Annotated in this window: 193 protein-coding genes, 5 tRNA genes, 4 pseudogenes and 1 riboswitch (1 of these 203 cut by a window edge); of the genes and pseudogenes, 105 read left to right on the top strand and 97 right to left on the bottom strand. The window is 64.8% G+C overall.

What is annotated here, in order from left to right; all coding sequences use genetic code 11:
* Positions 1 to 183, bottom strand: a 183-nt coding sequence (tnpB, locus tag RTI28_RS00005) for an IS66 family insertion sequence element accessory protein TnpB (RefSeq protein ID WP_241090355.1), incomplete at its 3' end; no start/stop codon positions are given.
* Between the two features lie 72 nt (positions 184 to 255).
* On the opposite strand from tnpB, the gene RTI28_RS00010 reads away from it, so the two are divergent.
* Both RTI28_RS00010 and RTI28_RS00015 read left to right on the top strand, forming a co-directional pair.
* Complete coding sequence (locus RTI28_RS00010) at positions 256 to 1311, top strand: hypothetical protein (protein ID WP_316918554.1); 1056 nt, start codon at positions 256 to 258, stop codon at positions 1309 to 1311.
* A gap of 6 nt (positions 1312 to 1317) precedes the next feature.
* Complete coding sequence (locus RTI28_RS00015; protein WP_316918555.1) at positions 1318 to 1842, top strand: hypothetical protein; 525 nt, start codon at positions 1318 to 1320, stop codon at positions 1840 to 1842.
* Between the two features lie 201 nt (positions 1843 to 2043).
* Here RTI28_RS00015 and RTI28_RS00020 read toward each other — a convergent pair whose 3' ends face one another.
* Together RTI28_RS00020 and RTI28_RS00025 are read right to left on the bottom strand one after the other, a co-directional pair.
* The gene (locus RTI28_RS00020) at positions 2044 to 2349 is read right to left on the bottom strand and encodes a hypothetical protein (protein ID WP_316918556.1); all 306 of its coding nucleotides are present in this window, start codon (positions 2347 to 2349) and stop codon (positions 2044 to 2046) included.
* 421 nt (positions 2350 to 2770) lie between these two features.
* Positions 2771 to 3556 carry a hypothetical protein gene (locus RTI28_RS00025; RefSeq protein WP_316918557.1) on the bottom strand — a complete coding sequence of 262 codons (786 nt, stop codon included), beginning with the start codon at positions 3554 to 3556 and terminating at the stop codon, positions 2771 to 2773.
* Positions 3557 to 3787: 231 nt separating this feature from the next.
* On the opposite strand from RTI28_RS00025, the gene RTI28_RS00030 reads away from it, so the two are divergent.
* Positions 3788 to 4234 carry a nuclear transport factor 2 family protein gene (locus RTI28_RS00030; RefSeq protein WP_316918558.1) on the top strand — a complete coding sequence of 149 codons (447 nt, stop codon included), beginning with the start codon at positions 3788 to 3790 and terminating at the stop codon, positions 4232 to 4234.
* A 518-nt stretch (positions 4235 to 4752) separates the two neighbouring features.
* Here RTI28_RS00030 and RTI28_RS00035 read toward each other — a convergent pair.
* The 10 genes from RTI28_RS00035 to RTI28_RS00080 all read right to left on the bottom strand — a co-directional run bounded on the left by RTI28_RS00035 (position 4753) and on the right by RTI28_RS00080 (position 20517).
* On the bottom strand, positions 4753 to 6186 hold the full coding sequence (locus tag RTI28_RS00035) for a TolC family protein (RefSeq protein ID WP_316918559.1): 1434 nt from the start codon (positions 6184 to 6186) through the stop codon (positions 4753 to 4755).
* Positions 6183 to 9362 carry an efflux RND transporter permease subunit gene (locus tag RTI28_RS00040; protein WP_316918560.1) on the bottom strand — a complete coding sequence of 1060 codons (3180 nt, stop codon included), beginning with the start codon at positions 9360 to 9362 and terminating at the stop codon, positions 6183 to 6185. Before RTI28_RS00040 ends, RTI28_RS00035 begins: the two co-directional genes overlap by 4 nt.
* A gap of 12 nt (positions 9363 to 9374) precedes the next feature.
* On the bottom strand, positions 9375 to 10619 hold the full coding sequence (gene mexE, locus RTI28_RS00045) for a multidrug efflux RND transporter periplasmic adaptor subunit MexE (RefSeq protein ID WP_316918561.1): 1245 nt from the start codon (positions 10617 to 10619) through the stop codon (positions 9375 to 9377).
* 504 nt (positions 10620 to 11123) lie between these two features.
* Positions 11124 to 12227, bottom strand: a complete 1104-nt coding sequence (locus RTI28_RS00050; RefSeq protein WP_316918562.1) for an LLM class flavin-dependent oxidoreductase — start codon at positions 12225 to 12227, stop codon at positions 11124 to 11126.
* A gap of 44 nt (positions 12228 to 12271) precedes the next feature.
* Complete coding sequence (locus RTI28_RS00055; protein ID WP_316918563.1) at positions 12272 to 13606, bottom strand: LLM class flavin-dependent oxidoreductase; 1335 nt, start codon at positions 13604 to 13606, stop codon at positions 12272 to 12274.
* Positions 13607 to 13907: 301 nt separating this feature from the next.
* Positions 13908 to 16265 (bottom strand): TonB-dependent receptor, encoded by a 2358-nt coding sequence (locus tag RTI28_RS00060; protein WP_316919096.1) that lies wholly within the window; start codon positions 16263 to 16265, stop codon positions 13908 to 13910.
* 132 nt (positions 16266 to 16397) lie between these two features.
* Positions 16398 to 16898, bottom strand: a complete 501-nt coding sequence (locus RTI28_RS00065) for a RidA family protein (protein WP_316918564.1) — start codon at positions 16896 to 16898, stop codon at positions 16398 to 16400.
* Positions 16899 to 16918: 20 nt separating this feature from the next.
* The gene (locus RTI28_RS00070; RefSeq protein WP_316918565.1) at positions 16919 to 18499 is read right to left on the bottom strand and encodes a flavin monoamine oxidase family protein; all 1581 of its coding nucleotides are present in this window, start codon (positions 18497 to 18499) and stop codon (positions 16919 to 16921) included.
* Between the two features lie 234 nt (positions 18500 to 18733).
* Positions 18734 to 19636 (bottom strand): LysR family transcriptional regulator, encoded by a 903-nt coding sequence (locus RTI28_RS00075; protein ID WP_316918566.1) that lies wholly within the window; start codon positions 19634 to 19636, stop codon positions 18734 to 18736.
* 278 nt (positions 19637 to 19914) lie between these two features.
* Positions 19915 to 20517, bottom strand: coding sequence for a tetratricopeptide repeat protein (locus RTI28_RS00080; protein ID WP_316918567.1), 603 nt, complete (start codon positions 20515 to 20517; stop codon positions 19915 to 19917).
* 262 nt (positions 20518 to 20779) lie between these two features.
* Here RTI28_RS00080 and RTI28_RS00085 point away from each other — a divergent pair, with 262 nt between their 5' ends.
* Both RTI28_RS00085 and RTI28_RS00090 read left to right on the top strand, forming a co-directional pair.
* Positions 20780 to 21484, top strand: coding sequence for a hypothetical protein (locus RTI28_RS00085; protein ID WP_316918568.1), 705 nt, complete (start codon positions 20780 to 20782; stop codon positions 21482 to 21484).
* A gap of 2 nt (positions 21485 to 21486) precedes the next feature.
* Positions 21487 to 22002, top strand: coding sequence for a DUF4123 domain-containing protein (locus RTI28_RS00090; RefSeq protein ID WP_316918569.1), 516 nt, complete (start codon positions 21487 to 21489; stop codon positions 22000 to 22002).
* A 67-nt stretch (positions 22003 to 22069) separates the two neighbouring features.
* On the opposite strand, the gene RTI28_RS00095 is transcribed toward RTI28_RS00090, so the two are convergent.
* Together RTI28_RS00095 and RTI28_RS00100 are read right to left on the bottom strand one after the other, a co-directional pair.
* Complete coding sequence (locus RTI28_RS00095; RefSeq protein WP_316918570.1) at positions 22070 to 22957, bottom strand: dihydrodipicolinate synthase family protein; 888 nt, start codon at positions 22955 to 22957, stop codon at positions 22070 to 22072.
* Positions 22958 to 22976: 19 nt separating this feature from the next.
* A complete protein-coding gene (locus tag RTI28_RS00100) occupies positions 22977 to 23759 on the bottom strand; it encodes an aldolase (RefSeq protein ID WP_316918571.1) in 783 nt (260 codons plus the stop codon).
* Between the two features lie 161 nt (positions 23760 to 23920).
* Between RTI28_RS00100 and RTI28_RS00105 the strand changes: the two genes are divergently transcribed.
* The 3 genes from RTI28_RS00105 to RTI28_RS00115 all read left to right on the top strand — a co-directional run bounded on the left by RTI28_RS00105 (position 23921) and on the right by RTI28_RS00115 (position 27816).
* Complete coding sequence (locus RTI28_RS00105) at positions 23921 to 24460, top strand: XRE family transcriptional regulator (RefSeq protein WP_316918572.1); 540 nt, start codon at positions 23921 to 23923, stop codon at positions 24458 to 24460.
* Between the two features lie 73 nt (positions 24461 to 24533).
* Positions 24534 to 26960 (top strand): hypothetical protein, encoded by a 2427-nt coding sequence (locus RTI28_RS00110; protein ID WP_316918573.1) that lies wholly within the window; start codon positions 24534 to 24536, stop codon positions 26958 to 26960.
* 70 nt (positions 26961 to 27030) lie between these two features.
* Positions 27031 to 27816, top strand: coding sequence for an AraC family transcriptional regulator (locus RTI28_RS00115; protein ID WP_316918574.1), 786 nt, complete (start codon positions 27031 to 27033; stop codon positions 27814 to 27816).
* Here RTI28_RS00115 and RTI28_RS00120 read toward each other — a convergent pair.
* Positions 27805 to 28392, bottom strand: a complete 588-nt coding sequence (locus tag RTI28_RS00120; RefSeq protein ID WP_316918575.1) for a LysE family translocator — start codon at positions 28390 to 28392, stop codon at positions 27805 to 27807. The genes RTI28_RS00115 and RTI28_RS00120 overlap by 12 nt on opposite strands.
* 104 nt (positions 28393 to 28496) lie before the next feature.
* Positions 28497 to 28853 (bottom strand): annotated as a pseudogene (locus tag RTI28_RS00125) (hypothetical protein); the annotation flags it as partial.
* Between the two features lie 2 nt (positions 28854 to 28855).
* Here RTI28_RS00125 and RTI28_RS00135 point away from each other — a divergent pair.
* Both RTI28_RS00135 and RTI28_RS00140 read left to right on the top strand, forming a co-directional pair.
* Positions 28856 to 29861, top strand: a pseudogene (locus RTI28_RS00135) (MFS transporter); the annotation flags it as partial.
* A 115-nt stretch (positions 29862 to 29976) separates the two neighbouring features.
* The gene (locus RTI28_RS00140) at positions 29977 to 30687 is read left to right on the top strand and encodes a YebC/PmpR family DNA-binding transcriptional regulator (protein WP_316918577.1); all 711 of its coding nucleotides are present in this window, start codon (positions 29977 to 29979) and stop codon (positions 30685 to 30687) included.
* A gap of 122 nt (positions 30688 to 30809) precedes the next feature.
* Here RTI28_RS00140 and RTI28_RS00145 read toward each other — a convergent pair whose 3' ends face one another.
* Positions 30810 to 32096, bottom strand: a complete 1287-nt coding sequence (locus tag RTI28_RS00145; protein ID WP_316918578.1) for a leucine-rich repeat-containing protein kinase family protein — start codon at positions 32094 to 32096, stop codon at positions 30810 to 30812.
* 143 nt (positions 32097 to 32239) lie between these two features.
* On the opposite strand from RTI28_RS00145, the gene RTI28_RS00150 reads away from it, so the two are divergent.
* Complete coding sequence (locus tag RTI28_RS00150) at positions 32240 to 34129, top strand: propionyl-CoA synthetase (RefSeq protein WP_316918579.1); 1890 nt, start codon at positions 32240 to 32242, stop codon at positions 34127 to 34129.
* Between the two features lie 136 nt (positions 34130 to 34265).
* Here RTI28_RS00150 and RTI28_RS00155 read toward each other — a convergent pair whose 3' ends face one another.
* The 5 genes from RTI28_RS00155 to msuE all read right to left on the bottom strand — a co-directional run bounded on the left by RTI28_RS00155 (position 34266) and on the right by msuE (position 39176).
* The gene (locus tag RTI28_RS00155) at positions 34266 to 35111 is read right to left on the bottom strand and encodes an amidohydrolase family protein (RefSeq protein WP_316918580.1); all 846 of its coding nucleotides are present in this window, start codon (positions 35109 to 35111) and stop codon (positions 34266 to 34268) included.
* Positions 35108 to 36244 (bottom strand): FMNH2-dependent alkanesulfonate monooxygenase, encoded by a 1137-nt coding sequence (gene ssuD / locus RTI28_RS00160; RefSeq protein WP_316918581.1) that lies wholly within the window; start codon positions 36242 to 36244, stop codon positions 35108 to 35110. The genes RTI28_RS00155 and ssuD overlap by 4 nt, the downstream gene beginning before the upstream one ends.
* A gap of 61 nt (positions 36245 to 36305) precedes the next feature.
* Positions 36306 to 37406, bottom strand: a complete 1101-nt coding sequence (locus RTI28_RS00165; RefSeq protein ID WP_316918582.1) for a sigma-54 dependent transcriptional regulator — start codon at positions 37404 to 37406, stop codon at positions 36306 to 36308.
* 9 nt (positions 37407 to 37415) lie between these two features.
* Positions 37416 to 38600, bottom strand: a complete 1185-nt coding sequence (locus RTI28_RS00170) for an acyl-CoA dehydrogenase family protein (RefSeq protein WP_316918583.1) — start codon at positions 38598 to 38600, stop codon at positions 37416 to 37418.
* 9 nt (positions 38601 to 38609) lie between these two features.
* Positions 38610 to 39176 (bottom strand): FMN reductase, encoded by a 567-nt coding sequence (gene msuE / locus RTI28_RS00175; protein WP_316918584.1) that lies wholly within the window; start codon positions 39174 to 39176, stop codon positions 38610 to 38612.
* Between the two features lie 533 nt (positions 39177 to 39709).
* Between msuE and RTI28_RS00180 the strand changes: the two genes are divergently transcribed.
* On the top strand, positions 39710 to 40102 hold the full coding sequence (locus RTI28_RS00180; RefSeq protein WP_316918585.1) for a DUF4280 domain-containing protein: 393 nt from the start codon (positions 39710 to 39712) through the stop codon (positions 40100 to 40102).
* A gap of 297 nt (positions 40103 to 40399) precedes the next feature.
* On the top strand, positions 40400 to 40858 hold the full coding sequence (locus tag RTI28_RS00185) for a type II toxin-antitoxin system YafO family toxin (protein ID WP_316918586.1): 459 nt from the start codon (positions 40400 to 40402) through the stop codon (positions 40856 to 40858).
* On the opposite strand, the gene RTI28_RS00190 is transcribed toward RTI28_RS00185, so the two are convergent.
* From RTI28_RS00190 to tssB, 9 genes are all read right to left on the bottom strand, one after another.
* A complete protein-coding gene (locus RTI28_RS00190) occupies positions 40855 to 41400 on the bottom strand; it encodes a toxin-antitoxin system YwqK family antitoxin (protein ID WP_316918587.1) in 546 nt (181 codons plus the stop codon). The genes RTI28_RS00185 and RTI28_RS00190 overlap by 4 nt on opposite strands.
* A complete protein-coding gene (gene tssI, locus RTI28_RS00195; protein WP_316918588.1) occupies positions 41397 to 43403 on the bottom strand; it encodes a type VI secretion system tip protein TssI/VgrG in 2007 nt (668 codons plus the stop codon). The genes RTI28_RS00190 and tssI overlap by 4 nt, the downstream gene beginning before the upstream one ends.
* A gap of 383 nt (positions 43404 to 43786) precedes the next feature.
* Positions 43787 to 46342, bottom strand: coding sequence for a type VI secretion system ATPase TssH (tssH, locus tag RTI28_RS00200; protein WP_316918589.1), 2556 nt, complete (start codon positions 46340 to 46342; stop codon positions 43787 to 43789).
* On the bottom strand, positions 46305 to 47369 hold the full coding sequence (gene tssG / locus RTI28_RS00205) for a type VI secretion system baseplate subunit TssG (RefSeq protein WP_316918590.1): 1065 nt from the start codon (positions 47367 to 47369) through the stop codon (positions 46305 to 46307). Before tssG ends, tssH begins: the two co-directional genes overlap by 38 nt.
* The gene (gene tssF, locus RTI28_RS00210; protein WP_316918591.1) at positions 47333 to 49135 is read right to left on the bottom strand and encodes a type VI secretion system baseplate subunit TssF; all 1803 of its coding nucleotides are present in this window, start codon (positions 49133 to 49135) and stop codon (positions 47333 to 47335) included. Before tssF ends, tssG begins: the two co-directional genes overlap by 37 nt.
* The gene (gene tssE, locus RTI28_RS00215) at positions 49119 to 49556 is read right to left on the bottom strand and encodes a type VI secretion system baseplate subunit TssE (RefSeq protein ID WP_316918592.1); all 438 of its coding nucleotides are present in this window, start codon (positions 49554 to 49556) and stop codon (positions 49119 to 49121) included. Before tssE ends, tssF begins: the two co-directional genes overlap by 17 nt.
* A 12-nt stretch (positions 49557 to 49568) precedes the next feature.
* On the bottom strand, positions 49569 to 50066 hold the full coding sequence (locus RTI28_RS00220; protein ID WP_042129570.1) for an Hcp family type VI secretion system effector: 498 nt from the start codon (positions 50064 to 50066) through the stop codon (positions 49569 to 49571).
* Positions 50067 to 50143: 77 nt separating this feature from the next.
* Positions 50144 to 51637, bottom strand: a complete 1494-nt coding sequence (gene tssC, locus RTI28_RS00225; RefSeq protein ID WP_316918593.1) for a type VI secretion system contractile sheath large subunit — start codon at positions 51635 to 51637, stop codon at positions 50144 to 50146.
* A 58-nt stretch (positions 51638 to 51695) separates the two neighbouring features.
* Positions 51696 to 52274, bottom strand: coding sequence for a type VI secretion system contractile sheath small subunit (gene tssB, locus RTI28_RS00230; protein ID WP_316918594.1), 579 nt, complete (start codon positions 52272 to 52274; stop codon positions 51696 to 51698).
* A 200-nt stretch (positions 52275 to 52474) separates the two neighbouring features.
* Between tssB and RTI28_RS00235 the strand changes: the two genes are divergently transcribed.
* Genes RTI28_RS00235 through tssA form a run of 5 tightly spaced genes read left to right on the top strand, consistent with a single transcriptional unit; the run spans position 52475 to position 60032 of the window.
* Complete coding sequence (locus tag RTI28_RS00235) at positions 52475 to 52945, top strand: type VI secretion protein (protein ID WP_316918595.1); 471 nt, start codon at positions 52475 to 52477, stop codon at positions 52943 to 52945.
* Between the two features lie 55 nt (positions 52946 to 53000).
* Positions 53001 to 54341, top strand: coding sequence for a type VI secretion system baseplate subunit TssK (gene tssK, locus RTI28_RS00240; RefSeq protein WP_316918596.1), 1341 nt, complete (start codon positions 53001 to 53003; stop codon positions 54339 to 54341).
* Between the two features lie 17 nt (positions 54342 to 54358).
* Positions 54359 to 55129, top strand: a complete 771-nt coding sequence (locus RTI28_RS00245; RefSeq protein ID WP_316918597.1) for a DotU family type IV/VI secretion system protein — start codon at positions 54359 to 54361, stop codon at positions 55127 to 55129.
* Positions 55126 to 58935: a type VI secretion system protein gene (locus RTI28_RS00250; protein ID WP_316918598.1), complete on the top strand. Its 3810-nt coding sequence runs from the start codon at positions 55126 to 55128 to the stop codon at positions 58933 to 58935. The genes RTI28_RS00245 and RTI28_RS00250 overlap by 4 nt, the downstream gene beginning before the upstream one ends.
* The gene (tssA, locus tag RTI28_RS00255) at positions 58932 to 60032 is read left to right on the top strand and encodes a type VI secretion system protein TssA (protein WP_316918599.1); all 1101 of its coding nucleotides are present in this window, start codon (positions 58932 to 58934) and stop codon (positions 60030 to 60032) included. Before RTI28_RS00250 ends, tssA begins: the two co-directional genes overlap by 4 nt.
* 243 nt (positions 60033 to 60275) lie before the next feature.
* Here the strand turns inward: tssA and RTI28_RS00260 are convergent, their stop codons facing one another.
* The 4 genes from RTI28_RS00260 to RTI28_RS00275 all read right to left on the bottom strand — a co-directional run bounded on the left by RTI28_RS00260 (position 60276) and on the right by RTI28_RS00275 (position 62362).
* Positions 60276 to 60905 (bottom strand): LysE family translocator, encoded by a 630-nt coding sequence (locus tag RTI28_RS00260; protein WP_316918600.1) that lies wholly within the window; start codon positions 60903 to 60905, stop codon positions 60276 to 60278.
* A 218-nt stretch (positions 60906 to 61123) separates the two neighbouring features.
* Positions 61124 to 61420, bottom strand: coding sequence for a DUF3144 domain-containing protein (locus RTI28_RS00265; protein ID WP_042129313.1), 297 nt, complete (start codon positions 61418 to 61420; stop codon positions 61124 to 61126).
* 72 nt (positions 61421 to 61492) lie between these two features.
* Positions 61493 to 61624, bottom strand: a complete 132-nt coding sequence (locus RTI28_RS00270; RefSeq protein ID WP_316918601.1) for a hypothetical protein — start codon at positions 61622 to 61624, stop codon at positions 61493 to 61495.
* Positions 61625 to 61687: 63 nt separating this feature from the next.
* Positions 61688 to 62362, bottom strand: coding sequence for a phytanoyl-CoA dioxygenase family protein (locus tag RTI28_RS00275; protein ID WP_316918602.1), 675 nt, complete (start codon positions 62360 to 62362; stop codon positions 61688 to 61690).
* A 345-nt stretch (positions 62363 to 62707) separates the two neighbouring features.
* Here RTI28_RS00275 and RTI28_RS00280 point away from each other — a divergent pair, with 345 nt between their 5' ends.
* Positions 62708 to 63895 carry an MFS transporter gene (locus RTI28_RS00280; protein ID WP_316918603.1) on the top strand — a complete coding sequence of 396 codons (1188 nt, stop codon included), beginning with the start codon at positions 62708 to 62710 and terminating at the stop codon, positions 63893 to 63895.
* Between the two features lie 197 nt (positions 63896 to 64092).
* On the opposite strand, the gene RTI28_RS00285 is transcribed toward RTI28_RS00280, so the two are convergent.
* The gene (locus RTI28_RS00285) at positions 64093 to 65676 is read right to left on the bottom strand and encodes a hypothetical protein (protein WP_316918604.1); all 1584 of its coding nucleotides are present in this window, start codon (positions 65674 to 65676) and stop codon (positions 64093 to 64095) included.
* Between the two features lie 71 nt (positions 65677 to 65747).
* Entirely contained in the window at positions 65748 to 67313 is a 1566-nt protein-coding gene (locus RTI28_RS00290; protein ID WP_316918605.1) for a winged helix-turn-helix domain-containing protein, read from the bottom strand.
* Positions 67314 to 67559: 246 nt separating this feature from the next.
* Here RTI28_RS00290 and RTI28_RS00295 point away from each other — a divergent pair, with 246 nt between their 5' ends.
* The 5 genes from RTI28_RS00295 (at position 67560) to RTI28_RS00315 (ending at position 72049) form a co-directional block, all read left to right on the top strand.
* A complete protein-coding gene (locus RTI28_RS00295) occupies positions 67560 to 68306 on the top strand; it encodes an SDR family oxidoreductase (protein ID WP_316918606.1) in 747 nt (248 codons plus the stop codon).
* A 41-nt stretch (positions 68307 to 68347) separates the two neighbouring features.
* Positions 68348 to 68761 (top strand): cupin domain-containing protein, encoded by a 414-nt coding sequence (locus RTI28_RS00300; protein WP_316918607.1) that lies wholly within the window; start codon positions 68348 to 68350, stop codon positions 68759 to 68761.
* 54 nt (positions 68762 to 68815) lie between these two features.
* Positions 68816 to 69886 (top strand): HlyD family secretion protein, encoded by a 1071-nt coding sequence (locus RTI28_RS00305; protein ID WP_316918608.1) that lies wholly within the window; start codon positions 68816 to 68818, stop codon positions 69884 to 69886.
* A gap of 2 nt (positions 69887 to 69888) precedes the next feature.
* On the top strand, positions 69889 to 71436 hold the full coding sequence (locus RTI28_RS00310; protein WP_410478940.1) for an MFS transporter: 1548 nt from the start codon (positions 69889 to 69891) through the stop codon (positions 71434 to 71436).
* A gap of 76 nt (positions 71437 to 71512) precedes the next feature.
* Complete coding sequence (locus tag RTI28_RS00315; protein WP_316918610.1) at positions 71513 to 72049, top strand: histidine phosphatase family protein; 537 nt, start codon at positions 71513 to 71515, stop codon at positions 72047 to 72049.
* Between the two features lie 16 nt (positions 72050 to 72065).
* Here the strand turns inward: RTI28_RS00315 and RTI28_RS00320 are convergent, their stop codons facing one another.
* From RTI28_RS00320 to RTI28_RS00330, 3 genes are read right to left on the bottom strand one after another with little or no spacing between them, the layout of a single operon-like run.
* Positions 72066 to 72203, bottom strand: coding sequence for a hypothetical protein (locus tag RTI28_RS00320; protein ID WP_316918611.1), 138 nt, complete (start codon positions 72201 to 72203; stop codon positions 72066 to 72068).
* Between the two features lie 40 nt (positions 72204 to 72243).
* Positions 72244 to 73152 carry a magnesium transporter CorA family protein gene (locus RTI28_RS00325; RefSeq protein WP_316918612.1) on the bottom strand — a complete coding sequence of 303 codons (909 nt, stop codon included), beginning with the start codon at positions 73150 to 73152 and terminating at the stop codon, positions 72244 to 72246.
* Between the two features lie 3 nt (positions 73153 to 73155).
* Complete coding sequence (locus RTI28_RS00330; protein WP_316918613.1) at positions 73156 to 74736, bottom strand: RimK family protein; 1581 nt, start codon at positions 74734 to 74736, stop codon at positions 73156 to 73158.
* A 96-nt stretch (positions 74737 to 74832) separates the two neighbouring features.
* On the opposite strand from RTI28_RS00330, the pseudogene RTI28_RS00335 reads away from it, so the two are divergent.
* Positions 74833 to 75300 (top strand): annotated as a pseudogene (locus tag RTI28_RS00335) (GNAT family N-acetyltransferase); the annotation flags it as partial.
* 48 nt (positions 75301 to 75348) lie between these two features.
* Here the strand turns inward: RTI28_RS00335 and RTI28_RS00340 are convergent.
* The 7 genes from RTI28_RS00340 to RTI28_RS00370 all read right to left on the bottom strand — a co-directional run bounded on the left by RTI28_RS00340 (position 75349) and on the right by RTI28_RS00370 (position 86559).
* Positions 75349 to 77877, bottom strand: coding sequence for a TonB-dependent siderophore receptor (locus RTI28_RS00340; protein WP_316918614.1), 2529 nt, complete (start codon positions 77875 to 77877; stop codon positions 75349 to 75351).
* Positions 77878 to 78007: 130 nt separating this feature from the next.
* Positions 78008 to 78976, bottom strand: a complete 969-nt coding sequence (locus RTI28_RS00345) for a DUF4880 domain-containing protein (protein ID WP_316918615.1) — start codon at positions 78974 to 78976, stop codon at positions 78008 to 78010.
* Positions 78973 to 79482 carry a sigma-70 family RNA polymerase sigma factor gene (locus RTI28_RS00350; protein WP_316918616.1) on the bottom strand — a complete coding sequence of 170 codons (510 nt, stop codon included), beginning with the start codon at positions 79480 to 79482 and terminating at the stop codon, positions 78973 to 78975. The genes RTI28_RS00345 and RTI28_RS00350 overlap by 4 nt, the downstream gene beginning before the upstream one ends.
* An 82-nt stretch (positions 79483 to 79564) precedes the next feature.
* A complete protein-coding gene (locus tag RTI28_RS00355; protein WP_316918617.1) occupies positions 79565 to 81166 on the bottom strand; it encodes a histidine kinase famiy protein in 1602 nt (533 codons plus the stop codon).
* A 147-nt stretch (positions 81167 to 81313) separates the two neighbouring features.
* On the bottom strand, positions 81314 to 82246 hold the full coding sequence (locus RTI28_RS00360) for an HNH endonuclease (RefSeq protein ID WP_316918618.1): 933 nt from the start codon (positions 82244 to 82246) through the stop codon (positions 81314 to 81316).
* Positions 82246 to 84534, bottom strand: a complete 2289-nt coding sequence (locus tag RTI28_RS00365) for an AAA family ATPase (RefSeq protein ID WP_316918619.1) — start codon at positions 84532 to 84534, stop codon at positions 82246 to 82248. Before RTI28_RS00365 ends, RTI28_RS00360 begins: the two co-directional genes overlap by 1 nt.
* 24 nt (positions 84535 to 84558) lie before the next feature.
* On the bottom strand, positions 84559 to 86559 hold the full coding sequence (locus RTI28_RS00370) for a hypothetical protein (protein ID WP_410478934.1): 2001 nt from the start codon (positions 86557 to 86559) through the stop codon (positions 84559 to 84561).
* Between the two features lie 292 nt (positions 86560 to 86851).
* On the opposite strand from RTI28_RS00370, the gene RTI28_RS00375 reads away from it, so the two are divergent.
* A complete protein-coding gene (locus RTI28_RS00375) occupies positions 86852 to 87412 on the top strand; it encodes a DUF4174 domain-containing protein (RefSeq protein ID WP_316918620.1) in 561 nt (186 codons plus the stop codon).
* Between the two features lie 801 nt (positions 87413 to 88213).
* Here RTI28_RS00375 and RTI28_RS00380 read toward each other — a convergent pair.
* Positions 88214 to 88927 (bottom strand): FadR/GntR family transcriptional regulator, encoded by a 714-nt coding sequence (locus RTI28_RS00380; RefSeq protein WP_316918621.1) that lies wholly within the window; start codon positions 88925 to 88927, stop codon positions 88214 to 88216.
* 326 nt (positions 88928 to 89253) lie between these two features.
* Here RTI28_RS00380 and RTI28_RS00385 point away from each other — a divergent pair, with 326 nt between their 5' ends.
* Together RTI28_RS00385 and gudD are read left to right on the top strand one after the other, a co-directional pair.
* Positions 89254 to 90603: an MFS transporter gene (locus RTI28_RS00385; RefSeq protein WP_316918622.1), complete on the top strand. Its 1350-nt coding sequence runs from the start codon at positions 89254 to 89256 to the stop codon at positions 90601 to 90603.
* Between the two features lie 24 nt (positions 90604 to 90627).
* Positions 90628 to 91995, top strand: coding sequence for a glucarate dehydratase (gene gudD, locus RTI28_RS00390; protein WP_410478941.1), 1368 nt, complete (start codon positions 90628 to 90630; stop codon positions 91993 to 91995).
* Between the two features lie 127 nt (positions 91996 to 92122).
* Here the strand turns inward: gudD and RTI28_RS00395 are convergent, their stop codons facing one another.
* Both RTI28_RS00395 and RTI28_RS00400 read right to left on the bottom strand, forming a co-directional pair.
* On the bottom strand, positions 92123 to 92332 hold the full coding sequence (locus tag RTI28_RS00395) for a type II toxin-antitoxin system YafQ family toxin (RefSeq protein WP_316918624.1): 210 nt from the start codon (positions 92330 to 92332) through the stop codon (positions 92123 to 92125).
* 37 nt (positions 92333 to 92369) lie between these two features.
* Positions 92370 to 92690 (bottom strand): type II toxin-antitoxin system RelB/DinJ family antitoxin, encoded by a 321-nt coding sequence (locus RTI28_RS00400; protein WP_316918625.1) that lies wholly within the window; start codon positions 92688 to 92690, stop codon positions 92370 to 92372.
* A gap of 271 nt (positions 92691 to 92961) precedes the next feature.
* Here RTI28_RS00400 and RTI28_RS00405 point away from each other — a divergent pair, with 271 nt between their 5' ends.
* The gene (locus tag RTI28_RS00405) at positions 92962 to 94086 is read left to right on the top strand and encodes a GNAT family N-acetyltransferase (RefSeq protein WP_316918626.1); all 1125 of its coding nucleotides are present in this window, start codon (positions 92962 to 92964) and stop codon (positions 94084 to 94086) included.
* A 143-nt stretch (positions 94087 to 94229) separates the two neighbouring features.
* Here RTI28_RS00405 and RTI28_RS00410 read toward each other — a convergent pair whose 3' ends face one another.
* The 4 genes from RTI28_RS00410 to RTI28_RS00425 form a co-directional block, all read right to left on the bottom strand.
* Entirely contained in the window at positions 94230 to 96065 is a 1836-nt protein-coding gene (locus tag RTI28_RS00410) for an ABC transporter ATP-binding protein (protein WP_316918627.1), read from the bottom strand.
* Between the two features lie 67 nt (positions 96066 to 96132).
* The gene (locus tag RTI28_RS00415; protein WP_042129191.1) at positions 96133 to 96690 is read right to left on the bottom strand and encodes a peptidylprolyl isomerase; all 558 of its coding nucleotides are present in this window, start codon (positions 96688 to 96690) and stop codon (positions 96133 to 96135) included.
* The gene (locus RTI28_RS00420) at positions 96684 to 97499 is read right to left on the bottom strand and encodes an alpha/beta hydrolase (protein WP_316918628.1); all 816 of its coding nucleotides are present in this window, start codon (positions 97497 to 97499) and stop codon (positions 96684 to 96686) included. The genes RTI28_RS00415 and RTI28_RS00420 overlap by 7 nt, the downstream gene beginning before the upstream one ends.
* Positions 97500 to 97511: 12 nt before the next feature.
* Entirely contained in the window at positions 97512 to 98435 is a 924-nt protein-coding gene (locus tag RTI28_RS00425) for a LysR family transcriptional regulator (RefSeq protein WP_316918629.1), read from the bottom strand.
* A gap of 50 nt (positions 98436 to 98485) precedes the next feature.
* On the opposite strand from RTI28_RS00425, the gene RTI28_RS00430 reads away from it, so the two are divergent.
* The 3 genes from RTI28_RS00430 to RTI28_RS00440 all read left to right on the top strand — a co-directional run bounded on the left by RTI28_RS00430 (position 98486) and on the right by RTI28_RS00440 (position 100691).
* Positions 98486 to 98815 (top strand): 3-phosphoglycerate kinase, encoded by a 330-nt coding sequence (locus RTI28_RS00430; RefSeq protein WP_316918630.1) that lies wholly within the window; start codon positions 98486 to 98488, stop codon positions 98813 to 98815.
* Between the two features lie 101 nt (positions 98816 to 98916).
* Positions 98917 to 99516, top strand: coding sequence for an FMN-dependent NADH-azoreductase (locus RTI28_RS00435; RefSeq protein ID WP_316918631.1), 600 nt, complete (start codon positions 98917 to 98919; stop codon positions 99514 to 99516).
* Between the two features lie 305 nt (positions 99517 to 99821).
* A complete protein-coding gene (locus RTI28_RS00440; RefSeq protein ID WP_316918632.1) occupies positions 99822 to 100691 on the top strand; it encodes a carboxylate/amino acid/amine transporter in 870 nt (289 codons plus the stop codon).
* Here the strand turns inward: RTI28_RS00440 and RTI28_RS00445 are convergent.
* A complete protein-coding gene (locus RTI28_RS00445) occupies positions 100638 to 101933 on the bottom strand; it encodes a mechanosensitive ion channel family protein (RefSeq protein ID WP_316918633.1) in 1296 nt (431 codons plus the stop codon). The genes RTI28_RS00440 and RTI28_RS00445 overlap by 54 nt on opposite strands.
* Before the next feature lie 147 nt (positions 101934 to 102080).
* Here RTI28_RS00445 and RTI28_RS00450 point away from each other — a divergent pair, with 147 nt between their 5' ends.
* A complete protein-coding gene (locus RTI28_RS00450) occupies positions 102081 to 103406 on the top strand; it encodes a DEAD/DEAH box helicase (protein ID WP_042129177.1) in 1326 nt (441 codons plus the stop codon).
* Between the two features lie 190 nt (positions 103407 to 103596).
* On the opposite strand, the gene RTI28_RS00455 is transcribed toward RTI28_RS00450, so the two are convergent.
* Positions 103597 to 103866, bottom strand: coding sequence for a hypothetical protein (locus RTI28_RS00455; protein ID WP_316918634.1), 270 nt, complete (start codon positions 103864 to 103866; stop codon positions 103597 to 103599).
* A gap of 126 nt (positions 103867 to 103992) precedes the next feature.
* On the opposite strand from RTI28_RS00455, the gene RTI28_RS00460 reads away from it, so the two are divergent.
* Entirely contained in the window at positions 103993 to 104388 is a 396-nt protein-coding gene (locus RTI28_RS00460; protein WP_316918635.1) for a transcriptional regulator, read from the top strand.
* A gap of 108 nt (positions 104389 to 104496) precedes the next feature.
* Positions 104497 to 105429, top strand: a complete 933-nt coding sequence (locus RTI28_RS00465) for a DMT family transporter (RefSeq protein WP_316918636.1) — start codon at positions 104497 to 104499, stop codon at positions 105427 to 105429.
* Here the strand turns inward: RTI28_RS00465 and RTI28_RS00470 are convergent.
* Entirely contained in the window at positions 105374 to 106558 is a 1185-nt protein-coding gene (locus RTI28_RS00470; protein WP_316918637.1) for an MFS transporter, read from the bottom strand. The genes RTI28_RS00465 and RTI28_RS00470 overlap by 56 nt on opposite strands.
* 108 nt (positions 106559 to 106666) lie before the next feature.
* Between RTI28_RS00470 and ptrR the strand changes: the two genes are divergently transcribed.
* Positions 106667 to 107560, top strand: coding sequence for a putrescine utilization regulator PtrR (gene ptrR, locus RTI28_RS00475; protein ID WP_316918638.1), 894 nt, complete (start codon positions 106667 to 106669; stop codon positions 107558 to 107560).
* 112 nt (positions 107561 to 107672) lie between these two features.
* Positions 107673 to 107795 (top strand): PA1414 family protein, encoded by a 123-nt coding sequence (locus RTI28_RS00480; RefSeq protein ID WP_281177191.1) that lies wholly within the window; start codon positions 107673 to 107675, stop codon positions 107793 to 107795.
* A 121-nt stretch (positions 107796 to 107916) separates the two neighbouring features.
* Here RTI28_RS00480 and RTI28_RS00485 read toward each other — a convergent pair whose 3' ends face one another.
* A complete protein-coding gene (locus RTI28_RS00485) occupies positions 107917 to 109296 on the bottom strand; it encodes a sodium:solute symporter (RefSeq protein WP_316918639.1) in 1380 nt (459 codons plus the stop codon).
* 146 nt (positions 109297 to 109442) lie between these two features.
* Positions 109443 to 110393 carry an agmatinase gene (gene speB, locus RTI28_RS00490; RefSeq protein WP_316918640.1) on the bottom strand — a complete coding sequence of 317 codons (951 nt, stop codon included), beginning with the start codon at positions 110391 to 110393 and terminating at the stop codon, positions 109443 to 109445.
* Between the two features lie 224 nt (positions 110394 to 110617).
* Here speB and RTI28_RS00495 point away from each other — a divergent pair, with 224 nt between their 5' ends.
* From RTI28_RS00495 to RTI28_RS00505, 4 genes and pseudogenes are all read left to right on the top strand, one after another.
* Positions 110618 to 111511: a LysR family transcriptional regulator gene (locus RTI28_RS00495; protein WP_316918641.1), complete on the top strand. Its 894-nt coding sequence runs from the start codon at positions 110618 to 110620 to the stop codon at positions 111509 to 111511.
* 138 nt (positions 111512 to 111649) lie between these two features.
* Positions 111650 to 111931 (top strand): annotated as a pseudogene (locus RTI28_RS30200) (PAS domain-containing protein); the annotation flags it as partial.
* A 249-nt stretch (positions 111932 to 112180) separates the two neighbouring features.
* Positions 112181 to 113215: a methyl-accepting chemotaxis protein gene (locus RTI28_RS00500; protein ID WP_410478942.1), complete on the top strand. Its 1035-nt coding sequence runs from the start codon at positions 112181 to 112183 to the stop codon at positions 113213 to 113215.
* 78 nt (positions 113216 to 113293) lie between these two features.
* On the top strand, positions 113294 to 113887 hold the full coding sequence (locus RTI28_RS00505; protein WP_316918643.1) for a tRNA-uridine aminocarboxypropyltransferase: 594 nt from the start codon (positions 113294 to 113296) through the stop codon (positions 113885 to 113887).
* A gap of 93 nt (positions 113888 to 113980) precedes the next feature.
* Here RTI28_RS00505 and RTI28_RS00510 read toward each other — a convergent pair whose 3' ends face one another.
* The 3 genes from RTI28_RS00510 to RTI28_RS00520 all read right to left on the bottom strand — a co-directional run bounded on the left by RTI28_RS00510 (position 113981) and on the right by RTI28_RS00520 (position 119066).
* On the bottom strand, positions 113981 to 115327 hold the full coding sequence (locus RTI28_RS00510) for an HlyD family type I secretion periplasmic adaptor subunit (RefSeq protein ID WP_316918644.1): 1347 nt from the start codon (positions 115325 to 115327) through the stop codon (positions 113981 to 113983).
* A 175-nt stretch (positions 115328 to 115502) separates the two neighbouring features.
* A complete protein-coding gene (locus RTI28_RS00515) occupies positions 115503 to 117656 on the bottom strand; it encodes a type I secretion system permease/ATPase (protein ID WP_316918645.1) in 2154 nt (717 codons plus the stop codon).
* A 36-nt stretch (positions 117657 to 117692) separates the two neighbouring features.
* Positions 117693 to 119066, bottom strand: coding sequence for a TolC family outer membrane protein (locus tag RTI28_RS00520; protein ID WP_316918646.1), 1374 nt, complete (start codon positions 119064 to 119066; stop codon positions 117693 to 117695).
* Positions 119067 to 119582: 516 nt separating this feature from the next.
* Here RTI28_RS00520 and RTI28_RS00525 point away from each other — a divergent pair.
* Positions 119583 to 132539 carry a retention module-containing protein gene (locus tag RTI28_RS00525; RefSeq protein ID WP_316918647.1) on the top strand — a complete coding sequence of 4319 codons (12957 nt, stop codon included), beginning with the start codon at positions 119583 to 119585 and terminating at the stop codon, positions 132537 to 132539.
* A gap of 49 nt (positions 132540 to 132588) precedes the next feature.
* On the opposite strand, the gene RTI28_RS00530 is transcribed toward RTI28_RS00525, so the two are convergent.
* Positions 132589 to 133011, bottom strand: coding sequence for a YbaN family protein (locus tag RTI28_RS00530; protein ID WP_410478935.1), 423 nt, complete (start codon positions 133009 to 133011; stop codon positions 132589 to 132591).
* Positions 132965 to 133552, bottom strand: a complete 588-nt coding sequence (locus RTI28_RS00535) for a YecA family protein (protein WP_042124409.1) — start codon at positions 133550 to 133552, stop codon at positions 132965 to 132967. The genes RTI28_RS00530 and RTI28_RS00535 overlap by 47 nt, the downstream gene beginning before the upstream one ends.
* A gap of 243 nt (positions 133553 to 133795) precedes the next feature.
* On the opposite strand from RTI28_RS00535, the gene recQ reads away from it, so the two are divergent.
* Positions 133796 to 135931 carry a DNA helicase RecQ gene (gene recQ / locus RTI28_RS00540; RefSeq protein WP_316918649.1) on the top strand — a complete coding sequence of 712 codons (2136 nt, stop codon included), beginning with the start codon at positions 133796 to 133798 and terminating at the stop codon, positions 135929 to 135931.
* A gap of 114 nt (positions 135932 to 136045) precedes the next feature.
* Complete coding sequence (locus tag RTI28_RS00545; RefSeq protein ID WP_316918650.1) at positions 136046 to 136486, top strand: MarR family transcriptional regulator; 441 nt, start codon at positions 136046 to 136048, stop codon at positions 136484 to 136486.
* Positions 136487 to 136633: 147 nt separating this feature from the next.
* Here RTI28_RS00545 and RTI28_RS00550 read toward each other — a convergent pair whose 3' ends face one another.
* Complete coding sequence (locus RTI28_RS00550; protein WP_316918651.1) at positions 136634 to 138820, bottom strand: patatin-like phospholipase family protein; 2187 nt, start codon at positions 138818 to 138820, stop codon at positions 136634 to 136636.
* A 67-nt stretch (positions 138821 to 138887) separates the two neighbouring features.
* Here RTI28_RS00550 and RTI28_RS00555 point away from each other — a divergent pair, with 67 nt between their 5' ends.
* A complete protein-coding gene (locus tag RTI28_RS00555) occupies positions 138888 to 139169 on the top strand; it encodes a SelT/SelW/SelH family protein (RefSeq protein WP_316918652.1) in 282 nt (93 codons plus the stop codon).
* On the opposite strand, the gene RTI28_RS00560 is transcribed toward RTI28_RS00555, so the two are convergent.
* Positions 139166 to 140047, bottom strand: a complete 882-nt coding sequence (locus RTI28_RS00560; RefSeq protein WP_316918653.1) for a DMT family transporter — start codon at positions 140045 to 140047, stop codon at positions 139166 to 139168. The two genes, RTI28_RS00555 and RTI28_RS00560, sit on opposite strands and share 4 nt — an antisense overlap.
* A 78-nt stretch (positions 140048 to 140125) precedes the next feature.
* Positions 140126 to 140890 carry an AraC family transcriptional regulator gene (locus tag RTI28_RS00565; protein WP_316918654.1) on the bottom strand — a complete coding sequence of 255 codons (765 nt, stop codon included), beginning with the start codon at positions 140888 to 140890 and terminating at the stop codon, positions 140126 to 140128.
* A gap of 131 nt (positions 140891 to 141021) precedes the next feature.
* Between RTI28_RS00565 and RTI28_RS00570 the strand changes: the two genes are divergently transcribed.
* The gene (locus tag RTI28_RS00570) at positions 141022 to 141840 is read left to right on the top strand and encodes a UDP-2,3-diacylglucosamine diphosphatase (protein WP_316918655.1); all 819 of its coding nucleotides are present in this window, start codon (positions 141022 to 141024) and stop codon (positions 141838 to 141840) included.
* Positions 141841 to 141897: 57 nt separating this feature from the next.
* Here the strand turns inward: RTI28_RS00570 and RTI28_RS00575 are convergent, their stop codons facing one another.
* Positions 141898 to 142209, bottom strand: coding sequence for a DUF962 domain-containing protein (locus tag RTI28_RS00575; RefSeq protein ID WP_316918656.1), 312 nt, complete (start codon positions 142207 to 142209; stop codon positions 141898 to 141900).
* Positions 142210 to 142353: 144 nt separating this feature from the next.
* Here RTI28_RS00575 and RTI28_RS00580 point away from each other — a divergent pair, with 144 nt between their 5' ends.
* Positions 142354 to 143427, top strand: a complete 1074-nt coding sequence (locus RTI28_RS00580) for an AraC family transcriptional regulator (RefSeq protein WP_316918657.1) — start codon at positions 142354 to 142356, stop codon at positions 143425 to 143427.
* Here the strand turns inward: RTI28_RS00580 and RTI28_RS00585 are convergent.
* Positions 143384 to 144838, bottom strand: a complete 1455-nt coding sequence (locus RTI28_RS00585) for a TrkH family potassium uptake protein (protein WP_316918658.1) — start codon at positions 144836 to 144838, stop codon at positions 143384 to 143386. The two genes, RTI28_RS00580 and RTI28_RS00585, sit on opposite strands and share 44 nt — an antisense overlap.
* Before the next feature lie 133 nt (positions 144839 to 144971).
* Between RTI28_RS00585 and RTI28_RS00590 the strand changes: the two genes are divergently transcribed.
* Entirely contained in the window at positions 144972 to 145526 is a 555-nt protein-coding gene (locus tag RTI28_RS00590; RefSeq protein WP_042124428.1) for a nitroreductase family protein, read from the top strand.
* Between the two features lie 111 nt (positions 145527 to 145637).
* Here the strand turns inward: RTI28_RS00590 and RTI28_RS00595 are convergent, their stop codons facing one another.
* From RTI28_RS00595 to RTI28_RS00620, 6 genes are all read right to left on the bottom strand, one after another.
* Positions 145638 to 146972 (bottom strand): HAMP domain-containing sensor histidine kinase, encoded by a 1335-nt coding sequence (locus tag RTI28_RS00595; protein ID WP_316918659.1) that lies wholly within the window; start codon positions 146970 to 146972, stop codon positions 145638 to 145640.
* A gap of 61 nt (positions 146973 to 147033) precedes the next feature.
* Positions 147034 to 147462, bottom strand: coding sequence for an LTXXQ domain protein (locus RTI28_RS00600; protein WP_316918660.1), 429 nt, complete (start codon positions 147460 to 147462; stop codon positions 147034 to 147036).
* 125 nt (positions 147463 to 147587) lie between these two features.
* Entirely contained in the window at positions 147588 to 148265 is a 678-nt protein-coding gene (locus RTI28_RS00605) for a response regulator transcription factor (RefSeq protein ID WP_316918661.1), read from the bottom strand.
* Positions 148266 to 148272: 7 nt separating this feature from the next.
* Positions 148273 to 148665, bottom strand: a complete 393-nt coding sequence (locus RTI28_RS00610; RefSeq protein WP_316918662.1) for a translation initiation factor 2 — start codon at positions 148663 to 148665, stop codon at positions 148273 to 148275.
* Positions 148666 to 148789: 124 nt separating this feature from the next.
* The gene (locus RTI28_RS00615; protein ID WP_316918663.1) at positions 148790 to 149089 is read right to left on the bottom strand and encodes a YciI family protein; all 300 of its coding nucleotides are present in this window, start codon (positions 149087 to 149089) and stop codon (positions 148790 to 148792) included.
* Position 149090: 1 nt separating this feature from the next.
* A complete protein-coding gene (locus tag RTI28_RS00620; protein WP_316918664.1) occupies positions 149091 to 149687 on the bottom strand; it encodes a septation protein A in 597 nt (198 codons plus the stop codon).
* A 67-nt stretch (positions 149688 to 149754) separates the two neighbouring features.
* Here RTI28_RS00620 and RTI28_RS00625 point away from each other — a divergent pair, with 67 nt between their 5' ends.
* From RTI28_RS00625 to cysC, 8 genes are all read left to right on the top strand, one after another.
* Positions 149755 to 150618, top strand: a complete 864-nt coding sequence (locus RTI28_RS00625; protein WP_316918665.1) for a PHP domain-containing protein — start codon at positions 149755 to 149757, stop codon at positions 150616 to 150618.
* A gap of 13 nt (positions 150619 to 150631) precedes the next feature.
* Positions 150632 to 151261 carry an L-threonylcarbamoyladenylate synthase gene (locus tag RTI28_RS00630; protein WP_316918666.1) on the top strand — a complete coding sequence of 210 codons (630 nt, stop codon included), beginning with the start codon at positions 150632 to 150634 and terminating at the stop codon, positions 151259 to 151261.
* Positions 151262 to 151329: 68 nt separating this feature from the next.
* Positions 151330 to 152088, top strand: coding sequence for a segregation and condensation protein A (locus tag RTI28_RS00635; RefSeq protein WP_410478943.1), 759 nt, complete (start codon positions 151330 to 151332; stop codon positions 152086 to 152088).
* Between the two features lie 14 nt (positions 152089 to 152102).
* Entirely contained in the window at positions 152103 to 152903 is an 801-nt protein-coding gene (gene scpB, locus RTI28_RS00640; protein WP_316918667.1) for an SMC-Scp complex subunit ScpB, read from the top strand.
* Positions 152904 to 153050: 147 nt separating this feature from the next.
* Complete coding sequence (gene rluB / locus RTI28_RS00645; RefSeq protein WP_316918668.1) at positions 153051 to 154109, top strand: 23S rRNA pseudouridine(2605) synthase RluB; 1059 nt, start codon at positions 153051 to 153053, stop codon at positions 154107 to 154109.
* Between the two features lie 718 nt (positions 154110 to 154827).
* Positions 154828 to 156243, top strand: coding sequence for an amino acid permease (locus RTI28_RS00650; protein WP_316918669.1), 1416 nt, complete (start codon positions 154828 to 154830; stop codon positions 156241 to 156243).
* A 171-nt stretch (positions 156244 to 156414) separates the two neighbouring features.
* Positions 156415 to 156828, top strand: coding sequence for an alternative ribosome rescue aminoacyl-tRNA hydrolase ArfB (arfB, locus tag RTI28_RS00655; protein WP_316918670.1), 414 nt, complete (start codon positions 156415 to 156417; stop codon positions 156826 to 156828).
* Positions 156829 to 156845: 17 nt separating this feature from the next.
* Positions 156846 to 157445 carry an adenylyl-sulfate kinase gene (cysC, locus tag RTI28_RS00660; RefSeq protein WP_316918671.1) on the top strand — a complete coding sequence of 200 codons (600 nt, stop codon included), beginning with the start codon at positions 156846 to 156848 and terminating at the stop codon, positions 157443 to 157445.
* Between the two features lie 70 nt (positions 157446 to 157515).
* Here the strand turns inward: cysC and RTI28_RS00665 are convergent, their stop codons facing one another.
* From RTI28_RS00665 to phhA, 4 genes are all read right to left on the bottom strand, one after another.
* The gene (locus RTI28_RS00665; RefSeq protein WP_316918672.1) at positions 157516 to 157647 is read right to left on the bottom strand and encodes a hypothetical protein; all 132 of its coding nucleotides are present in this window, start codon (positions 157645 to 157647) and stop codon (positions 157516 to 157518) included.
* A 245-nt stretch (positions 157648 to 157892) separates the two neighbouring features.
* Positions 157893 to 159086, bottom strand: a complete 1194-nt coding sequence (locus RTI28_RS00670; protein WP_410478936.1) for an amino acid aminotransferase — start codon at positions 159084 to 159086, stop codon at positions 157893 to 157895.
* On the bottom strand, positions 159086 to 159442 hold the full coding sequence (locus tag RTI28_RS00675; protein WP_316918674.1) for a 4a-hydroxytetrahydrobiopterin dehydratase: 357 nt from the start codon (positions 159440 to 159442) through the stop codon (positions 159086 to 159088). Before RTI28_RS00675 ends, RTI28_RS00670 begins: the two co-directional genes overlap by 1 nt.
* A gap of 40 nt (positions 159443 to 159482) precedes the next feature.
* Positions 159483 to 160271 (bottom strand): phenylalanine 4-monooxygenase, encoded by a 789-nt coding sequence (gene phhA / locus RTI28_RS00680; protein ID WP_316918675.1) that lies wholly within the window; start codon positions 160269 to 160271, stop codon positions 159483 to 159485.
* 272 nt (positions 160272 to 160543) lie between these two features.
* On the opposite strand from phhA, the gene RTI28_RS00685 reads away from it, so the two are divergent.
* Entirely contained in the window at positions 160544 to 162103 is a 1560-nt protein-coding gene (locus RTI28_RS00685) for a sigma-54-dependent transcriptional regulator (RefSeq protein ID WP_316918676.1), read from the top strand.
* 100 nt (positions 162104 to 162203) lie between these two features.
* On the opposite strand, the gene RTI28_RS00690 is transcribed toward RTI28_RS00685, so the two are convergent.
* Complete coding sequence (locus RTI28_RS00690) at positions 162204 to 162464, bottom strand: DUF2790 domain-containing protein (RefSeq protein ID WP_042124467.1); 261 nt, start codon at positions 162462 to 162464, stop codon at positions 162204 to 162206.
* Positions 162465 to 162868: 404 nt separating this feature from the next.
* On the opposite strand from RTI28_RS00690, the gene acs reads away from it, so the two are divergent.
* The 13 genes from acs (at position 162869) to astE (ending at position 177575) form a co-directional block, all read left to right on the top strand.
* A complete protein-coding gene (gene acs / locus RTI28_RS00695) occupies positions 162869 to 164824 on the top strand; it encodes an acetate--CoA ligase (protein ID WP_316918677.1) in 1956 nt (651 codons plus the stop codon).
* Positions 164825 to 165365: 541 nt separating this feature from the next.
* Positions 165366 to 166151, top strand: coding sequence for an ABC transporter substrate-binding protein (locus tag RTI28_RS00700; RefSeq protein WP_316918678.1), 786 nt, complete (start codon positions 165366 to 165368; stop codon positions 166149 to 166151).
* A gap of 89 nt (positions 166152 to 166240) precedes the next feature.
* On the top strand, positions 166241 to 166930 hold the full coding sequence (locus RTI28_RS00705; RefSeq protein WP_316918679.1) for an ABC transporter permease: 690 nt from the start codon (positions 166241 to 166243) through the stop codon (positions 166928 to 166930).
* The gene (locus RTI28_RS00710; RefSeq protein WP_316918680.1) at positions 166927 to 167625 is read left to right on the top strand and encodes an ABC transporter permease; all 699 of its coding nucleotides are present in this window, start codon (positions 166927 to 166929) and stop codon (positions 167623 to 167625) included. Before RTI28_RS00705 ends, RTI28_RS00710 begins: the two co-directional genes overlap by 4 nt.
* Positions 167626 to 167691: 66 nt before the next feature.
* On the top strand, positions 167692 to 168456 hold the full coding sequence (locus tag RTI28_RS00715; protein ID WP_042124478.1) for an ABC transporter ATP-binding protein: 765 nt from the start codon (positions 167692 to 167694) through the stop codon (positions 168454 to 168456).
* Positions 168457 to 168591: 135 nt separating this feature from the next.
* Entirely contained in the window at positions 168592 to 169572 is a 981-nt protein-coding gene (gene argR, locus RTI28_RS00720; RefSeq protein WP_316918681.1) for a transcriptional regulator ArgR, read from the top strand.
* 363 nt (positions 169573 to 169935) lie between these two features.
* Positions 169936 to 171156, top strand: coding sequence for an aspartate aminotransferase family protein (locus RTI28_RS00725; RefSeq protein ID WP_316918682.1), 1221 nt, complete (start codon positions 169936 to 169938; stop codon positions 171154 to 171156).
* Positions 171157 to 171288: 132 nt separating this feature from the next.
* On the top strand, positions 171289 to 172308 hold the full coding sequence (gene aruF, locus RTI28_RS00730) for an arginine/ornithine succinyltransferase subunit alpha (RefSeq protein ID WP_316918683.1): 1020 nt from the start codon (positions 171289 to 171291) through the stop codon (positions 172306 to 172308).
* Positions 172309 to 172385: 77 nt separating this feature from the next.
* Positions 172386 to 173411: an arginine N-succinyltransferase gene (gene astA / locus RTI28_RS00735; protein ID WP_316918684.1), complete on the top strand. Its 1026-nt coding sequence runs from the start codon at positions 172386 to 172388 to the stop codon at positions 173409 to 173411.
* Positions 173408 to 174874 (top strand): succinylglutamate-semialdehyde dehydrogenase, encoded by a 1467-nt coding sequence (astD, locus tag RTI28_RS00740; RefSeq protein ID WP_316919098.1) that lies wholly within the window; start codon positions 173408 to 173410, stop codon positions 174872 to 174874. The genes astA and astD overlap by 4 nt, the downstream gene beginning before the upstream one ends.
* A gap of 25 nt (positions 174875 to 174899) precedes the next feature.
* Positions 174900 to 176249: an N-succinylarginine dihydrolase gene (astB, locus tag RTI28_RS00745; RefSeq protein ID WP_316918685.1), complete on the top strand. Its 1350-nt coding sequence runs from the start codon at positions 174900 to 174902 to the stop codon at positions 176247 to 176249.
* Positions 176250 to 176262: 13 nt separating this feature from the next.
* Entirely contained in the window at positions 176263 to 176553 is a 291-nt protein-coding gene (locus RTI28_RS00750) for a topoisomerase II (protein WP_042124493.1), read from the top strand.
* Positions 176554 to 176564: 11 nt separating this feature from the next.
* On the top strand, positions 176565 to 177575 hold the full coding sequence (gene astE / locus RTI28_RS00755) for a succinylglutamate desuccinylase (protein WP_316918686.1): 1011 nt from the start codon (positions 176565 to 176567) through the stop codon (positions 177573 to 177575).
* 122 nt (positions 177576 to 177697) lie between these two features.
* On the opposite strand, the gene RTI28_RS00760 is transcribed toward astE, so the two are convergent.
* A complete protein-coding gene (locus RTI28_RS00760; protein ID WP_316918687.1) occupies positions 177698 to 178204 on the bottom strand; it encodes a 6,7-dimethyl-8-ribityllumazine synthase in 507 nt (168 codons plus the stop codon).
* 109 nt (positions 178205 to 178313) lie between these two features.
* A riboswitch (FMN riboswitch) is annotated at positions 178314 to 178467 on the bottom strand.
* 227 nt (positions 178468 to 178694) lie between these two features.
* Here RTI28_RS00760 and alaS point away from each other — a divergent pair.
* The 8 genes from alaS to mgtE all read left to right on the top strand — a co-directional run bounded on the left by alaS (position 178695) and on the right by mgtE (position 185480).
* Positions 178695 to 181319: an alanine--tRNA ligase gene (gene alaS / locus RTI28_RS00765; RefSeq protein ID WP_316918688.1), complete on the top strand. Its 2625-nt coding sequence runs from the start codon at positions 178695 to 178697 to the stop codon at positions 181317 to 181319.
* An 87-nt stretch (positions 181320 to 181406) separates the two neighbouring features.
* Positions 181407 to 182642: an aspartate kinase gene (locus tag RTI28_RS00770; protein ID WP_042124501.1), complete on the top strand. Its 1236-nt coding sequence runs from the start codon at positions 181407 to 181409 to the stop codon at positions 182640 to 182642.
* A gap of 179 nt (positions 182643 to 182821) precedes the next feature.
* Positions 182822 to 183010 carry a carbon storage regulator CsrA gene (csrA, locus tag RTI28_RS00775; RefSeq protein ID WP_002554426.1) on the top strand — a complete coding sequence of 63 codons (189 nt, stop codon included), beginning with the start codon at positions 182822 to 182824 and terminating at the stop codon, positions 183008 to 183010.
* Between the two features lie 72 nt (positions 183011 to 183082).
* A tRNA-Ser gene (locus RTI28_RS00780) sits at positions 183083 to 183173 on the top strand.
* A gap of 108 nt (positions 183174 to 183281) precedes the next feature.
* Positions 183282 to 183358: transfer RNA gene (locus tag RTI28_RS00785), tRNA-Arg, on the top strand.
* Positions 183359 to 183433: 75 nt separating this feature from the next.
* Positions 183434 to 183510 (top strand) — tRNA-Arg (locus tag RTI28_RS00790).
* Positions 183511 to 183586: 76 nt separating this feature from the next.
* Positions 183587 to 183663 (top strand) — tRNA-Arg (locus tag RTI28_RS00795).
* Positions 183664 to 184037: 374 nt separating this feature from the next.
* Entirely contained in the window at positions 184038 to 185480 is a 1443-nt protein-coding gene (gene mgtE / locus RTI28_RS00800; RefSeq protein ID WP_042124508.1) for a magnesium transporter, read from the top strand.
* A gap of 125 nt (positions 185481 to 185605) precedes the next feature.
* On the opposite strand, the gene RTI28_RS00805 is transcribed toward mgtE, so the two are convergent.
* On the bottom strand, positions 185606 to 185932 hold the full coding sequence (locus tag RTI28_RS00805) for an Arc family DNA-binding protein (RefSeq protein WP_003254499.1): 327 nt from the start codon (positions 185930 to 185932) through the stop codon (positions 185606 to 185608).
* 342 nt (positions 185933 to 186274) lie between these two features.
* On the opposite strand from RTI28_RS00805, the gene phnN reads away from it, so the two are divergent.
* A complete protein-coding gene (phnN, locus tag RTI28_RS00810; RefSeq protein WP_316918689.1) occupies positions 186275 to 186880 on the top strand; it encodes a phosphonate metabolism protein/1,5-bisphosphokinase (PRPP-forming) PhnN in 606 nt (201 codons plus the stop codon).
* Here the strand turns inward: phnN and RTI28_RS00815 are convergent.
* Positions 186865 to 187062: a hypothetical protein gene (locus RTI28_RS00815; protein WP_316918690.1), complete on the bottom strand. Its 198-nt coding sequence runs from the start codon at positions 187060 to 187062 to the stop codon at positions 186865 to 186867. The genes phnN and RTI28_RS00815 overlap by 16 nt on opposite strands.
* 294 nt (positions 187063 to 187356) lie before the next feature.
* Between RTI28_RS00815 and RTI28_RS00820 the strand changes: the two genes are divergently transcribed.
* The 3 genes from RTI28_RS00820 (at position 187357) to RTI28_RS00830 (ending at position 190228) form a co-directional block, all read left to right on the top strand.
* A tRNA-Arg gene (locus tag RTI28_RS00820) sits at positions 187357 to 187433 on the top strand.
* A gap of 131 nt (positions 187434 to 187564) precedes the next feature.
* Positions 187565 to 187909, top strand: a complete 345-nt coding sequence (locus RTI28_RS00825) for a hypothetical protein (protein WP_316918691.1) — start codon at positions 187565 to 187567, stop codon at positions 187907 to 187909.
* A gap of 282 nt (positions 187910 to 188191) precedes the next feature.
* Positions 188192 to 190228 (top strand): pentapeptide repeat-containing protein, encoded by a 2037-nt coding sequence (locus tag RTI28_RS00830; RefSeq protein ID WP_316918692.1) that lies wholly within the window; start codon positions 188192 to 188194, stop codon positions 190226 to 190228.
* On the opposite strand, the gene RTI28_RS00835 is transcribed toward RTI28_RS00830, so the two are convergent.
* Both RTI28_RS00835 and RTI28_RS00840 read right to left on the bottom strand, forming a co-directional pair.
* Positions 190203 to 192185: a sensor histidine kinase gene (locus RTI28_RS00835; RefSeq protein WP_316918693.1), complete on the bottom strand. Its 1983-nt coding sequence runs from the start codon at positions 192183 to 192185 to the stop codon at positions 190203 to 190205. The genes RTI28_RS00830 and RTI28_RS00835 overlap by 26 nt on opposite strands.
* Positions 192186 to 192228: 43 nt before the next feature.
* The gene (locus RTI28_RS00840; protein ID WP_316918694.1) at positions 192229 to 192912 is read right to left on the bottom strand and encodes a response regulator transcription factor; all 684 of its coding nucleotides are present in this window, start codon (positions 192910 to 192912) and stop codon (positions 192229 to 192231) included.
* A gap of 242 nt (positions 192913 to 193154) precedes the next feature.
* Between RTI28_RS00840 and RTI28_RS00845 the strand changes: the two genes are divergently transcribed.
* On the top strand, positions 193155 to 193844 hold the full coding sequence (locus RTI28_RS00845) for a TraX family protein (RefSeq protein WP_316918695.1): 690 nt from the start codon (positions 193155 to 193157) through the stop codon (positions 193842 to 193844).
* On the opposite strand, the gene RTI28_RS00850 is transcribed toward RTI28_RS00845, so the two are convergent.
* Positions 193845 to 194384, bottom strand: a complete 540-nt coding sequence (locus tag RTI28_RS00850) for an Rrf2 family transcriptional regulator (protein WP_316918696.1) — start codon at positions 194382 to 194384, stop codon at positions 193845 to 193847.
* Between the two features lie 247 nt (positions 194385 to 194631).
* Here RTI28_RS00850 and RTI28_RS00855 point away from each other — a divergent pair, with 247 nt between their 5' ends.
* Complete coding sequence (locus tag RTI28_RS00855) at positions 194632 to 195834, top strand: NAD(P)/FAD-dependent oxidoreductase (RefSeq protein WP_316918697.1); 1203 nt, start codon at positions 194632 to 194634, stop codon at positions 195832 to 195834.
* A 39-nt stretch (positions 195835 to 195873) separates the two neighbouring features.
* On the opposite strand, the gene RTI28_RS00860 is transcribed toward RTI28_RS00855, so the two are convergent.
* Positions 195874 to 196491 (bottom strand): hypothetical protein, encoded by a 618-nt coding sequence (locus RTI28_RS00860; RefSeq protein ID WP_316918698.1) that lies wholly within the window; start codon positions 196489 to 196491, stop codon positions 195874 to 195876.
* Between the two features lie 332 nt (positions 196492 to 196823).
* On the opposite strand from RTI28_RS00860, the gene RTI28_RS00865 reads away from it, so the two are divergent.
* The 7 genes from RTI28_RS00865 (at position 196824) to RTI28_RS00895 (ending at position 208226) form a co-directional block, all read left to right on the top strand.
* Entirely contained in the window at positions 196824 to 197690 is an 867-nt protein-coding gene (locus tag RTI28_RS00865) for a hypothetical protein (RefSeq protein WP_316918699.1), read from the top strand.
* Complete coding sequence (locus tag RTI28_RS00870) at positions 197687 to 198409, top strand: TylF/MycF/NovP-related O-methyltransferase (protein WP_042124528.1); 723 nt, start codon at positions 197687 to 197689, stop codon at positions 198407 to 198409. The genes RTI28_RS00865 and RTI28_RS00870 overlap by 4 nt, the downstream gene beginning before the upstream one ends.
* Before the next feature lie 170 nt (positions 198410 to 198579).
* Positions 198580 to 199548: a hypothetical protein gene (locus RTI28_RS00875; RefSeq protein ID WP_316918700.1), complete on the top strand. Its 969-nt coding sequence runs from the start codon at positions 198580 to 198582 to the stop codon at positions 199546 to 199548.
* A gap of 20 nt (positions 199549 to 199568) precedes the next feature.
* Positions 199569 to 200468: a hypothetical protein gene (locus RTI28_RS00880; protein ID WP_316918701.1), complete on the top strand. Its 900-nt coding sequence runs from the start codon at positions 199569 to 199571 to the stop codon at positions 200466 to 200468.
* Positions 200469 to 200508: 40 nt separating this feature from the next.
* Entirely contained in the window at positions 200509 to 201411 is a 903-nt protein-coding gene (locus tag RTI28_RS00885) for a hypothetical protein (protein ID WP_316918702.1), read from the top strand.
* 153 nt (positions 201412 to 201564) lie between these two features.
* Positions 201565 to 207126, top strand: a complete 5562-nt coding sequence (locus tag RTI28_RS00890; RefSeq protein ID WP_316918703.1) for an RHS repeat-associated core domain-containing protein — start codon at positions 201565 to 201567, stop codon at positions 207124 to 207126.
* A 125-nt stretch (positions 207127 to 207251) separates the two neighbouring features.
* The gene (locus tag RTI28_RS00895) at positions 207252 to 208226 is read left to right on the top strand and encodes a hypothetical protein (protein ID WP_316918704.1); all 975 of its coding nucleotides are present in this window, start codon (positions 207252 to 207254) and stop codon (positions 208224 to 208226) included.
* Positions 208227 to 208273: 47 nt separating this feature from the next.
* Here the strand turns inward: RTI28_RS00895 and lpdA are convergent, their stop codons facing one another.
* The 4 genes from lpdA to RTI28_RS00915 are packed head-to-tail and all read right to left on the bottom strand — an operon-like array spanning position 208274 to position 213229.
* Complete coding sequence (lpdA, locus tag RTI28_RS00900; protein WP_316918705.1) at positions 208274 to 209662, bottom strand: dihydrolipoyl dehydrogenase; 1389 nt, start codon at positions 209660 to 209662, stop codon at positions 208274 to 208276.
* A 2-nt stretch (positions 209663 to 209664) separates the two neighbouring features.
* Positions 209665 to 210936 carry a dihydrolipoamide acetyltransferase family protein gene (locus RTI28_RS00905; protein ID WP_316918706.1) on the bottom strand — a complete coding sequence of 424 codons (1272 nt, stop codon included), beginning with the start codon at positions 210934 to 210936 and terminating at the stop codon, positions 209665 to 209667.
* Positions 210937 to 211995 (bottom strand): alpha-ketoacid dehydrogenase subunit beta, encoded by a 1059-nt coding sequence (locus RTI28_RS00910; protein ID WP_316918707.1) that lies wholly within the window; start codon positions 211993 to 211995, stop codon positions 210937 to 210939. It lies immediately after the preceding gene.
* Between the two features lies 1 nt (position 211996).
* Positions 211997 to 213229, bottom strand: coding sequence for a 3-methyl-2-oxobutanoate dehydrogenase (2-methylpropanoyl-transferring) subunit alpha (locus tag RTI28_RS00915; RefSeq protein ID WP_316918708.1), 1233 nt, complete (start codon positions 213227 to 213229; stop codon positions 211997 to 211999).
* A 200-nt stretch (positions 213230 to 213429) separates the two neighbouring features.
* Here RTI28_RS00915 and bkdR point away from each other — a divergent pair, with 200 nt between their 5' ends.
* The 3 genes from bkdR to RTI28_RS00930 all read left to right on the top strand — a co-directional run bounded on the left by bkdR (position 213430) and on the right by RTI28_RS00930 (position 216926).
* On the top strand, positions 213430 to 213921 hold the full coding sequence (gene bkdR / locus RTI28_RS00920; protein ID WP_042124536.1) for a Bkd operon transcriptional regulator BkdR: 492 nt from the start codon (positions 213430 to 213432) through the stop codon (positions 213919 to 213921).
* 242 nt (positions 213922 to 214163) lie between these two features.
* Positions 214164 to 215405 (top strand): glutamine synthetase family protein, encoded by a 1242-nt coding sequence (locus RTI28_RS00925; protein ID WP_316919099.1) that lies wholly within the window; start codon positions 214164 to 214166, stop codon positions 215403 to 215405.
* 174 nt (positions 215406 to 215579) lie between these two features.
* Entirely contained in the window at positions 215580 to 216926 is a 1347-nt protein-coding gene (locus RTI28_RS00930; RefSeq protein ID WP_316918709.1) for an MFS transporter, read from the top strand.
* Positions 216927 to 216962: 36 nt separating this feature from the next.
* Here the strand turns inward: RTI28_RS00930 and RTI28_RS00935 are convergent, their stop codons facing one another.
* The 4 genes from RTI28_RS00935 to flgA form a co-directional block, all read right to left on the bottom strand.
* On the bottom strand, positions 216963 to 217706 hold the full coding sequence (locus RTI28_RS00935; RefSeq protein ID WP_316918710.1) for a flagellar brake protein: 744 nt from the start codon (positions 217704 to 217706) through the stop codon (positions 216963 to 216965).
* A gap of 75 nt (positions 217707 to 217781) precedes the next feature.
* Positions 217782 to 218249, bottom strand: a complete 468-nt coding sequence (locus RTI28_RS00940) for a flagellar protein FlgN (protein ID WP_316918711.1) — start codon at positions 218247 to 218249, stop codon at positions 217782 to 217784.
* Between the two features lie 45 nt (positions 218250 to 218294).
* Positions 218295 to 218612 (bottom strand): flagellar biosynthesis anti-sigma factor FlgM, encoded by a 318-nt coding sequence (gene flgM / locus RTI28_RS00945; RefSeq protein WP_316918712.1) that lies wholly within the window; start codon positions 218610 to 218612, stop codon positions 218295 to 218297.
* A gap of 179 nt (positions 218613 to 218791) precedes the next feature.
* Positions 218792 to 219544 carry a flagellar basal body P-ring formation chaperone FlgA gene (gene flgA / locus RTI28_RS00950; RefSeq protein ID WP_316918713.1) on the bottom strand — a complete coding sequence of 251 codons (753 nt, stop codon included), beginning with the start codon at positions 219542 to 219544 and terminating at the stop codon, positions 218792 to 218794.
* Positions 219545 to 219611: 67 nt separating this feature from the next.
* Here flgA and RTI28_RS00955 point away from each other — a divergent pair, with 67 nt between their 5' ends.
* Together RTI28_RS00955 and cheR are read left to right on the top strand one after the other, a co-directional pair.
* Complete coding sequence (locus RTI28_RS00955) at positions 219612 to 220544, top strand: chemotaxis protein CheV (RefSeq protein ID WP_316918714.1); 933 nt, start codon at positions 219612 to 219614, stop codon at positions 220542 to 220544.
* 56 nt (positions 220545 to 220600) lie between these two features.
* Positions 220601 to 221428 (top strand): protein-glutamate O-methyltransferase CheR, encoded by an 828-nt coding sequence (gene cheR / locus RTI28_RS00960; protein WP_316918715.1) that lies wholly within the window; start codon positions 220601 to 220603, stop codon positions 221426 to 221428.
* A gap of 60 nt (positions 221429 to 221488) precedes the next feature.
* On the opposite strand, the gene RTI28_RS00965 is transcribed toward cheR, so the two are convergent.
* Positions 221489 to 224104 (bottom strand): autotransporter outer membrane beta-barrel domain-containing protein, encoded by a 2616-nt coding sequence (locus RTI28_RS00965; protein ID WP_316919100.1) that lies wholly within the window; start codon positions 224102 to 224104, stop codon positions 221489 to 221491.
* A gap of 343 nt (positions 224105 to 224447) precedes the next feature.
* On the opposite strand from RTI28_RS00965, the gene flgB reads away from it, so the two are divergent.
* From flgB to RTI28_RS01010, 9 genes are all read left to right on the top strand, one after another.
* Positions 224448 to 224858, top strand: a complete 411-nt coding sequence (flgB, locus tag RTI28_RS00970) for a flagellar basal body rod protein FlgB (RefSeq protein WP_316918716.1) — start codon at positions 224448 to 224450, stop codon at positions 224856 to 224858.
* Between the two features lie 3 nt (positions 224859 to 224861).
* Positions 224862 to 225302: a flagellar basal body rod protein FlgC gene (gene flgC, locus RTI28_RS00975; protein ID WP_009402938.1), complete on the top strand. Its 441-nt coding sequence runs from the start codon at positions 224862 to 224864 to the stop codon at positions 225300 to 225302.
* 16 nt (positions 225303 to 225318) lie between these two features.
* Positions 225319 to 226050 carry a flagellar hook assembly protein FlgD gene (gene flgD, locus RTI28_RS00980; protein WP_316918717.1) on the top strand — a complete coding sequence of 244 codons (732 nt, stop codon included), beginning with the start codon at positions 225319 to 225321 and terminating at the stop codon, positions 226048 to 226050.
* A gap of 27 nt (positions 226051 to 226077) precedes the next feature.
* Positions 226078 to 227409, top strand: coding sequence for a flagellar hook protein FlgE (gene flgE, locus RTI28_RS00985; RefSeq protein WP_316918718.1), 1332 nt, complete (start codon positions 226078 to 226080; stop codon positions 227407 to 227409).
* A 72-nt stretch (positions 227410 to 227481) separates the two neighbouring features.
* Positions 227482 to 227667, top strand: a complete 186-nt coding sequence (locus tag RTI28_RS00990) for a hypothetical protein (protein ID WP_316918719.1) — start codon at positions 227482 to 227484, stop codon at positions 227665 to 227667.
* A gap of 318 nt (positions 227668 to 227985) precedes the next feature.
* Positions 227986 to 228726 (top strand): flagellar basal body rod protein FlgF, encoded by a 741-nt coding sequence (locus RTI28_RS00995; protein ID WP_316918720.1) that lies wholly within the window; start codon positions 227986 to 227988, stop codon positions 228724 to 228726.
* Between the two features lie 45 nt (positions 228727 to 228771).
* Positions 228772 to 229557, top strand: a complete 786-nt coding sequence (gene flgG, locus RTI28_RS01000; protein ID WP_316918721.1) for a flagellar basal-body rod protein FlgG — start codon at positions 228772 to 228774, stop codon at positions 229555 to 229557.
* A gap of 48 nt (positions 229558 to 229605) precedes the next feature.
* Positions 229606 to 230301, top strand: a complete 696-nt coding sequence (gene flgH, locus RTI28_RS01005; RefSeq protein ID WP_316918722.1) for a flagellar basal body L-ring protein FlgH — start codon at positions 229606 to 229608, stop codon at positions 230299 to 230301.
* 12 nt (positions 230302 to 230313) lie between these two features.
* Positions 230314 to 230686: the 5' portion of a flagellar basal body P-ring protein FlgI gene (locus RTI28_RS01010; protein ID WP_316918723.1), read on the top strand. The gene runs 737 nt beyond the window's last position; 373 of the gene's 1110 nt are visible here — the first part of the coding sequence; the start codon lies at positions 230314 to 230316; its stop codon lies off the right edge, out of view.

Consider the following 230686-nt stretch of genomic DNA (forward strand, 5'->3'; position numbering starts at 1 on the left):
CTCCCAGTACAAGATCTTCACGCGGTTGCGCGGCTTGTTGAGGAAGACAAAAAGCACGGGATCGAACACCGCCACCTTGATATCGAGTTCGACCAGCGCGGCCAGGCCATCGATGGACTTTCGAAAGTCGACGGGTTTGGGGTAGAGGTAGACTTTTTCGACTTTGGCGTCGGGTCGCATCATGACTTGCGGGCTCCAGGAAGAAATCGGGAGCACAGCATCCGGAATCAGTTGAGCGCTTTGAATGTGGGGTTCATGGAGCGCTTACTTTACAACTATCTCAAGCACGAGGAAATCGACAAATTTGCGCAGGAGCTGGTTGGTTGTCGGGGGAGCGGAGATCCTGGCGCATGCCAAAGTGGAGTATTGAGCAAATACGATGCGATCCGGCAGAGTAAAACGGGCGCTTGGTTTGAAGGCTGCAAGGCTGGAGGAGAAGCGGCTTGTGAGGCACAACTTAAGGAGGTCGAAAATGGCACCCGAGCGCTGGATTCCTTAGCGCTACTTTCTACCCTGACCAGTGAAGAGCGTGAGATTGTCGAGACAATTGCAAACGCGCACTTTGAAGAAGAGCGAGTCGCGCGTACCCCTTGGATGCAGACGTTCCATGGAGAGTCTGGGGCTGCTGGAATCGTTGCTGGAATGGCGGGAAGGGGGGCTACGTCAGGAACAGGGAAAAATGCTCCAGGGACTGTAGACCCTGGAAAGTCGGGGGGCCCTGAACTCGGCCCTGGAGGGAAACCGTCGGAACCGAGTGGGTTGGGCGGGGCTGGTAAATCGACGACTGGGGGTGGAGCCCTCAAGCCGGAGGTTTCACCAGACGCTGAAGCGGGGATGGCGTATAGTCGGCCTGTTGCGGGAGTCAGTGGGACAAAAGCAACAGGAGCTGTAGACGTTCCCGCCACTTCGTCTATTGCCCGAGATGGGTTGCGTAATGATCTTGCTGTGCAGGCAGGCATTCCAAGAAGCTTGGATAAGGTCTGGGGTTCATCAATAGATGATTTGGCTCAAGCGTATAAGATGGACGGCGCAAAGCTTGTGCCTAAACCTCACAAGCCAGGCACTTCTGGCAATGCACAAGCATTTACAGTGGAAGGGCATCCAGCAATTAAGGAGGTCCAATACCACTCTGGCGGAGGTCGGCATGATGCGGAGTACTATAAGTTTACGTACAAAGATGGAGCTGAGGTCAGGGTGATTGACTCAAGTGCAGGCTTAAAGCCAGGAACAATTACCAAGTATCAGCAGTATTACGATAAGCAAGGTAACCGCTTGAAGTATGAGGCTGGCCAGTGGAAAGCTTGGGAGTAGTGGTGCATGGCAATGTTAGTTCCTAATCTTAAGGCAGTGCTGATTCCGGGTATAAGTGCGGCGGGGTTTTCTCTGGGTGAGGATTTTTCCAGCATTCAAGAAAGAATTGGAATCGTTGACTGGCATGAATCTAACGCATGCATTGATGAGGTTTTAATTAGCAGTGCGGGATGGGTTGGAGTCAGGTCGAAAGTCGGTACGGCTATCGAACTTGGCAAGACTGTTGAGTCATTCAGCTATCGAAATGATTTGGTTTCATTGGATTTTGGAGATGCCAAGAAACTATATAGAGTTGTGGTTGGGAAAGGCTACCAAGGGGGGTTCAAATCGGTTGTGCCTGGCGATGACCTACTGCTGCTTAATGATTTTTATGAGCTTGATTTCAATGATTTGGATGATGATTTTTTAATAATTGAAAGTGGTAAGTATATAGAGGGAATTAGCTTTATAACCGACTATAGAGCTTCGCTGGAGCATGCGCCAAGTCAGAAGATTGAATATATTTCAATACATGATTGGTCTTTTCGATAATTGTCCAAGCACACTACCCCACACAGCACCGGCCTCGTGCTGGTGTTGTTTTATCTGCTTGCTGCTAAACCTCCCTTCCCCTGAACGACCTGTATAAGAATCGCTCTACGGCCAGAAGGGCTAAGTTGGTGAGCGGGACAAGTCAGCGGTAGTGGCGACAGAACCTGTTCTGCCGCCGTATACGTTTTCGCGCTTATGTTTCTAGGCGCCTATTCTGTAGTCGTGTCTATTCAACAGCGCCTTGATCAACGCCTGACAGATTTCCAGCGACTGACATGTAGCCCACGCCATGTCTGCTGTAGGTCGAGACAACATTTCGCAGAGTTGCCAGTTGGTTTCAAAGGCTGACGTGAGCGCAGCAGAAAGATGAACCAGCGCATCTTCGATATCGGCCTCTTCGCACACCGAGAACAACGGTGGGTGCGCGCCGTGGCAAGCGCCGAAGTGAGTGTGGACAGTGGTGCGACGAAGTGTGGAGGCAGGAGGATCCGGTACCAGCTTTTTCATGACTTCGTTTCTCTGTGGAGGAATGAAACGCCACAGACCTGCCGTCAAGCAGGAGGGTGGCGACTGTGCGCGGGTTGACGGACCGGTCCACAGAGAAAACCCGGCGCGCCCGAAGGCGCCCACACGCACAGCTGCCATAGCAGTCGGCGATTCCGTGGAGTCGGCCCGTCAAGACCGGTCGTTGTGTGCAACGACCGGCGAAGCGTAGGCACCGAATTCCAGGGGCGCAATGACTGATAAGGCGGAAAAGTATGCTTGGGAAATTGCCTACATGAAAGTCGGATCCAGAGGCGGTTTTGTCGCGCTATGCAACATCCCCGAATATCCCCGAATCAAGGCCGTTCAACCGCCGGTATCGAGCCTGTCAATGACACAGGCAAGGCCCCGCACTCCCTGAAGAGCGCGGGGCCTTGCCCGTCGATCAGTCGTCCAGGCCGGCGGTCAGCTTCAGCGACACATCGTCGAACTGCACGTCATCCCCGGTCACGCGGATCAGCGACACCTTGAACGCGCTTTCACCCTGGATCGCCGTGATGTCGATCGCGTAGTCGCTCCAGTCGGTGGAACTGACCGGTACGTACTGCGTCGCGCCATCCGGCAGCAGCTTGACCTGCAGACGGCCCATGGATCCGGCGCCGACCTTGGCGCGGGCGGTGAGCTGGTAGTAGCCGAGGGTCGGCACGGCAACCGTCTGCGATACGTCGTCCATGCGCAGCGCGCAGGTTTCCGCGTCGAAGTTGGCGCCGGTCATCTCCCAGTGGGCATTGCCTTCGGCGAAGTCGCCGTTGCGGATCAGTTCGTCGCTCTGCGGGGCGAAATCCAGCGATACGTCGTCGAACCAGGCGGCTGCGGTGTTGCCTTCCAGGTAGACCTCCATGCCCGCGACACCGGCCGGTACGTCGAAGTCGGTCTCATAGAGGTTCGGCGTTGTGCCGACGATGTCCATGATCACGTTGACACTGTCGTAGCTCAGGCGAATCCGCGCGCCGGGAAAGCCGCCCGGGGTGACGATCGCGGCACGACAGGAGAGGCGATAGCGCCCGGCCGGAATGCTGCCGATGACCTGCGCGGCAATGCCGTTCTGGCCGACGTTGCAGCGCTGTTCTTCGAAATTGACGTCGTCATAAACCTGCCAGTTGACGCTTCCGTTCGAGAAGTCGCCATTGCGGATCTGCTCCGCGCGGGGGGTGTGGGACTTTGCGTTCATGCTGTAGTGCTCCGTGATCTGTAAATCACAACTGTGGGTTGGACTTGCAGTCTATGCGGGGCTCCGGGGCTTGAAACCTGACAACTCTGACAGTTGACAGGGAGGGGCAAAGAGGCGGATCTAGTGGTCTTTTGTGCCTTGCGAAAGTGGAAAAAGGCCTCGGCCGAATGGACGATGCCGGCTGGCGAAGGCCCTCGGACAATGCGCGCACACCCTTTGCACGAGGTCCGTATGAGCAGCAGTGCCATCGCTATCAGCAACCTGCTTTACCAGTATGCGGAATGCCTGGATACGGGTGACTTCGAGGGCGCTGCGAGGCTGTTCCGGCACGCGCGCATCAAGGTCGGCAAGGAGGTACCGCCGATCGATTCGAACGGCATGCTCGCTCTGCTCCGTGAGCTGGTGATCCTCTACCCGTGCGGGACGCCACGTACCCGGCACGTGACCAGCAACCCGATCATCGACATCGACGAGGCGGGCAATCGTGCCACGGTACGTTCGTACTACACCGTGTTCCAGGCCACCGAGGGCTTGCCGCTGCAGGCGATCACGGCTGGGCGCTATCACGACGAGTTCGAGCGGGTGGACGGGGTCTGGCGGTTTGCATACCGGGACTACACCTTGCAGGAGACGGTGGGGGAGATGGGCTTTCATCTGAAGGGGACGGTGCCTGGCTGAGGTTTCTGTATCGTTCTTGCGGGCCTCATTGCTGCATGGGTATCTGCACATCTTTGAGGGCTTGGCAGGAAACCGCATTTGGGCCGCGAGGTGCTCGCCTCAACATGTGCAGAGCCCTCAAGACCGAGCGCCGCCCGCGCGGCGCTTCGCGAGCAAGCTCGCTCCCACAGTCTGTTGCAACGCGCCATGGCCTGTGAGATTTGAGTGGTCAGCCCTTGGTGCTTGGCGATTTATTGCGGGGAGGCTGTTGGGCCCGACTTGATATTGCGTCGTGCAAACAAGGCGGACAACCATGGCCTATCAGACATAGGTTCGTTGCAACAAACTGTGGGAGCGAGCTTGTCGGGGCGCCGAACCGTCGCGAAGCGCCGCGCGGGCGGCGCTCGATCTTGAGGGCGCTGTAAGGCTCAAGACAGGCACCTGGCGGTCTTGTGCAAGAAGACCAAAAAAAGCCCCGCCAGGCCGAAACCCGCGGGGCAAAGAGGTCGGTATGAACCAACCAAAGGAGCCTCACACAATCATTTCACCGAAGCGACCGCCTCGGCTTGCCAGCCACCGCCCAGCGCTTTGTAGATCGCGACAATCCCGCGATACAGCTCGACCTCGCCCTGGGCCTGGGCATCCTCGGCCGCCAGGCGCTCGCGCTCGGCATCCAGCAGCACCAGGTAGTCCACCGTGCCTTCGCGGTAGCGAATCGACGCCAGGTCCGCCGCCTTGCGGCTCGCCTCGCTCTGCTTGAGCAGGGAGAGCAGGCGCTGCTGGCGCTTGCCGTAGTCGCTGAAGGCGTTTTCCGATTCTTCCAGGGCCAGCAGTACCTGCTGCTCGTAGGTCGCCAGCGCGCCCTCGGCCTCGGCATTGGCGCCGCGCAGGCGCGCACGCACGCTGCCCAGGTCGAATGCCGCCCAGGTGATGCTCGGGCCCAGCGCCCAGGCCTGCGCCGCCGACGAACCCAACTGCGAACCGCGCCCGGCGGTGAAGCCGAGGAAGCCGCTGAGGCTGACCCGCGGGAACAGGTCCGCGGTGGCCACGCCGACGTTCGCCGTGGCCGCGGCCAACTGGCGTTCGGCGCGGCGGATGTCCGGACGGCGTTGCAGCAGTTCGCCCGGATCACCCACCGGCAGGGCCTTGGCGATGGCCGGCAGTTGCTTGGCCGAGAGGTCCACGCTCAGCGCGTCCGGGCGCTGGCCGAGCAGGGTGGCGATACGATTGCGCGCCCGCACCTGTTCCGCCTGCAACTGCGGCACGCTGGCCTCCACCGCCGCCAGGCGAGCGTCGGCGCGGACTACGTCAAGCTCGTTGCCGACCCCGGCATCGCGCAGGGTCTCGGTGATGCCGCGCGAGTCCTGCTGGGTCTTGAGGTTGGCCAGGGCGATCTGCTCGCGCAGTTGCGCGCCACGCAGTTGCCCGTAGGCATCCACCAGTTCGGCGATCAGGCTCACCTGCAGTTGTTGCAGGTCGGCCTGGGCCGCGGCTTCCTGGGCCTCGCTGGCTTCCAGCTGGCGCTGGATGCGGCCGAACAGGTCGAGCTCCCAGGCCATGTCCAGGCCGAGGTCGTAGCGCTCGCTGTTGACCCGGTCCTCGGTCTGCCCGGGAACCTGGCCCTTGCCCAGGTTGCTGCTGACGCGGCTGGTCACGGTCGGCAGGGCATCGTTGTCGACGTCGTCGCGAATCGCCCGGGCGGCCTTGAGGCGGGCGAAGGCGACGCGCAGGTCACGGTTGCCGGAGAGCGACTGGGTCACCAACTGGTCCAGCACCGGGTCCTCGAACTGGTGCCACCAGGCACTTTCGAAGCGGCTGCGATCGAGGCCGGCCTGGCCCTCGACGGCGGTCAGGTGCGCGGCGGCGGTGTCCGGGGCCTGGTAGTCCGGGCCCACGGCACAGGCGCTCAGGGCCAGGGCGAGCAGGCTCGGCAGCCACAGGTGCCTGGCGGTGTTCAGGGTTGCAGCGTTCATGCGTGGTTCTCCAGCGCCGGCAGCCGTGCGGCCTTGCGTGCCTGGCTGCGTTCGACGTAACGACGGATCAGGACAAAGAACACCGGGGTCAGCAGCAGGCCGAAGATGGTCACGCCGATCATCCCGGAGAACACCGCCACGCCCATGGCATGGCGCATCTCGGCACCGGCACCGGAGGAGAACACCAGCGGTACCACACCCATGATGAAGGCGAACGAGGTCATCAGGATCGGCCGCAGACGCAGGCGGCAGGCTTCCAGGACCGCGGCCAGCGGGTCGAGGCCTTCGGCCTGCTTGTCCTTGGCGAACTCGACGATGAGGATCGCGTTCTTGCACGCCAGCCCCACCAGTACGATCAAGCCGATCTGGGTGAAGATGTTGTTGTCGCCACCGGACAGGATCACCCCGGTGATCGCCGAGAGCAGGGTCATCGGGACGATCAGGATCACCGCCAGCGGCAGGCTCCAGCTTTCGTACTGGGCGGCCAGCACGAGGAAGGCCAGCAGTACGCAGAGCGGGAAGACGAACAGCGCGGTATTGCCGGCGAGGATCTGCTGGTAGGTCAGCTCGGTCCACTCGAAGGTCATGCCGTTGGGCAGTTCCTCCTTCAGCAGTTTCTCGATGGCTTTCTCCGCCTGGCCGGAGCTGTAGCCCGGGGCCGCGGCGCCGTTGATCTCGGCGGTGATGAAACCGTTGTAGTGCATCACCCGGTCGGGGCCGGAGGTGTCGCTGACCTTGATGAAGGTCGCCAGCGGGATCATCTCGCCCTGGTTGTTGCGCACCTTCAGCTGGCCGATCTGCTCGGCGTCGAGGCGGAACTGCTGTTCGGCCTGGACGTTGACCTGGTAGGTGCGGCCAAAGCGGTTGAAGTCGTTGGCGTACAACGAACCCAGGTAGATCTGCAGGGTGTCGAAGATGTCGTTGATGGCCACGCCGTGGGTCTTGGCCTTCTCGCGGTCGATGGCGGCATCGACCTGCGGCACATTGACCTGGTAGCTGGTGAACAGGCCGGCCAGTTCCGGCACGCTGCGGCTCTTGGCGATGACGTTCTGCACTTCCTTGTACAGCGCTTCATAACCCAGGTTGCCACGGTCCTCGATCTGCAGGCGGAAACCGCCGATGGTGCCCAGCCCCTGTACCGGCGGTGGCGGGAAGATGGCGATGTAGGCGTCCTGGATATCGGCGAACTGCGCGTTCAGCGCGGCGGCGATGGCACCGGCCGACTGGCTCGGGTCCTTGCGCTCGTCGAACGGCTTGAGCGGGGTGAACACGATGCCGCTGTTCGGGCTGTTGGTGAAACCGTTGATCGACAGGCCCGGGAAGGCCACCGAGTCGGCCACGCCCGGCTGTTTCAGGGCGATCTCGCTCATGCGCTTGATCACCGCTTCGGTACGGTCGAGGCTGGCCGCGTCCGGCAACTGGGCGAAGGCCACCAGGTACTGCTTGTCCTGGGCCGGGACGAAGCCGGTCGGGGTGGACGAGAAGCCGAGGTACGTCAGGCCCATCAGGCCGGCATAGACGAACAGCGCCACGCCACTGCGGCGGATGACCCGGCCGACGGTGCCGACATAGCTATGGCTGGCACGCTCGAAGAAGCGGTTGAACGGACGGAACAACCAGCCGCCCAGCAGACGCTCCAGCAGCAGCGAGAAACGGTCCTTCGGCTCGTGGTGACCCTTGAGCAGCACGGCGGCCAGGGCCGGCGACAGGGTCAGCGAGTTGAAGGCCGAGATCACCGTGGAGATGGCGATGGTCAGGGCGAACTGCTTGTAGAACTGCCCGGTGAGGCCGGAGATGAACGCCGCCGGCACGAACACGGCGCAGAGCACCAGGGCGGTGGCGATGATCGGTCCGGTCACTTCACCCATGGCCTTCTGCGTGGCTTCCAGCGGTTTCAGGCCCAGCTCGATGTTGCGCTCGACGTTCTCCACCACGACGATGGCGTCGTCCACCACGATACCGATGGCCAGTACCAGGCCGAACAGCGACAGGGCGTTGAGCGAGAAGCCGAACAGGTGCATCACGGCGAAGGTACCGATCAGCGACACCGGTACGGCCACCAGCGGGATGATCGAGGCGCGCCAGGTCTGCAGGAACAGGATCACCACCAGGACCACGAGGATCAGCGCTTCGAACAGGGTGTGCACCACCGCTTCGATCGAGCCGCGGACGAACACGGTCGGGTCGTAGACGATGCTGTAGTCCATGCCTTCGGGGAAGCTCTGCTTGAGCTCGGCCATCTTCGTCCGCACTTCGTCGGAGATCTCGATGGCGTTGGAGCCCGGGCGCTGGAAGATCGGGATGGCCACTGCCGGCTGGTTGTTCAGCAGCGAGCGCAGGGCGTACTGGCTGGAGCCCAGCTCGACCCGGGCGATGTCCTTCAGGCGAGTGATTTCGCCGTTTTCGCCGGAACGGATGATGATGTTCTCGAACTCTTCCTCGCTGACCAGACGACCCTGGGTGTTGACCGAGAGCTGGAAGCTGGTGGCGTTAGGCGCGGGCGGTGCGCCGAGCTGGCCGGCGGCGACCTGGCGGTTCTGCTCGCGAATCGCCGCGACCACGTCGCTGGCGGTGAGGTTGCGCGAGGCGGTCTTGTTCGGATCGAGCCAGACCCGCAGCGAGTAGTCGCCCATGCCGAACAGCTGCACGTCGCCGACACCGCCCAGGCGCGCCAGCTCGTCCTTGATGTTGAGGATGGCGTAGTTGGACAGGTAGAGCATGTCGTAGCGGTTATCCGGCGAGGTCAGGTGCACGACCATGGTCAGGTCGGGCGAGGCCTTGTCGACGGTGATACCGATGCGCGTCACTTCTTCCGGCAGCTTGGGCTGGGTCCGCGTCACGCGGTTCTGCACCTGGACCTGGGCGTTGTCCAGGTCGGTGCCCAGGGCGAAGGTGATGGTCAGGGTGATCTTGCCGTCGGCGGTGGACTGCGAGGACATGTAGAGCATGTTCTCGACACCGGTGATGGCCTGTTCCAGCGGCGCGGCGACGGTTTCGCCGATCACCTTGGGGTTGGCCCCGGGGAAGTTGGCGCGCACCACCACGGTGGGCGGCACCACTTCCGGGTATTCGCTGATCGGCAGCTGGAACAGCGAGATCGCACCGGCGATCAGGACCAGCAGCGAGAGCACCGCGGCGAAGATCGGCCGGGTAATGAAGAACTTGGAAAAATTCATTGGTGTCGTCTCTTAACCGCGTGGGGTCGCGGCGCTGGCGAGCTTGACCGTGGCCTTGCCGTTATCGACGGGCTGACGGTTGGCGGCTTCCAGGGCCTGGCGTTGCTGGGCGAGGGCGGCGAGGGTGGACTCGCTGGCCATCGGCGTTTCTTCCGGGGTGACCGGCGAGCCGGGACGGACCCGCTGCAGGCCCTTGACCACGATGCGGTCGTCCTTGCTCAGGCCGGCCCGGACGATGCGCAGGCCTTCGAGTTTCGGACCGAGTTCCACCGGGCGGTAGGCGGCCTTGTTGTCCTGGTCCATGACCAGCACGAACTTCTTGCCCAGGTCGGTGCCGACCGCCTCGTCGTTGATCAGCACGGCGTCGTAGGTGGCGCTGCCCACCAGTTTCAGGCGCGCGTAGAGCCCCGGGGTGAACTGGCCGTTGCGGTTGTCGAACACGGCGCGGCCGCGGATGGTGCCGGTCTTCGGGTTGACCTGGTTGTCGACGAAGTTCATCTGGCCCAGGTGCGGGTTGCCGGTTTCGTTGGACAGGCCGAGGTACACCGGGGTGCTCTGGCCGCGCTGGCCGTCGCGGGCCAGTTGGCTGTACTTGAGGTAGACGCGCTCGTCGGCATCGAAGTAGGCATACACGCGGTCGGTGGAGACCACGCTGGTCAGCGGCGTGACGTCGGCGCTGACGATGTTGCCGGCAGTGAACTGGGCGCGGCTGACCCGGCCGCTGATCGGCGCGGTGACGCGGGTGAAGCTCAGGTTCAGCTTGGCCAGGTCCAGTTGCGCCTGGATCGCCGCGACGCCGGCGCGGGCTTCGGCGGCGGCGCTGCTGCGCGACTCGGCCAGTTCGGCGGAGATGGCGTTGCTGTTGCGCAGGCGTTCGCCGCGCTGGGCTTCGTTTTCCGAGCGGATGGCGGTGGCGCGGGCTTGTTGCAGCTGGGCTTCGAGGCGGCGGACCTCGGCCTGGAACGGACGCGGGTCGATCTGGAACAGCAGGTCGCCTTTCTGCACCTGGGCGCCTTCGGTGAAGGCTACCTGGTCGATCTGTCCGGAGACACGCGGGCGGACTTCGACGGTTTCCGGGGCTTCGAGGCGGCCGGTGAACTCGTCCCATTCATTGATCGGCTGCTCGATCACTTTCGCCACGCTGACCTTCGGCGCCGAAGGCGCATGCACCGCTTCCGGGGTGCGACCGCAGGCACTCATCACCAGAAGGGCCAAGGCGGCAAGGGGGTAGCGCAAGGGTTTGAGTGACTGCTCCATGGAGAACTCCGCCAATGTATTGATAGTGGGCGGATTCTGCGTTTTGCCAGGGACGGCGACGAATCGAACGAAGCGAAGGTAACTATCACGGGGAATGATGGAAGTCGGGTTTTATCGTGTGGCGTTGATAGTTGCGGTCGAACAGTCAACCCAGCATCACTGGGAACCGCTGATCCAGCCCCGCTGCCGTGCACTGGCATCGAGGTGCAAGCGCCTGGCAGGGAAGGACAAGCAGGGTGGCGGCGGGAGGGAGATACTGATGCTGCCCCTTTGGTAGGTCCCTCTGGGTGCGACGGCAATATCTTCATATCTGCGCTACGTTTGAACCGCCAGCAGGGTTGCTGGCGGTTTTTTTTGTCTGGGTTCTGTAGGAGCGGGCTTGCCCGCGAAAGGACCGCGCAGCGGTCCCAAAATCTCATGGGCAGCACCATTTTCGGGACCGCTGCGCGGTCCTTTCGCAGGCAAGCCAGCTCCTACGGGGGGCCAATCGCGTGAGGCCTGGACTCAGCCGTTGGCCCGCTTGCCCTGCGCCTGCTGCGCCACCTTGGCGCGAATCCGCGGCAGCAGCTCCTGGCCATACTCCACGGCATCGCGCAACTGATCGAAACCACGGAACAGGAAGGTGCTGACGCCGAGGTTGTAGTACTCCAGCGCCGCCTCGGCCACCTGGTCCGGCGTGCCCACCAGCGAGGTCGAGTTGCCCGCCGCCCCGGTCAGCGCGGCGATCGCCGTCCACAGCCGGGTGTCGTGCACCACCTTCTGGCTGGCCAGTTCCACCAGGCGCGCCGAGCCGCTGTTGTTCTTGCCCACGTTCAGTTCGCGACGCTTGCTCGCGCGCTGTTCATGCAGCACCCGTGCATTGGCGAGGATGCGCTCGGCACGGGCCCACGCCTGTTCCTCGGTGGCGCCGAGGATCGGGCGCAGCGACAGGCTGAAGCGAATGTGCTTCTCTCGCCCGTACTTCGCCGCCGCCCGGCGCACCTTGGCGATACGCTCGCGAACCTGCTCCAGCGGCTCGCCCCACATCATGTAGACGTCGGCATGCTTCGCCGCCACGTCCACCGCGGCGTCGGACGCCCCGGAGAAGTAGATCGGGATATGCGGCTTCTGCAGCGGCTTGATCAGGGTCAGGTTGTCCTCGACGCGATAATGCGCGCCCTCGTGGTTGAACGGCGCGGTCGCGGTCCAGGTCTGGCGGACCACGTCGAGGTACTCGCTGGTGCGCGCGTAGCGGGCGTCCTTGTCGAGGAAATCGCCGTCACGCTGCAGGTCGCCGCTGTCGCCGCCGGTGATCACGTTGATCGAGGCGCGCCCCCGGCTCAGGTGATCGAGGGTGGCGAACTGGCGGGCGGCGAAGGTCGGCGCCTGGAAGCCCGGGCGGTGGGCCACCAGCAGGCCGAGCTTCTCGGTGTAGGCGGCGACGTGGCTGGCGATGATCAGCGAGTCGGCGGCGCTGGTGTTGACCGCCAGCAGGGCCTTGTCGAAACCGCCGTATTCCTGCGCCTGGGCAAACGCCCTGATGAATTCCAGGTCGACCGCCGGGCCGCGCGGGGCCTGGGATTCGCTACCTTCCTGGGGGCCGATCAGGCCGATGAATTCGAGACTCATGGGGGCAAAACTCCTTGTCCGTTGAAAGGTTCTGTCCGGGCGGTTCAGGCGACCGCTTCGCGGGTGCGACGCAAGGTGTAGCGGTTGTCCGGCACGGCCAGGCCGAAGTTGTCGCGCAGGGTCTGGCCCTCGTAGTCATGGCGCAACAGACCGCGCTCCTGCAGCAAAGGCACTACCAGCTCGGTGAAGCGCTGCAGGCCGTCGGGGAGCAGGGCGTTGATGATGAAACCGTCCGCCGCGTCGTGTTCGAACCAGTCCTGCACGGCGTTCGCCACCTCCTCGGCGGTGCCGACGAAGTCCCGGCTCGGCGCCGAGAAGCGCAGGGCCACCTGGCGCAGGGTCAGGCCCTCTTCGCGGGCGATGCGCTTGAGCTGGTCGGACGAGCCCTTGTGGCTCTGGCTGCCGAGATCGCCCAGGTCGGGGAACGGCGCGTCGAGCTCATGGACGCTGAAGTCGTAGTCGTTGAACGGCCGGCCGAGGGCGACCAGGGCATCGTCGATGCTGACCAGCGCGAGCGCTTCCTGGTAAAGGCGTTCGGCATCCGCGGCATCCCTGCCGACCAGGGGGCGGATGCCCGGGAGGATGAACAGCTCGTCCGGGTTGCGCCCGAAGTTGCGCGCCCGTTGCTTGAGGTCCAGGTAGTAGGCGCGGGCGTCGCTGAAGCCCTCGGGGCTGACGAAGATCGCATCGGCCTGACGCGCGGCGAAGTTGCGCCCGTCCTCGGAGGTGCCGGCCTGGAAGATCAGCGGCTGGCCCTGGCGCGAGCGGGCGATATTCAGCGGGCCCTTGACCTTGAAGAACTCGCCGTGGTGGTTCAGCGTGTGCAGCTTGTCCGGGTCGAAGAACTCGCCGCTCTGCTTGTCGCGGGTGAAGGCGTCGTCCTCCCAGGAGTCCCACAGGGCCTGGACCACCTGCACATGCTCCTTGGCGATGCGATAGCGCTCGGCGTGTGGCGGGTGTTCGCTCTTGCCGAAGTTGTCGGCGGTCCCGGACAGCCACGAGGTGACCACGTTCCAGCCGGCGCGGCCGCCGCTGATATGGTCCAGCGAGGCCAGCTGGCGGGCGACCTGGAAGGGCTCGGTGTAGCTCACGGTGATGGTCGCCACCAGGCCGATGTGCTCGGTGACCGCGGCCAGGGCAGAGAGGATGGTCAGCGGTTCGAAGCGGTTGAGGTAGTGCGGGCTGGACTTGGCGTGGATATGCAGGCTGTCGGCGATGAAGGCGAAGTCGAACCTGCCGGCTTCGGCCAGGCGGGCCTGCTCCTTGTAATAGCCGAAGTTGACGCTGGCATCGGCCAGTGCGTTCGGGTGACGCCACTCGCCCCAGCCGTGGCCGACACCGTGGATCATGGCGCCGAGTCTGATCTGTCGTTTGCTCATGCTTCGTTCCTGCGCGGAGGGTGAGGCGACGAAGCGCGGCGAGGCCCGGCTTGCGTCGCAAAAAGGGGCCTCCGCCGGGAAAGGGGTCGGTCTTGGGATAGACCTTATGCGGCTGTGGAGCGTCTGTGAAGGACCGTTTTCTTCTATGCTAATTATGTAAACAAAGCATTAAATGTGTTTTTCAATATCAGTAAATTGAATTTTGTGGTGCCGGGTTCATGCACGAACGGTGTGGGCACGGATTCACCGCGGCGGTCCGATGCCGCGCTGAATCCGCACCCACACCGTCCGTGCAGGTCAGCTAGAACTCATAGGTCAGGCGCGTGAAGTAATAGCCCCCGGTGAAGCCGTATGGCGAGTACGCGCCATAGCCTTTGGTCATGGTCTTGTTGGGCGGGTTCTGCCGTTCCGGATAGATGTCGAACAGGTTCTTCGCCCCCACCGCCAGGTTCAGGTCCTTGGTCAACTGGTAGCCGACATCCAGGTCGGTGATCCAGCGTGCCTTGTACACCCGGTCCAGCGAGCGGTCGCCTGCGTCGTTGACTTCGCGGTACGAACCGTAGCGGGTCAGGCCGAGGTTGACGTTGTAGCGATCCAGACGCCAGTTGCCGCCAAGAATCAGCTTGGTCTTGGGCTGCACCCCGGTGATGAAGTTGCGCGCCTGGCGGTCCATCAGGTCGTATTGCTTGCCGAGAATGCTCACGCTCTCCTTGTAGTCGAGGATCTCGGTGTCGTTCCAGTTCCACGCCGCGGTCCATTTCACACTGCCGAAGCCGCCCAGGTCCTGGTCGTAGTTGCCCACCAGGTCGACGCCCTTGGTCCGGGTATTGGCGCCGTTGGTGAAGTACTGGCCGCCGGAGGTGGAGTTGATGCCGTTGGCGATCAGGGTCTGCAGCACTTCCGGGCCGAGCAGGGTGCCGGTCAGGGTGATGCGGTCACGCACGTTGATCACGTAGGCATCGGCGGTGAAGGACAGCCGGTCGCTGGGCTGGAAGGTCAGGCCGAGGCTGTAGTTGCTGGATTTCTCTGGCTTCAGCGGTTCGGCGCCGAGGGCCTTGGCCGCCGCCGAATCCACCGGCAGTACGCCGTAGTTGATCGACTGGTAGACCCCGTTGACCACGCCAAAGGTGGTGGAGCGCGCACTGAACAGGCTGTTGGCCAGGGACGGCGCACGGAAGCCGTTGCTCACGGTGGCGCGCAGCGCCAGTTGCGGGGTGAACTCGTAGCGCGTGCTGAGCTTGCCGCTGCGGGTCGCACCGATGCCCTGGTCGTAGTGCTCGTAGCGCAGCGCGGTGCCGACATACCATTGCGGCAGCGGGTTGAAGCCCACGTCGACGTAGCTGGCCACGCTGTTGCGGTGGGTCTTGGCGGTCTGGTCGGGGGAGATGCCGTTGGTCACCTGGGCCCCGGACGAGGCGCACTGGCCCGGCGCCCGGCAGTAGCCGCCATTGGCCCAGCTGGCCCAGTCGCCTTTTTCCACCTCGTAGCCGTCGCGGCGCTGTTCCAGGCCCCAGGACAGGTCCAGCGGCTTGCTCAGGCCGACCTCGAAACCACGATGCAGATCGAGGTTGCTGGTCAACTGAGTGGAGATCCAGGTACCGGACTTGAAGTGGTTCGGCGTGGCTTCGCCGAGGGACGGGTTCTGGTTGTTCCAGGTGCCCTGTTCGGCGTCGTTGCGCCCGTAGGTGCTGGACAGGTCCCAGTCCCATTCACCGGCCAGGCCCTTGGCGCCGAACGCGGCCTGGAAGTCCTGCTCCTCGATGTACCAGGTCGGCGTGTAACCGGACGGCCGGCCGTTGGGGCCGGTGGTGATGGTGTTGACGATGGTCGGCAGGCGGAAGTTCTGCCCCTGTTCGGCCTTGCGGTAGGACCAGGTGCTGAAGGAGTACAGGCTGAGGTCGTCGTTGACCGGCAGCTCGGCGTTGTAGCCGAGGGTCAGCAGGTTGATCTTCGGCGTGCCGTAGCCGCCATAGGTCGCCTTGCCGGCCTTCTCATGGGCTTCGGCCGGGCTGTAGCCGTTGGCGTTGGCCTTGTTGTCGTCGTTCTGGCTGCGGGCGTCGAGGGCCAGTTGCAGGACACCGTCCTGGCCGATCTCGAAGCCCTTGTTCAGGCTCTGCTGCACGGTCTGCTTCTTGCCGTCGTAGCCCTGGCCGACGTTGGTCACCGCGGTGCCGCTGGTGTCGGCCTTGAGGATCACGTTGATCACCCCGGCGATGGCATCCGAGCCGTACTGCGCGGCGGCGCCGTCGCGCAGCACCTCGACATGATCGATGGCGCTGATGGGGATCAGGTCGAGGTCGGCCGGGGCGGCGCCGGCGTGGATCCCGCTGATGTTCAGGGTGGCGCTGGTGTGGCGGCGCTTGCCGTTGACCAGGACCAGCACCTGCGCCGCGTTGAGGCCGCGCAGGCTTGGCGCGCGGGCCATGCCACTGGCGTCCCAGCCGGTCTTTTCCGGGAGGGTGAAGGAGGCCACCGTGGCGCTGAGGGCTTCCATCAGCCCGGGTTTTCCGGTGGCCTGCAGTTGCTTGGCGCTGATCACATCGATAGGCGCCGGGCTGGTGGTCACGGTGCGTTTCTCGCTGCCACGGTTACCGGTGACGATCACGGTTTCCAGGCGCGAGCCCTGCTGCTTGTCGCTCGGTTCTTCGGCGGCGACCACGGGGAGATTGAGGCTGGCGAGCAGCGCGGCACCCAACAACGGGGTGCGCGCCGTCGCTGCCGGCCAGCGGGAGAGGCGGGCAGTGTTCAAGGCAGATTTCCTTTTCTGGTTATAGCGGTGAACGACCCCGGTTCACGGGGTCCTGGCGGCGATGGCTTCGATTTCCACCAGCGCGCCGGGCAGCGGCAGGGCGACCACCTGCAAGGCGGTGCGGGTCGGTTTGTTCGGCTGCTCGGCGGTGGCGAAGAAGCGCGTGTAGGCGGCCTGCAGGCCAGCGAAGTCGAGGGTGTTGCCCTTGTCCGGGTCGCCGACCAGGAACACCCGCAGCTGGACGATATCGCCCAGGTCCAGGCCCTGGGCCTGGAGAATGCCGCGCAGCTTGTTGAGCACCGAGAGGGTCTGGGTTTCGGTGTTGCCGTAGGCGGCGATGCTGCCTTTCGGCGCCTTGGCATCGGCGACGTCGGGCAGGGTGCCGCTGACGAAGATCAGTTGCGCCGAGGCCGGTACCTTGACCACTTGCGAAATGGGGAAGTTCGAGCCCGGCGGATCGACGCGCTGGATGCTGTCGGCGTGGGCGGTGTTCAGGGTCAGGCTCATCAGGGCTCCGAGCGCCAGTGTGGTGGTCTTCTTCATGGGACGTTCCTTGTCGTGGTTCAGGCGGCGGCAACGTTGGCGGAGGGCTGGCCGGCGTGCCGGGCGATCAGGCCGACCACCCGCCGCGCCGATTCGGCGGCGCTGTTCTGCCAGATGCCGACGCCGCCGTGGGCCAGGGCGTCGCTGGCCAGCCAGGTGCGGCCTTGCGGCTGGTTGAGGATGTCGTAGCCCGGCTGGGCCACTTCGTCGTGGACGATCCACGGCGCTTCGCTGAAGGGAATCTTCGACCAGTTCACTGCCACCGGCCGGCCCAGCTTGTGCGAGTGACCCGGGTGCAGGGATTCCACGGCGGCACGGGACGAGGCGAACTGCGCCTGCCACGGCTTGGCGGCGAAGCCGTCGGCCACCTCGCCGTTGTTGTAGGTCGCCACCAGGATGCCCTGGGCGCTGTTCAGGCGGTCGCTGGGGTACCACAGGGTGCGCGCTTCGTGGTTGATGTAGGAGAGGCCGCCATAGATCTGGTAGTCGGTCTCCCAGAACCGCGGCGACTGCCAGGCCACCTTGTTGGCCTTGTCGCCCTGGGCCAGGCCGAGGGCGCTCTTGAAGGCCGGGGTGAAGTTGCTGTCGAGCTTGCGCAGCAGCGGCAGGGGCAGGGCGATCACCGCGTAGTCGGCGTCCTCGGTGTGCTGGCGCCCGGTGAGGCGATCGCGCCAGACGATCCGGCTGCCGTTGTCCGAGGTCTGGATCGACTGCACCTCGGCGTTGAGCTGCACCGCGTCCTTGACCTGGCGGTAGAAGGCCTTGGGAATCTGGTCCATGCCGCCCACCGGCTGGAACATGGTCGAGGAAAACTCCGGGATCTCGTCGAACACCAGCGGCAGCAGCAGGTTGCTGTCGAGCAGGCGCTTGAGCTCCACCGGGTCGCGCTGCACCGGCGTCTGGTCACCGGCGCCGGCGAAGCGGGTGTAGCCCGAGCGCACCGAGCCGCGGTACTGGCGTTCGTCGTTGAGGTCGCCGTAGACCTTGAGGAAGTCCAGCAGGGCCTTGCGCTCGCCGGCGTCGAGTTCCTGGTCCAGGCTGTTGCGCTGCACGCTGCGCGCAAGCAGTTCGCTGAGGTGGCCGCGGGTGTCGTTGACCGCCTGGCGCAGCAGCAGTGGCGGCTGCGCCAGGTCTGGCTGGGCCAGGGCATTGCGGCTGCTGTTGACCAGCACCTGCAGCTCCACGCCGAGCTCGCGGCAGTAGCCGAGGATGGTCAGGTGGTGGCTGGGCAGGCGCGCGGCGCCGGCGTTGAAGAACAGGCCGTCGTCGAATTCCACGGTCTGCCGGCTGCCGTCGTTGTGCTCGATGCGATCGCCATTGCGCAGGGTCCAGACCCGTCCGCCGATGCGCTCGCGGGCCTCCAGCACTTTCACGTTGAAACCGGCCTTGCGCAGCTCATAGGCCGAGACCAGGCCGCTGATGCCGCCGCCGACGATCAGCACACGCTTGCCGTTGCCGGCACGGCTGGCCAGGTTCAGGGGTTCGAAGCTCGCCGCCCGGGCATTGCCGGGCAGGCCGAGGGCGGACAGGCCGCCGAGTGCCGCCGAATAGCCGCCGATGGCGGCCAGGCGGGTTACCAGATCTCTACGGGTGAGCCCCATATCGCGTTCTCCATGAGGTCGGAATATCGGCATTCCGCGTGCGGCCAGGGAGAACCCGCGAGAGCGGGGGGAGCGAAGGCGGGCAGGCCCTCTGGCGGCGGCGAAAATCCATTTTGCCTCCACCAGGTCGGGGTCGGTGAAACGAACATAAGCGCCTTAAAGACGCTTGTGAAAGGCTTTTTGGTTCTAAGTTAATTATCAGAAAAAAGCATAAAGATAATTTTCAAAATGCAATCAGTCTATTTTACTGCTGTCCAGGCGCTGCGCCGAGACCGCGCCGAACAGCTCCACCGGCTCCTGCAGATTGCCCAGGTAGCGCGGGTGGAACAGCCACAGATCGACCTGCGGCTTGAAGTCGCTGACATTGAGGACTTCCAGTTGCTCGCGATGCCTGCTCGCCGCCAGCAGCGGTTCCGGCACCAGGCCCAGGCCCTGGCCGTTGGCGACCAGCCCCAGTTGCAGCTCGGTGCCGAAGGTCTCCAGGTTGATCTGCAGCGACAGCCCCTGTTCGCTCAGCGCCCGTTGCAGCCCGGCGCGGAAACCGCAGCCATCGGGGTTGAGGACCCAGCCGCGCAGGTAGCAGTCCTTGAGCTTGTAGCTGCGCTTGGGCGCGCTGCCCCTGGCGGCCACCACGCGCAGTTGCATGCGCCCGATGGAACGGCTGGCGATGCCTTCGGGGAAGATCTTGCCGGTGGGGAACAGCGCCGCGGCGGCGTCCAGGTCACCGTTTTCCATGCGCGAGATCAGCGAACTGCCCCAGCCGCTGACCACCTGGGTGCGCAGCTCCGGATAGGCCTCGCGGATCTTCGCCAGGGCGTCGAGCAGGACCACGTCGCCGATGGTCTGCGGCACCCCCAGGCGCAGCGTGCCGCTGGGCGCGCCGTCGCTGGCCACCAGCTCGCGCAGGGTATCGATCTCGCGCAGGATCGCCTTGCACTGCTCGTAGACCCGCCAGCCCATGGGCGTCGGCTTGAGCGGCTTGGTATTGCGGTCGAGCAGGTTGGCGCCCAGGTCTTCCTCGAAATTCTGCACCCGCCGCGTGATCGCTGGCTGGGTCAACTGCAACGCCTCGGCGGCGAGATTGGTTGACTGGCAGCGGATGACGGCGACGAAGGCGTCCATGTCATCGATCTTCATATTCGCTTCTCACATAGTTTCTGGCGGGGAAATGTTTTTGCAGAATAATCCCTCCTGCGTGTTTTTGCAGGGGGATTGTGTGACGGTGCCCTCTCGCACGTCCCCGTAGGAGCTGGCTTGTCGTGTGACGAACCACTGCGAAAGGACCGCGCAGCGGTCCCAAAATCTCATGGGCAGCACCATTTTTGGGACCGCTCCGCGGTCCTTTCGCAGTGGTTCGTCACACGACAAGCCAGCTCCTACGGGGACCGCGTCGGCTCAGTCCGGTCTTGGCCGGCTCACCAGAATTTCCACCAGGCGCCCTTGCCCAGGTGTTCGATCATCTTCAGCTGTTCGCCGAGAACCGCGATCACCTGCTCGTTGCGCGGCGTCTGCACCTGGTAGATCACCAGCGATTCGCTGAAGGCCTCGTGCGCGGCGCGCAGGTTGTCCTGCTGCAGGTGCGCCAGGCCGAGGGAGGCGAGGCAGGCGCTGACCGGTTCGAGGTCATCCGGGGTGTCTTCGCGGTAGACCTGCACGGCGCGCTCGAGCAGGCTCGCGGCCTCGCCGATACGACCCAGTTTCAGGTAGCAGTTGCCCAGGGTCTGCAGGCTCTGGCCGACCACCTGGTGGTTGGGGGAGAACAGGGTTTCGCGGGTGCTCAGCACCTCGAGGTAGAGTGCTTCGGCTTCGGCATGGCGCTGCTGGGCCCAGCGCAGCCCGGCGAGACCGTCGCGCAGGGTGGCGAGGCTGGCGGGATCGAAGCCCTCGACGCTGTCCGCCAGGTGCAGGGCCTCGTGGAAACACCGCTCTGCTTCGTCCAGACAGCCCTGGTTCCGGTACTGCACGGCCTGGTCGTTGAGAGCCATGACACGTGCGTTGTCGAAGGCGGTGCTTAGCATTGGACGTCCCTTGAGGGTGCCGGCGGCGGCCGTTATTTTTGTAGGAATGTGCGGATTTAATGGGAGGTTTCCGCAGTGGGTCAAGCAAATCCCGGCTTTTTTCGTGGCTTATTGACATGAGTTCGCTTGAGGTGGGTATCGAGGTGCCTGGGGCCGGCCGCCGGACGCAATTGCGCGGCTGATCTGGCTAAAGGCCATGGCGCGCGCTAGTGTGTCGGCCCACGGGCGAGCCCTTCGTTCAGCAGCTTCCAGGAACGGGATCATGCAGTTATGGATTGCGGATGGCGTGGAACAGATCGGCCTTTGCGAACAGGCCGGGTTCGACGTCGCGTTGCCGCAGGATCCGAGCCTGGCCTGGCAGCAGCGTCTCGACCTGGGCGATGCCTGGCAGGCCGATGCCTTCGTCCAGCGCCACCTGCGTGATGCCAGCCGCGTGCATGAGCTGCGTGGCCTGTTGGCCCGGCAGACCCTGCCGATCCATCGGCTGAGCGACGAACAGGTGCTGCAGCAGGTGGCCAACGAGTTGCGCTTCGGCAGCCTGCGCGCCGATCGCTACGCCTGGCGTGCGCAGGTGCCGACGCGCTCGGTCGCGGCCGCCACGGCCAAGGTGGTCGCGCCGCTCGCGAAGCCCGCAGCGGTGCCCGAGCGGGTCGAGGCGGTCGAGCCCGAACCGGTTGTCGCGCTGGCGCCGGCCGCGGCGCCAGCGCCGGTCGAAGCACCGCAGGCCGCGCCAGCGGACGACGTGGCGCAGGTCCAGGAGGCGCTGGCCAGCATGCTGGAGCAGGCCGCGCAGGAGGCCACGCCGCTCTGCGAGGTGTGCGAGCAGGTCAAGGCGCAACAGGTCGCCGCCGCGGCCAGCGCCGAGCAGGCCAGGGTCGAGGCGGTACAGGACGCGCAGGCGGGCGTCCTGGAGCAGGCGGCCGAGCATGGCACGCCTTTCTGTGAAGTCTGCGAGCGTGGTGCATGAACATGAATCTGCCGGCCGTGATCGATCTGCTCTGGCCCGAGGACGAGGCGCCGCGGGAGCACCAGGTCTACCTGCTGCTCGACGGTGCCCGGGATCCGGCGATCCTGGCCTGGCTCGAAGGCAGCCGGCTGGAGCGCGATTGCCTGTATGCCGGTGTGTTGATCCCGCGCTTGAAGGCGGCGGCGCCGTGGCTGGTCAGGCTGGAGGCGGGCTGCGCCGAAAGCCTGGAGCTGCTGGGCCTGGGCTGGGGCAAGGCGTGGGGCATCGCCCTGCGGGTGCCGGCGCGGGTGTCGATGGCGGAACTGCGCCGGCACTGCAAGAAGTTTCTCCGGGTGCGTACCGAGGACCGGCGGGTGCTGATGTTCCGTTTCTATGATCCGCGGGTGCTGTCGGTGTTCCTGCCAACCTGCGATGCGGCGCAGTACCGTGCGCTGCTGGGGCCGGTGCAGCGGTTGGTGGTGGAGCTGGGCGAGGGCGAGACGTGGCAGGTTTTCGAGGCCGGTGGTCTGGTTCCGTAGGCGTCTGCCGCGCGCGTCCGCGTAGGAGCGGGCTTGCCCGCTCCTACGGGAATTGCCCCGTCCTGGGCTAAGCGAGTCGATCCAGCAACGCCTTCAACCGCCCGCAGCCACCCTCATCCAGAGGGAACACCGGCGCCCGCGGTACCCCGCAATCGATCCCGGTCAGCTTCAGGCCGGCCTTGACTGTCGCCGGCAAGCCGCCCTTGAGGATGAACTCCAGCAATGGCAACTGTCGGTAGAACAGCTCACGCGCCCGCTCCAGGTCATTGCCGGTGACTGCCCGGTACAACTGCTGGTTGAGCACCGGGATCAGGTTGGCCGCCGCCGTGCACCAGCCGCTCGCGCCGGCAATGAAGGCTTCCAGGGCCAGCGGGTTGCAGCCGTTGTAGTACGGCACCTGGCCTTCGCCCAGTTGCTGCAGGGCGTGCATGCGCTGGATGTCGCCGCTGCTCTCCTTGACCATGGTGACGTTTTCCACCGTCCTGACGATGCGCAGGATCAGCTCCACCGACATGTCGGTGCCACTGGTGGCCGGGTTGTTGTAGAGCATGATCGGGATGCCGATGCTGTCGCCGATGCGCTGGTAGTGACGGAGGATCTCCGCCTCGCTGAGTTTCCAGTAGGCCGCCGGCAGCACCATCACCGCATCGGCACCGTGCTCCTCGGCAAAGCGCGCGCGGCGGATGGCGTTGGCGGTGGTCAGGTCGGACACGCTGACGATGGTCGGCACGCGCTTGCCGATCTGGCTGAGGCTGAATTCGGCAACCTGGCTCCATTCGCGGTCGTTCAGGTAGGCGCCTTCGCCGGTGCTGCCCAGCGGGGCGATGGCCTGTACGCCCCCGTCGATCAGGCGCTCGATGGACTGGCCGAGGGCGGCGAGGTCGAGGCTTTCGCCATCGCGGCCGCTGAACGGGGTAACGGTGTAGCCGATGATGCCGTGGAAGAGGTTGCTCATGTGCGTTGCTCCGGTTCGGTCAGTTCAGGCAGTCGGCGTGGGAACGCAGGCTTTGCCGGGCGAAGTAGTCGAAAGCCGCGCCGTGGCGCTTGGGCCGGTCGATCCAGTCGTGGGCCTCGCGGCCCAGGGCCGGGTCGATCGGCTGCAGGGTCCCGGCGGACATTGCCAGCAACTGCAGTTGCGCCGCGCGCTCGATCAGGTTGGCGACGACACAGGCCTGCTCGATGCTGCTGCCCGTAGACAGCTGACCGTGGTGGGACAGCAGGATGGCCCGCTTGTCGCCCAGCGCCGCGGCGATGATCTCGCCTTCCTCGTTGCCCACCGGCACGCCCGGCCAGTGCTGGAGAAACGCACAGTCGTCATACAGCGGGCAGACGTCCATGTGCGATACCTGCAAGGGCACTTCCAGCATCGACAAGGCCGCCACATGGGTGGGGTGGGTGTGGATGATGCAGTTGACGTCCGGGCGGGCGCGGTACAGCCAGCTGTGGAAGCGGTTGGCCGGGTTGGCCATGCCCTGGCCTTCGAGGACTTCCAGGTCCTCGTTGACCAGTAACAGGTTGCTGGCGCTGATCTCGTCGAAACCCAGGCCCAGTTGCTGTGTGTAGAACGTGCCGGGTTGCGGGCCGCGGGCGCTGATCTGCCCGGCCAGGCCGGAGTCGTGACCGCGGTCGAAGAGAATGCGGCAGGTCAGGGCCAGCTTTTCCCTGACAGTCCACGTATTATCCGCAAGCGAGCCTTGCATCCGCGCAAGGGCCTGCTGGACCAGCTGGTCCTTGGGCAGTGCCATTGTGTTGGCCATTGGGGTGTGTCCTCGGTGGTGTGAAGTGCGATGTCCTGGCTGGCCCGCCCCGCGAGCCTGAGAAACCGACGGGGCGGTCAGATGACACAGCAAAGGCTATATGACACAAAGTGTCATAAGCAAGGAAAAAGTTTCCCACTGCCTGGAATCGATCACGGCGCATGTCTATCCGTTTGAAGTTATTGAGAAAAAAACTCGGGATCACCCTCGAGGTGCTGGCGGAAAAGTCCGGCATGACCAAAAGCTACCTGTCCAAGGTCGAGCGCGGGCTGAACACGCCGTCCATCGCCGCCGCCCTCAAGCTGGCGCGGGCGCTGAACGTCAATGTCGAGGAGCTGTTCGCCGAGGATGCGCCGAACCAGGCGCGCTACAGCCTGGTACGCAGCGGCGAGCGCCAGCTGCTTTCCGGCAGCGTCCAGGGGCCGGGCTACGCGGTGCTGGCCAACCAGATCGGCCAGCGCAGCCTGTTGCCGTTCCTGATCAGTCCGCCCATGGACTTCAGCGACTCGACCTTCAAGGAGCATCTGGGCGAGGAGTTCCTGTTCGTCCATGACGGCCAGGTCGAGGTGGATTTCATGAACGAGCGCGTCGTCCTGGAACGCGGCGACGCCCTCTATTTCAATGCGCAGACCCCACATCGCCTGCGCTCGCTGGGCGAGGTCGCGGCGCAGTTGCTGGTGGTGGTGCACGACGCCGGGTAGGTTTTGCCGGTCCTTTCCGGGCCGGGGGGCACGCTAGCATCGCGGCTTTCCCCGGCCCTCAAGGATGATCGCCATGACCCAGCCCTCACGGGACTACACCCGCTTGCTCAACACTCTCGTCGACCAGCGCATCGCCGCCGCGCCGCGGCGCAGTCCGTGGTTCCACCTCAATCCCGGCGAGCGCGCCGACTTTCTCGGCGAAGTCGATGCGCGCCTGCTGGAGATCCAGCGCACCACCCTCAGCGTGCTCGCCGCGCAGTGCTACAGCATGCAGGACAACCCCCGCGACATCGACGAGCACCTGCGGCTGCTGCGCCGCCACCGCGAGCAACTGGGCGACGCCAGTGCGTATCGCCAGGCGCTCGATCGCGACATCACCCTGTACAGCCGCCAGCAAGCCGCCATGCAGGGCTTCGAAGGGGCCTGGCGCAAGGCCCTGCGTCTGCTGCGCGCCGGCGATGGCCTGCGCGCGCCATGCCCCGGCCTGCTGGCGCGCCTGCAACGCATGATCGACCTGCTGCAACGCAAGATCGACGTCGAAGGCGCTTCGCGCATCATCCCGTTCGCCCGCCAGCAGGGCTGGAAGGCGGTGGCCGAGCGTTATCGGGCGTTGCTCGAAGCGCCGTCGGCGAAGGCCGTCGCCGCGCTGGAGCGGATTCCCTCGGCCTCCGATGCCTTGCCGGTCAACCTGTCGTTGCTGCTGATGGAAGAGCGCCCCGGTCATGTGCGGATGAATGTCGCGCTGGTCGACCCCAGCTATGAGCGCCGCTACAAGGACCTGTACCTGGAGCACGGGCGCCTGGCGACCCGCACCCGGGGCCTGATGAATTTCTCTTTCGGCACCCAGGCCCGCTCCCTGGCGTGGCAGCAGCAGTACCGGCTCAAGCACGAGCCGGCGCCGGCCTGGTCGCCGACCTTCGCGCCGATTCGCTCGGTGCTGGTGCGTACTGCCTTCATCGAGGCCTTTCTCGGCGCTTACCTGGTCTCCGAAAGCACCCTGCGCGGCGGCTTCCTGGTGCGGGTGCTGGACGACGGCTACTGGCTGCGGGCGGTCAATGTCGATCGCAAGGTGTGCAACCAGATCGGCATCGAAGCCTTCGACGACCCGCATGGCGAAGCACGGGCGCGTAACGTCAGCGGGCCGCGGCGCCTCGATCAATTGCTCAATCGCTACGCCGATATCGCCAGCTTCCAGACCATCGCCGTGCCGAGCTATGCCCACAGTCATTACGACCCGGACCGCGATGGCCGCTTCGTCGACGTGCGCGAACTGGAGCGCAGCCTGGGCTTTGGCGAGCACCTGTACCTGCTGGAGCTGCCCCGGGACGGCGAGTACCTGGCGGCGACGCCGTTCGGGGTGATGGAACTGCAGGGCGAGCGGGTCAACAGTCGGCACCTGTGCGTGAGCGAAGTGCAGGCGGCCTATGCCCACAACGCTGCCTTCTTCGCCCGGCTGGAGGCGTTGCGCGATGCTGGCGAGGGCGCTTGTCCCTGGCTCAACCATCCGCGCGAGCGCAGTGCCTTCATGGCGCAGTGGCTGCGCCTGCTGGAGCGCAATCACCTGACCCCGGGCGGGCTGCTGGCGGTGCCTGACGCGCCGCGCGACGGCCGCCGCGATATCAAGGGCAATCACCTGGGCAAGGTGCTCTGGGAGCGGGCCTTCGCGGACCAGGTCTGGCGCTGGCCGGCCCTGGACCCATTGCTTTCGGACCTGGCCGGGCGCCTGTGCCGCCGCGAGGATCGGCACACCTGGCTGGATAATGCCTACCTGCAGAGCACACTGGCGCAAGCCCGCCATCTGCTGGGCGAGGGACTCCCGGCCATGCCGCACCAGGCCCGCGCGCTGCGCCTGCTGGACATCCTCCTGGCTGACGACCCGGCTGAACCGCTGCTGGACAGCGACGCTGGCCGCAGCCTGCGCAGGCAGGTGCTGTTCCAGTGCCTGCGGGTTGTCGCCGGGCCGCCCGCGGCGGGCAATCGCCTGCTGCGCCCGGACCCGTACCTGATCCTCAATGCGCGCCCGGAAACCTTGCTGGCGGCGGACAACAGCTGGCTGATCGCCGAGGACAAGTACCGCGGCTACCACCAGTACCGCGCCGATCCGCGGCACCCGCACAGCCACTACATGGACCAGCTGGACAGCCCCTTCAGCGGCGGCGTCAGCGGCGTGACCGAAGCCCTCTGCCGGGGCTTGCCAGGCCTGTTCGACGGCCCGCCGAGCGTGACCCGCTACTGGCGTTTCCAGCTGGCCAACAGCGCCTTCTGGCTGCGCAACGGCTATCACTCGCTGTTCGAGACGCTGTACGTGGCGGCGTGCGAGGAGCCGCCGGCGGCGGAGGCGATCGGCACGCGCCTGCAGGAGCTGTTCGAGCGCTGCAGTGCTGTGGGCACCCCTGCGGGAGCGCTGTACGACGGGGCCATGGCGCTGATCCTGCCGCTGGTCAATCGTGACCTGGCGGCGGCCGAGCGCTTGAGCGTGGCGCGCTATTCTGGCGCGTGAGTCGCTGGAGCGGCGGGCTGGCGGGTGATAGGCTCCTTGACGTTTTCGCACAGCCCCGGGAGATGTTTCGATGAGCAATGGTTCGACTTTCTGGCGCGATCCGGCGCTGCCGTTCATCGAGGCCCGGGCGGTCGCCGACGGCCGCAAGGTCTGTTATGCCCGGCATTCCCACGAAGGCTTTTCCATCGGTGCGATCACCGCCGGGCGCAGTACCTATTTCGATGGCCAGTGCTGGCACGAAATCGAAGCGGGCAGTGTGGTGATGATGAACCCCGGCGTGGTCCATGCCTGCAATCCCATCGCCGACCAGCCCTGGTCCTACCTGATGCTCTACGTCGACATGCCGTGGCTGGGCGAGCAGGGCTTCGAGCCGCTGGGGCGCACCCTGAGCACCTCGCCGGCGCTGTACCGGGCGCTGACCGCGCTGTACCGGCGCCTGACCGAGCGCCACTGCAGCAGCGACGACAAGCGCCTCGCCGCCGAGTGCTTCTTCGGTCAGTTGCGCGAGCAGATCGAGGCGGCGCCGCTGCCTGTCGAGCCGGGCAATGCGCGGCTGCAGCGGGCGGCGGAGTATATTCGCGCGCATTGCACCGAGCCGCTGAAACTGGAGGACATCGGCGACGCGGCGGGGTTGTCGACGTCCTATCTGATTCGTGCGTTCAAGCAGCATTTCGGCCTGACGCCCCATGGTTACCTGCTCGATCACCGGGTGCGCTATGCCCGCGCGCAGCTGCGCCAGGGCCGTCTGATCGCCGAGGTCGCCCATGAGGCCGGGTTCGCCGACCAGGCCCATCTGCAGCGGGCCTTCAAGCAGCACCTGGCGGCGACGCCAGGGCACTATCGCTCAGCCCAGTAGCAGGTAGCCGGCGCTGGCCGCCAGCAGGCCGGCCAGGGCGCGGTTGAACAGGCGCATGCGTTGCGCTTGCTGCAGATGGCGGCGGATCACCGTGCCGGCCCAGGCCCAGCAGCCTAGCGACAGGTAGCAGATCACCAGGTAGATCAGGGTGAAGTGCCAGAGCAGGGTGCTTTCGCCCTGGCCGACGAAGGCCCCGACGCCGGCGACGCAGGCCAGCCAGGCCTTGGGGTTGAGCCACTGCATCGCGGCGCCGTGCAGGTAACCGGGGGCCTTGTGCGGGTCGCCGTCGCCGAGGTGGCCGTCGTCGCTGGCCAGTTTCCAGGCCATGTACAGCAGGAACAGGATGCCGGCCCAGCGCAGCGCCTCGGTCAGCCCCGGCCAGCGCAGCAGCACCGCGTGCAGGCCGAAGCCCACCAGCAACAGCAGCAGGCAGAAACCCAGGGTCGCCCCGGTGACGTGCCGCAGCGCCGCGCGCAGGCCGTGGCGGGCACCGGCGGCGAGGGCGACCAGGTTGACCGGGCCGGGGGAAATGGACGAGGCCAGCGCAAAGGCGGCCATGGATAGCGACAGGCTCATGAAGGCGCTCTCGAGTGGGGAGGGAGCCTGGAGACTATCGGGGCGGAATGTGCCGGTATTGAAGAAAACTGCCCTTGGGGTTGATTGCGATCTCGCTCCCACAATCACGCGGTGGGCAAATCTTCCTCGAACATCTCCATGAACGTCGCCACCAGCCGCCGCGAGCGCTGTTCGTTGAGGCACACCAGGGTCTCCTTCAGGCGCCGCTGGCAATCGATGATGGGCAACGCGCAGACCCGCGCATCGGCACCGGTATTGCCGGTCTCGATCTTCACGCTGATACCGGGAAAGCGCTGGCAGAAACGCGCCACCTGGCGCAGCACATGCACCGGCGCATCCACCGCCAGGACCAGCGTACCGGTCTGCAGCGCGCGGGAGTCCTGCAGCAGTTCGTTGGCCTCGGCTTCGCAGGCGAACAGGCGCTGGGTGATGCCCAGCAGGCGCTCGCCGAGATCGGTCAGTCCCGGTATTCGCCAGCTGCATGCTGGTCCAGGGCCTGGCCCAGTCCACCGGCTGGGCCGGGCTGTGCAAGAACATCGGCAGCTTCTTCCCGGCCGTGCAACGGGGCCGGGTGCTGGGGCTGTGGAGCTCCTGCTACGCCTTCGGCGGCCTGGTGGCCTCGCCGTTCGCCGGCTGGTGGGCCTACACCCTGATCGGCAGCTGGCATGCGGCGTTCTTCTCCAGCGCCGCGGTGGTGGCGGCGGTGGCGCTGCTGTTCTTCTTCCTGCAACGCAACAAGCCCGAGGACGTCGGCCTGCCGGCGGTGGAGCCCGAGTCGCAGAAGCATGGCCGCGGCCCATCAGCTGCGCAGTATCTGGGCGCCGCTGCGCGACATCCTGTGCAACCGTACGGTGCTGGTCCTCGGCCTGGCCTACTTCCTGCTCAAGCCGGCGCGCTACGCCATCCTGCTGTGGGGGCCGGTGATCGTCTTCGAACAGATGCCGTCGGTGGGCAAGGTGGGCGCGGCGATCATTCCCACCGCCTTCGAACTGGCCGGGCTGCTCGGCCCGATCATGATCGGCCTGGCCTCGGACAAGCTGTTCGGCGCCCGGCGCATGCCGGCCTGCGTCATCAGCCTGGTGCTGCTGACCCTGGTCCTGGCGCTGTTCATGGGCGCGCTGCACAGCGGCAGCGTGGTGCTGGTGGTGGCCTTGCTGTTCGTCATGGGCCTGACCCTGTACGGTCCCGACTCGATGATCAGCGGCGCCGCGGCCATCGACTTCGGCACCGCCAGGGCCTGGGCCACCGCCGCCGGTTTCGTCAACGGCTGCGGCTCGGTCGGGGCGATTCTCGGCGGGTTGCTGCCGGGCTATTTCGACGGGGTCACGGTGTTCGTCATCTTCGCCGGCTGCGCGCTGTTTTCCGCGCTGGTCCTGCTGCCGCACTGGAACAGCCGCCCGGCCAGTCCCGCGGATGATCCGCAGGTAGCGCCGAATACCGCCATGGCAATCAAGCCGCTGCGCACCTGAGACGGGCGGGGCGGGCAATCGCGATTTTTTGTCGATTGCCCGCCGGAGGCCGTATAAACTGCTGCCCACTTTGTCGGTCGTTTCCTGAACCGGCACCTGAAACAAGAGAGTCGAAATGGGCGCACAGTGGAAAGCCAAGCATAAAGAAGCAGCTGCCAATGCCAAGGGCAAGATCATGGGCAAGCTGGCCAAGGAAATTCAGATCGCCGCGCGCAGCGGTGCCGACCCGGACATGAACGCGCGTCTGCGTCTGGTGATCGAGCAGGCCAAGAAGGCCTCGATGACCCGCGAGACCCTCGAGCGTGCGATCAAGAAAGGCGCCGGCCTGCTGGGCGAGCAGGTCCAGTACCACGCGGTCAAGTACGAAGGTTTCGCTCCGCACCAGGTGCCGCTGATCGTCGAGTGCCTGACCGACAACGTCAACCGCACCGTCGCCGAAGTCCGCGTGCTGTTCCGCAAGGGCCAGCTGGGCGCCGAGGGTTCGGTGTCGTGGGACTTCAACCACGTCGGCCTGATCGAAGCCACCCCGGACAGCGCCGATGCCGACCCTGAACTGGCCGCCATCGAAGCCGGTGCCCAGGACTTCGAGCCGGCCGATGAAGGCGCGACCCTGTTCATCACCGAAACCACCGACCTGGACAGCGTGCAGAAAGCCCTGCCGGGCCAGGGCTTCACCGTGATCTCAGCGAAGATCGGCTACACCCCGAAGAACCCGGTCAGCGCCGCCAGCCTGAGCGCCGAGGACCTGGCCGAAGTGGAAGCCTTCCTCGATGCGATCGACGGGCATGATGATGTGCAGAACGTGTATGTCGGTTTGACGGCCTGAGTCATCTGCTCGTGCTGCGTCTCTTGTAGGAGCGTGGCTTGCCCGCGAAGGACCGTGAAACGGTCCTCGGCAGCAACGCCATTGAGGACCGTTTCACGGTCCTTCGCGGGCAAGCCACGCTCCTACAGGGAGAGGGCCGACAAACGTCGCACGATCTCGGCAAACCCCGGCCGCAGCAGACCATCGGCCTGCAAGCAGTCCCGCTGCAGTTCCGCCACCCCTGGCAGCGCCTCACCACAGCGCTCCAGCAACTCCCCGAGCAACACCCCGAACGCCCGCACCTCGATCCGCTCGATCAGCCTCGCCTCGACACGCCCATCTGCGCCATGGAACGACGCCGCGCCAAAGTCCCCCAGCAGGCTGTGCCCGTGCTCGTCACAGAGGATGTTGTGTCCATACAGATCGCCATGGCTGATGCCACGACCGTGCAGGTGAGCCGCCACTGAGGCGATGCCCAGGGCCAGGCGTTGCAGCGCGGCGCCATCCAGTTGCCGATCGGCGGGGTAGATATCGCGGGTACAGCTGTCCAGGCTCGGTGGCCCGGCGAGGTTGAACCAGGCTGGATCGATCAGTTCCATGACCAACGCGGGAATCCCCTGCGGATGATTGTCCACCCGGCCGATCAGCGGAATCAGCTGCGGGTGGTGGCCCGCGGCGATGCACACCTGCATCTCCAGCAACGGGCTGCCGTCGCTGGTGATGTCGCCCTTGTACAGCTTCACCGCCACCGGCGCGTCGTGCCCCTGCAGGCGGGCCCGGTGGATGATGCCCGAGGCGCCCTGGCCAAGCGGCTGTTCCAGGGTGATGGCGTGCCAGTCGATCCGCGCGCATTCCTGCGCGGGCAGGTCGCCGTGCAACGGATTGCCGGCATACGCCAGCCAGGCCAGGTTGGGCAGGCGCAGCAACCACTGCGGCAGCGCTTCCAGGCGGTTGGCGGCGATGCGCAGCAGCTCCAGTTTGTCGCAGCGCGCCAGGCTTTGCGGCAGCGCGCGCAGGCGGTTGCCGGCGAGCATCAGCTTCTGCAGTTCACGGCAATCGCCCAGGGCCTCCGGCAGGGTTTCCACGAGGTTGTCGGTCAGCACCAGCGAGCGCAGGCGTGGCGGCAGGGCGGCGGCCGGGACCTGGCGGATGCGGTTGCTTTTCACCCCGACCACCTGCAGCTGCGCGCAGCCGCCGATGCCGAGCGGCAGGTCGCTCAGGCGATTGTCCGAGCAGAACAGCACCTTCAGCTTGTGCAGGCGGCCGAGGTCGGCGGGCAGGGTGGTCAGGGCATTGCCGGTCAGGTTGAGGACTTCGAGGCTGTCGGCCAGGTCGAAGATTTCCTCGGGAAAGTGCTCCAGGCCGCAGGCCAGGTCGAGGCGAACGGTGCCTGCCAGGCGGCCGGCTTTCAGGTCTTCAAGGCTGTGCATGGGGGCTGTCGTGGCGAAAAACGGCGGCCATGATAACGGCAAACGCCAGCGCCCATGCGACTTAAGTTCGATAGCACCGCGGCGCTATCCCGGCATACTCGCGGTTCGCCCTTTAACAACAACAAACGTAGGGTTATGTACCGATGAGCTATCAGCACAGCTATGACCGCTCCATTGCCGCGCCCGCCGATTTCTGGGCGGAGCAGGCCGCCGACCTGGCCTGGTTTCGCAAACCCACCGAGATCCTGCGCGACAACCCCGACGGCACCCACCAGTGGTTTGCCGACGGTCGCCTGAACAGCTGCTACCTGGCCCTCGATCAGCAGATCGAAGAAGGTCGCGGCGAGCAGCTCGCCCTGATCTACGATTCGCCGGTCACCGGCAGCCAGCAGACCTTCACCTTCAATCAGTTGCGCGACGAAGTGGCGCGGCTGGCCGGATTGCTGCGCGCGCTCGGGGTGAAGCAGGGCGACGGGGTGGTCATCTACATGCCGATGGTGCCGCAGGCGGCCATGGCCATGCTGGCCTGCGCGCGGATCGGCGCGGTGCACTCGGTGGTGTTCGGCGGCTTCGCCCCGCACGAGCTGGCCCTGCGTATCGACGATGCGCGGCCGACGGTGCTGCTGACCGCGTCCTGCGGTGTGGAGTTCGACCGCGTCATCGAATACAAGCCACTGGTGGACAGCGCCCTGGAGCAGTCCGCGCATCAGCCGGCGAAAGTGCTCGTGCTGCAGCGCCCGCAGGCCCGCGCCACGCTGCTGGCCGGTCGCGATCTGGACTGGCAGGCCGAACTGGCGGGCGCGCGGCCGGTGCCGCCGGTGGAACTGCGCGCCGGCGATCCGCTGTACATCATGTACACCTCCGGCACCACCGGGAAACCCAAGGGCATCGTCCGTGAGAACGGCGGCAATGCCGTGGCTCTGCGCTTCGCCATGCGCACTATCTATGGCATGCAGGCCGGCGAGGTGTGGTGGGGGATTTCCGATGTCGGCTGGGTGGTGGGGCACTCGCTGATCGTCTACGGGCCGCTGATGAGCGGCTGTACCACGGTGTTCTACGAGGGCAAGCCGATCCGCACGCCGGATGCCGGGGCCTACTGGCGGGTGGTCGAGCAGTACCGGGTCAATGGCCTGTTCTGCGCGCCGACGGCGATGCGTGCGATCCGCAAGGAGGACCCGGACGGCCGCCTGTTGCGGCGCTACGACCTGAGTTCGCTGCGGCAGTTGTTCCTCGCCGGCGAGCGCCTCGATTCCAGCACCCACCAATGGCTGGAGAGCGTCAGCGGCAAGAACGTCCACGATCACTGGTGGCAGACCGAGACCGGCTGGCCGGTGACCGCGCCGTGCCTGGGCCTGGACGGCAGCGGCGGGCGCGCCGGCTCCAGCAACCGCGCGGTGCCGGGCTATCACGTGCGGGTGCTGGACGAGGACGGCCAGCTCCTCGGCGCCAACCAGCAGGGCTCGATCGTCATCGCCCTGCCGCTGCCGCCGGGCTGCAGCCAGACCCTGTGGGGCGATCATGCGCGCTATCTGGAGTCGTACCTGCAGGCCTGTCCCGGCTATTACCACACCGGTGACGGCGGCTACCTGGACGACGACGGGTTCGTCTACATCATGGGTCGCACCGACGATGTCATCAACGTCTCCGGGCATCGCCTGTCCACCGGCGAAATGGAGGACCTGGTGGCCCGTCATCCGGCGGTGGCCGAGTGCGCGGTGGTCGGCGTGCGCGACGAGATCAAGGGCCAGGTGCCGTTGGCGCTGCTGGTGCTCAAGGATGGCGTGGACGGCGGCGAGGCGCAGTTGCAGGCGGAACTGGTGGCGACGGTGCGTGAGCAGATCGGCGCGCTGGCCTGCTTCAACCGGGTGCGGGTGGTCAAGCGTCTGCCCAAGACCCGTTCGGGCAAGATCCTGCGTGCGGTGCTGCGCAAGATCGCCGACCAGCAGGCCTATGTGGCGCCGTCGACCCTCGACGATCCGGCGGTGCTGGTGGAGATCGAGGCGGTGCTCGCGGGGTTGGCGCGCAGCGCCTGACCCGGTTGAGGCTGCTTTGCAGCCTTTCGCGAGCGAGCTCGCTCCCACAGGGTTGCTCAATAACCTGTAGGAGCGAGCTCGCTCGCGAAGGGCGGCAAAGCAGCCCCGATTGGCTTGACTGACTGCCGAAAGTCGCTCAGAGACCGAACAGCCTCTGCGCATTGCCGTAGAAGAACTTCTCCAGCACGTCATCGCGCAGGCCCAGGCGCTGGGCATCCTCGATGCTCTGCGCGATCGGCCGGAAGGTGTACGACGAGCCGAACAGCAACTGCTCGGCGAGGAAGCCGTTGGCCGCCTGCACATAGCCTTCGCTGCCGGCCTGGAACAGGTACATGTCCGGCACCAGGTGGACGTTGTCGTAGCGGAAGGCCAGGCCGATGGCCTGCTGCACGTTCGGCCAGTAGCCATGGCTGACGACGATCTTCAGTTGGGGAAAGGCCCGCGCCACCGCCGCCAGGCGCCCGGGGTCGTTGTAGGCCGGGTCCGGCGTGGTCGGTCCGCTCATGATGAACAGCGGCACGCCACGCTGCTGCAGATGCTCGTAGATGGGCCAGTACAGGCGATCGTCCGGGTGCCGCGCCGGCTCGGCGAAGCCCGGCTCCAGGTCGATGCCGGCCAGGCCCAGCACGTCGAGGGCGCGGTCGATCTCGGCGAGGGCGCCTTCCACCCCCTGCAGCACCGGTTCCACCGCGCCGATGCCGAGCAGCTCGGCATGGCCCTGGACCACGCTGTGGATCAGGTCGTTGGGCAGGTGCTGGCCCGGTGTATGCCGACCCACCACCACGGCCTTGTCCAGCCCGGCCTCGCGGATCTCGCCAAGAAAGCCTTCAGGAGTCAGCGAGCGCTCGAAATGGTTGTCGGCGCCACGGGTGCCGACCCGGCGATTGAGCCAGCGTGCGGTGTCATGCTCCGGCGAGCCCGGCACGCCGCCAAAGAACGGATGGAGATAGGCCGGACGGCAGCGCAGGTCGATGATCTTCATGCCGCCTGCTCCTTGTCCTTGCCCGCGCGGATATCGAACGCGCCGCCGGTGAAGGCGCCGTCCACGGTGACCTTGCCCTTGCCCGGCAGCAGCGGGAACACCAGCTCGGCGAAGCGGTAGGCCTCTTCCAGGTGCGGGTAGCCGGACAGCACGAAACTGTCGACGCCCAGCTCGGCGTACTCCAGCAGGCGCGCGGCAACGGTTTCGGCATCGCCCACCAGCGCGGTACCGGCGCCACCACGCACCAGGCCGACCCCGGCCCACAGGTTCGGCGCCACTTCCAGCTTGTTGCGGTCGCCACCGTGCAGGGCGGCCATGCGCCGCTGGCCCTCGGAGTCCATCTTCGCGTAGTTGGCCTGGGCGGCGGCGATGGTGGCGTCGTCGAGATGGCTGATCAGTTCGTCGGCGGCGGCCCAGGCAGCTGCGTTGGTTTCGCGCACGATGACATGCAGGCGCACGCCGAAACGCACGGTCCGCCCCAGCTTCGCGGCACGGGCGCGCACATCGGCGATCTTCCCGGCGACCGCCGCCGGTGGTTCACCCCAGGTCAGGTAGGCATCCACGTGCCTGGCCGCCAGGTCATGGGCGGCCGGCGAGGAGCCGCCGAAATACAGCGGCGGGTAGGGCTGCTGCACGGGCGGGAAGAAGTTCTGCGCGCCTTCGACCTTGAGGTGCTTGCCGGCGAAGTCGACGTTCTCGCCCTGCAGCAGGCGGCGCCAGATGGTGAGGAATTCGTCCGAGGCTTCGTAGCGCTCGTCGTGTTCGAGGAACACGCCATCGGCGGCCAGTTCGGTGGCATCGCCGCCGGGTACCACGTTGAGCAGCAGGCGGCCGTTGCTGGCCTGGTCCAGGCTCGCCGCCTGGCGCGCCGAGGCGGTGGGGTTGCCGAGGGAGGTGCGCAGGGCGACCAGCAGCTTGATGCGCTGGGTCACCGGCACCAGGCTGGCGGCGGTGACCCAGGGATCCAGGCAGCTGGCGCCGGTGGGGATCAGCAGGCCGTCGTAGCCGAGCTGGTCGGCGGCCACGGCGATCTGGCGCATGTAGGCGTTGGTCGCCGGGCGGCCGCTGGCCGAATGGCCGAGGTAGCGGGTGTCGCCGGAAGTCGGCAGGAACCAGAAGATATCGAGGCTCATTGCAGTGTCCTTGTTGCCATGGTTGGTGGGTAGGCACGCTTGGCAAGGGGTTTCCAGGAATTCAGATCGACAGGTTGATCACCCGGCCGTCGAAGCCGCCGGGCGCGGGACGGCGCTTGTTCACCACCAGTTCACCGATGCGGATCAGGTGGGTGCGGGTGATGTTGCGCGACAGCCCGAGCAGTTGCGCGGTGTGCACCTGGTTGTAGTGGCAGAAGTGGTAGGCGGCGCGCAGCAAGGCGTCCTCGACCTTTTCATGCAGGCCTTCGCCCTGTTCCTCGAACAGTTGCAGCAGGGCCCGTTGCAGCAGTTCGTCGGCACTTTCCTGGCGCGACCGGCTACTGTCCTCGCGCTCGATGCGCAGGTTCGACAGGTGCAGGTCCTCGGCGCGGATCACCTGGTCGCGGCACAGCAGCAGGGTGTGGTGGATGACGTTTTCCAGCTCGCGGATATTCCCCGGCCAGTCGTAGCCGGCCAGGCGCTGGCGGGCTTCTTCGCTGAGGCTGACCTCGGCGTAGCCCAGGCGCCGGCTGTACTCGGCGATGAAGTGGCGGGCCAGCGGCAGGATATCGCCCGGGCGTTCGCGCAGCGGATGCAATTGCAGGCTGACCACGTTCAGGCGGTAGTACAGGTCCTCGCGAAAGTGCCCGGCGTTGATCGCCTTTTCCAGCTGCACGTTGGTCGCCGCCAGCACCCGCACGTTGATCGGGATGCTCTTGCGCGAACCGAGGCGCACCACTTCGCGCTCCTGCAGCACGCGCAGCAGCTTGACCTGGATCGGCATCGGCAGGTCGCCGATCTCGTCGAGGAACAGGGTGCCGCCGTCGGCTTCCTCGAACCAGCCGGCCTTGGCCGCCAGGGCGCCGGTGAAGGCGCCTTTCTCATGGCCGAACAGCTCGGCTTCCACCAGCGACTCGGAGAATGCCCCGCAGTTGACCGCCACGAACGGCGCGTTGCGGCGGGCGCTGAGGTTGTGGATGTGCCGTGCCACCAGCTCCTTGCCGGTCCCGGTGGCGCCAATGATCAGCACGCTGGCCTCGCTGGGCGCAACCTGTTGCAGGTGGGCCAGCAGTGCCTGCGAGCGCGGGTCTTCGAAGACCTGCGCGGTGGCGCGGATCGAGGTGGCCAGGGTCGGGGACGGGGGCAGGGTGAGCAATTGCATGGGCAGGCCTTATGAATAGAAGGTCGGGGTCGGGCGCACAGCGTTCAGCGCCCATTCGCCGAGCTCGTGGATGCGGTAGTCCACCGGGTCGTGCAGGGTCTGGGTACGCAGGTTGCGCCAGTGCCGGTCGAAGCGCAGCGAGGCATGGGTGGCGCGGGCGCCGGTGACTTCGAACAGGCGGTTGCAGATATCCAGGCCATGGCGGGTTGCGGCGACCTTGGCCGTGCCGATGGCCAGGGCCAGATGCCCGCGTTCCTCGGCACCCAGGCCGGTGCCCTTGGCCCAGGCCTGGTCGAGCAGGGCAGCGGCGCGTTCGATCAGCAGGCGCATGCTTTCCAGGCCGACCCAGAATTCGCCGTAATGACGCAGCACATGCGGGTCTTCGCCGCTGTGCCGGGCCGTCGAGCGGAACCACGGACGGCTTTCGTTGAGGGTGTACTGGCGCGCTTCGGCGAAGGCGCCTTCGGTGATGCCGAGGAACAGGTTGGCGAAATGCAGTTGGGCGATCAGCGGGCGCAGGCAGGCGAACGGCGTGCTCAGCGGGCCTGGATCGAGGAGCAACTCGGCGTGTTCGACGCGGACCCGCTCGAAGGTGGCGCTGCCGCTGTCGGTCTGGCGCTGGCCGATATTGTCCCAGTCGCCGTGTAGGGTGATGCCGCTGCGTGCGCTGGGCACCGCGGCGATCAGCAGCTTGCCGCCGGCGCTTTCGTCGACCGCCGAGGCGATGAGCATTTCCGAGTCGCTGGCGCCGGAGCAGAAGCTCTTCTTGCCGGAGAACTCGCACCAGCCGTCGAAGCGCTTGACCACGGTGCGGGTGTCCAGCGGGTTGAGGGCGTTGCCCCAGAACCAGTGTTTGCGCGCGGTCTGTTCGAACCATGGCTCCCATTGTTCGGGGCGGGAGAACAGGCGCACGGTGGCCAGCATCAGGTGCTGGAAGCCGAAGACATGGGCGATGGAGCTGTCGACCCGGGCGAATTCGCGGGTCACTTCCAGGGTCTCGCTCCAGCTGGCGCCGAGGCCGCCGTACTGGGTCGGAATCACCAGGCCGAGCAGGCCGCTGGCGCGCAGGGCGTCGCGTTCGGCTTTCGGCGTGCCGCCGCGGGCATCGCGGTCGACGGCGGTTTCGGCGAAGCGCGTGGCCAGTTCACGGGCGATCTGCAGCGGGGTTTGCAGGTGCTGGGAAGGCAGGTTCATGGGCATGCCTCAGGCGATCTTGCGCGGGGCATTGTCGATCACCCCACCCAGCACGGCGGCAGCGCGCTCGGCGGCCAGGGCGATACGCGCCTGCAGGGCCGGGCTGGTGATCTGGTAGTCGTGGAAGTCGGCCTGGGCGGCGTACACGCCGATGGGCAGGGTCAGGGCCTGGAAGAAGCTGAACAGCGGGCGCAGTTGATGATCGATGACCAGCGCATGGCGCTCGCTGCCGCCGGTGGCGGCGAGCAGCACCGGGGTGTCGATCAGTGCGTCCTGGCCGATCAGGTCGAACAGGTGCTTGAACTGGCCCGGGTAGGAGCCGCGGTAGACCGGGGCGGCGACGATCAGCAGGTCGGCCTGCTCAATGGCCGCCAGTTGCGCCTCGACCTCGGCGGGCAGTTCGCTGCGCGACAGGGCGCCGCCGACTGGGCGAGCGATGTCGCCGAGTTCGATGACCTGCACGTTGAAGTCCAGGTACTGGCCGAGGGCGCTGATCAGGGCTTCGGTCAGGACCAGGGTGCGCGACGGGCGCCAGGCGCCGCCGGAAACGGCGACGATGTTGAAAGCGGTACTCATGGTGCGGATTCCTTGGCTGCGTTGATGTCCTGACTTGAGCAAGAGCCGTTCCAGTTCTGAAAAGTCTTTTGAATCAATGGGTTGTTCTTGATTCGTGGCTGGCGTGGCTGTTGTCTTTGTGCGGCAACTGTTGATCGGGTGTTGGTGGGTGAACAGTTGGCCGGGCAACAGTGGCCGGGTGGAGGGAGTTTTAGAGGGGATGTGATATTCAGTCCAATTATCAATAAAGATAAATTAATAATTTATTGGAATATAAGGTGGCTGACAGGGGCCGTGCGTCTGGCAGGAATCCCTGTGTGAGCGGGCATTGCCCGCGATGAGGTCGGCACTGACAAAGGTGGTGTCTTGGACTACGCCATCGCGGGCAATCGGAACGCCGCCCGGCCCGCTCCCACAAGGATTGCTGCCGGTCGCAAGGTTCCGGCTCGCCGTAAACCTGTGGGCTGGCTTGTCAGCGATGCTTTTGGGTGAGGGAAATTTCCTACAAATGGGCTACAGTCGACACCCACAGAGACCCACCCGCGGAGTCAGGGATGTCGTGCCCCCAGGTCGTTACCGGTGCCTTGCTGCAATGCAGCTTCGGTGCTGCGCCATGTGCCTTGAACGTGTTGCCGGTGAATCGGGTGATGGTCGGTGGCGTGCCGGCGGCGAACATCATGGATCATATTCCGCTGGTCAATATCCCCACCTTCGGCATGTGCACGAGCATGGCCAACCCCATGGTCGCCGCCGCCACCGCCGCGGCGCTCGGCGTGCTGACGCCGATGCCGTGCATTCCGGCTACCGCCTCACCGTGGATCCCCGGGGCGCCGACGGTACTGCTGGGCAACATGCCGGCGCTGGACGCCAACTGCACGCTGATGTGCAACTGGGCGGGGGTGATCAAGGTGAATTTCGCGGGGCAGGTGCAGACGCTGATTCCCTGAACCTGAGGGTGCTGTTCAGAGTCCTCGGGCAGACGCTGCCTGGTTTTCAACTGTTCGTTGACTACCCGGATTCGTTGCTCAAAAATGATCGCCATCTGTCCCTTCGAATCCCTGGAGTTCGTGATGAGCGTCAAAGCCCCGGCTTCGCGTAAAAAGCGCGAAATCTCCGAACAACCTGTACGCAAGCCCCCACCCTCGCTGCCTCCCCTTGCAAACGACAAGTCCCGGGCCATCTCCGAGCGGGGCCGGGAGTCGCTCATTGATCGCTACGCGCCCGAATAGGTAGCCGCCTGCCGCATGGATAGCGTTGAAATACATGACGTTTTCATAGGGCAATTCGATCCTGCCGATCCTGTCGAGGTCGAGTTTCGCGACCAGCTGATCGAGGCTTTCAAGTACTGGGCCGAACAGGGTCATCATCCCGATTTCGGGCGGGATGCCAGTTACCGCGACCCAGCCGGTTCGGTCGTTCCCAAGGTCGGCTTGCGCCATGTCCATCTGCGACCGGAAGGCGATATTCCCCCACGAGAGCGACGACTCTGGACGGACCCACATGTCGATCCTTATAGAAAGACATCCGACAGGCATCTGGTGTATGCGATGTCCGACGAGAATGATCGCCTGATGCTTTATTACTTCCAGGACGATGCTCATCAGGCAGCACGGCGCGACCAGCACCGTTTTCTCAAGGCGCTCGCTCGCGCCGCTGAGGAATGGTTCGAAGGGACCGGTCTGTTTCCTCGCGTGGATGGCTAGTTTTCCGCCCCGTTCGTCCACCACCACTTCAACCGCGACACCGGCTTGCCCGCCGCATCCAGCGGCCGCCCGTCCTCGGCATAGCGCTGCCCCGGGTCGAGCAGTTGGCCATTGAGGTACTGCGCCTTCAACGCCAGCTTGCCATTGCCATGGAACCGCTCCTGCAGCCCTTCGCGCACGCCGTTGGTGTAGCGCTCGCGCTCGGCCATGGCGCCATCCGGGTAATAGCTGATCGCTTCGCCATGCAGCTGCCCGAGGCGATAGCTGGCCGAGCGAACCAGCTGGCCTTCCTCGGAGTAGAAACGCGCCACGCCATCGAGCCGGTCGTTGCGATAGGGCAGTTGCGCGGACACCCGGCCATTGGCGTGGAAGGTCTGGCTCTCGCCCTGCAGCAGACCACCGGCATAGTTGAGCAAGGCCTGCGGCCGCGCCTGCTCGTCGATGCGCAGCGGCCCGTTCAGCTCGCCTTCGAGCAGGCGCCCGCTGAGCCGCGAATCGCCACGCTCCAGCTGAAAGGCATCACCCCTGGTCACGGTCTTCAATTGATCTTCACCAGGCCACCCTTGATGGTCAGCATGCCGCCACCGTCGACGGTCTGTTCGGCGCCGCCCTTGTTGGTCAGGCTGACCCCGGCGTCGTTGGTCATGGTGGTGCCGGCCTTGTTCTCCAGGGAGGTGCCGGCCTGGTTGGCGAAGGACGTGCCGGCCTTCTGCGCGATCGAGGTGCTGGCCTGCACGGCCAGGTCGGCGCCGCTCTTGATGCTGAAGCTGGCACCGCTCTGCAGGGTGATGGCGCCGCTCACCTTGATGGTCAGGTCGCCATCGATGGTCAGGCTGTAGTTGCCGGTGACCTTGTCGGTGTAGTTGCCACCGGTCTTGTGGGTCTGGTCGCCGCCCACGGTGACGGTGCGCGTGTCCTTGACGTCGAGGCTGTCGCTGCCGGTCTGGATCGCCACCGTGCGCTTGCCCTTTTCCAGGGTGATGGTCTCGTCGCCTTCCTTGACCGTGCGCGTGCGCGCGTTCTGCACGGTCTGGGTCTCGTCGTGGCCGATGGTCACGCTGACGTCGTTGAGCACGTTGGTGTTGAAGTCCTTCTGCGCCTGCAGGAAGACTTCCTCGCTGTCTTTCTTGTCCTCGAAGCGCAGGGCGTTGAAACCGCCGCCGCCCTTCGACGAGTTGGTCTTGATCCCGGACTGGGTCTGGTTGTCCGGCAGGGCCCAGGGCAGGCTGTTGTCGCCGTTGTACACGCAGCCGCTGACCAGCGGCCGGTCCGGATCGCCGTCGATGAAGGTGACGATCACTTCCTGGCCGATCCGCGGCACGAACTGCATGCCGAAGCTCTTGCCGGTCCAGGGCAGGACCACGCGCACCCAGCAGGAACTGGTTTCGTCGTTCTTGCCGTCGCGGTCCCAGGGGAACTGGATCTTGATCCGGCCGTATTCGTCGGTCCAGATCTCTTCGCCGGACTTGCCCACCACGGTGGCGGTCTGGGTGTGCATGCGCGGCTTGGCGGTGGTGCGCGGCGGGCGGTAGGGGGTGGCCTTGGGAATGGCTTCGAAGCGGTTGCGGTAGTGCTGGTGGCTGACGTCATGGGTGACCGAGGTCACCACCCAGTCGCTGTTCAGGCTGTCGTCATCGTGCCCGCTGAGGGTGAAGTAATGCCCCGGCACCAGCCAGCGGCAGTCGCTCTCGCCGACGAAGCGCTGTTCCTGGCTGCGCAGGCCGTCGACGCGCTGCTTGGTCAGGGCATCGCCACGGGACTTGTCGATGTAGCCACCGGGGTGTTCGTACAGGGTCAATGGCCCGGCCTTGGCCTCGGCCTGGCTGTACAGCGCGGTGGTGGGGGTGGTGAACGCATAGTCGTTGGCCGAATAGACCCCGGCCACCGCCTGCAGCACCCGCTGCCCGGAACGGATGCCGTGCAGCTCGCGCACGCCCATCTCCTGGCCCAGGTACTTCAGCGCCGGGCCGTTGGGGATCGCCGGAAAGGCATCGTTGTTGTCGGCCAGGACCAGGGTGTGCACGCCGTCCTCATGGGTGAAGAACCAGAAGATGCCGTCTTCCTCCAGCAGCCGCGAGACGAAGGCGAAATCGCTTTCGCCGTACTGCACGCAGTATTCCCGCGCGGTGTAGCTGCCGGTCAGGGACAGCTTGTAGTCGCTGAAGCCGTGGGCGTCGAAGATCGTGGTGACGATGTCCGAGGTGGTCTGGTTCTGGAACACCCGGTTGTTGCTGGCCAGGTTCAGCCACCACAGCCATGGCCGCAGCAGCAATTGGTAGTGCTCGGCGCTGGCGTCGCCGGGCAGCTGGCGGATCTCGGCGACCAGGCCGTCGAGCGGGCGCAGCTGGGCGTCGTTGTGCAGGGTCGCGGTGACATGGCTGGCCACCGCGCTGGTCAGGGTCAGGGCGCTGTCCGCATGCCCGCGCAGCATGCACATGCCCAGCCCGTTGAGTACCTCGGTGCCGCTCAGCGACTCGGGGTAGAGGTCGCTGACGGCGCTGGCGCTGAGGGAAAGGCTGGTATTGCTGTCGGTAGCGCGGGGCATCGAGGGCTCTCGGAACGGTCAGGCGGAAAGGGTGACTCTACACGGTGATGGGGTTTTGCGGTGACGCGGTGGCGCTGGTCTTGAGGCTTGCAGTGCTCTCCAGATCGAGCGCCGCCCGCGCGGCGCATCGCGGATGAATCCGCTCCCACATTTGTTGCAACGTACCTATGTCTGATAGGCCATGGTTGTCCGCCTTGTCGGCACGACGCGATACCGAGCCGAACCAACAGCTTCCCCGCCATGCGTCGCCGTGAGACAAAGGCTGGCAACTCAAATCTCACAGGCCATGGCGCGTTGCAACAAATGTGGGAGCGGGCGTAGCCCGCGATGCGCCGCGCGGGCGGCGCTCGGTCTCAAGAGCGCAAAAAATCTCAAGACAAGCACTACTCCAGCGCCCATTCCGCCAGCGTCCCGGTGACCTGCTTCATCAGCACGTTCTCGATATCCCGCGCCCCGGCACCGCTGCACTTGGCCAAGACCGCCTTGACGATGCCGCGGTCGAAATCGAACTGCTTGCCGGTGGCGGCCTTGTAGCGGTCGCGGAGTTTTTCCAGCTTGTGCAGGACGATGCCCTCCAGGGTCGCCTCGTCCAGCGGGTGGTAGGGCACCACGGTCATGCGCGCCAGGAACGCCGGGCGGAAGGCCTGCAGCAGCACCTTGTGCAGGCGTTCGTTGAAGCTTTCGCCGTCCAGCTCGGCCTTGGGCGTGTCGAGGATCAGTTCGGCGCCGACGTTGCTGGTGGCGAGCATCACGGTGTTCTTGAAGTCGACGATAAGGCCGCTGCCATCTTCCATCACGCCCTTGTCGAAGACGTTGTAGAAGGCCTCCAGCACATCCGGGTGGGCTTTCTCGATCTCGTCCAGCAGCACCACCGAATAGGGCTTGCGCCGCACCGCCTCGGTCAGCACGCCGCCGCTGCCGTAGCCGACGTAGCCGGGCGGGGCGCCCTTTAACTGGCTGACGGTATGGGCTTCCTGGTACTCGGAGAGGTTGATGCTGATCAGGTTGCGCTCGCCGCCGTACAGGGCGTCGGCCAGGGCGTAGGCGGTCTCGGTCTTGCCCACCCCGGTGGGGCCGGGGAGAAGGAACACGCCCACTGGTTTCTGCGGGTCGGTGAGGCCGGCGCGGTAGGCCTGCAGGCGCTGGGCGATGGTGTCGAGGGCGGTTTTCTGGCCCATCACCCGCTGCCCCATGCGCTGGCCCAGGGTGCGCACGGCGTGGGCTTCGTCGGCGAGCATCTTGCCCACGGGAATGCCGGTCCAGCCGGAAATCACCGCGGCGACGATCTTCGAATCGACCTGTTCGGGCACCAGCGGATCGTCCTGGCGAATGGCATCGAGACCGGCCTCCAGGCGCAGCAGTTCGGCGGCCAGGTGATCGATGCGGCTGTCGCTTTCGGCATCGCGCTTCTCGCTGTCGGCATCGGCGCGCTCGCTCAGGCGCAGGAGTTCCTGGCGGGTCTCCAGCAGCTCGCGGACCGCCTCGCGCTCTTCGCTCCAGCGGGTTTCCAGCTCGCGCATGGCGTCCTGGTCGATCTTCAGTTCCGCCTCCAGGGCGGTGATGCGCTCGCGATGATCCTGGCCGGTGGCCTGTTCGCGGCGCAGGCGTTCCAGTTCTTCGTTGAGGCTGTGCTGGCGGTGGCGCAGGTGCTCCAGCGGCGGTGGCACGTCGTGCTGGCCGAGGGCGACGCGGGCGCAGGCGGTGTCGAGAATGCTGATGGCCTTGTCCGGCAACTGGCGTCCGGAGATGTAGCGGTGCGACAGCTTCACCGCGTCCTGGATCGCGCTGTCCAGCACCTGCACGCCGTGGTGCTGCTCCAGCTTGGCGGCGATGCCGCGGAGCATCTTCACGCAGGTGGCCTCGCTCGGCTCCTCGACCTGGACCAGCTGGAAGCGCCGGGCCAGGGCCGGGTCCTTCTCGAAGTACTTCTTGTATTCCTGCCAGGTGGTCGCGGCCAGGGTGCGCAGTTCGCCGCGGGCCAGGGCCGGCTTGAGCAGGTTGGCCGCGTCGCTGCCGCCCTCGGCGCCACCGGCACCGATCAGGGTGTGGGCTTCGTCGATGAACATGATGGTTGGCTTGGGTGCGCTGCGCACCGCGTCGATCACACCCTTGAGGCGCTGTTCGAACTCGCCCTTGACCCCGGCGCCGGCCTGCAGCAGGCCGAGGTCGAGGACCCGCAGGCAGACGTCCTGCAAGGCCGGTGGCACGTCGCCGGCGGCGATGCGCAGGGCCAGGCCCTCGACCAGCGCGGTCTTGCCGACGCCCGGGGCGCCGACCAGGATCGGGTTGTTCTGCCGACGGCGCAGGAGGATGTCGATGCACTGGCGAATCTCGCCTTCGCGGCCGATGATCGGGTCGATGCGCCCGGCCCGGGCGTCGGCCGTGAGGTCCTGGGTGTACTGCTCCAGCAGCGGGTCTTCGGCGCCCTTGGCGTTGCCTTTGCCGCGCTTGGCCGGGGCATTGGCCACGGGTTGTTCGCGGGAGCCGGCGGTCAGCTCGGCGAACCTGCCGCGCAGGCGGTCCACGGGGATGGTCAGCAGTGCCGCGGCGCTGTCGAGCAGTTGCGCGCGGAATTCGTCGCGCTCCAGCAGGGTCAGCAGCAACTGGCCGGAACGGATGCTCTGCTCGCCGCGCAGGCTGGCCTGGAGCACGGTTTCCTTGAGCAGGTTGACGGTCTGCGCCGACAGCGACGGGGTTCGGGTGTTGCCGCCCTTGAACAGCTCCAGGGCGCGGTTGATCTGCTCGTCGAGGGCATCGCGCTCGACCTTGAACGCGGGCAGCAGGCAGGCCAGGTCGCCGGCGTCGATCTCCAGCATCTCGAGAAGGAAATGCTCGATCTCGACGAAATGATGACCTCGCTGCAGGCAGCGTTGCGCGGCGCGTTCCAGGGCGTCGCGGGTGTCACTGTTCAACCATGCGATCAGACTGCCGAGTTCCATGTTCTGTCCTTGCCGACTGGCGCAGTCGGGTTGCGATTCGCTGACGATGAGTCGGGTTGTCGGCGCGCTGCAGGCCGCAGTTCCAGTTCAGTTGCGGGGGCTGCTCGCGCTTGAGGTAGAGCGGTTGCGCGCCATCGATTTCGAGGATCAGGGCGCAGTCCAGGTCGGGGCCGAAATACAGCGCGGCGAGGTCGGCCAGTTGCCGGTGCATCTCGCCCTGGGGCAGCAGGCCCTGCGCCTGCCGGGCATTCAGCGGGCCGAAAACCAGGGTGATGCCGGCGTGCTCGTCCCAGATCCGCTTGCCGGCGATCGCCGTGCGTCCTAGGCTGAGGTTGCGCCGGCCACGGCCGAGCACGCTGCGGCTGCCCGGGGGGATTTCGCACCAGGCGCCGGTATAGGGCTCGCAGCGCAGCGGCAGGTCGAAGTGATGGCGGACGATGGAGACGAAGCCGGCCAGGGAGCGCCGTCCGCCGCCGAACAGCGCGGTGCGCGCCAGCAGGGCCGCGTCCGGCAACTGCTGGCGCTCGCGCAGGCCTTGCGGCAACAGGCCGCTGAGGGCGCGCAGTTGCTGGTGCACCGGGGTCGCCTCGGGCTCGGCGAAGCCCAGGGCCACGCGGTGCTTGCGCAGGGCGCGGTAGAGCAGGCTGAGCAGGCGGTGCTGGAACAGGTCGAGAAACTCCGCCGGCGCATGGTCGCGGGCCAGCGCGCGCTGCTGCAGCCATTCCTGGAAGGCGTAGGGCAGCGGGCCGTCCGGACCGCCGAGGCCGAACAGCGGGGTGCTGAGGATCGGCCGCGGGTCGTGGGCGTCATGGCTGAGCTTTTCCACCTGGCTGGCGGGAAACACCGGGGTCAGCGGACCGCGCAGGCGCACCGCCTCGTTCTGCGGCACGCTGCCGCAACCCAGCGAGGTGGCCTTGCGGTTCTCGTGTTCGAGGATCAGCAGGGCCTGGAGCAGTTCGAAGCCCTGGGGCCGTCCGCGCAGGGTGTCGCTCAGAGGCTCAGGGGCATGCCGGCCTGCGGGCTCCATGTCTTGATCTCCTTGGTGGCGTCGTCGGCGTCGACCAGTACCGTACTGATGTAGCGGTTGGCGGTGGCATACAGCGAGAAGAATTGCGCCAGCACCGCGGAAAACAGCACGGTGCTGTGGCCGACGAAGTGCGCCGGGTCCAGTTGCACCCGCACCTCTAGGCCCTTGCGCCAGCCGCGCCAGGCGTCAGTACCGACATGGGCGACGCGGCGCTCGCTGCTCAGGCTCATCAGGCCGTCGATCTGCCGGCCGGCGCTGGCTTCGTTGCGCAGGTTGTGCAGCGTCAGCATCTCGCGCAGGGCATCGAGGGCCTGCGGGCCTTCCACCAGCGACAGGTGATTGAGGGTCAGCTGCGACACCAGGCGCCAGCGCGACTGGCCGTCGAGGCTGGGCACGCCCTGCGAGCTGGGCGGGTTGACCAGGCGCGCGCTGGCCGGTGCCCCGGGGCGCTCGAACGACAGCGCGGTGCCGGCGGCCAGGCTCTGCGCGAGGTGGCGGTTGGTGCACAGCAGCTCGGCGCTGAGGCTGAAGTTCCAGGCCTGGCGCAGCGGATCGAAACCGGGATCGACCAGGCTGACCAGCAGGTCGCTGCCGATGCGGTTGGGCGTCAGGCCATGGATGCGCCGGGCATGCCAGTACAGCGTCGTGGCGCTGCCGTGCTGGCTGCCGTAGTAGGGCGCCAGTGGGCGCACCACGCCATCCGCACCCAGGGCGCGCATGCTGCGGATGCTGTGGATCTCCACGCTGTTCTCGCGGTGGCTGTCGGCGACCAGGCGGTATTCGCTGCTGCGCCCGTCCGGACGCAGTGGCTCCGAGGTGCGGCGGAACAGGTTGATCGCCGGCGCGCAGCCCAGGGCGATATCGCTGGCCTGCAGGTAGAGGTGCGGCGGCGCCGGGCGGTCGAAGACCAGGTACAGGTACAGGCTGTTGCCCTCGACGTGCGTGGGGTCGACCGGTACATCTAAGAAGTGGAATTTCTCCGGGAAGGCGAAGTACTCGGCGAGCAGGCGCAGACCGGGGTGAACGCCGTCTTCGTCGGGCAGCAGGGCCTGCTCGTCGGCAAAACCGACCACCCGCGGCAGGTCCGCCAGGCGCCGCAGCTTGTCGCGGCTGGCACCGTTGAAGACGCTGAGGGTATGGGCGCCGAGCAGGTCGTAGAGCGTCGCGTTGACCATCGGCGAGGCGTCGAGGTGCAGGCGCAGCTGACGCACGCCGAGGTCGGCCCAGCCGGCCTTGCCCAGGCAGTCGATGCGCAGGCGCAGGGCTGAGCCGGCGTCGTAGCGGCCGCTCAGTTCGCGCGCTTCGTCGCCGCCCAGGAGCACCGCCTCGGCGATCTGCAGCGGCCACAGGGTGACCTCGGCGCCGGTGCGGAAATGAATGCTGTCGCCACGGGTGGTGGTGACGAACAACGGGGTGTCGCGTGGCAAGGCATAACCGCTTTCCAGCGCGCCCTTGGTCGGGTCCGGCTCGAAGCGCACGATGGCGCACGAGGGCAGGGGGCGCAGGGCCAGCGGGTAGAGTTGTTCGAGCAGGGCGTCGCTGAATTCCGCGTAGTCGTCGTCAAGACGACGCTGCAGGCGCGCCGACAGCAGGGCGAAGCCTTCCAGCAGGCGTTCGACGTGGGGGTCCTGGCTTTCCCCCGGCGACAGTTCCAGGCGCCGCGCCACCTTCGGGTAGCGGTTGGCGAAGGCGCTGCCGGCGTTGCGCAGCCAGGTCAGTTCGCGTTGGTAGTAATCGAGCAGTTGCGGGTCAATCGAGTCGCTCATGGCTGACCTCCACGCCCGTATCGCCTGCTTCCAGGGCAAAGGCCACCGGCCATTGCTGGCCACCCTGGCGGAGCATGCCGCTGAGCAGGATGTTCAGCGCGCGCGGTTGCCCGGCCACCAGGCGTACTTCCACCTCGCCCAGTTGCAGGCGCGGTTCGAAGTGGCTGATGGCGGCACGGATTTCCCGGGCGATGCGCCGACGGTCGTCGCTGTTGCTGGCCTGCAGGCCGCTCCAGTCGCCGATGCCGTAGTCGAGCACGGTGGGTGGCGTGCTCAGCGCCGGTCCCGAGCGGCGACTGTTGAGCAGGCGCGACAGCTCCTCGCGGACCGACGCGGCCAGGGCCTGGCGGTCGAGCGAGTGGGCGTCGCCCGCGCTCCCGGCCAGGCGTTCGAACAGCAGGGGGCGCAAGCCGCTGGACATCTAGACGAAGCCTCAGCTGCCGGCCTTGTTCAGGGTCATGTCCCAGCTGGTGCCCGCCACGCCTTCCTTGGTGCCGTCGTCTTTCTGCGTGGTCAGTTCCCATTTGATCTTGGTGAAGTTCAGCGACATGGTTTCCACCGGCTTGCCGCCGGTGCCGCCGCTGACGCTGAGGTTCGACAGGATCACGTTGTCCAGGGTGTAGACGATGAACGGCATGATCTGCCCGCTGCTCTCGGCGGCGTTGCGGCCGATGGTGATCTTGGCCTGGGTGATCGGCTTGCCGGAGACGCAGTACAGGTTGAGGTTGGGGGTGGAGGTGTCGATGAACTTGGTCAGGGTGAATTCGCCAACGAATGGCTTGCCCGAGGTTCGTTCGGTGTTGCTGACGTCGTTGGTCACCTGCATGGCGACGTTATGGCTGTAGGACATGATCTCGATCTTGTCCTTGTAGCCCTCGATCAGCGAGTCACCTTTGATGTCGTCGCCGAGGTCCAGAATGATCGCATCCATCGCGTGAAGCTCCTGCAGTCAGAAAGTGGCAAAAAGAAGGGCAACGGCTCCCGCGGGCGTACCCGCGGGAGCTCCGGTCAAGCGGCAGCCGGTGGTGGCAGGGTCGCTACCAGGCGGATCGAGGCGGTCAGCTCTTCCAGCTGGAAGTGCGGACGCAGGAACACCGTGGCACGGTAGGCGCCCGGCTTGCCCGGTACTTCGGACACGTCGATGCGGGCTTCGCGCAGCGGGTACTGGGCCTTGATGTCCTGCGGGGCGTTGTCGTTGACCAGCACGTAGTCGGCGATCCAGTTGTTCAGGTAGGTCTGCACGTTGTCGCGGGTCATGAAGCTGCCCACCTTGTCGCGCATGATCACCTTCAGGTAGTGGGCGAAGCGCGACGAGGCCAGCACGTACGGCAGCATCGAGGAGATCCGCGCGTTGGCGTTGGCCTCGTTGGTGTTGTAGGTGCGTGGCTTGTTGGTGGTCTGGCCACCGAAGAACACTGCGGTCCCGGTGTTTTTCTTGTGGCACAGGGAAATGAAGCCGAGGTCGTTCAGCTCCTTCTCGCGACGGTCGGTGATCGCCACTTCGGTCGGGCACTTCAGGGTCAGGTCACCCGAGGCGGTCTTGAAGGTGTGCTGCGGCAGGTTGCTCAGCGCGCCGCCGCTCTCGGCGCCACGGATCGCCGCGCCCCAGCCGTACTTGGCGTAGGCGTCGGTGATGCGCGAGGCCAGGGCCCAGGCGGCGTTGCCCCAGAGGTACTGCTTGCCGTCCGGATCGCCGACCTGCTCGGTGAAGTCCATGCCTTCCACCGGCAGGGTGTCCTTGCCGTAGGGCAGGCGCAGGAGGAAGCGCGGCAGCACCAGCGACACGTAGCGCGAGTCTTCGCTGGCGCGGAAGTCGCGCCATGGGCCCAGTTCCAGGCTTTCGAAGATCTTCGCCAGGTCTTTCGGCACGGCCAGGTCGTTGAACTGCTTCATGTCGAACAGCAGCGGGCTGGCCGCGGCGACGAACGGCGCGTGGGCGGCGGCGGCGACTTCGGAGATCTTGCGCAGCAGGGCGATGTCCTGCGGGTGACGGCCGAAGAAGTAGTCACCGACCAGCACGCTGAACGGATAGCCACCGAAGGTGCCGTATTCCTCTTCGTAGATCTTCTTGAACAGGACGGTCTGGTCGAAGTCCACGGCGCGGGTCAGGTCCTTGCTCAGCTCGTTCTGCGAGACGTTGAGCAGGCGCAGTTTCAGGCGGGTGCTGGTCTCGGTGTTGCTGACCAGCATGTGCAGGCCGCGCCAGGAAGCCTCGAGCTTCTGGAAGCCTTCGTCGTGGAGGATTTCGTTGAGCTGGGCGCTGATCAGCTTGTCGATCTGGCTGATGCGGTCGTTGATCAGGGCGCGGGTGTCAGGGTCCTGGCCCTGGCTGACGGCGAGGGCCTTGTCGAGGACCTGGCTGGCGAACTCGGCGATCATGTCCTGGGCGTAGATCTTCTGGCTTTCGTCGTGGACGATCTGGCCTTCCTTGATGATCTTTTCGAGCAGGGTCAGGGTCTGGGTACTGCCTTCGCTTTGATTCTCGGTGCTGGACGCGGGCATGGTGGAGTCTCCGGGAGCAGATGGAATGATCGGACAGGCGAGTCAGGCGTCGGACCGCTTACTCGGTCTTCGCCTCGGGGTTGTCGCCAGCGTCCGCGTCATCGTTCTTGGCATCGGGGGTGGCGTCGGTCTTCGCCGTGCCGGCACCGGAGCGGGCAGCCTTGATCGCTTCCAGGTCCTTGTCGGCGCTGGCCAGGACTTCCTTGAGCAGTTCGTCGAGCTTGTCGTTGCCGTCGAGCTTGGTCAGCAGGTCGCGCAGACGTTCGCGGGCTTCGAACAGCACCTTGAGGGAATCGACCTTCTTGACCACGTTGATCGGGTCGAAGTCTTCGATCTTGTTGAATTCGAGCTTGGCGCTGAGGGTCTTGCCGTCGTTGCTCAGGGTGTTCTTGACGTTGACGGTGACACTGGGGGAGATGGAGTCGAGGACCTTGTCGAAGTTGTCGCTGTCGATCTCGACGAAGCGCCGCTCGGCAAGTTTGGCCGCGTTGGCCTGGGAACCCGAGAGATCGGCGAGGATGCCAACCACCAGCGGCAGTTCCTTTTTCTCGATGGCATTACCGGTTTCTACGTCATAAGTGATCTGCACGCGAGGCGGGCGAACCCGGTCCAGCTTGTGCTGAATACTCTCTTCCATAGTGGCTGACTCCGATGCAGTAGGCGGGCGCAATGCAACGGTTTCCCACTGATCGCATTCCCTTGCTTAGACCGCGGAGCGGACACTCTCGCGTAGAGGATCCTGTTTTCCGCAATCACCTCAATTCGTCGTGGTGGCGAATTGGCATGGATGCTATAACAGGCATGCCGAAATGCAAATAAAACTTTTCTTGGATCGTCATGCATCTTAAAAAGTTCATATTTTTCAGATTGTTGGTGGTACTTTTAGGCATCGCCCCGATGAGCGGTTGCTCATTGTTTGGATCCAAAGTAAGTGTCGAGGGAGTTACCTTCGATGTTGCTTTGCGTGCAAACGACGACGCGCCGATCGCGGTCGACTTTATTGCGGTGAATGATGTTGATTTGCTCGCAAAGTTGTCCGGACTGACAGCAAAACAATGGTTTGCAAGTCGTGATCAATACCAGCGCGATTTTCGCCAATATTTGTATGTCTGGGGCATGGAACTGGTACCGGGACAGTTGATTGAGTCGTCAACTTTCCCCCTGGATGGCAAACCGTCGGTAGGACTGCTGGCCTTCGCCAATTACCAGAGTCCGGGGGCGCATCGCCTGCGCCTGGAAGACCAGCGCAGCATCCGCCTCAGGTTCGATGCGCGCGAGATGACCCTGCTGGACCAGAACATTCGCTGAGCGCGGCCTGCCCGCCGCGCCGGCATACGGCAAATACAGGACGTCAAGGGAACCTATGAGCGTGCGACCTGATGTGGTCTGCTGGTACGAAGGCATGCAATTGCTGCCCCAGCATTTTCAGCTGCAAGGGCTGCGGGCGGAGGCCATGGCGGCCCACCTGGCCCAGGCCGCCAACCCCTGGTACTGGGGGGTTTCCCGTTTTACCCATGAACCCGCCGCGCTGGTCGCCGGCAAGCTGCGGGTGCTGAGCCTGGAGGCCACCTTGCCCGACGGCATGCCGATCAGCATCGACCCGGCCCAGGGCGGGCTGGCCGAGCTGGACCTGGCCGACGCCGTGGCGGCGTCGAGCACCTCCACCGTGACCGTGTACCTGGCGGTCAACCCGCTCTGGCAGGGCCAGCGCCTGCGCAGCCTGGACGGTCGCTGGCGCTCCGACGAGAGCGAGCCGGTGCCCAACCTCGACAGCAGCCTCGACGAAGAGCGCATCAAGGTCTGGAAGCCCAGCCCGCGCCTGGTCACCGACGCCGACAAGGGCGACAGCATCTGCCTGCCGCTGCTGCGGGTGCGCAAGGAAGACGGCGGCTACCGCCTGCGCGACGACTTCATCGCACCGACTCCGCGGATCCTCCCCGAGTCGACCCTGGGCCAGCGCATCTTCCTGCTCTGCGCGATGATCCGCGAGAAGTGCGTGTTTCTCGGCGCGCGCCTGCGCGACGTGCAGCTCGACGGCGATCCGTCCGCGGCCCTGGAGCTGCGCCGGCAGTCGGCGGCGCTGTGGGCGCGCCTGCCGGAAGTGGAGGGCGCGCTGAACAGCCGCATCGCCACACCGCAAGGCTTGTACGGGCTGTTGCTGGGCATGGCCGGGAGCTGGTCGGTGCTCGACCCGATCAAGGGCGTGCCGGCCTTTGCCCCGCTGGACTTCCTCGACCTGTACCGCGGCTTCGACGAAGTGCTGCGCTGGATGGAGCGGGTGCTGGGCAACCTGCGCCTGGGCTTTCGCAGTGTGCCGTTCGAACAGAAGGGCAATGTCTACGAGATCCAGCTGCCCTCGCGCGAGGCCAGCCAGCAACTGGTCATCGGCCTGCGCATGCCGGCCGGCTCGCCGGAACAGGACGCCAGCCTGTGGCTGGGACGCACCATCATCGCCTCCGCCGCCCATGTTCCCGACCTGGCTCGCCAGCGCAGTCCGGGCCTGGGGCACCTGCCGATGAGCCGCAAGGACCAGGTCGCCTACGGCGTGGGTGACGACACCCGCCTGTTCGTCATCGAGGCCGATGGCAAGAGCTTCGATCCGCAACTGCCGTTGCAGATCGTCTCGGCGGCGGGCGGGGAGACGTTCAGGCCCTGGCAGATCGTCCTGCTGATCGATGACAACCCCGAACAACAAGATGCCTGACAAGGGTAGGGAAGCCTATGCCAGAAGGGATTGCCGTTTCGCGCTTTCGCGGCGTGCAGGATGCGCCGCTGACCAGCGCCTTTCGCGAGGCCTGGCAAGACTGGGCGCAGGCCTGGGACGAACTGGACAAGCGCGCCGAGGACACCGACAAGCTGCTCGACCAGGTGGTCGAGCTGTCCACCGCTGCGACCCGGCGCCTGTGGCGCACGGCCTTCGCCAGCGTCGGTGATTCGGCGCCGCTGCAGATCAAGTCGATGGTCTACGCCTTCGTCGCCCTGGTCGACGAGACCCTGTTGTTCGCCGATTGGCCCGGCCAGCCGGCCTGGCAGGAGCGACCGCTGGAGCTGCGCCTGTATGCCAGCCGCCAGGCCGGTGATCGCCTGCCGGTGGAGATCAAGCGCCTGCTCGACGAACAGGCGCCCACCAGCCATGACCTGGGCAATGTCTACCTGCTGTGCATGATCCTCGGCTTCCATGGTCGCCTGCGCGCCCCTGGTGGCGAGGCGCTGCATGCCAAGTGGCGCTATGCGCTGTTCAATTTCACCCGCCAGCGCGACCCTGACTACGCCAACGTCAGCGCCTTGCTCGCCGAGCCGGCCAGCGTCCGGCCGCAGCAGTCGCCGGTGCGCGAAACCCTCGGTGACGGCCTGCGCCTGGGGCTGCTGGTGCTGGGCGTGACCTTGCTGCTGATCGGCGTCGGTCATCTGTTCTGGCGTGATATCGGCCAGGAGCTGTCGCCGGTGCTGCACCTGGCGACACCCTTCCAGACCCAGGAGCGCAGCTCATGAGCCTGTCCCTGCTGGCCTGGGTGGTGGGCCTCGTCGTCGTCCTGCTGATCGTCCTGCTGCTGGTGCTCTGGCTGCGCAACCGCAATGGCGCGGCGGTGCGCAGTTTCTATCTGGCCGTGCGCCAGATGGAGCACGAACAGGGCGTCAGCGACCGCTACCAGGCGCCCTGGCTGCTGATGCTCGGCGACGAGGTCGAGGGCAAGCGCCTGTGCGCCAGCTGGAACCTCAACCCGGTGGACAAGCCGGCCTGGTTCGGCCGCTGGTGGGCCGACCCCAGTGGCGCCGTGCTGGTGGTGCCGCAGGCGTTGTTCATGCCCGGCGAGGGCATGAAGCAGTCCAGTGGCTGGTGGAACCTGATCAGCCTGCTGTTGCGCCTGCGCACGCGACGGCCGCTGGACGGGGTGATCTGGACCGTCGCCGCCGCCGACCTGCTCGATCCCGACCGCGCCGCCACCCTTGGCCTGGATGCGCGGCGGCGCTTCATCGATCTGCTGCAGCGCCTGGGCATCAGCCTGCCGGTGTATGTGGTGATCACCGGCATGGACGAAGTGCCGGGCTTCCAGGAACTGGCCCGGGCCTTGCCGGAGGAGGCGCGCCGCCAGGTGCTCGGCTGGTCGTCGCCATTCGCCGCGGATGCCGCCTGGCAGTCGCAATGGACCGACGATGCGCTGGACGGCATCACCTACGCGCTGTCCGAGGCCATCGTGCAGATGGGCACCCTGTCCGGGCAGTTGAGCGGTGACCTGGATACCCTGCCGCAGCGTTTCGAAGGCATGCGGCGCAACCTGCAGATGCTGCTCTGGCCGGTGTTCCAGGGCAACACCCATGGCGAGGCGCCGGCCTTGCGCGGCCTGTATTTCACCGGTGCCCAGGCCATCGCCGGAGCGGCCGACAGCTTCACCGCGCTGGACCAGCCGCCGCTGCAGAACGTTTTCGCCCAGGGCCTCTGGCAGCAGCGCATCAATGCCGAACGCGGCCTGGCCCGGCCGATTCCGCGCCTGCTGCAACTGCGCCAGCGCTGGCAGCGCGTCGCCGCGTTCAGCGCAGCGCTGGTCGGGGTGATCTGGGCCATCGCCATGGTCTGGGTCTGGCGCGATTCGCTGCGCGATGCCGGCGAGTTGTCGCGGCTGCTGCAGAACGCGCAGAACGACTACATCAGCATCAGCGACGACAGCCATCGCCAGGAACTGACCCGGCACAACGTGCAGAGTTTCTGGAACGTGCTCGAGCGCGCGCCGCGCTGGCACTTCACCTCGCTGGTCTACCCGACCTCGTGGTTCTCCTCGCTGGACGGGCAGATGGACCAGGTGCTGCAGCACACGTCCATGAGCCATATGAACCAGCCGATCCACGACCTGCTGCAGGCCGAACTGCGTGATGTCCTCGCCCTCGGCGAGGCCGGCCGGCGCGGCAGCGCGCCCCAGGGCGGCGATCCGGCGCAGTGGCCGAGCTACCTCAAGGCCCGTGAACTGGTGGACAAGACGCTGCGCCTGGAGCAGGCGGCCACGCTCTACGCCCAGGCCCAGGCCAACCAGAAGAGCCCGCTGGACCAGCTGATTCCGCTGAGCAACCAGACCCTGGACATGAACCTCAACGTTGGCACCCTGCCCTTTGAGAAGTATTACAACCGCCTGCTGGTCAACCAGGGCATCAGCCCGCTCAAGCCGATCGACCTGTCGCTGCACCGCAGCGCGATCCAGGCCAGCTTCAACCAACTGATGGAAACCTGGCTGGGGCATTACTTCCGCACCGATGGCTATGTCACTTCGGCCGGCTACCTGAAACTGTACCTCGACCGCCTGGAAAACGGTTCGGGGCAGACCCTGCGCGAGCTGGAGCACATGGACGCGCTGATCGAGGACCTGCAGGCCTCCATCGACCTGACCAACGCCACCTGGAGCCGCGGCAAGGGCCAGGACCTGGTCGCCGGCTACGGCGAGATGCTGGAAAAGGTCCGCCAGAGCAAGCTGCTGGGCCCGGCCATCGCCGACGAAACCGAGCGCGTGGCCGAGCAACTGCAGTACCGCTTCAAGGACCAGTGGGTGGCCCAGGGCGGGGCGAGCAAGCAGCTGCTGGTGCAGAGCAGCACCGGCCAGCTGTCGTTGCAGGAGCGCATCATCCACCTGCAGAGCGCGATCAACCTGCTGCTCAAGCGTGACTTCGTCGCCCGGGCCCTGCGCGAGGAGCCGCTGGGCGATTCGGCGCAACTGACCCGTGTCGACAGCGAAGGGCTGCGCCTGGCCCAGAGTTACTACGACAGCTACAAGCTGTATGCCCACGAGTCCCTCTCGGGCATTCCCCCGGTGTACCGCAACGCGCTGCTCAAGACCGCCGAGAACACCGCCGGCGATGCCATGTGGGCCAGCCTCAACCGGCAGACCGCGGAAAGCCAGATACTCAGCGCGCCGAGCTTCCAGGTGCGCACCGACCAGGCCCTGGCCGTGCACCGCGCCTTTGTCCAGCTGCAGCGCCCGGACCTGGCCAGCGGTCTGCAGAGTGCGCTCAACCAGAGTGCCCTGGCCGATGTTTCGCAGGCCATCGACGAGGTGTTCCAGCAGCCGGTGTTCCGTGATCGCGCCGACATCAACCAGTGGGACGGCTCGAAGGAGTTCGGCCTGCGCCTGTTTCGCGCGATCGACGCGCAGGACCTGAAGAGCAGCCTGGACCAGCAGTTCGCCGTGATCACCGCGATCACCGAAGAGTCGGCGCCGGCCAAGGACTGGTTGATGACCCAGTTGCCCAACCTCAACCTCACCGAGTCGGAACTGGTCAGCCGCTTCAATTCCCTCGGCGAGGAGATGGTCAAGTACAAGGCGCAGAACCCGTCCAGCTCGCCGGCGCTGATCACCCAGCTGATCGTTCGCGACTTCAACGACATGGACCAGGGCAACTGCCTGAAGATCCTCGGTTCGGCCACTGCCCCGCATGCCACCGGGCAACTGACCCAACGCTGGGTCGGCCTGCAGCAGGCGGCCCTGCAGCGTTGCCAGTGGCTCCAGCGCCAGGCGGTAGCCAGTGCCTGGAACGACCTGGCCGGCTATTTCAACCAGTACCTGGCCGGGCGCTTCCCGTTCGCCCTTGACCGGCACGCGCCGGACGCCGATCCGGCGCGGGTGCAGTACTTCCTCACCCTGATCGACAACCGCCTGGCCCAGGCCCGCGATGGCCTTGGCCTGCTGACCCTGCGCGAGCGCGCGGCGGCCGGCGAGTTCCTCGACCGCATCGCCCTGGCGCGGCCGTGGCTGGGGGCGATGCTGGTGCGCGACAAGGCGGGGCTGTCGGGGATCGACCTGGAAGTGACCTGGCGCACCGACCGCGACAGCGAGCGCGGCGCCGACCAGGTGATCGCCTGGACCCTCGGCAGCGGCGTGCGGGAAATCGTCTGGCCGGGCGACGAGCAGGTCCTGCACTGGAGCGTCGGCCAGCCGCTGAACCTGCGCCTGCGCTGGGCCCGTGACGGCACCCAGCGGCCGGTCAACGACCCGTTGCAGCAGCAGTTGCACGTCAGCGGCCTGGAGGCCGAGTGGCAGTACCAGGGCCCCTGGGCGCTGCTGCGGATGATGGCCGCGCACAGCTCGATGCTGCGCCAGCCCAACGTCGACTACACCGAATTCCCGTTGAGCCTGGAGGTGCCGGTGCACGCCCAGCCGGAGGAAGACAACCAGACCCAGATGTTCCTGCGCCTGTCGCTGATGAGCCAGGGCGGCAAGGCACCGCTGTCCATTCACCCGTTGCCGGTACAGGCACCGCATTCACCGTTCGGCTACACACCGCGTTCCGTGGCCGACTCAGGAGACTACCCATGACCACACCCGGCTTTTCCCAGCGGGTCAGCCAGTTGCTCGAGCCGATTCCCGGCGAATTGCCCTGCGGCAAGAGCATGCGTTACGACGCCGTCTTCGATCGCCTCGAAGACCTGCGCCGCGAGGACGACACCAGCCTGCCCACCGGTGTCTGGTCCACCAGCGAGGTCAAGCGCGCCGACTGGGCGGGCGTCGAGCGCCTGGCCACGCAGGTGCTGCAGGAGCGCAGCAAGGAACTGATGATCGCCATCTGGCTGGGCGAAGCCTGGCTGCACCGTGAAGGATTCAAGGGCATCACCGACGCCCTGGCCTTGATCGGCGGGCTGTGCGAACGCTTCCCGGATGATCTCCACCCGCAGCCCGAGGACGGCGACCTGGCCTGGCGCGCGGCGCCGTTGGCGTGGATGGCGCGGCGTTACGACCAGGTGCTGCTGACCCGTGTGCAGCTGTTCCCCGAGTCGCCGCCGGACCTGGACGGTTTCAGCCTGTACCAGTGGTACCAGATGAAGCGGCGCCAGGTGCCGGTCAATGACAGCAAGCCGGCCAAGGCCGCTGCCGAGGCGGCCCAGGCGTTGCAGAAGAAAGTCACCGAGCTGGCCCGCAACACCCCGGTGACCTGGTGGCTGCAGGGGGTCAAGACCATCGCCACGGCGCAGGCGCAGCTGGTTCTGCTGGATGGCTGGTGCGACCGCAATCTGGGTGATGATGCGCCCGGCTTCGCCGACCTGCGGCGGACCTTGCAGCACCTGGAGGAAACCGTGCGCGAGTTCATCGCCCTGCACCCGCCGCAACTGCTGCCGACCGAGCCCGAAGCGCCGGCGGTGGTGCAATCGCAACAGGAGAATTCGCAATCGATGGACGTGCCCGCACCCGTGGAAAGCCGCCAGCCCTTCGCCGAACCGCGTACCCGTGACGAAGCCTATCGCCAGTTGCTGGTGATCGCCGACTACCTGGCCCGCACCGAACCGCACAGCCCGGTGCCGTACCTGATTCGCCGCGGCGTGGAGTGGGGCAACAAGCCGCTGCGCGACCTGCTGGCCGAGCTGATCGAGTCCGACGCGGAAGCGCGGCGGTTGTGGACGTTGCTCGGGGTGTTGTGAACGGCTCAGGACGGTGTACGCGGAACCTGTAGGAGCGGCTTTAGCCGCGAACGGCGGCGCAGCCGTCGTAGAACCTGACTCCCGGGTTTACCTGACACGCCGTGCACTCAGGTTGCATGGCCGCTTCGCGCCCAATCGCGGATGAATCCGCTCCTACAGAGGCCGGGTGCAATCAGCGTAGGAGCGGCTTTAGCCGCGATCGGCGGCGCAGCCGTCGTGGACAGGGATCGCCAGAGACCTCCGTCAGCGACTGAACATCCGCTGCAGCCCCAGCGCCACCAGTGCGCCGCCGGCGCAGCCGTTGATCCAGCGCTCGATGCGCAGGTACAGGCCGCGCAGGTGCGAGGTGCCGAAGACCATGCCCAGGCCGACATGCCAGCCGAACGAGAGCACGCCGATCAGCACCACGGTGACGGCGTAGAACCACAGCGGCGGGTGGCTCGGGAAGATCGCGGCGAAGGCGCTGGTCCAGAAGGCCGCGCCCTTGGGGTTGGTGATGCAGGTCAGCAGGCCGGTGCGGAAGGCGGCCAGGCGTGAGCCGTCCAGGTGTGGCTGCTCGATGGGGCCGCTGCGGGGGGGCGGATGGAACGCCGACCAGAGCAGGCGCGCACCGTACCAGACCAGGTAGCTGGCACCGAGCAGGCGTACCGCCGAGGACAGCCACGGGTGCTGCGCCAGCAGCGTGGCCAGGCCGGCGATCGAGACGATGACCCAGAACACCGAGCCGGTGCCGATGCCGAAGGCCACGTAGCGCGCGTCGCGATGGCGCTGGGCCAGGGCCATCTGGCTGAGGATGAAGAAGTTCGGGCCGGGGCTGGCGAGGACCGCCAGGTAGATGCCGGTGATCAGCAGGAGCGAGTAGAGGTAGGTCATGGCGGGACCGGGCGCGCAGAGGGGGTGGGGCCATGTTGCCGAAAAGCGGGGTGGCTGGGAACTGTCTTGTCAGCCCCACCGTAGGAGCGTGGCTTGCCCGCGAAGGACCGCGCAGCGGTCCCCGATGGCACAGGGTTCGGGACCGCTGCGCGGTCCTTCGCGGGCAAGCCACGCTCCTACGAGAGGGCTACGGGCAAGGGCCAGCAGAGGTGCTCGAATCAGTCCTGCTTGCCGAGCCTGTAGCGGTCGAAATGCTGGATGTGATCGTCGAGGTTGTCTTCCAGCATCATCCGGTACTGCTCGCAGAAGTACTTCAGCAACTCCTCCCGCGCCGCGGCCATCTCGTCGGCGGACTTGAAGCTGCGCGCGCTCATCCAGGCGTTGAAGCGACTGGCGCCGAAGGTCATCGAGGCGCTGACCTTGCCCAGGTCCTGGAGGCTGTCGATCTGCTGGTTGGCCAGGGCGATGTGGGCGTCGGCGCGGTCGTAGAAGGAGTCGTCGGTGGCTTGGGACATGGGGACGGAGGCCTCGGGATTGGGGGGCGCGATTGGAGCATGTTTGTCCCGCGCGCGGCTAGCCGCTGACGATCAGTCGCGTGCCTCGACGTAGTGGGATTCGCCGCCACCGCTGGCGCCCGACAGCCAGCCCCAGACGAAACTCAGCGTGGTGCGCCCGTCAGCATCCACGCCGACTTTGCCACGGGACCAGCCGGCGAGCATTTCGCCCTCGCCGGTCAGGCAGTGGTTTCCATGTTCGAGGCATCCTTGCGTGGGGCAGGGGTTTCAGAGAAAGGCGAAATCCGCGGGTTCGAAGCGTTCGCTGGTGTCCATGTGGATATTGCGCAAGGCCACCGTTTCCAGGTGCGAGGCATACAGCGGCTCGGAGAAGTAGCCGACCAGGATGGAGCGTCGGCGTGCGCCGGAAAGGTTCAGGCTGCCGGCGTGGATCAGGTCGACATCGAACACCAGGATGTCGCCCGCCGAGCCGCTGAGCTGGATGACCGCGGACTCGTCGCTGAAATCGCAGGGCGGTGCGTCCGGGGCAGGGCGATGACTGCCGGGTATGAGGCGCGTCGAGCCGTTCTGCGGGCCGTAGTCATCGAAGAAGACCAGGGCGTTGGCGATGTCGCCCGGTCGTTGTATCGACAGGTCGCGGTGCAGTTGCTGGTAACCCCCTCCGGCCAGGGGGTCGCGGCCGTCTATCTGGGAGATGAAGAAGCGTTCGCCGATCAGCTGGCCGACCGCCGCCAGCAGTTGGGGCAAGCGGCACACCTGCTGGATGGTGGGGTCGGTGTCCAGTTGCGAATGCAGCCAGTCCTTGCCGCGCGGGGTCGACCATTGGTCCGAGGGCCTGGCGCCGGCATCGAAGGTGGCGCGCAAGGTGTCCAGCCAGGCGTCGGGGATGGCCTGGCGCAGGAGGATGTAGCCGTCTCGGTGGAGCTGGTCGCGCGGGGTCATGGCGGGTTGGATTCGTGGCGGGCCAGCGGGTGAGCGTAGCCTTGGGCGGAAGGAGGTGTCAATTTGCCATCTGTGTGCCCTGGGATCGAGCGCCGCTTGCGCGGCGCATCGCTGGCAACGCCAGCTCCCACAAGGTTCCGTGTCGTACTCGATAGCGAGGTTTGGCGCAGGACCCTGTGGGAGCTGGCGTTGCCAGCGATGCGATCTCGAGGGCGCCGCCTGGCTCAGATCCGTTCGCCCATCGACACCGTCGATACCCCCTATGTATTTCCATCATTTCCCTATCCGCCCGCAGACAAGCAGACTCCCCGGCGTATCCCATCCTGCCGATTCAAGGACCGAGTCATGACGTCACCAACGTCCCCGCGCAACCCCTGGCTGGCCGTCGCCGCCGTCGCCCTCACCATCTTCTCCGTGGTGACCACGGAAATGCTCCCGGTCGGGCTGCTCAACCCCGTCGCCGAAGCACTCGACACCTCCCTGGGCACTGCCGGCCTGATGCTCTCGTTGCCCGCCTTGCTGGCTGCACTGTTCGCCCCGCTGGTGGTGATCGGTGCCGGCGGTACCGACCGGCGCGTCATCCTCGCGGTGCTGCTGGGTTTGCTGGTCCTGGCCAACCTTGCGTCGGCCCTGGCACCGACCTGGCACTGGATGCTGGCCGCGCGGGTGCTGGTCGGCTTCTGCATCGGTGGCACCTGGGCCATCGCCGGCGGCCTGGCGGTGCGCCTGGTGGAGGCGCGGTCGCTGGGGCTGGCGACTTCGATCATCTTTGGCGGCGTGGCCGCTGCCTCCGTGCTGGGGGTGCCGCTGGGGGCGCTGGTGGGTGATTTTGCCGGCTGGCGCTGGGCCTTCGCCGCCATGGCCGCGTTCAGTGTGGCGGTGCTGGTGCTGTTCCTCGCCGTAGTGCCGCCGCTGCCGGTCAGCGGCTCGGCGACGGTGCGCCAGTTCGTCGCGCAACTGGGCAATCGCGCGCTGGTCGCCGGCCTGGTATTGACCCTGTTGCTGGTGGTCAGCCACTTCATGGCCTTCACCTTCGTCCGCCCGTTGCTGTCGTCGTTCTCCGGCTTCGACGGGCAATGGATCGGCGTGTTGCTGCTGGGCTACGGCATCGCCGGTATCGTCGGCAATTTCCTCAGCGGCACCCGTGCCGCCCGCCACCCGGCACGGGTACTGGCCTGCATTGCCCTGGGGCTGCTGCTGACGCCGCTGCTGTTCGCCAGCCTCGGTAACTCCAACCTCGGCGGCGCCCTGTTGCTGCTGGGCTGGGGGCTGGCCTACGGTGGCGTGTCCGTGGGCCTGATGACCTGGGTGATGCACGCCGCGCCACGGGCCATCGAGGTTGCCACTGCGCTGTATGTGGCGGTGTTCAATGCCGCCATCGGCCTGGGCTCGCTGCTGGGCGGCACGATGGTGGATGGCGTGAGCCTGCTCGCCAACCTCTGGCTCGCCGCCGCCATTGCCGCCGCTGCGCTGTTGCTGACCCTGGGCATGCAGCGCGCTCCGCGGACGTCCGCCGTTGTTGAACAGGGCTGAGTCACGCCTTCAAGGACCAGGGCGGTTCGTGTGGGCGCTCAAGGCGCTGCAGGTTGCCAGCAATCCCCGTAGGAGCTGGCTTGCCTGCGAAAGGACCGCGCAGCGGTCCCAAATGGGTAACGACTCGATTGGGCCTGCTTCGCAGTCCTTTCGCAGGCAAGCCAGCTCCTACGGGAGTTCAGCGTGAGATCAGGCGGTCAGCGCCTGATTTCGTTCGGATCCGCCTGCAGCAACCAGCCCTCACGCTTGCTCGCCAGCTCGCTTTCCAGGATCGACACCCCACGCTCACGCAGCGACGTCCGTTCGCGCTGGAAGGCGCCGTCGATCAATCCCAGCAGGTTGCGACTCTGCGCCGTCGAGCGCGGCGTGTTCACGTCATCGCTCAGCACGCCATCCACGTAGGTGCGGACTCGCTCGTTCTGGCTGGCCTGCTGGCTGGCACTGGCTTCCACCAGCTTGTTGTCCTTGTTGTACGCAAGGCGCGTGCTGCTGCTCGCGCGGTCGTCGATCTCGTGGTAGCGGTAGTTCTGCGACTTGAAGTCGGTACCGAGCGCCAGCGGCACCAGTGGGTTGAGACCTTCATGCCAGGCGGCGCTCAGGTGCGACTGCTGGTCCTGCTGCACCGCGCGGCTCGACAGGGCCGCGCCGTTGACCCTGGTCGACTGCGAGACCTCATAGTCGAAGCGATCGGTTTCCGCCGGCAGCAGCGGGTTGACCGCCTGCTCGGCCTTGCCGACCCTGGCGGTGAAATCCGCCAGGCCGCTGAGCAGGACCCGGTCGTTGCCGGTCAGCACCTTGCCACCGGTGTTCGAGGCACGGTCGTCGTCGGCACCGTTGAGCTGGACGAAGGCGTCCTTGAACAGCCCCATCAGGTCCTTGTCGCCCTTGCCCCTTGCCTGCGCGGCATCGAACTGGTTCAGGTAGTTGCGTACCGCCGCCTGGCGCTGGCTGGCATTGCCGAGCAGCGAGGCATCGCGGGTGTCGAGGTTGAGTTCGAGGTTGCCGGTCGGGCCGTTGAGGCTCAGCGAGCGCGCGCTGGCGCTGATGTCCAGGGCGAAGGTCTGCTGCTCGCCGCTGGCCGTGCGCAGGCTGGCGTCCAGCTTCAGCGAGCTGAACAGCGCCGGGTCGGGCTTGACCAGTTCGCCGAGCTTGAGTTTCGGCGGCTCCTCGGTCAGGCCGTTGATCGCCGCCTGGAAACTCTCGGCCAGGCCGGCAAGGCCGCTGAGCTGACGGCTGTCGAGTTCACCGTCGAGCACCTCGGCGCTGACCGCCAGCCCCTCGTCGCTGCTGGCCAGGGACAGGCGCACCGTGGCCCCGGAGGTGGTGGTCAGGCTCAGGCTGATGGCGCTGGCGGGCTCCTGGCGCAGCTTGTCGGCCTGCAGTTTCAAGGCCTCGGTGCTGGGCTGGGTGCCGTCGGCGTAGGTGAACACCGACTGCGAAACGCTCTGCCCGCCCTTGAGCACCAGCTGTTCCAGCAAGGCGGCGCCGATGCCCTGGAAACGTACAGTGTTGGCGGAGGACTGGACACCGGTCAGCAGGGCGATGCTGAGCTTGTCCGTGCTGTCCTGTTCCAGGGCATAGCGGGTTGCCGAAGAGGCCAGGGTGCCGCGCGCCGTGTACAGGCTGGGATCGTCGTTGCGGGCGGTCTGGCCGAGGCTGACGCTGGTGCTGGGGATGGCGCTGACCGACGCCGTGGCCGGGTTGTCGCGGGGGACGCTCGGCACGGCCTGGGGCGCGGTAGGGAGCGGTGTGATGCGCAATCCTGAAAGGGTGAGGGTCATGCTGAATACCCGTTGTTTCCGTACGTGTTCAGCCTGTATCGGCAGGCGCGGGCAAAGCTTGAAGTGCGGCCTCAGTCGGGCAGGCCGGCCAGGCGCAGCCCGTCGGCCAGGCGGGCGAGGTCCTGGTCGCGCTGGATCGGCAGCCATTCGCGCAGCCGCGAGGCACGCAGGTTCGGGTCCAGTTGGCGCAGGCGTGCCAGGGCCCGGTGCGCTTCGTGCTGGCGGTCGCAGTGGGCATGGCTGGCGGTCACCAGGGCGATGGCGGCCAGCAGGCTGGGCAGGTTGCCCAGGGCCTTCTCCGCCCAGCTCACCGCGCAGTCGTAGCGCCCGGCGAAGAAGTGCGCCAGGGCCATGCCTACCTGCATGCGGAACATCTCCGGGTCCAGCGGGCTGAGGCGCGCGGCGTGGTTGAGGTTGTCGATCGCGGTCTCGGTCTCGCCGCGCAGGGCCCGCAGGATGCCGCCCAGGTACCAGGCCGGGGCCAGGTTGGGATTGAGCAGGCGGGCGCGGTCGAGCAGGGCGATGCCGCCGTCGATATCGCCGGCCAGGTGGCCCAGGGCATGCCCGCCACGGGTCAGGGCCACGGCATCGTCGCGGCCGAACGTCACCGCCAGGCGGGCCAGGCGCGCGCCTTCGGCGATTTCGCCGGGACGGTCGAGCATCCAGCCGTTGAGCTTGCGCCAGAAATAGCACCAGGCGGCCATGCCGTAGGCGGAGGCGTATTCCGGATCCAGTTCGATGGCCTTGTACAGCAGCGGCAGGGCCTCGTCGATGGCCTCGCGGGTGCCGTTGTAGAGCCTGGCCGTGCCGCGCAGGTAGTAGTCGTAGGCGCCCAGGCTGTCGGTCGGCTTGCCCTTGGCCCGTTCGGTCTCGGCCCGCTCCAGTTGCGGGGCGATGGCGCCGACCACGCGCTCGGCGATGCGGTCCTGCAGCTCGAAGACATCGTCCAGCTCGCCTTCGAAGCGCTCGGCCCAGATATGCGCGCCGCTGCTGGCATCGATCAGCTGGCCGGTGATGCGCAGGCGGTTGCCGGCCTTGCGGATGCTGCCTTCGAGAACGTAGCGCACACCCAGTTCGCGACCGACCTGCTGGATATCCACCGGCCGCCCCTTGAAGGTGAAGCTGGAGTTGCGGGCGATGACGAACAGCCAGCGAATCCGCGACAGGGCGGCGATGATGTCCTCGACCATGCCGTCGGCGAAATAGTCCTGTTCGGGGTCGCCGCTGAGGTTGTGGAAGGGCAGGACGCTGATCGACGGCTTGTCCGGCAGCAGCAGGGCGTGCCGCGCCACCGGCTCGTCCGGTCTCGGCGCCGGCGCATCGCTGGCGTCCTCGCGGACCTCGCCGACGAAGCGGTAGCCCTTGCGCGCCACGGTGCGCACCAGGCGCTGTTCCTCCCCGGAGTCGCCGATGGCCTTGCGCAGGGCGTTGATATGGCTGGTGATGGTCGATTCGGAAACGATGCGCCCGGCCCACACCTCGCTGAGCAGTTCGTGCTTGCTGACCACCCGCTCGCGGTTGTCGAGCAGAAGCCGCAACAGGTCGAACACCTGCGGGCCGATGCACACCACCTGGCCATGCCGGGTCAGCTCGCGGCGCTGCTGATCGAGCACAAAGTCGTCGAAGGCGAATGGCATGTCCTGTCCTCTACCCGATGCCCTGGGCGTCGTGTCCGAGGCGGCTGCTGGAATGTACCGGTGTTCGATGATACGGCGGCGCCTCCGGGCTGCACAGGGCGCCCGGGCGCCGTTGCGTGGTTCTGGACGAAAAAGCACGGGGTTCTGGAGGTAAATCCATGGGCACGGCAAGGACTTGTCCGCCGCGCGGGCGCATCGTTGTTCCATCCCGGCGGCAATGGTGTCGTCGACAAGAGGAGACAGCCCATGAAGATCGTCGTCATCGGAGGCACCGGCCTCATCGGTTCGCAACTGGTCGACAGCCTGCGCGGCCGTGGTCACGAAGTCGTTGCGGCAGCACCGAGCACCGGTGTCAACAGCATCACCCGCGAGGGCCTGGACGAAGCCATGCGCGGCACCGACGTGGTGGTCGACGTGGCCAACGCGCCGTCCTGGGAAGACCAGGCGGTACTGGATTTCTTCCGCACCTCGAGCCTCAACCTGCTCGCCGCCGAAGCGGCCGCCGGGGTTCGCCACCATGTCGCCCTGTCGATCGTCGGCAGCGAGCGCCTGCCGCACAACGGCTATTTCCGCGCCAAGGTCATGCAGGAGAACCTGATCCAGGCGTCCGGCGTGCCGTTCACCATCCTGCGGGCCACGCAGTTCTTCGAATTCGTCGGCGGCATCGCCGAGGCCGGTGTGGTCGGCGAACGCATCCTGTTGTCGCCGGCGCTGTTCCAGCCGGTGGCCTCGGCCGATGTGGTCGCCGCCCTGGCCGACATCGCCCTGGCCGCGCCGGTCAACGGCACCCTGGAAGTCGCAGGCCCCGAAGCCGCGCCGCTGGACGAGATGGTCCGGTATTTCCTCCAGGTCACCGGCGATCCGCGCGAAGTGGTGGCGGATGTGCATGCCCGCTACTTCGGCGACGAGCTCGACGACCGTTCGCTGACCCCGGGGGCGGGGGCGCGCCTGGGCGCGATCGATTTCGAACAGTGGCTGGCGCGTGTGCGTTGAGCGCAGCCGCCGTCTTTCCATCCTTGAACAGGAGCATCGTCATGTTCAGTCGCATCGTTCTGGCCGCCGCGTTGGCGGCCCTGTCCCTCACTGCCGTGGCCGCCGACGAGCGCCCGGCGAGCAAGGTTTCGCTGGTCTTCGACCAGCCGTTGCCCAACGTCCCCGGCAAGAGCATGCGCGGGGTGATCGTCGACTACGCCCCCGGCGCGGCCTCGCCGTCGCACCGCCATCCGAAGTCGGCGTTCATCTATGCCACGGTGCTCGAGGGCGAAGTGCGCAGCAGCGTCGACGGCTCGCCGGAGAAGGTCTACAAGGCCGGCGAACACTGGTTCGAGACGCCCGGCGCGTTCCATGGGGTCAGCGCCAATGCCAGCGACAGCAAGCCGGCCAAGCTGATGGCGGTGTTCGTCCTCGACAGCGGTGAGCAACAGCTGGTCACTCCCAGCGACAAGTGAACCAGGGCCCCGGCGGCGCGTGCGCGCCGGGGCGACAGAGGAGGATCGAGCATCATGAACCTGCCCGAGGAAGCCGTCGCCAGCACCGCCGTGGCGCGCAGCCGCGGTGCCCGGCGTCTCGGTGTGCTGTTGTGCCTGTGCGCCCTGGTGGTGCCGGGCGCGGCCTGGCTGATGCTGCGCACGGGCAGCACGACGAGCACCGACAACGCCTATGTCCGCGGCGAGGTGACCGCGCTGGCAGCCAAGGTGGCGGGTTACGTCGTGGCGGTCGAGGTCGCCGACAACCAGCGGGTAAACGCCGGCGACGTACTGTTTCGCATCGACGACCGCGACTACCGTGCGCACCTGGCCCAGGCCGAGGCCAATGTCCGCGCGGCTGAAGCGCGGCTGGGCGACATCGACGCCGAAACCCGCCTGCAGCAGGCGCAGATCCGCCAGGCCGCGGCGGGCGCCCAGGCGGCTCGGGCCGAGCGGGGGCTGGCGGAGAAAACCCATGAACGCAATCTCAAGCTGGTCCTGCACAGTGCGGTCAGCCAGGCCCTGGTCGACCAGACCGCCGCTGCCCGCAGCAGCGCCCAGGCCACGGTCAGCGCGGCGGCGGCGACGCTGGATGCGCAGACCCTGCGCATCGGCGTGCTGGCGGCGCAGCGCGAGGCGGCCCAGGCGGCCATCGTCCAGGCCGAGGCAGCGCGGGAGCTGGCGCGTATCGAGCTGGAGCACACGGTGGTGCGCGCGCCGCTGGCCGGGGTGGTCGGCAACCGTCAGGTGCGTCCGGGGCGCTTCGTTACCCCGGGTGCGGCGCTGCTGGACCTGGTGCCGGTGGACGGTGTGTGGGTCGTGGCCAACTTCAAGGAAACCCAGCTGGCACGGTTGCAGCCGGGGCAGGCGGTGCGGATCGATATCGACGGCTATCCCGACCAGCGCCTCGACGGTGTGCTGGACAGCTTCGCGCCGGGCAGCGGTTCGGCCTTCAGCCTGCTGCCGGTGGACAACGCTACCGGCAATTTCGTCCGTGTGGTGCAGCGGGTGCCGGTGAAGATCCGCCTGCTGCACAACCCGCTGCCGGGGCGCATCGTGCCGGGGTTGTCGGCGCGGGTGTCGGTGGACGTCGGGGGCGCCTGGTGAAGCTGCTCGACGGGCGCTCGCCGGCCGGCTTGCTGCTGCTCGCCGGAATCCTCCTGGCAACCCTGACCGAGGCCATCGCCAGCAGTGTGCTGGCCTTCGGCCGGGTCGAGATCATGGGCACCGCGCATGCCACGCCGGACGAGTTCGCCTGGCTCGATGTCGGCTACATCGCCGGCAAGCTGGTCGGTTTCCTCCTGGCGCCCTGGCTGCTGTCGAGGCTGGCCCCGCGCAACCTGCTGGTGGCCGCCAGCGTGCTGATGGGCGTGGCCTGCGCGGCCTGCGCCGGCAGCAGCGAACTGCTGCCGCTGAGCACCTGGCGGGTGCTGCAGGGACTGGCCGGCGGTGTGCTGCTGGTGGCCGGGCAGGCGACGCTGTTCGTGCTGTTTCCCCGCAGTCAGCAAGCCGTGCTGCAGGCCCTGTTCGCCATGGCCTCGGTGGTGGCGCCAGCGGCCCTGGCTCCGGCGCTGTCGGGCTGGTTGATCGACAGCCAGTCGTGGCCCTGGAGTTTTCTTGCCGTGGTCCCGCTGGCCTGCGCCGCCAGCGGCCTGCTGCTGGGCGGCGGCGCCTGGCATCTGGGGCTGGCGCCGCGCCCGGGGGACTGGCCCGGCACGCTGCTGGCGGCGATCGCCCTGGGCTGCGCCGCCTGGGTGCTCAGCCAGGGCAGTCGCTGGGATTGGTTCGAAGAACCGCGAGTGCTCTGGCTCAGTGCGTTGGGCCTGGCCAGCCTGTTCGCGTGCCTGGCCCTGCAGTGCTTCAGGCCGGGGCTGCTGGAGGTCGGGCTGTTCCGCTGCAGCGATTTCAGCTTCGCCTTCATCGTCAGCTTCGTCGCCGGCGCGGCGCTGTTCGGCAGTGCCTTCCTGATTCCGGCGTTCGCCCTGAGCCTGCTCGACTTCACCCCGATGGCCGCCGGCGCCCTGTTGCTGCCCGGTGCGCTGCCGTTCATCGCGGCGCTGCTGCTCACCGCCTGGCTGGTGCGCGGGCGGGGGCTGGCGCCCTTCGCCACGGTGCCGGTGGGCATCCTGCTGATCATGGCGGCGATGTGGCTGCTCGCCGGTTCCAGCCGCGACAGCGGGGCCGACGACATGCAGGCGGCGGTGCTGCTGCGCGGGCTGGGGCTCGGCTTCCTGTTTCTCTCGATCACCCTGATCGCCTTCAGCCAGCTGGACCGCGACCGCCTGGCCAGCGGCATCGCCCTGTTCAACATCGGCCGGCAGTTGGGCGGGCTGATTGGCGTGGCCGGTTTGCAGACCCTGATCGACCACCAGCAGGCCGCCAACCGGGTGATTCTCGGCAGCCATGTGAACGCCGGCGACCCCGCATTGGTCGAGCGCCTTGCGCAGAGCAGCGCGCTGCTCGCCGGCGAAGGCCTCGATCGCCTGGCGGCGGGGCGCGCTGCGCTGGGCCTGCTCGGTCGCGCCGTGGGCGAGCAGGCCGCGGTGCTGGCCTTCGATTCGGCTTTCTTCGCGGTGGCCGCGCTGTTCGTCGTCGCCGCGCCGTTGCTGGTGTGCATCAAAGTGATCCTGGCCCGACGGGCGCAGCACTCGCGCTGAATCGAGGTTGCCCTGGCGGCGTCGAAGCCGCAGCATGGAGGCCTTTGCAACGAATCCCTCGCGCACAGGCCCGGCCATGAAGCACACCCACCTCACCTTGATCTGCCACGCCCGCACCGATGCCCAGCGGATCGGCCGCTTTCATCTGGGCGAAGACCCGGTGCTGCCACTCGACCCGCCGACGATGGGACTCGATGCGGCCCGGGTGCTGATCGCCCCGGAGCTGCGCACGCGGCAGACGGCCGAGGCGCTGGGCCTGGTCGGGCCACTGGATTCGGCACTGCGCGATTGTGATTTCGGCCGCTGGCAGGGCCTGAGCATCAAGCAGCTGGAGCAGCAGGACCCCGCCGGTCTTGGCTTGTGGCTGGGCAGCCCGGACGCCGCACCCCATGGCGGTGAATCGGTGAGCCAGCTGTGCGCGCGGGTGGCGCAGTGGCTGAGCGAGCTGCCACGGCAGGGCGAATGGCGGGCGGTGACCCATCCCATGGTGATCCGCGCGGCGCTCCTGCATGTGCTGGAGGCGCCGCTGGAGAGCTTCCACCAGATCGATGTGCTGCCGCTGTCGCAGGTCCATTTCAGCCACTACGGGCGCTGGCGGCTGCGCATCGATTGAAATGCACGGCCCTGCCTCAGTCGCCGCGCGGGTGTGACGGGCGGTCGTCCGGGCGTGGTCGCCCGGATTCGATACGGTGATCCAGCAGGCTGATGAGGGCGCCGGTGATGGCGATGAGTACCAGTAGTGCCAGGCCGATCTGCGAAGGTTCCATGAACAGGCTCCAGTGAGGTTGAAAAGGGCGCTGGCGGGGCTCAGGTCATGCGCCGCAGGGCGACGACCATGCCGACGCCGAGCACGGCCATGCCCGCCAGCAGCGCGGGAAACGCCAGCCACCAGGGCAGGCCGGCGGTCATCATGCTGAACTCCGACATACCGCCGATGCTGGCGATCAGGTTGAGGGGCAGGAACACCACGTTGATCAGGGTCAGGTTGCGCAGGGCCAGGTTCATGCCGTTGTTGGCCAGGTTGCCGCGGGCCTCGATCAGGTTGTCGAAGATCCTCGCGTGGATCTTCGCCTGCTGGTAGCTCTGCTGGTTCTCGATGACCAGGTCATCGAGCATCTGCAACTGGCCGGCGCCGAAGCCGTGGCGCTGGCCGTGGCTGCGCAGCAGGGCGAGGACCGCGCCGTTGCTGTGGATGGCATTGACGTAATACACCAGGCTCTCGCTGAGGTTGTACATCTGCACCAGGTGGGCGTTGTCCATGCCGCGGGTGAACTGCTGCTGGATGTCCCGGGCGACCTGCTTGACCACCCGCAGATGGCCCAGGTAGTGGTGCACGCTTTCTTCCAGCAGGGCCATCAGCACGTCCAGCGGACTGTTCAGGCCTTGCCCGCCACGCAGGCCGGCGAGCAGCGAATCGCTCGCGCAGATCACCACCAGGCGCCGCTCGTTGAGCACCACGCCGAACGAGGCGACCTGGAAGGCGCGCCCGTCGAAACTTCGCGGGCGCTTCCAGACCAGGAACAGGTGGTCCGGCTTGATCTCGATGCGCGCGACCTCGTCTGGGTCCAGCGACGACTCCAGCACATGGCTGCCGATGCCCAGGTGCTGCAGCCGCGACTGTTCGGCGTGGTCCGGGGCGATGCAGAAGCAGATGCTGGCGCGCTCCGGCGCGGCTTCGCGCAGTTCGCCGGCGGCGATCTCGTAGCTCTCGATCATGGGCTAGCACGCCTGCCCGCGGTGCTTGGATTCCAGGCGACTGACGAACGCCTGGAGCACCCGGCGGTAGAGTTCGTCGCCGAGCACGGCGTCCTCGATGCCGGCGTCGAGGTTGGGGTTGTCGTTGACTTCGATCACCACCACCTGCTCGCCGGTCTGTTTCAGGTCGACGCCGTACAGCCCGTCGCCGATCAGCTGCGCGGTGTCCAGCGCCAGTTGCAGCACCGCGGGCGGCACCTGCTGCACCGCCAGCGCACGGCATTCGCCGTTGACTTCGCCGGCCACCGCCTTGTGGTTGTAGATCTGCCAATGGCCCTTGGACATGAAGTACTGGCAGGCATACAGGGCCTCGCCATTGAGCACGCCGATGCGCCAGTCGAACTCGGTGTAGCAGTACTCCTGGGCCAGCAGCAGGACCGAATGCTGGAACAGTTCCTCGGCGGCGGCGATCAGTGCCGGGGCATCGGCGACCTTGATCACGCCGCGGGAAAAACAGCCATCGGGGATCTTCAGCACCAGCGGGAAACCCAGGCGCCGGCCGACCTGCTCCAGCTCCTGGGGGCGGTCCTTGTAGAGGATTTCCGTGGCCGGGCTGCCGAGGCCGTGACGGCGCAGCAGGTCGGCGAGGTAGACCTTGTTGGTACAGCGCAGGATCGAGGACGGATCGTCGATCACCACCAGCCCCTCGCGCTCGGCCTTCTTGGCGAAGCGGTAGGTGTGGTCGTCGAGCCGGGTGGTCTCGCGGATGAACAGCGCGTCGTACTCGGCCAGGCGCGCATAGTCCTTCTTCTCGATCAGTTCGACGGCGATACCCAGTTGCGCGCCGATCTCGACGAAGCGTTGCAGCGCCAGCGGGTTGGAGGGCGGCAGCGGTTCCGCCGGATCGTGCAGGATCGCCAGGTCGTAGCGGGCGACGCGCCTGGACGCCGGCTGGCGCCAGGTGCGCCGGTTGAAGGCGTCGAGGGCGTCGGCGAACAGGTGCTGCTGTTCGTCGCGTAGCTTGTGCAGGGCGCCGGGCCTGATCCCGGCGATCTGCCAGGTCTCGCCACGGCGGAACTCCACCAGCAGCACCGGGCAGGGGAAGGTCTCGAACAGCTGGCGGCCGATCTCCTGCAGCGGCTCGATGCCGGTCTTGCCGAAGTACAGGGTCAGGGTGAAGGCCTCCGTACTTGCGTAGGGATGGTTGGCCAGGGCGCGCTGGATGACCCGTTCGAGGTCGTCGAGGCCGACGCCGTACAGCGACTTGCGCGCCAGTTCGCTGAGGGTCCGCACCGAGGGCAGGACCTTGTGCCCGCGGGCCTCGGCCAACAGCGAGCAGTAGTAGCCCTGGCCGAGGTACTTGTAGTTGCGGCACAGGTTGATCACCTGGGTACGGCTGGCGCTGTGGTCGCTGTGCTCCAGGTAGTCCTGGGCGAGCATCAGGCTTTCGCTGGGCAGGTAGCTGGCCCAGTCTTCCTTGCGTTCGACGAGGATCAGCAGGCGGCTGCCGCCGCGCTGTCGACCGGGAGGTTCCTCGCCGAGGGTGATTGTGGCTTGCCGGTTTTTGTCCAATACTTCGGCGACCTTGGTCTGCACCGCTGACATGAGTTGACGATCCCTGGTTGGAAGAACACGCCGCTTCCATAAACCACGAACCCTACGGGCTGTCCCGTTTCGTTACTCACTCTTTACGGTGCCACCATGTCCTTTGATTTCCGCGTTGCATCCATGGCCGATATCGCCTCCCTGGCGGCCCTGGAACAGGAGTGCTTCAGCCTCGATCGCCTGCGTGCGCGCAACTTCCACTGGTTGCTCGGGCGCGGCAACGCCAGCCTGATCGTCGCCGGGCGTGACGGGCAACTGGCCGGTTATGCCTTGCTGCTGTTCCATCGCGGCACCTCCGTGGCCCGCCTGTATTCCATTGCGGTGAGCCCGCGCTGGCGCGGACATGGCCTGGGCCTGCAGTTGCTGCAGGCGGCGGAAGCCGGCGCGCTGGCGCGTGACTGCGGCCGGCTGCGTCTTGAGGTGCGCGCGGACAATCCCGCCGCCGTCGGCCTCTACCAAGCCCAGGGCTATCGGCGCTTCGCCGTGGTCGAGGACTACTACGAGGACCATGCCCAGGCCCTGCGCTACGAAAAAACCATCCTGCGCCAGACGCCAGCGCCTTCGCCCGACAGCGGGTGCGCGCCGCGGTGAGGCTGCGCGCACGGCTGCGGGTCAGTCGAAGACCCCGCGCAAGGTCAGGACGAAGTTGCGCGGCTCACCGTAGTAGTTGCCGTACTCGGAGGTGCCGACGCTTTCGTAGTAGCGCCGGTCGAACAGGTTGTTGCCCTTGAGCGCGACGGTCCAGTTGGCGTCGACCTTGTACTCCACCAGGGCGTCGTAGACCGCGTAGCCGGCCTGGCTGAAGTCGTAGTCGCGGCTGTCGATGACATTGCCCACGCTGTCGAAGCGGTAGGCCTGGCCGGACACGTAGGTCGGGCTCTGCACGGTCACGCCGGCGCCGACGCGCAGGTCGGAGAAGGCGCCGGGCAGGGTGTAGGTGTTCCACAGCTTGAACAGGTGCTTGGGTGTGATGGTGCTGTAGAGGGTTTCCGCGGTGTCGTTCTGTACCCGGTTCCAGGTGTAGCCGGCGAGGATCTCCCAGCCTGGGGCGATTTCGCCGCTGGCCTCCAGGTCGATGCCTTTGCTGGTGATCTTGTCCTGGGCCTTGTAGCAGCAGGCGCCGCTGTAGCTGAACACCGGATCGGGATAGGCCGGGTCGATGGCCGCCTGGTTTTTCCGGGTGGTGTAGAACAGTGCGGCACTGAGGTTCAGCGCGCCGTCGAACAGCTCGCCCTTGATCCCGGTTTCCCAGGTCCTGCCGGTCATCGGCTGGATCGAGCTCGGCGCGTCTTTCGGGCCTTGCAGCTTCTGCGCCTGGGGCTTGAACACCTCGGCGTAGCTGACGTAGGTCGACCACTGCTCGTCGAGGGCGTAGATCAGGCCGCCGAAGGGCACCAGGGTGGTCGGCTCGCGATCGGCGACGCGGTCGCGCAGGGCCCAGTCGCCGCTGCCGTCGCTGTTGCGCATCTGGTAGGCCTGCTCGAACTTGTAGCGCTGGGCGCGGGCGCCGGCGACCAGCTTGAGCGGGTCGCTCAGCTGCAGGCGCAGGGTCGAGTAGACGCCGTACTGCTCGCGGGTGTTGGGCGAGTAGTCGCGCCAGAACACATGGCTGGTTTCGTCGCCGTCCAGCGGCGTGGCACCCGGATTCCACAGGTCGATCAGGCCACCCTTGCCGCGCATGCCGGGGGCGCCGCGCCAGCGGCTGGTGACTTTCTGGTAGTCGGCGCCGAGCAGCAGTTCATGACGCCGGCCGAAGGCGTCGAAGCCGCCGGACAGGTTGATGTCGAACACCGACTGCTTGCTCCAGCTCGACACGTAGCTGCCCCACCAGTACGGGCCGTTGTTGGTGGTCTCGTCCACCGAGCCGTAGGGAATCACGCCCTCGGTGGTGGAGTGGTTGTAGGAGTAGGTGTACGAGGTGTTGAGCTTCCAGTCGTCGTTGAAGTAGTGGTCGACCTTGGCGAACCACTCGCGGCTGTAGCTGTCGCTCCAGGCCTGATCGGTGGTGTACCAGGTATGCCGCGGCAGGTGCAGGTCGCCGCCGGTGCTGTAGCGCGGCAGGCCGTCGCCGGTGCCGTTTTCCTTGACCTTGTCGTAGCTGCCGCCGAGGGTCAGCGTGGTGTCGCTGCCCAGATCGGCTTCGAGGATGCCGTAGAGCAGGGGCTTTTCCGTGCCGCGGTTGTCCATGAAGTACTGGCGGTCGGTGTAGGCGGCGACCAGGCGCCCGCGCAGCGCGCCGTCGAAGGCCAGCGGGCCGGTGACGTCGACTTCGCTGCGGTAGTTGTCCCAGGAGCCGGCGGAGGTGTCGAGCTTGAGCTGGTAGTGATCCAGCGGGCGCTTGCGCACCAGGTTGACGATGCCGCCCGGGTCGCCGGTGCCGCCGAGCAGGCCGCTGGCGCCGCGCAGCACTTCGACGTGGTCGTAGGCGGCCATGTCGTACATGCGATCGCTGTAGAAGGTGCCGATGCCGTTGCCGATGTCCATCGGCGCGGCGCCGTCGATCTGCACGTTGTCGATGCCGAAGCCGCGGGAGTAGTACTGCTGGGTGTGGTAGTTGGCGTTGCGGGTGACGATGCCCGGGGTGCGCTTCATGGCGTCGGGCAGGATGGTCATGCGCTGGTCCTCGATCATCCTGCGGGTGATGACCGAGACCGACTGCGGGGTGTCCTTGAGGCTGAGCGGGGTCTTCGAGCCGACGCTGACCAGGCCGGTGGTGTAGGACCCGGAGTTCTCGGTCATCTCGCCCATGCCCTGGCCGCTGATGGTGGTGGTGCCCAGTTCCAGGACGTTGGCGAGGCGCTCCGGACGCGGTACCAGGCGATAGCCGAGACCATCGCCGAGCGCCTGCAGGCGGGTGGCCTGGAGGATCCGGGCGAGGCCGTCGGCAACTGAATAGTCGCCGCTCAGGCCGTCGCTGTGCAGGCCGGCGGTGAGCGCCGCGTCGACGCCGATCATCACCCCGGCCTGCTGGCCGAAGGCGCCGAGGACGCTGTCCAGGCTACCGGCGGGGATGCGGTAGCTGCGGGTCTGCTGCTGGGTGCTGTCGGCGACGGCGAGCAGCGGCTGGGCAGCGCTGCCCAGGGTCAGGCCGAGCAGGGCCAGGCGCAGGGCCCGGGCCAGTGGGGTGGGGCGGTTGTGCATGAAGACGATCCGTTGGTTGGCAGAGGATGGGCGCTGTTTTTCAGCGTTCTGTCTGTCTTGATGCATGAGCGGGGAGAAAACTGCCGGGGTGAAGCGGAATTATTTTCATTTCGCTCAAACGGCGCGGCGATCAGGCCGCCACCACCATCGCCCACAGCCCCAGCACCCGCTCCACCCTGACCGGCAGGACCCGGGTCAGCAGCTCCAGGCTGGCCTCCGGCTGTGCCAGCGAATACGACCCTGACACCGCCAGCCCGGCCACCTCCGGCGCGCAGCGCAGTACGCCGCGGCGGTAGCGGTCGAGGTGGGCCAGGAGCAGCCCCAGGGGCATGCGCTCGGCCACCAGCAGCCCGTCGCTCCAGGCCAGGGCCGCGGGATTCAGCGCCTGCTGTGCACCACGGAAATCCGCCTGCCGCCCGGCCCCCAGCACCAGGCTGTCGCCATGGGGCAGGGCCAGGGTCGCGCTGCCGGCGAACACCTGCACCTGGCTGCCGGCCAGCCCCGGCAGGTCGCGGGCGATCACCAGCCGACTGGATGCCGCCGCCTGCACCCAGCCCTCGGCGGTGCGAATGCGCACGGCGCTGGCGCTGTCGGTGCTGACCAGCACGCGGCCGAGATTCAGCGCCAGTTCCAGGCCCGTTGCGCTCATCCGCCCGTCCAGCGCGGTGCGCGTATCCAGTTGCACGTCGACCCCGGCGGCCACCTGCAGGTGCTGGCGTTCGCCGGTGCCGGTGTGGTGATCGCTGAACAGTTCCGGCAGCAGGGTGCGTTCGCGCACGCCGAGGCCGGCGGCGCCGAGCACCGCGAAGCCGGCCAGACCCTTGAGCAGCGCGCGCCGCGAACTGCCGCCACGCGCCCGCAGCAGGCCGCGGGCATCGGCCGCCGGCATGGCCTGGGTGGTCTGGCGCAGGTCGTGGTTCAGCCCGACCAGGCGCTGCCAGGCCAGCTCATGGGCTTCGCTCTGCGCGCGCCAGGCTGCGCAGGCCTGGCGCTCGCCGGCACTGCTGACCCCGGATTGCAGGAGCACCATCCAGTGCAGGGCCTGCTCCAGGACCTGGGGATCGACGGCCTGCCGATCCTGTGGCTGGAACAGCTTCACGCGGCGTAGACCGCTGCGTAGCACACGCGATAGGCCTTGAGCATGGCCTTCTGCACCACGTTCACGCTGATCCCCAGGCGTTCGGCGATCTGCGGATAGGTCAGGCCATCCAGCTGCGACAACAGGAAGATCTCCCGCCCGCGTGCGCCCAGGCCGTCGAGCACCCGGCCCACGGCGTCGAGGGTCTCCAGGACCAGCAGGCGGGTTTCCGGCGAGGGCGCCTCGTCCGGGTCCAGGGCCGCCAGCGATTGCACATAGGCCTGCTCCAGTGCCCGGCGGCGGAAGAACTCCGCGCACAGGCGGGTGGCCACGGTCGCCAGGTAGGCGCGCGGCTCGCGAAAGGCCGGGAAGACGTCCTGGCGCATCAGGCGCAGGAAGGTGTCCTGGGCCAGGTCCTGGGCCTGCTGATGATTGCCCAGGCGGCGGCGCAGCAACTGGACGATCCAGGCGTGGTGCGCCACGTAGAGTTCGCCGACGGCGTGATGCGGGGAAGTGGAAGAAGGCATGCGCGCGATTCCAGACCAGACGGGAGCGGGATGACGTGCATGATAATGCTTCCTATTAACTCTATTGCAAGAAAATCTTTCCTCAGCCGACCCCGCCCGGCGCATCCAGCACCTGGCGCACCCGGCGAGCCAGGTCGTGGGGCAGGTACGGCTTGGAGATCACCTCGAACTCCGAGCCGCCGATATCGGTGCGCTCGATGGAGTTCTCGGCGTAGCCGGTAGTGAGCAGGACCTTGCTCGCCGGATGGCGGCGGCGCACTTCGCGGGCGAGCATCACGCCGTTCATGCCGCCGGGCATGATCAGGTCGGTGAACAGCAGGTCGTAGCGCTCGCCGGCATCGAAGCGCTTGAGCGCTTCGCGGGCATTGAGGACGATCTCGGCCGTGTAGCCGTAGTCTTCCAGGACCATCTTGGCCAGTTCGGCGACATCGGGGCGATCCTCGACGATCAGGATGCTTTCGTGGCCGTTCTTCGACGCTGGCAGCACGCGCGGTTCCCGCGGCAGCACGCTGCCGCTGTCCACCGGGAAGTACAGGCGCAGGGTGGTGCCGACGCCTTCCTCGGTATAGATCCGCGCCGCGCCGCCGGACTGCCGGGCGAAGCCGTAGACCATGGACAGGCCGAGCCCGGAACCCTTGCCTTCCTCCTTGGTGGTGAAGAACGGGTCCATCACCCGGTCGCGGATGCTCGCCGGCATGCCGATGCCGTTGTCGGTGATCGCCAGGCTGACGTAGCGGCCGGGCAGCAGGCCGTCATAGGCGGTGGTACCGAGGTCGCGCACCGTGACATTGCGGGTTTCGATGAACAGCTTCGGCCGGGGCCGGCCGATCATCGCGTCCCGCGCGTTGATGAAGATATTGAGCAGGGCCATTTCCGCCTGGGTCGGGTCGATGCGGCAGTTCTTCAGTTCGGGTTCCAGGTCGTAGTCCACCTGCACGCCGGCATCGAAGGTGCGCTTGACCAGCGTCTGCGCGCTCTGCAGCAGCTGGTTGAGGTTGAGGACCCGGCCTTGCAGCGTCTGCTTGCGCGAGAAGGCCAGCAGTTGCTTGGTCAGGGTGCTCGCCTTGTCCACCGCGGAGCGGGCGTGGAGGGTGCTGCGGCGGATCCGCTCGAGGTCAGGCACGGGTTTTTCCGCGGCGCTGCGGATCAGGTCGATATAGCCGCCCATGACCTGCAGCAGGTTGTTGAAATCGTGGGCGATGCCCCCGGTCAACTGGCCCAGGGCTTCCATTTTCTGCGCCTGGTGCAGGGCGTCCTCGGCGTCGCGACGGCGGCTGACGTCCAGTTGCGAGGCGAAGAAATAGATCAGCTCGCCCTTCTCGTTGAAGATCGGCGAGATGAACAGCGCGTTCCAGAAGCTGCTGCCGTCCTTGCGGTAGTTGAGGATCTCGGTGGAAAAATCATAGCGCCCGTCGATGGCCTCGCGGACCGCGGCGATCACCTCGCGGTCGGTGTCCGGGCCCTGCAGAAAGCGGCAATTGCGCCCGACGATTTCCGCCGCGCTATAGCCGGTCATGTCGAGGAAGGCCTGGTTGGCGAAGAGGATCGGATTGTCCGCGGCGTTGGGGTTGGTGATGATCATCGGCATGCGCGTGGTTTCCACCGCGGCGAAGAAGATGTCCTTGGGATGGCTGGAGAGGTCAGCTGTCGAGGAGTCGTCGACTCGGGGCGGGATGTTCGGCACGGGCGGTTCCTTTCCGGACGTTCAGGGCTGCTCAACCCGGGCGGGTGTGCGCCGGGGGATTGATCATGCAGACCATGCACGGATCGGATCGTTGCCCGTGGCAGCGGTTTTGCCGCTGCCGGTCGTCTGCGGGCGGCTGCATCGGCGTCACAGGTCGTCGGTGAACTGCCTGAGCCAGGCCCTGACCATCTCCGAGTAAGGCGCCTCGGGAGCGGCCATGCCGCGCATCTCCAGGAGAATGCGCTCCTGCATCAGGCGCAGGCGTCTGCCGATCCTGTCCAGCGGCGCGCCTGCCGGCTGCGGCGCCTGCTGGTCGAGGTCAGCGATGATTTCACCGAGCTCGACCACCAGGTCGCCGAGAAATTCGAGACTGCGCAGCAGCCGGGTGCGGTCCTGGACCAGGCCGAGGCGATTGAGCCCGTAGGTCTGGATCGACACCGCTCCCCGTTCACTGGGCTGCTGTGGGTCGCCACCGGGGAGGACCAGGCCGATGGGCGAGTCGCGATCGATATGAAAGCGCAGGTGCAGGCGCGGATCGTCGCGGGTCGGGTCGAGCAGCAGGGCATCCTCGTCGGCGTACTGGTCGCTTTCGGCCAGCAGGCGCCTGTCGTTGTCCTTGAGCGGGAAGCTGTCCTTCTTGCCGGCGTCGTGCAGGGCCAGGTGCGTGCGGCCCTGGTCGTACAGGTCTTCGAGGCTGGTCGAGGGGTCGACGACATGCTGCTTGCGCCGGCGGTTGCAGTCGATGCAGCTGGGCAGCAGGTTGTCCCAGCTCATGGCCAGCCACCAGTAGCCGGAGTGCCCATCGGCCTCGCTGACCGCGGCTTTCGGTCGATAGTGCTCCACATCCATCGGCGCCGAGGCCGAGTAGAAGGTCTCGCAGTACGCGCACTTGTTGTGAAACAGCTGGGCCAGCTTGCGCTTGACCTGCTCATGCCGGTAGGCCTGGTAGGCGAAGCTGCCTTTGTCCGGAGTCGGGTCGTTCTGATGCGCCCGGGCCCGGTCGCGTTCGCTGCGGCCGTCCTTGTCGAGGGCGCCCAGGCAGGTTGGGGCGCTGCCGGCGGGGCGTTGCACGGCGCGCATCAGAGCACGCTCCGCAGGGCATCGACGATGTGCTGCTTGACCGCCTCGCGGGCGGCCTTGCGTTCGCCCGCTGGCTGGTGCCGGCGCGTCTTCAGGTACTCGGCCACCGCCTCCTGAACGATACGGTGGACTTCCGAAGTGCCGATCGGCAACGCGGACACGATGTCGTGGCGGAACTGCTCGATGCTCAGCTGCTCGGCCTCGTTGGGAGCCGGCTTGCGCAGCAGGTCGGCGATTTTCGCCAGTTGCTTGTCCATCGCCGGATCGTCGGTGGAGTGCAGCTGGAACAGGTCCGAGGTCAGCAACTGTTCGAGGCGCAGCTCCGAGGCCGAGGGCAGCTCGGTCAACAGCTCGATGCGCATCGGCAGACCGGATTCGGTCGTGCCGTCGTTGACCCTGACCCGGCGCAGCACCACGGTTTCGCCGTCGTCCATGCCGCGCAGGCACAGCGGATCATGGGTGGTGGCGATGAACGTGACATTCGGCAGGGCCCGGCGCAGGCCGCGCATGATCTGCATTTTCCAGCGCGGATGAAGGTGCGCCTCGACCTCGTCGATCAGGACCACCCCACGGGCACTTTCCAGGTTGTCGAAATGCGGATAGACCTTGCGGTCCATGATCCCGCGCATGATGTCGCAGGCCATGGCGAGTACCGAGCGAAAGCCGGACGAGGCGACATTCAGCGAGCTTTGCGAGAGGACGCTGCCGTCGCTCCTGAACGCGGTGACGACGAAGCACTGCTGGCTCTGCGGATCGCGGCGCACCACTTCGAAATTGCCATCGATGGAGAGGATGTGGCTCAGGGCACGGATCACCATGGCGAAGCGGTCCGGCTTCAGGCCCAGCAGCCATTTTTCCGGATTGGGCAGGACGCTGCCGTCGAACAGGTTGTTGACGAAGGTCTGCGTGGCGATGTTGCTGCGCCCCTTGTACTGGTACTGGCGAAAGGCACCGTAGGCGAACACGGGGATATGCTCCTGGCTGCCCTTGGCCGGGTTGATGCTCGTCGGGGCGATGCTGCGCACACGCCTGGACTGGTCGGAGAGGCGGATCTCGACCACCGCCTGGGTGATCTCGGACGGCGTCTGCGCGCCCAGATAATGGGTGTTGAGAATGAAATTGCGCGCGGTGAGGCCCAGCGCCTTGACCGCCGCATCCGTCGACAGGCCGAGGGCGATGGCTTCGAGGATCGAGCTCTTGCCCGCGGCATTTTCGCCAAGGATCAGCAAGGCCGGGGTGCGCGGTGCGGGCTCGTTCGGCAGTGTCGGCCTGGGTGTCGGCAGGCTGATCTCGAGGTGTTCGAGGGACTTGAAGTTCTCGATCCGCACGCTGCTGAGGCTGGCATCGCTCTGCCGGCTTAATTGCGGTCGGGTGCCGGAAAACTCCATCAGGTCTTCCAGGACCACCTGCTGCCAGCATTGCTGCAAGGTCCGCGGGCCGGCATTGCCTTCATGCAACTGCCTGAACACGCGATCTATGCGGCTGGCGGAAAGTATCGGTTTCGCGCCCCGTTTCGCACCTATCGAGGCCGCCAGGCGACGCAGCAGCAAATACCAGGTCCCGCCGAATTCAAGCTGGGCGAAGTCGAAGATCGTCCCCGTATCGGTGTTGTCCGCTGCTTTCATCCAGTCGACCAGCTTCTCGAAATACAGCCGGTAGGCGGTCGCACGCTGCTGGATGCGCTCCGGGGCATTCAGTGAAAAGTGCTCGAGGCTCAGCACGCCGCGTTCGCTGAGACCGATCAGGCGCCCGTCGGTCTGCGCGCCGATGTGCTTGTGCAGATCGCGATCCTCGCAGGGATCGAGCAGCACCGGCTTTTCCTGCAGGGGATAGTCCGGCCAGAGCCCTGTGGTCATCTCGGCATACCGCTTGAACACTGGCAGGTCGGGGATTGCCGCGCGTTTGCCATAGACGGGGAAGTACTCGGCTTCTTGCGGCAGGCATGAGGTGCAGATGGCGTAGAAGTTCTGCCAGGCGACGTCCAGCCAACAGTAATAGAGGTGCGCCTGCTCGCTGGCCTGGTGCGGCAGGGCATTGGCCACGGGACGAAAGCGATAGGGCTGGGTCGGCACCCTGGCTTCGCAGAAGGCGCAGCGCTTGGCGAACAGCGTGTTCAATTGCTCGCGCAGGCTGGCGTGGCCGAGGTTGAGCGAGGATCTGACAACCTGTTGCTGGGACAACTGTTCCTGACTGCGGGCCATGAACTTGGCCGTGGCGTACTTGTGCTTGCGTGCCTGCTCATCGGTGAGAATCGCGGGTGCTTTGACCGATCGTTCGATGTAGCGCATGACGGGCTCCCGGCGCTGGACGGTTCAGATCTTCGGGGTGATTTTTACCTGCCCCAGGGGGGGCGGTGCTTTTTCCGCCAAATTCACACCGTGGTTGGCTGGCGCCGCGCCGGCGTCCTGAATGGCGGTAAGAAGCGCCAGGCCGACCTGATGCTGATGGGCGTTGTAGTCCGTGGGGCGAAAGTGCCATTTACCCTGCAGCAATGACGGGTTGAGGGCGACGCAGGCGGGTTGCATGACGCCGAGAAAGGCCCGCAGACGTGTATCGCAGTGCACCCGCCAGCCCTCGCCATGCTGTTGCCCGTTGGGATGGAAACGGTCGATCAGGCGTTGCGCCGCCAGTTGCCCGGCCTTGCCGAGGGCAATGATGTGCGGCTGCGGCATGTTCAGGTTCAGCCCACCTTCGTCCGAGCGCAGGCTGATCTGCACGATGCGGTCGCGAAAGCCGGGGGTGGGGAACATCAGTTCGTCGCGCCAGCTCTGCATCGTGTTGATCATGCCGACGAAGAAACCCACCAGGCCACCCAGCGCGCGGCTGTCGTCCGGGGGCTCCCAGAAGCGCTGGCGACCGCCCTTGCCGGTGTCGGGCAGGTAGATGCGCCCGCCGGCGTTGCTGCCGTCGTCATTGCTGCGGATCGGGTATTTCGGATGCTCCGCCTTGAGGTTGATGGCGAACGTCGGATGTCCCGGCAGCATGGCATCGAACATATGCAGGGGCAGGTTGCTGCCGAGGCCGCCATCGGAGAACCAGACCCGCTTGGCGCTGACCTGGCGGTCCTTGCTGGCGCTTTCCATGCTCCGGTCGACCGCGTACAGCGGAATGGCCGAGAGCAGCACCGGAAAGCTCAGGCTCATGCGCACGGCCACCACCACCGGCAGGGCTCCATCCCGGGGCAGCGGGCGCAAGGGCTGGCCCTGCGCGTTGCGCACGTCGAGGCCCGTCGTGTATTTGGCGTGGAGCTGATCCAGATAGTCCATGACCTGCGCCGGAAACAGGCGCTGCCATTCCTCGCGCAGGTAGTAGAACGGCTGGGTGCCGTCACGAAACGGCAGGCTGTAGACCATCTGCTGGCTGACCGCGGTGGTCATCATTTCCAGGTTGATGTCGCGTTTGCCGGGATCATCGCCCCACAGGTCACCGAAGGTCAGCGGCCGGCCCTTGGCGTCGAGTTGGGCCAGGCCATTGAGATAGCCCGTGAGCCAGTCGGTCAGGCCCTGGTCGTCGGCGCCGGCACCTTCCTCGGTGCGGCCGCTGCACAGCCCGTAGCCGTTGCCATGCAGGCCCTCGAGCAGGCCGCGGGCGAACAGCGCGACCAGGGCCAGCAACAGGAACCCGAGCACCAGCACGGCGACCAGCGACATCGCCAGTACGCTCGCGACTATCCGCCCGCTCACGGGCTGGCCGCCGATGGCCGACAGGATCAGTGCCATCACGGACCACAGCAGCGGCGGCAGGAACAGCAGCGCGCACGAACATTCGCCGCTGGCGGCGCCGGCCAGCCCCAGGGCGACGATTGCGCTGACCGTGAGCATCAGGACCAGGGCGGTCAGCACCGTGGCGACGACATCCGGGTTCGCCTGCACGACGCTGACGAAGGGGGTGAGCAACAGGCTGCCCAGCAGCAGGCCGGCGAGCAGCAACCCGCGGTACATCCCGATGATGCCCGTGAGCAGCGTCAGCACGGCCTGGCCCGGGCGCTGACCGAGCACACCGGCAAGCACCGCGAAGTGCGCGCGCAGTGCCGCGGCCGGCTGGAACAGGCGGAACAGCCTGGACTTGCCGCTGCGTTCGTCGATCTTGCCGAGGAACTCCGGCAGCTCGTTCAAGGTGTCGAAGGCGTTGCTTGCGGTGTGGTGGTACTTCGCGTACTGCGCGGCGGCACAGCCCGCGGCGGCGATGGCACCGGCGGAGGTGCCGCCGATGTTGACGAAGTCGTATTCCGTGGCCAGGTGGGCGATCAACCGCGGGTAGACCACCCCGCTGGTAATGCCGCCTTTCATGACCAGATCGCATTTTTCGCCCATGGCGCTCCTCCCCGAGGCCTTCCGAACGACGGCGAGTCCGCCGACAGGAATCGGGGCCGCTGGAGGTAAAGCGTAGGTCGGGTAAAGGCAATCTGCTATTGCGGTTGCGGCGCGCAGCAGCCTGAGATCCTTCAGCTATCCTCCTGTCTAGTAGTAGGAATTTTCCTTGTCCTGACACCGAAAGTTACCTTTGTCCCGGGCAACGGGCCATCGCAGTCGTTTAGGCTCCGACCTTCGGATCTTTCCAGGAGGTCTGCAGTCATTGTTACGAGGATTGAAGAAGGAGAAACACATGCTCGCCCGGTCTCTGACCCTTGCCGTCCTGCTGGCCATCGCCGGTCCGCTGTTCGCCGATGACAAACCTCTGGATCAGGATCTGGGCAGGGCCCGTCCGCTGGTGATCATCGCTCCCACCACCGCCGACCCGCTGCTGCGCGGCATCAACGAGGCCCTCAAGGACCCGGCGAACCAGGCGGGGTTCAAGGAGCGCAACCTGGTGCTCTACAGCATCGCCGGGATGGTCGGCAAACGGGAAGACAAGAACCTCGAGCAGCAGACCACCATGGCGCTGATCCGCCAGGTCAGCCGCGGCGCGCGGACCGGGACCCAGGTCACCCTGGTGGGCAAGGACGGCATCCAGCATCCGATCGACAACGACGGCTCGCTGGAGGTGGCGAAGATCTTCGCCGCGGTGGATGCGCTGCCGGCCGAAGAGAAGACCATCACCACCCCGGTTGCCGAGCCCGCGCCGGTGGCCGAGGCCAAGCCGGGCAAGGGCGGCAAGCCGGGCGAGGCGGCGAAACCGGTGAAACCGGCCAAGCCGCTGCCGCCGCCCAAACCGCTGGAAGATTGAAACCGGTCAGGTGAAAAAAGAAGGCCGACGCATGATGTCGATCGGTTAAGACCAACTCAGTGTCGCGAGCTTATCCATTGCGGGCGGTGACTCAGCCGGCCCCTTCCGCCTCTACGGCGGGTCCATTTTGTCTTGGCAAAAATGGACGAAAACCGCTTGCTCCTGCATCCGGCCCTACGCTGCGCTCCGGGTCCCCTCCCTCCGGCGCCTGCCGGGGCTCCGCGGCCTACGACTTGCTGCGCAAGTCTTCACCTCGCGTCTTCGGCTACGCCGAAGGTGCTGCGCACAGCCCCGGCAGACACCTCCGCTCGGCCTCCTGACGTCGCGAGTTACGGGCGGCGACACGATGAACCCATCTTCGAAAACGACATCGGCATCGGTAGTCCGAGACATGCAAGGCGCTCTTGCTCTGCGTGCGCGTACTTCCAGACGCAGCGAATTGCGACTTCAGCCGGCCGAGTGGAGGTGTCTGGAGGGGGCAGGTGCGTAGCACCCTTCGGCGTGAGCCGAAGACGCGAGGTGAAGACTTGCGCAGCAAGTCGTAGGCCGCGGAGCCCCCGCAAGGCACCGGAAGGAGGGGACCCGGAGCGCAGCGTAGGGCCGGCTGTGGGAGCGGGCGGTTTTCGTCCATTTTGCCAAGACAAAATGGACCCGCCGTAGAGGCGGAAGGGGCCGGTGGCGTCACCGCCTGCACTGGATAAGCTCGCGATGCCGATGCCGATGCCGATGCCGATGCCGATGCCGATGCCGATGCCGGTTGCCACCCCACCCTGCACCCGGAGATTCCGTGAGTCCGTGGGTTCACTCCGGCAGCAAACGGTCGCGGCTGTTGGACAGGTGCAGGCAGATCGCCGCGCGCGCGGCATCCGGGTCCTGGCGGCGGATGGCGTTGAGGATCGCCTCGTGCTCGAGGTTGGCCAGGTAGGCGTGGCGCGCCAGCTTGGCGCCCGACCGCTCGTCTTCGGCCATGCGGTTGCGCGGAATCATGCGGCTGCCCAGCTGCGCCAGCATCTCGCTGAAATACAGATTGCCGGTAGCTTCGGCGATCAACAGGTGAAAGCGCCGATCGGCCTCGATGCAACTGTCCCCGGCGGCCGCGAGGTCCTGATAGTCGTCCAGGGCCTGGCGCATGCGTGCCAGGTGCCCGTCATCCCGGCGCAGGGCGGCGAGGGCGGCAGCCTGGCCTTCGAGGCCGATGCGCAGCTCCAACAGGTCACGCACGCTCGCCGCGCTTTCGGCGCCGACCCGCAGTTGCGCCTGCCCCTGGCGCTCGATGACGAAGGTGCCGATGCCATGGCGCGGCTCGACCAGCCCGGACGCCTGCAGTTTCGACAAGGCCTCGCGGACCACGGTGCGGCTGACCCCGTGTTCGCGCACCAGGGTGTTTTCCGAGGGCAGCCTGTCACCGGGTTCGAAGGTGCCGAGGAGGATCTGTCGGGTCAGATGGGAGACCAGGTCGTGGGCACGGCTGTGGCTGCGTTTGCGTGCGGGTTCCAGTGGCGCGGTGGGGCTCATGGCACGGCTTCCTGGGTGGTCGTACAAGTGAATGGCGGACGAGGATGGCTGAGTGCGCATACTTGTACGACAAGTAAGTTTTTTCAACTATTTTTACCCGGAAAATGGCGTCCTGATGAGGGTGCTGTTTTTTATTTTTACTGTGTTTTCGCCGATTATTGGCCCTTTAACAGCTTGTATTTTGCTTTTTGCCCGCTGTTCAGGTCCTTGTCGTACAACTCGACAGCCCATATGCTTTTCCCACTGGCATGTCAGACAACTAGGCGGACTGCCCTCGCCACGACATCCATCGACCCGCACAAAAACAATTAGTGGGAGATTCCCCAGTGAACGACACCCTCGATCCGTCCGTCCGCCGTGACGACGTGTTGGCGAGCGCCGTGGCCAAGGTCAAGCGCCATGTGCTGCCGCTGTTCGTCATCATGTTCATCGTCAACTACCTGGACCGCGTCAACATCGGCTTCGTCCGCCCGCACCTGGAGAGCGACCTGGGCATCAGCGCCGCGGCCTACGGTTTCGGCGCCGGCCTGTTCTTCATCGGCTATGCCCTGTTCGAAGTACCGTCGAACATGCTTCTGCAGCGGGTCGGCGCGCGGCTCTGGCTGACCCGCATCATGTTCACCTGGGGCCTGGTGGCCACGGCGATGGCCTTCGTGCAGAACGAGACCCAGTTCTACGTGCTGCGCTTTCTTCTCGGCGTGGCCGAGGCCGGTTTCTTCCCCGGGGTGATCTACTACTTCACCCGCTGGCTGCCGGCGCTGGAGCGCGGCAAGGCCATCGCCATCTTCCTCAGCGGCTCGGCGGTCGCCTCGCTGATCTCCGGACCGCTGGCCGGCGCCCTGATGCAGATCCAGGGCCTGGGCCTGCACGGCTGGCAGTGGATGTTGTTCATCGAGGGCATGCTCTCGGTGCTGCTGTGCTTCGTCGTCTGGTTCTGGCTCGACTCCAGGCCGCACGACGCCAAATGGCTGAGCCGCGAGGAACAGGACGCGCTGGTAGCGACCATCGACCGCGAGCAGCGCGAGCGTGAAGTGCAGGGCGTGGCCCGGCCGTCGGCGTGGCAGCTGCTCAAGGACCGGCAGATCCTGCTGTTCTGCCTGATCTACTTCTGCATCCAGCTGACCATCTACGCCGCGACCTTCTGGCTGCCGAGCATCATCAAGCGCATGGGCGACCTGTCCGATATCCAGGTTGGCTTCTTCAATTCGATTCCCTGGCTGATCTCGATCATTGCCATGTACGCCTTCGCCGCCGGTTCCGCGCGCTGGAAATTCCAGCAGGCCTGGGTCGCCGGGGCGCTGCTGATCGCCGCCCTTGGCATGTTCATGTCGACCACCGGCGGGCCGGTCTTCGCCTTCGTCGCCGTGTGCTTCGCCGCTATCGGCTTCAAGTCGGCCTCGTCGCTGTTCTGGCCGATCCCCCAGGGTTACCTGGATGCCCGCATCGCCGCGGCGGTGATCGCCCTGATCAACTCGGTGGGCAACCTCGGCGGTTTCGTCGCGCCGACCACCTTCGGCCTGCTGGAGCAGCAGACCGGCTCGATCCAGGGCGGCCTGTACGGCCTGGCCGTGACCTCGGTGCTGGCGGCGATCGTGGTGTTCTTCGTCCGTACCCGTCCCCGCGACAACGCTCTCGATGACCTCAAGGCGCCGTCCGCCTTGGGCCAGAATCACTGAACCTGCAGGACAACCCAGATGAATATGCACAGCACTCCGCACGCCTTCAGCAGCAGCGCGGCCCATGGCGACACCCCCGTAGTCACCGACCTGCGCGTCGTTCCGGTGGCGGGGCATGACAGCATGCTGCTCAACCTCAGCGGCGCCCATGGCCCGTTCTTCACCCGCAATGTCGTGGTCCTGCGCGACAGCGCCGGCAATACCGGGCTGGGCGAGGTGCCGGGCGGCGAGAAGATCCGCCAGACCCTGGAAGATGCCCGCGGCCTGCTGCTCGGCCAGCCGATCGGCCATTACCAGCGCGTGCTCAACGCCATGCGCCAGACCTTCGCCGGGCGTGATGCCGCGGGACGCGGCCTGCAGACCTTCGACCTGCGCATCACCGTCCACGCGGTGACCGCCATCGAGGCGGCGCTGCTCGACCTGCTCGGCCAGCACCTGGGCGTGCCGATGGCGGCCCTGCTCGGCGAGGGCCAGCAGCGCGACGCGGTGAAGATGCTGGGCTACCTGTTCTACATCGGCGACCGCGGGCAGACCGATCTCGCCTACCGCAACGAGGCCGAGGCCGACGATGCCTGGTTGCGCCTGCGTCACGAAAAGGCCCTGACCCCCGAGGCCGTGGTGCGCCTGGCCGAGGCGGCGCAAGCGCGCTATGGCTTCAACGACTTCAAGCTCAAGGGCGGGGTATTGCGTGGCGAGGAAGAGATCGAGGCGGTCACCGCCCTGGCCGAGCGCTTTCCCGAGGCGCGCATCACCCTCGACCCCAATGGTGCCTGGTCGCTGAAGCAGGCCATCGCCCTGTGCCGTGACCAGCAGCATGTGCTGGCCTACGCCGAAGACCCGTGCGGCGCCGAGGATGGCTATTCCGGTCGCGAGGTGATGGCCGAGTTCCGCCGTGCCACCGGCCTGCCCACCGCGACCAACATGATCGCCACCGACTGGCGGCAGATGGGCCATGCGATCCAGGCGCAGGCGGTGGACATTCCCCTGGCCGACCCGCATTTCTGGACCTTGCAGGGTTCGGTACGGGTCGCGCAGATGTGCAATGACTGGGGCCTGACCTGGGGTTCGCATTCCAACAACCACTTCGACATTTCCCTGGCGATGTTCACCCAGGTGGCTGCGGCGGCGCCGGGCGAGATCACCGCGATCGACACCCACTGGATCTGGCAGGACGGCCAGCGCCTGACCCGCGAGCCGCTGCGCATCGTCGACGGCCATGTGCGCGTGCCGCAGCGCCCGGGGCTGGGGGTGGAGCTGGACGAGGATCAACTGGCCAAGGCCCACGAGTGCTACCGCAACATGGGGCTCGGCGCGCGGGATGACAGCGTGGCGATGCAGTTCCTGATTCCGGGCTGGCAGTTCGATAACAAGCGGCCTTGCCTGGTGCGCTGAAATTTGACAGTTGTCTTGGCTGACGGGCGCAGGCAGGCGCCCTGGCAGCACGGCCCCGGGAAACCGGGGCTTTTTTCCAGCGATTGGACTGGATTAATTGGCGCGTGGGGGAGAGGTCCTGGGTGGCCTAGCCAAAAAGCTCGCTATGAGAGCCCAGATCAACGAAGGTCAGCAGGTGGCCGTCATCCTGGTAGACCAAAAGAAAATCGCCGCCAATGTGGCACTCGCGAGAACCTTGCCAGTTTCCACGTAGCTCGTGGTCAAGATACTCCGCAGGTAGCGGATTACCCGCGAAAAGCAGGGACATGACCTCGATTGCTTTATTCATGTCTCTCATTCCTGCCCGCTCATAGCGCTTCCAGGATTTTCTGAATTCAGTCGTGTACGTGACGCTCCTTGGCATTGCGGCTCGCTTTTGCTTCTTCTCCTGCTTCGCCATTCAGGTCCTCCAGCATTTCTTCCATCGAATGGAACTGACGGCGAATATTGCGAGCTTGCGCAAGTGCCCGTGCGGTTTTATCGCTGGGGGCTTTTACCTCGAAGGGCAGCCCCTGCGTTGCTACGACCTGGCGGAGGAAAAGGCGCATCGCGTCACTGATGCTGAGGCCGCAGCTCTGGAGAATAGCTGTGGCGCTTTCCTTCAAATCCTCCTCGATACGGCAGCGCACGTCAGTAGTTTTAAGTGTGCCAGCCATGTTCTCATCTCTCTCGGAAAATGTAGCTACATTGTGGTAACGTTTTGGCGATCGTAAACACGTGTTCAAGTTTGATCAAGCAGATGAGATGCGGCGCTGACTAGTGGTTGCATGTTTGGCAGTGGACAAACCGGAGAGGTGGAGAAGTCTGGCGCTTTGAGGTAGCTCGGTCCATCTGGAAAGGTGTAAAGCTATTTCAGGAAAAACAGGCGTTTTGCCGTGATCAGCAGAAAATCTTCTTTTCTTCAAGGCAACCCGGCACACTCCAGCGATGCCAACCCTCACTCCGCACCACCTCAGTGCCATCGACGTCGCTACCTGGAACACCCTGGTAGGCGACGACCAGCCATTCCTGCGCCATGCCTTCCTCACCAGCCTGGAAGACAGTGGCAGCGTCAGCCCGCGCACCGGCTGGACGCCAGCCCATCGTCTGATCACGGATGACCACGGCAAGCTGCTGGCTGCCATGCCGGCCTACGCCAAGACCCACTCCTTCGGCGAGTACGTGTTCGATCACGGCTGGGCCGACGCCTGCGAGCGTGCCGGTATCCGCTATTACCCGAAGCTGCTCTGCGCCGTGCCGTTTTCGCCGGTGGGCGGGCCGCGCCTGCTGGGGCAGCCCGAGGCGCTGGCGCGGTTGCTGGAAGAGGTGGAGGAATCGTTGCCGGAGCAGGGACTGTCCAGCCTGCACGTGAACTTCACCGACCCGGCCAGCGATGCGCTGTTGCGTGGTCGCGACGGTTGGCTGGAGCGCCTCGGCTGCCAGTTCCACTGGCGCAACCAGGGCTACCGGGATTTCCAGGATTTCCTCGACACCCTCAGCTCGCGCAAGCGCAAGCAGATGCGCAAGGAGCGCGAGCAGGTGGCGGGGCAGGGCATCGAATTCCGCTGGTACCGCGGCGCCGAGCTGAGCGAGGCGCAGTGGGACTTCGTCTTCGCCTGCTACGCCAACACCTACGCGGTGCGTCGCCGCGCGCCCTACCTGACCCGGGCGTTCTTCAGCCTGCTGGCCGAGCGCATGCCGGAGGCGATTCGCGTGGTCATGGCGATCCAGGGCGGGCGCGAGGTGGCGATGGCGTTCAGCCTGGTGGGCGGCGACAGTTTCTACGGTCGCTACTGGGGCTGCCTGGCCGAATTCGACCGCCTGCATTTCGAGACCTGTTTCTACCAGGGCATGGACTACGCCATCGCCGAAGGCCTGCAGCGCTTCGACGCCGGCGCCCAGGGCGAGCACAAGCTGATCCGTGGTTTCGAGCCGGTGATCACGCGCTCCTGGCATTACCTGCTGCACCCAGGTCTGCGCACGGCGGTGGATGATTTCCTGCGCCAGGAGCGGCCGGGTGTGCAGGCTTATGCGCAAGAGGCGCGCTCGGCGCTGCCGTATCGACAGGGCTGAAGGCGGCGCAGTCGTTGTAGGAGCTGGCTTGTCGTGTGACGAACCACTGCGAAGGACCGCAACGCGGTCCCCGATAGCGGAGGGTTCTGGGACCGCTCCGCGGTCCTTCGCAGGCAAGCCAGCTCCTACAGCCGCAGAGCATTTCAATCGACGCCGACGAAGCCACCGGTCTGGTGATGCCACAGCCGCGCATACAACCCACGCTGGGCCAGCAGCTCGCTGTGGCTGCCCATCTCGGCGATGCGACCTTTTTCCAGCACCACCAGGCGGTCCATCCGCGCGATGGTCGAGAGGCGGTGGGCGATGGCGATCACGGTCTTGCCCTGCATCAGGGTTTCCAGGCTTTCCTGGATCGCCGCCTCGACTTCCGAGTCCAGCGCCGAAGTGGCTTCGTCCATGATCAGGATCGGCGCGTTCTTCAGCAGCACGCGGGCGATGGCGATGCGCTGGCGCTGGCCGCCGGAGAGCTTGACCCCGCGCTCGCCGACATGGGCATCGAAGCCGGTACGGCCCTGGGCGTCGCTGAGGCTGGGGATGAACTCCTCGGCCCGCGCCCGGCACACCGCGTTCCACAGCTCCTCGTCGCTGGCATCGGGCTTGCCGTAGCGCAGGTTGTCGCGGATCGAGCGGTGCAGCAGCGAGGTGTCCTGGGTGATCATGCCGATCTGCCCGCGCAGGCTCTGCTGGGTGACCTGGGCAATGTCCTGGCCATCGATGAGGATGCGTCCGCCTTCGAGGTCGTACAGGCGCAGCAGCAGGTTGACCAGGGTCGACTTGCCGGCGCCGGACGGACCGATCAGGCCGATCTTCTCGCCGGGGCGGATATCCAGGTCGAGGCCGCTGATGATCCGGTTGCCGCCCTTGCCGTAGTGGAAGTCGACATTCTCGAAACGCACCGCGCCGCGCTCCACTTTCAGGTCCGGGGCATTCGGCCGGTCGGTGACGCTGACCGGCTGGGCGATGCTTTCCAGGCCATCCTGCACCGTGCCGATGTTCTCGAAGATACCGTTGACCACCCACATGATCCAGCCGCTCATGTTGACGATGCGGATCACCAGGCCGGTGGCCAGGGCGATGGCGCCGGCGCTGATCAGCGACTGGGTCCACAGCCACAGGGCCAGGCCCGTGGTGCTGACGATGAGCAGGCCGTTGAGGCTGGTGATGACCACGTCCATGCTGGTGATGACCCGGCTGGCCAGTTGGGTCTTCTCGGTCTGCTCGCGGATCGCCTCGCGGGCGTACTGCTGCTCGAAGTCGGTGTGGGCGAACAGCTTGAGGGTGGCGATGTTGGTGTAGCCGTCGACGATTCGCCCCATCAGCTTGGAGCGCGCCTCGGAAGAAATCACCGAGCGCTCCTTCACCCGCGGCACGAAGTAGCGCAGGGCGACGATGTAGCAGGCGATCCACAGCAGCAGCGGGAGCATCAGGCGCCAGTCGGCCTCGGCGAACAGCACCAGGGAACTGATGGCGTAGATGCTCACATGCCACAGCGCGTCCATGGCTTGCACCAGCGAATCGCGCAGCGAGTTGCCGGTCTGCATGATGCGCTGGGCGATGCGCCCGGCGAAGTCGCTCTGGAAGAAATTCAGGCTCTGCTTGAGCACGTAGGCATGGTTCTGCCAGCGGATCATGCTGGTCATGCCCGGGCTGATGGCCTGGTGCACCATCAGGTCGTGCAGGCCGACGAACAGCGGGCGCAGGATCAGCGCCACCACCAGCATCCAGGTCAGCTCGCCGGCGTGTTCGCGAAACAGCGCGGTGCTCGGTGTGCCCTGGGCCAGGTCGATGATCCGGCTCAGGTAGCTGAACAGCGCCACTTCGATCAGGGCGACGATCAGCCCCAGCACCATCAGTGCGGCGAAGCTCGGCCAGACCTGGCGCAGATAGTAGAGGTAGAAGGGCAGGACCCGGGACGGGGGGGCCGCGCTGGGCGCCTCGCGGAAGATGTCGATCAACTGCTCGAAACGACGGAACAGCATGTAGAAGGTCACTCCTGTAAAGAGGGCGAGCGCCTCGCCCGCGGGTCACGTCCCTGTGACACTGCGGTCAGTCGATGCGCTTGGCCGATTTGATGTAGACCGGATCGGCGGGCACGTCACGCATGCCTTTCTTGATGGTGGTCGGCGAGTTGACGATCTGGTCGACCACCTCCATGCCGCTGGTGACCTTGCCGAACACGGCATAGCCGCGGTCGCGACCGGGGTTGAGGAAATCGTTGTCGGCGACGTTGATGAAGAACTGGCTGGTGGCCGAGTTCGGATCGCTGGTGCGGGCCATGGACAGGGTGCCGCGGGTGTTCTGCAGGCCGTTGCTGGCCTCGTTGCGGATCGGGTCCTGGGTGTCCTTCTGCACCATCTGGTCGGTGAAGCCGCCGCCCTGGACCATGAAGCCCGGGATCACGCGGTGGAAGATGGTGTTGTTGTAGAAACCGCTGTCGACATAGGCGAGGAAGTTCTTCGTGCTGATCGGCGCTTTTTCGGCGTTCAGCTCGATCTCGATCTTGCCGAAGCTGGTGACCAGCTCCACGTGCGGGGTCTTGTCCGAAGCCATCACGCCGGTGGCGAAGGCGACGGAGCAGGCGGCCATGAGGATTTTCTTCAGCATGTACTCAATGATCCTTGAGAGGTGGTTGAGGCCGCAGCGAGAAACTGCAGCAGGGTCTGGTTGAACTGCTGTGGCTGGTCCAGCGGTGTAGCGTGCCGCGAATCGGCGATCACCGCCAGTCGTGCCCCGGGAATCAGGGCGGTGTAGCGCTCCTTGAGCGCCACCGGGGTGTAGTCGTGGTCGGCGCTGATGATCAGGGTGGGACAGTCGATCCGCCCCAGGCGTTCCTCCACGCCCCAGTTGACGATGGCGTCGAAACTGGCGAGATAGGCACGCTTGTCGTTGCGTGCCCAGCGTTCGGCCATCTCCTGGCGCAGGCTGGCCTGTTCCGGTTTGGGGAACAGACGCGCGGCGAGGCCCTTGCCGATGGTGCGCAGCGGCAGGACGCGGGCCAGGGTCCAGCGCTTGGTCCACTGCCAGTAGTCGTCGCGGCTGCGCACCTTCACCGCCGGCGCGCTGTTGACCACGGTCAGGCTGCGCAGCCAGCCGGGATGGTCGACGGCGAACTGGAAACCGACCATGCCGCCCATGGACAGCCCGACATAGTGCACGGGACCGGTGTTCAGGTGCTCCAGCAGGGCCATCAGGTCGGCGCTGAAACCGGCGATGCTGTAGCGCTCGCGAGGCTTGTCGGAGCGTCCGTGGCCGCGCAGGTCGAGGAGGATCAGGCGGTAGTCGGCGGCCAGCACCGGGACCTGGAATTCCCAGTCCTGGCAACTGGAGCCGAGGCCGTGGACCAGCACCAGGGGTTCGCCCCGGCCATATTCCTCGTAGTGCAGCGAGCAACCTTCATGTTCGAAGTAGGCCATGGGCGATACCTGTCAGGCTTGGGCCGGGGCGGCGAAGGGGACGTCCAGCGGCGCAGTGTCGAAGTTGCGCAGCAACTCGATGAGGATCTGCGTGGCCGGGCCGAGGGGTTTGTCCTTGTTCGAGTAAAGGTAGAACAGTGGGTGACGGCTGCCACCCTGATCCAGCGGCAGCGGCTTGAGCACGCCTTCGCGCAGCTCGCGCTCGATCAGGTGGCGCGGCAGCCAGGCGAAGCCCAGGCCGCTGCTGACGAAGGTGGCGGCGGTGGCCAGGCTGCCGACGGTCCAGCGCTGTTCGGCGCCGAGCCAGCCGACATCGCGCGGTTGCGAGCGGCCGGAGTCGCGGATCACCACCTGCAGCTGGCTTTCCAGGTCCTGGAAGTTCAGTACCCGGCCCAGACGGTGCAGCGGGTGTTCGGGGTGGGCCACGGCGACGAACTCCACCGCGCTGAGCTCGGCGCCCAGGTAGCCGGCGATGCTGAAGCTGCTGATGGCGAGGTCGGCGATGCCTTCGTGGAGCACTTCCTCGACCCCGGACAGCACTTCCTCGCGCAGGCGCACCCGGCAACCGCGGCTCTGCGGCATGAAGGCGCTGAGGGCACGAACCAGGCGCGCATTGGGGTAGGCGGCGTCCACCACCAGGCGTACCTCGGCTTCCCAGCCCTGTTCCATATGGTGGGCGAGGTCTTCCAGCTGGCTGGCCTGCTTGACCAGCTGCCGCGAACGGCGCAGCAGCACGCTGCCGGCATCGGTGAGCACCGCCTTGCGCCCGTCGATGCGCAGCAGCGGCACGCCGAGCTGGTCCTGCATCCGCGCCACGGTGTAGCTCACCGAGGACTGCGAGCGGTGCAGCGCTTCGGCGGCCTGGGCGAAGCCGCCGTGGTCGACCACGGCCTGCAGGGTTCGCCACTGATCCAGGGTTACGCGCGGCGCTTTCATCTTCGGCTCCTGTTGTCCTAAGCTGGCGCACTTCTCAAGGAGAGCGCCGTATGAAGAAATTCTGTGTTGCTGTGCTGGCCCTGTTGCCGCTGTCGGTGTTGGCCGCTTATCCCATCGAGGTGACGAAGGAACTCGGGCAGGGGATCAAGCTGGATACCACCACCTACGACACCGCCAACGACATGACCACCATCACCCTGAACAACTACGGCGATGCCGCCGCGCAGTGCAAGGTGACCTTCAACAACGGTCCGGAAATCCCGCGGGTTCGCCGTGTCGATGTGCCAGCGAAGAAGAGCGTGGATGTCGTCGGCACCTTCAACAAGCAGATCATCAAGATGCGAATCAAGGTGACCTGCGAGGCGCAACAAGCAAATTAACTGATAGATTTGACCGAGTTTTTACGCTTTTTTATCGATAGGTCAATCACTAATCTTGCCTCCATCGACTTAGCGACCTTGCCGATGGAGGCAACCTTCACATGTCCCGCGTACTGATCATCGAAAGCAGCGCCCGCCAGCAGGATTCGATTTCCCGTCAACTGACCCGTGATTTCGTCAGCCAGTGGCAGGCCGCCAACCCCGCCGACAGCATCAGCCAGCGCGACCTGGCGCTAAACCCGGTGCCGCACCTGGACGCCAACCTGCTGGGTGGCTGGATGAAGCCGCAGGACCAGCGCAGCGCCGACGAACTGCAGGCCCTGGCCCTTTCCAACGAACTGACCGACGAAGTCCTGGCCGCCGACGTGCTGGTCCTGGCCGCGCCGATGTACAACTTCACCATCCCGAGCACCCTCAAGGCCTGGCTGGACCATGTGCTGCGCGCCGGTGTCACCTTCAAGTACACCGAAACCGGCCCGCAGGGCCTGCTCACCGGCAAACGCGCCTATGTGCTGACCGCCCGCGGCGGCATCCATGCCGGCGCCGCCAGCGATCACCAGGAACCCTACCTGCGCCAGGTGCTGGCCTTCATCGGCATCCATGACGTGACCTTCATCCACGCAGAAGGCCTGAACATGGGTGGCGACTTCCACGAGAAAGGCCTGAACCAGGCCAAGGCACGCCTGGCCGCGGTGGCCTGATCGCAACGAGATTTCCCTGCCTGACACCCCTTTTTGCTCCTTTGGGTGTAGTACCCGGTCGATGCTTCGCGCTCGGCCGGGTTTTTTATTGCCACGGAACACTGCGACCCGCTGTAGGAGCTGGCTTGCCTGCGAAAGGACTGCGAAGCGGTCCCGGAGATACTGTCCATGAGATTTCTGGGACCGCGTTGCGGTCCTTTCGCAGGCAAGCCAGCTCCTACAGTAGTTGCGTGCTCCTTCGATCTGCATTGCAGCCTGCTACCCCAACCCGCTAAGGTCGCCGCCTCGATTGCAGAGAGACAACCATGGGCTACCTACTGATCGTCGCGCTGATCCAGGCGTATTCCTTCAACCTGATCGGCGAATACCTCGCCGGGCATGTCGACAGCTACTTCGCCGTGCTGGCGCGGGTGGCCCTGGCCTTGCTGGTGTTCCTGCCGCTGACCCGCTGGCGCCAGGTCGAGCCACGCTTCATGCGGGCGATGCTGGTGATCGGTGCCTTGCAGTTCGGCATCACCTACGTCTGCCTGTACCTCAGCTTCCGCGTGCTGACGGTGCCGGAAGTGCTGCTCTTCACCATCCTCACCCCGCTGCACGTGACCCTGATCGAAGACGCGCTGAACCGTCGCTTCAAGCCCTGGGCGCTGCTCGCGGCCCTGGTGGCGGTGGCGGGGGCCGCGGTGATCCGCTTCGACAGCATCAGCCCGGACTTCTTCATCGGCTTCCTGCTTCTGCAACTGGCCAACTTCACCTACGCCGCCGGCCAGGTCCTGTACAAGCACCTGGTCGCCCGCCATCCCAGTGACCTGCCGCACTACCGGCGTTTCGGCTACTTCTACCTGGGCGCGCTGATCGTCGTGCTGCCGGCCTTCCTTGCCTTCGGCAATGCCGAGCACCTGCCCAGCACCGACGTGCAGTGGGGCGTGCTGCTGTTCCTCGGGCTGTGTCCGACGGCGCTGGGCCTGTACTGGTGGAACAAGGGCGCTTGCCTGGTGTCCGGCGGCACCCTCGCGGTGATGAACAACCTGCATGTCCCGGTGGGGTTGCTGCTCAACCTGCTGATCTGGAACCAGGACGAACCGCTGGGACGCCTGTTCATCGGCGGCACGGTGATCCTCGCGTCAGTGTGGCTGAGCCGGCTCGGCACGCGCCCCGCGTTGCTGGCTCAGCGCTGACAGGCCGGCACGCAGGTCGCTGCCGCTGGGCTGCTGGTACAGGCTCAGGCCGAACTCCGGCAGCACCGCCAGCAGGTAATCGAAGATATCGCCCTGGATGCGCTCGTACTCGGCCCACACGGTGGTGCGGGTGAAGCAGTAGATCTCCAGCGGCACGCCTTCGGCGGTGGTCTGCATCTGCCGGACCATGCAGGTCATGCCCTGCTGCACGTCGGGGTGGTTCTTCAGGTAGGCGAGGGCGAAGGCGCGGAAGGTGCCGATGTTGGTCAGCCGGCGGCGGTTGGCCGACAGCTCGGCGACCTGGCCTTGGGCTTCGTTCCAGGAATGCAGCTCGTGGCGCTTTTGCGCCAGGTAGTTGCCCAGCAGGCGCACGCCGTCCAGACGCTGTTGTTCTTCGGCGGTGAGGAAGCGCACGCCGCCGGCATCGATGAACAGGCTGCGCTTGATCCGCCGCCCACCGGACTGCTGCATGCCGCGCCAGTTGCGGAACGACTCGCTCATCAGGCGCCAGGTCGGGATGGAGACGATGGTCTTGTCGAAGTTCTGCACCTTGACCGTGTGCAGGGTGATGTCCACCACATCGCCATCGGCGCCGACCTGGGGCATCTCGATCCAGTCGCCGACCCGCAGCATGTCGTTGCTGGTCAGTTGCACGCTGGCGACGAACGACAGCAGGGTGTCCTTGTAGACCAGCAGGATCACCGCCGACATCGCGCCCAGACCGGACAGCAGCAACAATGGCGAACGGTCGATCAGGGTGGCGACGATGATGATCGCGCCGAACACGTACAGCACCATCTTCGCCAGTTGCACGTAGCCCTTGATCGAGCGGGTACGGGCGTGTTCGGTGCGGGCGTAGATGTCCAGCAGGGCATCGAGCAGGGCGGCGACCGCCAGCAGCAGGAACAGGATGGTGAAGGCCAGGGCCAGGTTGCCGAGGAAATGCTGGCTGGCGACGCTCAGTTCCGGCACCAGTTTCAGGCCGAACTGCACCACCAGCGACGGCGTGATCTGCGCCAGGCGCTGGAACACCTTGTTCTGCAGCAGGTCCTTGAGCCAGTGCAGTGCCGGCTGTCGGCCGAGCAGCTTGACCGTGTGCAGGATGACGAAGCGTGCCACGCGCCCCAGCACCAGGGCGATGACCAGCAGGAACAGGAGGCCGAGGCCGGCGTGCAGCAGCGGGTGCTGGTCGAGGGTGCCCCAGAGGTCGAGGGCGTCTTGCCAGAACTGTTGAATAGCCATGGGTAACGCAAAAACTCCAGGAAGATGAAAAACAGACCGTCCATTAGAGCTGCCCTGGGGGGCCGTGGGCAAAAAGAAATTCGGCTCCGGCGGCGGAAAACGTTACCCTATGTGGCTGAATTTCCGCTCATGCCCGAGGTTACATCCGTGTTTTCCCAATTCGCCCTGCACGAACGCCTGCTCAAAGCTGTCGCCGCACTCAACTTTGTCGAGCCGACGCCGGTGCAGGCTGCGGCCATTCCCCTGGCGTTGCAGGGGCGTGACCTGCGGGTGACGGCGAAAACCGGTAGCGGCAAGACCGCAGCCTTTGTCCTGCCCCTGCTTAACCGCCTGGTCGACCTGAACCAGAAGCGCGTCGAGATCCGCGCCCTGATCCTGCTGCCGACCCGTGAGCTGGCCCAGCAGACCCTGAAGGAAATCGAACGCTTCTCGCAGTTCACCTTCATCAAGTCGGGGATCATCACCGGCGGCGAGGACTTCAAGGAACAGGCGGCGATGCTGCGCAAGGTCCCGGACATCCTCATCGGCACCCCGGGGCGCATGCTGGAACAGCTGAACGCCGGCAACCTCGACCTGGAGCACGTGCAGGTGGTGGTCCTGGACGAAGCCGACCGCATGCTCGACATGGGCTTCGCCGAGGACGTCGAGCGCCTCTGCGGCCTGTGCGCCAACCGCGCGCAGACCCTGCTGTTCTCCGCCACCACCGGCGGCGCCGGCCTGCGCGACATGATCGGCAAGGTGCTGAAGGATCCCGAGCACCTGATGCTCAACGCGGTCAGCCAGCTCAACGAGGGCACCCGCCAGCAGATCATCACCGCCGACCACAACCAGCACAAAGAGCAGATCGTGCAGTGGCTGCTGGACAACGAGACCTACCAGAAGGCGATCATCTTCACCAATACCCGGGTCATGGCCGACCGCATCTACGGTCACCTGGTGGCCAAGGACGTGAAGGCCTTCGTGTTGCACGGCGAGAAGGACCAGAAGGACCGCAAGCTGGCCATCGAGCGCCTGAAGACCGGCGGTGCCAAGGTGCTGGTGGCCACTGACGTTGCGGCCCGTGGCCTGGACGTGGATGGCCTGGACCTGGTGATCAACTTCGACATGCCGCGCAGTGGTGACGAATACGTGCACCGCATCGGCCGCACCGGTCGCGCGGGGGCCGAAGGCCTGGCGGTGTCGCTGATCTGCCACGGCGACTGGAACCTGATGTCGAGCATCGAGCGCTACCTGAAGCAGAGCTTCGAGCGCCGGGTGATCAAGGAAGTGAAAGGCACCTACAGCGGTCCGAAGAAGGTCAAGGCGTCGGGCAAGGCGGCCGGGGCGAAGAAGAAAAAGGTCGACAAGAAGGCCGGTGACAAGAAGACCGCGGCCAAGCGCAAGCCGACCGCCAAGCCGAAACCGAACGCGCCGCTGGCCAGCTCCGATGGCCTGGCGCCGCTGAAGAAGAAGCGCGCGCCGGCGGCCGAATAATTCCGAGCGGCCTACCGCGCCCCCGTACGCGCCCCCGCCCGTACGCGCCCTCGTAGGAGCGTGGCTTGCCCGCGAAAGGACCGCGCAGCGGTCCCCTGTGCGGGCTAGTCGGAATGAATGGGACCGCTACGCGGTCCTTTCGCGGGCGAGCCACGCTCCTACGGGCAAGTGACACGTGGCGCCAGCGCTGTCAGGTCTTTTTCTCCGCCTCCCGCAACTCCTGCAGGCGCTTGTCGATCAGCTGGCACTTGTCCGGCAGGTCCTTGCTCTCCGTCCCCAGCTTCATCCCGCGCAACTCATCGTTGATCTCCTTGGCCTTCTGCGGGTTCTGCTCGGTCAGGCGGGTCACTTCCTTGGCCAGTTCCTCGCGTTTCTCCGTGGCTTCCTCCAGGGTGCAGGCCCAGCTCGGCAGGGCGCACAGCAGGCTGGCGGTGGCGGTCAGCAGCATCAGGGTCTTCATGGTCGGCCTCGTTTTCCATGGCGGTGGTGTTCCCGGTGGAGGCCCGCGCCGCCGGGAAAGTTCAGTCGAACCGCCGGCGCGCGCCCCGGTCACAACCCATACATACCCGCAACGGAGGCTGCACCCATGAGCACCGTGTATGACTGGGACCTGATCGAACGCCTGCTGCACGAAGTGCAGAACAGCGCCGACCAGCATTTCACCCCGCGCCCCTACGCCGAACAGCACGCCGCGCAACTGGCGGCGACGGGCCAGCCGGTGCCGGACGTGGATCACCTGAAGACCCGCGCCTGCGACTACGAACGCCTGTTGCTGGAGCGCGGCTACATCGCCGATCGCCCGGAAAGCGAAGGCGGCAACGGCGAGAACTACGTGCTGACCGAACGTGGCTCGCGCCTGCTCAGCCTGATCGACAGCAGCATCCCGGGCAACGATCATCCGCGCCAGGTGCTCGACGACCAGGCCGATGCGCTCGACGAGGCGACCTTCGAGGAAGTGGCGACCAAGGCACAGATTGCCTGATGAGGCTCAGACATATCTGGTAATGACTGACCGGCGGTCCTCATAATTGGCGCCAATTCTCCGCTGCCGTGAGGTCGTCATGTCGTTGTCAGAAGTGGGGGCGCGCCGATGAACGCTGTGCGTCGCGATCCCGATGCCTTTGCCTTCCAGGTGATGCTGGGGCTGTGCCTGATCTGGGGGATCCAGCAGGTGATGGTGAAATGGGCCGCCGCCGATATCGCTCCGGTGATGCAGGCGGCGACCCGCTCCGGCATTTCCGCGCTGCTGGTCGGCCTGCTGATCTGCTGGCGCGGTGGCTGGGAACAGGTGGGCAGCACCTGGCGCGCGGGGCTCCTGGCCGGAGCGCTGTTCGGCATCGAGTTCCTGTTCATCGCCGAAGGGCTGCTGCTGACCTCCGCCGCGCACATGTCGGTGTTCCTCTACACCGCGCCGGTATTCACGGCCCTCGGCCTGCACTTCAGTCTGCCCAGCGAGCGCTTGCGGCCGCTGCAGTGGATCGGCATCCTGCTGTCCTTCGCCGGTATCGCCGTGGCCTTCGCCGGCGGGGTGTCGCTGGCGGACCTCAGCGGCCCGATGCTGCTCGGCGATGCCTTTGGTGTACTGGCCGGTGCAGCCTGGGGCGCCACGACGGTGGTGGTGCGCTGTTCGCGGCTGTCCGAGGCGCCAGCGACCCTGACCCTGTTCTACCAGCTGGCGGTGGGCTTCGTCGGTCTGCTGCTGATCGCCGCCTTCAGCGGCAAGCTGACCCATGTCTCGCTGACGCCCATCGCGATCGGCAGCGTGCTGTTCCAGGCCCTGGTGGTGTCGTTCTTCAGCTACCTGACCTGGTTCTGGCTGCTGCGCAAATACCTGGCGTCGAACCTCGCGGTGTTCTCCTTCGTCACGCCGATCTTCGGCGTGACTTTCGGCGTGCTGCTGCTGGACGAGCCACTGAGCCTGAACTTCATCATCGGCGCGCTGTGCGTGCTGGCCGGTATCGTCCTGGTCAGCGCGGAGCAGTGGGTACGCAGGCGCCTGCGTTCACTGCTGGGGCAGCGCTAGGCCGCAAGGCCAGCGCGCCGGCCAGGAGCAGGCCGCTGCCGGCGACGATCAGCGCCGGTTGCAGGCTGCCGGCGAACTGATTGCTCAGCGCTGCCAGCAACGGCCCGCCGAGCTGGCCGATGGCGAAGCAGGCGGTGAGCAGACCGGCATTGCGCTGGGTGGCGTGGGGCGCCAGTTCCCGCGAGCGCTGCATTACCAGCTGCATGCAGGCCAGGAATGGCGCGCCGCAGAAGATGACCCCCAGGGCCAGCCCCGGGCCGTTGCCGAGCAGGCAGGCGAAGACGCCGGCCGCCTGCAGCCACAGGGTCAGCATCAGCCAGTGCGACGTGCCGTTCGGCGTGGCCCGGCGCTGGCTCAGCAGCAATACGCCGAGCGCCGCGGCCAGGCCGAAACCGGGCCAGAACAGGTCGGCCATCCAACTGCCGTGGAAGCGTGCGCTGGCCATCTGCGACATGAAGGTCGCCGGGATGATGTAGCCGATACCGTAGAGACCGTAGATCAGGCCGAGGCGGGCGATACCGCGGCTTGGCGCGTTGCTGCCGGTGGCCGCGAGCGGCGCCGCCGGCAGGTGCTCGGGGCGCGGAATCATCGACCGCACCGCCAATAGCATGACCAGCGCGGCGACCGCATAGATCAGCCACAGCGGCGCCGAACCGAGGCCGTAGAGGTTCGAACCCAGGGCCAGCAGACCGGTGAGCATGATGCCCAGGCCGGGCCCGGCGAACACCAGCGCACCGAGGCGTGGCAGGTTGTGGTGGGCGGCCAGGGGCTGGGTCAGGCTGGTGATCATCACCAGCACCCAGGCGCTGGCCACGCCGGTGCCGAAGCGCAGCAGGGCGTGGACCGCGAAGCCGTCGGCCCAGAACGACACCAGGGTCAGCAGCACGCACAGCCACAGGCCGATATCCAGGCGCAGGCGGACCTGCCGCGGGCCGCGGGCGAACATGGCATCCAGCGCGCCCAGCAGATAACCCAGGTAGTTGGCCGCGGCCACCAGGCCGGCGGCGGTCAGGCTCAACTGGCCTTCGCCGACCAGGTGCGGCAGTTGCGGCGTGAGGGCGAAACGGCCGATGCCCATCGCCATCATCAGGGCGACGAAGCTGGCCAGCAGGCGGAGTCTTGGCGACATGGCGGGATTCCTCGGTGCAAAGCGGTTGATGGCGTTCAGACTACCGGCGCTTGGCATTCTTAAAAATTGAATAATAATGAGCGACTTGTTCAATTTTGGAGAACGGCCATGGAGCTGAGTCAACTGCGCATCTTCCAGGCCGTGGCCGAGACCGGCTCGGTGACCCGCGCCGCCGAGCAGTTGCACCGGGTCCCGTCGAACCTGTCGACGCGCCTGCGCCAGCTGGAAGAGCAACTGGGCGTCGAGCTGTTCCACCGCGAACGCCAGCGCCTGCAACTGTCCCCCGCCGGCAAGGTGCTGCTGGATTACGCCGGACGCATGCTGGCCCTGCATGACGAGGCGTTCGCCGCGGTGCAGGGCGGCCAGCCGGCCGGCGAGTTCATTCTCGGCTGCATGTACAGCACCGCGGCGATTCATCTGCCGGACCTGCTGGCGCGTTATCACAAGGCTTATCCGGCGGTGAACCTGCAGGTGCAGACCGCGCCCAGCGGCGAGCTGCTCGAAGGTCTGCTCGCCGGACGCCTGGATGCCGCCTTGCTGGATGGCCCGCTGTCGCTGGCGGGGCTGGATGGCGTGCCGCTGTGCGAGGAAACCCTGGTGCTGATCACCGAACCCGAGCATCCGCCGGTGCGCAGTGCGCGGGATGTGGCCGGGCGCGCGGTGTTCACCTTCCGCAAGGGTTGTTCCTATCGCATGCGCCTGGAAGCCTGGTACGCCCACGACCATGCGGCGATGGGCCGGGCCATGGAGATCGAGTCCTACCCGAGCATGCTCGCCTGCGTGGTGGCCGGTTCCGGCGTGGCGCTGATGTCGCAGTCCATGCTCGACAGCCTGCCGGGGCGCGAGAACGTCGCGGCGCATCGCCTGCAGACCCCGTTCGACCAGGCCACCACCTGGCTGGTGTGGCGTCGCGGCATGCGCGGGGCCAACCTGGATGCCTGGATCAATCTGCAGGAGGCGTTGCACCAGGGGCCGTCCGTCGGCGAGGCGCTCAGCGCTTGATACAAGTCAGAAGCGCCGTGTTTTCTGTGAGCGATGCGTAGGACTTGAGGCTATGATGTGTAAGAAACATCGCAGCCAAACTGGATTGGACGATGACCCTCAAGGGGGACATATGAAAGACCTGATGATGAACTGGCTCCATGACCTCGCCGTTGCGCTGGGCCTGATCCCGCCGATGCAGCCGGTGCCGATTCCGAGTGACGAAGAGAAGCGCAAGCAGCAGCCGCGGCGCTGATCGTCAGGGACCGCGTTGCGGTCCTTCGCGGGCAAGCCACGCTCCTACGGGGTCTGCGCTTGCCCACCCCGGACAATGAAAAAGCCCGCGGCAAGCGCGGGCTTCTTCTCCTGCAGCAATATCAGGCCAGTTTGGCCGCATTCACCGCCGGACGCGACGTCAGGCTGACTACCACGAAGCTCACCAGGCCGATCGCCAGGCTGTAGTAGATCGGCGTGTTCGCATCCATGCCGTCCTTGATCATGAACGCCAGGGCAGTGACGAAGCCCAGGGTCATGCTGACGATGGCGCCGCGGGTGGTGGCGCGTTTCCAGTAGATGGCACCGATCAGCGGCACCAGCATGCCACCCACCAGCAGGTTGTAGGCCAGGGTCAGGGCGCTGATCACATCCTCGACCATCAGGGCGATGCCCAGTACCGCCAGGCCGGTCAGCAGGGTGAACAGGCGGTTCACTGCCAGGCTCGACTGCTTGCCGCCACGCAGCTTCGGCAGCAGGTCTTCGGTCAGCACGGTGGACGCCGCCAGCAGGCCGGCGCTGGCGGTGGACATCATCGCGGCCAGCGCGGCGGCGATCACCAGGCCGCGGATACCGTCCGGCAGTGCCGATTTGACGATGGCGGCGAAGGCGTTGTTGGCGTTGCCCAGGTCCGGCAGGAGCACATGCGCCGCCATGCCGATCACCGCGCAGACCAGACCGTAGATCACGCAGTACACACCCGCGGTGGTACCGGCGTACTTGGCCACGTTCTCGTCACGGGCGGTGAACACCCGTTGCCAGATGTCCTGGCCGATCAGGATGCCGAAGAAGTAGATCAGGAAGTAGGTGATGATGGTGTCCCAGCCGATGGTGGTCAGGCTGAAGCTGGCCGCCGGCAGCTTGGCCACCAGCTCGTCCCAGCCGCCGACGCGGTAAAGGCAGATCGGCAGCAGGACGAACATCAGGCCCACGGTCTTGATGACGAACTGGACGATGTCGGTCAGGGTCAGCGACCACATGCCGCCGATGGTCGAGTACACCACCACGACGCCACCGCCGAGCAGGATCGCAGCCCAGAACGGCAGCTCGAACAGCACCTGCAGTACGGTGCCGATGGCCAGGGTGGAGGTCACGCCGATCATCAGCGCGTAGGCCAGCATGATCACCGCACTGGCCTGGCGCGCCATCGGGTTGTAGCGCTTTTCCAGGACCTGGGTCACGGTGAAGATGCGCAGGCGCAGCAGCGGTTTGGCGAGGAACAGGTTGAGGGCGATGATGCCCAGGCCCAGCGCGGCGCACAGCCAGAAGCCGGAAATGCCGTGGACGTAGCCCAGCTTCACGGTGCCGACGGTGGACGCGCCACCCAGGACCGTTGCCGCCATGGTGCCCATGTACAGGCTCGGGCCGAGATTGCGTCCGGCCACCAGGTATTCTTCGTGGGTCTTGGCGCGGCGCATGCCGTACCAGCCCAGCAACAGCATGCCGGCGGCGTATATCAGTACAACGAATATGTCCAAGGCCATGGGGTGTCTCCAATTATCTTTTTTATGTGAGATCGATCCCGCGGGCGGTGGGCCGCCGCGGGTCATTTCTTCGTAGTAGCGCGGTCCGTGAGCAACGGACCGCCGTCATGGCTCCTGCCGAAAGGTGAAGCTCCTTGCCTTGGCCGTTAGCGACGGGCTACGCCGGGCAGCACGCAGAGCATTTCGTACAGCAGGTTGGCACCCAGCAACGAGGTGTTGCCGGTGGTGTCGTAGGGTGGGGAGACTTCCACCAGGTCGCAGCCGATCAGGTCCAGGCCCTGGCAACCGCGGATGATTTCCATCGCCTGGATGGTGGTCAGGCCGCCGATTTCCGGGGTGCCGGTGCCGGGCGCCCAGGCCGGGTCGATGCCGTCGATGTCGAACGACAGGTACACCGGGCCGCCATCGACCTTCTCGCGGACTTCCGCCATCAGCGGCGCCAGCGACTTGTGCCAGCACTCTTCGGCCTGGACCACGCGGAAGCCCTGCTTGCGGCTCCAGTTGAAGTCCTCGGCGGTGTAGCCCTGGGCACGCAGGCCGATCTGCACCACCCGGTCGCAATCCAGCAGGCCTTCTTCCACGGCGCGGCGGAAGGTGGTGCCGTGGGCGATCTTCTCGCCGAACATGTGGTCGTTGACATCGGCGTGGGCGTCGATGTGGACCAGGCCGATCTTGCCGTGCTTCTTGTGCAGGGCGCGCAGGATCGGCAGGGTGATGGTGTGGTCGCCGCCCAGGGTCAGGGGGATGACGTTGTGCTCGACGATCTTGTCGTAGGCCTCTTCGATGATGCGCACGGCGTCGAGCAGGTTGAAGGTGTTGATCGCCACGTCACCGATATCGGCGACCGACAGCGAGTCGAATGGCGCGGCGCCGGTGGCCATGTTGTACGGACGGATCATCACCGACTCGGCGCGGATCTGCCGCGGACCGAAGCGGGTGCCGGAGCGCAGCGAGGTGCCGATGTCCAGCGGCACGCCCACGAAGGCGGCGTCGAGGCCGGCGGGACTTTGCAGGTGGGGCAGGCGGAGCATGGTTGCGATGCCGCCGAAGCGCGGCATTTCGTTGCCACCCAGTGGTTGGTGAAGAATCTTGTCCACGGTTCGGGCCTCATCGATTCGATTGTTCTAGTTGTTGATATATGTTCTCGACAACGGCCAGTCAGCCGGAAATGTCCTGGAACAGTTGCTGTGCGGTGCAGTCTGCAAAAGGTAGTGCGCCAGAAGAATCGCTACCGGCAAATACTTAGTTCAGGATTTTCTGAACTATCGGCCGCAGCACGGTTAGACTGTGCTCATTTCCGACCTCGCGGACTCCCGTTTTCATGGCCTCGAACCTGCCCGACCTGAAGCTGCTGCGCATTTTCGCCAGCGTGGTGCGCCACCAGGGCTTCGCCAATGCCCAGCGCGATCTCAACCTGTCCACCTCGGCCATCAGCACCTACATGAGCCAGCTGGAGTCGGCCCTGGGCATCGTCCTCTGCCATCGCGGCCGTGGCGGTTTCAGCCTGACCAGCAAAGGTGAACTGTTCCATCAGGAGACCTTGCGCCTGCTCGCCGAGCTGGACGGTTTCGAGCAGTACGCGGCGGCGCTCAAGGGCGAGCTGCGCGGTACCCTCAACCTCGGAGTGATCGACTCCACCGTCGGCGACCGCGCCTTGCCCCTGGCCGAAGCCATCGGTGCCTACAGCCAGGAACACCCGGCGGTGCACCTGCACCTGTCGGTGTCCAGCCCCTACGAGCTGCAGCTGGGTGTGCAGGACAACCGCCTGGACCTGGCCATCGGTGCTTTTTCCACGCGAATGAGTGGGCTGGTCTACCAGCCGCTGTATCGCGAGCAGCACTGGCTGTATTGCAGCAACCGCCACCCGCTGTACCACGAGCGGCGCATTCCCGAGCAGGTCATCACCCAGCAGCGCATGGTCGGGCGCGGCTACTGGAGCCAGGCGGAACTGGCCCGGCACGGCTTCAAGCACAGCGCGGCGACGGTGGAGAGCATGGAGGCACAGCTGATCCTGGTGCTGTCCGGCGCCTACATCGGCTATCTGCCCGAGCACTATGCCCAGGCCTGGGTCGACAAGGGCGACCTGCGGGTGCTGTCGCCGGCCACCTTCGGTTACCAGGCGCCCTTTTCCATGATCATTCGCCGCGGTCGCAGCCGCGAGCCGTTGATCCAGACCTTCCGCGACCTGCTCCGTGCACAACTGACGCCTGCCTGATAGCGGCTATTGGCCATTAATACTTTGTGTCTATGGTAAAAATACTGGCCAGATGCCCACACCCGGATGAATGCTCTGCTAGACCTTTTCTTGCTGTGATGAATTTTCCGACAATCTCATCAGCAGGGAACGCCCAAGATGCGCAAGAATTTGCCCGTCACTGAGCAGGAAAGAACTTTCCCCCAAGAACAGCGACTGATCTCCACCACCGACCTCAACAGTCGCATCACCTACTGCAATGACGCCTTCGTCGCCATCAGCGGTTTTACCCGCGAAGAGCTGATCGGCCAGACCCACAACATCGTCCGCCATCCCGATATGCCACCCGGGGTCTTCGCCCATATGTGGGAGACCATCAAGGAAGGCAAGCCGTGGATGGGCGTGGTCAAGAACCGCGCGAAGAACGGCGATTTCTACTGGGTCAGCGCCTATGTCACGGCGATCTACGAGAATGGCCGGATCAGCGGCTACGAGTCGGTCCGCTCGCTGCCGAGCCGCGAGCAGGTGGCGCGGGCCTCGGCGCTGTATGCGCGGCTGAACGCCGGGCGCTCGCCGACGCCGGTCGCCGCCCGTGTCGTCGATGTGCTGGAGCATGGCTGGCCGTTGCTGGCCGCCGGGGTGGTCTCGGTGGGCGCTTACCTGACGCTGCCGCAGTACGCCGCGCTGGGTATGCTCATGGCCAGCCTGCTGAGCGCCTGGTACCTCCAGGAAAGCCGGCAGAACCGCGTGATCCGGCGCACCCTGGCCGAGCACCCGAAAGCCTTCACCAGTCCGCTGGTGGCCCTGACCTACAGCCGCAACCTCGGCCCGCAGGGGCAACTGGACCTGGCCATGATCAGCGAAGAGGCGCGCCTGCAGACCGCGCTGACCCGCCTGGTGGATGCCGGCGTCGGGGTCCGCACGCGGGCTTCGCAGTCCTCGGACCTGTCCGATGCCCAGGCGCAGATGCTCGATCGCCAGCGCAGCGAGACCGACCAGTCGGCCACCGCCGTGGCGCAGATGGCGGCGACCATCCAGCAGGTCACGCACAACGTGCAGAGCACCGCGCACGCCGCCTCCGATGCCGACGAACTGACCCGCCAGGGCAGCACGCTCGCGCAGCAGAGCCTGAAAGCCATGAGCAGCATGGCCGAGGCGGTCAGCGATATCGGGGCGGCGGTCAATGCCCTGGCCGAGCAGACCCAGTCCATCGGCAGCGTGGTGGATGTGATCACCTCGATCGCCGAGCAGACCAACCTGCTGGCGCTCAATGCCGCCATCGAGGCGGCGCGGGCCGGGGAGCAGGGGCGTGGCTTCGCCGTGGTGGCCGATGAAGTGCGTTCCCTGGCCCAGCGTACCCGCGCCTCCACCGAGGAAATCCACCTGATCATCGCCTCGTTGCGCGCCGGTGCCGATCGTGCGGTCAGCAGCGCCAGCAAGGGCGAGCAGATCTCCCGTGACAGCGTGCACAGCGTCGAAGCGGTGCAGCAGGCGTTGGGCGGGATCAGCGAGGCGGTCAGCCGCATTACCGGCATGAGCCAGCAGATCGCCACGGCGTCCGAGCAGCAGAGCCATGTGGTGGAAGACATCAACCAGCAGATCGTGCGTATCGCCCAGTTGTGCGATCACAGCGCCGGCCAGGCCCGGCAGGGTGCCGAGATCAGCCTGGAGCTGGAACGCATGGCGGAATACCTGCACGACCTGGCGGAGCGTTTCAACCGCTAGCCGCGCGATAACCGGCCCACAGGGATGTGGGTGTTTTCCGGGACTGCTGTGGCACACTTGCCCGCCCAGGAGAGCCCGATGTCCAGAATCCAGTGCGAACGTTGCCTGCGTCCGCAGAACCACTGCCTTTGCCCCTTGATCCCGTCCCTCGACAGCCGCACCCGTGTGCTGTTGTTGCAGCATCCCGATGAAGTTCGTCATGCGTTGAATACCGCGCGGCTGGCCGCGCTTGGCCTGAATAACGGCGAGTTGCGGGTGGGCGAGGTGTTCGACGATCTGGCCGAGGTGATTGCCACGCCGGGGTATCGGGTCGGGCTGCTGTTCCCTGGTGAAACGGCGACGCCGTTGCAGAGGTACCAGGCGGACGAGCGGCCCTGGCTGCTGATCGTGCCCGACGGCACCTGGCGCAAGGCGCGCAAGCTGCTCTATCTGAATCCGCTGCTGGAGGGGTTGCCACGGGTCACGCTGGCGCAGGTCCAGCCGTCGCGCTACCGGCTGCGCAAGGCGCCGGAGGCGGGGGCATTGTCGACGGTGGAGGCGGTGACACAGGCGTTGAATGCGCTGGAGGGGGAGGGGCGTTTCGATGCCTTGCTCAGGCCGTTCGATGCGCTGATCGAAGGGCAGATCGCGGCGATGGGGCGGCAGACCTTCGAGCGTAATCACCTGCGTTGATCTTTCGGGCCTCATCGCCGGCAACGCCGGCTCCTACAGGGTTCGGCGGCGTACGCGGTCCTTGTGGGAGCTGGCGACACCGATCCCGCTGACTCAACGCTCGCGCAACGCCTCCGTGCGCGCCTTCAGCACCGGCTTCAACAGGTAGTCCAGCACGCTCTTCTCGCCGGTGATGATGTCCACCGTCGCCACCATCCCGGGGATGATCAGCAGCGGCTTGTTGTCCCCGCCCAGGTGATTCCTGTCGGTGCGCACCTGGATCATGTAGAAGGCATTGCCCTTGTCGTCGGTGACGGTGTCGGCGCCGATCAGTTCCAGCTTCGCCTTGAGCCCGCCATAGATGGAGTAGTCATAGGCACTGAACTTGACCATGGCGCTCTGCCCCGGATGCAGGAACGCCACATCCTGCGGGCGCACCCTGGCCTCGATCAGCAGGTTGTCTTCCAGCGGCACGATTTCCACCAGGTCGCTGCCGGGCTGGACCACGCCGCCGATGGTGTTGACCTTGAGCAGCTTGATGATGCCGTGCACCGGCGAAACCACCGTGGTGCGGTTGACCCGGTCGTCGATGGCGACGCTGGTGGCGGTGATCTTCGACAGGTCGGTACGTTTTTCGTTGAGCTCCTTGGCCGCCTCGGAGCGGAAGCTGGCCTCGGACTCCTCGATCTTGCTGCGGATCTCCGCCGCCGCCGCCTCGGCCCGGGGGATCGCCAGGCTGGTGGCGTTCATCGAGCCACGGGCTTCCACCGCGCTGCGCTTGAGGCGGAGGATTTCCACCGGCGAGATCGCCCCGGTCTTCACCAGTGGCGTCGACATGTCCAGTTCCTGTTGCAGCAGGGCCAGACCGGAGCGGTATTGCTCCAGCTTGGAGCGGAACTCGGCCAGTTCCTGGTTCTTCTGCCGCAACTGCTCGTTGAGGGTCTGCTTCTCGCTGGTCAGGCGGCGCTGACGTGACTGGTACAGCGCCAGTTCGTCCTCGGCCACCTGGGGCGCCTTGCTGCGCACCTCCTCGGAGAGCTGGAACGGCTTGCCCTCGGCCTCCGCCGAAAGGCGCTCGACCTGGGCGGTGAGGGCATAGCGGTCGGCCTCGCTTTCGCCCTTGTTGGAGCGAAAGCGCGTGTCGTCGAGGCGCAACAGGGTGTCGCCCTTGTTCACCATCTGCCCTTCACGGACGAAGATCTCGGTGACGATGCCACCTTCGAGGTTCTGGATCACCTGAACCTTGCTCGACGGGATCGCCTTGCCTTCGCCGACGGTCACCTCGTCGAGCACCGCCAGGCTGGCCCAGACCAGCGCGATCAGCAGCAACGCCGCCGCCAGCCACACGGTGATGCGCGACAGCCGCGGCGAATCCTGCAGCGTGGCGCTGGCCAGGTCCGGCAGGTAGTCGCGGTCGGCGGTCTTGTTGAAGCTGTTGAAGTAGCTGCGAAGGGAGGACATGGGTACGCCTCTTGTGAAACAGCACATGACTCGTTGGCTGGCGCGGCCCCCTGTGTGTAGGAGCTGGCTTGCCTGCGATGGACCGCAAGGCGGTCCCGGACCTCACCGCAATTAGGGACCGCTTTGCGGTCCATCGCAGGCAAGCCAGCTCCTACAGGGGAGCGCGTCGATCTTGTTAGAGCGCCTGACCGATACGGCCCTTGCGCAGGGCGTCGATCACCGCATCCTTGGCACCGTCGGCGACGATCTTGCCGTTGTCCAGGACCAGCAGGCGATCCACCAGGCTGAGCATCGAGGTGCGGTGGGTCACCAGCAGCAATGTCTTGCCCTCGATCCAGCCATGCAGGCGCTGGCGCAGTTGTTCCTCGCTGCTGTTGTCCATGTGGCTGGTGGGTTCGTCGAGGACCACGATCGGTGGCTCCAGCAACATCGCCCTGGCCAGCAGGACCGCCTGGCGCTGGCCGCCGGAGAGCAGTTGGCCGCGTTCGCCGAGGGGCCGGTCGAAGCCCCGCGGATGCTGTTTGGCCAGTTCGCTGACGCCGGTCAGTTCCGCCACTTCGAGCATGCGCGCGTCGCTGACGTAGCGGGCGCCGAGGGTCAGGTTGTCGCGCAGGCTGCCGGCCAGCAGCGGCAGGTCGTGGGCGACGTAGCCCAGTTGCTGGCGCAGTTCGCTGATGTCCAGCTGGCGCAGGTCGAGGTTGTCGAGGAGGATCTGCCCGTCGTCCGGTTCGTAGAAGCCCATCACCAGCCGCGCCAGGGTGCTCTTGCCCGAGCCGCTGCGGCCGATGATGCCGATGCGTTCGCCGGGTTTGACGCTGAAGCTGACGTTGTTCAACGCCGGCGCGGCCTGTCCGGCATAGCGGAAGCTGACCCGGCTGACCTCCAGCGCGCCCTGCAGGCGAGCGTGCTCCAGCGGCTGCTGGTCGGCGCGGCGTTCCTGGGGCAGGGCCATCAGCGCGTCGGTGCTGCGCATGGTCAGTTGCGCCTGCTGGTAGCGGGTGATCAATCCGGCGATCTGGCCCAGTGGCGCGAGGACCCGGCTGCCGAGCATGTAGCAGGCCACCAGGGCACCGACGCTGAGGCTGCCGGCGATGATGCTGTAGACCCCGGCGACGATGGTCGCCATGCCGCAGAACTGCTGGACGAACAGGGTGCCGTTGGTGGCCAGGGCGGACAGGTTGCGGGCATGCGCGTCCAGTTGGGTGAGGGCGCCGAGGGTGCTTTCCCACTGGTACTGGCGCTCGCTTTCGGCGCCGCAGGCCTTGAGGGTTTCCAGGCCGCCGAGGGTTTCGATCAGCAGCGCCTGGCGTACCGCGCCGAGGCTCAGGCTTTTCTGCACGGTGTCGCGCAGGCGCACCTGGATCAGCAGGGCGAAGACGATGGTCACCGGGAAGGCGATCATCGGGATCAGCACCAGCCAGCCACCGAGCAGGCCGATCACGGCGAGCATCAGCACCACGAAGGGCAGGTCGATGACGCTGGTCAGGGTCACTGCGGTGAGGAATTCGCGCAGGCCCTGGAAGTCGTGGATGCTCTGGGCGAAGCCGCCGATAGTGGCCGGGCGGGCCTTCATCGACATGCCGGTGATGCGCTCGAACAGGGTCGCCGAGAGGATCATGTCGGTCTTCTTGCCGGCCTGGTCCAGCAGGTGCGCACGCACCACCCGCAGCACCAGCTCGAACGTCGTGCCGATGAACAGGCCGATGACCAGTACCCACAGGGTCGAGATGGCCTGGTTGGGCACCACGCGGTCGTAGGTCTGCATGACGAACAGCGGCACCAGCAGGCCCAGCAGGTTGATCAGCAGGCTGGCCAGCAGGGCATCGCTGTACAGCCAGCGCGATTGCTGCAGGGTGTCGCGAAACCAGGCGTGGACCCGCGGCACCAGCGGCGCGCGCTGCTGTTCCAGCTCATGCCGGGGGCGGGCGAACAGGGCGTGGCCGGAATAGACCTCGGCGAGTTCCTCGCGGCTGACCCACTGCTCGCCGCCATCGGCTTCGCAGGGCAGGATCAGCGCCTGGTCCTGGTCTTTCCAGCGCCGCAGCACGGCGCAGCGGCCGTCCTTGAACAGCAGTAGCACCGGTAGGTTGAGCGCGGCAATCGCAGACAGTTCGCGGCGCAGGATCCGCGCCTGCAAGCCGGCACGGGCTGCCGCGCGTGGCAGCAGGTCGACGTCGAGCCGCTGCTGGGGCAACGGCAGGCCGCTGCACAGGCTGGCACGGCTCGCCGTGCAACCGTGCAGCTTGCAGAGAATCAACAGCCCATCGAGTAACGGATCATCGAAACTCTGGCGTTGGTCCGCCGAGCTCGCCGGTTGCATGCTGGTCACAATGGCCTACCTCTCCGCCGAGGGGGCGGAACCGAGTCAACGCATTTCAGGTAACCGCGCGTCAGTCTTCACTTCGCTCTTGGCGATGGCTTCCGGTGGCAGCGAGATCTTCTGCCGGGTCAGCAGGTCGCCCATGTTGGCCAGCACCCGGTAGCGCGAGAACTCTTCGATGTAGCGCACCTCCACGTAGCGCCGATTGGCGTTGTACAGCTCGTTCTCGCTGTCCAGCACATCGAGCAGGGTGCGTTGGCCGAGGCCGAACTGGTCCTGGTAGGCGGCGCGCACCCGTGTGGTGGTTTCGGCGTACTGGCGTGCCGAGGGGGTCTGCTTGATCGCATTGTTCATGGCGTTCCATGACAGCGACAGGTCCTCGTTGAGGGTGCGCAGGGCGTTGTTGCGGATGTCCATGGCCTGGTTGATCTTGTGCGCGTCGGACTGCAGGCGGGCCTTGTCGCTGCCGCCGCGGAACAGGTTGTAGGTCATCACCACGCCAGCTCGCCAGTCGGTGTTGGCATGGCCTTCCTCGCCGCCCATGTTGTTGTTGGCGGCGGTCGACAGCTCGGCATCCAGGCGCGGGTAGAACGGCGACTTGGCGACTTCGTATTGTTGCTCGGCGGCCTGCACGTCGGCTTGCGCCGATTTCAGGTAGGGGTTGTTCGCCAGCATGTCCTGGCGCGCATCGACCAGGGTGGCGGGCATCTGGCCCTGGATCGACGACGGGGCTTCCAGTTGATCGGCCTCGCGCCCGATGACACTGAAGAAGTTGGCCTCGGCATCGGCGAGGTCGACTTCGGCGGTGTTCAGGTTGTTCTCCGCCAGCGCCCGGCGGGCGGTGGACTGATCGAGGTCGGCGGTGCTGCCGACCCCGCGCTCGCTGCGCAGGCCGATCTGGTCGTTGACCCGCAGGTGCGCCTGCAGGTTGTTCTTGGCCAGGGTCACCAGTTCGCGGCGCTTGAGCACCTCCAGGTAGACCTCGATGGCGCGCAGGGCCACGGTCTGCGAAGTGGCTTGCAGGTAATAGGCACGGGAGTTCACCACCGCTTCGGTGCGGGCGACTTCATTGGAGGTGTTGAAGCCATCGAAGAGCATCTGCCGCAGGCGCAGTTCGGACTGGGTGTAGTTCAGCGTTTCCTTGTTGTGATTGCGCGTACCGTCTGCATTCTGACCACGGGTATTGATGTTGTCCGAGCGTTCGCGGCCATAGCCGGCCACCAGGTCGACGCTCGGGTAGTAGCCGCCCCGGGCAAATTTCACGTCTTCATCCGCGGACAACCGACTGTTGATCGCCGCCTTGGCTTCCGGGTGGTAATCCACGGCGCTCTGTACGGCTTCCTGCAACGACATCGCCTGGGCACTGGCACAGGTCATGGCCAACAACAACGCACTGGTGATGGGGTTCAAAACGCGCATGGGTTACTTCTCCCTGATTCCATTTTTAGGTCTTGCGCTCGCCAAATTATTGACGAAAAAGAAGGTTCAAACCGTTTCAGGCTTGTAACAACTGAGCTAAGAACATTTGCGCGTAAACCTAAGAAGAAATTTTCATAAGGGTTATGCGAAAAAAAACTTATGCGGTCTAAGAAATCCAGCACATTGTTTAACCCAGGCGTCAGGTATACCGGGCGCTGTGGCGCTTTTTTACTGGCGCCAGAAAGTTTTCAAGCCGTTTTTCGGCAAAGGGCAAGAAAGGAGTGGAGGAAGAGGGATAACGGAAACACTGGCGACGAAAATTTGACGCTGGATCCTCGCCAGTCATTGTTGTCACTCCGTCGCGAAAATCCTTCCCAGACCATTGGTTTTCCGGGGAAAACCTGTGGTTCTCGATAGGGCGCGCGACATCGAGGCGGACCCGGTCATCGCGGTTCTCCCACGAGACACCACAGGCTTTCCTGCAAGAGAACGTCGGCAGTGGAGAGGAGTGGCCAGATGGCTAAGTCAATCGGTGTGGTCAGCAAGGTGGTCGGTCAGGTGTTCGTGGTCGAGGCTGATGGAAGCCGGCGGTTGTTGGTCGAGGGGGACAGGTTGTTCGTGGGGGAACAACTGGAAACCGGCGCAGCAGGGGCGGTTGCGGTGCACCTGGCCAACGGCGAGGAGCTGACCCTGGGCCGTGACAGCAGCCTGACCCTGTCCAATGCCTTGTTGGCCAACCAGGCTCCCCATGTGCTGGCGCCGGAGGTGATTACCCCCAGCGAGGCGCAACTGACCGATGTCGAGAAACTCCAGCAAGCCATCGCCGCCGGCGGCGACCCGACCCTGGAGGCCGAGGCCACCGCGGCCGGTCCCGGCAATGGCGCGCCGGGGGCGCTGGGCGGTGGGCATTCCTTCGTGCTGCTTACCGAGGTCGCTGGACGTGTCGATCCGGTCATCGGCTTTCCCACGGCCGGTTTCAATTTCTTTGGCGAACTGGCCAATCGCGATCCCGGGCTGATCGATCACAACGAGGCCTTGCCTGCGCTCGACAACCCGATCAGCCTCGAAGGGCTGTCGGTGGCGGGGGGCGAGGTCACGGTCAACGAGGCCAATCTGCCGCAGGGCTCGGCCAGCGATGGCGCTGCCCTGGTACAGACCGGCACCTTCAGCGTGGTGGCCGCGGACGGGGTGTTCAACCTCAATGTCGGTGGCATCAACGTGCTGACCAGCGGCGCCGTGACCGGTGTCGGGCAGTCCGTCACCACCCCCACCGGCAACGTGTTGACCATCACCGGCTACGACCCGGCCACCGGCGTGGTCAGCTACAGCTACACCCTGACCACCGCCGGCAGCTCCCTGGGTGAGAGCATCACGGTCTCGGCCAGCGACAGCAATGGCGACGTCACCAGCGGCAGCCTCGACGTCACCATCGTCGACGACGTGCCAAGGGCGGTAGACGATACCCACCCGTCCGTTGCCAGCGAAGCGTCCACGGTCCTGACCGGCAATGTGCTGCCCAACGATATCCAGGGCGCCGACCGGGTCGCCAACCCGATCGTTCCCGGCACCTTCGTGGGCACCTACGGCACTCTGGTCCTGGCTTCGGACGGTTCCTACACCTACACCCTGAATTCGTCGGACCCGGACTTCGTCAATCTGCACGGCGGTGGCAAGGGCAGCGAAACCTTCACCTACACCCTGACCGATGCCGACGGCGACACCAGCACCGCCAACCTGGTGCTGAACATCACCAACCTCGACGACGGCGTGAACTTCGGTGGCATTGGCGCCAATGGCGGGATCCTCAGCGTCTACGAGAAGAACCTGAGCACCGGCAGCAGCCCCGACACGGCTGCCCTGACCCAGAGCGGCAGTTTCACCGTCAGCGCCGCGGATGGCCTGCAGAGCCTGAGCGTGGGCGGGATCAATGTGATCACCGGTGGTGTGGCGATCACCTCGCCGCAGTCGGTGGTCACCCCCCTGGGCAATACCCTCACCGTCACCAGCTACGACCCGAACACCGGCGTGGTGACCTACAGCTACACCCTGCTGGAAAACGAGACCCACCCGGCCGGCGGCGCGACCAACAGCCTGGGCGAAAGCTTCAGTGTGGTGGCCACCGATACCGATGGCAGCGCCAGCAGCATCAACCTGAATGTCCTTATCGTCGACGATGTGCCGACGGCAGTGGCGGACAGCAATGCCTCGGTGGCGACCGAAGCGGCGACGGTGCTGACCGGCAATGTGCTGACCAACGATGTGCAAGGTGCCGACCGTGTTGTCGGACCGATCACCGCGGGTACCTTCGTGGGTACCTACGGCACCCTGGTCCTGGCGGCGGATGGTTCCTACACCTACACCCTGAATCCTGCGGATCCGGACTTCTTCAACCTGCATGGCGGTGGCACGGGTGTCGAGACATTTGCCTACACCCTGACTGATGCGGATGGGGATACCAGCACTGCGAACCTGGTGCTGAATATCACCAACCTCAACGATCCGGTGGTGTTGACCGGGCTGGATGCCAGCGGTGGCGAGATCAGCGTGCTGGAGCGAAATCTGGCGACCGGCAGCAGCCCGGATGCCGCAGCGCTGACCCAGAGCGGCAGCTTTACCGTGAATGCACCGGATGGCCTGCAGACGCTCAGTGTGGGCGGGATCAATGTCATTGCTGGCGGTGTGGCAGCTTCCTTCCCACAGAGTGTGACTACGCCATTGGGCAATACGCTGACCGTCACCGGCTACAACCCGAGTACTGGGGTGGTGTCCTACAGCTACACCTTGCTGGACAGCGAAGCGCATGCGAGTGCGGGCGGCGTGAATAGCCTGACCGAAAGCTTCACGGTCACGGCGACCGACACCGATGGCAGCACCAGCAGTGGCAACCTCGATGTGAATATCGTCGACGATGTGCCGGCGGCGGTGGCGGACAGCAATGCCTCGGTGGCGACCGAGGCGGCCACGGTGCTGACCGGCAATGTGCTGACCAATGATGTGCAAGGTGCTGACCGGGTTGTCGGACCGATCACTGCCGGTACCTTCGTGGGTACCTACGGCACCCTGGTCCTGGCGGCAGACGGTTCTTACACCTACACCCTGAATCCTGCGGATCCGGACTTCTTCAATCTGCATGGTGGCGGTACGGGCATCGAGACGTTTGCCTACACCCTGACTGATGCGGATGGGGATACTAGTACCGCGAATCTGGTGCTGAATATCACCAACCTCAACGATCCGGTTACCCTCGCTGGTCTTGATACCGAGGGTGGAGAGCTGTCGATCTACGAGAAGAGCCTTGGCGATGGCAGCGCTCCGAACGCCGGTGCGTTGACTCAGTCCAGCACCTTCACGGTGACCGCACCGGACGGTCTGCAGACCCTCAGCGTAGGCGGCATCAATGTCATTTCCGGTGGTGTGGCTGCCACTTTCCCACAAAGCGTGACGACGCCATTGGGCAATACGCTGACAGTCACTGGCTACAACCCAAGTACGGGTGTGGTGTCCTACAGCTACACCCTGGTGGACAACGAAGCCCATGCGAATGCCGGTGGAATCAACAGCCTGACCGAAAGTTTCACGGTCACGGCGACGGATACCGATGGCAGCACCACCAGCGGCAGCCTCGATGTGAATATCGTTGATGACGTGCCGACCGCAGTGGCGGATAGCAATGCCTCGGTGGCGACCGAAGCGGCCACGGTGCTGACTGGCAATGTGCTGACCAACGATGTGCAAGGTGCTGACCGGGTTGTCGGACCAATCACCGCCGGTACCTTCGTGGGTACCTACGGCACCTTGGTCCTGGCGGCGGATGGTTCCTACACCTACACGCTGAATCCTGCAGATCCGGACTTCTTCAACCTGCACGGCGGCGGTACGGGCGTCGAGACGTTTGCCTACACCCTGACCGATGCGGATGGGGATACCAGCACGGCAAACCTGGTGCTGAATATCACCAATCTCAACGATCCGGTTACCCTCGCTGGTCTTGATACCGAGGGTGGAGAGCTGTCGATCTACGAGAAGAACCTGGGTGATGGCAGCGCTCCGAACGCCGGTGCGTTGACTCAGTCCAACACCTTCACGGTGACCGCACCGGACGGCCTGCAGACCCTCAGCGTAGGCGGCATCAGTGTGATTTCTGGCGGTGTGGCTGCCACTTTCCCACAAAGCGTGACTACGCCATTGGGCAACACGCTGACAGTCACCGGCTACAACCCGAGTACCGGTGTTGTGTCCTACAGCTACACCCTGCTGGACAACGAAGCCCATGCGAATGCCGGCGGCGTGAATAGCCTGACCGAAAGCTTCACCGTCACCGCGACCGACACTGACGGTAGCACCAGCAGCGGCAGCCTCGACGTGAATGTCGTCGACGACGTACCAACGGCGGTCGCGGACAGCAATGCCTCGGTAGCGACCGAAGCCGCCACGGTGCTGACAGGGAATGTGCTGACCAACGATGTTCAAGGCGCTGACCGGGTTGTCGGACCCATCACCGCCGGTACCTTCGTGGGTACTTACGGCACCCTGGTACTGGCGGCGGATGGGTCCTACACCTACACCTTGAACCCTGCAGATCCGGACTTCTTCAACCTGCACGGCGGTGGCACGGGCGTCGAGACATTTGCCTATACCCTGACCGATGCGGATGGGGATACCAGCACCGCGAACCTGGTACTGGATATCAAGAACCTCAACGATCCTGTCTCCCTCAGTGGCCTTGATACCGAGGGTGGAGAGCTGTCGATCTACGAGAAGAACCTTGGCGATGGCAGTGCTCCGAACGCTGGTGCGCTGACTCAGTCCAACACCTTCACGGTGACCGCACCGGATGGCCTGCAGACCCTGAGCGTGGGTAGCATCAACGTGATCAGCGGCGGGGTGGTGGCGACCTTCCCACAAACCCTGACCACGCCCTTGGGCAATACGCTGACAGTCACCGGCTACAACCCAAGTACGGGGGTGGTGTCCTACAGCTACACCCTGCTGGACAACGAAGCCCATGCGAATGCCGGTGGAATCAACAGCCTGACCGAAAGTTTCACGGTCACGGCGACGGACACCGATGGCAGCACCACCAGCGGCAGTCTCGATGTGAATATCGTTGACGACGTGCCGACCGCAGTGGCGGATAGCAATGCCTCGGTGGCGACCGAAGCCGCCACGGTGTTGACTGGCAACGTGCTGACCAACGACGTGCAGGGTGCTGACCGTGTTGTCGGACCGATCACCGCCGGTACCTTCGTAGGTACCTACGGCACGCTGGTCCTGGCAGCAGACGGTTCCTACACCTACACCCTGAATCCTGCGGATCCGGACTTCTTCAATCTGTATGGTGGCGGTACGGGCATCGAGACGTTTGCCTACACCCTGACTGATGCGGATGGGGATACCAGCACTGCGAACCTGGTACTGGATATCAAGAACCTCAACGACCCGGTTACCCTCACTGGTATTGATACCGAGGGTGGGGAACTATCGATCTACGAGAAGAACCTGGGTGATGGCAGCGCTCCGAACGCCGGTGCGTTGACTCAGTCCAACACCTTCACGGTGACCGCACCGGACGGCCTGCAGACCCTCAGCGTAGGCGGCATCAGTGTGATTTCTGGCGGTGTGGCTGCCACTTTCCCACAAAGCGTGACTACGCCATTGGGCAATACGCTGACAGTCACGGGCTACAACCCAAGCACCGGTGTTGTTTCCTACAGCTACACCTTGCTGGACAACGAAGCCCATGCGAATGCGGGCGGCGTGAATAGTCTGACCGAAAGCTTCACCGTCACCGCGACCGACACTGACGGCAGCACCAGTAGCGGCAGCCTCGACGTGAATGTCGTCGACGACGTACCAACGGCGGTCGCGGACAGCAATGCCTCGGTAGCGACCGAAGCGGCCACGGTGCTGACTGGCAATGTGCTGACCAACGATGTGCAAGGTGCCGACCGGGTTGTCGGACCCATCACCGCCGGTACCTTCGTAGGTACCTACGGCACGCTGGTCCTGGCAGCAGACGGTTCCTACACCTACACCCTGAATCCTGCGGATCCGGACTTCTTCAACCTGCATGGCGGCGGTACGGGCATCGAGACGTTTGCCTACACCCTGACCGATGCTGATGGGGATGCCAGTACCGCCAACTTGGTCCTGGATATCAAGAACCTCAACGACCCGGTGGTGTTGACCGGGCTGGATGCCAGTGGTGGAGAGCTGAGTGTCTACGAGAAGAATCTGGGTGATGGCAGCAGCCCGAACGCGGGCGCTCTGACCCAGAGTGGATCGTTCAGCGTCAGTGCGCCGGATGGTTTGCAAACCCTCAGCGTAGGTGGCATCAGTGTTATTTCTGGCGGTGTGGCAGCTACCTTCCCACAAAGCGTGACTACACCATTGGGCAATACGCTGACAGTTACGGGCTACAACCCGAGCACCGGTGTTGTTTCCTACAGCTATACCCTGCTGGACAACGAAGCCCATGCGAATGCTGGTGGAATCAACAGCCTGACCGAAAGTTTCACCGTCACTGCGACGGACACCGATGGCAGCACCACCAGCGGCAGCCTCGACGTGAATATCGTCGACGACGTGCCAACGGCGGTGGCGGACAGCAATGCCTCGGTGGCGACCGAAGTGGCCACGGTGTTGACCGGCAATGTGCTGACCAACGATGTGCAGGGTGCCGACCGTGTCGTCGGACCGATCACCGCGGGTACCTTCGTTGGCACCTATGGCACCCTGGTCCTGGCGGCGGACGGCTCCTACACCTACACCCTGAATCCTGCGGATCCGGACTTCTCCAACCTGCACGGCGGCGGTACGGGTACGGAGACGTTCGCCTACACCCTCACCGACGCCGATGGAGATACCAGCACCGCCAACCTGGTGCTGAACATCAAGAACCTCGATGACTCGATTACCCTCACGGGCCTCGATACCGCGGGTGGGGAACTATCGGTCTACGAGAAGAACCTGAGCGATGGCAGCGCGCCGAACGCCGGTGCGCTGACCCAGTCGGGAACCTTCACGGTGACCGCACCGGACGGCCTGCAAACGCTGAGCGTGGGCGGTATAAACGTGATCAGTGGCGGGGTGGCGAACAGCTTCCCGCAATCTACGACGACGCTGCTGGGTAACACGCTGACAGTCACGGGCTACAACCCGAGTACCGGTGTTGTGTCCTACAGCTACACCTTGCTGGACAACGAAGCCCATGCGAATGCCGGCGGAATCAACAGCCTGACCGAAAGTTTCACCGTCACTGCGACCGACACCGATGGCAGCACCACCAGCGGCAGTCTCGATGTGAATGTCGTCGACGACGTGCCGACGGCAGTGGCGGATAGCAATGCCTCGGTAGCGACCGAAGCAGCCACGGTACTGACCGGTAATGTGCTGACCAACGACGTACAAGGTGCCGACCGGGTTGTCGGCCCCATCACCGCCGGTACCTTCGTGGGAACCTACGGCACCCTAGTCCTGGCAGCAGATGGTTCCTACACCTACACCTTGAACCCTGCTGATCCAGACTTCTTCAACCTACACGGCGGCGGTACGGGCACCGAGACGTTTGCCTACACCCTGAAAGACGCCGACGGAGATACCAGCACCGCCAACCTGGTGCTGAATATCAAGAACCTCAACGATCCGGTCACCCTCAATGGCCTTGATACCGCAGGCGGAGAGCTATCGGTCTACGAGAAAAACCTGAGCGATGGCAGCGCGCCAAACACCGGTGCGCTGACCCAGTCCAGCACCTTCACGGTGACCGCACCTGACGGTCTGCAAACGCTGAGCGTGGGTGGCATCAATGTGATCAGCGGCGGGGTAGTGGCGACTTTCCCACAAACCCTGACCACGCCCTTGGGCAATACGCTGACAGTCACCGGCTACAACTCGAGCACCGGTGTTGTGTCCTACAGCTATACCCTGCTGGACAATGAGGCCCATGCGAATGCCGGCGGAATCAACAGCCTGACCGAAAGCTTCACCGTCACCGCGACCGACACTGACGGCAGCACCAGCAGCGGCAGCCTCGACGTGAATGTCGTCGACGACGTACCAACGGCGGTCGCGGACAGCAATGCCTCGGTGGCGACGGAAGCGGCTACGGTGCTCACCGGTAATGTGCTGACCAACGACGTTCAAGGTGCTGACCGTGTCGTCGGACCGATCACCGCCGGTACCTTCGTGGGTACCTACGGCACCCTGGTACTGGCGGCAGACGGTTCCTATACCTACACCTTGAATCCTGCTGATCAGGACTTCTTCAACCTGCACGGCGGCGGTACGGGCACCGAGACATTCGCCTACACCCTGAAAGATGGCGACGGGGATACCAGTACCGCCAACCTGGTGCTGAACATCAAGAACCTCAACGATCCGGTGACCCTCAATGGCCTCAATGTCGCGGGTGGTGAACTGTCGGTCTACGAGAAGAACCTGAGTGATGGCAGCGCGCCGAACGCCGGTGCGCTGACTCAGTCCAGCACCTTCACGGTGACCGCACCGGATGGCCTGCAGACCTTGAGCGTGGGCGGTATCAACGTGATCAGTGGCGGGGTAGTGGCGACTTTCCCACAAACCCTGACCACTCCATTGGGTAATACGCTGACAGTCACCGGCTACAACTCGAGCACCGGTGTGGTGTCCTACAGCTACACCCTGCTGGACAACGAAGCCCATGCGAATGCCGGCGGAATCAACAGTCTGACCGAAAGCTTCACCGTCACCGCGACCGACACTGACGGCAGCACCACCAGCGGCAGCCTCGACGTGAATGTCGTCGACGACGTACCAACGGCGGTTGCGGACAGCAATGCCTCGGTAGCGACCGAAGCGGCCACGGTGTTGACAGGGAATGTGCTGACCAACGACGTGCAAGGCGCCGACCGTGTCGTCGGACCGATCACCGCCGGTACCTTCGTTGGTACCTACGGCACCCTGGTCCTGGCGGCGGATGGTTCCTACACCTACACCCTGAATCCTGCCGATTCGGACTTCATCAACCTGCACGGCGGCGGTACGGGCACCGAGACGTTTGTCTACACCCTGAAAGACGCCGACGGAGATACCAGCACCGCCAACCTGGTGCTGAACATCAAGAACCTCAACGATCCGGTCACCCTCAATGGCCTCAATGTCGCGGGTGGCGAACTGTCGGTCTACGAGAAGAACCTGAGCGACGGCAGTGCGCCGAACGCCGGTGCACTGACCCAGTCGGGAACCTTCACGGTGACCGCACCGGACGGCCTGCAGACCCTGAGCGTGGGTGGCATCAACGTGATCAGCGGCGGGGTGGTGGCGACCTTCCCACAAACCCTGACCACGCCCTTGGGCAATACGCTGACAGTCACCGGCTACAACTCAAGCACCGGTGTGGTGTCCTACAGCTACACCCTGCTGGACAACGAAGCCCACGCGAATGCCGGTGGAATCAACAGCCTGACCGAAAGCTTCACCGTCACCGCGACCGACACTGACGGCAGCACCAGCAGCGGCAGCCTCGACGTGAATGTCGTCGACGACGTACCAACGGCGGTCGCGGACAGCAATGCCTCGGTAGCGACCGAAGCCGCCACGGTGTTGACTGGCAACGTGCTGACCAACGACGTGCAGGGTGCTGACCGTGTTGTCGGACCGATCACTGCCGGCACCTTCGTGGGCACCTACGGCACCCTGGTCCTGGCAGCAGACGGCTCCTACACCTACACCCTGAATCCTGCCGATCCGGACTTCATCAACCTGCACGGCGGCGGTACGGGCACCGAGACGTTTGCCTACACCCTGAAAGACGCCGACGGAGATACCAGCACCGCCAACCTGGTGCTGAACATCAAGAACCTTAACGACCCGGTCACCCTCAATGGCCTCAATGTCGCGGGTGGCGAACTGTCGGTCTACGAGAAGAACCTGAGCGATGGCAGCGCGCCGAACGCCGGTGCACTGACCCAGTCGGGAACCTTCACAGTGACTGCACCGGATGGCCTGCAGACCCTGAGCGTGGGTGGCATCAACGTGATCAGCGGCGGGGTGGTGGCGACCTTCCCACAAACCCTGACCACACCTTTGGGCAATACGCTGAAGGTCACCGGCTACAACCCGAGTACCGGGGTGGTGTCCTACAGCTACACGCTGCTGGACAACGAGGCTCATCCGAATGCGGGAGGAATCAACAGCCTGACCGAAAGCTTCACGGTCACCGCAACCGACGCAGACGGCAGCACCAACAGCGGCACGCTGGACGTGAACATCGTCGATGACGTGCCGACTGCGCGCGCGGACTCGATCATGGTGACCGAGGGCGATACGGTGACCGGCAATGTCCTCGGCAATGACACCAAGGGCGCTGACGATCCGGGGAGCAATGTGGTGGTGGGCGTGCGCGCCGGCGCCAATACCTCGACCTCGGCGATCGGTTCGCTGAACACCAATGTCGCCGGCACCTACGGCACCCTGACCCTGGATGCCGCGGGCAATGCGGTGTACCACGCCAACCCCAACGCGGTGGCAGCGGCTGGCGCCCAGGATGTGTTCACCTACACCATCCGCGATGCCGACGGCGACGAAAGCACCACGACGCTGACCGTCAATGTGAAGGACTGCTCGCTGATCGCGGGTCAGGATCAAGACATCACGGTGTACGAAAAGGCTCTGGACCTGAGCAAGGATGGCCAGGATCTTGCCGCGGGGACCGTGGTCGGCAGCGAGCCGGGCAATACCGGCGAAACCGGTTCAGGGACATTGGTGGGATCGGTATCGGGGGGCTCCGGGGCGATCACCTACAGCCTGGTCGGAAGCTCGACCGGGTCCTATGGTCAGATCCAGTTGCTTGCGGACGGCTCCTACAAATACACCCTGACCTCGGCACCGAAGACACCGAGTGGCGCCAACGACGGTGCCAATGTGATGAGCGAGTCCTTCACCTACAAGGCGACGGATGCCCTCGGCAACTTCACCACCAGCACCATCCAGATCAACATCGTCGATGACGTACCCAAGGCCGTGGGCGCGACCCGTTCGGTCACACCGGGGCAGGTGGACTCCAACCTGCTGCTGGTGATCGACGTGTCCGGCAGCATGAACGATGACTCCGGCGTACCGGGATTGACTCGTCTGCAACTGGCCAAGCAGGCGATCAGCGCATTGCTCGACAAGTACGATGATCTGGGCGACGTGAAGGTACAGATCGTCACCTTCTCCAGTGGCGCCACCGGGCAATCGGCGGTATGGGTCACGGTCGACCAGGCCAAGACCATCGTCAACGGCCTCAGCGCCGGCGGCTCCACTTATTACGACTCGGCGACGACCCAGGCGCAGACGGCGTTCAGCACCGCAGGAAAAATCACCGGTGCGCAGAACATCACCTATTTCTTCTCGGACGGCGAGCCTACGTCGGGACACGCCATTTCTGGCACCCGGGAAACCACCTGGACCAACTTCCTGGATAGCAACGGGATCAAATCCTACGCCATTGGCCTAGGCAGTGGCGTCAATGCTGGCAACCTCAATCCGTTGGCCTACGACGGCAGCACTCACACCGACACCAACGCCACCGTGGTCACCGACCTCAACCAGCTGAACTCGGTGCTCTCCGGTACGGTACAGGGCGCGCCGGTGACCGGCAGCTTGATGAGTGGTGGCACCTTTGGCGCCGATGGCGGTTTCATCAAGTCGCTGGCGATCGACGGTACGACCTACACCTACGATCCGAAGGGCAACGCCAACCAGGGTTCCTACGCTGCCAGTGGCGGTACCGACCGCGGCACCTTCGATACCTCGACCAACAGCATCACCGTGAAAACCCTGGCGGGTGGCTCGATCGTGGTGGACATGGACACTGGCGAGTTCACCTACACACCGCCGAAGGACAACGGTACCAGCAAGGTGGAAAACATCGGCTTCGTGGTCAGTGACAACGACGGCGACCTGAGCAATGCCAGCCTGGTGGTCAACGTCTACACCAACGCCGCGCCGGTGGCGGGGGCCGATCATGTCATCACCAATATCCTCTCGGCCAATATCACGGTACCGGCCGAAGCCCTGGTGGCCAACGATACCGATGCCAACAACGATCGCCTGAGCGCATCGCCGATCACCTTCAATACCGGCTGGGCGGCACGGGGCGCCGACTTCACGGTGGGCAGCAGCACGCCAACGGTTGTCTTCAACGGCACCAACAACATTCTGGCGAACCAGGTGAAGGACATTGCCCGCAGCGCCTTTACCGGTACGGCGTCCTCCACGACCGCGGCGGTGATCGTCGCCGGCTATCTGGGTTCGGTGACGTCGGCCAACGCCAACGATGAAGACCTGATCACGGTGACCTTGAAACAGGGCGAGAGCCTCAAGCTGGATCATGATCGTCCCGTTGGCAACGTGCTGATGGAGTGGAAGGACGATACCGGCAGTTACCAGACGATCGCCGACGGCAGTTCCTTCGTCGCCAGTCATGACGGGGTCTACAGCATCCATGTGGTCAACCTGACCAACAGCAGCGGCGGTGGTAGCGCCAACAACGCGGAAAACTACCAGTTGACCATGACCATCGATTACGCCGGGGCGGCCAACAGCACGCCGCAGTACAACGGCAGCTACACCGTCACCGACGGACATGGCGGGACGACCACCGGTGCGGTGGATATCAATTACCAGGACAGTTCGACCCTGACCGGTACCGCGAATGCCGACACCCTGCTCGGTGGCAGCGGCAACGACACCCTCAACGCCGGCGACGGCAACGATGTGCTGATCGGCGGGGACGGCAATGACTCGCTGTATGGCGGCAACGGTAATGACCTGTTGATCGGCGGGCCTGGTAACGACCTGCTCGACGGTGGCAGTGGTATCGACACCGCCAGCTATGCCAGTGCCACCAGCGCGGTGACGGTGAACCTGTCCATCGCGGCGCAGCAGAATACCGGCGGCGCCGGGCTGGATACCCTGGTGTCGATCGAGAACCTGATCGGCTCGGACTACAACGACACCCTGACCGGTGACGGTAACGCCAACGTGCTGCAGGGCGGGCTGGGCAACGACATCCTCAACGGTGCGGGCGGGGACGATGTGCTGATCGGCGGGCGCGGCGACGACACCCTGACCGGCGGTCCGGGGGCGGATACCTTCCTCTGGCAACTGGGGGACAACGGGCATGACGTGGTCACCGACTTCACCCCGGGGACCGACCGGCTGGACCTGTCGCAACTGCTGCAGGGCGAGAACGCCAGCACTGCGTCGCTGGATGACTACCTGCACTTCAAGGTGACTGGCAGTGGCGCCAGCGTGGTCTCGACCATCGAGGTGAGCTCGGTGGCCGGTGCTGCGCCGACCCAGACCATCGACCTGGCGGGGGTCGACCTGGCCCAGCATTACGGGGTGACGGCAGGTGCGGGCGGGGTGATCGCGGCGGGGGCGGATACCGCGACCATCATCAACGGGATGTTGAATGACCAATCGTTGAAGGTGGATACGGTGTAAGGATTCAGGGCGGGGCAATGGGGCCGCAACGCGGCCCCAGCCATAGGGTTCAGCCCGGTCGCTGCAGGGTTTTCTGCCGCAGGATATAGATCGACACCAGCACTGCGCTGGTCAGCATGAATCCCCGCGCCCAGGGCGAAGGCACCAGGTAACAGGACAGCCCGATGCTCGTCCACATCAGCCCGATGGCGTAGACCTTGCCCTTGAGGGGAATCCCCTCGCCACTGAGGTAATCGCGAATCCACGGCCCCAGCCGTGGATGATTCACCAGCCAGGCATGGAAACGCGGTGAACTGCGGGCGAAACAGGCAGCGGCGAGCAATAGAAAAGGGGTGGTTGGCAATACCGGAAGGAAGATGCCAATCACCCCCAACGCGACACTGAGCCAGCCGGCGGCCAGCAGCAGGTAGCGCACGGCCGCGAACTCAGTGGTGGCGGGGTTTGAGCAGAGCCGGTTTCTCGTCTGGCGCATGGCACAGCAGGTACAGCGCGGTCAGCGCTTCCGGAATCTGCACGATCATGTCGTCCATCAGGTTGGCGTCGCTGGCGATATCGGCGAACTCAGGCTGCTCGTCGAACAGGCCGGAACCGACCATGATCGGCAGGAGCATCTCGCTGACTTCTTCCTCGGCGCTTTCGAACCAGGCTTCCTCGCGCAGGAACACGCCTTCCATGAAGCCGATGCACCAGCCGCGCAGGTCGGAATCGTCCGGTTCCTCACCCAGGTCGAGGTCGCAGGGCAGCTCGAACTCCTCGTCGCTGGCCAACTGGCGGGCGATATGTGCCTTGAGCTGGATCAGGGTGGCTTCGATCTCGGCGCGCTGGGCGTCGCTGGAATAGTGCGGCTCCTCGGAGAACAGGGCGTCGATCCATTCGCGCTCCGGTACCTCTTCGGCGCAGATCGACAGCGCGGTCAGGTAGCCGTGGGCGGCAACGTAGTCCAACGCCTCTTCATGCAGCTCGTCGGCGTCGAGGAAGGCTTGCAGGCGGGTCAATTGCTCAGCGAAGGACATTAGGGGCTACCTTGGAAACGGAACGATGTTGAATTCTAGCATTTTGCAGCCCCCGCAAGGCAAAGGATGACTGTCTATCGTACGGTCGTCCTGCACGGGCGGGGCTCGGGTATACTGCCGGCTTTTTTCCGTCGGGGTGGGGATTTCCCCCGGTAAAAGCCGCTTGCGTTTTTTCACGTGAGCTGCGGACGGTTTTCATCCAGCCTGTGGGGCCGGGATGGGTTCACGATTTTTGGAGTGGTTATGCTCGAACAGGCTCAGCGCGTTCTCCGCGATATCTTCGGCTACGACAGCTTCCGCGGTCGCCAAGGGGCGATCATCGAATGCGTGGCCAAGGGCGGCGACGCGCTGGTGCTGATGCCCACCGGTGGCGGCAAGTCGCTGTGCTTCCAGGTCCCGGCGCTGCTGCGCGATGGCCTGGCGGTGGTGGTCTCGCCGCTGATCGCGCTGATGGAAGACCAGGTGGCGACCCTCGACGAGCTGGGCGTGGCCGCCGCCTCGCTGAACTCGACCATGAGTTCCGAGCAGCAGCGCGAACTGGCCGGGCGCATCCGGCGCGGCGAGCTGAAAATGCTCTACCTGGCCCCCGAACGCCTGGTCCAGCCGCGCATGCTGGATTTCCTGCGTGAGCTCGACATCGCCCTGTTCGCCATCGACGAGGCCCACTGCGTGTCGCAATGGGGCCACGATTTTCGTCCCGAATACCTGCAACTGGGCCAGTTGGCCGAGCTGTTCCCCCAGGTACCGCGCATCGCCCTGACCGCCACCGCGGACATGCGCACCCGCGAAGAGATCGTCAACCGCCTGCACCTGGACAATGCCGAGCGCTTCCTGTCCAGCTTCGACCGGCCGAACATCTTCTACCGCATCGTGCCCAAGGAGCAGCCGCGCAAGCAGCTGCTGGCGTTCCTCGGCGAGCGCCGTGGCAACGCCGGGATCGTCTATTGCCTATCGCGCAAGAAGGTCGACGAAGTCGCCGCGTTCCTCTGCGAGCAGGGCTTCCCGGCCTTGCCGTACCACGCCGGCCTGCCCGCCGAGACCCGGGCCGCCAACCAGCGGCGCTTCCTCAACGAGGAAGGGCTGATCATGGTCGCGACCATCGCCTTCGGCATGGGCATCGACAAGCCCAACGTGCGTTTCGTTGCCCACCTCGACCTGCCCAAGTCGCTGGAGGCCTATTACCAGGAAACCGGTCGCGCCGGCCGTGACGGCCTGCCCGCCGATGCCTGGATGGCCTACGGCCTGCAGGACATGGTGATGCTCAAGCAGATGCTGCAGAACTCCGAGGGCGATGAGCGGCACAAGCGCATCGAGCAGCACAAGCTCGACGCCATGCTTGCCCTCTGCGAGGAAACCCGCTGCCGCCGCCAGGCCCTGCTGCGCTATTTCGACGAAGAACTGCCGCAGCCATGCGGGCACTGCGACAACTGCGTCGACGGCGTGCAGACCTGGGATGCCACCGAGGCGGCGCGCCAGGCCCTCTCGGCGATCTACCGTACCGGCCAGCGCTATGGCGTCGGCCATCTGGTGGACGTGCTGCTGGGCAAGGACAACGAGAAGGTGCGCAATTTCGGTCACGAGAAACTGTCTGTGTACGGCGTCGGCAAAAGCCGTTCCGAGAGCGAGTGGCGCTCGCTGTTCCGCCAGTTGGTGGCTCGCGGCCTGGTGGATGTCGACCTGGAGGGCTACGGCGGTCTGCGTCTGTCCGACACCTGCCGGCCTTTGTTGCGTGGCGAAGTGACCCTGGAGCTGCGCCGCGACCTCAAGCCGCAGACCAGCAGCAAGGGCAGCAGCAGTGGCGGCAGCCCGGCCAGCCAGCTGGTGCGCGGCGACGAGCGTGAGCAGTGGGAGGCGCTGCGCACCTTGCGGCGTAAGCTGGCCGAGGAGCACGGCGTACCGCCTTACGTTATCTTCCCCGATTCGACCCTGCTGGAAATGCTCCGCAGCCAGCCTACCAGCCTGGCCGAGATGGCCCGGGTCAGTGGTGTCGGCGCGCGCAAGCTGGAGCGCTATGGCGAGGCGTTCCTCGAAGTGCTCGGCGGCGGTGCCGAGGCGCCGCCGGTGGTCACCGACCTGCGTCACGAACTGGTCAGCCTGGCCCGCGCCGGCATGACCCCGGCGCAGATCGCCGGGCAACTGAAATGCAGCGAGAAGAACGTCTACAGCCTGCTGGCCGAGGCCATCGGGCGTCAGGAACTGTCGCTGGAACAGGCCCTGGATCTGCCGCAGGACCTGCTGGCGGAAGTGCAGGACGCTTTCCTCGATGGTGAAGGCGAACTGCCGCCGGTGACGGAAATCAGCCCGCTGTTCGGCGCGCGGGTGCCGGAAGGGGTGCTCTACTGCGTGCGTGCCGCGCTGGCGGCCGAATTCGAGATGTGATCGGGGTTGTCACGATTTCTTACGTTTGCTCTGGAACGTCCTCCAGATGGATCTTGCCTAAGCGCAACGGCCATGGTTAGCTGACTAATAATTAGTTCTGAATAAGAGTTTTTCATGCCCCTGACCGATCAACACCGCTTCGGCATGCAACTGGCCCAGATGTCGCGCGGCTGGCGTGCCGAACTGGACCGCCGCCTGGCGGGCCTGAACCTGTCCCAGGCCCGTTGGCTGGTGCTGCTGCACCTGGCCCGTTTCGATGAAGCCCCGACCCAGCGCGAGCTGGCCCAGAGCGTCGGTGTCGAAGGGCCGACCCTGGCACGTTTGCTGGACAGCCTGGAGTCCCAGGGGCTGGTGAAGCGCCAGGCGGTGGTGGAAGACCGCCGAGCCAAGAAGATCGTCCTGTGTCCGCCGGCCAATCCGTTGATCGACCAGATCGAAACCATCGCCAATGCGCTGCGGGTGGAGTTGTTCACCGGGGTGGACGAGGACGATCTGGCGGTGTGCATGCGGGTGCACACGCGGATCCTGGCCAATCTGGAAAAGTCCAAGGTCTGATGTAGTGGGGCTGCTTTGCAGCCCTTCGCGACGGTTCGGCGCCCCGACAAGCTCGCTCCCACAAGGTATGAATCTGTTCTTCTGTGGGAGCGAGCTTGTCGGGGCGCCGAACCGTCGCGAAGGGCCGCAAAGCGGCCCCAAATATTTTCAGAAGGTCTGCCCGAGATTCAGATACACCGCCTTCTGATCCTCGCTGTTGAACCCATAACTGAAACTCAACGGCCCCAGGGGCGTATCGAAGCCGAGGAAGAGGCTCGCGGCATTGATATAGCCACTGTCGAACTCGTTGTCGTTGTTCCACACCCGGCCGCGCTCCAGCGACCCGCCCAGGTACAGCGGGAAATCCAGCGGCAGGTAGGCCCGTGGCGTCAGCCGCCGGTAATACACCACCCGCGCCAGGCTCAGGTTCTGTCCCGACAGCGAGTTCTGGCGGAACCCCGACAACTGCCGCGCGCCGCCCATCACCATGCTCGATATCACTACCTCGGCATCGTCCAGTGTGCGTCCGTAGCGTCCGCCGAGGACAAAGGTGTCCGGGCCGCTGCTCAGCGCCTTGTCCAGCTTGAGCTCCCACTGCCGATAGCGCTGGTCCGAGCCCAGGTCCGGCTCGAACTGGCGCAGGGTCAGGCGAATGTCCTCGCCGCGGTGCGGGAAGTAGACGTTGTCGAGGGTGTCGAACGAGTACTTCAGCTCGTAGAAGCCTTCGTTGAAGCTGGCCTTGGGCAGGTCCTGGTCGCCGATTCGCACCTCGGCCTGGCCCCAGGCCTGGCCGACGCCCAGGCGCACTTCGCCGCTGGTGCCGATCTGTCGACCGACGTTGAGGCCGAAACCGTAGCGTTCCAGGCGGTACTCGGCGACGGGGTCGTTGTCCAGGGTCGCTTCGATGTTCTGCGAGCCGAGGTTGAGGAACGGTGCGATGAAGTAGCGCGAGCCGGCATCCAGCGGCTGGTAGAACTCGCTGTACAGCTCCTGCAGGTCACCGATCTGCGCCCGGGTCAGCCATTCCGCACCGAGCTGATTGATGCCGTTGACCCGGTAGCTGGCCCCGAGGTTGAAGGCACTGTCGCCGCGCATGTCATCCGACAGGTTCAGGCCCAGGCGCAGGTAGTCGGTGCCGCCGGTCCGGCCGCGGGCGTTGATCACCAGGGTGTGGTCCTTGCCCTTGTGTACCACGCGGTACTGCACCCGGTCGAAATAGTCCAGGCCGTACAGGGTGCCCATGTCGGTCTGCAGGCGGCCCAGGTCCAGCGGCTCGCCGACGGGCTGGCGGATGTAGTAGCGGATCACGTCGTCGCTGACCTTGGAGTCGTTTTCGATGCGGATCGCGGTGATCAGCGGCGTGCGCTGGTCGGGCGAGCGCGCCACCGCCAGCTGGAGGTCGCCTTCGGGCGGGCGCAGGGTGACGAGGCGGTTATCGAGGATGCGGGTGGCGCGATAGCCGGCCTCCATCATTTCCTCGGCACGGCCGAAGTCAGTGGCACTGATGCTGGCCAGCGGCGGCTGGATCAGGATGTCCTCGCGCCGCAGCGCCGCCAGTTGCTCCTCGGAGTTGCGCCGGGTCATCAGGGTGATGGACTGGTTGAGCACATCGACCACCGTGCCCAGTTGCTTGCGGTTGCGCAGCGGCGTACCGATATCGACGACGATGGCCACGTCGACCCCCATCTCGCGGACGATATCCAGCGGAATGTTGTCGACCATGCCGCCGTCCACCAGCAGCCGGCCGTCCAGTTCCACCGGGGCGAACACCGCCGGGATCGACATGCTGGCGCGGATCACCTGGGGCAGGTGGCCGCGGCTGAATACCACTTTCTCGCCGCTGGCGATATCGGTGGCGACGGCGCGGAAGGGAATCGGCAACTTGTCGAAATCCCGGGTATCGCTGGTGTGGGCCAGCAGGCTTTCCAGCAGCAGCGCCAGGTTCTGCCCCTGGATCACCCCCAGCGGCAGGCCGAGACTGCCGTCATCGCGGAAGCTGATCTTCTGCTTGACCAGGAAATCGCGGTCGTCCTGCTTGCGCCGGAACGGGATGTCCTTGCGTGGCGGGGCGTCGGACAGGGCCTGCTGCCAGTCGATGCTGCGCGCCAGCTTTTCCAGTTCCTCGACCTTGTAGCCGGAGGCATAGAGTCCGCCGATCACCGCGCCCATGCTGGTGCCGGCGATCGCGTCGATCTTCACCCCCTGTTCCTCCAGGGCCTTGAGCACGCCGATATGGGCCAGGCCGCGGGCGGCGCCACCGGACAGGACCAGGCCGACCTTGGGCCGGGCGGCCTCGGCGGCGAACAGGGAAAGCGGCACAACGGCCAGAAGCAGGCTCAACAACAGGCGGCGCATCGTGATTCTCGGAACCAGGGGCAAACCGCTAGTATAAGCGCCACACATTTTGTTTGAGGTTGTTGCCGTGAGCGCGTCGAAGCCGGAAATCGTCATCACCTATTGCACCCAGTGCCAGTGGCTGCTGCGTGCCGCCTGGCTCGCCCAGGAATTGCTCAGCACCTTCAGCGATGACCTCGCCCGGGTGGCGCTGGAGCCGGCCACCGGGGGCAATTTCCGCATCACCTGCGACGGCGTGCAGATCTGGGAGCGCAAGGCCGATGGCGGCTTCCCGGAAGCCAAGGTGCTCAAGCAGCGGGTGCGCGACCAGATCGATCCGCAGCGCGATCTGGGCCACAACGATCGTTAATGCCCGGTGGCAGCCTTGCGCGCCTCGCTGCTGGCGGCCAGGCGACTGGAAATGACGATGGCGAAGATGATCAGCGCGCCTCCGACCAGCATGCGTGGCGTCGGCGTTTCGGCGAAGAGCATCCAGGCGATGGCGATCCCGTAGATCGGCTCCATGGCGAACACCACCGCGGCGGTGCGCGCCTTGATCACCCCCAGCGCGGCGACGAACAGGCTGTGCGCGACACCGGTGCAGAACACCCCGAGCAGGCCTATCCACAGCCAGTCCAGCGGCGCGACCTCGCTCAGCAGCGGCGCGGCGAAGGGCATCAGGCACAGGGCGACCACGAGGTTCTGGCACATGGCCGCCTGCACGGCCGGAATCCTGCCGGAGCCTGCGCGGTTGGTCAGTGACAGCAGGGAAAACAGCAGCCCGGACAGCAGCGACCAGAGCAGGCCGCCAGTGGCTTCGCTGGCCAGGTTGAACGCCGGTGTGACCAGGACCAGGCCGGCGCTGACCAGGCCCACCAGGAGCAGTTCGTTCGCACGGATCTGCTCCCGGAACAGCAGGCCTTCGAGCAGCACGGTAAAGGCCGGGAAGCTGGCGAAACCAAGGGTTGCGATGGCTACGCCGGCGACCTTCACCGCGATGAAGAAACTCACCCAGTGCCCGGCCAGCAGCACGCCGCCCAGCGCCAGGCGCCGCCAGTCCCTGCCGTGCAGGGGTGTCCAGCCCGGTCCGGCAAGACGGGCGAACAGCCCGAGGGCAAGCACGGCGAAGGCGGCACGGCCGAACACGATGATCGCGGGTGAGGCGCTGGCGAGCTTGCCGAAGACGCCGGTCAGGCCGAAGAACAGCGCGCCGATATGCAGGGCGCCGAGGGCGGTGCGGTGGTTCATGACAGTCCTTGAAGAGTCGGGAAACAGCGCGGCCAGTCTAAGGCGCCTGGCGCGGCGCTGTCTGTCGCGATCCTCGCGTCAGTTGTCGCCGGACTCGCGGCGCAGCGCGCCGGGGCTGCGGCCGAAGGCCTTGAGCATGGCGGCGGCGAAGGCGCTCTGGGAACTGTAGCCGACCCGGCTGGCGATCTCGCCGATGGGCAGTGCGGTGCCCTGCAGCAGTTGCCGGGCGCGCAGCAGGCGACGCTGGCGGATGTAGTCCATGGGCGTGATGCCGCGCTCGGCCATGAAGCGCGCGTGCAGGCGAGCGCTGGACAGGCCGGCGAGCCGCGCCAGGTCGGCGACCTGCAGCGGATAGGCGGTGTACTGCTCGATATGCGTATCGAAGGCCGCGTAGGGCAATTGCCGTTGCGCCGGCGGCACGCTGCTGGCGCTGTTCAGGCTGGCGAGCAGGAGTACCGCGCCCTGGCGGGCGATCAGCGGGTCGCCGACCGGGCTGTGCGCCAGCCAGTCCACCAACTGCTGCTGACGGCTGTCCAGCAGCAGGGGGCCGGGGCGGTCGAGCAGGCGCTGGCACGCGGCGCTGCGCTCGCCCAGGCTCTGCGCGAGCCAGTTGTCGGCGGGCACATCGAGGACCAGGCAGTGGCTGCCGGCATCGCTGCCGCAGGTGTGATGGGCGCCGGCCGGGATCACCATGAGGTCCTGGCGCTCGATGCGCCCACCGCGTCCTTCGACCTCGAAATCCAGGCGCCCGCGCAGACCGAAGACCAGCTGCGGGTGCTCGTGGGCGTGGGCGATCAGGTCATCGCGGTAGTGGCGCAGGGAAAGGATCGAACCGCCGCTCATCGTGCTGTGTCCGCAGAGGGGTGAAGGCACACAGTGTACGCGCTGGCGCCTGTCATGGGATTGCCGCATGGCTGTCATGGACGATTCACCGCGGCTTGGCAAGCTCGCCGAAAGTCCGCCGGAGCCAGCCCATGAACAGTGCCGCGTCGATCAAGCCCACGCGCAAGCAGCGCGTGCGCACCTTGTGGATTTCCGACGTGCACCTGGGCACCCGGGATTGCCAGGCCGAACACCTGTCGCAGTTTCTCAAGCGCTACCACGCCGACCGCATCTACCTGGTCGGCGACATCATCGACGGCTGGAAGCTGCGCGGAGGCATGTACTGGCCGCAGGCCCATACCAACGTGATCCGCCGCCTGCTGACCATGAGCAAGCGCGGTACCGAAGTGATCTATGTCACCGGCAACCACGACGAATTCCTGCGCCGTTACTCCAGGCTGATCCTCGGCAATATCCACCTGGTGGACCAGGCCGAGCACCTGACCCTCGACGGTCGTCGCCTGCTGGTGATCCACGGCGACCAGTTCGACGTCATCACCCGCTACCACCGCTGGCTGGCCTTCCTCGGCGACTCCGCCTACGAATTCACCCTGACCCTCAACCGCTGGCTCAACTATTGGCGTGCGCGCTATGGCTACGGCTATTGGTCGCTGTCGGCGTACCTCAAGCACAAGGTCAAGACCGCGGTGAACTTCATCAGCGACTTCGAGGAGGCGATCGCCCACGAGTGCGTGAAGCAGGGCTTTCATGGCGTGGTGTGCGGGCATATCCACCATGCCGAGATCCGCAAGGTGGGGGAGGTGGACTACCTCAACTGCGGGGATTGGGTGGAGTCCTGCACGGCGCTGATCGAGCACTGGGACGGCCATATCGAGCTGTATCGGCTGGCCGATGACCAGGCGCGGCAGGTGCAGGAGGAAGCGCGGGTCGCCGAGTCCGTGCAAGGCTGAAGGGCCTCATCGCTGGCCGGGCGGCGTTGCGCTTGCCAGCGATGGGGCCTCGAGCGTTCAGAAACTGACCTTTCCCCGCAACATGTCGCGGTACATCGCGAAATCCCCCAGCAAGCTGTAGAACGGATGGCTGAAGGTAGCCGGCCGGTTCTTCTCGAAGAAGAAATGCCCGATCCAGGCGAATCCATACCCCGCGAATGGCACCGCCAGCAGCAATAGCCACTGGCCGCTGGCGATGGTGTAGGCGAGCAGGGCGATCACCAGGGTGGTACCGACGAAGTGCAGGCGACGGCAGGCGGGGTTGGCGTGCTCGTTGAGGTAGTACGGGTAGAACTGCGCAAAGCTGTCGAACTGGCGAGGACTTTCCACGGGTGAACTGCCTCCTTGTTATTGTCTGTTCTCTGAATGGTACGGCGTGGAGCCTGATCCGAGTCTAGAGTCAGTAGCTGTATCAGCAAGTGACAATAGGCGCCACTTTAGTATCCTTGCGTCTTACCCAAACCAGAGCCAGCCATGAGCGAGAGAACCACGTCAGCAAGCTGGGCCTCGGGGATTGTCAAGGCTCTCGAACTGGAAGGACTGGACTGCCCGGCCCTCTTCAACAAGCTCGGCCTGGACTTCGCCGCGCTCAGCGACCCCGATGCCCGCTTCACCCAGGATTCCATGACCCGCCTCTGGCAACTCGCCGAGGACCTGTCCGGCAACCGCGCCATCGGCCTGAACATGTCCCGGGTGGTCAGGCCGGCGTCGTTTCATGTGGTGGGTTATGCGCTGATGTCCAGTCGTACCCTGGCCGAAGGTTTCGAGCGCCTGGTGCGTTACCAGCGGATCATCGCCGAAAGCTCCGACCTGAGTTTCCTCCTCGGCCCGGAAGGGCATGCGCTGATCCTGACCGTGCATGGCGATCACCTGCCGCCGACCCGGCACAGTTCGGAGGCATCGCTGGCCTGCGCGCTGTCGCTGTGCAGCTGGCTCAGCGGGCGCACGATCCAGCCACGCCGGGTGCTGATCCAGGGGCCGCAACCCGAGGACATCGAGCCGTACAAGACCGCCTTCCACTCACCCCTGACCTTCAGTGCGTCCTACGACGCGATCATCTTCGATCCCGCCGACCTGCAGTCGCCCCTGCCCACGGCCAACGAGGCCATGGCGCGCTTGCACGATCGTTTCGCCGGGGAATATCTGGCGCGCTTTTCGGAAAGCCGGGTCACCCATCGCGCGCGGCAGGTCCTGTGCCGGGTGTTGCCGCAAGGCGAGCCCAAGCGCGAGCTGGTGGCCCAGGCGTTGCACCTGTCCCAGCGCACCCTGCAGCGCCGCCTGCAGGAGGAGGGCACCAGTTTCCAGGCGTTGCTCGACGACACCCGTCGCGAACTGGCCGAGCAGTATCTCGCCCAACCCGGCATGACCTTGCTGGAAACCGCCTATCTGCTGGGGTTCGCCGATCCGAGCAATTTCTTCCGCGCCTTCCGCCGCTGGTTCGATGTCACGCCGGGCGAGTACCGCGCCCGGCGCCATGGCCTGAACCAGGGCGAGGCCGAAGCCGTCAGTGACGCCAGAACGCCGGCATGCACAGAACCAGTACGGTGATGATCTCCAGGCGGCCGAGCAGCATGCCGCCCGCGAGGATCCACTTGGCCGCGTCCGGCAGCGTCGCGAAGTTGCCCGCCGGGCCGATGGTCTCGCCCAGGCCCGGGCCGACGCCGGACACGGTGCTGGCGGCGCCGGTCAGGGCGGTCATCCAGTCGACCCCGAGCAGCGACAGCAGCAGGGCGATCCCGCAGATGGTGATGGCGAAGAAGAACGAGAAGGTCAGGATCGAACGGACGATCTCTTCGTCGAGACGGTGACCGTTGTACTTCTGCTTGATCACCGCACGTGGGTGGATCAGCTGGTTCAGCGAGGCCTTGAGCAGGATGTAGGCGACCTGGAAACGGAAGATCTTGATGCCGCCGGCGGTGGAGCCGGAGCAGCCGCCGATGAAGCCCAGGTAGAAGAACAGCATCAGCGAGAAGTTGCCCCACAGGCTGTAGTCGCCGAGGGCGAAGCCGGTGGTGGTGACCACCGAGGTGACGTTCAGCGCGACGTGGCGCAGGGCGTCGAGCCAGTGCAACTGGGTGGTGGCCCAGTACCAGGTGCCGAGCACGATCCAGGTCACCACCAGCAGCAGGAGCAGGCCCTGGACCTGCTGGTCCCTGATCAGCGCCTTGCGGTTGCCGCGCAGGGTCGCGACGTACAGGGTGAAGGGCACGCTGCCGAGGATCATCACCACCACCGCGACCCAGTGCACCGCCGGCTGGTCCCACTTGGCCAGGGACAGGTCCGAGGTGGAGAAACCGCCGGTGGAAATCGCCGACATGGCGTGGTTGATCGCGTCGAACACACTCATCCCCGCCCACCAGAAGGCCAGGCTGCCGACGATGGTGATGGCGATGTACACCAGGACGATCGACTTGGCCACCATGTGCGAGCGCGGCATGACCTTTTCCGAGCGGTCCGAGGATTCGGTCTGGAACAGGCGCATGCCACCGATGCGCAGCAGCGGCAGGATCGCCACCGCCATGCCGATGAAGCCGATACCGCCGAGCCAGTGCAGCAGCGAGCGCCACATGAGGATGCCCGGCGACATGTTGTCCAGGCCGCTGAGCACGGTGGCACCGGTGGCGGTGATGCCGGACATGCTTTCGAAGAAGGCGTCGGTATAGCTGATGTGCTGGGTCAGGAGAAACGGCAGGGCAGCGAAGATGCACACCACCAGCCAGCTGCTCACCGTCAACAGGTACATGTCCCGCGGGCGGAGGTGCACGTGGGTCGGACGCCCCGGCACGACCAGGGCCAGGCCGGCGACGAAGGTGATCAGGCTCGACCAGAGGAACGACGGCATGTCGCCGGTGCGCTCGAAGATGACCAGCGTCGCCATGGGGACGGTCATGCTGATCGCCAGGGTGATCAGGAAGATGCCGATAATGAAACCGATCATTCTTAAGGTCGGCAACGCCACCATGTACTCAGCCCTGACTCGAAACGGAAGGGCGCCATTCTACCTGCGGGTCCTTTTAAGTAAACGTCGCTGTGGCGTTTGTGGGGCGTGCCACTAGAATGCAGGTTCATTTTTCTGACCTGGAGGGATGCCCGTGGAGGCTCTCGACGCTTTGCTCAACCGTGTTTCCGTTCCACGCCTGACCGAGCCCGCGCCCAATGCCGCGCAGCGCGAGGGCCTGTTCCAGGCGGCCCTGCGCGCGCCGGATCATGGCCAGCTGCGGCCGTGGCGCTTCCTTACTGTCGAAGGCGAGGCGCGGGTCAAGCTGGGTGAGCTGTTCGCCGAGGCGGTGGCGCAGAAGGGTGACGCCGACCAGGCCGCGCTGGACAAGGCCCGCGCCATGCCGATGCGCGCGCCGTTGCTGGTGCTGGTGATCGCGCGGACCCGCGAGCACTTCAAGGTGCCGGTGTCCGAGCAACTGCTGGCGGCGGGGTGCGCGGCCCACGGCATCCTGATCGCGGCCCATGCCCAGGGTATCGGCGCGGTGTGGCGCACCGGGGACATGGCCTATTCGGCGCATGTGGCCAAGGGGCTGGGGCTGGAAGAGGGTGAGGAACTGATCGCCTTCCTCTACCTGGGCACGCCGATCAGCGAGCCGCGCACGGCGCCGGTGCTGAAGACCGAGGATTTTGTCAGCGCCTGGGGCTGACTGACCGGTGGGGCCTCATCGCGGGCAACGCCCGCTCCTACAGGTATCGAGAACACCGCCGAACCCTGTGGGAGCGGGCGTTGCCCGCGACAGGGCCCTCAAGGTTTCCCATCAGGCGCTGGCAGTGCCTTGAACCGGCAACACCAGCGTCGCCACGAAGCCACCTTCCGGATGATTGGCCAGTTGCAGGCTCCCGCCGTGTCGCTCCGCGGCCTTTCGCGCAATCGCCAGGCCCAGGCCGTGGCCCGCTGAGGTCTGCCCCGGCGCGCGGAAGAAGGGTTCGCCCAACTGCTCCAGGTGTTCGGGGGCTACCCCCGGACCGTGATCGCGCACGCTGAGCAGGATCCGTTCGCCGTCGCGCTCCGCGGTTACCTCGATCGGCTGCCCCTCGGGGTTGAAGCGCAAGGCATTGCGCAACAGGTTGTCCAGCGCCCGCTCCAGCAGCGTCGGCCAGCCGAGCAGGCTCAGACCCGGGGTTTCGTGCAGGCGCACACGCTGCTCCGGCGCGCTCAGTTGGGCGTCCTTGCACACGCCGGCCAGCACCGCGTTGACCTCCACCGGCTCGGCGTGGGCCTGCTCGGCATCGACCCGGGCCAGGACCAGGATCTCGCTGATCAGGGCTTCCAGGCGATCGCATTCGCGGGTCAGGCGTGGCCAGTAGGTCTCGCGCTTTTCCGGTTCCGCACGTTCGGCCAGGGCCAGGGCGATGCGCAGGCGCGCCAGCGGCGAGCGCAGCTCGTGGGAGACATCGCGCAGCAACTGGCGCTGGCTGCCGATCAGGCTCTGCAGGCGTGAGCCCATGCGGTTGAAGTCGTTGGCCAGGACGCCGAACTCGTCGCGCCGGCTGGCCAGCCGCGCCAGGCTGTTCTGCTGGTAGGTGGTCTGCCCGAGGTCGTGCACCGCGCCGCGCAGGCGGCTCAGCGGGCGGGTGATGGACAGGGTCACCAGCAGGCTGAACAGGGTCAGCACCACCAGGGCGATGCCCAGCGCGCTGAGCGGCCAGATCAGGCTGTCGCGGTGCCAGGCGTCCAGTTCCGGGTGGGGAATACGGTAGATCAGCAGGTAGGTCTCGCCGCTCTCGGCGCTGGTGTATTCCTCGGTCAGGCGGCGCCAGGGCAGTGGCCGGTGGTCATTGCCGCGGCGTTCTTCGAACACCGCCGCGCGGCGCGGGAAGGTGCCCGGCACCACGGCTTCGCCGGCCTCGTTGAGGACCTGGGTATCGATGTGATAGCGGCGCTTGCGCTGCTCCAGGTACTGCTGGGCCTGTTCCGGCCCCAGTTTCTCGTAGCGTTCGCTCCAGTTCTTCGCCAGGGTGTTGAGGCCCGGGTGGCGGCTGAGGATCCAGGCGTCCTGGTTGAGCATGTGCCCGAGCAGGATCGACAGCCCGGCGACCAGGGCGATGGCAAGCCAGAAACTGGCCAGGACACGCCAGAACAGTGAGCGCAAGTGCATTTCCTCGAATGAGCAAAAGCCCGGCCTGCGCAAGCAGACCGGGCGGGGTCATGGATTATTGGGCCTTCTTGCCGTGCTCGGCTTTCCAGGCCTGGAACTCCTGCCATTCGGCGCGGCGTTCTTCACGTTGCTTCTTCAACTCGTCGAACTGTTTCTGCTGTTCAGGCTTGAGCAGGGCGCGAATGTCGGCCTGGGTCTTGTCCTGCTTGGCCTTGAGCTCGTCCTTCATGGCTTTCTGCTCGGCGGCTGGCAGTTTGTCCAGGTAGCGCTGGGTGACTTCGCGACGGTCCTTCATTTCCTCGCCCATCAGCGTGCGGATCTGCTGGCGTTGCTCGCGGCTCAGGTCCAGTTTGGCGAAAGGCGCGTCACCGCGATGGTGCTCGAAGCGCGGGCCGTGGTCAGGGCCATGGCCACCTTCCGGCATGGCCAGGGCGACGGTGGGCAGGGCGGCGGCGAGCATCAGGGCGATCAGGGTCTTGCGCATGGTGTATCTCCTTTCTGAGGCCGGTCATTACCGGATGTGGCCAGTTTAGGGAGATCAAGGTCAGCGGCGGTCAGGCAACGGTAAAGCCTGGGTAAAGACCGGCGCATCCGTCGCTGACACAGCGCTTACAGGCTGTAGTAGTAGCCGCGGCTGCGCAGCGCGACGATGCGCGGGCGGCCATCCGGGTGCGGGCCGATCTTCTTGCGCAGATTGCTGACGTGCATGTCCAGGCTGCGGTCGTACAGGGTCAGCTTGCGGCCGAGGGCGATCTGCGCCAGTTCCTGTTTTTCCAGGGGCTCGCCAGGCTGGCGCAGCAGGGCTTCGAGGATGCGGCTTTCCGAGAGGGTCAGGGTCAGTTCGCGTTCGTCGATGGCGACCACGCCGCGGGCCGGACTGAAATGCAGGTCGCCGATTTCCATCTGGCTCGGCGCCGTCGGGGCATGGCTGCGGCGCAGCACGGCGCGCAGGCGGGCGGTCAGTTCGCGGGGGTCGCAGGGCTTGGCCAGGTAGTCGTCGGCACCCAGTTCGAGGCCGAGGATGCGGTCCAGCGGCTCGCCGCGGGCCGACAGCATCAGCACCGGCAACTCGGCGTGTTCGCCGCGCAATTGCTTGAGCAGCTCCAGGCCGCTGCCGTCGGGCAGCATCACATCCAGCACCACCGCCGCCGGAGACTGCTCGGCCAGGGCCTTGCGGGCACTCTGGCCATCGTGGCAGGCACGCACCTGGAACCCCTCCTGGCCCAACCAGTGGGCGAGGAGTTCGCAGAGTTCCTGGTCATCGTCAATCAGTAGCAGCTCGCTCATTTCTCACTCAATTCAACCATTGCTTGCGCCTTCTGTGGCTGCCGCTGGCAAAGATACCGCAGAGCAGGGCGACCAGGGCAACCGCGCCGCCCGTCACGAACCACTGCTGCTGATCGCTCAGCAACCGCGGGCTGACGTTGGCCTGGGCTTCCTTGAGGGCCATCTTCAGGCGCTGGTTCTCCTGGCGCAGACGGCTCAGTTGCGCGCTTTCGCGTTCGTTGTCGGCGTTCTGCAGTTGCTGGGCCAGGGCTTCGCGCTGGCGTTCGCTGTCCTGCAGGCGCTGTTGCAGTTCGGTGATCTGGGCGCCGGCGCTGAGCGACAGCGGGGTGGATTCCTCGGCCTGGGCGAGCGGGCTCAGCAACAACAGGCACAGCAGCAGGGACAACGGACCTTGACGCATCGTAACTCCTGTAATTCAAGACGAATGTTCAGGAAGTTGTCGGCAGCGCGATGAGAATAATGAGCAATGGCGCGGATTAAAAGCGGCAGGCGACGCGCCGGCGCTGGCCGGCGCGTCGTCGGGATCACGGCAGGACTTGCTTGAAGGGCTTGACGATGACGTTGTCATAGACGCCGGTGGCGATGTACGGGTCGGCATCGGCCCAGGCCTTTGCGGCCTGCAGCGACTCGAACTCGGCGACGATCAGGCTGCCGCTGAAGCCGGCGGCGCCCGGATCGTTGCTGTCGATGGCCGGATGCGGGCCGGCCAGCACGATGCGGCCTTCGGCCTTCAACTGCTGCAGGCGCTCCAGGTGCGCCGGACGGGCGGCCAGGCGGCTTTCCAGCGAGTTGGCGACATCGGTGGCGATGATGGCGTAGAGCATGTCATTCCTCGGGTTTGGGAGTGGTGGGATCGCTGTCGTGCAGGTGGCGGGACAGGTAGACGCCCTGGCCGACCAGGAACAGCACGGTCATGCCCAGGCTGCCGAATACCTTGAAGTCGACCCAGATGTCCTGGAAGGTGAAGGCGACGAACAGGTTGGCCGCGCCGCAGATCAGGAAGAACGCGATCCAGGCCAGGTTCAGGCGGGTCCAGACGGCGTCCGGGAGGGTCAGGGCGTGGCCCATGAGGCGCTTGATCAGCACCTTGTCGCCGACGAAATGACTGCCGAGGAAGGCCACGGCGAACAGCCAGTTGACCACCGGCGCCTTCCACTTCAGGAAGGTTTCGCTGTGGAAGGCCAGGGTCAGGCCGCCGAACACCAGGCACGCCACCAGGGTCAGCAACTGACCTTTTTCCAGGCGGCGTTGCCGAATGAACAGGGCGCCGTAGACCACCAGCGAGCTGATGATCAGCACTGCGGTGGCACTGTAGATGCCGCCCAGATTGAAGCTCTGGCCGGCGACCTCGACGAGGCGCGGCTCGATCTTGTAGACGATGAAGAACAGCAGGAGCGGGATGAAATCGATGAATTGTTTCACAGTGGCAGCCAGGAGCGGGATGTCCCGGCATAATAACAAACCTCAATGAGAGGAAAAGCTTCACCCCATGAATGTTGATCTGCACTGCCACAGCACCGCGTCGGACGGCTCGCTGACCCCCACCGAACTGGTTGCCCGCGCCTATGAACAGGGTGTGCGGACGATGGCACTCACCGACCACGATACCCTCGAAGGCCAGCTCGAAGCCCGGCAAGCCATGCACGACCGGGGCATGCAGTGGATCAGCGGCATCGAATTGTCGTGCACCTGGTCGGGCGTCACCATCCATGTGCTCGGCTACGGCTTCGCGCTGGATGCGCCGCCGCTGCTGGCGGCGGTCGAGTCGCTGCACCGCGGGCGCTGGCTGCGCGCCGAGGAAATCTCCCGGCGCCTGGCGGCCAAGGGCATGCCCGGCGCGCTGGAAGGCGCGCGGGCGATCCAGCAGGCCCTGGGCGACAGTGGCAATGCCCCGGCGCGTCCGCATTTCGCCGATTTCCTGATCAGTGCCGGCTACGTCAAGGACCGCGCCGAAGCGTTTCGCAAATGGCTCGGCGCCGGCAAGCTGGGCGATGTGAAACTGCACTGGCCGACCCTCGACGACACCGTCGAGACCCTGCGCCAGTCCGGCGCCTGGGTCAGCCTGGCCCATCCGATGCACTACGAACTGACTCGCAGCAAGCGCCGCCGGCTGATTGCCGACTATATTCAAGCGGGGGGCCAGGCGCTGGAAGTCGTCAATGGCATGCAGCCGGCGGAACAGGTCGGCACCTTGTCCATCCTGACCCGTGAATTTGGTCTGCTGGCCAGCGCCGGCAGCGACTTCCATGGCCCGGGCACCTGGTCCGAAATCGGTGTCTACCGGCCCCTGCCGGAGGATCTGCCGCCTCTTTGGCGTCGATTCAAACATGAGCAGCCATCCGCGGACGTCTGAACAGGAAGACAATGTGAGTCAATTTTTCCAGATACATCCGGAGAATCCCCAGCCGCGCCTGATAAAACAGGCGGTGGAGATCATCCGCAAGGGCGGGGTGGTGGTGTTTCCCACCGACTCCTCCTACGCCATGGGTTGCCAGATCGGCGACAAGGCAGCCATCGAGCGGGTGCGCCGCCTGCGCCAGCTGGACAAGAACCACAACTTCACCCTGATCTGCTGCGACATGTCGCAACTGGGGCTGTTCGCCAAGATCGATACCGGCCACTTCCGCCTGCTCAAAGCCCATGTGCCCGGGCCCTACACCTTCATCCTCAATGCCACCCGCGAGGTGCCGCGCCTGCTCCTGCACGACAAGCGCCGCACCATCGGCCTGCGCGTGCCGGATCATCCGATCGCCCTGGCCCTGCTCGAAGAGCTGGGCGAGCCGCTGATGAGCGTCAGCCTGATCATGCCCGGCGATGACGAACCCATGACCGATCCCTACGAGATGCGCCAGGTCCTGGAACATCACGTCGACCTGATCATCGATGGCGGCTTCGGTGGCCTCAAGGCGTCCACCGTGATCAACCTGGCCGAAGGCGAGCCGGAGGTGGTGCGGGTAGGCTGCGGCGATCCGACGCCCTTCATGGTCGAAGCGTGAGCGTGGTGGAAGCCGTGGACGCGCCGGTCGATCCCCAGGCCGGCGCCCAGCAGGAACTGCCGCTGGTGATGGTCTACGGCCAGGCCCTGACCGAAATGCCGGTGGACCTGTACATCCCGCCGGACGCCCTTGAGGTGTTTCTCGAAGCCTTCGAGGGGCCGCTGGACCTGCTGCTGTACCTGATCCGCAAGCAGAACGTCGACATCCTCGACATTCCGGTGGCGGAAATCACCCGCCAGTACATGGGCTACGTCGAGCTGATGAAGACCGTGCGCCTGGAACTGGCCGCCGAATACCTGGTGATGGCCGCCATGCTCGCCGAGATCAAGTCGCGCATGCTCCTGCCGCGCGCCGAGACCGCCGAGGAAGAAGAGGACGACCCGCGCGCCGAGTTGATCCGGCGCCTGCAGGAGTACGAGCGCTTCAAGGCCGCCGCCGAGGATATCGACGAGCTCAGCCGGGTCGGTCGCGATGTCATCGTGCCGCGTCTCGACGCGCCCGAGGCCAGGGCGCGCAAGCTGTTGCCGGATGTGATCCTGGAAGAAGTGCTGATGTCCATGGCCGAGGTGCTGCGGCGCAGCGACCTGTTCGAAAGCCATCAGGTCAGCCGCGAGGCATTGTCTACCCGCGAGCGCATGAGCGAAGTGCTGGAGCGCCTGCGTGGCGCCGGCTTCGTACCGTTCGTCGAGCTGTTCACGGCGCAGGAAGGGCGGCTCGGGGTGGTGGTGACCTTCATGGCCGTTCTCGAGCTGGTCAAGGAACAACTGGTCGAACTGGTGCAGAATGAGGCCTTTGCGCCGATCCACGTCCGGGCCCGGGCAGAGTAACCACGAGCAACGCAATGAACCTGACTGACCCCCATGACCTGGCGCCCCTGCTGGAAGCCTTTCTCCTGGCCTCTGGCAAACCGCAATCGCTGGAACGGCTGTTCGAACTCTTCGAGGAGGCCGAGCGCCCTGAATCCCCGGTCTTCAAGGAAGCCCTGGAAATCCTTCGCGAATCCTGCGAGGGGCGGGCGTTCGAACTCAAGGAGGTGGCTTCGGGCTACCGCCTGCAGATCCGCGAGGACTATGCGCCCTGGGTCGGCCGCCTGTGGGAGGAGCGCCCGCAGCGTTATTCCCGCGCGCTGCTGGAAACCCTGGCGCTGATCGCCTACCGCCAGCCCATCACCCGCGGCGAGATCGAGGATGTGCGCGGCGTGGCGGTCAACAGCAACATCATCAAGACCCTGCTGGAGCGCGAGTGGGTGCGTATCGTCGGCTACCGCGAGGTGCCCGGGCGCCCGGCGATGTTCGCTACCACCAGGGCCTTCCTCGACCACTTCAACCTGAAGAGCCTCGACGAACTGCCGCCACTGGCCGAATTGCGCGAAATGGAGCCGTCGCCCATGGCGCCGGTGGACCTCGACGACCTGCCGGTACCGGCCCACCTGCAGGCCCTGGCCGACGCCAGCGCCGACCCGGACGACCAGCCGCCAGCGGAAGAAACCAGTTTCCGCAGCCTGCTGGTCGAGCTGGATGCCATGGAAGAAGGCCTCAAGACGGACTTCGACGATCTTTTGCGCGACCTGCCGGATGGCGAGGACGAAACCGACTCCGCGGCCGATTCCGCCGAGGCCGAAGCCCGCACGCCAGGGGACTGAGACGCCACCCGGCGCAAAGGCCGGCGCGATGTGGGAAATCGGTCTACGCTCTGATGCGTTTGCGCCGCGATCAGCGTATGATTCGCGGCCTTTTTGGCATCCATGCCAGAAACCCAGATTCGATTTACTACACCGGGAGGTGCCCAGATGAGTGAACAAGACCTGCAAGACAGCCCGCCACGTCCGTCCGGCGAAAAACTGCAAAAAGTCCTCGCGCGCATTGGCGTCGGCTCGCGCCGCGACGTCGAGGCCTGGATCGGCGAAGGCCGGATCAAGGTCAACGGCGTGGCCGCGACCCTCGGCCAGCGGGTCGACCTGCACGACGCGATCTCCGTTGATGGTCGTCTGATCAAGCGCGAGGAAAGCGCCGAGAGCGTGCGCCGCGTCATCATGTACAACAAGCCCGACGGCGAGATCTGCACCCGTGACGACCCGGAAGGCCGTCCGACCGTGTTCGACCGCCTGCCGCGGCCGAAGGAAGGCCGCTGGATCAACGTCGGCCGCCTCGACATCAACACCACCGGCCTGCTGCTGTTCACCACCGACGGTGAACTGGCCAACCGCCTGATGCACCCGTCGTTCGAGATGGACCGCGAGTACGCCGTGCGCGTGCGGGGTGAGGTCGACGAAGACATGATCGCGCGCCTGAAGGAGGGCGTGGTCCTCGAGGACGGTCCGGCGCGTTTCACCGATATCCAGCAGGCACCGGGTGGCGAAGGGTTCAACCACTGGTATCACTGCGTGGTGATGGAAGGTCGCAACCGCGAGGTTCGGCGCCTGTGGGAATCCCAGGGGCTGGTGGTGAGCCGTCTGAAGCGCGTGCGTTTCGGTCCGGTGTTCCTCAATTCCGACCTGCCGATGGGGCGCTGGCGCGAAATGAGCCAGGGCGAAATCGACATCCTCGCCGCCGAGGTGGGTCTGAAGCCGGTAGCGATGCCGCAGATGAACGCCAAGACCAAGGACAAGCTGGAGCGCATGCAGCGCAAATCGAGCAAGCCGATCGGTCGTGGCGAGCGCGTGCGCACCCTGCGTCCGGCTCGCGATGCCGATGAGCGTCCGGCCCGTCAGTCGCGCGAAGAAGCACCGCGCAAGGGCCGCAGCACTGTGGCCGAGCGTCCGAGTGACGTGCGTCGCAAGCCGGCACCGGCCGGGGCGGGCAAGCGTCCTGGTCCGGGTACCGGGCGGGGCAAGCCGCGTAGCGAGTGAGTGATGTGCAAGAAGCCAACCTTCGGGTTGGCTTTTTTGTGCCTGCTGGAAATGTGGCGGGCTTGAGGGCCTCATCGCGGGCAACGCCCGCTCCCACAAGGTTCGGCGTTGAAGCCTGTGGGAGCGGGCGTTGCCCGCGATGAGGCCCTGTCGGCCCATACAAAAACCGTCCTTCTGGAAATATTTCCGACCAGCTTGTAAATATTTTGTTACTGGGCCACCCCGCTTATCCGGTCGATTCAAGAGTCCCCCGAAGCTGTAAACATTCCTTGCCGCAAATCCCCCGCCAAGTCCCTTTACGCCCACGTCAACACCTTGCCGCAACCCCTGTAAAACGGGTGTCATGGCGCTCACAGCCAAGTGCCTGACCCGCCACGAAGCGGGGCAGAAGACAGAACAAAAACGGAGGGCGCGATGTACGCCATTCACTCCCCCAGGTTTCATTTCTCCCGCCGGAACGCTGCGTGCCGTCATCAGAACGTTACGCGGTGTGTTGACCCCTGCGTCAATGCAAGGGTATACAGTGCGCCGCGTTTTACCTGTGACCTTCTTGCGTACCGCGCACCCTGGCCGATGCCAGGCTGACATTCCGGGGCTCTGCCCGGAGCGAACAGCCCAGGCTCGCGCCCCAAGGTAACCACCCCTTGCCAATTCCGCCGCGCCACGAGCGTGGTGGGTCCGATCCCGTCACAGATAAAAACAACAGGTGACTTCGTTCATGAGTGGACAAACTCCGCATTCAGGTGAGCTCAAGCGCGGCCTGAAAAATCGCCATATCCAGTTGATCGCCCTCGGCGGTGCCATCGGCACCGGCCTGTTCCTCGGCTCGGCCGGCGTGATGAAATCGGCGGGTCCGTCGATGATCCTCGGTTACGCCATCTGCGGCTTCATCGCCTTCATGATCATGCGCCAGCTCGGTGAAATGATCGTCGAAGAGCCGGTGGCCGGTTCCTTCAGTCATTTCGCGCACAAGTACTGGGGCGGTTTCGCCGGTTTCCTGTCGGGCTGGAACTGCTGGATGCTGTACATCCTGGTGGGCATGTCGGAGCTGACCGCGGTCGGCAAGTACATCCATTTCTGGTGGCCGGAAGTCCCGACCTGGGCTTCGGCAGCAGCCTTCTTCATCCTGATCAACGTGATCAACCTGGCCAACGTCAAGGTGTTCGGCGAGGCGGAGTTCTGGTTTGCCATCATCAAGGTCCTGGCCATCGTCGGCATGATCGGGCTGGGCAGCTACCTGCTGGTCAGCGGCAACGGCGGCCCTGACGCTTCGGTGAGCAACCTGTGGGAACACGGCGGCTTCTTCCCCCATGGCATCAACGGCCTGGTCATGGCCCTGGCGTTCATCATGTTCTCCTTCGGCGGCCTGGAAATGCTCGGTTTCACCGCGGCCGAGGCCGACAAGCCGAAGACCGTGATCCCGAAAGCCATCAACCAGGTGATCTACCGCATCCTGATTTTCTACATCGGCGCCCTGGTGGTCCTGCTGTCGCTGACCCCGTGGAACAGCCTGGTGGCGAATATCGACGCGGCCGGCGGCTCCTACAGCGGCAGCCCGTTCGTCCAGGTGTTCTCGATGCTGGGCAGCAACACCGCGGCACACCTGCTCAACTTCGTGGTCCTAACCGCGGCACTGTCGGTCTACAACAGCGGTACCTACTGCAACGCGCGGATGCTCTACGGCATGGCCGAGCAGGGCGATGCGCCGGCGGGTCTGGCGAAGATCGACAAGCGCGGCGTACCGGTGCGTTCGATCCTGGCGTCGGCGGCGGTGACCCTGGTGGCGGTACTGCTCAACTACTTCATGCCGCACCACGCCCTGGAACTGCTGATGTCGCTGGTGGTAGCGACCCTGGTGATCAACTGGGCGATGATCAGCTACTCGCACCTGAAGTTCCGCCAGCACCTGGACCGTACCGGCCAGAAGCCGCTGTTCAAGTCGCTGTGGTACCCCTATGGCAACTACATCTGCCTGGCGTTCGTGGTGCTGATCCTCGGCATCATGCTGATGATCCCGGGTATCCGCGAGTCGGTGTATGCGATTCCGGTATGGCTCGGGGTGATGTGGGTGTGCTACTCGATCAAGGTCAAGCGGGCCGGGGCAGTTGCCGTGGTTAGTCCGGCGGTCAAGTAACCTTCCAGTTGGGGCCGCTTTGCGGCCCTTCGAGTTCAGCCACGCTTCTATGGAAAGATTGAGCCCGATCCAATCCTGTAGGAGCTGGCTTGCCTGCGATGGGCTGCAAAGCAGCCCCAATACCGGCAACTCGGAGTATCCTGACGCCCATCATTCCCCGGGCTTCCTCCGATGCTGGTCCTCTCCAACGCCGTGCACATCCCCGACGAAGAAATCGAGTTGAACGCCATTCGCGCGCAAGGCGCCGGTGGGCAGAACGTCAACAAGGTTTCCAGCGCCGTGCACCTGCGTTTCGACAGCCAGTCCTCGTCGCTGCCGCCGTTCTACAAGGAGCGCCTGCTCCTGCTGAGCGACAGCCGCATCACCCGCGACGGCGTGATCATCATCAAGGCCCAGCAATATCGCACCCAGGAACAGAACCGCGCCGACGCCCTGGAGCGCCTGCGCGAACTGATCCTGGCCGCGGTGAAGGTGGAAAAGAAGCGCCGCCCGACCAAGCCGACCCTGGGTTCGAAGACCCGCCGCCTCGACACCAAGAGCAAGCGCGGGGCGATCAAGGCAGGGCGCGGCAAGATCGACTACTGAACCCCACAAGGACACCCATGGCCCGCGAACGGAATCTGACCTGGCACCCCACCGCCCTCGAACCGGCCGTCCGGCGCAACGCCAACGGCCAGCAACCGCTGACCCTGTGGTTCACCGGGCTCAGTGGTTCGGGCAAGAGCACCCTGGCATTCGAACTGGAGCGCCTGCTGATCGGCCAAGGGGTCGGCTGCTGCGTGCTGGATGGCGACAATATCCGCCACGGACTGTGCAGCGACCTGGGCTTCGATGCGCGCAGCCGTGCCGAGAACATCCGCCGGGTCGCCGAGGTAGCGCGTTTGATGAACGAGGCCGGGCTGGTGGTGATGGCGGCGTTCATCTCGCCTTATCGGCGTGATCGCGAGACGGCGCGGCAGATCATCGGGGCGGAGCGGTTTCACGAGATTCACGTCAGTGCGCCGTTGCACATCTGCGAGGGGCGCGATCCCAAGGGGCTGTACCGCAAGGCGCGGGCTGGGGTGCTGAGTGGCTTTACCGGGGTGGACGATCCCTACGAGTCACCGCTGGAACCGGACCTGGTGCTGAATACCGCGGAAGTGGCGCTGGAGGATTGTCTGGCGCAGTTGCTGGCGCGGGTGCGCGGGGCGGGAGCTTCTTGAGCGTGTGAAAACCGGTTGGTGAGGTGGTCCCCCGGTAACCGAGGTTTTCACACGTCCTGTTTCGCGCGTTTTATTCCTGGTCGGTGCTCGGGTTTTCATCGCCTTGTGGTTCCGCCGACTGGGCGGGTTCGGCGTTGTGGGGAGCCGGCTTCTGCTCGACGTAGTTCAGGCTTGGGAAGGGAAGATTCGGGATTTCGTGCATCTCGTCGTTCCTCGCAAGGTCGTAGGTGGGAAGTTCACGCACACAGTGCGCGTGGCTCCGGTGAAGCCGGGTGCAGGATACAGCAGTCTGGATGACAGATTGAGTTTTTCCTGCTGACTGGTAGGAAAATTACAAGATCAGGGGTGACCTTACTGGCCCCATCGCTGGCAAGCCAGCTCCTACAGGGATCGCGTGCACCGCTGAACCTGTGGGCGCTTGCTGGCCAGCGAGGGGGCCGTCAGCCGTTACCGGCAGACGTCGGCAATGGCCGCCGCGAGCACATCCAGGCGGCTTTCATCCGCACCGGCCACGTTGGCCCGGCCGGTGCCGACCATGTACACGCTATGCCGTTCCCGCAGTGCCTTCACCTGCTCCGGCGACAACCCGGTGTAGGAGAACATCCCGCGCTGTTCGGCGATATGCGCGAAGCGCTCGCTCAAGCCGTGCGGTGCCAGGGCTTCCACCAGCCCGCAGCGCAGCCGTGCGATCCGCTGGCGCATGGCCTCGACCTCTTCGATCCACAGGCGCTTCAGCGCCGGGTCGCCGAGAATCTCCGCCACCACCGCGGCGCCATGATCCGGTGGTGTCGACCACAGGTTGCGCGCGATGAACGCCAGCTGGCTGCGTACATCCAGCAGCTTTTCCGCATCCGCACTGCACACCAGCAGGGCGCCGGTGCGTTCGCGGTACAGGCCGAAGTTCTTCGAGCACGAGCTGGTGATCAGCAGCTCGGGCAGTTCGGCGGCGAACAGCCGTACCGCCCAGGCGTCTTCTTCCAGCCCGTCGCCGAAGCCCTGGTAGGCGAAGTCGATCAGCGGCAGCAGCGAACGCCGCTTGACCACGTCCAGTACCGCGCGCCAGTCGTCATGCGTCAGGTCGAACCCGGTCGGGTTGTGGCAGCAGGCATGCAGCAGGACGATATCGCCCTGCGGCGCCTGTTCCAGCGCGGCGAGCAGGCCGGGCACATCGAGGCGGTTGTCCGCGCCGACGTAGGGGTAATGGTTGACCTTGAGCCCGGCACTGGCGAACAGGGTTTCGTGGATCGGCCAGGTCGGGTTGCTCAGCCAGATACCGCGGCCGGGCAGGCACTGCCTGGCGAACTCGGCGGCCAGGCGCAGGGCGCCGGTGCCACCCGGTGTCTGGGTCGCGCCGGCGCGCTGTGCGCCGAGCAGGGGCGAGTGCTCGCCCAGGACCAGCTCGCAGAGCAGGCGGCCGAAGGCGACATCGCCATGACCGCCGACATAGCTTTTGCTCAACTGGCGTTCGACCAGGCGCTGTTCCGCCTGCTTGACCGCCGCGGGCACCGGGGTCAGGCCCTGGGCGTCCTTGAACACGCCGACACCCAGGTCGAACTTCGCCGGATTGGCATCCCTGGCGTACGCCTCCATCAACCCGAGGATCGGGTCGCCCGGTACCCGGGGGATGGCCTGGAAATGCATCACTTGCGGCCTTCGGCGGTCTTGGCGACCTCGTCGGTACGCGCGGCCATGATGAAGTCGTTGCGGTGCAGGCCTTTGATCGAGTGGCTCCACCAGGTCACGGTGACCTTGCCCCATTCGGTCAGCAGGCCAGGATGATGGCCTTCGGCTTCGGAGATGGCGCCGACGGCGTTGGTGAAGGCCAGGGCGTGGGCGAAGTTCTTGAACAGGTAGACCTTCTCCAGCTGCATGATCGAATCGCGGACTTCGATGTTCCAGTCAGGAATCATGCGCAGCAGTTCCGGCAGTTCGTCGTCGCTGACTTTCGGCGCATCGGCGCGGCAGGCTTCGCAGTGGGCTTGGGACAAGGCGGTCATAGATTTCTTCCAGTCGATTGTTATAGGTGTGCAGGGCGGCTCAGGCGGCCGCCTTGGGTGGAAACTTCGGTGTGTGCAGGCCGAGCTGCATGGCGTGCTGGACCATGCCCATGATGTCTTCGTGGGCCAGGTCGAACAGGCGCTTGAGGTTCGGCAGGGCGAAATACACCGGTTGCAGGATGTCGATGCGGTAGGGGGTGCGCATGGCTTCCAGCGGGTCGAACGGCTGATGTTCCGGCGCGTCGGAAAGACTGTAGACGGTCTCCTTCGGCGAGGACAGGATGCCGCCGCCATAGATCCTGCGGCCCTGCGGGGTATCGATCAGGCCGAATTCGATGGTCATCCAGTACAGGCGGGCGAGGTACACGCGCTGTTCCTTGGTCGCGGCCAGGCCGAGCTTGCCGTAGGTGTGGGTGAATTCGGCGAACCATGGGTTGGTCAGCAGCGGGCAGTGGCCGAAGATCTCGTGGAAGATGTCCGGTTCCTGCAGGTAGTCGAGCTCTTCCTCGGTACGGATGAAGGTGGCGACCGGAAAGCGCTTGCTGGCCAGCAGTTCGAAAAAGGTCTGGAAGGGGATCAGCGCCGGTACCCGGGCGACTTGCCAGCCAGTGGTGGCGCCCAGCACCGCGTTGATTTCCGAGAGCTGCGGAATGCGGTCATGGGGCAGGTTCAGCTGTTCGATGCCGTCCAGGTATTCCTGGCACGCGCGACCCTCGATCACCTTCAACTGGCGGGTGATCAGGGTATTCCACACCGCATGTTCCTGCGGCGGGTAATCGATAAAACCCTGCGCATCGGGCTCACGGGCCACGTACTGCGTCTGTTTCATGCTGCTCTCCTGCTGAGGGCTTTTATTGTTGTGTGCGGCTTGCGCCATGCCCTTAGAGATAGCCGCTGGCCGGCGGATTTGCAGCCCATGCACGGGGCTGAACGGCAGGCCGGCAGGCGGTTTCTGTAACGCAGGTTTTACGGAATCGGCGGGATCGCCTGAATCCGCCACCGCCAATGGCTGTGAAACGCGGTTTTTGTAACGTATTATTTACAGAATTTCCGGCGGACCAGCAGAAAATTCGCCGCATTCCTCTGTATGTAGGACCTTTCATGCGTATCAAAGTGCATTGCCAGAACCGCATCGGCATCCTCCGGGACATCCTCAACCTGCTGGTGGAGTACGGCATCAACGTCGCCCGGGGTGAGGTGGGCGGCGAGCATGGCAATGCCATCTATCTGCACTGTCCGAACCTGATCAACCTGCAGTTCCAGGCGCTGCGTCCGAAGTTCGAGGCGATCACCGGGGTATTCGGGGTCAAGCGGGTCGGCCTGATGCCCAGCGAGCGGCGGCACATGGAGCTGAACGCGCTGCTCGGTGCCCTGGAGTTCCCGGTGCTGTCGATCGACATGGGCGGTTCCATCGTCGCCGCCAACCGCGCTGCGGCGCAGTTGCTCGGTGTGCGCGTGGACGAGGTGCCGGGCATGCCGCTGTCGCGCTACGCCGAGGATTTCGACCTGCCGGAACTGGTGCGGGCCAACAAGGCGCGGATCAATGGTCTGCGGGTCAAGATCAAGAACGACGTATTCCTTGCCGATATCGCCCCGCTGCAATCCGAGCATGATGACAGCGAGGCTCTGGCCGGCGCGGTGCTGACCCTGCACCGCGCCGACCGCATCGGCGAGCGCATCTACAACGTGCGCAAGCAGGAACTGCGCGGCTTCGACAGCATCTTCCAGAGTTCGCGGGTGATGGCCGCGGTGGTCCGCGAGGCGCGGCGCATGGCACCACTGGATGCGCCGCTGCTGATCGAGGGCGAGACCGGCACCGGCAAGGAGTTGCTGGCCCGCGCCTGTCACCTGGCCAGCCCGCGCGGCCAGGCGCCATTGATGGCGCTGAACTGCGCCGGCCTGCCGGAATCCATGGCCGAGACCGAGTTGTTCGGCTACGGCCCCGGTGCCTTCGAAGGCGCTCGCGCCGAGGGCAAGCTGGGGCTGCTGGAGCTGACCGCCGGCGGCACGCTGTTCCTCGATGGCGTCGACGAGATGAGCCCGCGCCTGCAGGTCAAGCTCCTGCGTTTTCTCCAGGACGGCTGCTTCCGTCGGGTCGGCAGCGACGAGGAGGTGTACCTGGATGTGCGGGTGATCTGCGCGACCCAGGTCGATCTGTCCGAGCTCTGCGCCCGTGGCGAATTCCGCCAGGACCTGTACCACCGGCTCAACGTGCTGTCGCTGCATATCCCGCCGCTGCGCGAATGCCTCGACGGCCTGCCGCCGCTGGTCGAGCATTTCCTCGACCAGGCCAGCCGCCAGATCGGCTGCCCGCTGCCGCGCCTGGCGCCGGCGGCGCTGGAGCGCCTGAGCCAGTACCACTGGCCGGGCAACGTGCGGCAACTGGAAAACGTGCTGTTCCAGGCGGTGTCGTTGTGCGAGGGCGGGGTGGTCAAGCCGGAACATATCCGTTTGCCGGACTACGGCGCGCGACAACCACTGGGGGAGTTCTCCCTGGAAGGCGATCTGGCGCAGATTGTCGGACGATTCGAAAAGGCGGTGCTGGAATCGTTGCAGAGTGAATTTCCAACCAGTCGGGCATTGGGAAAAAGACTGGGAGTATCGCACACGACCATTGCCAACAAGTTGCGTGATTATGCAATTGGCAAGTCGCTGGAATAAGTTGGAAAGTTTCGCGGCGGGGCGGCTTTATTAAGGGAGTATTATTCGGGCGTGGCGCCTCTTGAAAATTCGAAGAGGCGCGACAGCCACGGGAAGCAAGTTAGCCGTTGGAGCAGCCGTTACCCATCACACGGTATTCGAGGATATGCTTCTGGCCTTGCGAATCCTCATACGTCATGCGGGCCGGGACCACTTCGCAGACATTCGGGATCTCGCTCATGGAAATGACTTTGGCGATATCCAGGTGTTGCGAATAACTGTACTGTTCAACCGGAATCTGCTCGGCGCCATTATTTGCAAGGTCATCGGCCATGGCCACGCCGCAAACACTACCGAGTACCAAAACCAGTAAAGCTTTCATCTTCAGATCACCTGTTCAAGGTCGAATAAGGGGGCGTAGCGCTTGTGGCGCTACGGTGCAGCAAAGTAGAAGCGGAAAGTTATCGCGGGATTAACGTGCCTTCGTGGGGGCTGTTACCTGAAGTTAATCTCGTTGCCGTTGCTGGCCAGGTGAATTCTAGGGGGTGACCTTGCACTGAAACAGACGATGTTTTGATAAACACTGTTGGCGGAATCCGTAACAATCACCGCGAGAAAAAATCCCGGTACCCTCGGGTACTCCTGGGACTCGCGTTCTAGAGCGGCTGCAGCAGGGGGTGAGGCGAAAAGACCGTGGCGTTACTACCAACGTCGAATGGCCCGGGCGGCTCTGGTACAGTTAAAACGAGGTCATACAAAAACAACTATTACACCGAGGTAACAAAGATGAGTGCGGCTTCCCTGTACCCTGTTCGTCCCGAGGTTGCGGCGAATACCCTGACCGATGAGGCCACCTACAAGGCGATGTATCAGAAGTCGGTGATCAACCCGGACGGCTTCTGGCGTGAGCAGGCTCAGCGCCTCGACTGGATCAAGCCTTTCACCAAGGTCAAGCAGACCTCGTTCGACGACCACCACGTCGACATCAAGTGGTTTGCCGATGGCACCCTGAACGTGTCCTACAACTGCCTTGACCGTCATCTGGCAGAGCGCGGCGACCAGGTCGCAATCATCTGGGAAGGCGACGATCCTTCCGAGCACCGCAACATCACCTACCGCGAGCTGCACGAGCAGGTCTGCAAGTTCGCCAACGCCCTGCGTGGCCAGGACGTGCACCGTGGCGACGTGGTGACCATCTACATGCCGATGATCCCCGAGGCCGTGGTCGCCATGCTGGCCTGTGCCCGCATCGGTGCGATCCACTCCGTGGTCTTCGGCGGCTTCTCCCCGGAGGCCCTGGCCGGTCGGATCATCGACTGCAAGTCCAAGGTGGTGATCACCGCCGACGAGGGCCTGCGTGGCGGCCGTCGTACCCCGCTCAAGGCCAACGTCGACGACGCCTTGACCAACCCGGAAACCAGCAGCATCCAGAAGGTCATCGTGTGCAAGCGCACCGGTTCCGACATCAAGTGGAACCAGCATCGCGACATCTGGTACGAAGACCTGATGAAAGTTGCCGGCAGCGTCTGCGCGCCGAAGGAAATGGGCGCCGAGGAAGCGCTGTTCATCCTCTACACCTCCGGTTCCACCGGCAAGCCGAAGGGCGTGCTGCACACCACCGGCGGCTACCTGGTCTACGCCGCCATGACCCATGAGCGCGTGTTCGACTACCGTCCGGGCGAAATCTACTGGTGCACCGCCGACGTCGGCTGGGTCACCGGCCACAGCTACATCGTCTACGGTCCGCTGGCCAACGGCGCCACCACCCTGCTGTTCGAAGGTGTGCCGAACTATCCGGACATCACCCGGGTGTCGAAGATCGTCGACAAGCACAAGGTCAACATCCTCTACACCGCGCCTACCGCGATCCGCGCCATGATGGCCGAAGGTCAGGCCGCGGTGGCCGGCGCCGACGGCTCCAGCCTGCGCCTGCTGGGCTCGGTGGGCGAGCCGATCAACCCGGAAGCCTGGAACTGGTACTACCAGACCGTCGGCAAGGAGCGTTGCCCGATCGTCGACACCTGGTGGCAGACCGAAACCGGTGGCGTGCTGATCAGCCCGCTGCCAGGCGCCACCGCGCTGAAGCCGGGTTCCGCGACCCGTCCGTTCTTCGGCGTGGTGCCGGCACTGGTGGACAACCTGGGCAACCTGATCGAAGGCGCCGCCGAGGGCAACCTGGTGATCCTCGATTCCTGGCCGGGTCAGGCGCGTTCGCTGTACGGCGACCACGACCGCTTCGTCGACACCTACTTCAAGACCTTCCGCGGCATGTACTTCACCGGTGACGGTGCCCGTCGCGACGAGGATGGTTACTACTGGATCACCGGTCGCGTCGACGACGTGCTCAACGTTTCCGGCCACCGCATGGGCACCGCCGAGATCGAGAGCGCCATGGTCGCCCACCCGAAAGTCGCCGAGGCTGCCGTGGTTGGCGTGCCGCACGACATCAAGGGGCAGGGCATCTATGTCTACGTCACCCTCAATGGCGGCGTGGAGCCGAGCGAGGCGCTGCGCCTGGAGCTGAAGAACTGGGTGCGCAAGGAGATCGGTCCGATTGCCTCGCCGGATGTCATCCAGTGGGCCCCGGGCCTGCCGAAGACCCGTTCGGGCAAGATCATGCGCCGCATCCTGCGCAAGATCGCCACGGCCGAGTACGACGCCCTGGGCGATATCTCGACCCTGGCCGATCCAAGCGTGGTCGCGCACCTGGTCGAGACGCACAAGACCATGAGCGTCGCCTGACTCCGGATAGTTGCATAACCCCTGTGGGGGCTCGCTCCCACAGGCTCATCAGGTAACTCAGCGAAAAACCGAAGGCCCCACCGATATCGTTTCGGATGGGGCCTTCGGTTTTTTTGTTACTTCGACTTTCATCGGTAACCGTCCTGTCACCGTATTCGTACGAAAACGGGGTGTATGGAAACGGTGATGTTCTATTCTAGTGCGTGTTCGTTCAGGTTTTCCGACACTCGAATGGCTGGGCTTGCCGGATTGCAAGGGTTTGCCAATAATGGGCCCGGTTATTGCTTCGGTTACAGGTTATTTGTTTTTCGCTTTTGCATATTCCCCCGAAACTGTCAATATCTCCCGGCCGCTCTTCCTGCGCTTCTGTAACTACTTGTCGCATTGAAGAAATATCGGCTTCCGAGCTGTCGTTAAAATGCCGATCACTCGCTCGTGGCACCTGACCGGTGGTCCGGCCCTGCGCGGCTCTGCGTTGTACCCATTTGCATAGCGGGCAGTCGAACTGCCTGGTATCGCCCTTTACCAATGGAGTTCCCAGATGAAGAAACTCGCACTGCTTGGCGCCCTCGCGCTATCCGTGTTTTCCCTGGTATCGCTGGCTGACGAGAAACCGCTGAAAATCGGTATCGAGGCCGCCTACCCACCTTTCGCTTCGAAAGCACCGGACGGCAGCATCGTCGGTTTCGACTACGACATCGGCAACGCCCTGTGCGAAGAGATGAAGGTCAAGTGCCAGTGGGTCGAGCAGGAGTTCGATGGTCTGATCCCGGCGCTGAAGGTACGCAAGATCGACGCGATCCTGTCGTCCATGTCGATCACCGACGACCGCAAGAAGTCCGTCGACTTCACCAAGCGCTACTACCTGACCCCGGCTCGCCTGGTGATGAAGGAAGGCAGCACCGTCAGCGACAGCCTGGCCGAACTGCAAGGCAAGAAGATCGGCGTCCAGCGCGGCTCGATCCACGACCGCTTCGCCAAGGAAGTCCTGGCTCCGAAGGGCGCGGTCATCGTTCCTTACGGCACCCAGAACGAAATCTACCTGGACATCACCGCCGGTCGTCTGGACGGCTCCGTGGCCGATGCCACCCTGCTGGAAGACGGTTTCCTGAAGACCGATGCCGGCAAGGGCTATGCTTTCGTCGGGCCTGCGTTCACCGATGCGAAATACTTCGGTGACGGTATCGGCATCGCCGTGCGCAAGGGCGACACTGCCAACCTGGAGCGCATCAACGCCGCCATCGCCGCTATCCGTGCCAATGGCAAGTACAAGGCGATCCAGGACAAGTACTTCAACTTCGATATCTACGGCCCGGAAAGCAACTGACCGACGCCGTGTCACCTGCTCAATGGTGCAAGCAGCAGAAGCGCTGAGGCTTGCACCATTTTTTCATCCCTAAGGTCGAGGACCTCATCATGTTGAAAGGCTACGGGGCAGTCATCCTCGATGGAGCGTGGCTGACGCTACAGCTCGCCTTGTCGTCCATGGCCCTGGCCATCGTGCTCGGCCTGATCGGCGTGGCCCTGCGCCTGTCGCCGGTGCGCTGGCTGGCCTGGCTGGGCGATCTGTATGCCACGGTGATCCGCGGTATTCCCGATCTGGTACTGATCCTGCTGATCTTCTACGGCGGCCAGGACATCCTCAACCGCGTCGCGCCGCTGCTGGGTTATGACGATTACATCGACCTCAATCCGCTGGTCGCGGGTGTCGGCACCCTGGGCTTCATCTTCGGTGCCTACCTGTCGGAAACCTTCCGTGGCGCCTTCATGGCGATCCCGAAAGGCCAGGCCGAGGCCGGCATGGCCTACGGCATGAGCAGCCTGCAGATCTTCTTCCGGGTGCTGGTGCCGCAGATGATCCGCCTGGCGATTCCCGGCTTCACCAACAACTGGCTGGTACTGACCAAGGCGACCGCGCTGATTTCGGTGGTGGGCCTGCAGGACATGATGTTCAAGGCCAAGCAGGCGGCCGACGCCACCCGCGAGCCTTTCACCTTCTTCCTGGCGGTGGCTGCGCTGTACCTGGTGCTCACCAGTGTCTCGCTGCTGGCCCTGCGTTACCTGGAAAAACGCTACTCGGTAGGCGTAAAGGCGGCTGAACTATGATCTTCGACTACAACGTCATCTGGGAGGCGCTGCCGCTGTACTTCGGCGGTCTGCTGACCACGCTCAAACTGCTGGCGATCTCCCTGTTCTTCGGCCTGCTGAGCGCGATCCCGCTGGGTCTGATGCGGGTCTCGAAGCAGCCGCTGGTGAACTTCGTCGCCTGGCTCTACACCTACGTGATCCGCGGTACGCCGATGCTGGTCCAGCTGTTCCTGATCTACTACGGTCTGGCCCAGTTCCAGGTGGTGCGCGAGAGCTTCCTCTGGCCGTGGCTGTCCAGCGCGACCTTCTGTGCCTGCATGGCCTTCGCCATCAACACCAGCGCCTATACCGCGGAAATCATCGCCGGCAGCCTCAAGGCCACGCCTCACGGCGAGATCGAGGCGGCCAAGGCGGTGGGCATGTCGCGCTACAAGATGTACCGCCGCATTCTGCTGCCGTCGGCCCTGCGCCGTGCCCTGCCGCAGTACAGCAACGAAGTGATCATGATGCTGCAGACCACCAGTCTGGCGTCCATCGTGACCCTGATCGACATCACCGGTGCCGCGCGAACCGTCAACGCCCAGTACTACCTGCCGTTCGAGGCCTACATCACCGCCGGCGTGTTCTACCTGTGCATGACCTTCATCCTGGTCCGCCTGTTCAAGCTTGCCGAACGCCGCTGGCTCGGCTACCTGGCGCCGCGCAAGGGCTGATGCCCGCGGCCAACTTATCGCCCTGGGCCTGTGCCCGCGACCGAACGCTATGTGAGAACCGACAGCATGTACAAACTCGAAATCCAGGATCTGCATAAACGCTACGGCAGCCATGAAGTGCTCAAGGGCGTCTCCTTGGCCGCCAAGGCCGGCGACGTGATCAGCATCATCGGCTCCAGTGGTTCGGGCAAAAGTACCTTCCTGCGCTGCATCAACCTGCTGGAGCAGCCGCACGCCGGCAAGATCCTGCTGAACAATGAAGAACTCAAGCTGGTGCCGAACAAGGACGGTGCGCTCAAGGCCGCCGATCCCAAGCAGCTGCAGCGCATGCGCTCGCGCCTGTCGATGGTGTTCCAGCACTTCAATCTGTGGTCGCACATGACCGCCCTGGAAAACATCATCGAAGCCCCGGTGCACGTGCTCGGGGTGAGCAAGAAGGAAGCCCTGGAAAAGGCCGAGCACTACCTGGCCAAGGTCGGCGTCGCGCACCGCAAGGACGCATACCCCGGGCATATGTCCGGTGGCGAGCAGCAGCGCGTGGCGATCGCCCGGGCGCTGGCGATGGAGCCGGAAGTGATGCTGTTCGACGAGCCGACCTCGGCACTCGACCCGGAACTGGTGGGTGACGTGCTCAAGGTCATGCAGTCGCTGGCCCAGGAAGGCCGCACCATGGTGGTGGTGACCCACGAAATGGGCTTCGCCCGCGAGGTTTCCAACCAACTGGTGTTCCTCCACAAGGGCCTGGTGGAAGAGGCTGGCAACCCGCGGGAAGTGCTGGTCAATCCGCAGTCGGAGCGCCTGCAGCAGTTCCTCTCCGGCAGCCTGAAATAAGTCGGCATGCTTCAAGGCTGCCGCTTTGCACCAAAATAGGTCATGCTGCGCCGCCCGCGCAGCGTGCACCACGCATCACTCGGCTCGTCTACCCTGACGGGCAGCAGACTCACTTCAGGTTTCGGACTACACCCCATGACCACCCAGCGAATCGGTTTTCTCATCTGGCCCAGCACCAAGGCTCTGACCCTGGCGCTTGCGGAAGAGGTATTGCGGGTGGCGCAGAAGGTCCACCCGGAAGTGGCCTACGAGCTGGCCTTCCTCCAGGCCGAGGCACCGCTCGAGGGTGACTGGCGCTTGCCGGGCGAGCCGTGGACCGGGCGCCTGGAAAATTGCCAGAAGCTGTTCCTGCTCGCCGACGAGCCGCCACTGGCGGTCGGCGCGGCGCTGGGTGCGGCGCTCAAGCAACTGGTGCGTTCCGGTTGCGTGGTCGGCGGGTTGTCGGCGGGGGTTTATCCACTGGCGCAACTGGGCTTGCTGGACGGCTACCGTGCTGCGGTGCACTGGCGCTGGCAGGATGATTTCACCGAGCGTTTCCCCAAGGTCATCGCCACCAGCCATCTGTTCGACTGGGATCGCGATCGCCTGACCGCCTGCGGCGGCATGTCGGTGGTCGACCTGTTGCTGGCAGTGCTGGCGCGGGACCACGGGGCCGAGCTGGCGGGGGCGGTGTCCGAGGAACTGGTGGTCGAGCGCATCCGCGAGGGCGGCGAGCGTCAGCGCATTCCGCTGCAGAATCGCCTCGGCTCCAGTCATCCGAAGCTGACCCAGGCCGTGCTGCTGATGGAAGCCAATATCGAAGAGCCGCTGACCACCGACGAGATCGCCCAGCATGTCTGTGTCTCGCGCCGGCAACTGGAGCGGATCTTCAAGCAGTACCTGAACCGGGTGCCGAGCCAGTACTACCTGGAGCTGAGGTTGAACAAGGCGCGGCAGATGCTGATGCAGACCAGCAAGTCGATCATCCAGATCGGGCTGTCCTGCGGTTTTTCTTCCGGCCCGCATTTCTCCAGTGCCTACCGCAACTTCTTCGGCGCGACGCCGCGGGAAGATCGCAACCAGCGGCGCAGCAGCTCACCGTTCGAGCTGTCCTCGGTGCCTGCCGAGCGCGGCTGATCTTGCGGCGCGGCCTCCTCGTAGGAGCGAGGCTTGCCCGCGAAGGACCGCGCAGCGGTCCCAGGCCTCAATTTCGTCGCACGACAAGCCAGCGCCTACAGAGTCTTCACGGCTGGTGACCCGGCGGTCAGGCAGTGCGAATTTCCTTCCTTCCCAAACCCTTAGATTCTCCCCGCCAACCCCTCGCTCCGTTTAAACTGCGCCTTTGCGACCCTATTTGTCGCATTGCCGAAAGCCTTGGCAAAACAGGGTTTGGCGCTATAAGAAGTTGTCGCTTGGCGGCAAGGCCAGGCGTTCATCTCTCCTTACAATCCCCCCATCGCTCGCCAGTTCCAGGCAGGCGTTCCTCTTCAGGAGACTCCGATGTCCGTTGAGCAAGCTCCGGTGCAACGCGCCGATTTCGACCAGGTAATGGTTCCCAACTATGCGCCAGCCGCCTTCATTCCCGTGCGCGGCGCCGGATCCCGAGTCTGGGACCAGTCGGGCCGCGAGCTGATCGATTTCGCCGGCGGCATCGCCGTTAACGTCCTGGGGCATGCCCACCCGGCACTGGTCAGCGCGCTGACCGAACAGGCCAACAAGCTGTGGCATGTGTCCAACGTCTTCACCAACGAGCCAGCCCTGCAGCTGGCCCGCAAGCTGGTCGACGCGACCTTCGCCGACCGTGCGTTCTTCTGCAACTCCGGCGCCGAGGCCAACGAGGCCGCGTTCAAGCTGGCCCGTCGCGTCGCTCACGACCGCTTCGGCCCGGAAAAACACGAGATCATCGCCACCGTCAACAGCTTCCACGGACGTACCCTGTTCACCGTCAGCGTTGGCGGCCAGCCGAAGTACTCCGATGGTTTCGGGCCGAAGATCACCGGTATCAGCCATGTGCCGTACAACGACCTGGAAGCGCTGAAAGCGCAGATCTCCGACAAGACCTGCGCCGTGGTGATCGAGCCGATCCAGGGCGAGAGCGGTGTGGTCCCGGCCGACAAGGCCTACCTGCAAGGCGCTCGCGAGCTGTGCGACAAGCACAACGCGCTGCTGATCTTCGACGAAGTGCAGACCGGCGTCGGGCGTACCGGCGAGCTGTATGCCTACATGCACTACGGCGTGACCCCGGACATCCTCTCCAGCGCCAAGAGCCTGGGCGGCGGTTTCCCGATCGGCGCGATCCTGACCACCAACGACCTGGCCAAGCACCTGGCCGTCGGCACCCACGGCACCACCTACGGCGGCAACCCGCTGGCCTGCGCCGTCGCCAACGCCGTGCTGGACATCGTCAACACCCCTGAAGTGCTGGCGGGCGTCAAGGCCAAGCACGAGCGCTTCAAGGCACGCCTGGAACAGATCGGCAAGCAGTACGACCTGTTCAGCCAGGTTCGCGGCATGGGCCTGCTGATCGGCTGCGTGCTGACCGAGCAGTGGAAGGGCAAGGCCAAGGACGTGTTCAACGCCGCCGAGCAGGAAGGCCTGATGGTGCTCCAGGCCGGCCCGGACGTGGTGCGTTTCGCCCCGAGCCTGGTGGTCGAGGATGCCGACATCGACGAAGGTCTGGACCGCTTCGAGCGCGCTGCCGCCAAGCTGACCCAGGCCTGATCCACCCCGCAGGACCGTCGCTGGCCGGCCACCGGCCAGCGAACCGATTTCCCGTGGCCTGTGCCCGTTGCGCACACGCCGCTTTTTTTGCGCCGACGGATGTCGGCCCGTAGACCCGAAAGGAGTGACACCATGCTGGTGATGCGCCCCGCGCAAATGGCTGACCTGGATGAAGTACAGCGTCTGGCTGCGGACAGTCCCATTGGTGTCACGTCCCTGCCGGATGATGCCGGTCGACTGGGCGACAAGATCGCTGCCTCGGAAACCTCGTTCGCCGCCGAAGTCAGTTTCAACGGCGAGGAGAGTTATTTCTTCGTGCTCGAGGACCTGAGCAGCGGCAAGCTGGTCGGCTGCTCGGCCATCGTCGCGTCCGCCGGCTATTCCGAGCCGTTCTACAGCTTCCGCAACGAGACCTTCGTGCATGCGTCCCGCGAGCTGAAGATCCACAACAAGATCCATGTGCTCTCGCAGTGCCATGACCTCACCGGCAACAGCCTGCTGACCAGTTTCTATGTGCTGCCGGAGCTGGTGAACAGCGGCTGGGCCGAGTTGAACTCGCGCGGCCGCCTGCTGTTCATGGCCGCCCACCCCGAGCGTTTCGCCGAGTCGGTGGTCACCGAGATCGTCGGCTACAGCGACGAGAACGGCGACTCGCCGTTCTGGGACGCCATCGGGCGCAACTTCTTCGATCTCAACTACGCCGAGGCGGAGCGTCTGTGCGGCCTGAAGAGCCGTACCTTCCTCGCCGAGCTGATGCCGCACTACCCGATCTACGTGCCGCTGCTGCCGGACGCCGCGCAGGAAGCCATGGGCCAGGTGCATCCGCGGGCGCAGATCACCTTCGACATCCTCATGCGCGAAGGCTTCGAGACCGATCACTACATCGATATTTTCGACGGCGGCCCGACCCTGCATGCGCGGGTTTCCGGCATCCGTTCGATCGCCCAGAGCCGGGTCGTACCGGTCAAGCTGCAGGAGCAGCCGACCAAGGGCGGCCGTCAGTACCTGGTGTCCAACGGCCAGTTGCAGGATTACCGCGCGGTACTGCTGGAGCTGGACTGGGTACCGGGCAAGCCCGTTCACCTGAGCCAGGAAGCCGTCGAGGCCCTGGGTGTCGGCGAAGGCGCCAGCGTGCGCCTGGTCGCGGTTTGAAGCGGACTGCCGTTTGATACAGAGAGTTACCGGCCGAGTTTCGCGGATGCCCACAGGCATCCGCCCGAGGAGATAGCATGATCGTTCGTCCCGTACGCAGCAGCGACCTTCCAGCGCTGATCGAGCTGGCGCGCAGCACCGGCACCGGCCTGACCACCTTGCCGGCCAACGAGGAACGCCTGGCCCACCGGGTCGGCTGGGCCGAGAAGACCTTCCGCGGCGAAGCCGAGCGCGGCGACGCGGACTACCTGTTCGTGCTGGAGAACGACGACGGTGTGGTCGTCGGCATTTCCGCCATCGCCGGCGCCGTCGGCCTGCGCGAGCCCTGGTACAACTACCGGGTAGGCCTGACCGTCAGCGCCTCCCAGGAACTGAAGATCTACCGGGAAATCCCCACCCTGTTCCTGGCCAACGACCTGACCGGCAACTCCGAGCTGTGCTCGCTGTTCCTGCGGGCCGACAGCCGTACCGGGCTCAACGGCCGCCTGTTGTCCAAGGCACGGATGCTGTTCATCGCCGAGTTCCCCGAGCTGTTCGGCAACAAGATCATCGCCGAGATGCGCGGCATGTCCGACGAGCAGGGCCGTTCGCCGTTCTGGGAAAGCCTGGGCCGGCACTTCTTCAAGATGGAGTTCAGCCAGGCCGACTACCTCACCGGCGTCGGCAACAAGGCCTTCATCGCCGAGCTGATGCCGAAGTTCCCGCTGTACACCTGCTTCCTCTCGGAAGCGGCGCGCAACGTCATCGGGCGTGTCCACAGCGACACCGAGCCGGCGCTGGCGATGCTCAAGAGCGAGGGCTTCAGCTACCAGGGCTACGTCGACATCTTCGACGCAGGCCCGGCCATCGAATGCGAAACCCGCAAGATTCGCGCGGTACAGGACAGCCAGAACCTGGTCCTGGCCGTCGGCACGCCGGGCGATGACGCCCCGGCCTACATCATTCACAACCGCAAGCGCGAAGACTGCCGCATCGCCGCGGCGCCGGCACGCCTGGCGGCCGGCACCCTGGTGGTCGATCCCAAGACCGCCAAGCGCCTGCGCCTGAGCGCCGGCGACCAGGTGCGCGCCGTTCCGCTGTCCGCTGCCCGGGAGGCCAAATAATGACCACTCACTACATCGCAGGCCAATGGCTGGCTGGCCAGGGTGATGCCCTGCAATCCCTGAACCCGGTGACCCAGGCAGTGATCTGGGAAGGCCGCGGCGCCAACGCGGCGCAGGTCGAGCAGGCCGTCGCCGCCGCACGCCAGGCATTCCCGGGGTGGGCGCGGCAGTCGCTGGACATGCGCATCGCCGTGCTGGAAGCCTTCGCCGCGCAACTGAAGGCCAGCGCCGAGGCGCTGGCCCACTGCATCGGTGAGGAAACCGGCAAGCCGCTGTGGGAAGCCGCCACCGAAGTGACCAGCATGGTCAACAAGGTCGCCATCTCGGTACAGAGCTACCGCGAGCGCACCGGCGAGAAGAGCGGCCCGCTGGCCGATGCCACCGCCGTGCTGCGGCACAAGCCCCATGGCGTGGTGGCGGTGTTCGGTCCGTACAACTTCCCGGGGCACCTGCCCAACGGTCATATCGTCCCGGCACTGCTGGCGGGTAACGCGGTGGTGTTCAAGCCCAGCGAGCTGACGCCCAAGGTTGCCGAGCTGACCGTCAAGTGCTGGATCGACGCCGGTCTGCCGGCAGGCGTGCTCAACCTGGTGCAGGGCGCGCGGGAAACCGGCGTGGCCCTGGCCGCCAATCCGGGTATCGACGGCCTGTTCTTCACCGGCTCCAGCCGCACCGGCAACCTGTTGCACCAACAGTTCTCCGGGCGCCCGGACAAGATCCTGGCCCTGGAAATGGGCGGCAACAACCCGCTGGTGGTGGACGAGGTCAAGGACCTCGACGCCGCGGTCTACACCATCATCCAGTCCGCCTTCATCTCCGCCGGCCAGCGCTGCACCTGCGCGCGCCGCCTGCTGGTGCCGCAGGGTGCCTGGGGCGACTCGCTGCTGGCGCGGCTGGTCGAGGTCAGCAAGAACATTTCGGTCGGTGCCTTCGACCAGCAGCCGCCGCCGTTCATGGGCTCGGTGGTATCCCTGGCCGCAGCCAAGGCGCTGATGGACGCCCAGGCCCAACTGCTGGCCAACGGTGCCACCGCGTTGCTGGAAATGACCCAGCCGCAGGCCAGCGCCGCGCTGCTGACCCCGGGCATCCTCGATGTCAGCGCGGTGGCCGGACGTCCCGATGAAGAGTTCTTCGGCCCGCTGCTGCAGGTGATCCGCTACGCCGATTTCCCGGCGGCCATCGCCGAAGCCAACGACACCCAGTACGGCCTCGCCGCCGGCCTGTTGTCGGACTCCCATGCGCGCTACCAGCAGTTCTGGCTGGAAAGCCGCGCCGGTATCGTCAACTGGAACAAGCAACTGACCGGCGCCGCCAGCAGCGCGCCGTTCGGCGGCGTCGGTGCCAGCGGCAACCACCGCGCCAGCGCCTACTACGCGGCGGATTACTGCGCCTACCCGGTGGCTTCGCTGGAGACCGCGAGCCTTGTCCTGCCTGCCACGCTGACGCCCGGCGTCGCCCTATAACAACAGGTTCACGGAGCCTTGACCGATGAAATCGTTTGAAGTGAATTTTGACGGGCTGGTCGGACCAACCCACAACTACGGTGGCCTGTCCTACGGCAACGTAGCCTCGCAGAGCAACAGCCAGCAGGGCTCCAACCCGCGCGAAGCGGCGCGTCAGGGCCTGGCGAAGATGAAGGCCCTGGCCGACATGGGCTTCCAGCAGGGCGTGCTGGCGCCGCAGGAGCGCCCGGATGTGGCCGCGCTGCGTCGCCTGGGCTTCAGCGGCAGCGATGCCGAAGTGATCCAGCGCGCGGCGAAAGAAGCCATGCCGCTGCTGGTCGCCAGTTGCTCGGCGTCGAGCATGTGGGTGGCCAACGCCGCCACGGTCAGCCCGAGCGCCGACACCGCCGACGGCCGCGTGCATTTCACCGCCGCCAACCTCAACTGCAAGTATCACCGCAGCATCGAGCACCCGACCACCAGCCGCGTGCTGCAGGCGATGTTCGCCGACCAGCAGCGCTTCGCCCACCACGCCGCGCTGCCGGCGGTGGCGCAGTTCGGCGACGAAGGCGCGGCCAACCACACGCGCTTCTGCCGTGCCTACGGCGAGCCGGGCGTGGAGTTCTTCGTGTTCGGTCGCAGTGCCTTCGACACCCGTTATCCGGCGCCGCAGAAATACCCGGCGCGGCAGACCCTGGAAGCCTCGCAGGCCGTGGCTCGTCTGCACGGTCTGACGGACGATGGCGTGGTCTATGCTCAGCAGAATCCGGCGGTGATCGATCAGGGCGTGTTCCACAACGACGTGATCGCGGTGGGCAACGGCGAGGTGCTGTTCTATCACGAGGACGCCTTCCTGGAGACCGAGCGGGTCCTGGCCGAACTGAAGGACAAGCTGGCCCGGCGTGGCGGCAACTTCAAGGCCGTGTGCGTGCCGCGGGCCCAGGTTTCGGTGGAGGACGCCGTGCGTTCCTACCTGTTCAACAGCCAGCTGCTGTCCCGCGACGACGGCTCCATGCTGCTGATCGTGCCGGAAGAATGCCGCAACAACGAGCGGGTCTGGACCTACCTCAACGGCCTGACCAGCCAGGGCGGCACCATTGCCGAGGTGCGCGTGTTCGACCTCAAGCAGAGCATGCAGAACGGCGGTGGCCCGGCTTGCCTGCGCCTGCGCGTGGCGCTGAATGAAACGGAACTGGCGGCGGTCAATCCAGGGGTTATCATGACCGCCTCGCTGTACGACACCCTGACCCAGTGGGTCGACCGGCACTACCGCGATCGCCTGAGCGAAAGCGACCTGGCCGATCCGCAACTGCTGGTGGAGTGCCGCACGGCGCTGGATGAACTGACCCGGATCCTCAAGCTGGGCTCGGTCTATCCGTTCCAACTCAACCCCTGAAAGAGACCCGAACATGTCCGACGCCCTGCAACTGATCCTTGAAGACGAAGATGGTAACCAGCGTGAAGTATCCAGCAGCCGCTTTGCGGTGATCTGGCAGGGCAAGGAAGTGTGGATCCAGCAGGACGGTCGCGGTCAGTTGCTGATCGGCGTCGACGTCGAGGAAGGTGACACCGAGTACGCCAACCTGCTGCTGCGCCCGCTGGCGACCAACCTGGTCAGCCTGCAACTGGAAATGGAGCCGGCGGACGCCGGCGACGATGACGATCACGTCCACGGTCCCGATTGCGGACATCATCACTAAGGAACGACACCATGCTCGCCCTCGGCAAACTCCTTGATCTGACCCTGGCCGGTCGCGAACCGGCCGAGAAGACCCAGACGACAGTTCAAGGCGTGCGTTTGCGCTGGTTGGCCGAGGGCGCGCTGGAAGTCCGTCCGCCGGAGTCGCGGGACAGCGGCCTGGACATTCTTCTGTCCGCGGGTATCCACGGCAACGAAACCGCGCCGATCGAGCTGCTCGACGACCTGCTGGGGCGCATCGCCAAGGGCGAAGTCCAGCCACGGGCGCGGATCCTCTTCCTGTTCGGCAATCCCGAGGCGATTCGTCGCGGCGAGCGTTACATCGAGCAGGACGTCAATCGCCTGTTCAATGGCCGCCATGAGTTGACCAGCGGCTCGGAAGCCTTGCGCGCCGGCGACCTGGAGCATCTGGCTGCGACCTTCTTCAGCGTGCCGGGGCGTACCCGGTTGCACTACGACCTGCACACCGCGATTCGCGGGTCGAAGATCGAGCAGTTCGCGCTCTACCCTTATAAAGAGGGGCGCCAGCATTCCCGTCGCGAACTGGCCCGGCTGCGCGCCGCTGGCATGGAAGCGGTGCTGCTGCAGAGCAAGACCTCGATCACCTTCACCGCCTACACCTACGAAAAGCTGGAGGCCGAGTCCTTCACCCTGGAACTGGGCAAGGCGCGGCCGTTCGGGCAGAACCAGCAGGTCAACCTGGAGCGCCTGGAAGCGAGGCTGATCCAGATCATCGAGGGCACCGAGCCGGAACACGCCGGCGAGCTCGACGGCCTGCAGCTGTTCAGCGTCGCCCGCGAAATCATCAAGCACAGCGATGCCTTCCACCTGCACCTGCCGGCGGATATCGAGAACTTCTCGGAGTTGTCCCGTGGTTACCTGCTGGCGGAGGATCTGGCGGACACGCGCTGGATCGTCGAGGAGGAGGGCGCGCGGATCATCTTCCCCAATCCCAAGGTGAAGAACGGGCTGCGGGCGGGGATCCTGATCGTCCCGGCCTCGACCGAGGGCTTGGGCGTTTAGGGACTGCTTTGCAGTCCTTCGCAGGCAAGCCAGCTCCTGCGAAGGGAGGCCCGCACATCCCCCCGTAGGAGCGTGGCTTGCCCGCGAAGGGACCGCAAAGCGGTCCCCCCGAGATCACTCAGTCAGACCGCCACTTTCTGCGGCACGTCATGGCGCCGCAGCGCGCGCAGTTTCAGCAGGGTATCGGCACAGGTATTCGCCGCCTCCTGGCCCTTCAACACGAAATGCTCGTAGAAGAACTTCTGGTGCTCGTCGCCGGCATGGAAGTGATGCGGGGTCAGTACCACCGAGAACACCGGCACTTCGGTTTCCAGCTGCACCTGCATCAGCCCGTTGATTACCGCCTGGGCGACGAACTCGTGACGGTACAGGCCGCCATCCACCACCAGGCCGGCGGCGACGATGGCACCATAGCGGCCGCCGCGGGCCAGCAGCTTGGCGTGCAGCGGGATCTCGAACGCGCCACCGACTTCGTAGAAGTCGATATCAGCGGCCTGATAGCCATGCTTGGCCATCTCCTCGACGAAACCTTTCTTGCTCTGATCGACAATATCTTTGTGCCAGCATGCCTGGACGAAAGCGATTCGTTCGTTACCGTGGCTCTTGCTGTCGATTGGGGTTGCTTGCATTGAAACGGACTCCTGTTCGCATGGGAAACAGGGCATCTGGATCGAAGGGGATGGTCGCCGCGACGCCTCTGGGACGCATATTGCGGACGAGCGGACACGAGGGTGCCTATCCCGTTCTCTCTTTATCCGGACTGTGACCGTCGGCCCCGGAATCACACCGGGTCTGCTGACCTTGCAGGGGTATGCCTGCAAGCGCTCGCGGGCTATGCGCATTGCGCGCAATTACCGCCGGTGGGGAATTGCACCCCGCCCTGAGAACGTTGCCATCACGGGTGATGGCGGCGCTTTTTGTAACACAGTTTCCGACGGAACGTATAGCCTGCTAACTAAATAGACCCGATTAACATGCATTTCATCCTGAATGCGTGTCAGCAGCGTATAAAACCCACTACACCTGCCAGTCAGGCTAGCTATAATGCGGCCCTTTGCCGTCGTTTTCGTCATTTGACGCGCACTTTTGCCTCAGGCCGCCGTTTCCGTGGAAGAACCTATGAAAAGCGCAGAAATCCGTGAAGCCTTCCTTCGATTCTTCGAAGAGCAGGGACACACCCGAGTCGCCTCCAGCTCCCTGATTCCGGGCAACGACCCGACCCTGCTGTTCACCAACGCCGGCATGAACCAGTTCAAGGACTGCTTCCTCGGCCAGGAAAAACGCGCCTACACCCGTGCCGTCAGCAGCCAGAAATGCGTGCGCGCCGGCGGCAAGCACAACGACCTGGAAAACGTCGGCTACACCGCGCGTCACCACACCTTCTTCGAGATGCTGGGCAACTTCAGCTTCGGCGACTACTTCAAGCGCGACGCCATCACCTTCGCCTGGACCTTCCTGACTTCGGAAAAATGGCTGAACCTGCCGAAGGAAAAGCTCTGGGTCACCGTCTACGCGACCGATGACGAGGCCTACGACATCTGGACCAGGGAAGTCGGCGTACCGGCCGAGCGCATGGTCCGCATCGGCGACAACAAGGGCGCGCCGTACGCCTCCGACAACTTCTGGACCATGGGCGATACCGGTCCGTGCGGTCCATGCACCGAGATCTTCTACGACCATGGCGCCGACATCTGGGGTGGCCCGCCCGGCTCGCCGGAAGAAGACGGCGATCGCTACATCGAGATCTGGAACAACGTCTTCATGCAGTTCAACCGCACCGCGGACGGCGTTCTGCACCCGCTGCCAGCGCCGTCGGTGGACACCGGCATGGGCCTGGAGCGGATCAGTGCGGTGCTGCAGCACGTGCACTCGAACTACGAGATCGACCTGTTCCAGAGCCTGCTGGTCGCTTCGGCCAAGGCCATTGGCTGCACCGACGAAGGCCAGCCTTCGCTGAAAGTGGTGGCCGACCACATCCGTTCCTGCGGCTTCCTGATCGCCGACGGCGTGGTGCCGTCCAACGAAGGTCGCGGCTACGTGCTGCGCCGCATCATTCGCCGCGCCTGCCGTCACGGCAACAAGCTCGGTGCCAAGGGCAGCTTCTTCTACCAGATCGTCGCCGCCCTGGTGGCCGAGATGGGCGAAGCCTTCCCTGAGCTGAAAGCCCAGCAGGCGCACATCGAGCGCGTGCTGAAGACCGAGGAAGAGCAGTTCGCCAAGACCCTGGAGCAGGGCCTGAAGATCCTCGAGCAGGACCTGGTCGACCTGCAAGGCAACGTCATCCCGGGCGAAGTGGTGTTCAAGCTGTACGACACCTACGGCTTCCCGATGGACCTGACCGCCGACATCGCCCGCGAGCGCGAGCTGAGCATCGACGAGGCCGGCTTCGAGCGTGAAATGGAAGCGCAACGCGAGCGCGCCCGTTCCGCCAGCGCCTTCGGTCTGGACTACAACAGCCTGGTCAAGGTCGACGTGGACACCGAGTTCACCGGCTACAGCACCACCGAAGGCAACGCCAGGATCGTCGCCCTGTACAAGGACGGCCAGTCCGTCGAGCAACTGGGTGAAGGCGAGGAGGGCGTGGTGATCCTCGATCGCACGCCGTTCTACGCCGAGTCCGGCGGCCAGATCGGCGACACCGGCTACCTGCAGGCCGGCGCCGCACGCTTCGATGTGCGCGACACCACCAAGACCGGCGGTGCCTTCCTGCACCACGGCGTGATCGCCAGCGGCAACCTGAGCGTCGGTGCCCAGGTCGAGGCCAAGGTCGATGCCGAGGTGCAGCACGCCACCTCGCTCAACCACTCCGCCACCCACTTGCTGCACGCCGCGCTGCGTCAGGTCCTCGGTGAGCACGTACAACAGAAAGGCTCGCTGGTGAACAGCCAGCGCCTGCGCTTCGACTTCAGCCACCCGGAAGCGGTCAAGCCAGAGCAGATCAAGGCCCTGGAAGAGATCGTCAACCGCGAAGTGCGCAAGAACTCCGAGGTGCAGACCGAAGAGACCGATATCGACACCGCGAAGCAGAAGGGCGCCATGGCGCTGTTCGGCGAGAAGTACGGCGACAGCGTGCGCGTGCTGAGCATGGGTGGCGATTTCTCCGTCGAGCTGTGTGGTGGTATCCACGCCAAGCGTACCGGTGATATCGGCCTGCTCAAGATCGTCAGCGAAGGTGGTGTGGCTTCCGGCGTGCGCCGTATCGAAGCGGTCACCGGCGCGGCGGCCCTGGCTTACCTGAACGCTGCCGAAGAGCAACTGAAGGAAGCCGCGCAACTGGTCAAGGGCAGTCGCGACAACCTGATCGACAAGCTGTCGGCGGTGCTCGAACGCAACCGCCAGCTGGAAAAACAACTGGAGCAGCTGCAGGCCAAGGCCGCCAGTGCAGCCGGTGACGACCTGGCCAACAGCGCCGTGGACGTCAAGGGCGTCAAGGTGCTGGCTGCGCGTCTCGACGGTCAGGACGGCAAGGCCCTGCTGGCCCTGGTCGATCAATTGAAGAACAAGCTCGGCCGCGCAGTGATCCTGCTCGGCAGTGTCCACGAAGAGAAGGTCGTACTGGTCGCTGGCGTGACCAAGGACCTCACCGGCCAACTCAAAGCCGGGGATTTGATGAAGCAAGCCGCTGCGGCGGTGGGCGGCAAGGGCGGTGGTCGTCCGGACATGGCGCAAGGCGGTGGCGTGGACGCCGCGGCGCTGGACGGAGCACTGGCCCTGACCGTGCCTTTCGTAGAGCAGGGTGTCTGAGGCGCCGACGGCCCGTCGTCTAGTGGCGGGCCGTCGGCGTTGTGTTTTGTTTATTGGGTGCCCTTCACGGGCTGAGGCGGCTTTGAAATGGCGTTGATCGTACAGAAATTTGGCGGTACCTCGGTCGGCACAATCGAGCGAATCGAGCAGGTTGCCGAAAAGGTCAAGAAATTCCGCGAAGCTGGCGATGACCTGGTGGTTGTGCTGTCGGCGATGAGCGGCGAAACCAACCGCCTGATCGACCTTGCCAAGCAGATCAGCGATCAGCCGGTTCCGCGTGAACTGGATGTGATCGTCTCCACCGGCGAGCAGGTGACCATCGCCTTGCTCGCCATGGCGCTGATCAAGCGTGGTATTCCGGCGGTGTCCTACACCGGCAACCAGGTGCGGATCCTCACCGACAGCGCGCACAACAAGGCGCGCATCCTGCAAATCGACGACCAGAAGATCCGTGGCGACCTCAAGGCCGGCCGCGTGGTGGTGGTCGCAGGTTTCCAGGGCGTCGACGAGCAAGGCAACATCACCACCCTCGGTCGCGGTGGCTCCGACACCACCGGCGTGGCCCTGGCGGCGGCCCTGAAGGCCGACGAGTGCCAGATCTACACTGACGTGGACGGTGTCTACACCACCGACCCGCGCGTGGTGTCCCAGGCCCAGCGCCTGGACAAGATCACCTTCGAAGAGATGCTGGAAATGGCCAGCCTCGGTTCCAAGGTCCTGCAGATCCGTGCCGTCGAGTTCGCCGGCAAGTACAACGTTCCGCTGCGCGTGCTGCACAGCTTCCAGGAGGGTCCGGGTACCCTCATTACCATTGATGAAGAGGAATCCATGGAACAGCCGATCATTTCCGGCATCGCCTTCAACCGCGATGAAGCCAAGCTGACCATCCGTGGCGTGCCGGATACTCCGGGCGTGGCTTTCAAGATCCTCGGCCCGATCAGCGCCGCGAACATCGAAGTCGACATGATCGTGCAGAACGTTTCGCACGATAACACCACCGACTTCACCTTCACCGTGCACCGCAACGACTACGCCAAGGCGCAGCAGGTGCTGGAAAACACCGCCAGCGAAATCGGCGCCCGTGAAGTGATCGGCGACACCAAGATCGCCAAGGTCTCGATCGTCGGTGTCGGCATGCGCTCTCACGCGGGCGTGGCCAGCCGCATGTTCGAAGCCCTGGCCAAGGAGAGCATCAACATCCAGATGATCTCCACCTCCGAGATCAAGGTCTCCGTGGTCATCGAAGAGAAGTACCTGGAACTGGCTGTACGCGCTCTGCATACCGCCTTCGAGCTGGACGCTCCGGCCCGTCAGGGCGAGTAAGCGTTGTCCCCTGGGGTGCGGTCTGCCGCACCCTTCTTTATTCGACCGCTTCGGCGCCCGCCAGATCGGTCATGCTGGTCAATACTTAGTTACAGCTCGACAACCGTCCTGGTTGCGGGTCGCAAGCCTCCTTTTTTACAGACTGTTGTCCCTGAACTGAATCCCGTGAGGAAAAACGTATGCTGATTCTGACTCGTCGGTGTGCCGAAAGCCTGATCATTGGCGATGGCGAAATCACCGTGACCGTGCTCGGCGTCAAAGGAAACCAGGTGCGCATCGGTGTGAACGCCCCCAAGGAAGTGGCCGTACACCGTGAAGAAATCTACCTTCGGATCAAGAAAGAGAAGGACGAAGAACCAAGCCATTAATTTTTATCGTTTTTTTTTCAAAAAAGAGTTTGCAAACGGGGAAGGGTCTGGTTATTATACGCCCCGTGTTGCGGAGAGGTGGCCGAGTGGCCGAAGGCGCTCCCCTGCTAAGGGAGTATACCTCACAAGGGTATCGGGGGTTCGAATCCCCCCTTCTCCGCCATTATTCATGTAGGGCGCTGTAATCTGGCATGAATCACTAAGTAGTTGAAAATGAACGAAAAAGTGATTGCCAAAACGATTTAGCGAACTATAATGCGCGGCTTCAAATGCACTCGTAGCTCAGCTGGATAGAGTACTCGGCTACGAACCGAGCGGTCACAGGTTCGAATCCTGTCGAGTGCACCATACGAAGAAGCAAGTTTCATTGAAAGTTGCTTCGGTTTCAACCAGAGGTGATCTGGTCCATCAAGTACCAACCCTGCACTCGTAGCTCAGCTGGATAGAGTACTCGGCTACGAACCGAGCGGTCACAGGTTCGAATCCTGTCGAGTGCACCATAATCCAAGAAGCCGTTTCCTCTGGAAGTTGTTTCGGATACACCAGAGGTGATCTGGTTCATCAAGCGCCAACCTTGCACTCGTAGCTCAGCTGGATAGAGTACTCGGCTACGAACCGAGCGGTCACAGGTTCGAATCCTGTCGAGTGCACCATAAAATGAAAAGCCCGCCTTCATGGTGGGCTTTTTGTTTTCTGCGATTCGTTGATCCCGATAAATGATTTGTCATTCAGACGTCGACTGCGCGTGCTAATTTTTCAAGAGCGCATGTGCTCTTTTCCGGGCACTGGCCGTCGCATTGATGGATTCGGGAGTTTGCCTGTGCAACGTTCGCAAACGATTGTTTTCACCGATATTTTCAGCCCCTGGCAGTGCAAGCGGTGTATGATTGCGCCCGTCAGCCCCGCCGGGGCTTGTGGAATACCACCATGGACTTACCCAGTAGTTACTTAAAAGCCTGTTTTGCCAATCACGATTTGACTGATTGATCCTCCCGGCGTGCTCCGCTGCTGGGAGTGGAGTTCGCCTATGACTGAAATCGAAGCAAAAAAAACGCAGGAAAGCCTGCAGGACCGCCTGGCGCAGGTGGTCGAGCTGCTGCATCGGCAGCGCGTGGTCGAAGACCTGACGCATCGCCAGGAAGGCGCGCACAACGACCGCGTGGAAAACCTGGTTCACCGGCAGAACCTGGTCGAGCTGCAGCGCAAGCTCGATGACCTGCACTCCGCCGACGTCGCCCATATTCTCGAAGCACTGCCACTGGATGACCGTCTGACCGTATGGCAGCTGGTCAAGGCCGAGCGCGACGGCGACATCCTTCTCGAAGTGTCCGACTCGGTCCGAGAAACCCTGATCGCCGACATGGACGATCACGAGCTGCTCGCCGCCGCCAAGGAAATGGACGCCGACGAACTGGCCGACCTGGCCCCCGAGCTGCCTCGCGACGTTGTCCACGAACTGATGGAAACCCTCGACGCCCAGCAACGCGAGCGTGTGCGCTCGGCGCTGAGCTATGACGAGGAGCAGGTCGGTGCGCTGATGGACTTCGAGATGGTCACCATTCGCGAAGATGTCAGCCTGGAAGTGGTTCTGCGTTACCTGCGCCGGCTCAAGGAGCTGCCGGGTCATACCGACAAGCTGTTCGTGGTCGACTACGACGGCATTCTCAAGGGTGTGCTGCCGATCAAGCGTCTGCTGGTCAACGACCCGGACAAGCAGGTAGCCGAGGTGATGGCCGACGACCCGGTCAGCTTCCACCCGGAAGAGGATGCTTATGACGCCGCCCAGGCCTTCGAGCGTTATGACCTGGTCTCCGCCCCGGTGGTGGACAAGAACGACCGCCTGATCGGCCGTCTGACCATCGACGAGATGGTCGACCTGATTCGTGAAGAGAGCGAAAGCGAAGTCTTGAACATGGCCGGTCTGCGCGAGGAAGAAGACATCTTCGCCTCGGTCTGGCGCTCTCTGCGTAACCGCTGGGCATGGCTGGCGATCAACCTGATCACCGCCTTCGTCGCCTCGCGGGTGATTGGCCTGTTCGAAGGCTCGATCGAGAAACTGGTGGCCCTGGCGGCGCTGATGCCGATCGTGGCGGGCATCGGCGGCAATTCCGGCAACCAGACCATTACCATGATCGTTCGCGCGATGGCGCTGGATCAGGTCAGTCCTGGCAATACCACGCGCCTGATGCGCAAGGAACTCGCGGTCGCGTTGCTCAACGGCCTGATCTGGGGCGGGGTGATCGGCGTGGTGGCGTTCCTGCTATATGGCAGTTGGTCGCTGGGCGTGGTGATGACCGCGGCGATGACCCTGAACCTGCTCCTGGCGGCGTTCATGGGGGTGTTCATCCCGATGACCCTGACGCGCCTCGGGCGCGACCCGGCCATGGGTTCCAGCGTGATGATCACCGCAGTGACCGACAGCGGCGGCTTCTTCATCTTCCTGGGGCTGGCCACGCTGTTCCTGCTGTAATTCCGTCTTGCGCCAAAACAAGAGAGCCAGCTTCGCGCTGGCTTTTTTGTGGGCGCCACAAAGCAGAACGCCCGATGCGAGGCACCGGGCGTTCTGTTCTGAAACGAGCTCAGGAAAAAGAGGGGTCAGGAAGCGTCCGCCGCCATCTCGACGTCATGGGCGATCAAGGCAACCAGAGCATTCTGCTGGCGGTGGGACAGTTGGCGGAAGCGTTGCAGCAGCTCGCGCTCATGCAGGGACAGTTCCGGGCTGTCCAGGCGCATGCTCAGCTCGTCGCCCAGTGCGCCTTCCTGGATAAGGCTCTGTTCCAGACGGGCAATGATCTCCGAGTTCATGCTGCGGTGGTGGTTACGCGCAACCTCGGCAATGCGCTCACGCATTCCGTCGGGCAGGCGGACGACGAATTTGTCTGCGGTGCGGCTTGAGTAGATAGCCTGTTTCATTGGGCGCATATAATTGACCGGTTTAGTTCAGGGGAAGCGGTTCTTGAAAATTGGCCGCGCGATGGAGACTACGACCACCGTTGCGGTCAAATGTTCAACCTGAATTGTGAATGAGGTCGCAATGATGCCTCATTATCGCCGGTTCCTTGGCGTCAATTCTGTGACAAATATTGAACCGGGTGGAGGCTTTTTGCCAGTACCAATTATCAGAAATGAGTACTGGTTTGAAAAGTTTTGATTCACCCTCTTTTCCGATTCAGTCACCTTTTTGACTCTTGTTCCCGGCAGACAAAAAGGTAACGGAAAGCACCTAAAATTCCGGGGCTTTTCCTATCTATGAGCATAGTGGCTATGCAGCATGACGCAAGGGGCGACAGCCCGTTACATGCCACCGGCAGACTGATCTACCTGATGGGGCCTTCCGGTTCCGGCAAGGACAGCGTGATCGACCAGGCGCGCCCGGCGCTGCAGGTGCTGGGGGTAAAGATCGCCCGTCGGGTGATAACCCGTTCCGCCGAAGCGGTGGGTGAGGCGGCGCACAGCGTGACCGCGCAGCGCTTTGCCGAGTTGCGCGAGGAGGGCGCCTTCGCCCTGGACTGGCAGGCCAACGGCCTGAGCTACGGTATCTCGGCGGAGATCGATGAGTGGCTGGCGCAAGGGCACTGGGTGTTGATCAACGGTTCCCGCGAGCACTTGCCGCTGGTGCGCGAACGTTACCCTGACCTGTTGCCGATTCTCCTCAGCGTCACCCCCGAAGCCCTGCGCGCGCGGCTGCTGGGGCGTGGCCGGGAAAGCGCGGAAGAGATCGAGGAGCGGCTGGCGCGCAATCGCCTGGTGCCTGCAGACCTGGGCAACGATGTTCGCCATCTGGACAACTCAACCACGCTGGATGACGCCGTGCAGCGGCTGCTGGCCCTGCTGCATGAAGCGGGATTGGCCGCTCACAGCGAGAAATGATCCCGTTCACGTAGTGGGACCTGCTGCTGGTGCTGCTCCGGCGTTTGCCCGAGTACGGCGGGATACGCCTGCATGGAAGTTCTGTAGTCGAGGGAATGAACCGGCGTCGCCTTGGGCAGCATGCTCATGCCAATCACGGTGGCGAGGGCCAGGGCGTTGAGGGCGAGCAGGGCGTGAGTCATGGTTGAGGTTCCAGGCTGTGGGATCGAGTGCATTCCGTTATCTCTTTTCCAGCAGGTGCCGTGCCACTCATGTTTCTACATAAAATCCTTATAAATCAATTAGTTAGATCGATATGAAAAGATGGTTTCCGTGCATCCTGCAATGATGGCTTTATGCTGTATTGCAAAATGCACGAACGACGGGTGTCCGTGGCGGAGCGTGGCAGGCAAAAAGCCCGATCCTTGGCATGACAAATAGCGTTCCGCTGGTTAACATGCACGCCTTCTGCCCTGTGGCGTTCGCCCGGGTCTCGTGTCTCAGTAGCTCAATTGGATAGAGCATCCCCCTCCTAAGGGGAAGGTTGGCAGTTCGAACCTGCCCTGGGACACCATCTCTCCCTCGTCCTGCATTCAATTTCCTCTTTTAAGGCATCGTCGCGTCTCGCCCGCCGCATACTGGCCCTTTCAAGTCACTGTTTTCACATAGCATTTTTCGCTTCATGGATAGAGAGACGTTTTCCAGATGCGATTCAACTATGTGGCGCTGGCGATGCTGGCGCTGATGTCCATGGCGCCTTCGGCGCAGGCCAAGGGTTTGAGCAAGCAGCAGGTCGAGATGTGCCGCTGGGGTTCGGACATTGCCCGTTCAGCCCAGCATTCGAAGCTGTCTGGAACGACCCTGTGGCGAGCCCGGGAAAATCTCAAGGCCCGAAAATACCCCCGCGCCTGGATGCCGAAGATGGCCCTCGGCATCACCGAGCAGACCTATGCCAGCCGCAGTCGTCTGCAGCCGGCATCGGTGAAGAAGACCTACTACGACGGCTGCATTCGTCACGAGCAGGCACGCCAGCACCTCGGCAGGCGCTAGTTCTCCCGAGCGCCGTGCCACCCCCGGGCCGGCTCTCAGATTTCCTCAGAAACCGATTGCAGACAGAACGCCGCGCCACTGTTTATGGTGGCGCCGCGCATTGGCGCCGTTGCCGATGTAACCGCCTCGCGCGGTCTTGAATCGCCCCAGTGGATGTTTCACGACGGATTGCCCATTGCTCAGGAAGGTATTCACCCCTCAGGAGATGGCAATGAAGCCTCTGCATTTCGATCGACGACCTGTCCAGCCAGGCTGCCTGCACGGCAAGGCCAAGGTGCGTCTGTGAGCACGCTGGCACTGGCTGTGTTCATGGGCAAGTTCTCCTTCACCTCGCCGATACAGGGCCGCAAGGTGGGCCTGGCAGTCCTCGAACGGCAGGACAGCGAGCAGGCGCACCGCTATTTTCCCGCCATGCTCGCCGAGGCCGATGCGGCGCTCGTCAGCGTTTACCAGTTGCCCGACGGCAGCGCTCGCCTGCAGATCGAGCAGCGCTGGATCGGCATCGATCCCACAACGGGCAACCTGACCCTGGACAACGACCTGGCCGCGGCCGCGACCCTGCGCTTGACGGGCGAGCGTCCGGGGCAGGCCTGGGAGGTGCTGGTCGAGGGCAACTGGCAGCCCGTGGTGTTCTGCCCGCAAGCGTCGCCGGCGTTGTTGACCATCGCTCGAGAGAACGTCGCCGAATCGCGCTTCGAGCCGACGCGGGTCACGCCTTCGCTGGCCATGCTCACCGCCAGTCGGCAGGGCCGCGGTGTTGACCTGAGCCATGTCGTGCTGGACGGTGCGAGTGTCACCGCGGTGGATTTCAGCGAGGCGCGCTTTACCGGCGCCAGCCTGCGCGACGCGGACTTTTCCGGCTGCACCCTGATCGCGGCCGATTTCCGCGAAGCGCGCCTCGACGGGGTGTCGTTCGACGGCGCGGTGCTGGACGGTGCCGACCTGACGGGCGTCTTCGCGCTGAAGGCGAGCCTGAAGCAGTGTTCGCTGAAGCATGTCCGCGCTGGCAATGCCAACTTCACCGCTGCCAACTTTTCCGACGCCGACCTGCACCAGGCCCAGCTGGATGCCAAGGTGTGGCTGTTCAGCCTGCCCCTGAGCCACGCCGAAAATCTGGACCATGGCCAGGCAGACGAAGCGTTGCTGGCGGTCTTCCGTGACAGCGGCATCGCCTTGCCGCCAGGCATGGCGATCCGCACGCTGGTGCCGGGGCGCCGCTGGCAGCTCGGCGAGCGCAACGACGGCTATCTGCTGTTCGGCACCGCCAGCGCGATCGATGTCTTCCAGATTGACCCCTGCGTGCGTCCGGCGGTCCTGTACAAGGCCATCTGCACCAACACCCGTGCCTCCGGGGCCCACCTCGGCGGCGTCGATCTGCGCGCGGTGCAGTGGTGTGGCGAGCGGGCCACGCTCGATCACGCCGACCTCGACGAGGCGGTATTGAGCAACAGCCTGCTGGTGTCGCTCGACCTGTCCCGGGCATTCCTCAGCGGTGCCGACCTGAGCGGCAGTGTGCTGGTCGATGCGCGGATTGCCGGCTGCACCCTCCAGGCGGATGGCGGCTCGCGGGTTCTCTCGCTGGAGGGGGCGCAGATCCAGGGTGTCGATTTCAGCGACAGCACGCTGGTGGATGCGCGGCTGATCAATGCCTGCGTGTCGCTGGAACAGGGGGTGCCACTGTTCACCTTGCCGCCGTCGGTGTGGGACGACCTCGGCCCCGCCGGCCTCGCCGTGATGGCCCCGCGTTTCGCGATGGCCGGCTATCCGCTGGGCGCTGCACCGAGCCTGGACCTCGGGCGCTTCTGGTCGCTGGAGGATCGCGATCGTGGCGATTCACCGCTTTACAGGGTGCGCGAGATCGACGGGCAACTGCAGGTGTTCGAGGGCGAGGAGGGCACCGAACCGCTGTTCGTCCTGCCCTGGTCGGTGTCGTTCAGCCTGGAGCGAGAGCATCCCGATGTTGCGCTGATCGCCGAGTTTCAGGCGTTCGGCTATGGCTTGTCGGCGACGGCGAACATCAGCGCGGGCGAGGACCCGCAAGTGCGGCCGTCGGCCAGCGCCGGCATCGTCGGTCCGTTCGGCTATTCGCGTTTTCGCCTGGCCCGGCGTGGGCACTGGGTCCAGGTGTTCGGCATGGGGCCGCTGCTGATGCGCGACTGGCCGATGTATCCGTCCGGGGTGGCCTTCAACGCCACCGGCGCGCTGGCGGCGGCGCTGTCCGAGCACAGCATCGGTCCGGCCGGCTACCTGAAGCAGGCGCTGAGCGCCGGCATCCTCGACAGCGAAGCGTTTTTCACGGCGATGCCACGCTTGTCCTGATCCCGGCGTCGGGGCAGTCCGCCGGCTGCGGCAGCTCCAGGCAGAAACAGATGAGACGCTGCTCGCCGCGGCTTTCCAGGACCAGGCTGCCGCCGTGCAGTTCGGCGATGCGCTTGACCAGGTACAGGCCCAGCCCGACCCCCGACAGGTGCTGCGCCTGGCTGCCGCGGACGTACTTGTGGAACAGCAGCGGGGCCTGGTCGGCGGGAATCTCCGCGCCATCGTTGAGCACGCGGATGCGCACGCCGTCGGCGCTGTCGGCGATTTCCAGGACAATCGGACAGGCCGCCGGCGCATGCCGATCGGCGTTGGCCAGCAGGTTGCGCAGGGCCACCCGCAGCAGGCCGAAGTCGCAGACCAGGGTGCGCCGCGCGCTGTCCTGCTGCAGGCGGATGCGGCCGGGCAGGAAGTCGTCCAGGCAGCCGTCGAGCAGCTCGGCCAGGTCATGCTCGGCACAGCGCGCTTGCGTCGCCTGCTCCTCGATGCGGTCATGCTGCAGATAGTCGTCGACCAGCGTCATCAGGCGTTTCGAGGACTGGTGGATATTGCGGCAGCGCTGTTCGTTGCGTTCCGGCGAGGCCGCCAGGTTGCGGATCATCTGCTGCGCGGAGGTGCCGATGATCGCCAGGGGCGTGCGGAACTCATGGGAAACCATGGCCACGAAGTCGCGTTGCTCCTCGCGCATCTGCTGTTCGTGGTGCAGCGCTTCGCGCAGGGCCTGGGTGCGCACGCCGATCTCCCGTTCCAGCTCGGCGTTCTGCTGCTGGATCAGGCTGTTGAAGGCGCTCTCGGCGCGGCGGGTCTGGCGCTGCAGCGAGCGGTAGTGGTGGATGATGCGCAGGCTCATCAGCAGCATGTGCAGCAGCGCGCCGAGGGCCACCGCGTTGTCGGTGAAGAAGGTCGCCGGCAGAAAGCCGAGGTTGCGCAGGAAGCTGATGGCGATGCCGACGTAATAGATGCCGAACAGCAGCAGGAAGGCGCGTGCCGGTCGATGCCCGCGGACCATCGACCACAGGGCCAGGCCGATGAAGAACGGGATGCTCAGCAGCACGGTGATCTGGTGCAGCGGGGCGCCGATCCGGTAGTGGTCGCTCAGCACCAGCAGCGCCGAGGTCGTGCCGATCACCAGGCTGGCGCGGACCAGGCCGCGCTGCAGCCGTGCATGCCCGGGCAAGCGCAGTTGGCGCAGGGTGAAGATCACCCCCACCGGCAGGCTCAGGCCCAGGGCACAACCCAGCAGCGTATCGCTGATGCCCATGGGCAGGGCGAGCATCTGCTGGGGCAGGCCCAGGGTCAGGAGTTCCACTGTCACGCAGAAGCTGACATAGGCCAGGTACCAGCCGCTCTCGGGGGCCTGGGTCATGCGCCAGAAGGCGCTGTGGAAAACGATCAGGACCAGGCAGATGCCGAAGTACAGGCCGAACCCCAGGTATTCCATGGCCATGTTGTGAGCGAGGCTGTCACTGGGCATGAGGCGCACGTTCACCGACAGCGCATTCTTGCTTTTCAGGCGCAGCAGCAGGGTGCGTGGCTGCTCGGGCTGCAGGACCAGGGGGAAGGCCGGCGAGCGGTAGTCCACCGTCCAGTGCTGGCGTCCCAGCGCTTCGCCGCCGGGCAGGGCGCGGGGTGGTGTGGTGCTCATGTCGAACAGGGTCGCTTCATCGAGCAGGGAGTTGCTCAGGATCAGCATCCAGCGCGAGGGGGAGTCGGCTCCGCTGCGCACTTGCAGGCGCAGCCAGACCGCACCGGAAACGAATCCCGCACTCAGGGAGCGCGGCAGTGCCTGCCAGTCGGGCGAGGCCAGGGCAGCGGCGGCATCCAGGCGCTCGTCGGGATCGTCGAGGCGTTCGAGAAAGCCGCTCGCGACCTGGCTGTCGTTGCCCAGCGGCAACGGCGCGGCCGCAGCGCGAAACGCTAGCAGAAGCAGGCAGAACAGCCAGAGCAACGATCGACGCATCATCGGGGCCATCAACAGGAAAGGGGCGGTCAGGCAGCTTGCCTCACTCGGTGATCAGCACCTGCTCGTAGAAGCAGTAGCCATTGTTGCGCAGCGTCTTGAGCGGCAGTTCCAGGCCGGTCGCCTGCTCCGCATTACGGCGCAGGCGGCGAATCTGGGTGTCGAGGCGACGCAGGTCATAGCTGAGCCAGTCTTCCCCCAGCGCTTCCACGATCTGCCGGCGGCTGACCGTGGCGCAGGCGTCCGTCATCAGGCGATGCAGCACCAGCGTGTCCTGATGGGACAGGCGCAGTACCTGCCGGTTGGGCGCGGTCAATTCCTGCGGCCGGGTGTCGAGGCGCCAGGCGGCGGGTTGCTGCCGCAGGTCCAGGCGACGGGCCAGGGCGCACAGCACCGCCGCGAGTTCGTCGAGGTCACAGCCCTTGCTCAGGTAATGATCGGCACCGGCATGGAATCCCTGGACTTTCTGGCTGCTGGCACCGCGTGCGGTGAAGGCGACGATGCCCAGCGCGCAGCCCTGTTCGCGCAGGTTCCGGATCAGCTCCAGGCCATCGCCGTCCGGCAGGCCCAGATCGATCACCGCCAGATGATGGCGCCGCGGGTCGAATGCCTGGGCAAAGCCGGCCAGGTCGTGCACCAGTGTCACCACGTAGCCGCAGTCGCCGAGAAATTCGGCTAGCTCCCCGGCGATCGCGGGTTCGTCTTCAAGCAGGATGAGTTCGAGCATCGGTCGGGTTCGGCACCAGCCGCAACGGCGTGAATGGAGTGTCGGCGGGCGTGCCGGGCAGTCGCGCAGTTTATCGGGAAGTCGCCAGGGGGTGAACCATGGCCCTCCCGGGCAGGGCGCAGATCACTTGCAGGTTTGCCCGGGAACACAGAACCTGGCTCGACGAACGACTGGGCGAAACAGGACAACCTCATGAACCGTGAACCGAACACACCGGCCACTTGCCGCAGCGACCCCTGTCGATGAACGCCGCGACCCGCTCGGCATCCCTCGACCTGCTGAAGTGGCTGGCGATCGTGACCATGGTCGGCGACCACCTGCGTTATCTGTGGCCGGATCAGGACTGGCTGTTCGTCAGCGGGCGCGTGGCGTTTCCGTTCTTCTGCCTGGCGATGGCTGCCAACGTGGCCCGCTCGCAGGCGCTGAAGGTCGGTTATCTGTACGGTTTCCTCGGCTTTTCACTGCTCTCGGAGCTGGCCTACCGCTGGCTCGACAACGGCTCGCAGACGCTCAATGTGATGCCGACCCTGGCCCTGGGGCTGCTGGTTGCCTGGGGCGTGCAACTGCGTACCCGCACGGCCGCCACGCTGGCGCTGGCGGCACTGGGCGTCGCGACGCTGGGCCATGAGTGGCTGATGTACGGCCTGCCCGGCGTCCTGCTGCCCGCGGCCTTGCTCGTGGCGCTGCGGGACGGGCGTCTGTTCTGGCTGGCCGGGGTGTTCGCGGTGGCGGGCAATCTCACCAACAGCTGGTTGCTGCAGCATCCGCTGCAGCCGATTTCGCTGCTGGTGATGACGGTGGCGTTCCTCTCCGTGCCGCTGGGTCTGCAGCTGTTGCGCCGCGAATGGCCAACGCGGGTCGCGCCGGTGGGGCGTTGGGCCTGGTGGTTCTATCCGCTGCATCTGGCGCTGATCAAGCTGGCGAGCCTCTGATCAGACCTCGGTCAGCGGAATGTCGCCCGCGCCTTTCTTCTCCCGGCGTCCACTCATCCAGTCGCCGACCTGCGCGGCAAACCCGGCGGGGGCCTTGCGCCCGACCTTGCGCGCCAGGTCCAGCACGGTCTGCTGGGCCAGGGCTTCTTCCATGCGTTTCTGCGCGGTGATCATCGCCGCATGCACCGCACACGGGCCTTCGATGGCCCAGCCTGGCGGCTCGCCGTCGAACAGCGCGCAGCGTCCGCGGATCTCGCGACAGTCGAAGATCGACTTGCGCCCGTCGATGGCGGTGACGATGTCCAGCAGGGTGATTTCGTCGGCGGGACGGGCCAGGCGGAAGCCGCCGCGCACGCCTTCGGTGGCGGCCACCAGGCGCGCCTTGGCCAGTTTGGTGAAGATCTTCGCCAGGTAGTCCTGCGGCACACCCTGCAACTCGGCCAGGTCGCGCACGCTGGCATCGCGGCTCTCACCGCCGTCACCGACCAGGAATATCAGGCAATGAATGCCGTACTCCACTCCCGCGCTGTAAAGCGACATCCGCTTATCTCCGACTGAACTGGTCGCAAATACTAGCAGCGAATTGCCTTTTCGGGCAAAGCCGGCGGTCGCCGGAACGCTCGCCGAAAATTTTTTGATGATTCTACAAACCTTGAATTCAAAGGTGTTCAAAGGATTTTTCGGGAGCGCCGGAGCGGCGTTCGACGAGCGGCCGCTTGTTTTTTGAAACTACGACTAATAAAGTCGTAGTTATTCAAGCATGCCTTCCTCACTACGGAGCAACACCATGACGCAGCACATCCTCATTCTCGGCGCCGGTTTCGGCGGTCTGTGGAGCGCCCTGAGCGCCGTTCGCCTGCTGGACCGGCAAGGGCGCTCGGATATCCAGGTCAGCGTGCTCGCGCCCCAGGCCGAATTGCGCATCCGGCCGCGCTTCTATGAAGCCGACGCGGCGAAGCTGGCCGCGCCGCTGGGCGCACTGTTCGACGCAGTGGGCGTGCGCTTCATCCAGGGTGTGGCGCAACGCATCGACGTTGCCGGCAAGCAGGTTGAATACCGCGACGCCCAGGGCAATGTCGCGATCAGTCGGTTCGACAAGCTGGTCCTGGCCACCGGCAGCGGTCTGGCACGGCCAGACATGGCCGGTGTGGCCGAGCACGCTTTCGATGTCGATCAACTGGAAGAAGCCGTGCGCCTCGAAGAACACCTGAAGGCGCTGGCGCAGCGTCCGCATTCCGCGGCACGCAATACGGTGGTGGTCGCCGGCGGTGGTTTCACCGGTATCGAAACCGCGATGGAAATGCCGGCGCGCCTGCGTGCGGTATTGGGTGAGGCGGCCGACGTGAATGTGGTGATCGTCGACCGCGGCGAGGCCCTCGGCGCTTCCATGGGCGCCGAGATCGCCGAATCCATCGCCGCGGCCAGCGCCGAGTTGGGCGTGCATTGGCAACTGAAGTCGACGGTGGAAGCGGTGGATGCCGAGGGTGTGACCCTTGCCGATGGCCAGCGCATCGCCGCCGCCACGGTGATCTGGACCACCGGCGTCAAGGCCAGCGAGCTGACCGCGCAGATTCCCGGTGAGCGTGATCGCCTGGGGCGGCTGAAGGTGGATGGCAATCTCAAGGTGATTGGCCAGGAGGACATCTACGCCAGCGGCGATACCGCGCATGCGGCCAGCGATGACCTGGGCAACCATGCGCTGATGACCTGCCAGCACGCGATCATGCTCGGCCGCTATGCCGGCAACAATGTGGCGGCGCAGTTGCTCGGGGTCGAACCGATCGCCTACAGCCAGCCGAAGTACGTCACCTGCCTCGACCTTGGCGCCTGGGGCGCGGTGTACACCGAGGGTTGGGATCGCCAGGTGAAGCTGGTGCGCGAAGAGGCCAAGCAGCTGAAGACGCAGATCAACACGGTGTGGATCTATCCGCCGGTGGCCGAGCGGGCGGTGGCGTTGGCGGCCGCGGATCCGTTGATTCCGATTGCCTGATACCTCTGGGGCCGCTCTGCGGCCCTTCGCGGTGGTTCGTCACACGTTCAGCGGATCTTCCTGATTCTCCCTGTCCTTGCGCAATTGCGCCGGATCCGTCGCCTCCACCTCGCTGACCGGCTTGATCAGCGTCTGCGCCGCCACCGCCGCCTGCATCTGCGGCTCCACGGCGGCAATCGACTTCATCTCGCTTTCTTCTTTCATGCGCTGGGCAATCTGCTTGTCGATCGCGTCCTTCTTCTCCGGCGGCAGGGCCTCGTAGTCCTCTTCGGTCAGCCCCAGTTCATTGAGCATCTTCAGGCGAATCTTCTCTTCGGGAGACAGGGCCATGTAGTCGCGAAATTCCTGCGCTGCGCTGGTGGTTTTCACCGTGCTGTCGGACTCGCTCAGGCTGGCAGTCTCGCTGGACGCCGTGGACCCGGAATTCTGCAGCACCACCTTGAGCTTGGCGAAGGCTTCGTCCTGGGCGTCCTTGGCATCCTGGTAGGTCGGGTTCGAGGCACCGCCCGTCGCGCTGGCGCTGGCCACGGTGGATACCGTCGAGGCCGTCGCGGTCTCGGACTGGTAGGCTTGCGCGTCGGCACCGGGGACGGCCGCCAGCGTGCGATGTTGACTGACCGCAATGTTTTGCCAGCCATGGCCATTGATGATGCTCACGGGATCACTCTCCTTGGTTTGGGATACGGGTCCCGCTTACAGGGCAATAGCTGTGCCAGATGGGGCGAGCCCAGCAGAACCGGGGCCTTCAGCCATTCCACACGGCCTGCGTTTGCCGCCTGCAGGAAGCCCCTTGCCGCTGGTGGCAAGGCGAGCGGCATTAAAGTTTGCGCACGCGGTGCCGATCACCCGAACACGAGAGCCGGGCCATGACCCGGTGTCCCATGCGGTTGGAGTTCCCTGCCGGACGGGCAGGGTGGCGTCGCCTTGCGTCCACTTCAATTCATGGCCCGCACAGGTCGCGGGCACCGGTCTTTATGAGGAAGAGGCGTATGAATCTTTACATCAACCAGTTGCAGAAGAAGCCGGCGTTCCGCGAGCGCGTCTACGCGGGCGATATCTTCCTCGATACCAACCTGCGCAGTGCCCATGAGCTGTGCGCGCTGGCCCGGCACAGCATCACCGAGGCCTTCGACGGCGAAACCGACCATGTTTCGCTGCACAAGAAGATGCCGGTGGAAACCTTCGTCGAGCACGTCACCCGGCTCAAGCGCAAGTTCACCAACGGCCCGCAGGCCAAGGCCCTGATTCGCGACTTCATCCTCGAAGTGGGCGCCGACCCCGACGACTACATCTTCGACGTGCCGCGGGTGCGCGTGGTGCCGAACTACGACTACCTGCACGCCGGCGTCAGCTATGCCTACAAGCCGCACCGCGACACCTGGTACGGCAGCGTCGATTGCCAGCTCAACACCTGGATGCCGATCTACAGCATCGAGCCCGAGCAGACCATGATGATCAACCCGGCCTACTTCACCCGCCCGGTGCAGAACTCGTCCCACAGCTGGAGCCTGACCGACTGGATCAACAACCAGCGGCTCAAGGCCAAGGACAACATCACCCAGGAAAGCCGTGTGCATCCGGTGCCGCTGGAGGAGATCGACACCTCCTCGGAGATCCGCATCGCCGGCAACAGCGGCGAGATCATCACCTTTTCCGGCGCGCACCTGCACGGTACCGTGGCCAACCATACCGACAGGATCCGTTTCAGCGTGGACTTCCGTCTGATCCACCTGCAGGACCTGATCCAGAAGCGCGGCGCGCGCAACGTCGACAACGGCTGTTTCGACGTCGAAGCCGGCTTCAAAGACCTTTTCCATGCCAGCGACTTTTCGCAATTCCAGGGAGTTAATCCATGACCAAGCGTCGTCTGACTGCTGCCGAGGTCGAGTACAACGAAAAGCGCGCCAGCGTGCTGAGCCGCGTCGATGCCCAATACGTGGCTGACGCCCCCTTCGTCTTCGCCAACCGCATCGCCGTGACCGCGGCGCTGTCGCGTATCGAGCTGTTCAAGATGGTCCAGGACATTCCCGGCGCCATCGTCGAATGCGGCGTGTACAAGGGCAATTCGTTGATGCTGTACATGCAGCTGTCGATGATTCTCGAGCCGTATGCGATCAACCGTTCGATCATCGGTTTCGACACCTTCCAGGGCTTCGCCAGCATCGACGAGAAGGAAGACCCGAGCGACATCAACGAGAGCATGTTCTCCGACACCGACGAGACGCTGATCCAGGACATGATCGAGGCCAACGACCTGATCCGTCCGGTCAACCGCATCCCGCGCTGCGAGATCGTCAAGGGCGATATCCTCGAAACCGTGCCGGCCTTCGTGAAAACCCGTCCGGACCTGGTGGTGGCGATGCTGATCCTCGACACCGACCTGTACTCTTCGACCAAGGTCGCCCTGGAAACCTTCCTGCCGTACATGCCCAAGGGCGCCATCGTGGTCCTGGACGAAGTCGCCTACCGCAACTTCCCGGGCGAAACCGCCGCCCTGCGCGATGTGCTGGACCTGAACAAGGTCGAGCTCAAGCGTCTGCCGTTCGATTCGTCGGTCGGTTACTTCCGCGTCTGAATTCTGTTCGACGCTGCTTGCCAACGGCCGCTCTCGAGCGGCCGTTGGCATTTGGGCACAGGGCCACCTGATATTTTTGTCAGTTGCGCGGCAGGCCCCGGCATTGCTTGAATCCGCACATCGCCGTTCCACCGTGGGCGGTATCGCTGAACATTCTCCAGGGGATTTCCATGAGCATTCATGGCGCGCTCTTTGGGTTGTCGATGTTGCGGATGACGATACCGGCGAGTGTCATCCTCGTCGCCGCGTTGGCGTTTTGCACGCCTGTGCAAAGCGCGGCCTCCGATGAAAAGAACGATCTGAACGAGCGTTACGCGAACCTGGCCGAGCGTTGCCCTTCCCAGCAGTTGTTCATTTCCGAGGCCGACTTCACGTCCGGGGTCTACAGCCGATACCTCGAAAGGATCGAGGCCGATTCCGCCAACGGCTACCTCTATCGTGAGGATGAATACACAGCTGACCGCATCATCACATCCTACCTGTTGATCCTGAATCGTCTGGAACTCTACTTCTGTTCCGGGGTGATCGTGCGGGGTACCCGGCAGGTGCTGCCGGAGGGGCAGAATGCCTGGGATCCCTACCCGCAAGGACGAACGCTCGATACCTCGTTCAGTTACCTGCGCGCGGACATCAAGATGACCCGTTTGGCCTGGTCCTATACGAACGGGTTCATCATCACGCCCACCCCGGCATTGAAGGTCAACTGTTTCTACCCGTTGGACGCGCAATCCGATCAGCGCACGAACAACGGCTGCGGTCCGTTCGCAGATAACTCATACGCCGGAACACAGTGCGGCGATGACGAGGCCGTGAGCGATGAAGTACCGGTCCCGGTGCGTTGTTGGTATGACCTGCGCGGGCGTTCTGGTGTTGCCCGGTTTGCCAAGGGGGTCGCTGCCGCCGCCCGCGCTTCACGACTGTCGGACATACCCAACGACCTCAAGATCGAAACCTGGAAGCCAGGCTGCGACCAGCGTTTGCAGATTCGTGCGTTCTTTTACGTCAATGCCGAAGGCAAGCCGTTCGCCGAGCGCGACCGCAAACAGTACGAGGACGTGTGCAAGCAGCGTGTTGCGCTGGTGCACCTGAAATTTCCCGAGAACAAGGACGGGCGAATCACCTTCACAGTGTTGCCGTGACTGCTCATCAGGAGATTTCCATGAACCTGCAGGGTGTGTTCCTTGGCTGCTCGTTGTTTCTGCTGACCCTGCTGGCCGGGGCTGGCGAGGAGCCCTCGGTGCCAACCGAGGCCATGCAGCACAGTGCCGATGCCGCGCAACTGGCCGCCGAGCTGACCGCTCGCTACCGGGCGACCCCCTCGCATTGCGAGGACGATCCCGCCTATAAGTGCAGCGGGGTGATCGTGCGCGGTACGCGGCAGAACCTGCCCGATGGGCAGCATGCCTGGGAGCCCTATCCACGAGGCAGGACCCTGGACACCTCGTTCAGCTTCCTGCGTGCCGACATCAAGATGCCCCGGCTTGCCTGGAGCTACAGCAACGGCTTCATCATCGCGCCGCCCGAGTCGCTGTCGGTGAACTGCTTCTTTCCGGCCGACGCGGAATCCGACAGGCGCACGGACAACGGTTGCGGTCCCGACAAGGCGTATCTCTATCGCTATTCGCCCTGCAATGCGCTGCTGACCCAGCGCCTGGCGCCGCCGCGTGAAACCGAAGAGTACCAGTGGGCCCTGCAGCGACTGGCCGCGCTGTGGCTGACGTGGGACGAACGGCATGCTCCCGACATGAAGCGGCGCTGTTCCTACGACCTGCGGGACGCCCATGCCACCCAGCGCTTCGAAATCGCCCTGGCGGTGGCGACGAAGGTCTCGCGACTGACCGACAAACCCAATGATCTGAAGATCCAGACCTGGAATCCCGGCCATGACCCGCGTCTGCCGATCAGGGCGTTCTTCTACGTGAACGAACAGGGCAGGCCGTTCGCCGAGCGGGACCGCGAGCAGTTCGAACGGATGACGACGATTCGCTTGCCGGTGCTCAAGGTCACGTTCCCCGGGGAGCGGGAGGGCAGCATCGTCTTCGAGGTCGCAGGCCAATGATCCCGCATCATCGGCCGCGCCGTGCCATGAGGAGCCGTGCATGAACATTCAGGGTGTCGTCTTTGCACTGTCCCTGCTGTTGGTCGCCCTGCTGGCGCGGGCGGCGAGCGACGTGCCGTCGCCCGATCAGGTCGAGGCCGAACGCCTTTCGCCAGGGCAGCACCTGCTACGGGAGTTGACCGCACGCTACGAAGCGACACCCGCACGCTGCGCGGACGGTGACGCCGCCTACAAGTGCAGCGGCGTCATGCTGCGCGGCACCCGCCAGAATCTGCCCGAAGGCCAGTATGCATGGGAGCCTTATCCCCGAGGTCGGACCCTGGATACCTCATTTACCTTCGTCCGTGCCGACATAAGGATTTCCCGGCTGGCCTGGCACTACAGCAACGGTTTCATCATCGATCCGCCGCAGGAACTGTCGGTCAATTGTTTCTTCCCCATCGACGCGGTATCCGACGAGCGCCTCGACAACGGTTGCGGTGCCAACAGGAGTCACCGCTACACCTACTCGCTGTGCGAAACGCTGCTCGCCGATGCGACGGCCATGGACAGGGACAGCGAAGAATACCGCTGGACCACGGATCAACTGGCCGAACTGTGGCTGGAGTGGGACCGGCATTTCGCCGGCGACCTGCGTCGGCGCTGTTCCTACGCGCTCAACGATGCCCATGCCACCCAGCGTTTCGAAATCGCCCTGGCGGTGGCGGCCAAGGCTTCGCGACTGACCGACAAACCCAACGACATGAAGGTGCAGACCTGGAGTCCGGGCTACGACCCACGGCTGCCGATCCGCGCATTCTTCTACCTCAATGATCAGGGCCGGCCTTTTGCCGAACGGGACCGCGAGCAGTTCGAACGAGTGACCGGTATGCACTTGCCGATCATCAAGGTGCTCATCGCCGGTGAAGGAGAGCGGAACTTCGTATTCGAATTTCTGGAGTAAGGAAAGACTTCAAGCCATTGCAATTTTTCAGGCACTTGCAGATGCCCCAAGGGCTGTCGTGCCAGCCGCATGCATTGACCGTTGTTCATCTCGCCCCGAGGCGTATCGAAGTACCGGGCCAGGTCGGATTCATCGATGAAGAGGACGTGTGCCATGAACCACAACCTGCTGAACCCTAATACCCTCGAACACATCAGGATCGATGAGCGCACGGGAGCCGCGTCGGCGCGGGTACCGATCACCCGCCTGGTCGGCAACAACCGGCTCGGGCCGGCGTTCAATGTCGAATTCGTGCATGCCGGCGGAGGTTGGCAGCTGGCCATGACTCGGCTGCGCTCCACCCCAGGGGCCGTTGCTTCCATGTTCGAACTGACCCTGGCCGATGGATCGACCCACAGGATCAAGGGCACTGGCATGGTCACGCCAATGTTCGTCATCAAGATCGAGCGTCTGCGGGCAACGGTCTATCACCGTGACGGTACGATCGAAGTGCTCAAGGAAGTCGGCCCGGAACCCTGTCGCGCCGACACCGAGAACATCGATTGCAAATTCGTCTCCTCGGTAGGCAAGGAAATGCTCGCGTCCCTGGAAAAGCGGGGGCTGGCCAACGATGGCAGCGAACTCTATTACCTCCCGGTGTCGATCACCTCGCCATTGGGCCTTCAACTGCATTTCAACTGGCGAATCTGGCATGGGAATCGCCGCGATATGACGGGAAAGGAGATCAAAAGCTACTACCAACTGTTGAGCATCAAGGACAGCTATCGAACCCTGATGAAGTTCGCCGAGGAGTCCATTCACCGTCCGACGTCGTTCATCCTGTACCCCGACTCGGTCTATGAAAAGTTTTCCTACACCCTGTCCTACACCACGGTCGACAAAGCCACGGCGGACGCGGCGGATAAGGATGCCCTGGCCCTTCACCTTTATGGCGACGACAAGAACACCAAGACCGACCTCAAGCCCAGCGCGTTCCTGCCCGTGCTGCAGAGCATCCAGTGTGCCACGGGCGACATGCCGTACACCCGGACCTTCACCTACGACAAAGACGGTCAGTTGAGCGCCATCGCCGTGCAATTGTCCAAGTCCTCGGCAGAGGACGAGATCGTCAGCAGCAGCGAAACGCTCACCCGCGATGCTGGCAAGGTGAAGACCTGCGTACGCAGGAACGGTGTCGGCCTGAAAGACGAAACCGTGACCTATACCTACGCGACGAGCACCACGGGGACGATCACCACCATCGAGATCAGCGGGCGGCGCTCGAGCAAGACGGTCAAGACCTTCAACGCCGAGGGGCGGCAGGTCAAGGAGGCCGTCACCAGCGCTGGGAAAACCCGCATCATCGAGCAGACCATCACGTTCGACGAAAACCTCGGGCGCAGCGTCGGGCGCAGTCTCGATTACCTCGAGGGCGCGGCGGATGCGCAGAAGTACGTGGTCGACTGGGAGCTGGACAGGGATGGCAACCTGGTCAGGCTGGAGCAGGGTGATGTGGTGACCGAATACACCTATTGCTCGACCCTGCACTTCGTCAAGCAGAGCTTCGAAGAGCTGAAAAAAGTCAACGAGGGCTTTCTCAGCCAACTGTTCGCGCCCCTCGATCCCATCTCCGGGGCATTCGGCAACTTCACCTGGGCGTGGGAGGAGCATCGCAGCCTGTCCCATGTGGCGACGGGCTTCTCACCTGCCAAGAACCTCTTCAACACGCCGGTGAAGTTGAGTTACCCGGGGGAGCGGCAGCTCTTCGATCGCTTCGTGGAGTCCGAAGTGACCTACCGGAAAAATGCCGCGGGTGGCATCGACAAGGCGCTGCGGGCGAAATACTACTCCTATGCCGGGCTGGCGCCGAAAACCGTGGTCGGTGAAAGTCTCACCGACGGCAAGGTGCCGGTACTGGAATATGTCATTACCGTGCTCGAGCCGGAGCTGAGTCATTGGGATATTTCTTCGACCAGGCGTTCCAGCCTGCTCGATGTGGCGGGGACGCTGGCCAAAAGAGAGATCGCTTACTACGAAAGCGGTCATACCCAACCCGACATGTTGGCCGACTACCTGGAAAACCTGAAAGCCGACGAGATCCAGGAAACCTTCGTTGGGCTGATCGATCCCGATGCACTCGGCGAAATGAACTGGCGCCAGATGGGACAGACGCTGCAAGGGAAAATCGAGAGAAACATCGTGCTCCTCGATGAACAGGCCAAGCGCAACTCGATTATCTGGGCCCTGGCCGAAAAGCAGAACGCCCGCTCGGTCATCACCATCGAGAAAACCAGCTACAGCAGTGCCGCCGACAGCTATGGGCTGCCGAGCAAGATCGAGTTCTATCACGTCGACCATGACTACAAGGAGATCGCCAACTCCAGGCTCACCACCACCTTCACCTATGCCTACGACGCGACCTTGCAGGAATTTTTCAGAAAAACCGAGGTAAAGGCCGCGGACGGCAGTGTCACGCGGGACGGCAAGCGGCGTCTGGCCTGCACCGGGAGCGACTTCAGGCAGCAGGAAACCGATCACGCGATCATCGAGTACGACCGCGCGATGGACGACCCCAACCTCCTCACGATTACCCACAACCAGGTCGTTGGGAAAAATTCCTTCACCCTGTCGAAACTGGTGACCCGTCATCAGTACGAAAACACGCAATACCACCGCGACGAAAGCAACGGCGAGGGCAAGGAAACCCGGCGCACCACCTTCGACCTGCTGGGGCGGCAGACCGGTACCTCGATCATTCGCAAGAAGGATGGCAAGGAGACGTCGCACGTACTGTCCAGCACGACCTACGACGACAGCGGAAGAATGGCCAGCTACGCGCTGCATGACTATCTGGGTGATGCCGATGGCCTGGCCTTGCTGAGCACCTACTCGATCACCTGGACCCGTGACGCCAAGGGCACCAAGGTCGTACGGGCCTTGCACGATGGCACCGGCAAGGAGCTGGACAGCGTGACCGAGCAGCACGCCCCCGAGGAAGCGGGCTTGTCGAAGGTCACCCGCGCGGGCGTGCAATTCAATAGCCAGTTCGATGCCGCGAGCCGCGCCACCAGCGAATGGCAAGGCGACGGCAGCAGCTTCCCCTACCTGAAGACCGTGACCACCCTCGATCCGCAGGGGGCGGTGGAAAAGATCCAGTACCTGAACGTCACCGCCAAGGGCAAGTCCGAGGAGCTGGCCTCGCGCGCAGTTACCCGTGACGCGCTGGGGCGCACGGTCAAGATCGTGCAGACCGCGGCGTCCGAGACGAACTATTCCTATGACGCCTTCGGTCGCCTGACCGTGGCGGAGTCCGCCGGGGTCACCGTGTGCAACAGCTATCCCACGACGACCGCCGTCGCTGTGGCGACCAGCGCGAGCATCACCGAAGGCGATAATACGGTCGAACTGGGCACACAGAAGCACGATGGTTTTGGCCGGGTCACCGAAGAGACGCCCAAGGGCGTGACGTCCACCAGCTTCGCCTATGAGACGGGCTCGCGCTGGGGGCGCGAACCCGGCGCCGAGAAACGCACGGGGCATACTCTGGAGGGGTTTTCCAGCATCCTAGACCTGAGCACCATGGCGTATCGCGAAACCTGCGATGAGCGGGTGTCCACCTCGACCTACAGCCTGCAGGGGCGGTTGATGACGTTCAAGGACATCGCCGGCAACGAGACCAGCATGACCTATGACATCTACGGCCGCTTCAAGAGGATCGCTACCGATGGCAAGGCGCAGACGCTCTTCGAATACCGGGCCGATGGCCGTCTGCACAAGGAAACGGTCGAGGACCTGAGCACCGGCAAGACCATGACGATTACCTTCGCCTACGACCTGATGGGCCATGAAACCAGTCGTACCTTCGAGTGCGAGGGCTTCAGCAAGCTGGCCATCGAGCGCAGCCTGCTCAAGGACGGTCGCCTGCAGAAAAGCGTTCTCAAGGTCGACGGCAAGGAGTACCGCGCCGACGAGTACAAGTACCAGGACTGCGGACGCCTGGACGAGTGGTCGTGCTCCGGCGCCAATCCGCCGGTCAGTCAGAGCGGCCGCAAGTACTTCGCGCAGACCTTCACCTATGACCCGCTGGGTGACGTGGTCAAGCGCGTGAACAAGACCTCCGACGGCGATACGACATCGACCTACACCTTCTCCGACGAGATCCCCGGCATGCTGACCGCGTCGGACGCCGACAAGCAGCACAACGATGCGGCAGGCCGCCTGACTCAGCGCGCCGGGCGCAAGATCACCTACTTCGACAACGGCCAGGTGAAGACCTACAGCAGCGAGCCTTCGGGCACCAGTCCGGTCTACCAGTTCCGCTACGACAACTTCGGCTGCGTGCGGGGCGTGACCCTGGAAACGGATTTCAAGGAGACCTACCACTATCGCGGCAACAGGATCTACGCCCGCCAGCAGGTACAGTCCACCGGCAACTCGCGCCTGGGGTTCCATGACCGCACCATCGTGCTGCTGAACGAGAGCCCCAGCTGCTACCTGCAGCAGATCACCACCAAGGCGGATCTGCAGAGCAGCGAGGTGGTCACCACGACGTTCGAGCTGCGCGATGCCGCGGGCAGCATCTTCGCCAGCCTGGACCTGTCCGACGGCAACGGCACCATTACCCACTTCAGCTACTCGCCATTCGGCTATCGTCTGCCGGAGCCCAAGTCGGTGACCTGGCTGGGCTTCAAGGGTGAGCCGCTGAATGCGCTGTCGCTCTATCACCTGGGCAATGGCTACCGCCTGTACGACCCGCAACTGCATCGTTTCCAGTCACCGGATTCGTGGAGTCCGTTTGGCCTGGCGGGTGCCAACGAGTACTGCTACTGCTGCAGCGACCCGGTCAATTGTCACGACCCCAGCGGCCACCTGGTGGAACTGTGGAGCGAACGGCGTGCGGTGGAGCCGATCCTCGATCTGACGAGCACCCTGACCGTGCTGATCAACGTCGCCAGCGTCGCCCTCGCGCCGTTCAGTGCCGGCGCGAGCGCTGGCCTGGCGATGGCCAATACCCTCTTCGCCACGGGTGTTGCCGGCCTGTCCCTTTACTCCCTGCAGCTCAGCAAGAGTAATCCTGCGATGTCCATGGTGCTGGACGCGGTGCTGATCGCCGTGGGGCGTGGTGGCGGCTCGCTCACCTCGTCCCTCAGTCGCAATGCCAGGATGGTCGGGCGTGCCACGGCCATGAGGAGTGTCGCCGTGGCGCGCATGCGCCCGATCAAGATCCTCGGCAAGCTGGACGATGCCCTCGACGCCTTCTCCGGGGGACTGTGGAATTACGGTGCCCAGGGTGTCGCCGACACGCTCCAGGCGCAGGGCGGCGGCGACCCGATCCAGCGCGCGCAGTGGGATTCGCCGTTTCTCACTCGCCCTGATATTTCAGGGCGGCAGTTCGTCTTCGCCGACGATGAATACCTGGCGATGACCCACGTCGACCAGTTCCTCAAGAAATCCCCGCCGTTGCGCGACGCCATCGCCAAGGCCTGGGGGTCGGACGAGTCGATCGATGTGGTGGCGGTGATGACCAACTACCTGAAGAACGCCGGTACCGCGGGCATGTTCAACCAGAGTCCATTGAGCCCCGAGCACAAGGTGCTGCACGACGTGGCCATGTACGGCCTGGTGCACAACGACAAGGGCGGGATGTACTGCCGGGGCAACTCGGTGGCGATCGTCAGCGACCAGTTGGGGGATGGCTTCGTGCCGTTCTCGCGACGTCAGGATACGGCGTTGTAGGACCGTCTGCGGCAGTCGGTCGGCCGCTTCTCGTGGGCTGGCCGGCTCGGCTGTTGGTCAGGTGATGATTCAGGTCGCACGTGCGATGCAATGAATGCCCGGCACACCACAGGAGGTCGATCGTCATGACGAACATTGTTGCCAGTGGCAAGGCAGGACAGGGTCGTGGGGCATACCGGTTCTGCTCGGTGGCCGTTTTCTCGCTGCTTGTTTCTTTAGCCAGTGCAGGGATATTGGCGGGAAATCCAACGGAGCTCTATCTAGCCACCCTGTACTCGAGGACGTGGTCGAACTGCGTGGGGAACCTTGCCGAGGGCACGTTGCTGGCGGAGGACGAAGCGTATCGCAAGACGATAGATGCCTATACGGCACGCAAGAAAAAGCTGACCGACCAGATGCACTACATGATGGGGGCATCGCCTGCAGACGGCGCACTGCAGGACTTGATCGCGGAGCACGACGTTGCATTGTACAAGTGTTCTGGTCTTATCCTGAGGGGGACCCGGCAAAACACTGGCGAGAACAACGCCTGGGATCCCTATCCAGAGGGGCGGGTAATGGATACATCGTTCAGTTTTCTCCGCGCCGATATAAAGATGAAACGTCTCGCCTGGTCCTACACCAACGGCTTCATCATCGATCCACCGACCGACTTGAAGGTGAACTGCTTCTATCCCCAGGATGCGGAGTCCGATAGCCGTTCTCAGGCGGGCTGCGGTGCGCATGCGAGAATCGAGCCCAAGGTTTTTCTCTGCGAGGACGATCCCGAGATCACGGATGAGATACCCCCCGAGTTCCGCTGCCTCTACGACCTGCGGGGCACGGATGCCGTTGCCCAGTTCAAGCGTGGCGTGGCTGCGGCGGCGAAGTTTTCGCACCAGTCGGCCATACCCAACGACCTGAAGATCCAGACCTGGAACAAGGGATACGACAAACGCCTGAAGATCCGCGCGTTCTTCTATGTGAACGACGAAGGCAAGCCGTTCGCCCGACGAGACCGCGATGCCTACGAGAAGGTCAGCGGCATTCGCGTGCCGCTGGTGGCGTTGACCTTTCCCGCTGGCGGGACGGGCGACGTCACGTTCAAGGTAGTGGATTGACAGTGCACGGCAATCGGGCCGATGTGGCCCGATTGCCGAAGGCCGGATCAGATATGCAACGCATGCCCCAGCGCCCGCAGCGCCGCTTCCTGCACCGCTTCGCCCAGGGTCGGGTGGGCATGGATGGTCCCGGCCACATCCTCCAGGCGCGCACCCATCTCCAGTGACTGGGCGAACGCCGTGGACAGTTCGGAGACGCCAACCCCCACCGCCTGCCAGCCGACGATCAGGTGATTGTCGCGCCGCGCCACCACGCGCACGAAGCCGCTCTTCGACTCCAGGGTCATGGCCCGCCCGTTGGCGGCGAACGGGAACTGCGCCACCAGGCAGTCGAGGCCTTCCTCTTTTGCCGCATCCGGGGTCTTGCCGGCCACCACGATCTCCGGATCGGTAAAGCACACCGCGGCGATGGCGGCGGGCTCGAAGGCGCGCTGCTTGCCGGCGATCAGCTCGGCGACCATCTCGCCCTGGGCCATGGCGCGGTGCGCCAGCATCGGTTCGCCGGCCACGTCACCGATGGCCCAGACGTTGCGCATGCTGGTCTGGCAGCGTTCGTCGATGGCGAGGGCGGCGCCGTTCATCTTCAGGTCCAGGACTTCGAGGTTGAAGCCCTTGGTGCGTGGACGTCGGCCCACGGCCACCAGCACCTGATCAGTCTCCAGGGCCAGTTCGCCGCCATCGGCAGTACGCACGCGCAGGCGTTGCTCCGCCGCATCGAAACCTTCGACGCTGTGCCCCAGGTACAGCTTGACCCCGAGCTTCTTCAGCGACTCGGCCACCGGCTGGGTCAGTTCGGCGTCATAGGTCGGCAGGATCCGTTCGCGGGCCTCGACCACGCTGACCTCGACCCCCAGCTTGCGGTAGACGATGCCCAGTTCCAGGCCGATGTAGCCGCCACCGACCACGGTCAGGCGCTTGGGCAGCGTGCCTGGCGACAGCGCTTCGGTGGAGGAGATCACCGCGCCGCCCAGGGGCAGCATCGGCAGTTCGACACTGCTGGAGCCGGTGGCGAGCAGCAGGTGCTCGCAGCGGATGCGCAGGTCCTGGCCTTCGATTTCGACCAGCTTGCCGTCGATGACCTTGGCCCAGCCGTGGATGACCTTGACGTCGTTCTTCTTCAGCAGGGCGGCAACGCCACTGGTCAGGCGATCGACGATGCCGTCCTTCCAGGCCACGCTCTGGGCGATGTCCAGGCTCGGCGCGGCGACCTTGATGCCGATGCCGGACTTGTGCGCGTGCTGCTCGGTCTGGTGGAACTGCTCGGCCACATGGATCAGCGCCTTGGACGGAATGCAGCCGATGTTCAGGCAGGTGCCGCCGAGGGCCTGGCCTTCCACGAGGACGGTGGGGATGCCCAGTTGACCGGCGCGGATCGCGGCGACATAGCCGCCGGGGCCGCCGCCGATGATGAGTAGGGTGGTGTCCAGAGTCTGCATGCTCACTCCACGAACAGGCTGGCGGGTTGTTCGAGCAGGCCGCGCACGGCCTGGATGAATTGCGCGGCGTCCATGCCGTCGACCACCCGGTGATCGAAGGAGCTGGACAGGTTCATCATCTTGCGCACGACGATCTGGCCGTTGACCACCATCGGCCGCTCGACGATGCGGTTGACCCCGACGATGGCCACTTCAGGGGTGTTGACCACCGGCGTGCTGACGATGCCGCCAAGGGCGCCGAGGCTGGTCAGGGTGATGGTCGAGCCACTGAGTTCGTCACGGCTGGCCTTGTTGCTGCGCGCGGCATGGGCCAGGCGCGAGATCTCGCTGGCGTTGCTCCACAGGCTGCCGGCTTCGGCATGGCGCAGCACCGGGACCATCAGGCCGTTGTCGCCCTGGGTGGCGATGCCGACATGCACCGCGCCGTGGCGGGTGATGACCTGGCCTTCGTCGTCGTAGGTGGCGTTGATCTGCGGGAAGTCGCGCAGCGCCACGACCATGGCACGAACCAGGAACGGCAGCAGGGTCAGCTTGCCGCGGGTCTCGCCGAACTTGCCGTTGAGGTGCTGGCGCAGTTCTTCCAGTGCGGTGACGTCGATTTCCTCGACGTAGCTGAAGTGCGCGACGCGGCGCTTGGCGTCCTGCATGCGCTGGGCGATCTTGCGGCGCAGGCCGATCACCGGGATCTGCTCGCTGTCCTGGCGTCTGGCATAGCCGCTCGGCGCCGCCTGGCCACGACTCGGCTGGGTCAGGAAGGCATCCAGGTCTTCATGCAGGATGCGCCCGGCAGGGCCGCTGCCATGCACGTAGCGCAGCTCGATGCCGGCATCCCAGGCGCGCTTGCGCACGGCGGGGGAAGCCAGGGGTTTTTCGTTGGCGCCGCGGGGTACGATCGGCGCTGCTTCATGGCTGCTGACGGGCGTGGCGAGCGGCGCCGGCTTGGCGGCCGGTGCCTCGACCACGGCGGCTTTCGGCTCCGGCGCGGCGACCGCAGGTGCCGCCTTGCCGGCGCTTTCCTGATGGTTGCCGGCACCTTCCACTTCGATGCGGATCAGTTCGCTGCCCACCGCCATGACTTCGCCGGGCTGGCCGCCCAGGGCGAGCACCTTGCCGGACACCGGCGAGGGGATTTCCACCGTGGCCTTGTCGGTCATGACATCGGCCACGACCTGATCTTCGGTGATGGTGTCGCCGACCTTGACGAACCATTCCACCAGTTCAACCTGCGCGATGCCTTCGCCAATGTCCGGCATCTTGATGACGTGCGTGCCCATTCAGACCTCCATGACCCGTTTCAATGCCGCACCGACCCGCGAAGGGCCGGGGAAGTAAGCCCACTCCTGCGCGTGCGGGTAGGGGGTGTCCCAGCCGGTGACGCGCTCGATCGGGGCTTCCAGGTGGTGGAAGCAGTGTTCCTGGACCAGCGACACCAGCTCGGCGCCGAAGCCGCAGGTACGGGTGGCTTCATGCACGACCACGCAGCGACCGGTCTTCTTCACCGACTCGACGATGGTCTCCAGGTCCAGCGGCCACAGGCTGCGCAGGTCGATGACCTCGGCATCGACGCCGGTTTCCTCGGCGGCGACCTGGGACACGTAGACGGTGGTGCCGTAGGTCAGCACCGTGACGTCGTTGCCCGGGCGGGTGATCGCCGCCTTGTCCAGCGGCACCGTGTAGTAGCCGTCCGGCACGGCGCTGGCCGGGTGTTTCGACCACGGCGTCACCGGCCGGTCGTGGTGGCCGTCGAACGGGCCGTTATAAAGGCGCTTGGGTTCGAGGAAGATCACCGGGTCATCGTTTTCGATCGAAGCGATCAACAAGCCCTTGGCGTCGTAGGGGTTGGACGGCATCACCGTGCGCAGGCCGCAGACCTGGGTGAACATCGCTTCCGGACTCTGGCTGTGGGTCTGGCCGCCGTAGATGCCGCCGCCGCAGGGCATGCGCAGGGTCAGCGGGGCGACGAACTCGCCGGCGGAGCGATAGCGCAGGCGCGCCATCTCGGACACGATCTGGTCCGAGGCCGGGTAGAAGTAGTCGGCGAACTGGATTTCCACGACCGGGCGCAGGCCGTAGGCGCCCATGCCGACGGCGGTGCCGACGATGCCGCTTTCCGAGATCGGCGCGTCGAACACGCGGGATTTGCCGTACTTGTTCTGCAGGCCTTCGGTGCAGCGGAACACGCCGCCGAAGTAGCCGACGTCCTGGCCGTAGATCACGACGTTGTCGTCGCGTTCGAGCATCACGTCCATGGCCGAGCGCAGGGCCTGGATCATGGTCATGGTGGTGGTCGACATGGCGGTTTCCACTTGGATGGAGGTGTTGTGATCGTTCATGTCAGATCCCCAGTTCCTGGCGCTGCCGGCGCAGGTGCTCCGGCATTTCCTTGTAGACGTCCTCGAACATCGAGGCCGGGCTCGGCATCTGGCCGCCGGAGAGGGTGCCGTACTGCTCGGCTTCCTTCTGCGCGGCAATGATCTCGGCATCCAGTTCGGCGCTGACCGCCTGGTGTTCTTCCTCGGACCAGTGGCCGCTGGCGATCAGGTGCTGTTTCAGGCGCACGATCGGGTCGCCCAGGGGGAAGTGAATCCAGTCATCGGCCGGGCGGTACTTGGACGGGTCGTCGGAGGTGGAGTGTGGGCCGGCGCGGTAGGTGACCCACTCGATCAGGGTCGGGCCGAAGCCGCGGCGGGCGCGTTCGGCGGCCCAGCGCGAAGCGGCGTAGACGGCGACGAAGTCGTTGCCGTCGACCCGCAGCGAGGCGATACCGCAGCCGACGCCGCGACCGGCGAAGGTGGTCGACTCACCCCCGGCGATGGCCTGGAAGGTGGAGATCGCCCATTGGTTGTTGACCACGTTGAGGATCACCGGGGCGCGGTAGACGTGGGCGAAGGTGAGGGCGGTGTGGAAATCGGATTCGGCGGTGGCGCCGTCGCCGATCCAGGCCGACGCGATCTTGGTATCGCCCTTGATCGCCGAGGCCATCGCCCAGCCGACGGCCTGGACGAACTGGGTGGCGAGGTTGCCGCTGATGGTGAAGAAGCCGGCCTCGCGCACCGAGTACATGATCGGCAGCTGGCGACCCTTGAGCGGATCGCGCTCGTTGGACAGCAACTGGCAGATCATCTCGGTCAGCGACACGTCCCGGGCCATCAGGATGCTCTGCTGGCGATAGGTCGGGAAGCACATGTCGGTGCGGTTCAGGGCCAGCGCCTGGGCGCTGCCGATGGCTTCCTCGCCGAGGCTCTGCATGTAGAAGGACATTTTCTTCTGGCGCTGGGCGACCACCATGCGGCTGTCGAACTGGCGTGTCTTCATCATCGCGCGCATGCCCTGGCGCAGGACTTGCGGGTCGATGTCCGCGGCCCAGGGGCCGACGGCATTGCCGTCCGCATCGAGTACGCGGATCAGGCTGTAGGCCAGGTCGGCGGTTTCGGCGGGTTCGACATCGATGGCGGGTTTACGGACCTGACCGGCATCGTTCAGACGCAGGTAGGAAAAATCTGTCTGGCAGCCTGGCCGGCCGGTAGGCTCGGGCACATGCAGACGCAGGGGGGCGTACTCGTTCATGCTTTTTTACGCTCGCTCTGTCTTGTGTTTTTGTTGAGCTTTGAAGCGGTAGCTACTGAACTCCGGCTCGTGACCAGAGAGTCAGTCTTGCCTACATGATATTCCGCCGTCGAAAGAATATTTTTCTGATGTTCGTTGCCTTTGAGAGGGCGGGCGGATAAATATTCTGCAAAAGAACAAAAGGCAGGGAAATTTATCTCATGCGAAAACTGGATCGTACTGACATCGGCATTCTCAACAGCCTTCAGGAAAATGCCCGGGTCACCAACGCCGAGCTGGCCCGTTCGGTGAATCTGTCGCCGACCCCCTGTTTCAACCGGGTCAAGGCCCTGGAGGAGTGCGGCGTGATACGCCAGCAGGTGACCCTGCTCGCGCCCGAGGTGCTGGGGCTGGACGTCAATGTGTTCATCCATGTCAGCCTGGAGAAGCAGGTGGAGCAGTCGCTGCACCGCTTCGAGGAGGAGATCGCCGAGCGGCCGGAGGTGATGGAGTGCTACCTGATGACCGGCGACCCGGACTATCTGCTGCGGGTGCTGTTGCCGAGCATCCAGGCGCTGGAGCGCTTTCTCGATTACCTGACGCGCTTGCCGGGGGTGGCGAACATCCGGTCGAGCTTTGCCCTCAAGCAGGTCCGCTACAAGACGGCGTTGCCGTTGCCAGCCAATGGGCTGACGCTGCGTGATGTTCGATAACCCTCGTAGGAGCGTGCGCAATCCACTGGGTGTAGAAAATCACGATCAGTTGGCCACTTATATGCTTGATATTTCGAACGCCTGCTGCCTATGTTGTGGGGTCGCCGTTTCCGGCATGCGAAAACAACAAGGACAGAGTCATGACGACCAATGTTCAGCGCTCCCTGGAAGAGCGTTTGACGGGCATTGATGAAATCGAGTGCGTTACGCCTGATCTCAATGGCGTGCCGCGCGGCAAGGTAATGACTGCCGAGGGCTTTCTCGAAGGCCGTCGGCTGCAACTGGCCCGCGGGGTGCTGTTGCAGTGCATCATGGGCGGCTACCCGCCGGCGCGCTTCTACGGCGGTGACGACGGTGACCTGGCGCTGGTCGCCGATCCGACGCAGATCCATCGCCTGCCCTGGAGCAGCGAGCCCCGGGCCCTGGCGATCTGCGACGCCGATGAGCTGAGCGGCGCGAGCTCCGGCCTGTCGACCCGCGGTCAGCTCAAGGCGGTGATCGCCCGCTACGCCGCCCGTGGCCTGGCCCCGGTGGTGGCGACCGAACTGGAATTCTTCGTTTTCGCCGCCAACCCCGATCCGACCCAGCCGTTCCAGCCCCCCGTCGGCCTGGACGGACGGCGCGAGGACGGCCATTCGGCGTTCAGCATCAGTTCCAACAACGGCCTGCGCCCGTTCTTCCAGGAGGTCTACCGCTGCATGGCGGCACTGGGCTTGCCCCGCGATACCTTCATGCACGAGATGGGCGTCAGCCAGTTCGAGATCAACCTGCTGCACGGCGATCCGCTGCTGCTGGCCGACCAGACCTTCCTGTTCAAGCACCTGCTCAAGGAAGTCGCGCTCAAGCACGGCCTGAACGTGGTGTGCATGGCCAAGCCACTGGCGAAAACGCCGGGCAGCTCGATGCATATCCACCAGAGCGTGGTGGAAATCGGCAGCGGACGTAACGTGTTCAGCGACGCCGAGGGCAAGCCGACCGATACCTTCTTCCACTTCATCGGTGGGCAGCAGGCGTGCATGGCGGATTTCACCGCGCTGTTCGCGCCCAACGTCAACTCCTACCAGCGCCTGTGCCATCCCTACGCATCGCCGAACAACGCCTGCTGGTCCGAGGACAATCGCGCCGCCGGCCTGCGCATCCCGGCCAGTTCGCCGGTGGCGCGGCGTGTGGAAAACCGTTTGCCGGGCGCCGATGCCAACCCTTACCTGGCCATCGCCGCCAGCCTCGCCGCCGGCTTGCACGGCATCGAGAAGGGCCTGCAACCGGCGCCGGCGATCCAGGGCGAGTTCGAGGTCCCGGACCACTTGTCCCTGCCGTGCACCCTGCACGCCGCCCTCGACCGCCTGAAGCGCAGCAGCCTGGCGCGCGAGTTGTTCGGGCGCGAGTTCATCGACGGTTATCTCGCGACCAAGACCCAGGAGCTGACCAGCTTCTTCGATGAAATCACCCCGTGGGAACGTCGCGTGCTGGCCGCCCAGGCCTGATTGAACACAGCCCGGCCCGTGCGGGTCGGAAGCTGACCGGACAGGAGTCCGATCGCGGCATCCATGTCGCATCGGGCGCCTGTTTTTTTATGCCTGTCTGACCGCTCGGCGGAAATAATCACTTATGCTTTCAGGCAGTTTTTCCACCTGCTCAAGAGGCCGTTCGGGACGCTGATGCGCACTATCTGGAAGTCTTTTCGCGCGTTGTATTTCGCTGCTTTGATGATGCTGATCGGCTCCGGCCTGTTGAGTACCTACCTGGCCCTGCGCCTGAGTGCCGACCAGGTCGACAGCCTGTGGGTCGGTGCCCTGATGGCGGCCAACTATTTCGGCCTGGCCCTGGGCGGCAAGATCGGTCACCGGCTGATCGCCCGGGTCGGGCATATCCGGGCCTACGCCACCTGCGCCGGGATCGTCGGTGCGGCGGTGCTCGGCCATGGCCTGGTCAGTTTCCTCCCGGCCTGGCTGTTCCTGCGGGTGATCGTCGGCCTCGGCATGATGTGCCAGTACATGGTCATCGAGAGCTGGCTCAACGAGCAGGCCGACGCCAGGCAGCGCGGCGCGGTGTTCAGCGGCTACATGATCGCGTCCTACCTCGGCCTGGTGCTCGGTCAGCTGATCCTGGTGGTGCACCCGCAGCTCGGTCCGGAACTGCTGATGCTGGTCGCCATGTGTTTCGCCCTGTGCCTGGTGCCGGTGGCGCTGACCCGGCGCATTCACCCGGCACCGCTGCGGCCGGCGCCGATGGAACCGCGCTTCTTCATCAAGCGGGTGCCGCAGTCGTTGAGCACGGTGCTGGGGTCGGGGCTGATCGTCGGCTCCTTCTACGGCCTGGCGCCGCTGTATGCCTCGAAGCAGGGCCTGAGCACCGAGCAGGTGGGTATCTTCATGGGCGTGTGCATCTTCGCCGGCCTCCTGGTGCAATGGCCGCTGGGCTGGCTGTCCGACCGCTACGACCGGGCCGTGCTGATCCGCAGCGTGGCCATCGGCCTGGCGGTGGCCTCGCTGCCGCTGGCGATCCTGCCCGGGGTGCCGATGCTGGTGCTGTTCGTCGCCGGTTTCCTCGTGTCGCTGCTGCAGTTCTGCCTGTATCCGCTGGCGGTGGCGTTCTCCAACGACCATGTCGAGAGCGAGCGGCGGGTGTCGTTGACCGCCATGCTGCTGGTGACCTATGGCGTGGGTGCAAGTATCGGTCCGCTGGCGGCCGGTGTGCTGATGAAGGCCTTCGGCGACCAGATGCTGTATGCCTTCTTCAGCTTCTTCGCGCTGGTCCTGGTCTGGCGCATCCGGCCGAAAGCGGTGACCGGGCTGCATCAGGTGGTGGATGCGCCGCTGTCCCACGTGGCGATGCCGGCGGCCAGTTCGCCGCTTGCCGCCGCCCTCGACCCGCGGGTCGACGAACAGGTGGTGCAGGAGCAGATGCAGACGCCGGTGGCGGCCGAAGACACCGAAGAGGAGGACGAGAAGGTGGACGTCAGGGAAGGGGAAGGGCAGACACCGGTCAAGCCGAGCCAGGTCTGAACGAAACGGGGAGCGCCTTGCGCTCCCCGTTCCATGTCAATAGTCGTCTTTGTCGAAGCGCCGCGCTTCGCGCTGCAGCTGATAGACGAAACTCTCGATCTTGCGCTGCATCTGGCCATTGAGGTTGTGGAAGCGCACACCGGCGAAGGTGGCGCCCAGGCGCTCCTCGAAATGCAGGTGGCGCAGCTCGACGGACATGTTGGTCAGGCCGAGCGGCGCGCTGGCGGCGAACTTCTCGTAGACCTGGCCCAGTTGCAGGCGTTCTTCGATATCGCCATCGAAGCGCAGCTTGCAGCCGGTGGCGGAGATATCCAGCAATTTGCCGCGAATGGCCCCGGCACCCTTGAGCTTGTCGCCGTCGAGCACCACATCGACCAGTTGCGACAGCTTCAGCGCTGCGCGGAAGGCATTGCGGCGCTGGTGATAGGTGACCTCGCTGGGCAGCGTGCCGCGGTAGCAGCGGACCTCGCCGGAAGAGTCGACGGTCAGCGGCTGGTTGCATTCCCAGGCGATCCGCACACCGTCGTGGAAGCCTTCGACACGGAAGGGTTCGCCATTTTCCAGATAACGCTCGCCGTCGCGAGGGATCATTTCATCCAGGGCCAGGACGTTGTTGTCGCGATCGACTTCGACCACGTAACTCTGGAAACGCTGGCTGCGCTCATGGAAGGTAATGATCAGCGGATCATGGCTCTCTTGCAGCATCCGCAAATTGGCGGCGATCTCCAGAGGCGTGGTGAACACCTTCGGAGGCTGCGGAGCTTCTACGTCATTGAACACGGTTGATGAATCTCCAGGCAAAAACGGCACACGCATCCGGCATTCTGCCAGCATGCGGTGCGCCTTGATAGAGGGTCACGCCTGGCTGAGCGCACGAGGCTTGGAGAGCGGCGAGGTGGAACCCCGGCTGTCGTAGAGCGAAGGGGCTTCACCGCCATTGAGGATTCTGATCTGGTTGGCCGTGGTGGCCTGCTGCAGCACGATGGATTCGCCGTTGCGCTCGTTGACCGACTTGCACTCGTTGAGCAGGTTGCCCAGCACGTCGAGCTGTTGCAGCAGTTGCGGACCGAGGTGCGACTGGCTGGCCAGGACCTCGACACCGGCGCGGTCCGGGGTCAGGCCGATACTGGCGAGCAGTTCACTGCGCCGACGCCCATGCTGATCGAGCAGCACTACCAGCGATTGCTTGTAGGCCAGGATGTTTTCCAGCGTCGGCATGTCCCGGCCGTGCAGGGCGACATATTCGTCCTGCAGCAACTGGAGCAGTTGTTCTGCCGGGCCGATGTCTTCTTCGATCAGTTGCAGCAGGGTTGTGTCGTGCATGGCTGGCTCTGGGTCTTGGCGTCCTTGAAGTCAGCGCGCCGAAGGCTAGCGCTGGGCTTCGAAATTGAGCAGTTTGCTGGCGACGCGGTTGGCGTCGACCTGGTAGCTACCGTCGGCGATGGCCTGTTTCAACGCGGCCACGCGGTCGCTGTTGACGATAGGCTGGTCGCGCAGCTTGTCGCTGACCTGTTGCAACTGCTGGGCCTCATGGCTGAGGTGTACGGTTTCCCCGCTCTGGGCAGTGTTGCCGACCGTTTCGGGCTGGCCTGCGCGGTTACCGGCGGCAGTGTCCTGGCTGGTGCCAGTGCGCAGGCCGCCCGTCACTGACGGGGAGTTATTCAAACGACTGAAGTCGATGACCATGATCAGAAAACCTCTCGGGAATTTGGACGCTTGCCCTTTTCTCGGCCAACCCGAAGAAAACTTTAGGCGCGAATGAATGGATTCGCGGCATCGCCATCAACCCGTAATGCGCACAGTCTAGAAAATGCGCTGCTTGATCGCCAGCCTCGATCGACCGGGCGGTGTTCCACGTCACACGGTCACATGGAGACCTCCACCTGGCCCGGTCCGGTGACCCGGGCCTTGACCACCCGTTTGGAGTTGAGATTGCGCACCCGGATCTGTTCGCTCATGCCGCCCTTGGTCAGCGCCTCGCCGGGCATGCGCACCGCCAGGGTGCCGCTGCGGGCGGTGATGACCACGTGGTCGCCCTTGCGGATCACCTCCGCCTGTTCCAGGTGAACCGGGGTGATGACCTGGTCGATGACCATTGGTCGGACGACTTTCTGCCCGATCGCCTGGTCGAGGCTGGCGAGGAAGCCCTGGTTGAGCAGGCCGACGTCGCGCTCGCGCAGGGCAACGTCCTGTTCCTCGACCACCGCCTCGCGCTTGAGCGGGCGGCTGACCACCACCACATCGCGGTACAGCTTGACCTGGGCCGGCACGAACACGGTCCATGGCGCGCTACCATCGCAGCGCACCCGCACGGTGACCCGGCCCAGCGGCTGCGCCGGGCTTTCCAGGCTGGCGCCGAGCTGTTCGCTGCACAACGGCATGCGCAGGCGCGGGTCGAGGTTGTTCACCTGGATCTCGTAGCGGCCCTCGGTATGGGTCTTCTGCAAATAGTCTTCGACAGTGAACTCAAGAAACCCCTGGGTGACACCGATAAGCTGTTCAGGCAAGGTGAACGTATCAGCCAGAGTTCGAGCGCCGGGAGTCAACAGGCACAGCGCAGCAAGGAAGCCGGGCAGATGGCGGTGCAGGCGTCGGAAAAATGTCGTTTTCGTATTCATAAAAGTTAAAAAGCAAGGCGCGTGCCGACCGGGTGCGCTGCCTCAAGCTTCGGTTGAGGAGTCTGGCATGGCTGGTGTTATGGATTCGGTGAACCAGCGCACGCAACTGGTGGGACAGAATCGTCTCGAACTGCTGCTGTTCCGCCTGCGCGGGGATCAGTTGTACGGGATCAACGTGTTCAAGGTTCGGGAAGTGCTGCAATGCCCGAGCCTGACGCTTCTGCCCAAGGCCAGCCGGGTCGTGCGCGGTGTTGCGAATATTCGTGGGGCGACCATCCCGATCCTGGATCTGGCGATGGCCACGGGTCTGCCTCCCCTGGAAAATCAGGACCCGAGCAAGAGTTTCGTCATCATTACCGAGTACAACACCAAGACCCAGGGGTTCCTGGTGCATTCGGTCGAACGCATCGTCAACATGAACTGGGAAGAGATCCATCCGCCGCCCAAGGGCACCGGTCGCGATCACTACCTCACGGCGGTGACCCGGGTCGACAACAAGATGGTCGAGATCATCGACGTCGAGAAGATCCTCGCCGAAGTGGCGCCGGCTTCCGAAGCGGTCTCCACCGGCGTGGTCAATGCCGAGGTGCACAGCAAGGCGGTGTCCCTGCGGGTGCTCACCGTCGACGACTCATCGGTGGCGCGCAAGCAGGTCAGTCGCTGCCTGCAGACCGTCGGGGTCGAGGTGGTCGCGCTCAACGATGGTCGCCAGGCGCTGGACTACCTGAAGAACCTGGTCGACGAGGGCAAGCGTCCGGAAGAGGAATTCCTCATGATGATCTCGGACATCGAGATGCCGGAGATGGACGGTTACACGCTGACCGCGGAGATCCGCAACGACCCGCGCATGCAAAACCTGCACATCATCCTGCATACTTCGTTGTCCGGGGTGTTCAACCAGGCGATGGTGAAGAAGGTCGGCGCCGACGACTTCCTCGCCAAGTTCAGGCCGGACGACCTGGCGCAGCGGGTAGTCGACCGGATCAATGCCACACACTAACGAATGGCCGGGGGCTTCGGTCCCTGGCGTTGCACACGATTTAAGAGGCGGCACCATTGTCTACGGGTAATTTGGATTTCGAACAGTTCCGGGTCTTCCTGGAAAAAGCCTGTGGCATCCTGCTGGGCGAAAATAAGCAGTACCTGGTCTCCAGCCGTCTCAACAAGCTGATGGAACAGCAGGGGATCAAGACGCTCACCGAACTGGTGCAGCGCATCCAGAGCCAGCCGCGCAGCGGTTTGCGCGAGCAGGTGGTCGATGCCATGACCACCAACGAGACCCTCTGGTTCCGCGATACCTATCCGTTCGAGGTGCTGAAGAACAAGGTCGTCCCCGAGCTGATCCGCAACAATCCGGGCCAGCGCCTGCGTATCTGGTCGGCGGCCTGTTCGTCCGGCCAGGAGCCGTACTCGATCTCGATGAGCCTCGACGAGTTCGAACGCAGCAACGTCGGCCAGTTGAAGATGGGCGCGCAGATCGTCGCCACTGATCTGTCCGGTTCGATGCTGGCCAACTGCAAGACCGGTGAATACGACAGCCTGGCGATCGCCCGCGGTCTGTCCCAGGAGCGTCTGCAGCGCTACTTCGACCCCAAGGGGCCGGGACGCTGGGCGATCAAGGCGCCGATCCGCAGTCGTGTGGAGTTCAGGTCCTTCAACCTGCTCGACAGCTATGCCGCCCTCGGCAAGTTCGACATCGTGTTCTGCCGCAACGTGCTGATCTACTTCTCGGCGCAGGTGAAGAAGGACATCCTGACCCGCATCCACGCCACGCTGAAGCCGGGTGGCTATCTGTTCCTCGGAGCTTCCGAGGCGCTGAACGGCCTGCCGGACCACTACCAGATGGTCCAGTGCAGTCCGGGGATCATCTACCAGGCCAAATAGGTCCAGGGCACAAAAAAGCCCCCGATCTCGCGATCGGGGGCTTTTCATTTCAGGTGGCAATCAGAAGTCGTAGCGCACCTTCGCCGAGAACACATCGGCATCGAAGCCCGATTTGCCGATGTAGTCGTAGTTCACGCCCAGGGTCACCGCGCCCAGCTTGTAGTCGGTGCCGATACCGGCTTCATAGCTGTTGCGCACGGCCTTGGCGCCGCTGGTAACGAACGGCGTGCTGCCCAGCAGGAAGGTCGAGGTGCTGCTGGCCTGGTCGGCGGCGAAGTCGTGCCAGGCCATCAGCTTGACCTGCGGCTCCAGGGTACCGGCGCCGAGGTTGAAGCTGCCGGCGACGCGCACACCCGCGCCCAGCTCGATGGCTTCGTAGCGCTGGTCTTCGACTTTGAGCGCGGCGGACGAGCCCTTCTCGCGATAACCGTCGATGTTCACCAGGCTGTAGCGCGCGGCCAGGCGCGGCTCGACCAGGACCTGCGGGTTGATCTTCCAGGTGTAGCCACCGACCAGGTTCAGGCCGAGCAGGTCGCTGTCGTAATCGGCCTTCGCCAGGGTGCCAGCGATATGACGCTTGCTGTCGTTGTCGTTGAAACCATAGGTCAGGCTGCCGTCGACGAAGTAGTTGCCCAGTTCGTAACCGCCGTAGAGGGTGAAAGCTTGGCTGTCGACTTCGGTCTTGTTGCCACTCTTGCCGTTCACATCGGTGTTGATGAAGCTGTAGGCCAGGCCCAGGGTCAGCTGGTCGTTCAGCTTGCCATCGGCGCCCACCGCGATGCCGCGGCTGTAGGCGTTGTAGCCGGCCACGCCGTCACGCAGGTCCTGGGTGGCGTCGCTGTACAGGCTCTGCACCCAGACGCCGGCTTCCTTGAAGGCGTCGCCGGACGAGGCGCCGCGCAGACCGCTGGTGCGGTTGCCGGTGGCGGTGCTGACCAGGTTCTGGCTGGTGGTCGCGGCCTGGGTCGCGCCGCCGTTGGTTTCCGGGGCCAGTTGTTCGGCGATGCGGGTCAGGTCGGCTTCGTTGGAGTTGAGCAGGGTCTGCAGCAGCGGGTCGTTGGGGTTTTGTGCGCTGATGCGGCCGATCACGCCGTCATTGACCAGGCTGCTGATGGCCTTGCGGCTGTTCGCCGAGCCGCCGTTGCCGCTGATGATGTCGTCTACTTCACCCTTGCCCCGACCGGTCACGGTGGCGAACAGGGTGTTATTTTCCACTTTGTAGCTATCGATATTGAGCAGTGCTGAGGAGCTGATCAGGTTCAGCTTGGTGTCCGACTCGATCCCTGTACCTGCGTCATTAATTACGCTGAGCTGATAAGCCTGGAGCAGCTTGTACTCGGTGCCTTTGGCAGAAAAATCACTGCCCTGAGCGGACAGGGTGATCTGGGCGTTCTTGCTGAAGAAGGCGAGGCTGGCGACGTTGAGGACTGCAACGTCAGGGTTGGTCGCGCTGGACAGGTTCAGGCTGAGTACCGAGTTGTCGTAAACACCCAAGCTGCCTTTCAGGTTGGTGTGTGGGTTGAGCAGGTTGAGCCGGGCTGGGCTGTTCTCTTTGCCACTGGCTACTTGGACGAACCCGAAACCTTGCATGTCGATGTCGTAGCCGCCGACCTGGCTGCCGGTGCCGGCGAAGTCGGCATTGCCGGAGACTAGTATGCGGTTTAAGCCGAGCAGGCTGCCGGTGATCTGGCTGCCGTTCTGCATTTCCAGCGTGACCGGGTCATAGGTTGCGCTGGAGTCCACCGCATAATTCTCGGAGATGATCTTGCCGCTGTTAATGATGTTCAGCGAACTGTGGAGGACTAGATCGTATTTGCTGCGCTGAAGATAGTCGCCTACCACAATGGCTGCACGAGAGGCCTGGATGGTGCCGGTGTTGACGATCTGCTCGGTGTCGTAGCTGAGCACGGCCCCATTGATGCGGATACCTTCGGCGCCGTGCCCAGTGGCGATGATGGTGCCGTGGTTCTCGATGACATGCAGCTCGGCACGGATCGGTTCTAGCCACCAGTCAGGACTCGGGATGCCGCTGATGTCGATGGCAGTGGTGCGATTGCCGGTGACCTGGATCAGGCCATCGTTGATCAAGGCGCCGACCATGCGACCCCCTTCCATGCTGACGCCTTTGGCATCTGGGCCCTCGGCGATGATTCGACCGCTGGCGGTGTTCATCAGGTCGCCACGGATGATGGTCGAGCCGTTAATGTCAATGGCGCGAGCAACATCGATATCGCCGTCGTCCAGTACGGGCTCGCCCTTGACGTAGAGCAGGCCTTCATTGATTACGCTGCCGCCGATCAGGGCCGGGTCGATCATCAAGGCATTGGCACCGCCGCCGATGGCGCTGATGCTGCCCTTGTTGATGACAGCGCCATCAATCCGGTTGTTGGCCCATGTAAGGCCATCTCCGAACGAGTCCATGTCCACGCCGCCGGCGAAATTGCCGGTGCTGTTGATAGTGGCGTTGAGGATCAGGTCCTTCTGCACATGGCTGCCATGCAGCTCGATGGGGTCATCATTGCCGCTACCGCTGTAGCTGCCGGAGATCTCCAGGTTTTCGCTGTAGGTCTGGTTTTCGCTCTTGAAGCCGGCGTTGGTCAACTGCACGGTTTCGGCATAGGCGGGGAGCGTGGTGGCGGTAACCGCCAGGGCGAGCAGGGTCTTGGGGAAAAGCATCGAGGCCACGGTTTATTCCTTAAACGTCGTCGAAATCACGGTGAGTCCTTACGTGGCCAGGCCTTGTTGGTGGTAATGGCTAAGTGCCACGCAGCGAGCGGGCTGGATGGTATAGAAGTAGTCATCAAAATGACATGCTCTTGGCGCCGGCTTTCCGTGGTCCATTGCCGCTTTTCGCCGCCATCGCCGACACCCAGCGGAAATCCATTGCCGCTTTTCTGGCATTGCCGCCCCCGGCAAAACCGCGAAAACCCCGGTTTTACTGGGGTTTCCTTTCTTGGCATGGGACTTGCTCTCTCATCGCCAACGAACCATCCGGTCAACCTTCGAAGGTTTCCCCGACATGAGCATCAGCTTCGACAAAGCGCTCGGTATCCACGAAAAGGCCCTGGGCTTCCGCGCCCAGCGCGCCGAGGTGCTGGCCAACAACATCGCCAACGCCGACACGCCGAACTACAAGGCGCGGGACATGGACTTCTCCAAGGTGCTCGCTGCCGAAACCGAGAAGACCCAGCAGGGCGGCCACTTCGCCCTCGACCGGACCAATGCCCGGCATATCGATGCCGAGGGCGTGACCCTCAGCGACGAGTCGCTGCAGTACCGCACGCCGATGCAGCCTTCGATCGACCAGAACACCGTCGACGCGCAGCTCGAACAGTCGAACTACGCCGAGAACGCCGTGGGTTTCCAGGCCAGCTTCACGCTGCTCAACAGTAAATTCAAAGGGCTGGTGTCGGCCCTGCGCGGAGAGTAATTCATGTCCCTCGCCAGTGTTTTCAACATCGCCGGTAGCGGCATGAGTGCCCAGACCACCCGTCTGAACACCGTCGCCTCGAACATCGCCAACGCCGAGACCGTCTCGTCGAGCATCGACCAGACCTACCGCGCCCGTCACCCGGTGTTCGCCACCACCTTCCAGCAGGCGCAGAACGGCAGCCAGTCGCTGTTCCAGGACCAGGATGCGGCGGGGCAGGGCGTGCAGGTACTCGGCGTGGTCGAGGACCAGAGCAACCTCGAGGCGCGCTACGAGCCGAATCACCCGGCGGCGAACAAGGACGGCTACGTCTACTACCCGAACGTCAACGTGGTCGAGGAAATGGCCGACATGATCTCGGCCAGCCGCTCGTTCCAGACCAACGCCGAGTTGATGAACACGGCCAAGACCATGATGCAGAAAGTACTGACCCTGGGTCAGTGATTGAGGGACCGAGCCAATGGCCAGTGTCAACGATACGACCTCCGCAACGAACCTCAACGACGTCATCAAGGCGTCCGGGGTCAAGAAAACTTCCACCACCGACCAGACCAGTGTCGCGTCGTCCACCAACAGCAAGACCGGCGGCAAGACGCTGGGCAAGGATGCGTTCCTGCAGCTGCTGGTAACCCAGATGCAGCACCAGAACCCGCTGGATCCGCAGGACAACAGCGAGTTCGTCGCCCAGCTGGCGCAATTCAGCAGCCTCGAAGGCATCACCACGCTGAACGAGTCGGTCACCGCGATTTCCGGCAACTACAAATCGTCCCAGGCCCTGCAGGCCTCGTCGCTGGTCGGTCGCTCGGTGATCGCCCAGACCGACAAGGCGGTGGTCGACACCACCAAGAGCATGACCGGTTCGGTGGTCGTGCCGCAGTCGGTGAGCAGCGCCACCGTGACCATCAAGGACAAGGACGGCAACGTCGTGCGTACCCTGCAGTTGGGTGAGCAGAAGGCCGGCAATGCGTCCTTCGTCTGGGACGGCAAGAACGAGAAGGGCGAGGTGCTGTCGCCAGGTACCTACACGTTCAAGGCCACCACCAAGGTCGATGGCAAGGAGGCGGAAATGTACACCTTGCTGCCAGCCACGGTGAGCAGCGTCACCATCAGTCAGACAGGGGGCGAGATGATGCTCAATCTCGCCGGTCAGGGCAGCGTCGCGCTGTCCAAAGTGCAAACCATCGGTATATAGAGCCGGCTAACGGCACAGGAGTGAAAGATGTCCTTCAATATCGGCCTTAGCGGTCTCTATGCGGCAAACAAGCAACTGGACGTGACCGGCAACAACATCGCCAACGTTGCCACCAACGGCTTCAAATCGTCCCGTGCGGAATTCCAGGACGTGTACTCGGCGAGCAAGCTGGGCGTGGGCAGCAAGACCGTCGGCAACGGCGTGAGTCTGGCGGCGATTTCCCAGCAGTTCGGCCAGGGTGACGTGAACAACACCGGCAACGTGCTGGACATGGCGATCCAGGGTCAGGGCTTCTTCGTGCTCAGCGACAACGGCTCGCTCAGCTACACCCGTGCCGGTGCTTTCCAGACCAGCAAGGACAGCTATGTCGTCACCTCCGACGGCCTGCGCCTGCAGGGCTATGCCGCCGACGAAAACGGCAAGATCCTGACGTCCAGCCTGACCGACCTCAAGATCGATACCCTGTCGCAGCCGCCGAAGCCCACCAGCCTGGTCACCCAGGGCATCAACCTGAACTCCGAGGCCACCCCGATTGCGTTGCCGACCGCGACGCCGCCAGGCCCGACCTTCGTGCCGACCGACGAAACCACCTACACCAAGAAGTTCTCGACCGAGATCTACGATACCCAGGGCAACAAGCACACCCTGGAGCAGTACTATCGCAAGACCGACCAGAACACCTGGACCATGTACTCCCTGATCGACGGGCGCAACCCGCAGAACCCGGCCAGCACCACGCCGCTGGTGGGTACCATGACCTTCAAGTCCGACGGCAGCATCAACACCATGACTGGTACGGTGGCTCCGGATGACAGCTTCTCCGTGGTCAACAACGTCTTCACCGTGAAGGGCTGGATTCCGGCGACCTACAACGCCACGACCGGTACCTGGGGTTCCAACGGTTCCGCCGCCAACCCCGCCGGTGTGCGTCTGGACATGAGTTCGACCACCTCCTACAACACCGATACCGCGCGCCTGCCGCCAACCCAGGACGGTTATGCCACCGGCCTGCTGTCCAGCCTGAGCATCGACTCCACCGGCGTAATGTTCGCCAGCTTCAGCAACCAGCAGTCCCGTGCCATCGGCCAGGTGGCGATCGCCAGCTTCGCCAACGAGCAGGGCCTGGAGCAGCAGGGCGGTACCCGCTGGAAGCAGACCTTCGCCTCGGGTAGCCCGGGCATCGACACGCCGAAGACCGGCACCCTGGGTTCGATCTCGTCCAACTCCCTGGAAGAGTCCAACGTCAACCTGACCCAGGAACTGGTCGAGCTGGTCAAGGCGCAGTCCAACTACCAGGCCAACGCCAAGACCATTTCCACCCAGAGCTCCATCATGCAGACCATCATCCAGATGACCTGATGCTGGCCGGGTAGCGTGAAGGCGAGCCCCTTCCCGTTTCGGGCGGGGGCTCGTCGTTTGAGTGAGGTGAAAATGAAGCGACTGATGGCTGGGGTGTTGCTCGGAGCGGTGCTGGCGGGCCAGGCTGCGGCGGCCATGGCGCCGTGGTTTCGCTGGGAAAGCCAGGTCGACGGGCGTCTGGTGTGCTCGCAGCATTCGCCGGGGGAGGGCTGGAAGCGCTTTGCCGGGCCGTTCAACAATGCCGGCTGCCGACCCTGATCTCCTGGATGTTCTTCCGGGTCTCATCGCGGGCAACGCCCGCTCCCACGGGGTTTGGAGTCGCCGCGGACCTTGTGGGAGCGGGCGTTGCCCGCGATGAGGTCCGAAAGGCAGACGAAAGGGCGGGATCTTGCCGCCACCGGCAAAGCCACCGCCGATAATTTGTCTTCTCCCTCTGCTACAGCCTTCCCAAAAACCGGAAAAGTCCCGAAAACACGGGCCTTTTCCCGGTTGTTCAAAAACTGGATCGAAAATTGCTTTCATCGCACGACAGCAGCGGTGAACGGCAAGTGTTCGCCAGCGCAGCGGAGGATGACTGTGGACAAGATGCTTTACGTGGCCATGACCGGCGCCAGCCAGAACGCGCTGGCGCAGAAGGCCCACGCCAACAACCTGGCGAACATTTCCACCAGTGGTTTCCAGCGCGACCTCGAACAGGCGCGCTCGATGCCGGTATTCGGTGACAGCTTTCCGGCGCGGGCCTATGCCATGACCGAGCGCCCGGCGACCGACTTCACCCCCGGTGCGCTGCAGGAAACCGGTCGCGACCTGGATATCGCCGTGGGTGGCGACGGCTTCATCGCCGTGCAGGCGCCCGACGGCAGCGAAGCCTATGTGCGCACCGCCAGTCTGAACATTGACGCGGTCGGCGTACTGCGCGCCGGCAACGGCATGCCGGTGATGGGCAACGGCGGCCCGATCGCCGTGCCACCGGAGCAGAAGGTCGAAGTCGGCCAGGACGGCACCATCACCATCCGCGCCATGGGCGAAGGCCCGCGGGTGATGGCCGAGGTCGATCGCATCAAGCTGGTCAACCCCGACCTGAAGAACATGACCAAGGGCCTCGACGGCCTGATCCACACCAAGAGCGGCCAGCCCGCCGACGCCGATGCCAACGTGCAGGTGGTGTCCGGTTTCCTCGAGGCCAGCAACGTCAACGCCGTGGAAGAGATGACCTCGGTGCTGGCCCTGGCCCGGCAATTCGAATTGCACGTCAAGATGATGAACACGGCCAAGGAAGGCGACGAAGCCATGGCTCGGGTTTTGCAAATCAGCTAACGATACAGGCGTAGCGCCGTAAAACAGGCGTACCAGGAGAACAGCATGCTTCCGGCTCTTTGGGTCAGTAAAACCGGTCTGTCCGCCCAGGACACCAACCTGACCGTCATTTCCAACAACCTGGCCAACGTTTCGACCACCGGCTTCAAGCGTGATCGCGCCGAATTCCAGGACCTGCTCTACCAGGTGAAACGCCAGCCAGGCGCCCAGTCGACCCAGGACAGCGAACTGCCGTCGGGTCTGCAGGTGGGTACCGGTGTGCGCATCGTCGGCACCCAGAAGAACTTCATGACCGGCAGCCTGCAGACCACCGAGAACCCGCTGGACATGGCGGTCAACGGTCGTGGCTTCTTCCAGGTACTGCAACCGGACGGCACTGTTTCCTACACCCGTGACGGTACCTTCCACCTGAACTCCGATGGCCAGATCGTCACCGCCAACGGCTTCGCCCTGGAGCCGGCCATCGTCGTGCCGCCGGACGCGCAGACCTTCACCGTCGGCCAGGACGGCACCGTGTCGATCACCACCGCCGGCAACCCGGCCGCGCAGATCATCGGCAACATCCAGACCGCCGACTTCATCAACCCGGCCGGCCTGCAGTCCCTGGGTGGCAACCTGTTCCTGGAAACCGCCGCCAGCGGCGCGCCGCAGATCGGCACCCCGGGCCTGAACGGCTTCGGTACCACCATGCAGCAGACCCTGGAGAACTCCAACGTCAGCACCGTGGAAGAACTGGTCAACATGATCACCACCCAGCGTGCCTACGAGATGAACTCCAAGGTGATCTCCACCGCCGACAGCATGCTCCAGTACGTTACCCAGAACCTGTAATTGACGTGGGCAAAGTCGTTTTCACCGTTACACCGTGAGGTCAGAGTCATGAGCCGTTTGTTGTCCGTTTTCGCCCTGGGGGGGGCGGTGTTGCTGGCAGGTTGCGTCGCGCCGACGCCCAAGCCCAACGATCCGTACTACGCGCCGGTACTGCCGCGTACGCCCCTGCCGGCGGCCGCCAACAACGGCTCGATCTACCAGGCGGGGTTCGAGCAGAACATGTACGGTGACCGCAAGGCATTCCGGGTCGGTGACATCATCACCATCACCCTGAACGAGCGCACCCAGGCCAGCAAGAACGCGGGCTCGCAGGTGGCCAAGGACAGCAACGCCAATATCGGCCTGACCTCGCTGTTCGGTTCGAGCCTGACCACCAACAACCCGATCGGCGGCAACGACCTGAGCCTCAGTGCCGGCTACAGCGGCGAGCGGGCGACCAAGGGCGACAGCAAGGCGGCCCAGGGCAACACCCTGACCGGCTCGATCACGGTGACCGTGGCCGACGTGCTGCCCAACGGCATCATCGCCGTGCGCGGCGAGAAGTGGATGACCCTGAACACCGGTGACGAACTGGTGCGCATCGCCGGCCTGGTGCGGGCGGACGACATCTCCACCGACAACACCGTGCCGTCGACCCGGGTGGCGGATGCGCGCATCACCTATTCGGGCACCGGAGCCTTCGCCGACGCCAGTCAGCCGGGCTGGTTCGACCGCTTCTTCCTCAGCCCGCTGTTCCCGTTCTAGGTCCGGTCGTCCATGCTCAACTTCAAGCAACTCGTCGCGGCGACCCTTCTGCTGGCCTCGGCATTCAGTGCCCAGGCCGAGCGCCTGAAGGACATCGCCAGCATTTCCGGCGTGCGCTCCAACCAACTGATCGGCTATGGCCTGGTGGTGGGGCTGAACGGCACGGGTGACCAGACCACCCAGACGCCGTTCACCCTGCAGACCTTCAACAACATGCTCTCGCAGTTCGGCATCAAGGTGCCGGCGGGCTCGGGCAACGTGCAGCTGAAGAACGTCGCCGCGGTGTCGGTGCATGCCGACCTGCCGCCGTTCGCCAAGCCGGGGCAGGTGGTCGACATCACCGTGTCGTCCATCGGCAACTCCAAGAGCCTGCGCGGCGGCAGCC

Source organism: Pseudomonas sp. zfem002 (genome assembly GCF_032621685.1).
GTDB classification, from domain to species: Bacteria; Pseudomonadota; Gammaproteobacteria; order Pseudomonadales; family Pseudomonadaceae; genus Aquipseudomonas; species Aquipseudomonas japonica.

Bases quoted from the DNA above. Each gene is read 5' to 3' on its own strand.
- RTI28_RS00600 (WP_316918660.1), bottom strand. From the start codon at position 147,462: ATGCGCAAGACCCTGATCGCCCTGATGCTCGCCGCCGCCCTGCCCACC.
- RTI28_RS00285 (WP_316918604.1), bottom strand. From the start codon at position 65,676: ATGACCCTCACCCTTTCAGGATTGCGCATCACACCGCTCCCTACCGCG.
- RTI28_RS00520 (WP_316918646.1), bottom strand. From the start codon at position 119,066: ATGCGCGTTTTGAACCCCATCACCAGTGCGTTGTTGTTGGCCATGACC.
- RTI28_RS00990 (WP_316918719.1), top strand. From the start codon at position 227,482: ATGAAGCGACTGATGGCTGGGGTGTTGCTCGGAGCGGTGCTGGCGGGC.
- RTI28_RS00685 (WP_316918676.1), top strand. From the start codon at position 160,544: ATGCGTATCAAAGTGCATTGCCAGAACCGCATCGGCATCCTCCGGGAC.
- tssK (WP_316918596.1), top strand. From the start codon at position 53,001: ATGAGCGTGCGACCTGATGTGGTCTGCTGGTACGAAGGCATGCAATTG.
- RTI28_RS00495 (WP_316918641.1), top strand. From the start codon at position 110,618: ATGGCCTCGAACCTGCCCGACCTGAAGCTGCTGCGCATTTTCGCCAGC.
- astE (WP_316918686.1), top strand. From the start codon at position 176,565: ATGCTCGCCCTCGGCAAACTCCTTGATCTGACCCTGGCCGGTCGCGAA.
- RTI28_RS00505 (WP_316918643.1), top strand. From the start codon at position 113,294: ATGTCCAGAATCCAGTGCGAACGTTGCCTGCGTCCGCAGAACCACTGC.
- RTI28_RS00330 (WP_316918613.1), bottom strand. From the start codon at position 74,736: ATGTCAGCGGTGCAGACCAAGGTCGCCGAAGTATTGGACAAAAACCGG.
- RTI28_RS00080 (WP_316918567.1), bottom strand. From the start codon at position 20,517: ATGCTAAGCACCGCCTTCGACAACGCACGTGTCATGGCTCTCAACGAC.
- RTI28_RS00815 (WP_316918690.1), bottom strand. From the start codon at position 187,062: ATGACTCACGCCCTGCTCGCCCTCAACGCCCTGGCCCTCGCCACCGTG.
- RTI28_RS00280 (WP_316918603.1), top strand. From the start codon at position 62,708: ATGACGTCACCAACGTCCCCGCGCAACCCCTGGCTGGCCGTCGCCGCC.
- RTI28_RS00265 (WP_042129313.1), bottom strand. From the start codon at position 61,420: ATGTCCCAAGCCACCGACGACTCCTTCTACGACCGCGCCGACGCCCAC.
- phnN (WP_316918689.1), top strand. From the start codon at position 186,275: ATGCAGCATGACGCAAGGGGCGACAGCCCGTTACATGCCACCGGCAGA.
- RTI28_RS00220 (WP_042129570.1), bottom strand. From the start codon at position 50,066: ATGGATGCGATCATTCTGGACCTCGGCGACGACATCAAAGGTGACTCG.
- RTI28_RS00675 (WP_316918674.1), bottom strand. From the start codon at position 159,442: ATGACCGCCTTGTCCCAAGCCCACTGCGAAGCCTGCCGCGCCGATGCG.
- acs (WP_316918677.1), top strand. From the start codon at position 162,869: ATGAGTGCGGCTTCCCTGTACCCTGTTCGTCCCGAGGTTGCGGCGAAT.
- RTI28_RS00015 (WP_316918555.1), top strand. From the start codon at position 1,318: ATGGCAATGTTAGTTCCTAATCTTAAGGCAGTGCTGATTCCGGGTATA.
- RTI28_RS00650 (WP_316918669.1), top strand. From the start codon at position 154,828: ATGAGTGGACAAACTCCGCATTCAGGTGAGCTCAAGCGCGGCCTGAAA.
- RTI28_RS00510 (WP_316918644.1), bottom strand. From the start codon at position 115,327: ATGTCCTCCCTTCGCAGCTACTTCAACAGCTTCAACAAGACCGCCGAC.
- RTI28_RS00440 (WP_316918632.1), top strand. From the start codon at position 99,822: ATGGGCTACCTACTGATCGTCGCGCTGATCCAGGCGTATTCCTTCAAC.
- astB (WP_316918685.1), top strand. From the start codon at position 174,900: ATGAAATCGTTTGAAGTGAATTTTGACGGGCTGGTCGGACCAACCCAC.
- RTI28_RS00750 (WP_042124493.1), top strand. From the start codon at position 176,263: ATGTCCGACGCCCTGCAACTGATCCTTGAAGACGAAGATGGTAACCAG.
- RTI28_RS00885 (WP_316918702.1), top strand. From the start codon at position 200,509: ATGAACATTCAGGGTGTCGTCTTTGCACTGTCCCTGCTGTTGGTCGCC.
- RTI28_RS00250 (WP_316918598.1), top strand. From the start codon at position 55,126: ATGAGCCTGTCCCTGCTGGCCTGGGTGGTGGGCCTCGTCGTCGTCCTG.
- RTI28_RS00580 (WP_316918657.1), top strand. From the start codon at position 142,354: ATGAGCGAGAGAACCACGTCAGCAAGCTGGGCCTCGGGGATTGTCAAG.
- RTI28_RS00480 (WP_281177191.1), top strand. From the start codon at position 107,673: ATGAAAGACCTGATGATGAACTGGCTCCATGACCTCGCCGTTGCGCTG.
- RTI28_RS00875 (WP_316918700.1), top strand. From the start codon at position 198,580: ATGAGCATTCATGGCGCGCTCTTTGGGTTGTCGATGTTGCGGATGACG.
- RTI28_RS00545 (WP_316918650.1), top strand. From the start codon at position 136,046: ATGCCCCTGACCGATCAACACCGCTTCGGCATGCAACTGGCCCAGATG.
- RTI28_RS00415 (WP_042129191.1), bottom strand. From the start codon at position 96,690: ATGCTGAAGAAAATCCTCATGGCCGCCTGCTCCGTCGCCTTCGCCACC.
- tssH (WP_316918589.1), bottom strand. From the start codon at position 46,342: ATGGAACTCGGCAGTCTGATCGCATGGTTGAACAGTGACACCCGCGAC.
- RTI28_RS00180 (WP_316918585.1), top strand. From the start codon at position 39,710: ATGTCGTGCCCCCAGGTCGTTACCGGTGCCTTGCTGCAATGCAGCTTC.
- RTI28_RS00550 (WP_316918651.1), bottom strand. From the start codon at position 138,820: ATGCGCCGCCTGTTGTTGAGCCTGCTTCTGGCCGTTGTGCCGCTTTCC.
- RTI28_RS00040 (WP_316918560.1), bottom strand. From the start codon at position 9,362: ATGAATTTTTCCAAGTTCTTCATTACCCGGCCGATCTTCGCCGCGGTG.
- RTI28_RS00835 (WP_316918693.1), bottom strand. From the start codon at position 192,185: ATGCGTCGATCGTTGCTCTGGCTGTTCTGCCTGCTTCTGCTAGCGTTT.
- ssuD (WP_316918581.1), bottom strand. From the start codon at position 36,244: ATGAGCCTCGATATCTTCTGGTTCCTGCCGACTTCCGGCGACACCCGC.
- flgG (WP_316918721.1), top strand. From the start codon at position 228,772: ATGCTTCCGGCTCTTTGGGTCAGTAAAACCGGTCTGTCCGCCCAGGAC.
- tssE (WP_316918592.1), bottom strand. From the start codon at position 49,556: ATGTCCAGCGGCTTGCGCCCCCTGCTGTTCGAACGCCTGGCCGGGAGC.
- mexE (WP_316918561.1), bottom strand. From the start codon at position 10,619: ATGGAGCAGTCACTCAAACCCTTGCGCTACCCCCTTGCCGCCTTGGCC.
- RTI28_RS00115 (WP_316918574.1), top strand. From the start codon at position 27,031: ATGAGCAATGGTTCGACTTTCTGGCGCGATCCGGCGCTGCCGTTCATC.
- phhA (WP_316918675.1), bottom strand. From the start codon at position 160,271: ATGAAACAGACGCAGTACGTGGCCCGTGAGCCCGATGCGCAGGGTTTT.
- RTI28_RS00325 (WP_316918612.1), bottom strand. From the start codon at position 73,152: ATGATCGAGAGCTACGAGATCGCCGCCGGCGAACTGCGCGAAGCCGCG.
- RTI28_RS00290 (WP_316918605.1), bottom strand. From the start codon at position 67,313: ATGCCATTCGCCTTCGACGACTTTGTGCTCGATCAGCAGCGCCGCGAG.
- RTI28_RS00085 (WP_316918568.1), top strand. From the start codon at position 20,780: ATGCAGTTATGGATTGCGGATGGCGTGGAACAGATCGGCCTTTGCGAA.
- RTI28_RS00570 (WP_316918655.1), top strand. From the start codon at position 141,022: ATGAACAGTGCCGCGTCGATCAAGCCCACGCGCAAGCAGCGCGTGCGC.
- tssC (WP_316918593.1), bottom strand. From the start codon at position 51,637: ATGCCCGCGTCCAGCACCGAGAATCAAAGCGAAGGCAGTACCCAGACC.
- RTI28_RS00725 (WP_316918682.1), top strand. From the start codon at position 169,936: ATGTCCGTTGAGCAAGCTCCGGTGCAACGCGCCGATTTCGACCAGGTA.
- RTI28_RS00470 (WP_316918637.1), bottom strand. From the start codon at position 106,558: ATGTCGCCAAGACTCCGCCTGCTGGCCAGCTTCGTCGCCCTGATGATG.
- RTI28_RS00010 (WP_316918554.1), top strand. From the start codon at position 256: ATGGAGCGCTTACTTTACAACTATCTCAAGCACGAGGAAATCGACAAA.
- RTI28_RS00560 (WP_316918653.1), bottom strand. From the start codon at position 140,047: ATGAACCACCGCACCGCCCTCGGCGCCCTGCATATCGGCGCGCTGTTC.
- RTI28_RS00865 (WP_316918699.1), top strand. From the start codon at position 196,824: ATGAATCTTTACATCAACCAGTTGCAGAAGAAGCCGGCGTTCCGCGAG.
- RTI28_RS00965 (WP_316919100.1), bottom strand. From the start codon at position 224,104: ATGCTTTTCCCCAAGACCCTGCTCGCCCTGGCGGTTACCGCCACCACG.
- RTI28_RS00605 (WP_316918661.1), bottom strand. From the start codon at position 148,265: ATGAGCGAGCTGCTACTGATTGACGATGACCAGGAACTCTGCGAACTC.
- RTI28_RS00055 (WP_316918563.1), bottom strand. From the start codon at position 13,606: ATGAGCAAACGACAGATCAGACTCGGCGCCATGATCCACGGTGTCGGC.
- RTI28_RS00095 (WP_316918570.1), bottom strand. From the start codon at position 22,957: ATGAGCAACCTCTTCCACGGCATCATCGGCTACACCGTTACCCCGTTC.
- lpdA (WP_316918705.1), bottom strand. From the start codon at position 209,662: ATGCAGACTCTGGACACCACCCTACTCATCATCGGCGGCGGCCCCGGC.
- RTI28_RS00375 (WP_316918620.1), top strand. From the start codon at position 86,852: ATGCTCGCCCGGTCTCTGACCCTTGCCGTCCTGCTGGCCATCGCCGGT.
- arfB (WP_316918670.1), top strand. From the start codon at position 156,415: ATGCTGGTCCTCTCCAACGCCGTGCACATCCCCGACGAAGAAATCGAG.
- bkdR (WP_042124536.1), top strand. From the start codon at position 213,430: ATGCGAAAACTGGATCGTACTGACATCGGCATTCTCAACAGCCTTCAG.
- flgA (WP_316918713.1), bottom strand. From the start codon at position 219,544: ATGAATACGAAAACGACATTTTTCCGACGCCTGCACCGCCATCTGCCC.
- RTI28_RS00105 (WP_316918572.1), top strand. From the start codon at position 23,921: ATGTCTATCCGTTTGAAGTTATTGAGAAAAAAACTCGGGATCACCCTC.
- RTI28_RS00690 (WP_042124467.1), bottom strand. From the start codon at position 162,464: ATGAAAGCTTTACTGGTTTTGGTACTCGGTAGTGTTTGCGGCGTGGCC.
- RTI28_RS00760 (WP_316918687.1), bottom strand. From the start codon at position 178,204: ATGCAAGCAACCCCAATCGACAGCAAGAGCCACGGTAACGAACGAATC.
- flgD (WP_316918717.1), top strand. From the start codon at position 225,319: ATGGCCAGTGTCAACGATACGACCTCCGCAACGAACCTCAACGACGTC.
- RTI28_RS00610 (WP_316918662.1), bottom strand. From the start codon at position 148,665: ATGCGTCAAGGTCCGTTGTCCCTGCTGCTGTGCCTGTTGTTGCTGAGC.
- RTI28_RS00260 (WP_316918600.1), bottom strand. From the start codon at position 60,905: ATGACCTACCTCTACTCGCTCCTGCTGATCACCGGCATCTACCTGGCG.
- RTI28_RS00465 (WP_316918636.1), top strand. From the start codon at position 104,497: ATGAACGCTGTGCGTCGCGATCCCGATGCCTTTGCCTTCCAGGTGATG.
- RTI28_RS00770 (WP_042124501.1), top strand. From the start codon at position 181,407: ATGGCGTTGATCGTACAGAAATTTGGCGGTACCTCGGTCGGCACAATC.
- RTI28_RS00360 (WP_316918618.1), bottom strand. From the start codon at position 82,246: ATGCGCGCCGTGCAACGCCCCGCCGGCAGCGCCCCAACCTGCCTGGGC.
- RTI28_RS00870 (WP_042124528.1), top strand. From the start codon at position 197,687: ATGACCAAGCGTCGTCTGACTGCTGCCGAGGTCGAGTACAACGAAAAG.
- RTI28_RS00445 (WP_316918633.1), bottom strand. From the start codon at position 101,933: ATGGCTATTCAACAGTTCTGGCAAGACGCCCTCGACCTCTGGGGCACC.
- rluB (WP_316918668.1), top strand. From the start codon at position 153,051: ATGAGTGAACAAGACCTGCAAGACAGCCCGCCACGTCCGTCCGGCGAA.
- RTI28_RS00460 (WP_316918635.1), top strand. From the start codon at position 103,993: ATGAGCACCGTGTATGACTGGGACCTGATCGAACGCCTGCTGCACGAA.
- gudD (WP_410478941.1), top strand. From the start codon at position 90,628: ATGCACAGCACTCCGCACGCCTTCAGCAGCAGCGCGGCCCATGGCGAC.
- RTI28_RS00120 (WP_316918575.1), bottom strand. From the start codon at position 28,392: ATGAGCCTGTCGCTATCCATGGCCGCCTTTGCGCTGGCCTCGTCCATT.
- RTI28_RS00905 (WP_316918706.1), bottom strand. From the start codon at position 210,936: ATGGGCACGCACGTCATCAAGATGCCGGACATTGGCGAAGGCATCGCG.
- RTI28_RS00020 (WP_316918556.1), bottom strand. From the start codon at position 2,349: ATGAAAAAGCTGGTACCGGATCCTCCTGCCTCCACACTTCGTCGCACC.
- aruF (WP_316918683.1), top strand. From the start codon at position 171,289: ATGCTGGTGATGCGCCCCGCGCAAATGGCTGACCTGGATGAAGTACAG.
- RTI28_RS00715 (WP_042124478.1), top strand. From the start codon at position 167,692: ATGTACAAACTCGAAATCCAGGATCTGCATAAACGCTACGGCAGCCAT.
- RTI28_RS00275 (WP_316918602.1), bottom strand. From the start codon at position 62,362: ATGACCCCGCGCGACCAGCTCCACCGAGACGGCTACATCCTCCTGCGC.
- RTI28_RS00110 (WP_316918573.1), top strand. From the start codon at position 24,534: ATGACCCAGCCCTCACGGGACTACACCCGCTTGCTCAACACTCTCGTC.
- RTI28_RS00245 (WP_316918597.1), top strand. From the start codon at position 54,359: ATGCCAGAAGGGATTGCCGTTTCGCGCTTTCGCGGCGTGCAGGATGCG.
- RTI28_RS00700 (WP_316918678.1), top strand. From the start codon at position 165,366: ATGAAGAAACTCGCACTGCTTGGCGCCCTCGCGCTATCCGTGTTTTCC.
- RTI28_RS00915 (WP_316918708.1), bottom strand. From the start codon at position 213,229: ATGAACGAGTACGCCCCCCTGCGTCTGCATGTGCCCGAGCCTACCGGC.
- RTI28_RS00025 (WP_316918557.1), bottom strand. From the start codon at position 3,556: ATGAACGCAAAGTCCCACACCCCCCGCGCGGAGCAGATCCGCAATGGC.
- tssA (WP_316918599.1), top strand. From the start codon at position 58,932: ATGACCACACCCGGCTTTTCCCAGCGGGTCAGCCAGTTGCTCGAGCCG.
- RTI28_RS00890 (WP_316918703.1), top strand. From the start codon at position 201,565: ATGAACCACAACCTGCTGAACCCTAATACCCTCGAACACATCAGGATC.
- ptrR (WP_316918638.1), top strand. From the start codon at position 106,667: ATGGAGCTGAGTCAACTGCGCATCTTCCAGGCCGTGGCCGAGACCGGC.
- RTI28_RS00140 (WP_316918577.1), top strand. From the start codon at position 29,977: ATGGGCGCACAGTGGAAAGCCAAGCATAAAGAAGCAGCTGCCAATGCC.
- RTI28_RS00155 (WP_316918580.1), bottom strand. From the start codon at position 35,111: ATGAAGATCATCGACCTGCGCTGCCGTCCGGCCTATCTCCATCCGTTC.
- tssB (WP_316918594.1), bottom strand. From the start codon at position 52,274: ATGGAAGAGAGTATTCAGCACAAGCTGGACCGGGTTCGCCCGCCTCGC.
- RTI28_RS00525 (WP_316918647.1), top strand. From the start codon at position 119,583: ATGGCTAAGTCAATCGGTGTGGTCAGCAAGGTGGTCGGTCAGGTGTTC.
- flgH (WP_316918722.1), top strand. From the start codon at position 229,606: ATGAGCCGTTTGTTGTCCGTTTTCGCCCTGGGGGGGGCGGTGTTGCTG.
- RTI28_RS00635 (WP_410478943.1), top strand. From the start codon at position 151,330: ATGGTCTACGGCCAGGCCCTGACCGAAATGCCGGTGGACCTGTACATC.
- RTI28_RS00665 (WP_316918672.1), bottom strand. From the start codon at position 157,647: ATGCACGAAATCCCGAATCTTCCCTTCCCAAGCCTGAACTACGTCGAG.
- RTI28_RS00825 (WP_316918691.1), top strand. From the start codon at position 187,565: ATGCGATTCAACTATGTGGCGCTGGCGATGCTGGCGCTGATGTCCATG.
- RTI28_RS00535 (WP_042124409.1), bottom strand. From the start codon at position 133,552: ATGTCCTTCGCTGAGCAATTGACCCGCCTGCAAGCCTTCCTCGACGCC.
- RTI28_RS00925 (WP_316919099.1), top strand. From the start codon at position 214,164: ATGACTGCCGAGGGCTTTCTCGAAGGCCGTCGGCTGCAACTGGCCCGC.
- RTI28_RS00400 (WP_316918625.1), bottom strand. From the start codon at position 92,690: ATGGCTGGCACACTTAAAACTACTGACGTGCGCTGCCGTATCGAGGAG.
- RTI28_RS00185 (WP_316918586.1), top strand. From the start codon at position 40,400: ATGGATAGCGTTGAAATACATGACGTTTTCATAGGGCAATTCGATCCT.
- RTI28_RS00030 (WP_316918558.1), top strand. From the start codon at position 3,788: ATGAGCAGCAGTGCCATCGCTATCAGCAACCTGCTTTACCAGTATGCG.
- RTI28_RS00455 (WP_316918634.1), bottom strand. From the start codon at position 103,866: ATGAAGACCCTGATGCTGCTGACCGCCACCGCCAGCCTGCTGTGCGCC.
- RTI28_RS00165 (WP_316918582.1), bottom strand. From the start codon at position 37,406: ATGCAATTGCTCACCCTGCCCCCGTCCCCGACCCTGGCCACCTCGATC.
- argR (WP_316918681.1), top strand. From the start codon at position 168,592: ATGACCACCCAGCGAATCGGTTTTCTCATCTGGCCCAGCACCAAGGCT.
- msuE (WP_316918584.1), bottom strand. From the start codon at position 39,176: ATGAGTACCGCTTTCAACATCGTCGCCGTTTCCGGCGGCGCCTGGCGC.
- RTI28_RS00370 (WP_410478934.1), bottom strand. From the start codon at position 86,559: ATGGGCGAAAAATGCGATCTGGTCATGAAAGGCGGCATTACCAGCGGG.
- RTI28_RS00090 (WP_316918569.1), top strand. From the start codon at position 21,487: ATGAATCTGCCGGCCGTGATCGATCTGCTCTGGCCCGAGGACGAGGCG.
- RTI28_RS00150 (WP_316918579.1), top strand. From the start codon at position 32,240: ATGAGCTATCAGCACAGCTATGACCGCTCCATTGCCGCGCCCGCCGAT.
- RTI28_RS00625 (WP_316918665.1), top strand. From the start codon at position 149,755: ATGAATGTTGATCTGCACTGCCACAGCACCGCGTCGGACGGCTCGCTG.
- recQ (WP_316918649.1), top strand. From the start codon at position 133,796: ATGCTCGAACAGGCTCAGCGCGTTCTCCGCGATATCTTCGGCTACGAC.
- RTI28_RS00365 (WP_316918619.1), bottom strand. From the start codon at position 84,534: ATGCGCTACATCGAACGATCGGTCAAAGCACCCGCGATTCTCACCGAT.
- RTI28_RS00435 (WP_316918631.1), top strand. From the start codon at position 98,917: ATGTCCCGCGTACTGATCATCGAAAGCAGCGCCCGCCAGCAGGATTCG.
- RTI28_RS00380 (WP_316918621.1), bottom strand. From the start codon at position 88,927: ATGAGCCCCACCGCGCCACTGGAACCCGCACGCAAACGCAGCCACAGC.
- RTI28_RS00940 (WP_316918711.1), bottom strand. From the start codon at position 218,249: ATGCACGACACAACCCTGCTGCAACTGATCGAAGAAGACATCGGCCCG.
- RTI28_RS00050 (WP_316918562.1), bottom strand. From the start codon at position 12,227: ATGAGTCTCGAATTCATCGGCCTGATCGGCCCCCAGGAAGGTAGCGAA.
- RTI28_RS00065 (WP_316918564.1), bottom strand. From the start codon at position 16,898: ATGAAGAAGACCACCACACTGGCGCTCGGAGCCCTGATGAGCCTGACC.
- tssI (WP_316918588.1), bottom strand. From the start codon at position 43,403: ATGCCCCGCGCTACCGACAGCAATACCAGCCTTTCCCTCAGCGCCAGC.
- RTI28_RS00270 (WP_316918601.1), bottom strand. From the start codon at position 61,624: ATGCTCGCCGGCTGGTCCCGTGGCAAAGTCGGCGTGGATGCTGACGGG.
- RTI28_RS00420 (WP_316918628.1), bottom strand. From the start codon at position 97,499: ATGGCCTACTTCGAACATGAAGGTTGCTCGCTGCACTACGAGGAATAT.
- flgB (WP_316918716.1), top strand. From the start codon at position 224,448: ATGAGCATCAGCTTCGACAAAGCGCTCGGTATCCACGAAAAGGCCCTG.
- cysC (WP_316918671.1), top strand. From the start codon at position 156,846: ATGGCCCGCGAACGGAATCTGACCTGGCACCCCACCGCCCTCGAACCG.
- RTI28_RS00670 (WP_410478936.1), bottom strand. From the start codon at position 159,086: ATGCATTTCCAGGCCATCCCCCGGGTACCGGGCGACCCGATCCTCGGG.
- RTI28_RS00910 (WP_316918707.1), bottom strand. From the start codon at position 211,995: ATGAACGATCACAACACCTCCATCCAAGTGGAAACCGCCATGTCGACC.
- alaS (WP_316918688.1), top strand. From the start codon at position 178,695: ATGAAAAGCGCAGAAATCCGTGAAGCCTTCCTTCGATTCTTCGAAGAG.
- RTI28_RS00500 (WP_410478942.1), top strand. From the start codon at position 112,181: ATGCTCATGGCCAGCCTGCTGAGCGCCTGGTACCTCCAGGAAAGCCGG.
- tssF (WP_316918591.1), bottom strand. From the start codon at position 49,135: ATGAGCGACTCGATTGACCCGCAACTGCTCGATTACTACCAACGCGAA.
- RTI28_RS00530 (WP_410478935.1), bottom strand. From the start codon at position 133,011: ATGCGCCAGACGAGAAACCGGCTCTGCTCAAACCCCGCCACCACTGAG.
- RTI28_RS00955 (WP_316918714.1), top strand. From the start codon at position 219,612: ATGGCTGGTGTTATGGATTCGGTGAACCAGCGCACGCAACTGGTGGGA.
- RTI28_RS00235 (WP_316918595.1), top strand. From the start codon at position 52,475: ATGCATCTTAAAAAGTTCATATTTTTCAGATTGTTGGTGGTACTTTTA.
- RTI28_RS00855 (WP_316918697.1), top strand. From the start codon at position 194,632: ATGACGCAGCACATCCTCATTCTCGGCGCCGGTTTCGGCGGTCTGTGG.
- RTI28_RS00315 (WP_316918610.1), top strand. From the start codon at position 71,513: ATGAAGCACACCCACCTCACCTTGATCTGCCACGCCCGCACCGATGCC.
- RTI28_RS00615 (WP_316918663.1), bottom strand. From the start codon at position 149,089: ATGCTCTACGCCATCATCGCCACCGATGTCGCCAACTCGCTGGAAAGC.
- RTI28_RS00930 (WP_316918709.1), top strand. From the start codon at position 215,580: ATGCGCACTATCTGGAAGTCTTTTCGCGCGTTGTATTTCGCTGCTTTG.
- flgE (WP_316918718.1), top strand. From the start codon at position 226,078: ATGTCCTTCAATATCGGCCTTAGCGGTCTCTATGCGGCAAACAAGCAA.
- RTI28_RS00485 (WP_316918639.1), bottom strand. From the start codon at position 109,296: ATGGCCTTGGACATATTCGTTGTACTGATATACGCCGCCGGCATGCTG.
- flgM (WP_316918712.1), bottom strand. From the start codon at position 218,612: ATGGTCATCGACTTCAGTCGTTTGAATAACTCCCCGTCAGTGACGGGC.
- RTI28_RS00070 (WP_316918565.1), bottom strand. From the start codon at position 18,499: ATGGGGCTCACCCGTAGAGATCTGGTAACCCGCCTGGCCGCCATCGGC.
- RTI28_RS00075 (WP_316918566.1), bottom strand. From the start codon at position 19,636: ATGAAGATCGATGACATGGACGCCTTCGTCGCCGTCATCCGCTGCCAG.
- RTI28_RS00145 (WP_316918578.1), bottom strand. From the start codon at position 32,096: ATGCACAGCCTTGAAGACCTGAAAGCCGGCCGCCTGGCAGGCACCGTT.
- RTI28_RS00035 (WP_316918559.1), bottom strand. From the start codon at position 6,186: ATGAACGCTGCAACCCTGAACACCGCCAGGCACCTGTGGCTGCCGAGC.
- RTI28_RS00295 (WP_316918606.1), top strand. From the start codon at position 67,560: ATGAAGATCGTCGTCATCGGAGGCACCGGCCTCATCGGTTCGCAACTG.
- scpB (WP_316918667.1), top strand. From the start codon at position 152,103: ATGAACCTGACTGACCCCCATGACCTGGCGCCCCTGCTGGAAGCCTTT.
- csrA (WP_002554426.1), top strand. From the start codon at position 182,822: ATGCTGATTCTGACTCGTCGGTGTGCCGAAAGCCTGATCATTGGCGAT.
- mgtE (WP_042124508.1), top strand. From the start codon at position 184,038: ATGACTGAAATCGAAGCAAAAAAAACGCAGGAAAGCCTGCAGGACCGC.
- flgC (WP_009402938.1), top strand. From the start codon at position 224,862: ATGTCCCTCGCCAGTGTTTTCAACATCGCCGGTAGCGGCATGAGTGCC.
- RTI28_RS00405 (WP_316918626.1), top strand. From the start codon at position 92,962: ATGCCAACCCTCACTCCGCACCACCTCAGTGCCATCGACGTCGCTACC.
- RTI28_RS00710 (WP_316918680.1), top strand. From the start codon at position 166,927: ATGATCTTCGACTACAACGTCATCTGGGAGGCGCTGCCGCTGTACTTC.
- astA (WP_316918684.1), top strand. From the start codon at position 172,386: ATGATCGTTCGTCCCGTACGCAGCAGCGACCTTCCAGCGCTGATCGAG.
- RTI28_RS00340 (WP_316918614.1), bottom strand. From the start codon at position 77,877: ATGCACAACCGCCCCACCCCACTGGCCCGGGCCCTGCGCCTGGCCCTG.
- RTI28_RS00845 (WP_316918695.1), top strand. From the start codon at position 193,155: ATGAACGCCGCGACCCGCTCGGCATCCCTCGACCTGCTGAAGTGGCTG.
- RTI28_RS00305 (WP_316918608.1), top strand. From the start codon at position 68,816: ATGAACCTGCCCGAGGAAGCCGTCGCCAGCACCGCCGTGGCGCGCAGC.
- RTI28_RS00320 (WP_316918611.1), bottom strand. From the start codon at position 72,203: ATGGAACCTTCGCAGATCGGCCTGGCACTACTGGTACTCATCGCCATC.
- RTI28_RS00705 (WP_316918679.1), top strand. From the start codon at position 166,241: ATGTTGAAAGGCTACGGGGCAGTCATCCTCGATGGAGCGTGGCTGACG.
- RTI28_RS00300 (WP_316918607.1), top strand. From the start codon at position 68,348: ATGTTCAGTCGCATCGTTCTGGCCGCCGCGTTGGCGGCCCTGTCCCTC.
- RTI28_RS00100 (WP_316918571.1), bottom strand. From the start codon at position 23,759: ATGGCCAACACAATGGCACTGCCCAAGGACCAGCTGGTCCAGCAGGCC.
- RTI28_RS00430 (WP_316918630.1), top strand. From the start codon at position 98,486: ATGAAGAAATTCTGTGTTGCTGTGCTGGCCCTGTTGCCGCTGTCGGTG.
- RTI28_RS00350 (WP_316918616.1), bottom strand. From the start codon at position 79,482: ATGCCTTCTTCCACTTCCCCGCATCACGCCGTCGGCGAACTCTACGTG.
- RTI28_RS00170 (WP_316918583.1), bottom strand. From the start codon at position 38,600: ATGAACCTGCCTTCCCAGCACCTGCAAACCCCGCTGCAGATCGCCCGT.
- RTI28_RS00840 (WP_316918694.1), bottom strand. From the start codon at position 192,912: ATGCTCGAACTCATCCTGCTTGAAGACGAACCCGCGATCGCCGGGGAG.
- RTI28_RS00395 (WP_316918624.1), bottom strand. From the start codon at position 92,332: ATGAGAGACATGAATAAAGCAATCGAGGTCATGTCCCTGCTTTTCGCG.
- RTI28_RS00805 (WP_003254499.1), bottom strand. From the start codon at position 185,932: ATGCGCCCAATGAAACAGGCTATCTACTCAAGCCGCACCGCAGACAAA.
- RTI28_RS00425 (WP_316918629.1), bottom strand. From the start codon at position 98,435: ATGAAAGCGCCGCGCGTAACCCTGGATCAGTGGCGAACCCTGCAGGCC.
- RTI28_RS00850 (WP_316918696.1), bottom strand. From the start codon at position 194,384: ATGTCGCTTTACAGCGCGGGAGTGGAGTACGGCATTCATTGCCTGATA.
- RTI28_RS00880 (WP_316918701.1), top strand. From the start codon at position 199,569: ATGAACCTGCAGGGTGTGTTCCTTGGCTGCTCGTTGTTTCTGCTGACC.
- RTI28_RS00410 (WP_316918627.1), bottom strand. From the start codon at position 96,065: ATGCTGTTCCGTCGTTTCGAGCAGTTGATCGACATCTTCCGCGAGGCG.
- RTI28_RS00565 (WP_316918654.1), bottom strand. From the start codon at position 140,890: ATGAGCGGCGGTTCGATCCTTTCCCTGCGCCACTACCGCGATGACCTG.
- tssG (WP_316918590.1), bottom strand. From the start codon at position 47,369: ATGGAGCCCGCAGGCCGGCATGCCCCTGAGCCTCTGAGCGACACCCTG.
- RTI28_RS00895 (WP_316918704.1), top strand. From the start codon at position 207,252: ATGACGAACATTGTTGCCAGTGGCAAGGCAGGACAGGGTCGTGGGGCA.